Source organism: Halorubrum saccharovorum DSM 1137 (genome assembly GCF_000337915.1).
Lineage (GTDB): Archaea > Halobacteriota > Halobacteria > Halobacteriales > Haloferacaceae > Halorubrum > Halorubrum saccharovorum.
The window spans coordinates 1-194,587 of sequence record NZ_AOJE01000012.1; the positions used below are offsets into that span (position 1 = coordinate 1).

The 194,587-nt window shown below is 68.7% G+C and carries 197 protein-coding genes, 2 tRNA genes and 6 pseudogenes; 122 read left to right on the forward strand and 83 right to left on the reverse strand.

Annotated features, from left to right (window positions below; genetic code table 11):
* Positions 1-464 (reverse strand): YqcI/YcgG family protein (locus tag C471_RS04055; protein ID WP_004046752.1); only part of this gene is annotated, 464 nt, incomplete at its 3' end.
* A 118-nt stretch (positions 465-582) separates the two neighbouring features.
* Between C471_RS04055 and C471_RS04060 the strand changes: the two genes are divergently transcribed.
* From C471_RS04060 to C471_RS04095, 8 genes are all read left to right on the forward strand, one after another.
* Positions 583-1,197 carry a DUF655 domain-containing protein gene (locus C471_RS04060; RefSeq protein ID WP_004046753.1) on the forward strand — a complete coding sequence of 205 codons (615 nt, stop codon included), beginning with the start codon at positions 583-585 and terminating at the stop codon, positions 1,195-1,197.
* Positions 1,198-1,295: 98 nt separating this feature from the next.
* Positions 1,296-2,183: a 16S ribosomal RNA methyltransferase A gene (locus tag C471_RS04065; RefSeq protein WP_004046754.1), complete on the forward strand. Its 888-nt coding sequence runs from the start codon at positions 1,296-1,298 to the stop codon at positions 2,181-2,183.
* Between the two features lie 4 nt (positions 2,184-2,187).
* Positions 2,188-3,420 carry a mechanosensitive ion channel family protein gene (locus C471_RS04070; protein WP_004046755.1) on the forward strand — a complete coding sequence of 411 codons (1,233 nt, stop codon included), beginning with the start codon at positions 2,188-2,190 and terminating at the stop codon, positions 3,418-3,420.
* Positions 3,417-4,658, forward strand: a complete 1,242-nt coding sequence (locus tag C471_RS04075) for a mechanosensitive ion channel family protein (protein WP_004046756.1) — start codon at positions 3,417-3,419, stop codon at positions 4,656-4,658. Before C471_RS04070 ends, C471_RS04075 begins: the two co-directional genes overlap by 4 nt.
* Complete coding sequence (locus C471_RS04080) at positions 4,655-5,251, forward strand: HemK2/MTQ2 family protein methyltransferase (protein ID WP_004046757.1); 597 nt, start codon at positions 4,655-4,657, stop codon at positions 5,249-5,251. The genes C471_RS04075 and C471_RS04080 overlap by 4 nt, the downstream gene beginning before the upstream one ends.
* A 259-nt stretch (positions 5,252-5,510) precedes the next feature.
* Positions 5,511-6,512 carry a hypothetical protein gene (locus C471_RS04085; protein ID WP_004046758.1) on the forward strand — a complete coding sequence of 334 codons (1,002 nt, stop codon included), beginning with the start codon at positions 5,511-5,513 and terminating at the stop codon, positions 6,510-6,512.
* The gene (locus C471_RS04090; RefSeq protein ID WP_004046759.1) at positions 6,512-7,582 is read left to right on the forward strand and encodes a methionine synthase; all 1,071 of its coding nucleotides are present in this window, start codon (positions 6,512-6,514) and stop codon (positions 7,580-7,582) included. Before C471_RS04085 ends, C471_RS04090 begins: the two co-directional genes overlap by 1 nt.
* Before the next feature lie 42 nt (positions 7,583-7,624).
* Positions 7,625-8,374 (forward strand): sugar phosphate isomerase/epimerase family protein, encoded by a 750-nt coding sequence (locus tag C471_RS04095; protein WP_004046760.1) that lies wholly within the window; start codon positions 7,625-7,627, stop codon positions 8,372-8,374.
* Between the two features lie 31 nt (positions 8,375-8,405).
* Here C471_RS04095 and C471_RS04100 read toward each other — a convergent pair whose 3' ends face one another.
* From C471_RS04100 to C471_RS04110, 3 genes are all read right to left on the reverse strand, one after another.
* Positions 8,406-9,314, reverse strand: a complete 909-nt coding sequence (locus C471_RS04100; RefSeq protein WP_004046761.1) for a DUF7547 family protein — start codon at positions 9,312-9,314, stop codon at positions 8,406-8,408.
* Between the two features lie 70 nt (positions 9,315-9,384).
* Positions 9,385-10,647 (reverse strand): GNAT family N-acetyltransferase, encoded by a 1,263-nt coding sequence (locus C471_RS04105; protein ID WP_004046762.1) that lies wholly within the window; start codon positions 10,645-10,647, stop codon positions 9,385-9,387.
* A gap of 107 nt (positions 10,648-10,754) precedes the next feature.
* The gene (locus C471_RS04110; RefSeq protein ID WP_004046763.1) at positions 10,755-11,855 is read right to left on the reverse strand and encodes an NADH:flavin oxidoreductase/NADH oxidase; all 1,101 of its coding nucleotides are present in this window, start codon (positions 11,853-11,855) and stop codon (positions 10,755-10,757) included.
* A gap of 136 nt (positions 11,856-11,991) precedes the next feature.
* Here C471_RS04110 and C471_RS17585 point away from each other — a divergent pair, with 136 nt between their 5' ends.
* Positions 11,992-12,153 (forward strand): hypothetical protein, encoded by a 162-nt coding sequence (locus tag C471_RS17585; protein ID WP_004046764.1) that lies wholly within the window; start codon positions 11,992-11,994, stop codon positions 12,151-12,153.
* A gap of 49 nt (positions 12,154-12,202) precedes the next feature.
* On the opposite strand, the gene C471_RS04115 is transcribed toward C471_RS17585, so the two are convergent.
* Entirely contained in the window at positions 12,203-12,655 is a 453-nt protein-coding gene (locus tag C471_RS04115) for a DUF7124 domain-containing protein (protein WP_004046765.1), read from the reverse strand.
* A gap of 119 nt (positions 12,656-12,774) precedes the next feature.
* Between C471_RS04115 and C471_RS04120 the strand changes: the two genes are divergently transcribed.
* A complete protein-coding gene (locus C471_RS04120) occupies positions 12,775-13,602 on the forward strand; it encodes a BtpA/SgcQ family protein (RefSeq protein ID WP_004046766.1) in 828 nt (275 codons plus the stop codon).
* A gap of 25 nt (positions 13,603-13,627) precedes the next feature.
* On the opposite strand, the gene C471_RS04125 is transcribed toward C471_RS04120, so the two are convergent.
* Complete coding sequence (locus tag C471_RS04125; protein WP_004046767.1) at positions 13,628-14,638, reverse strand: carbohydrate kinase family protein; 1,011 nt, start codon at positions 14,636-14,638, stop codon at positions 13,628-13,630.
* A 30-nt stretch (positions 14,639-14,668) separates the two neighbouring features.
* Positions 14,669-15,133, reverse strand: a complete 465-nt coding sequence (locus C471_RS04130; protein ID WP_004046768.1) for a nucleoside deaminase — start codon at positions 15,131-15,133, stop codon at positions 14,669-14,671.
* Between the two features lie 333 nt (positions 15,134-15,466).
* Here C471_RS04130 and C471_RS04135 point away from each other — a divergent pair, with 333 nt between their 5' ends.
* The 3 genes from C471_RS04135 (at position 15,467) to C471_RS04145 (ending at position 19,757) form a co-directional block, all read left to right on the forward strand.
* Positions 15,467-16,390 carry a CehA/McbA family metallohydrolase gene (locus tag C471_RS04135; RefSeq protein WP_004046769.1) on the forward strand — a complete coding sequence of 308 codons (924 nt, stop codon included), beginning with the start codon at positions 15,467-15,469 and terminating at the stop codon, positions 16,388-16,390.
* Between the two features lie 89 nt (positions 16,391-16,479).
* Complete coding sequence (locus C471_RS04140; RefSeq protein ID WP_004046770.1) at positions 16,480-17,748, forward strand: molybdopterin molybdotransferase MoeA; 1,269 nt, start codon at positions 16,480-16,482, stop codon at positions 17,746-17,748.
* Positions 17,745-19,757, forward strand: a complete 2,013-nt coding sequence (locus C471_RS04145; protein ID WP_004046771.1) for a molybdopterin biosynthesis protein — start codon at positions 17,745-17,747, stop codon at positions 19,755-19,757. Before C471_RS04140 ends, C471_RS04145 begins: the two co-directional genes overlap by 4 nt.
* On the opposite strand, the gene C471_RS04150 is transcribed toward C471_RS04145, so the two are convergent.
* The 3 genes from C471_RS04150 to C471_RS04160 form a co-directional block, all read right to left on the reverse strand.
* Positions 19,727-20,188, reverse strand: coding sequence for a PaaI family thioesterase (locus tag C471_RS04150; protein ID WP_004046772.1), 462 nt, complete (start codon positions 20,186-20,188; stop codon positions 19,727-19,729). The genes C471_RS04145 and C471_RS04150 overlap by 31 nt on opposite strands.
* Positions 20,189-20,431: 243 nt before the next feature.
* The gene (locus tag C471_RS04155; protein ID WP_004046773.1) at positions 20,432-21,319 is read right to left on the reverse strand and encodes a hypothetical protein; all 888 of its coding nucleotides are present in this window, start codon (positions 21,317-21,319) and stop codon (positions 20,432-20,434) included.
* An 85-nt stretch (positions 21,320-21,404) separates the two neighbouring features.
* A complete protein-coding gene (locus C471_RS04160) occupies positions 21,405-23,084 on the reverse strand; it encodes a sensor histidine kinase (protein WP_004046774.1) in 1,680 nt (559 codons plus the stop codon).
* A 129-nt stretch (positions 23,085-23,213) separates the two neighbouring features.
* Between C471_RS04160 and C471_RS04165 the strand changes: the two genes are divergently transcribed.
* The 6 genes from C471_RS04165 to hemA all read left to right on the forward strand — a co-directional run bounded on the left by C471_RS04165 (position 23,214) and on the right by hemA (position 28,157).
* Positions 23,214-23,927, forward strand: a complete 714-nt coding sequence (locus C471_RS04165; protein ID WP_049908957.1) for a lipoate--protein ligase family protein — start codon at positions 23,214-23,216, stop codon at positions 23,925-23,927.
* 115 nt (positions 23,928-24,042) lie between these two features.
* Complete coding sequence (locus tag C471_RS04170; RefSeq protein ID WP_004046776.1) at positions 24,043-24,441, forward strand: 30S ribosomal protein S6e; 399 nt, start codon at positions 24,043-24,045, stop codon at positions 24,439-24,441.
* Positions 24,442-24,452: 11 nt separating this feature from the next.
* Entirely contained in the window at positions 24,453-24,920 is a 468-nt protein-coding gene (locus tag C471_RS04175) for a DUF7112 family protein (protein WP_004046777.1), read from the forward strand.
* An 87-nt stretch (positions 24,921-25,007) separates the two neighbouring features.
* Complete coding sequence (gene ahbB, locus C471_RS04180; RefSeq protein ID WP_004046778.1) at positions 25,008-26,093, forward strand: siroheme decarboxylase subunit beta; 1,086 nt, start codon at positions 25,008-25,010, stop codon at positions 26,091-26,093.
* A gap of 31 nt (positions 26,094-26,124) precedes the next feature.
* Positions 26,125-26,817, forward strand: a complete 693-nt coding sequence (locus tag C471_RS04185; RefSeq protein WP_004046779.1) for a precorrin-2 dehydrogenase/sirohydrochlorin ferrochelatase family protein — start codon at positions 26,125-26,127, stop codon at positions 26,815-26,817.
* The gene (gene hemA / locus C471_RS04190; RefSeq protein WP_004046780.1) at positions 26,814-28,157 is read left to right on the forward strand and encodes a glutamyl-tRNA reductase; all 1,344 of its coding nucleotides are present in this window, start codon (positions 26,814-26,816) and stop codon (positions 28,155-28,157) included. The genes C471_RS04185 and hemA overlap by 4 nt, the downstream gene beginning before the upstream one ends.
* A gap of 63 nt (positions 28,158-28,220) precedes the next feature.
* On the opposite strand, the gene C471_RS04195 is transcribed toward hemA, so the two are convergent.
* The gene (locus C471_RS04195) at positions 28,221-29,705 is read right to left on the reverse strand and encodes a sodium:solute symporter family protein (protein ID WP_004046781.1); all 1,485 of its coding nucleotides are present in this window, start codon (positions 29,703-29,705) and stop codon (positions 28,221-28,223) included.
* Entirely contained in the window at positions 29,702-29,956 is a 255-nt protein-coding gene (locus C471_RS04200; protein ID WP_049908958.1) for a DUF3311 domain-containing protein, read from the reverse strand. Before C471_RS04200 ends, C471_RS04195 begins: the two co-directional genes overlap by 4 nt.
* A 176-nt stretch (positions 29,957-30,132) precedes the next feature.
* Here C471_RS04200 and dnaG point away from each other — a divergent pair, with 176 nt between their 5' ends.
* Positions 30,133-31,746 carry a DNA primase DnaG gene (dnaG, locus tag C471_RS04205; RefSeq protein WP_004046783.1) on the forward strand — a complete coding sequence of 538 codons (1,614 nt, stop codon included), beginning with the start codon at positions 30,133-30,135 and terminating at the stop codon, positions 31,744-31,746.
* A 54-nt stretch (positions 31,747-31,800) separates the two neighbouring features.
* On the opposite strand, the gene C471_RS04210 is transcribed toward dnaG, so the two are convergent.
* Complete coding sequence (locus tag C471_RS04210) at positions 31,801-32,781, reverse strand: A24 family peptidase (RefSeq protein ID WP_004046784.1); 981 nt, start codon at positions 32,779-32,781, stop codon at positions 31,801-31,803.
* Positions 32,782-32,944: 163 nt separating this feature from the next.
* Here C471_RS04210 and C471_RS04215 point away from each other — a divergent pair, with 163 nt between their 5' ends.
* A complete protein-coding gene (locus C471_RS04215; protein WP_004046785.1) occupies positions 32,945-33,466 on the forward strand; it encodes an HPP family protein in 522 nt (173 codons plus the stop codon).
* Positions 33,467-33,523: 57 nt separating this feature from the next.
* Here the strand turns inward: C471_RS04215 and C471_RS04220 are convergent, their stop codons facing one another.
* From C471_RS04220 to C471_RS04230, 3 genes and pseudogenes are all read right to left on the reverse strand, one after another.
* A complete protein-coding gene (locus C471_RS04220) occupies positions 33,524-34,813 on the reverse strand; it encodes a DUF6498-containing protein (protein WP_004046786.1) in 1,290 nt (429 codons plus the stop codon).
* 45 nt (positions 34,814-34,858) lie between these two features.
* Positions 34,859-35,071, reverse strand: a complete 213-nt coding sequence (locus tag C471_RS04225) for a hypothetical protein (protein WP_004046787.1) — start codon at positions 35,069-35,071, stop codon at positions 34,859-34,861.
* Positions 35,068-35,658: pseudogene (locus C471_RS04230) on the reverse strand (GNAT family N-acetyltransferase); the annotation flags it as partial. The pseudogene C471_RS04230 and the gene C471_RS04225, both read right to left, overlap by 4 nt.
* Positions 35,659-35,721: 63 nt before the next feature.
* Here C471_RS04230 and C471_RS16810 point away from each other — a divergent pair.
* The 4 genes from C471_RS16810 to C471_RS16820 all read left to right on the forward strand — a co-directional run bounded on the left by C471_RS16810 (position 35,722) and on the right by C471_RS16820 (position 39,921).
* Complete coding sequence (locus tag C471_RS16810) at positions 35,722-36,342, forward strand: hypothetical protein (RefSeq protein ID WP_152421807.1); 621 nt, start codon at positions 35,722-35,724, stop codon at positions 36,340-36,342.
* A gap of 2 nt (positions 36,343-36,344) precedes the next feature.
* On the forward strand, positions 36,345-37,370 hold the full coding sequence (locus tag C471_RS16185) for a tyrosine-type recombinase/integrase (protein WP_080505527.1): 1,026 nt from the start codon (positions 36,345-36,347) through the stop codon (positions 37,368-37,370).
* A gap of 1,595 nt (positions 37,371-38,965) precedes the next feature.
* Positions 38,966-39,238, forward strand: coding sequence for a hypothetical protein (locus C471_RS16815; protein WP_152421808.1), 273 nt, complete (start codon positions 38,966-38,968; stop codon positions 39,236-39,238).
* Positions 39,235-39,921, forward strand: coding sequence for a hypothetical protein (locus tag C471_RS16820; protein WP_152421809.1), 687 nt, complete (start codon positions 39,235-39,237; stop codon positions 39,919-39,921). Before C471_RS16815 ends, C471_RS16820 begins: the two co-directional genes overlap by 4 nt.
* A gap of 300 nt (positions 39,922-40,221) precedes the next feature.
* On the opposite strand, the pseudogene C471_RS04235 reads toward C471_RS16820, so the two are convergent.
* Together C471_RS04235 and gatD are read right to left on the reverse strand one after the other, a co-directional pair.
* Positions 40,222-40,713 (reverse strand): annotated as a pseudogene (locus C471_RS04235) (GNAT family N-acetyltransferase); the annotation flags it as partial.
* Positions 40,710-42,035 (reverse strand): Glu-tRNA(Gln) amidotransferase subunit GatD, encoded by a 1,326-nt coding sequence (gene gatD, locus C471_RS04240; protein WP_004046790.1) that lies wholly within the window; start codon positions 42,033-42,035, stop codon positions 40,710-40,712. The gene gatD and the pseudogene C471_RS04235, both read right to left, overlap by 4 nt.
* 113 nt (positions 42,036-42,148) lie before the next feature.
* Between gatD and deoC the strand changes: the two genes are divergently transcribed.
* The 3 genes from deoC (at position 42,149) to C471_RS04255 (ending at position 43,400) form a co-directional block, all read left to right on the forward strand.
* Entirely contained in the window at positions 42,149-42,802 is a 654-nt protein-coding gene (deoC, locus tag C471_RS04245) for a deoxyribose-phosphate aldolase (protein WP_004046791.1), read from the forward strand.
* Positions 42,803-42,893: 91 nt separating this feature from the next.
* Positions 42,894-43,124: a hypothetical protein gene (locus C471_RS04250; RefSeq protein WP_004046792.1), complete on the forward strand. Its 231-nt coding sequence runs from the start codon at positions 42,894-42,896 to the stop codon at positions 43,122-43,124.
* 93 nt (positions 43,125-43,217) lie between these two features.
* Positions 43,218-43,400, forward strand: a complete 183-nt coding sequence (locus C471_RS04255; protein ID WP_004046793.1) for a hypothetical protein — start codon at positions 43,218-43,220, stop codon at positions 43,398-43,400.
* 25 nt (positions 43,401-43,425) lie between these two features.
* On the opposite strand, the gene C471_RS04260 is transcribed toward C471_RS04255, so the two are convergent.
* Genes C471_RS04260 through C471_RS04270 form a run of 3 tightly spaced genes read right to left on the reverse strand, consistent with a single transcriptional unit; the run spans position 43,426 to position 46,048 of the window.
* Positions 43,426-44,226 (reverse strand): ABC transporter ATP-binding protein, encoded by an 801-nt coding sequence (locus C471_RS04260; protein WP_004046794.1) that lies wholly within the window; start codon positions 44,224-44,226, stop codon positions 43,426-43,428.
* Positions 44,214-45,017, reverse strand: a complete 804-nt coding sequence (locus C471_RS04265) for an ABC transporter permease (protein ID WP_004046795.1) — start codon at positions 45,015-45,017, stop codon at positions 44,214-44,216. The genes C471_RS04260 and C471_RS04265 overlap by 13 nt, the downstream gene beginning before the upstream one ends.
* The gene (locus C471_RS04270) at positions 45,017-46,048 is read right to left on the reverse strand and encodes an ABC transporter substrate-binding protein (protein WP_004046796.1); all 1,032 of its coding nucleotides are present in this window, start codon (positions 46,046-46,048) and stop codon (positions 45,017-45,019) included. The genes C471_RS04265 and C471_RS04270 overlap by 1 nt, the downstream gene beginning before the upstream one ends.
* Before the next feature lie 269 nt (positions 46,049-46,317).
* Here C471_RS04270 and C471_RS04275 point away from each other — a divergent pair, with 269 nt between their 5' ends.
* A complete protein-coding gene (locus C471_RS04275; RefSeq protein WP_004046797.1) occupies positions 46,318-47,229 on the forward strand; it encodes a 1,4-dihydroxy-2-naphthoyl-CoA synthase in 912 nt (303 codons plus the stop codon).
* A gap of 27 nt (positions 47,230-47,256) precedes the next feature.
* On the opposite strand, the gene thiL is transcribed toward C471_RS04275, so the two are convergent.
* Entirely contained in the window at positions 47,257-48,156 is a 900-nt protein-coding gene (gene thiL, locus C471_RS04280) for a thiamine-phosphate kinase (RefSeq protein WP_004046798.1), read from the reverse strand.
* A 277-nt stretch (positions 48,157-48,433) separates the two neighbouring features.
* Here thiL and C471_RS17945 point away from each other — a divergent pair, with 277 nt between their 5' ends.
* From C471_RS17945 to aceA, 3 genes are read left to right on the forward strand one after another with little or no spacing between them, the layout of a single operon-like run.
* Positions 48,434-48,772, forward strand: a complete 339-nt coding sequence (locus tag C471_RS17945; protein WP_004046799.1) for a hypothetical protein — start codon at positions 48,434-48,436, stop codon at positions 48,770-48,772.
* Positions 48,769-48,894 (forward strand): hypothetical protein, encoded by a 126-nt coding sequence (locus C471_RS18175; RefSeq protein WP_275039931.1) that lies wholly within the window; start codon positions 48,769-48,771, stop codon positions 48,892-48,894. The genes C471_RS17945 and C471_RS18175 overlap by 4 nt, the downstream gene beginning before the upstream one ends.
* Before the next feature lie 5 nt (positions 48,895-48,899).
* On the forward strand, positions 48,900-49,943 hold the full coding sequence (aceA, locus tag C471_RS04290) for an isocitrate lyase (RefSeq protein ID WP_004046800.1): 1,044 nt from the start codon (positions 48,900-48,902) through the stop codon (positions 49,941-49,943).
* A 129-nt stretch (positions 49,944-50,072) separates the two neighbouring features.
* Here aceA and C471_RS04295 read toward each other — a convergent pair whose 3' ends face one another.
* Complete coding sequence (locus C471_RS04295; RefSeq protein ID WP_004046801.1) at positions 50,073-51,314, reverse strand: CaiB/BaiF CoA transferase family protein; 1,242 nt, start codon at positions 51,312-51,314, stop codon at positions 50,073-50,075.
* Positions 51,315-51,503: 189 nt separating this feature from the next.
* Between C471_RS04295 and C471_RS04300 the strand changes: the two genes are divergently transcribed.
* The 4 genes from C471_RS04300 to C471_RS04315 all read left to right on the forward strand — a co-directional run bounded on the left by C471_RS04300 (position 51,504) and on the right by C471_RS04315 (position 54,660).
* The gene (locus C471_RS04300) at positions 51,504-52,298 is read left to right on the forward strand and encodes an SDR family oxidoreductase (RefSeq protein WP_004046802.1); all 795 of its coding nucleotides are present in this window, start codon (positions 51,504-51,506) and stop codon (positions 52,296-52,298) included.
* Between the two features lie 119 nt (positions 52,299-52,417).
* A complete protein-coding gene (locus tag C471_RS04305) occupies positions 52,418-53,341 on the forward strand; it encodes an AEC family transporter (RefSeq protein WP_004046803.1) in 924 nt (307 codons plus the stop codon).
* Positions 53,342-53,428: 87 nt separating this feature from the next.
* Complete coding sequence (locus C471_RS04310; RefSeq protein WP_004046804.1) at positions 53,429-53,776, forward strand: cupin domain-containing protein; 348 nt, start codon at positions 53,429-53,431, stop codon at positions 53,774-53,776.
* Positions 53,776-54,660 (forward strand): fumarylacetoacetate hydrolase family protein, encoded by an 885-nt coding sequence (locus C471_RS04315; protein WP_004046805.1) that lies wholly within the window; start codon positions 53,776-53,778, stop codon positions 54,658-54,660. The genes C471_RS04310 and C471_RS04315 overlap by 1 nt, the downstream gene beginning before the upstream one ends.
* Before the next feature lie 84 nt (positions 54,661-54,744).
* Here the strand turns inward: C471_RS04315 and C471_RS17595 are convergent, their stop codons facing one another.
* The 3 genes from C471_RS17595 to arcS form a co-directional block, all read right to left on the reverse strand.
* Entirely contained in the window at positions 54,745-54,909 is a 165-nt protein-coding gene (locus C471_RS17595; protein WP_004046809.1) for a DUF7838 family putative zinc beta-ribbon protein, read from the reverse strand.
* A 74-nt stretch (positions 54,910-54,983) separates the two neighbouring features.
* On the reverse strand, positions 54,984-55,679 hold the full coding sequence (locus C471_RS04320; RefSeq protein ID WP_004046812.1) for a helix-turn-helix domain-containing protein: 696 nt from the start codon (positions 55,677-55,679) through the stop codon (positions 54,984-54,986).
* Positions 55,680-55,905: 226 nt separating this feature from the next.
* The gene (gene arcS, locus C471_RS04325) at positions 55,906-57,708 is read right to left on the reverse strand and encodes an archaeosine synthase subunit alpha (protein WP_004046813.1); all 1,803 of its coding nucleotides are present in this window, start codon (positions 57,706-57,708) and stop codon (positions 55,906-55,908) included.
* A gap of 151 nt (positions 57,709-57,859) precedes the next feature.
* Between arcS and C471_RS04330 the strand changes: the two genes are divergently transcribed.
* Together C471_RS04330 and C471_RS04335 are read left to right on the forward strand one after the other, a co-directional pair.
* Positions 57,860-59,035, forward strand: a complete 1,176-nt coding sequence (locus tag C471_RS04330; RefSeq protein ID WP_004046814.1) for a sensor histidine kinase — start codon at positions 57,860-57,862, stop codon at positions 59,033-59,035.
* A 66-nt stretch (positions 59,036-59,101) separates the two neighbouring features.
* Positions 59,102-59,548 (forward strand): pyridoxamine 5'-phosphate oxidase family protein, encoded by a 447-nt coding sequence (locus tag C471_RS04335; RefSeq protein ID WP_004046815.1) that lies wholly within the window; start codon positions 59,102-59,104, stop codon positions 59,546-59,548.
* A gap of 47 nt (positions 59,549-59,595) precedes the next feature.
* Here the strand turns inward: C471_RS04335 and tgtA are convergent, their stop codons facing one another.
* The 6 genes from tgtA to C471_RS04365 all read right to left on the reverse strand — a co-directional run bounded on the left by tgtA (position 59,596) and on the right by C471_RS04365 (position 66,623).
* Positions 59,596-61,107 (reverse strand): tRNA guanosine(15) transglycosylase TgtA, encoded by a 1,512-nt coding sequence (gene tgtA / locus C471_RS04340; protein WP_004046816.1) that lies wholly within the window; start codon positions 61,105-61,107, stop codon positions 59,596-59,598.
* Between the two features lie 69 nt (positions 61,108-61,176).
* Complete coding sequence (locus C471_RS04345; RefSeq protein ID WP_004046818.1) at positions 61,177-61,959, reverse strand: Nif3-like dinuclear metal center hexameric protein; 783 nt, start codon at positions 61,957-61,959, stop codon at positions 61,177-61,179.
* Positions 61,960-62,039: 80 nt separating this feature from the next.
* Positions 62,040-63,032 carry a carbohydrate kinase family protein gene (locus C471_RS04350; protein ID WP_004046826.1) on the reverse strand — a complete coding sequence of 331 codons (993 nt, stop codon included), beginning with the start codon at positions 63,030-63,032 and terminating at the stop codon, positions 62,040-62,042.
* A 79-nt stretch (positions 63,033-63,111) separates the two neighbouring features.
* Positions 63,112-64,398 carry a DHH family phosphoesterase gene (locus C471_RS04355; RefSeq protein WP_004046827.1) on the reverse strand — a complete coding sequence of 429 codons (1,287 nt, stop codon included), beginning with the start codon at positions 64,396-64,398 and terminating at the stop codon, positions 63,112-63,114.
* Between the two features lie 88 nt (positions 64,399-64,486).
* On the reverse strand, positions 64,487-64,951 hold the full coding sequence (locus tag C471_RS04360; protein ID WP_004046828.1) for a universal stress protein: 465 nt from the start codon (positions 64,949-64,951) through the stop codon (positions 64,487-64,489).
* A 67-nt stretch (positions 64,952-65,018) separates the two neighbouring features.
* Positions 65,019-66,623, reverse strand: a complete 1,605-nt coding sequence (locus tag C471_RS04365) for a heme-binding protein (protein WP_004046829.1) — start codon at positions 66,621-66,623, stop codon at positions 65,019-65,021.
* Between the two features lie 141 nt (positions 66,624-66,764).
* Between C471_RS04365 and C471_RS04370 the strand changes: the two genes are divergently transcribed.
* From C471_RS04370 to C471_RS04380, 3 genes are all read left to right on the forward strand, one after another.
* Entirely contained in the window at positions 66,765-67,961 is a 1,197-nt protein-coding gene (locus tag C471_RS04370; RefSeq protein ID WP_004046830.1) for a UbiA family prenyltransferase, read from the forward strand.
* Positions 67,962-68,088: 127 nt separating this feature from the next.
* Positions 68,089-68,682 carry a PadR family transcriptional regulator gene (locus C471_RS04375; RefSeq protein WP_004046831.1) on the forward strand — a complete coding sequence of 198 codons (594 nt, stop codon included), beginning with the start codon at positions 68,089-68,091 and terminating at the stop codon, positions 68,680-68,682.
* Between the two features lie 100 nt (positions 68,683-68,782).
* Positions 68,783-68,989 carry a hypothetical protein gene (locus tag C471_RS04380; protein ID WP_004046832.1) on the forward strand — a complete coding sequence of 69 codons (207 nt, stop codon included), beginning with the start codon at positions 68,783-68,785 and terminating at the stop codon, positions 68,987-68,989.
* Positions 68,990-69,179: 190 nt separating this feature from the next.
* Here C471_RS04380 and C471_RS04385 read toward each other — a convergent pair whose 3' ends face one another.
* Positions 69,180-69,410: a hypothetical protein gene (locus tag C471_RS04385; RefSeq protein ID WP_004046833.1), complete on the reverse strand. Its 231-nt coding sequence runs from the start codon at positions 69,408-69,410 to the stop codon at positions 69,180-69,182.
* A gap of 122 nt (positions 69,411-69,532) precedes the next feature.
* Positions 69,533-70,306 carry a GTP cyclohydrolase III gene (locus tag C471_RS04390; RefSeq protein ID WP_004046834.1) on the reverse strand — a complete coding sequence of 258 codons (774 nt, stop codon included), beginning with the start codon at positions 70,304-70,306 and terminating at the stop codon, positions 69,533-69,535.
* Positions 70,307-70,453: 147 nt separating this feature from the next.
* Between C471_RS04390 and C471_RS04395 the strand changes: the two genes are divergently transcribed.
* From C471_RS04395 to C471_RS04425, 7 genes are all read left to right on the forward strand, one after another.
* Positions 70,454-71,233 carry an HAD-IIA family hydrolase gene (locus C471_RS04395; protein ID WP_004046835.1) on the forward strand — a complete coding sequence of 260 codons (780 nt, stop codon included), beginning with the start codon at positions 70,454-70,456 and terminating at the stop codon, positions 71,231-71,233.
* A gap of 350 nt (positions 71,234-71,583) precedes the next feature.
* Positions 71,584-72,915: a DUF92 domain-containing protein gene (locus C471_RS04400; RefSeq protein WP_049908959.1), complete on the forward strand. Its 1,332-nt coding sequence runs from the start codon at positions 71,584-71,586 to the stop codon at positions 72,913-72,915.
* Position 72,916: 1 nt separating this feature from the next.
* Positions 72,917-73,396, forward strand: a complete 480-nt coding sequence (locus C471_RS04405) for a GNAT family N-acetyltransferase (protein WP_004046838.1) — start codon at positions 72,917-72,919, stop codon at positions 73,394-73,396.
* A 50-nt stretch (positions 73,397-73,446) separates the two neighbouring features.
* Positions 73,447-73,830: a phosphoribosyl-AMP cyclohydrolase gene (hisI, locus tag C471_RS04410; RefSeq protein WP_004046840.1), complete on the forward strand. Its 384-nt coding sequence runs from the start codon at positions 73,447-73,449 to the stop codon at positions 73,828-73,830.
* Complete coding sequence (locus tag C471_RS04415) at positions 73,831-74,994, forward strand: DUF7118 family protein (RefSeq protein ID WP_004046842.1); 1,164 nt, start codon at positions 73,831-73,833, stop codon at positions 74,992-74,994.
* Positions 74,995-75,028: 34 nt separating this feature from the next.
* Entirely contained in the window at positions 75,029-75,427 is a 399-nt protein-coding gene (locus tag C471_RS04420) for a hypothetical protein (protein WP_004046845.1), read from the forward strand.
* Positions 75,428-75,485: 58 nt separating this feature from the next.
* Positions 75,486-76,043 carry a sugar O-acetyltransferase gene (locus C471_RS04425; protein WP_004046846.1) on the forward strand — a complete coding sequence of 186 codons (558 nt, stop codon included), beginning with the start codon at positions 75,486-75,488 and terminating at the stop codon, positions 76,041-76,043.
* A 110-nt stretch (positions 76,044-76,153) separates the two neighbouring features.
* Here C471_RS04425 and C471_RS16190 read toward each other — a convergent pair whose 3' ends face one another.
* Together C471_RS16190 and prs are read right to left on the reverse strand one after the other, a co-directional pair.
* On the reverse strand, positions 76,154-76,723 hold the full coding sequence (locus tag C471_RS16190; protein ID WP_080505528.1) for a hypothetical protein: 570 nt from the start codon (positions 76,721-76,723) through the stop codon (positions 76,154-76,156).
* A gap of 187 nt (positions 76,724-76,910) precedes the next feature.
* Complete coding sequence (prs, locus tag C471_RS04430) at positions 76,911-77,765, reverse strand: ribose-phosphate diphosphokinase (protein WP_004046847.1); 855 nt, start codon at positions 77,763-77,765, stop codon at positions 76,911-76,913.
* A 147-nt stretch (positions 77,766-77,912) separates the two neighbouring features.
* On the opposite strand from prs, the gene C471_RS04435 reads away from it, so the two are divergent.
* A complete protein-coding gene (locus C471_RS04435; RefSeq protein WP_004046848.1) occupies positions 77,913-78,563 on the forward strand; it encodes an HVO_0476 family zinc finger protein in 651 nt (216 codons plus the stop codon).
* Between the two features lie 114 nt (positions 78,564-78,677).
* On the opposite strand, the gene fer is transcribed toward C471_RS04435, so the two are convergent.
* The gene (fer, locus tag C471_RS04440) at positions 78,678-79,067 is read right to left on the reverse strand and encodes a ferredoxin Fer (protein ID WP_004046849.1); all 390 of its coding nucleotides are present in this window, start codon (positions 79,065-79,067) and stop codon (positions 78,678-78,680) included.
* Positions 79,068-79,236: 169 nt separating this feature from the next.
* Between fer and C471_RS04445 the strand changes: the two genes are divergently transcribed.
* Positions 79,237-80,106, forward strand: a complete 870-nt coding sequence (locus C471_RS04445) for a CheF family chemotaxis protein (RefSeq protein WP_004046850.1) — start codon at positions 79,237-79,239, stop codon at positions 80,104-80,106.
* Positions 80,107-80,204: 98 nt separating this feature from the next.
* The gene (locus C471_RS04450) at positions 80,205-81,110 is read left to right on the forward strand and encodes a hypothetical protein (RefSeq protein ID WP_004046851.1); all 906 of its coding nucleotides are present in this window, start codon (positions 80,205-80,207) and stop codon (positions 81,108-81,110) included.
* Between the two features lie 19 nt (positions 81,111-81,129).
* On the opposite strand, the gene C471_RS04455 is transcribed toward C471_RS04450, so the two are convergent.
* On the reverse strand, positions 81,130-82,011 hold the full coding sequence (locus C471_RS04455) for an MOSC domain-containing protein (protein ID WP_004046852.1): 882 nt from the start codon (positions 82,009-82,011) through the stop codon (positions 81,130-81,132).
* A 183-nt stretch (positions 82,012-82,194) separates the two neighbouring features.
* Here C471_RS04455 and C471_RS16195 point away from each other — a divergent pair, with 183 nt between their 5' ends.
* The gene (locus tag C471_RS16195) at positions 82,195-82,833 is read left to right on the forward strand and encodes an IS6 family transposase (RefSeq protein WP_004046853.1); all 639 of its coding nucleotides are present in this window, start codon (positions 82,195-82,197) and stop codon (positions 82,831-82,833) included.
* 155 nt (positions 82,834-82,988) lie between these two features.
* Here C471_RS16195 and C471_RS04460 read toward each other — a convergent pair whose 3' ends face one another.
* The gene (locus tag C471_RS04460; protein ID WP_004046854.1) at positions 82,989-83,771 is read right to left on the reverse strand and encodes an archaeal proteasome endopeptidase complex subunit alpha; all 783 of its coding nucleotides are present in this window, start codon (positions 83,769-83,771) and stop codon (positions 82,989-82,991) included.
* A 230-nt stretch (positions 83,772-84,001) separates the two neighbouring features.
* On the opposite strand from C471_RS04460, the gene C471_RS04465 reads away from it, so the two are divergent.
* From C471_RS04465 to C471_RS04475, 3 genes are read left to right on the forward strand one after another with little or no spacing between them, the layout of a single operon-like run.
* Positions 84,002-85,435 carry a hypothetical protein gene (locus tag C471_RS04465; protein ID WP_049908961.1) on the forward strand — a complete coding sequence of 478 codons (1,434 nt, stop codon included), beginning with the start codon at positions 84,002-84,004 and terminating at the stop codon, positions 85,433-85,435.
* Positions 85,428-86,171 carry an ABC transporter ATP-binding protein gene (locus C471_RS04470; protein ID WP_004046856.1) on the forward strand — a complete coding sequence of 248 codons (744 nt, stop codon included), beginning with the start codon at positions 85,428-85,430 and terminating at the stop codon, positions 86,169-86,171. The genes C471_RS04465 and C471_RS04470 overlap by 8 nt, the downstream gene beginning before the upstream one ends.
* Positions 86,168-87,340: an ABC transporter permease gene (locus C471_RS04475; protein ID WP_004046857.1), complete on the forward strand. Its 1,173-nt coding sequence runs from the start codon at positions 86,168-86,170 to the stop codon at positions 87,338-87,340. Before C471_RS04470 ends, C471_RS04475 begins: the two co-directional genes overlap by 4 nt.
* Before the next feature lie 100 nt (positions 87,341-87,440).
* Here C471_RS04475 and C471_RS04480 read toward each other — a convergent pair whose 3' ends face one another.
* A complete protein-coding gene (locus C471_RS04480) occupies positions 87,441-89,078 on the reverse strand; it encodes an HTTM domain-containing protein (protein WP_004046858.1) in 1,638 nt (545 codons plus the stop codon).
* A 143-nt stretch (positions 89,079-89,221) separates the two neighbouring features.
* On the opposite strand from C471_RS04480, the pseudogene C471_RS04485 reads away from it, so the two are divergent.
* Positions 89,222-89,633 (forward strand): annotated as a pseudogene (locus C471_RS04485) (thiol-disulfide oxidoreductase DCC family protein).
* A gap of 23 nt (positions 89,634-89,656) precedes the next feature.
* On the opposite strand, the gene C471_RS04490 reads toward C471_RS04485, so the two are convergent.
* From C471_RS04490 to C471_RS04505, 4 genes are all read right to left on the reverse strand, one after another.
* On the reverse strand, positions 89,657-90,178 hold the full coding sequence (locus C471_RS04490; protein WP_004046860.1) for a dihydrofolate reductase: 522 nt from the start codon (positions 90,176-90,178) through the stop codon (positions 89,657-89,659).
* A gap of 8 nt (positions 90,179-90,186) precedes the next feature.
* The gene (gene thyA / locus C471_RS04495) at positions 90,187-91,215 is read right to left on the reverse strand and encodes a thymidylate synthase (RefSeq protein ID WP_004046861.1); all 1,029 of its coding nucleotides are present in this window, start codon (positions 91,213-91,215) and stop codon (positions 90,187-90,189) included.
* A gap of 169 nt (positions 91,216-91,384) precedes the next feature.
* Positions 91,385-91,455 (reverse strand) — tRNA-Gly (locus tag C471_RS04500).
* Between the two features lie 101 nt (positions 91,456-91,556).
* Complete coding sequence (locus tag C471_RS04505) at positions 91,557-92,252, reverse strand: enoyl-CoA hydratase/isomerase family protein (RefSeq protein WP_004046862.1); 696 nt, start codon at positions 92,250-92,252, stop codon at positions 91,557-91,559.
* Between the two features lie 59 nt (positions 92,253-92,311).
* Here C471_RS04505 and C471_RS04510 point away from each other — a divergent pair, with 59 nt between their 5' ends.
* The 4 genes from C471_RS04510 to C471_RS04525 all read left to right on the forward strand — a co-directional run bounded on the left by C471_RS04510 (position 92,312) and on the right by C471_RS04525 (position 94,909).
* A complete protein-coding gene (locus C471_RS04510; RefSeq protein ID WP_004046863.1) occupies positions 92,312-92,977 on the forward strand; it encodes a DUF7114 family protein in 666 nt (221 codons plus the stop codon).
* A 93-nt stretch (positions 92,978-93,070) separates the two neighbouring features.
* Positions 93,071-93,142 (forward strand) — tRNA-Thr (locus C471_RS04515).
* Positions 93,143-93,237: 95 nt separating this feature from the next.
* On the forward strand, positions 93,238-93,930 hold the full coding sequence (locus tag C471_RS04520) for a DUF7384 family protein (protein WP_004046864.1): 693 nt from the start codon (positions 93,238-93,240) through the stop codon (positions 93,928-93,930).
* A 25-nt stretch (positions 93,931-93,955) separates the two neighbouring features.
* Positions 93,956-94,909, forward strand: coding sequence for an A/G-specific adenine glycosylase (locus C471_RS04525; RefSeq protein ID WP_004046865.1), 954 nt, complete (start codon positions 93,956-93,958; stop codon positions 94,907-94,909).
* A gap of 36 nt (positions 94,910-94,945) precedes the next feature.
* Here C471_RS04525 and C471_RS04530 read toward each other — a convergent pair whose 3' ends face one another.
* Entirely contained in the window at positions 94,946-98,545 is a 3,600-nt protein-coding gene (locus C471_RS04530) for a PAS domain S-box protein (protein ID WP_004046866.1), read from the reverse strand.
* Positions 98,546-98,757: 212 nt separating this feature from the next.
* On the opposite strand from C471_RS04530, the gene C471_RS04535 reads away from it, so the two are divergent.
* The 3 genes from C471_RS04535 (at position 98,758) to C471_RS04545 (ending at position 100,740) form a co-directional block, all read left to right on the forward strand.
* Positions 98,758-99,156 carry a DUF5778 family protein gene (locus tag C471_RS04535; protein WP_004046867.1) on the forward strand — a complete coding sequence of 133 codons (399 nt, stop codon included), beginning with the start codon at positions 98,758-98,760 and terminating at the stop codon, positions 99,154-99,156.
* A gap of 20 nt (positions 99,157-99,176) precedes the next feature.
* Complete coding sequence (locus C471_RS04540) at positions 99,177-99,851, forward strand: CocE/NonD family hydrolase (protein WP_004046868.1); 675 nt, start codon at positions 99,177-99,179, stop codon at positions 99,849-99,851.
* A 76-nt stretch (positions 99,852-99,927) separates the two neighbouring features.
* Positions 99,928-100,740: a hypothetical protein gene (locus C471_RS04545; protein WP_049908962.1), complete on the forward strand. Its 813-nt coding sequence runs from the start codon at positions 99,928-99,930 to the stop codon at positions 100,738-100,740.
* A 69-nt stretch (positions 100,741-100,809) separates the two neighbouring features.
* Here the strand turns inward: C471_RS04545 and C471_RS04550 are convergent, their stop codons facing one another.
* A complete protein-coding gene (locus C471_RS04550) occupies positions 100,810-101,139 on the reverse strand; it encodes a transcription factor S (RefSeq protein WP_004046870.1) in 330 nt (109 codons plus the stop codon).
* 125 nt (positions 101,140-101,264) lie between these two features.
* Here C471_RS04550 and C471_RS04555 point away from each other — a divergent pair, with 125 nt between their 5' ends.
* The 3 genes from C471_RS04555 to C471_RS04565 all read left to right on the forward strand — a co-directional run bounded on the left by C471_RS04555 (position 101,265) and on the right by C471_RS04565 (position 104,842).
* Positions 101,265-102,260 (forward strand): aldo/keto reductase, encoded by a 996-nt coding sequence (locus C471_RS04555; RefSeq protein ID WP_004046871.1) that lies wholly within the window; start codon positions 101,265-101,267, stop codon positions 102,258-102,260.
* 63 nt (positions 102,261-102,323) lie between these two features.
* Positions 102,324-103,904 carry a lipopolysaccharide biosynthesis protein gene (locus tag C471_RS04560; RefSeq protein WP_004046872.1) on the forward strand — a complete coding sequence of 527 codons (1,581 nt, stop codon included), beginning with the start codon at positions 102,324-102,326 and terminating at the stop codon, positions 103,902-103,904.
* Between the two features lie 65 nt (positions 103,905-103,969).
* The gene (locus tag C471_RS04565; protein ID WP_004046873.1) at positions 103,970-104,842 is read left to right on the forward strand and encodes a succinylglutamate desuccinylase/aspartoacylase domain-containing protein; all 873 of its coding nucleotides are present in this window, start codon (positions 103,970-103,972) and stop codon (positions 104,840-104,842) included.
* 7 nt (positions 104,843-104,849) lie between these two features.
* Here the strand turns inward: C471_RS04565 and C471_RS04570 are convergent, their stop codons facing one another.
* The 4 genes from C471_RS04570 to pan2 form a co-directional block, all read right to left on the reverse strand.
* Complete coding sequence (locus tag C471_RS04570; protein ID WP_004046874.1) at positions 104,850-105,227, reverse strand: DUF5811 family protein; 378 nt, start codon at positions 105,225-105,227, stop codon at positions 104,850-104,852.
* A gap of 104 nt (positions 105,228-105,331) precedes the next feature.
* Positions 105,332-106,489, reverse strand: a complete 1,158-nt coding sequence (locus C471_RS04575) for a cobalamin-independent methionine synthase II family protein (protein WP_004046875.1) — start codon at positions 106,487-106,489, stop codon at positions 105,332-105,334.
* Between the two features lie 94 nt (positions 106,490-106,583).
* On the reverse strand, positions 106,584-107,141 hold the full coding sequence (locus tag C471_RS04580) for a pyruvoyl-dependent arginine decarboxylase (protein ID WP_004046876.1): 558 nt from the start codon (positions 107,139-107,141) through the stop codon (positions 106,584-106,586).
* Between the two features lie 472 nt (positions 107,142-107,613).
* Positions 107,614-108,837, reverse strand: coding sequence for a proteasome-activating nucleotidase Pan2 (gene pan2, locus C471_RS04585; protein WP_004046877.1), 1,224 nt, complete (start codon positions 108,835-108,837; stop codon positions 107,614-107,616).
* 258 nt (positions 108,838-109,095) lie between these two features.
* Between pan2 and C471_RS04590 the strand changes: the two genes are divergently transcribed.
* On the forward strand, positions 109,096-109,656 hold the full coding sequence (locus tag C471_RS04590; RefSeq protein WP_004046878.1) for a response regulator: 561 nt from the start codon (positions 109,096-109,098) through the stop codon (positions 109,654-109,656).
* 50 nt (positions 109,657-109,706) lie between these two features.
* Here C471_RS04590 and C471_RS04595 read toward each other — a convergent pair whose 3' ends face one another.
* Positions 109,707-109,997, reverse strand: coding sequence for an amphi-Trp domain-containing protein (locus C471_RS04595; RefSeq protein WP_004046879.1), 291 nt, complete (start codon positions 109,995-109,997; stop codon positions 109,707-109,709).
* 128 nt (positions 109,998-110,125) lie between these two features.
* Here C471_RS04595 and C471_RS04600 point away from each other — a divergent pair, with 128 nt between their 5' ends.
* Entirely contained in the window at positions 110,126-110,521 is a 396-nt protein-coding gene (locus C471_RS04600) for a hypothetical protein (protein ID WP_004046880.1), read from the forward strand.
* A gap of 175 nt (positions 110,522-110,696) precedes the next feature.
* On the opposite strand, the gene C471_RS04605 is transcribed toward C471_RS04600, so the two are convergent.
* A complete protein-coding gene (locus C471_RS04605) occupies positions 110,697-111,776 on the reverse strand; it encodes an aminopeptidase (RefSeq protein ID WP_004046881.1) in 1,080 nt (359 codons plus the stop codon).
* 105 nt (positions 111,777-111,881) lie between these two features.
* Positions 111,882-113,189, reverse strand: coding sequence for an acetamidase/formamidase family protein (locus tag C471_RS04610; protein ID WP_004046882.1), 1,308 nt, complete (start codon positions 113,187-113,189; stop codon positions 111,882-111,884).
* 131 nt (positions 113,190-113,320) lie between these two features.
* Between C471_RS04610 and C471_RS04615 the strand changes: the two genes are divergently transcribed.
* On the forward strand, positions 113,321-114,298 hold the full coding sequence (locus tag C471_RS04615; RefSeq protein ID WP_004046883.1) for an HFX_2341 family transcriptional regulator: 978 nt from the start codon (positions 113,321-113,323) through the stop codon (positions 114,296-114,298).
* A 97-nt stretch (positions 114,299-114,395) separates the two neighbouring features.
* Here the strand turns inward: C471_RS04615 and C471_RS04620 are convergent, their stop codons facing one another.
* Genes C471_RS04620 through C471_RS04635 form a run of 4 tightly spaced genes read right to left on the reverse strand, consistent with a single transcriptional unit; the run spans position 114,396 to position 116,945 of the window.
* Complete coding sequence (locus C471_RS04620) at positions 114,396-115,196, reverse strand: energy-coupling factor ABC transporter ATP-binding protein (protein WP_049908963.1); 801 nt, start codon at positions 115,194-115,196, stop codon at positions 114,396-114,398.
* A complete protein-coding gene (cbiQ, locus tag C471_RS04625) occupies positions 115,184-115,996 on the reverse strand; it encodes a cobalt ECF transporter T component CbiQ (protein WP_004046885.1) in 813 nt (270 codons plus the stop codon). Before cbiQ ends, C471_RS04620 begins: the two co-directional genes overlap by 13 nt.
* A complete protein-coding gene (locus C471_RS04630) occupies positions 115,993-116,292 on the reverse strand; it encodes a PDGLE domain-containing protein (RefSeq protein ID WP_004046886.1) in 300 nt (99 codons plus the stop codon). Before C471_RS04630 ends, cbiQ begins: the two co-directional genes overlap by 4 nt.
* On the reverse strand, positions 116,289-116,945 hold the full coding sequence (locus tag C471_RS04635) for an energy-coupling factor ABC transporter permease (protein ID WP_004046887.1): 657 nt from the start codon (positions 116,943-116,945) through the stop codon (positions 116,289-116,291). Before C471_RS04635 ends, C471_RS04630 begins: the two co-directional genes overlap by 4 nt.
* 124 nt (positions 116,946-117,069) lie before the next feature.
* Between C471_RS04635 and C471_RS04640 the strand changes: the two genes are divergently transcribed.
* Positions 117,070-117,486, forward strand: coding sequence for a CopG family ribbon-helix-helix protein (locus C471_RS04640; protein ID WP_004046888.1), 417 nt, complete (start codon positions 117,070-117,072; stop codon positions 117,484-117,486).
* Positions 117,487-117,495: 9 nt separating this feature from the next.
* On the opposite strand, the gene C471_RS04645 is transcribed toward C471_RS04640, so the two are convergent.
* From C471_RS04645 to C471_RS04675, 7 genes are read right to left on the reverse strand one after another with little or no spacing between them, the layout of a single operon-like run.
* Complete coding sequence (locus tag C471_RS04645) at positions 117,496-118,335, reverse strand: urease accessory protein UreF (protein WP_004046889.1); 840 nt, start codon at positions 118,333-118,335, stop codon at positions 117,496-117,498.
* Positions 118,332-119,033 carry an urease accessory protein UreE gene (gene ureE / locus C471_RS04650; protein ID WP_004046890.1) on the reverse strand — a complete coding sequence of 234 codons (702 nt, stop codon included), beginning with the start codon at positions 119,031-119,033 and terminating at the stop codon, positions 118,332-118,334. The genes C471_RS04645 and ureE overlap by 4 nt, the downstream gene beginning before the upstream one ends.
* Positions 119,030-119,959, reverse strand: a complete 930-nt coding sequence (locus C471_RS04655; RefSeq protein WP_004046891.1) for an urease accessory protein UreD — start codon at positions 119,957-119,959, stop codon at positions 119,030-119,032. Before C471_RS04655 ends, ureE begins: the two co-directional genes overlap by 4 nt.
* Positions 119,956-120,576, reverse strand: a complete 621-nt coding sequence (gene ureG, locus C471_RS04660) for an urease accessory protein UreG (protein WP_004046892.1) — start codon at positions 120,574-120,576, stop codon at positions 119,956-119,958. The genes C471_RS04655 and ureG overlap by 4 nt, the downstream gene beginning before the upstream one ends.
* The gene (locus tag C471_RS04665) at positions 120,576-120,902 is read right to left on the reverse strand and encodes an urease subunit gamma (RefSeq protein WP_004046893.1); all 327 of its coding nucleotides are present in this window, start codon (positions 120,900-120,902) and stop codon (positions 120,576-120,578) included. Before C471_RS04665 ends, ureG begins: the two co-directional genes overlap by 1 nt.
* Positions 120,899-122,611, reverse strand: a complete 1,713-nt coding sequence (gene ureC / locus C471_RS04670) for an urease subunit alpha (protein ID WP_004046894.1) — start codon at positions 122,609-122,611, stop codon at positions 120,899-120,901. The genes C471_RS04665 and ureC overlap by 4 nt, the downstream gene beginning before the upstream one ends.
* Entirely contained in the window at positions 122,608-122,991 is a 384-nt protein-coding gene (locus tag C471_RS04675) for an urease subunit beta (protein ID WP_004046895.1), read from the reverse strand. The genes ureC and C471_RS04675 overlap by 4 nt, the downstream gene beginning before the upstream one ends.
* Positions 122,992-123,589: 598 nt before the next feature.
* On the opposite strand from C471_RS04675, the gene C471_RS04680 reads away from it, so the two are divergent.
* The 7 genes from C471_RS04680 (at position 123,590) to C471_RS04710 (ending at position 130,356) form a co-directional block, all read left to right on the forward strand.
* Positions 123,590-124,855: an urea ABC transporter substrate-binding protein gene (locus C471_RS04680; protein WP_004046896.1), complete on the forward strand. Its 1,266-nt coding sequence runs from the start codon at positions 123,590-123,592 to the stop codon at positions 124,853-124,855.
* A gap of 80 nt (positions 124,856-124,935) precedes the next feature.
* On the forward strand, positions 124,936-125,844 hold the full coding sequence (urtB, locus tag C471_RS04685) for an urea ABC transporter, permease protein UrtB (RefSeq protein WP_004046897.1): 909 nt from the start codon (positions 124,936-124,938) through the stop codon (positions 125,842-125,844).
* A complete protein-coding gene (locus tag C471_RS04690) occupies positions 125,841-126,968 on the forward strand; it encodes an ABC transporter permease subunit (RefSeq protein WP_004046898.1) in 1,128 nt (375 codons plus the stop codon). Before urtB ends, C471_RS04690 begins: the two co-directional genes overlap by 4 nt.
* A complete protein-coding gene (locus tag C471_RS04695) occupies positions 126,965-127,738 on the forward strand; it encodes an ABC transporter ATP-binding protein (RefSeq protein WP_004046899.1) in 774 nt (257 codons plus the stop codon). The genes C471_RS04690 and C471_RS04695 overlap by 4 nt, the downstream gene beginning before the upstream one ends.
* Entirely contained in the window at positions 127,735-128,433 is a 699-nt protein-coding gene (locus C471_RS04700) for an ABC transporter ATP-binding protein (protein ID WP_004046900.1), read from the forward strand. The genes C471_RS04695 and C471_RS04700 overlap by 4 nt, the downstream gene beginning before the upstream one ends.
* Positions 128,434-128,513: 80 nt before the next feature.
* Complete coding sequence (cofH, locus tag C471_RS04705; RefSeq protein ID WP_004046901.1) at positions 128,514-129,941, forward strand: 7,8-didemethyl-8-hydroxy-5-deazariboflavin synthase subunit CofH; 1,428 nt, start codon at positions 128,514-128,516, stop codon at positions 129,939-129,941.
* Positions 129,942-130,038: 97 nt separating this feature from the next.
* Positions 130,039-130,356, forward strand: a complete 318-nt coding sequence (locus tag C471_RS04710; protein ID WP_004046902.1) for a DUF2250 domain-containing protein — start codon at positions 130,039-130,041, stop codon at positions 130,354-130,356.
* A gap of 26 nt (positions 130,357-130,382) precedes the next feature.
* On the opposite strand, the gene hmgA is transcribed toward C471_RS04710, so the two are convergent.
* Together hmgA and C471_RS04720 are read right to left on the reverse strand one after the other, a co-directional pair.
* Entirely contained in the window at positions 130,383-131,606 is a 1,224-nt protein-coding gene (hmgA, locus tag C471_RS04715; protein ID WP_004046903.1) for a hydroxymethylglutaryl-CoA reductase (NADPH), read from the reverse strand.
* Between the two features lie 59 nt (positions 131,607-131,665).
* The gene (locus C471_RS04720) at positions 131,666-132,139 is read right to left on the reverse strand and encodes a GNAT family N-acetyltransferase (RefSeq protein ID WP_004046904.1); all 474 of its coding nucleotides are present in this window, start codon (positions 132,137-132,139) and stop codon (positions 131,666-131,668) included.
* A 157-nt stretch (positions 132,140-132,296) separates the two neighbouring features.
* Here C471_RS04720 and C471_RS16200 point away from each other — a divergent pair.
* The 4 genes and pseudogenes from C471_RS16200 to C471_RS04745 all read left to right on the forward strand — a co-directional run.
* Positions 132,297-133,076, forward strand: a pseudogene (locus C471_RS16200) (DUF502 domain-containing protein); the annotation flags it as partial.
* 217 nt (positions 133,077-133,293) lie between these two features.
* The gene (locus C471_RS04735; protein ID WP_049908966.1) at positions 133,294-133,725 is read left to right on the forward strand and encodes an archease; all 432 of its coding nucleotides are present in this window, start codon (positions 133,294-133,296) and stop codon (positions 133,723-133,725) included.
* A 224-nt stretch (positions 133,726-133,949) separates the two neighbouring features.
* Entirely contained in the window at positions 133,950-134,396 is a 447-nt protein-coding gene (locus tag C471_RS04740; RefSeq protein ID WP_152421812.1) for a hypothetical protein, read from the forward strand.
* A gap of 123 nt (positions 134,397-134,519) precedes the next feature.
* Positions 134,520-136,028 (forward strand): RtcB family protein, encoded by a 1,509-nt coding sequence (locus C471_RS04745; protein ID WP_004046907.1) that lies wholly within the window; start codon positions 134,520-134,522, stop codon positions 136,026-136,028.
* 33 nt (positions 136,029-136,061) lie between these two features.
* On the opposite strand, the gene C471_RS04750 is transcribed toward C471_RS04745, so the two are convergent.
* The 3 genes from C471_RS04750 to C471_RS04760 all read right to left on the reverse strand — a co-directional run bounded on the left by C471_RS04750 (position 136,062) and on the right by C471_RS04760 (position 137,809).
* Positions 136,062-136,373, reverse strand: coding sequence for an MTH1187 family thiamine-binding protein (locus C471_RS04750; protein WP_004046908.1), 312 nt, complete (start codon positions 136,371-136,373; stop codon positions 136,062-136,064).
* A gap of 102 nt (positions 136,374-136,475) precedes the next feature.
* Positions 136,476-137,411: an alpha/beta hydrolase gene (locus tag C471_RS04755; protein ID WP_049908967.1), complete on the reverse strand. Its 936-nt coding sequence runs from the start codon at positions 137,409-137,411 to the stop codon at positions 136,476-136,478.
* Entirely contained in the window at positions 137,408-137,809 is a 402-nt protein-coding gene (locus C471_RS04760) for a hypothetical protein (protein WP_004046910.1), read from the reverse strand. Before C471_RS04760 ends, C471_RS04755 begins: the two co-directional genes overlap by 4 nt.
* A 306-nt stretch (positions 137,810-138,115) precedes the next feature.
* Here C471_RS04760 and C471_RS04765 point away from each other — a divergent pair, with 306 nt between their 5' ends.
* The 3 genes from C471_RS04765 (at position 138,116) to C471_RS04775 (ending at position 140,798) form a co-directional block, all read left to right on the forward strand.
* Positions 138,116-139,234 carry a DUF4013 domain-containing protein gene (locus C471_RS04765; protein ID WP_004046911.1) on the forward strand — a complete coding sequence of 373 codons (1,119 nt, stop codon included), beginning with the start codon at positions 138,116-138,118 and terminating at the stop codon, positions 139,232-139,234.
* A gap of 25 nt (positions 139,235-139,259) precedes the next feature.
* Positions 139,260-140,327, forward strand: a complete 1,068-nt coding sequence (locus C471_RS04770; protein WP_004046912.1) for an mRNA surveillance protein pelota — start codon at positions 139,260-139,262, stop codon at positions 140,325-140,327.
* 78 nt (positions 140,328-140,405) lie between these two features.
* Entirely contained in the window at positions 140,406-140,798 is a 393-nt protein-coding gene (locus C471_RS04775; RefSeq protein ID WP_004046913.1) for a hypothetical protein, read from the forward strand.
* Between the two features lie 75 nt (positions 140,799-140,873).
* On the opposite strand, the gene C471_RS04780 is transcribed toward C471_RS04775, so the two are convergent.
* The 4 genes from C471_RS04780 to glyA all read right to left on the reverse strand — a co-directional run bounded on the left by C471_RS04780 (position 140,874) and on the right by glyA (position 144,228).
* Positions 140,874-141,872, reverse strand: coding sequence for an ornithine cyclodeaminase family protein (locus C471_RS04780; protein ID WP_004046914.1), 999 nt, complete (start codon positions 141,870-141,872; stop codon positions 140,874-140,876).
* A gap of 76 nt (positions 141,873-141,948) precedes the next feature.
* Complete coding sequence (locus tag C471_RS04785; RefSeq protein ID WP_004046915.1) at positions 141,949-142,227, reverse strand: hypothetical protein; 279 nt, start codon at positions 142,225-142,227, stop codon at positions 141,949-141,951.
* 266 nt (positions 142,228-142,493) lie between these two features.
* The gene (locus C471_RS04790) at positions 142,494-142,904 is read right to left on the reverse strand and encodes a DUF3054 domain-containing protein (RefSeq protein ID WP_004046916.1); all 411 of its coding nucleotides are present in this window, start codon (positions 142,902-142,904) and stop codon (positions 142,494-142,496) included.
* Between the two features lie 76 nt (positions 142,905-142,980).
* Positions 142,981-144,228: a serine hydroxymethyltransferase gene (gene glyA, locus C471_RS04795; protein WP_004046917.1), complete on the reverse strand. Its 1,248-nt coding sequence runs from the start codon at positions 144,226-144,228 to the stop codon at positions 142,981-142,983.
* A 268-nt stretch (positions 144,229-144,496) separates the two neighbouring features.
* Between glyA and tbsP the strand changes: the two genes are divergently transcribed.
* The 9 genes and pseudogenes from tbsP (at position 144,497) to C471_RS04840 (ending at position 153,116) form a co-directional block, all read left to right on the forward strand.
* Positions 144,497-145,312, forward strand: coding sequence for a transcriptional regulator TbsP (tbsP, locus tag C471_RS04800; RefSeq protein ID WP_004046918.1), 816 nt, complete (start codon positions 144,497-144,499; stop codon positions 145,310-145,312).
* Between the two features lie 85 nt (positions 145,313-145,397).
* Positions 145,398-147,089, forward strand: a complete 1,692-nt coding sequence (locus tag C471_RS04805) for a YcaO-like family protein (protein ID WP_004046919.1) — start codon at positions 145,398-145,400, stop codon at positions 147,087-147,089.
* 80 nt (positions 147,090-147,169) lie between these two features.
* Positions 147,170-147,508: a cupin domain-containing protein gene (locus C471_RS04810; RefSeq protein ID WP_004046920.1), complete on the forward strand. Its 339-nt coding sequence runs from the start codon at positions 147,170-147,172 to the stop codon at positions 147,506-147,508.
* Between the two features lie 433 nt (positions 147,509-147,941).
* A pseudogene (locus C471_RS17950) lies at positions 147,942-148,394 on the forward strand (GHMP family kinase ATP-binding protein); the annotation flags it as partial.
* An 8-nt stretch (positions 148,395-148,402) separates the two neighbouring features.
* A pseudogene (locus tag C471_RS17955) lies at positions 148,403-149,047 on the forward strand (beta-ribofuranosylaminobenzene 5'-phosphate synthase family protein); the annotation flags it as partial.
* Positions 149,048-149,176: 129 nt separating this feature from the next.
* Entirely contained in the window at positions 149,177-150,013 is an 837-nt protein-coding gene (locus C471_RS04825) for an RAD55 family ATPase (RefSeq protein WP_004046921.1), read from the forward strand.
* A gap of 116 nt (positions 150,014-150,129) precedes the next feature.
* Positions 150,130-151,098 (forward strand): hypothetical protein, encoded by a 969-nt coding sequence (locus tag C471_RS04830; RefSeq protein ID WP_004046922.1) that lies wholly within the window; start codon positions 150,130-150,132, stop codon positions 151,096-151,098.
* A complete protein-coding gene (locus C471_RS04835) occupies positions 151,095-151,904 on the forward strand; it encodes a hypothetical protein (protein ID WP_004046923.1) in 810 nt (269 codons plus the stop codon). Before C471_RS04830 ends, C471_RS04835 begins: the two co-directional genes overlap by 4 nt.
* Positions 151,905-151,991: 87 nt before the next feature.
* Entirely contained in the window at positions 151,992-153,116 is a 1,125-nt protein-coding gene (locus C471_RS04840; protein ID WP_004046924.1) for a putative sulfate/molybdate transporter, read from the forward strand.
* Between the two features lie 244 nt (positions 153,117-153,360).
* Here the strand turns inward: C471_RS04840 and C471_RS04845 are convergent, their stop codons facing one another.
* On the reverse strand, positions 153,361-154,443 hold the full coding sequence (locus C471_RS04845; protein WP_004046925.1) for a pyridoxal-phosphate-dependent aminotransferase family protein: 1,083 nt from the start codon (positions 154,441-154,443) through the stop codon (positions 153,361-153,363).
* Between the two features lie 188 nt (positions 154,444-154,631).
* Between C471_RS04845 and C471_RS04850 the strand changes: the two genes are divergently transcribed.
* The 5 genes from C471_RS04850 to C471_RS04870 all read left to right on the forward strand — a co-directional run bounded on the left by C471_RS04850 (position 154,632) and on the right by C471_RS04870 (position 159,096).
* A complete protein-coding gene (locus tag C471_RS04850; protein WP_004046926.1) occupies positions 154,632-156,221 on the forward strand; it encodes a COG1361 S-layer family protein in 1,590 nt (529 codons plus the stop codon).
* Positions 156,211-157,176: an ABC transporter ATP-binding protein gene (locus C471_RS04855; RefSeq protein ID WP_004046927.1), complete on the forward strand. Its 966-nt coding sequence runs from the start codon at positions 156,211-156,213 to the stop codon at positions 157,174-157,176. The genes C471_RS04850 and C471_RS04855 overlap by 11 nt, the downstream gene beginning before the upstream one ends.
* Complete coding sequence (locus C471_RS04860; protein WP_004046928.1) at positions 157,169-157,954, forward strand: ABC transporter permease; 786 nt, start codon at positions 157,169-157,171, stop codon at positions 157,952-157,954. Before C471_RS04855 ends, C471_RS04860 begins: the two co-directional genes overlap by 8 nt.
* A gap of 70 nt (positions 157,955-158,024) precedes the next feature.
* Positions 158,025-158,642 carry a hypothetical protein gene (locus tag C471_RS04865; RefSeq protein ID WP_049908969.1) on the forward strand — a complete coding sequence of 206 codons (618 nt, stop codon included), beginning with the start codon at positions 158,025-158,027 and terminating at the stop codon, positions 158,640-158,642.
* 196 nt (positions 158,643-158,838) lie between these two features.
* Positions 158,839-159,096: a hypothetical protein gene (locus C471_RS04870; RefSeq protein WP_004046930.1), complete on the forward strand. Its 258-nt coding sequence runs from the start codon at positions 158,839-158,841 to the stop codon at positions 159,094-159,096.
* A gap of 94 nt (positions 159,097-159,190) precedes the next feature.
* Here C471_RS04870 and C471_RS04875 read toward each other — a convergent pair whose 3' ends face one another.
* Both C471_RS04875 and C471_RS04880 read right to left on the reverse strand, forming a co-directional pair.
* Positions 159,191-159,559, reverse strand: coding sequence for a hypothetical protein (locus C471_RS04875; RefSeq protein ID WP_004046931.1), 369 nt, complete (start codon positions 159,557-159,559; stop codon positions 159,191-159,193).
* Positions 159,560-159,717: 158 nt separating this feature from the next.
* Positions 159,718-160,566 carry a hypothetical protein gene (locus C471_RS04880; protein WP_049908970.1) on the reverse strand — a complete coding sequence of 283 codons (849 nt, stop codon included), beginning with the start codon at positions 160,564-160,566 and terminating at the stop codon, positions 159,718-159,720.
* Between the two features lie 1,098 nt (positions 160,567-161,664).
* Here C471_RS04880 and C471_RS04885 point away from each other — a divergent pair.
* Complete coding sequence (locus C471_RS04885; protein ID WP_160163123.1) at positions 161,665-162,348, forward strand: hypothetical protein; 684 nt, start codon at positions 161,665-161,667, stop codon at positions 162,346-162,348.
* A 137-nt stretch (positions 162,349-162,485) separates the two neighbouring features.
* Here the strand turns inward: C471_RS04885 and C471_RS04890 are convergent, their stop codons facing one another.
* Positions 162,486-163,097 carry a DUF7344 domain-containing protein gene (locus C471_RS04890; RefSeq protein ID WP_239638614.1) on the reverse strand — a complete coding sequence of 204 codons (612 nt, stop codon included), beginning with the start codon at positions 163,095-163,097 and terminating at the stop codon, positions 162,486-162,488.
* A 322-nt stretch (positions 163,098-163,419) separates the two neighbouring features.
* Here C471_RS04890 and C471_RS17960 point away from each other — a divergent pair, with 322 nt between their 5' ends.
* From C471_RS17960 to C471_RS16215, 9 genes are all read left to right on the forward strand, one after another.
* Positions 163,420-164,466, forward strand: a complete 1,047-nt coding sequence (locus C471_RS17960; protein WP_004046935.1) for a SipW-dependent-type signal peptide-containing protein — start codon at positions 163,420-163,422, stop codon at positions 164,464-164,466.
* Positions 164,467-164,615: 149 nt separating this feature from the next.
* Positions 164,616-166,652 carry a vWA domain-containing protein gene (locus C471_RS17965; protein WP_239638615.1) on the forward strand — a complete coding sequence of 679 codons (2,037 nt, stop codon included), beginning with the start codon at positions 164,616-164,618 and terminating at the stop codon, positions 166,650-166,652.
* Between the two features lie 199 nt (positions 166,653-166,851).
* Positions 166,852-168,492 (forward strand): SipW-dependent-type signal peptide-containing protein, encoded by a 1,641-nt coding sequence (locus C471_RS04905; RefSeq protein ID WP_004046937.1) that lies wholly within the window; start codon positions 166,852-166,854, stop codon positions 168,490-168,492.
* A gap of 130 nt (positions 168,493-168,622) precedes the next feature.
* The gene (locus C471_RS04910) at positions 168,623-171,007 is read left to right on the forward strand and encodes a choice-of-anchor L domain-containing protein (RefSeq protein WP_080505529.1); all 2,385 of its coding nucleotides are present in this window, start codon (positions 168,623-168,625) and stop codon (positions 171,005-171,007) included.
* Between the two features lie 397 nt (positions 171,008-171,404).
* On the forward strand, positions 171,405-172,136 hold the full coding sequence (locus tag C471_RS04915) for a hypothetical protein (RefSeq protein ID WP_004046939.1): 732 nt from the start codon (positions 171,405-171,407) through the stop codon (positions 172,134-172,136).
* Between the two features lie 143 nt (positions 172,137-172,279).
* Entirely contained in the window at positions 172,280-173,386 is a 1,107-nt protein-coding gene (locus C471_RS04920; RefSeq protein WP_004046940.1) for a hypothetical protein, read from the forward strand.
* Positions 173,383-174,552 (forward strand): signal peptidase I, encoded by a 1,170-nt coding sequence (locus C471_RS04925; protein WP_004046941.1) that lies wholly within the window; start codon positions 173,383-173,385, stop codon positions 174,550-174,552. Before C471_RS04920 ends, C471_RS04925 begins: the two co-directional genes overlap by 4 nt.
* Positions 174,545-174,940 carry a hypothetical protein gene (locus tag C471_RS17350; RefSeq protein ID WP_160163124.1) on the forward strand — a complete coding sequence of 132 codons (396 nt, stop codon included), beginning with the start codon at positions 174,545-174,547 and terminating at the stop codon, positions 174,938-174,940. Before C471_RS04925 ends, C471_RS17350 begins: the two co-directional genes overlap by 8 nt.
* 533 nt (positions 174,941-175,473) lie before the next feature.
* Positions 175,474-176,067, forward strand: coding sequence for a DUF7344 domain-containing protein (locus tag C471_RS16215; RefSeq protein ID WP_004046942.1), 594 nt, complete (start codon positions 175,474-175,476; stop codon positions 176,065-176,067).
* 41 nt (positions 176,068-176,108) lie between these two features.
* Here C471_RS16215 and C471_RS04930 read toward each other — a convergent pair whose 3' ends face one another.
* The 4 genes from C471_RS04930 to priS are packed head-to-tail and all read right to left on the reverse strand — an operon-like array spanning position 176,109 to position 180,335.
* Positions 176,109-177,359, reverse strand: a complete 1,251-nt coding sequence (locus tag C471_RS04930; protein WP_004046943.1) for an MBL fold metallo-hydrolase — start codon at positions 177,357-177,359, stop codon at positions 176,109-176,111.
* 25 nt (positions 177,360-177,384) lie between these two features.
* On the reverse strand, positions 177,385-178,023 hold the full coding sequence (locus C471_RS04935; RefSeq protein ID WP_004046944.1) for a DUF998 domain-containing protein: 639 nt from the start codon (positions 178,021-178,023) through the stop codon (positions 177,385-177,387).
* Positions 178,024-178,035: 12 nt separating this feature from the next.
* The gene (locus tag C471_RS04940) at positions 178,036-179,175 is read right to left on the reverse strand and encodes a DNA replication complex subunit Gins51 (protein WP_004046945.1); all 1,140 of its coding nucleotides are present in this window, start codon (positions 179,173-179,175) and stop codon (positions 178,036-178,038) included.
* Entirely contained in the window at positions 179,172-180,335 is a 1,164-nt protein-coding gene (gene priS / locus C471_RS04945; RefSeq protein WP_004046946.1) for a DNA primase small subunit PriS, read from the reverse strand. The genes C471_RS04940 and priS overlap by 4 nt, the downstream gene beginning before the upstream one ends.
* Before the next feature lie 509 nt (positions 180,336-180,844).
* On the opposite strand from priS, the gene C471_RS17600 reads away from it, so the two are divergent.
* Positions 180,845-180,991: a hypothetical protein gene (locus C471_RS17600; RefSeq protein ID WP_004046947.1), complete on the forward strand. Its 147-nt coding sequence runs from the start codon at positions 180,845-180,847 to the stop codon at positions 180,989-180,991.
* A gap of 141 nt (positions 180,992-181,132) precedes the next feature.
* Here C471_RS17600 and C471_RS17355 read toward each other — a convergent pair whose 3' ends face one another.
* Positions 181,133-181,405 (reverse strand): hypothetical protein, encoded by a 273-nt coding sequence (locus C471_RS17355; RefSeq protein WP_160163125.1) that lies wholly within the window; start codon positions 181,403-181,405, stop codon positions 181,133-181,135.
* 185 nt (positions 181,406-181,590) lie between these two features.
* Between C471_RS17355 and C471_RS04950 the strand changes: the two genes are divergently transcribed.
* Entirely contained in the window at positions 181,591-181,866 is a 276-nt protein-coding gene (locus C471_RS04950; RefSeq protein ID WP_004046948.1) for a PadR family transcriptional regulator, read from the forward strand.
* Between the two features lie 223 nt (positions 181,867-182,089).
* Positions 182,090-183,430 carry an aminotransferase class III-fold pyridoxal phosphate-dependent enzyme gene (locus tag C471_RS04955; protein WP_004046949.1) on the forward strand — a complete coding sequence of 447 codons (1,341 nt, stop codon included), beginning with the start codon at positions 182,090-182,092 and terminating at the stop codon, positions 183,428-183,430.
* A 20-nt stretch (positions 183,431-183,450) separates the two neighbouring features.
* Here the strand turns inward: C471_RS04955 and C471_RS04960 are convergent, their stop codons facing one another.
* Positions 183,451-184,098: a non-canonical purine NTP pyrophosphatase gene (locus C471_RS04960; RefSeq protein WP_004046950.1), complete on the reverse strand. Its 648-nt coding sequence runs from the start codon at positions 184,096-184,098 to the stop codon at positions 183,451-183,453.
* 132 nt (positions 184,099-184,230) lie between these two features.
* Here C471_RS04960 and C471_RS04965 point away from each other — a divergent pair, with 132 nt between their 5' ends.
* The 11 genes from C471_RS04965 to C471_RS05015 form a co-directional block, all read left to right on the forward strand.
* A complete protein-coding gene (locus C471_RS04965) occupies positions 184,231-184,611 on the forward strand; it encodes an SHOCT domain-containing protein (protein ID WP_004046951.1) in 381 nt (126 codons plus the stop codon).
* An 84-nt stretch (positions 184,612-184,695) separates the two neighbouring features.
* Positions 184,696-186,021, forward strand: a complete 1,326-nt coding sequence (locus C471_RS04970) for a 5'-deoxyadenosine deaminase (RefSeq protein WP_004046952.1) — start codon at positions 184,696-184,698, stop codon at positions 186,019-186,021.
* 131 nt (positions 186,022-186,152) lie between these two features.
* Positions 186,153-187,313, forward strand: a complete 1,161-nt coding sequence (locus C471_RS04975) for a DUF4382 domain-containing protein (protein WP_004046953.1) — start codon at positions 186,153-186,155, stop codon at positions 187,311-187,313.
* A gap of 90 nt (positions 187,314-187,403) precedes the next feature.
* Complete coding sequence (locus tag C471_RS04980) at positions 187,404-187,727, forward strand: BolA family protein (protein ID WP_049908972.1); 324 nt, start codon at positions 187,404-187,406, stop codon at positions 187,725-187,727.
* Positions 187,728-187,737: 10 nt separating this feature from the next.
* Entirely contained in the window at positions 187,738-188,151 is a 414-nt protein-coding gene (locus C471_RS04985) for an EamA family transporter (protein ID WP_004046955.1), read from the forward strand.
* A gap of 86 nt (positions 188,152-188,237) precedes the next feature.
* Positions 188,238-188,438: a hypothetical protein gene (locus C471_RS04990; protein WP_004046956.1), complete on the forward strand. Its 201-nt coding sequence runs from the start codon at positions 188,238-188,240 to the stop codon at positions 188,436-188,438.
* Between the two features lie 163 nt (positions 188,439-188,601).
* Complete coding sequence (locus C471_RS04995) at positions 188,602-190,011, forward strand: class II fumarate hydratase (RefSeq protein WP_004046957.1); 1,410 nt, start codon at positions 188,602-188,604, stop codon at positions 190,009-190,011.
* Positions 190,012-190,194: 183 nt separating this feature from the next.
* Positions 190,195-190,701, forward strand: coding sequence for an OsmC family protein (locus tag C471_RS05000; RefSeq protein ID WP_004046958.1), 507 nt, complete (start codon positions 190,195-190,197; stop codon positions 190,699-190,701).
* Positions 190,702-190,804: 103 nt separating this feature from the next.
* Entirely contained in the window at positions 190,805-191,950 is a 1,146-nt protein-coding gene (sucC, locus tag C471_RS05005) for an ADP-forming succinate--CoA ligase subunit beta (protein ID WP_004046959.1), read from the forward strand.
* A complete protein-coding gene (gene sucD / locus C471_RS05010) occupies positions 191,947-192,816 on the forward strand; it encodes a succinate--CoA ligase subunit alpha (protein ID WP_004046960.1) in 870 nt (289 codons plus the stop codon). Before sucC ends, sucD begins: the two co-directional genes overlap by 4 nt.
* 117 nt (positions 192,817-192,933) lie before the next feature.
* Positions 192,934-194,587 (forward strand): response regulator (locus tag C471_RS05015; RefSeq protein ID WP_004046961.1); only part of this gene is annotated, 1,654 nt, incomplete at its 3' end.

Consider the following 194,587-nt stretch of genomic DNA (forward strand, 5'->3'; position numbering starts at 1 on the left):
AGCGGCTCTCCGCCGAAAGAGAACTCGAACCGGGGCGTGTCCGGGTCGGTCGGGATGTCGTCGGGCCACGGCTCGGGGTCGTGAACGTGGAGGAACTCCAGGACGTGCCAGAGGCGCTCGTGGTAGCCCGCCTCGCCGGGGTCGCCGTCGGGCGGGCGGAAAAAGACCGCCAACGGGGCGCGGTCGGCGTGGTCCGCGTAGGTGTCGAGGTACTCCAGGAGGACGTCGCGGAGGCGGAGCAGGGCCGCCGGGTCGGTGGTCGACTCGCAGGCGGCGTACAGCAGGTCCCCCTCGCGCTCGACCTCGATGCCGAAGTAGCAGGGGAACGGCGAACCGTCGCGCTCGCCGAGCATCGACTCGCGGAACGTGCGGTAGTGCGCCTGCAGCCAGTCGGGCGCGTCGTCGAGCCGATCGTGGAGCGCCTCCTGGCCCAACAGCACGCCCTCGGTGCCGGGCTCGTTCATACCGCTCGTGAGGGACAGACGGGCTTTTGGCTTTCGCCGGCTCCAGAGGATCCGGAATCGGTCGCCCTCGGCCCCGCGCGCCAGCGGTTTTTTCACTGCGCGGAACGCTAAAACACGTATGAGCAATCCCGAAACCGACGCGCCCGACGCGGGCGGCACCTCCGACGCGGGGCCCGAATCCGGCGGGGGCGACGGTCCCGCGGTCGTCCTGTTGGACGTGATGCCCAACGGGCGACCGGACGACGACCGCCCGCAGTACCGGAAGTCGCCGGTCGCGTACGGGCTCGGAACGGACGCGTTCCGGCTGTACGAGCTCGCGCTCGACGAGGCGGCGGACGTCTCCGTGAGCGACCGGATCGCGCTCGACAGTCCCGAGGTCGGCCGGTATCGGGAGGTGTCGTTCGACGATCTCACACGGAACGCGGCCGCCGAGATCGAGTACGCGGTCGCGGACATCGTCGAGGGCAACGAGGAGCGCTTCGTCGATTTCTACAACGAGGCCGGCCCGATCACCCTCCGGCTCCACCAGCTCAACCTCCTGCCGGGGATCGGCAAACAGCTCCGGAACAAGGTGCTCGACGAGCGGAAGCGCGGCCCCTTCGAGAGCTTCGAGGAGGTCTCCGAGCGCATCGCCGGGCTTCACCGCCCGCGGGAGGTGATCGTCGAGCGGATCGTCGAGGAGATCCGCGAGGAGGACCTCAAGTACCGGCGGTTCGCCGGCCACGAGGAGTGAGGTCCCGCCGGCCCGGCGCGACGGGTCGACGGGTCGACGAGCCGACGAGCGACGCCCCGAAACGGGACTTTTACCCGGAGCGGCGGAGTAACGCGGCCATGACCGATTCATCGACGGGCGCTGGCGCGGCGTACGGGGACCGCGACCCCGACGCGCTCGCCCGGCGGGCCGGGGAGCGCGCGAACCCCGACCGCGACCAACACTTCCTCGTCGACGACCGCGTGCTCGATCGGATCCCCGCGTACCTCCCCGACGACGCCGACGCGAGCCACCTCTTGGAGATCGGCGGGGGAGCGGGCGCGCTCACCGACCGGCTGCTGGCGGCGGTCGCGGCTGAGAACGGCCGCCTCTCCGTGATCGAGCGCGACGGCGTCTTCGCCGACTTCCTCCGCGAGGAGTTCGCGACCGCGGTCGACGACGGCCTCCTCGACGTGATCGAGGGCGACGCGCTCGACGTCGACCTGCCGCCGTTCACCGCCTGCGTCGCCAACCTCCCGTACGGCGTCTCCTCGGAGATCGCCTTCCGGCTGCTCCCCGAGGGGAAGCCGCTCGTGCTGATGTTCCAGGCCGAGTTCGCCGACCGCATGGTGGCGTCCGCGGGCGAGTCCGAGTACGGTCGGCTCTCCGTCTCGGCCCAGCACTACGCGGCCGTGGAGATTGTCGAGCGGGTCCCGAAGGAGGCGTTCGATCCACAGCCAGCCGTCGAGAGCGCCGTCGTCCGGTGTACGCCCCGCGACCCGGAGTACGAGGTGGGCGACGAGGCGTTCTTCCTCCGGTTCGTGAAGGCGCTGTTCACCCAGCGGCGCAAGACGGTCCGGAACGCGGTCCGGAACACCGGCCACATCTCCGGGCTCGACGACCCGGAGTCGGTCGTCGACGCCGCCGACGAGGACCTGCTCCGCCGCCGACCTGGCGACCTAGAGCCGTCGGCGTTCGCGGCGCTGGCCGAGCTGGCTCGGGAGCGCGGCTCGCCGACGGAGGTCTGACCCGATGACGTGGCCGGGGGCTCCGCTCGCGCTTCAGATCCCGTGGTACTGGCGGTGGGCGCTCCGGATCGAACAGCGGTTCGAGACCACGGTCGAGCAGTACGCCGCGACCGCCGCCGCGATCGCGGCGCTGTTGCTCCTCGCGGGCCTGCTCGTCGTCGGGGGGCGATGGGCGAGAGAGCGGTTCGCCGACGACGTCGTCCGGACCGTTCAGTGGGCCGCCGTCACCGCCGCGACGTTCGTCTTCACCGGCTTCCTCGTGGGCGTCTGGGAGCTGACCGCCGAGGTCGAGGCCGCCTTCGAGTTCATCGCGATCGGTCCCTCGGACCTGATCCGCACGCTTGTGACAGCTATCGTCTTCGCCGGCGCGTACACCGCGACGCTGCTCACGAGGCGGGCGATCGCGTACGGGACTCGACGCGAGATGGTCTCGAAACACCAGCAGGAGATCGCCCACCACATCGTCCAGCTGGTCATGTTCGTCCCCGCGATCGCGTTCGTCGTCACGCTGTGGGGGATCCCGGTCGAGAGCCTGTTCCTCGGCGCGGGGGCGCTCGGCGTCGTCGTCGGCTTCGCGGCGCGAAAGACGCTCTCCGGGGCGCTCTCGGGGTTCGTCATCCTGTTCGCTCGCCCGTTCGAGGTCGGCGACTGGATCACCGTCTCGGACAGAGAGGGGATCGTCACCGAGGTCACCCTCTACAACACGCAGATCCGGACCTTCGACGAGGAGCACGTCCTCATCCCGAACGACGAGGTGACCGGCAGCGAGGTGACCAACTTCACGCGGACCGACTCGCTCCGACTGACGACCGACGTGGGGATCGACTACGACGCCGACATCGCGGCCGCCGCCCGCGTCGCCACCGAGGCGATGGAGGAGTGCGACGCCGTGAACGACACGCCCTCGCCCGACGTGATCCGGCGTCGCTTCGGCGACTCCGAGGTCGTGCTCCGGCTCCGCTACTGGATCCAGCCGCCGACGATCCAGCACAAGTGGAACGCGCAAAACGCCGTGATCGAGGCGGTCAAGGCGGCGTTCGATCGCGAGGGGATCCGGATCCCCTTCCCGCAGCGCGAGCTGTCGAACCGGCCGGGAACCGCGGTGTCGCCGGCCGGCGGTGACGCGGCCGGAGAACGGGCGTCGGGCGGAGACGGGACCGACGAAACGGCGTCGGGCGGAGACGGGACCGACGAAACGGCGTCGGGTGATGCCGCCGCCGACGGAGGGGACCCGTGATCGCGTCACTTCTCGCGCAGAGCGCGACCGCACTTCCCGGCCCCCTCGGCGACCTCTACGGGGCCCTGACGGGGAACGTCCGGCGCGTCGCGGCCTCCGTGCTGATCGTCGCCGCCGTGCTCGGCGTCCGGCTACTCACCGCCTGGGTGAAGCGACGGAACGGCGAGCTCTCCTCGAAGCGACGGCTCCTGCTGTCGATAGCGGTCGCCGGGGCCACCGCGGTCGGCGCGCTCTCGCTGCTCGCGGTGTGGGACCGGAGCGGCGCGCTCCTCGATGCCTACGAGTCGGCGGCGATCGCGGACCAGTTCTCGAACGTCGTGCTCGCGGTGGTGCTCCTGGCGAGCGCGTACGCAGTCACGGACTTCCTCGGGGGCGTCATCAGCGAGATATCCGCCGAGAGCGCGGCGCTGTCCGACCACCAGGAGGAGGTGATCCGGCGGCTCACTCAGATATCGGTGTACACCTTCGCGATTCTCGTCGTCGTCGGGCTGTTCACCGACAACGTCGGCGGGCTCCTCGTCGGGGCCGGATTCCTCGGGATCGTGGTCGGGATGGCGGCGCGCCAGACGCTCGGGGCGATCCTCGCCGGCTTCGTGCTGATGTTCTCCCGCCCGTTCGAGGTCGGCGACTGGGTGGAGGTCGGCGACCACGAGGGGACCGTGACGGAGATCTCGATCATGAGCACCCGCCTCCGGTCGTTCGACGGCGAGGTGATCACGCTCCCGAACGACGACGTGCGCTCGGGCTCGATAATCGACCGGTCGCGGCGGAACCGGCTGCGCATCGAGGTCGAGGTCGGCGTCGACTACGACACCGACGTCGAGCGCGCGGCGGCGGTGATCGAGGAGACCGTCGCCGGAGTCGAGGACGTGGCCGCGATGCCCGAGCCGAACGCCGTGACGAAGCGGTTCGCCGACTCCGCGGTCGTGCTCGGGCTCCGCTACTGGATCCGGAACCCGAGCATGCGCAAGCGCTGGCGCACCCAAACCGCCGCGATGAACGCGATCAAGGCGGCGCTCGAAGACGAGGGGATCGTGATCCCCTTCCCGCAGCAGACGCTCTCCGCGCGGAGCGCGGACGCCACCGGCCCGCAGTTGGACGCGTCGGTCGAGGGGCGAGCGGCGACTCGTAGCGGGTCGCGCTCGGGCGGCGAAAGCGGTGATCCGGACGCCGAGGGCGGAGAGGCGACCGAAAGTGAGGACGGAGACAGCGGCGGCTCAGAGGGGTCGAACCGATGACCGAAGACGATCCCGACGCCGGCCTCGCGGAGCGGCGCGGCGTCGACGAGGCCGTCGTGTACCAGCCGGCCGAGGACTCCGGGCTCCTCGCGGAGGCGGCCGTCGCGGAGGCGCACGGGCGGGTGCTGGAGGTCGGGACGGGCTCGGGATGGGTGGCTCAGCGGGTCGCCGAGGAGCGCGGGCTCGACGTGGTCGGCAGCGACCTCAATCCGCACGCCGCGCGACAGGCGCGCGAGCGCGGCGTCGAGGGGGTCGTCGCCGACCTCCTCTCGCCGTTCCGGGCGGACGCGTTCGACACGGTGTGTTTCAACCCGCCGTACCTCCCGACCGACCCGGACAACGAGTGGGACGACTGGATGGAGCACGCGCTCTCGGGCGGCGAGTCGGGCCGCGAACTCATCGAGCCGTTCCTCGACGACGTGGGGCGGGTGCTCGCGCCCGGCGGCGTCGTCCTGCTCCTGGTCTCGTCGCTGACGGGGTACGACGAGGTGCTCGACCTCGTCGAGGACGCCGGGTTCGACCACGAGGTCGTCGTCGAGGAGTCGTTCCCGTTCGAGACGCTCACCGTGTTGCGGCTCGAACGGCGAGCGTAGTCGGCTCAGTCGGCTCAGTCGGCCGGTCCGCCGCTCACGTCGCCGCCGGGTCGACGCGCCGCACCTTCTCGTCGGGCTCCCCGAATCGGTCCGGGCGGATCACGGCCGCCAGCTCGGTGGCGGAGGGGAACAGGGAGACGACGCTCATGGGTACCGATCCCCGACGGTCGGCTTAACGGTTCGGCTGGCCTCCGGTGATAACTTCAGAGCATAAAACGTATTAGCAAATATTATACGACGGCATATCGAACCAACGGTGATGACTGAACGAGTCGCGGCCACGCCGGGGCTGTACCCGCTCCCGGACTGGGCGAAGGAGACGCTCTCCGACCTCAAGGGGCACCAGAAGGGTGACCTCTTGAGCGGCGACGAGAGCAAGGCGATCGTCGAGGAGTACGCCGAGGTGCGCGCGGAGTACGTCGACGACCAGTTGGACGCCGGCCTCGACCGCGTCGTCGAGGGACAGGGGCGCTGGGACGACATGATCGCGCACCCGCTGACGGTGCACGACAGCGTCGAGACCGGCGGGATCGTCCGGTACTACGACAACAACAACTTCTACCGCGACCCGCGGGTCGTCGACGACCTCGACGCCTCCGGCGACGTGGCGCGGGAACTGGAGCGGGCGACCGACCTGATCGACGGGGAGGCGCCCCTCGCGGCGACGCTTCCCGGTCCCTACTCGCTCGCAGAACTCGCGACCGACGAACACTACGGTGACGAGGCCGCGTTCCAGGCCGCGATCGCCGAGTTCCTCGCCGGCGAGGTCGAGGCGTTCCCGGCCCACGAGACGCTGTTCCTCCTCGAGCCGTCGCTGGTGACGAACCCGCCGGCCGACGGCGAGGAGTCGGCCGCGACGGACGCGATCGCGACGGTCACCGACGCGACCGACGCCGACGTGGTCGTCCAGACCTTCTACGGCGCGCTTGACGAGAAGCTGTACGCGCACCTCGTCGACGAGGCGGGCGCGGACGCGCTCGGGCTCGACCTCGTCGCCGGCGACCGCGACGACACCGTGTACAACGTCCAGGAGTTCGGCGCCACCGACTCGCTCGCGCTCGGGCTCGTCGACGGGCAGAACACGCTCGTCGAGGAGCCGGAGACGGTCGCGGAGCGCGTCGAGTGGTTCGAGTCGCAGGTGCCCGCGGAAGGATTCGACACGACCTACCTGACGCCGAACACCGAGCTGTTCTACCTGCCCGCCAACAAGTACCGCGCGAAGCTGAACGCCCTTTCCGCCGCCGCGGAGGTGCTCGATTAATGGTCCGAAATCCGTCTGCCAACCGCGAACAGTTCCGCCCGCACGACCACCCGAACGACGCGTTCCTGCTCACGACCGTCGTCGGCTCGTACCCGAAGCCGAAGTGGCTCAACCGCGCCGACGAGCTGGTCGACGACCCCGACTCGAAGTTCGACGAAGGGGATCTGGAGGAGGCCCACGACGACGCCTGTCGGCTGATCACCCACGAGCACGAGCGCGCCGGGCTCGACACGGTCGTCGACGGCGAGATGCGCCGCAACGAGATGGTGGAGTTCTTCGCCGACCGGATCGACGGCTACGAGTTCAACGGCCCCGTGAAGGTGTGGGGCCACAACTACTTCGACAAGCCCTCCGTCGTCGAGGAGGTCGAGTACGACGAGCCGTGGCTCGTCGACGAGTTCGAGTTCACCTCCGACGTGTCCGAGCGCCCCGTCAAGGTGCCGATCACGGGGCCGTACACCCTCGGGTTCTGGGCGTTCAACGAGGCGTACCCCTCCACCGAGGAGCTCGTGTACGACCTCGCGGACCTCGTCAACGAGGAGGTCGAGAAGCTGGTCGAGGCCGGCGCGCGCTACATCCAGATCGACGAGCCCGCGCTGGCGACGACGCCCGAGGACCACGCCATCGTCGGCGAGGCCCTCGAACGCATCGTCTCGGGCATCGACGAGGAGGTCCGGATCGGCCTCCACGTCTGTTACGGCGACTACTCGCGGATCTACCCCGAGATCAACGACTACCCGATCGACGAGTTCGACGTGGAGCTGTGTAACGGCGACTTCGAGCAGATCCCCACGTTCACCGACCCCGAGTTCGAGCCCGACCTCGCGCTCGGCGTCGTCGACGCCCACACCGCCGAGATCGAGCCCGTCGAGGAGATCAAAGAGAACATCCGGCAGGGCCTCCGCGTCGTCCCGCCGGAGAAGCTCACGATCTCGCCCGACTGCGGACTGAAGCTCCTTCCCCGTGAGATCGCGTACGGCAAGACCGAGAACATGGTCACCGCGGTCCGCGAGGTCGAGGCCGAGATCGACTCGGGCGCGATCGACGTGGACAACCCGCTCGACGACTGAGTCGGCGGCACCATTTATCCGAACGCCGCCCCGACCGCCGACATGGACATCGGCCTCACCGTCGGCGACGACCTCGACCGGCTCGCGGCGTCGCCGTCGCGGTTCGACTTCTGCGAGCTCGGCGTCGGTGAACCGACGCTCGTACCGGGCGAGATCGACCGCGGGCGGCTGACTGACGCGCTCAACGGCCGCGACCTGCTCGTCCATCTCCCGTACAGCCAGCGGCTGGCGACGTACGTCCCCGAGGTCAACGACGCGATCGTCGGCTACCAGCGCCGCCTCTTAGAGGCCGCCGGCGACCTGGGCGCCGAGAAGGCCGTCCTCCACGCCACCTCCGCCGACCGCGACGACACCGAGTTCCGCGAGGTCGCCGCCGACCAGCTCCGGCGAGTCACCGACGCCGGCCGCGAGGCGGGCGTCGAGGTCGTCGTCGAGAACGTCGGCCACCAGCACGCGGGGCTCCAGCTGTCCGTCCTCGGCGACCTCGCTCGGGAGACCGACACCCCGATCTGCTTCGACCTCGGCCACGCGTACATGGAGGGCGACAACAAGGCGATAAAGCGGTTCCTGCGGAGCCACGGCGACCGGATCTCCCACCTCCACTGTCACGACGTCCGCCGCCGCGGCGACACCCATCTCCCTGTGGGGGCCGGCGAGGTCGACTACGGCCTCGTGGAGTCCGAGCTTAGCGGCTTCGACGGCACCGTCGCCCTCGAGGTGTTCACCGACGACGAGACGCTCCTCCTCGACTCGGCCGAGCGGGTCGCGAAGCGGCTCGGCGTCGACTTCTGAAGGGCCGAGCGGCGGGTCGGATATCCGGCGGTCAGGCCGAGTCGCGGTCGGTGTCGTCGTCTCCGCCGACCGGTTCGTCGTCGTCTCCGTCATTGATAGAACCGCCCTTCTCCGTCGAATCCGGGTCGGTGTCGGCCGCCGCGTCCTCGGTGTCTCCCGTCTCGTCACCGGCGTCCGCCGCCTCGTTGTCGGCCGCGGCCGCCGCCTCAGACTCGTCGTCGCCGAGCTGGCGCTTGATCGACTCGAGCTCCGACTCCACGTCGACCTCGGGCGCGGGGTCGTCGTCGTCGGGGTCGTCCGCGTCCCCCTTCTCGTGTTCGCCCTCCCCGTCCGGGTCGGTCACGTCGATCCGGACGCCGCGGTCGCCGCTGCCGCTGCCGCTACCGCCGCGGTCGTCGTCGTTCGCGTCGCCGGTGGGATGGTTCTCGTCCCGTGCGTCGGACCGCTCCCGCCGCCCGCGCCGTGCCGCGTCGGCCTCGCGTCGCCCCTCGTCGATCCGGGCCTCGATCTCCGCCGTGAGGTCGCGCGCGTCCTCGATGATCGACCGCGAGGCGGCCTCCTCCGGGAGGTCGGCCTCGGAGAGGGCCGTTCGAAGCTCCGAGAGCGACCGCGAGAGCCCGGCGCTCGCGCCGTCTCGCACGTCGCCGAGCCGGTCGGCCGCCGAGCCCGCCTCGTCGAGGCTCCGGCCGGGGTCGGCGAGCCGGAGCGTCCCCTGCACCAGTTCGAGCGACTTGATCGTCGTTTCGAGGAGGGCGATCAGCGTCGGGATGGTGTACCGCTCGGTGAATCGGACGAGCTCGGAGAGCCGCGGCGGTCGCGGGGGGCCGCGGCGATCCCGCTCGGTCTCGCGGAGGTCGCGGCGGAGCTCGCTCAACACGGCTTCGAGCTCGTCGAGCCGCTCCTCGAGGTCGTCGTCGCGTCGGTCGTCGCGGGAACTCATGCCGCGTCGTAGGCGGTCCGCGGATAAAAAGCCCGGCCGGGTCGCGGAAGCGCTCTTCGAGCGGAACGCCTCAGAACCCCTCGCGCAGGTGCGTCGTCCGCGGCGGGAACAGCGTTCGGAGGTCGTCGCCGAGCGGGGAATCGACGGTGAGCCCGTCGCTCCGGACCGCCTCGTCGACCGACGTGTACCCGACGTACAGCTGCGAGAGGGCGCCGATGTCGACCGCGGCGTCCGCGGTTTCTTTGCCGCCGCTTTCCGGCTCGCCGCGCTCGGCGGCGCCCCCGCGCTCGGCGGCGCCCCCGCGCTCGACCGCCACCGACCCGTCCGCGACGGCGACCCGGAACGTCCCGTCGTTCCAGTCGGCGAGGGGGTCGACGACAGAGAGCGAGAACGCGGTCTCGATCTCCGGGCCCGGGGCGAGCGCTTCGAGGGCGGCGGCGACGTCGACGAGCCGGACCATCGGCCCGGTCCGGACCTCGCAGTCGACCGCGCGAGGGTCGTCGACGAGGTCGAGTACTGGCGCGTCCGGCGGGGCGCGGATCCGGATCTCGGAGACCTGTGAGTCGTGATTGCGGAAGAGTCTGAGGAGCTGGAACCACGCCTCGTCGTCCGCGACGGCGACGTCGGAGACGCGCATCACGGGGTCGTCCGCGTCGCCCGCGTCGTCGTCGAAGCTGTACGCGCAGAGCGCCCGGAGGTCGCCGCCTCGCTCCCAGCCGTAGACGAACGGGTCGGTCTTCCACCCTTGCAGGGCGCGCTCGCGCCACCACTCCTCGGTCCAGTCCATCGTCAGGTCGTAGCGGTCCGCCATCGCCGCGAGCACAGGCTTCACGGCCGCGTAGTCGTCCTCTCCGAGCCGGCGGAAGGTCCCGGCGTCGGCGCCCGCGGTCGCGATCAGGTCGTCGACGAAGCCGAGCTGCTCCGGCGGCGCGGTGAGGTGGCGGTAGCGGCTCCCGGTCGCCCAGCCGTAGCCGGCGTAGAAGGGGTACTCGAAGGGCCACAGCGTCGAGACGGAGACGCCGCGGTCGCGGTACTCCGCCAACGACTCCCGGAGCATGCGGCCGATGTTCCCCTGCCGTCGGTGTTCCGGGGGAGACGCGACCGCGGAGAGCCCGGCGACCTCGCGGTCGTCGCCGCGGATCCGCAGCGAGAAGTAGTGGTGCGCGCAGACCGCGACCGGGTCGCCGCCGTCGAACAGGCCCCGCGTGTCGGCGATGGTGTCCCGGTCGTCCGCCTCCTCGGGATCGTACGGTCCCTCGGCGGGGGAGAACGCGTACCGCATGAACGCGTCGAACTCGTCGGCGCGCTCGTCGGGGAACTCTCGGTACTCCATACCCCGTCGGTTCGCGGGAGCGGAATAAGTCTTCCCGGAGCGTGCGGGGGGGTCTCGTCCTCGTGGAGGACTCGCCTCGGCCGGAATGACACGGGCGGCGACCCGTCTCAGTCGAACCGACCGCGCCGGTACTGCACCGGCCAGTCGGCGTCCGCGCCGAGCTCGTGGGCGGCCTCCAGCGGCCAGTACGGGTGGCGGAGCATCTCGCGGCCGAGCGCGACGAGGTCGGCCCGACCGTTTCGGACGAGGGCGTCGGCGTGAGTCGGCTCCGTGATCCCGCCGACCGCGGCGACCGGCACGTCGGTCCCCTCGCGGATCGCCTCGGCGTACGGGACTTGGTACCCCGGCCCGGTGCCCGGGAGCCGCTGGTCCGGGTGGATCCCGCCGCCGGAGACGTCGATCAGGTCGGCGCCGGCCTCGGCGAGCAGGGGTGCCAGCCGCACGGAGTCGTCGACGTCCCACGAGTCGCGGTCCGGGAGCCAGTCGGTCGCGGAGATCCGGACGAAGACGGGCTTGTCGTCGGGCCAGACCTCGCGGACGGCCTCGACGACCTCGCGGACGAGGCGGGTGCGGTTCTCGAAGCTCCCGCCGTACGCGTCGTCGCGGTCGTTGGTGACCGGCGAGAGGAACTGGTGGAGCAGGTAGCCGTGGGCCGCGTGGACCTCCGCGACCTCGAACCCGATGTCGAGCGAGCGCTCCGCGGCGGCCGCGAACGCGTCGATCACCTCGTCGATCCCCCCGCCGTCCAGCCGGCTCGTCGCGGCCAGTTCGTCCTCGCCGGCACCCGGGTCCGGGTACGGCGCGTCGGTCGCGGAGACCGTCTCCCAGCCGCGCTCGCGGTCCGTGGGGATCGGATCGCCGCCCTCGGCCGGGGGTCGGTGCGAGGCCTTCCGGCCGGCGTGGGCGAGCTGAATCCCGGGCGTCGCGCCCTGTGACCCGACGAATTCGACGATCGGTTCGATCGCCTCGGCGTGCTCGTCCGACCAGACCCCCAGGCAGTCAGGCGTGATGCGCCCACGCGGTTCGACCGCGGTCGCCTCGGTCATCACGACCCCTGCTCCGCCGGCGGCGCGCGAGCCGAGGTGAACCCGGTGCCAGTCGTTCGCGAACCCGTCGTCCGCGGAGTACTGGCACATCGGCGACAACATCACGCGGTTGCGGAACTCGGTGTCGCGCAGCGTGAACGGACTGAAAAGCGAATCCGGCATCGTCTCCGTCGACGGCCGCCACGGGCTAAGGGGATCCGATCCCCCGCCCGTCTCGCCGCCGCCGGAAGTGAGGGGGATCCCAGGGAATTTAGGCCGACCGAAACCTATAACCCCCCGCACCTCTGACGCATCGGTAATGACAGCCGGGGACCGGATCGAACGCGAAGTCGAAGAGTCGTCGGACGCACGGCCGTCGGTCGCGGCGAGTCGCTGTTCGCCCGACCGCACCGTCTTCACCGAGGAAGGGAACACGGACGCGTGGATCGCGACCGATCTGACCGTCGAACTGGAGCGATAGCGGACCGCCTTCTCCCCCGTTCTCTCCCTCTCTCTCCGGACAGCGCCGCTCAGCCCAACCGCTCTCGCACCGCCCGCCACAGCCGACCGACGACGCCCGAATCGCTCGACTGGTCGGGCTCCGAGAGCGCCCAGCCCGCCTTCTCCGCCGCCTCGTCGATCGGCACGTACTCGAAGCCGACGTGAGTCGCGACGCGCCGGTTCGCGGTCGACGTGCCGACGAACACCGCCCGCGGAGCGTCGGTCTCCTCGTAGATGTCGCCGAGCGTCCCCCACTTGTCCCAGCTCCGGAGCGCGTAGTCGTTCTCGATTCCGGTCTCGCCGGCGAACCGCTCGACCGCGTCCGCGTCGTTGGCGACGATTCCGACGTGACGGCTCCACTCCCGCGCGTCCGCCATCGCCGCCTCCGGCTCCGCGAGCCGCCGGGCGGCCCCCAACGAGAGGACGAGCGTCACTTCGCCGGTGCGGTCGACGGGGTCGGAAGTGTCGACGTCGATACCCATCTCTCTGAGCCCGTTCGCGCCCGAGCGGGTAAACGGTGGGGGAGGCGGCGGCGTCCGCACGGCGCGGGCGGCTCCCGTGTGGTGAGACTTATCGGCCGAGAGGCTCTTCGGTCGGTATCATGGAGTTCGAGGCCACCTTCGGCACGGACGCACCGGTGATCGGCATGGTACACCTCCCGCCCCTTCCGGGGGCGCCGAAGGCGCCGGACGACGGCGCGGCCGCGATGCGGGACGCGCTCGACCGCGCCGCCGCCGACGCCCGCGCGCTCGACCGCGGCGGCGTCGACGGGATCATGGTGGAGAACTTCGGGGACGCCCCCTTCTACCCGGACGACGCGCCGAAACACGTCGTCGCGAGCGTCACCCGGGCCGCGACGGAAATCGCGGGCGAGACCGACCTCCCGCTCGGGATCAACGTCCTCCGCAACGACGCGGAGGCGGCCCTGTCGGTCGCCGCCGCGGTCGACGCCGACTACGTCCGCGTGAACGTCCACACCGGCTCGCGAGTCACGGACCAGGGAGTCGTGCAGGGGAAGGCCCACGAGACGATCCGCCTCCGAGACCGGCTCGGCGTCGACGCGGGCGTGTTCGCCGACACGGACGTGAAACACTCCGCGCCGCTCTCGGCCGAGGGACACTCCGCGGAGTCGTTCGCCGACACCGCGGAGCGCGGGCTCGCGGACGCCGTGATCGCCTCGGGACGCGGCACGGGCGAGGCGTTGGACTCGGAGGCGCTCGAAGCGGTCGTCGCCGACCGCGACGCGCACGGCCTCGACACCCCGGTCCTCGTCGGGAGCGGGGTCCGGGCCGACACGGTCGCCGACGTGCTCGGGGTCGCCGACGGCGCGATCGTCGGCACCGCGCTCAAGGAGGGCGGCGAGACGACCGCGCCGGTCGACGCCGACCGGGTGGCGGAGCTCGTCGCGCGGGCCGACGAGGTTCGGTGACGGATCGATACCCCCACGACCTCGCTCAGAACCCGCGCTCCGCGAGGAACGCCTCCACCTCGCCTCGGGTCGGGAGCCCCGGCTGCGCGAACCGGGACGTGCAGTTGATCGCGGCGACCGCGGCCGCGAACCGGACGCCGTCGGCGACGCCCGCGCGCTCGCGGCGTGAGGCGCCGCCGTCGCCCCCGGCGATCCACCGATCGATCAGCCCCGCGGTGAACGAGTCGCCGGCGCCGGTCGCGTCGATCACGTCGACGTCGAACGCGTCGAACTCGGTGCCTTCGCCGCCGGCGACGGCCGTCATCCCGTCCGCGCCGTGGGTGAGGACCGCGCGGGGCCACCCGTCGCCGGTCAGCGAAGGCTCGCTACCGCCCCGCGCCCGCTGTGCGGCCGCGACCCGTTCCACCGCCGCGTCCGGCCCGCCGAAGTAGGCCGCGGCCGCCACGTCGTCGGCGACGAACAGGTCCGCGGCGTGGAGCAGCCGGCGGACCGTCTCCGGCTCGGTCCCCCTCCCGACGAGTTCCTCGACCGAGCCGGAGAGGTCGAAGACGAGCGCGGGCGGGTCGGCGGCCGACTCGACGGTATCGAGCACCGCCCGCGAGACCGCGTCGGGCGTGTAGCCGGTGAGGAAGACCGTCTCGGCCGCTGCGAGCGCCTCTCGGTCGGCGTCGTCCAGCCGGAGCCGGCGGAAGCTCTCGCCCGCGGTGACGATGGCGCGCTCGCCGTCGGGGTCGCTGAGGATCACCGACCGCGTCGAGGGGTCGTCGCCGACCGAGACGCGCGAGGCGTCGACGCCGGTGTCCGCGAGGTACTCGCGCGCCCGCTCGCCGTACTCGTCGTCGCCGACGCGGCTCACGAGCCCCACGTCGCGTCCGAGCCGGTCGAGCGCGACGCAGACGTTGGCGCCGACGCCGCCGAACGCGGTCGTCACCTCGCTCGCGAACGCGCCGCCGTCGGGCTCGGGGAGGTTGCTGACGGCGTACCACTCGTCTATCACCGCGGCGCCGACCGCGAGGACCGGGGGCGGTCCGGTCATGGGCACCGAGACCTCCCTCGTTCGCTCACGCTACGATTCACCGCACACCGATTCGTGGAGCTCCATCGCGGCCGCCTCGGCGATCGGTCCCTCGACAGCCGTGTCGCCGTCGCCCCGGCGGATCACCTCGGCGCAGGGGATGGGCACCACGTCGCCCGTGAGCGCGTCGAGCGTCTCGCCCGCGACGCCGAAGACGACCCGACCGATCCCGGCGTAGTGGATACCGGTCGCGCACATCGGACACGGCTCGGTGCTGGCGTACATCGTGCAACGGGCGCGCTCCTCGGCGTCGAGCTCGCGACCGGCCCACCGCGCGAGCGTCAGTTCCGGATGGGCCGCCAGGTCGTTCTCGGTCAGCGTCTCGTTGCGGTCTTCGGCGACGACCTCGCCGTCGAGGACGAGCAGCGCGCCGAAGGGCGTGTTCCCCCTCTCGACGGCCTCATCGGCGAGTTCGATCGCCCGGTCGACGTACTCGCGGTCAGTCGGATCGGCCATACACCCGTGTTCGCCCGCGGGTACCTAACCCTTCGTCCGGCGCGCCGGGCTATCCGCCCTCCGGCGGGCCGGCCTGCGACGGCTTCCCGTCGGCGCCGGCGTCGGTGCCCTCACCGGTCGCGCCGGCGTCTTTCGGTGCCGGAGCGGCTGGAGAGGCCGCGGCCGGCGAGGAGACCGACGATCAGGCCGCCGCGATCCGGGAGTTCCGCGAGCAGAAGCGGCAGAGGAGGCGGCGGACGCCGAGGAGGGCGATCCCCCGTCGATCGAATCAGGGGCCCGTTCGGCTGACGGGGAGTCGCTCGCGTTTATGTGTCTACCGGCGTTACCCCAGCCGTGTCCCGCGTCACCGTCAGCATCGACCCCCACGTCCACTCGGACGACAGCTACGACGGCCACGAGCCGGTGGAGCTCATCTTGGAACACGCAGCGGAGATCGGGCTCGACGCGGTGGTGATAACCGATCACGACGTGATCGGCGAGTCGAAGCGCGCGGCGGATATCGCCGAGGAGTACGGGCTGATCGGCATCCCCGGCGTCGAGGTGTCGACCGCGCACGGACATCTGCTCGCGATCGGTATCGAGCGCATGCCGCCGCGCCGGCGCCCCTACGACGAGACGATCGCGTGGATCCGCGAGCACGGCGGCGTCGCGATCGTTCCCCACCCCTTCCAGCGGTCGCGCCACGGCGTCCGCGAGCGGAACATCCCCGTGCCGGGTTCCGACGGCGCGGGCGCCGAGGCGGGGGGCGAACTCGCCGACGGCGGCACGAACGCCGGTGGCGGGAACGCGCTCTCGGACGCCGAGGGCGGCGGGGTCCCCGAGGTCGACGCGGTCGAGGTGTTCAACGCGTGGCTGTTCACCGGCTACCGCAACCGCCGCGCGCGGCGGTTCGCCGCCGAGCACGGCTATCCGGGGATCGCGGCGAGCGACGCGCACCACCTGGAGTACGTCGGGCGCGCGTTCACCGAAGTCGAGGTTCCGGGGCGCGAGTCGGTCGACGCGGTCACGGCCGACGACGTGCTCGACGCGATCCGGAACGGGACCACGCGGGTCGACGGCCGCCGCGCGCCGATCCGGATGGCGGCGAAACACTACGTCGGCGCCGCCGGCCGCAAGTCGGGGTACTACGCGCGGACCGGCGCGACCCGGAGCGCGACCGCCGCGCGCCGCGGCGTCGCCGAGATCGTCTCGACCGCCAGGGTCGCCGTCTCGCAGGGCGCGCACCGCGCCGCGCGCGTCCTCTCGTGGGTGACCTGACCGCCCCGAAGACGGCGATCCGATCGGCCCGCCGGAGAGGGATTCCCGCCGGAGACGGGTTTTTGCCCGCGGGCGCGAAACGACAGGCCATGAGCCACGACAGACGCGAGGCCGGTTTCAAGCGGCGGACGCGCGTCGCGGACGCGCTGGCGACGCTGCTCGACGCGGCCGATCCCCACGGTCGGACCGAGTCGGTCCCGATCGCCGACGCGGACGGGCGGGTCGTCGCCGAGCCGATCGACGCCCCCGCACCGGTCCCGAACTACGACCGCGCGGCGATGGACGGGTACGCGGTCCGCGCCGAGGACACCTTCGGCGCGTCCGACCGCTCGCCGGCCGTCCTCCGAGCGGTCGGCACCGAGGCGGACTCGATCGCGCCCGGCGAGGCCGCACGCGTCCACACCGGAAGCGCGGTCCCCGACGGCGCCGACGCGGTCGTGATGATCGAGCGGGTAGAGCCGGTGGGGAGCGGAGACGGACGCGTCGCCGAGGTCGAGGCGTTCGACGCGGTCGCCGAGGGCGAGAACGTCGGCGAGGCGGGCGAGGACGTGGCGGACGGCCAGCGACTCTTCGAGGCGGGCCACGTTCTCCGGCCCTCAGACCTCGGGCTCCTGAAGTCGGTGGGACTCGACGCAGTCTCCGTCTACGAGCGCCCGACCGTCGCCGTGATCCCGACGGGAGAGGAGCTGGTCCAGTCCGATCCCGACCCCGGCGAGGTGATCGAGACGAACGGGCTGACCGTCTCCCGGCTGGTCGAGCGGTGGGGCGGGGAGGCCCGCTACCGAGACGTGGTCACCGACGACGAGGAGGCGCTGGCGGCCGCGATCGAGGGGGACCTCGACGCCGACGCCGTCGTCACCACCGGCGGGTCGTCGGTCGGCGAGCGCGACCTGCTTCCGGAGGTCGTCGACTCCCTAGGGGAAGTCCTCGTCCACGGCGTCGCCCTGAAGCCGGGGCACCCGGTCTGCCTCGGCGCGGCCGACGGAACCCCGATCGTCTCGCTGCCCGGCTACCCGGTCGCCTGCATCGTCAACGCCGCGCAGTTCCTCCGGCCCGTCCAGAAGCGCGTCGGCGGGACGAGCGCGGAGCCGTTCCCGACGCGGCGCGCGAGGCTCGCTCGGAAGGTGCCGAGCGAGCCCGGGACGCGGACGTTCGCGCGGGTGTCGGTGGAGGAAACGACTGAAGACGCCGACGGAGACGGATCGGCGCTCCCCGCCGCCACGCCGACCCGCGCCAGCGGCTCCGGCATCCTGTCGAGCGTCGCGCTCGCCGACGGCTGGGTCGTCGTCCCCGAGCCGCGGGAGGGGATCGACGCGGGCGAGGTCGTCGACGTGGAGCTGTGGGAGGCGAGCCCATGAGCGACCGCAAGGAGTTCCGCGACCTCGCGTCCCCCGAGGCCGCCCGCGAGGCGATCGACTCGCTCGACCTCTCTCCGGCGCCGGAGACGGTCCCCCTGGAGGACGCCCGCGGCCGAGTCCTCGCAGAGCGGGTCGACGCCGCCATCGACGTGCCGGGGTTCGACCGCGCCTCGATGGACGGGTACGCGGTCCGCGCCCGCGACACCTTCGGCGCCGACGAGGTCGACCCGGCCGAACTCGACCTCGTCGGGGCGGTCCACGCGGGCGCGGCGCCGGACGTGACCGTCGAGCCCGGGACCTGCGCCGAGATCTCCACCGGCGCCGTGATGCCCGACGGCGCCGACGCCGTGGTGATGGTCGAGCGGACGGACGAGGTCGGCGGGGGGCCGGACGACGGGGACCCGGACGACGAGAGAAGCGAACCAGACCGGATCGCGGTCCGGACCGCGGTCGCGCCGGGCGACCACGTGATGAGCGCGGGCGCGGACATCGCGGCGGGCGCCCGCGCGCTCGGTCCCGGAACGCGACTGACGCCCAGAGAGATCGGGTTGCTGTCGGCGCTCGGCGTCGACGAGGTGCCGGTCAGGGGGAGACCCCGGGTCGGGATCGTGTCGACCGGCGACGAGCTGGTGCGCCCCGGCGACGAGCTGGACCCCTCGCGCGGCGAGATCTACGACGTGAACTCGACGACGATCGCGGCCGGCGTCGAGGAGGCGGGCGGCGAGCCCGTCCTCTACCCGCACGCCGGCGACGACTACGACGAGATGGAGCGGCTCCTCCGCCGGGCCGCCGACGAGTGCGACCTCGTGTGCTCGTCGGGATCGACCTCGGCGAGCGCGGTCGACGTGATCTACCGCGTGATCGAGGAGCGCGGCGACCTCCTGCTCCACGGCGTCGCGGTCAAGCCCGGAAAGCCGATGCTGATCGGGCGGCTCGATCGGCGCGAAGACGAGGACGCGTCGCCGGGGGGCTCGGCGTACGTCGGCCTCCCCGGCTACCCAGTCTCCGCGCTCACGATCTTCCGGACGTTCGTCGCGCCCGCGATCCGCGAGGCCGCCGGCCAGCCGGAGCCCGCGACGGCGACCGTCGAGGGGCGGATGGCCGTCGGGGAGCGCTACGGTGAGGGCCGAATGCGGCTGATGCCGGTCGGGTTACTCGATCTGAACGACGGCGATCTCCCGCTGGTCTACCCGGTCGACAAGGGGTCGGGCGCGACGACGAGCCTCGTCGAGGCCGACGGCGTCGTCGCGGTCGACCCGGACACCGAGTACCTCGATCGGGGCGAGCGCGTCTCGGTTCAGCTGTTCTCCCCCGACGTGCGCCCCCCGACGCTGCTCGGCGTCGGCGAGGACGACCCGGCGCTCAACCGACTGCTCGATCGCCTGGAGAACCCCCGATACCTCCCGGTCGGCTCCCGAGAGGGGCTCCGCCGGCTCCGCGACGGCGTGCCCGACGTGGCGGTCGTCGCGGGACCCAGCGACCGCGAGGTCGACGCCGTCGACCTCGGCGGGTGGACCCGGGAGTGGGGGCTGGTCGTCCCCGAGGGGAACCCCGACGGCGTGACGGGGCTCGGCGACCTCGTCGACGGCGACCTGCGGTTCGTCAACCGGCCGAGCGACGCGGGGCTCCGTCGGAGCCTCGACGACGCGCTCGGCGACCTCGCGGCCGACCGCGACGCGTCGCGCGGCGACCTCGCCGGCCGGATCGACGGCTACGAGCTGACGGTTCGCGCGTTCGAGAGCCCCGTCAGGAAGGTGATCGCCGGCGACGCCGACGCCGGGCTCGGCCTCCGCGAGACGGCGGATCGGCTCGGCTGCGGCTTCGTCTCGCTCGGCGAGCAATCCGTCGTCGTCCGCGCCGCGCCCGACCGCGTCGAGCGGGACGCGGTCGCGGAGCTCGCGGACGCGTTAGAAGACCTCGATGCCGCCGCAGGCGGCGATATCGACGGTCTCGCCGATCTCATCGACGATCTGGCGGGCTACTCGCGGAACAGCCGAAACGATCCCTGACCGACGACGACCTCGTCGGCGTCGCCGTTCGTCGAACTGGTGACAGTCATGTCGCTGACGCCGATCGAGCCGCCGGACCTGACGACCGTCGCCTCCGCCCGGAGGTCGCCGGTCGCGGGCCGGAGGTAGTTCGCGTTGAGGTTCACCGTCGCGACATCGCCCGAGAGGGGGTCCTCGAAGGCGGTGCGCTGGGCGATCCCGCCCGCGGTGTCGACGAGCGTCGCGGCCACGCCCCCGTGGATCGTGCCGCCGTCGCTGTTCGTCAGTTTGTCGTCGAACGGGATCGAGAGGACGACCCGGCCGCGCTCGACGAGATCGACCGACGTGTTCAGCCACGAGAGGTAGCCGTGCTCCTCCTCGATCCGCCGCTCGACGAGGTCGACCGCCTCTGTCGACAACGGCTTCATCGCCTCGACTTCGCTTCGGTCCATACCCCTCCGTCGGCGTCCCCCCGCTTGTAGCCCCCGAAACTCGCAACAACGGTTGAGAGGTTGGCGACGAGGCGATCGCGACGAGACCACTCCTGCCGACGCCTTATCCCCGATCCCGCGCCATCCGTCCCGTGACCTGACGCGTCACCCCGCGGCGGCCGAGGCGGGAGCCTGGCACACCGCCGCGGCGGAGCGTTCGTGCCGGCTGTTCGCCACTCTTCCCGCCAGCGGCCGGGATCCCGATCACCCGACGCCGAGCCGGATCGGATCGTCGCTCGGCGCGAGCGCGAGCGACACGGTCTCGCCGAGTTCGAACCGCCTATCCGGACAGACGAGCTTCGCCCCGAACTCACCGTCTCTGGCCGCGAACAGCGACAGCCCTACCGCCCGCTCGCCGTTCGCGAGCACGTCGACCGGCTCCCACGCGAGGCCGCGTCCCCGCGCGACGCCGACGCGGGTGCCCCACAGCGACACCGGCGTGCCGTCAGCGAGCGCGTCGAACGCGCCGCCGCCCGCGTAGTGCGCCAGCCCGCCGTCGAGGGGAACCCCGTCGTCGCTTGCGAGCGCCGCGAACCGTCGACCGGGATCCGGGTGGGTCGGCGCGTCGAGGACGACGTGCGTCGGGCCGCGCTCGACCACCGTACCGGTCCCGTCCCACCGTACCGGTTCGACCGGCACGTCGACGTCGACCGCGAGCGACCCGCTCGCACGGACCGCGTTCGTGCTCGGCGGTCTGAACCCGAGGTGAACGTGGTCGTCGACCCACCGTCCGAAGAAGCCGGACCGCGTCAGCGGGCCGAGCGGATCACCGACCGCGACGCGGTCGCCCGGCGACACCTCCGGGATCACGTGGAGAATCCGCGCGAGCGTTCCGGGCGTCGCACCCGTGCGCCGACACCAGTCGTCGCCGAGTTCGACGACGATCAGGTGGTCCTCGTCGGCGGCGTACGGGCGGTCCGGACAGCCGACGGTCCGCGTCTCGCGAACGACGCCGGCGACCGGCGAGACTCCCGTCTCGCCGTCCGGGTAGAGGTCGATCGCTCGGCCGTCGTCGTGCGCAGGGTACGGGGAGTTGAAGCGCGAGAAGCGCCGATAGCGGTCGAGCACCGCGGACGGGAGCGTGACGGCCATCGGATCGTCACGTGGAGCCCGACGGGCAAGTGAGCGTCGGAGCCGGCCATCGCGGAACCCGAGGCCCGGCCGTACGCGATTCGGGTCAGTCGTCGTCGGGCTCGATCCCCGAGATAACGAAGCGCGCGCCGCCGGTCTCCGACTCCTCGACGGAGAGCTCCCAGCCGTGGGCCTCGGAGATGTCGCCGACGATGGCGAGTCCGAGCCCGGTCCCGCCGCCGAGGGAGACGCCGCGTTCGGTCACCTCCGAGCGCTGGTCCGGCGGGACGCCGGGGCCGTCGTCGGCGACCGCGAGCGCGATCCCGCCCTCTCGGCGCTCGATCTCGACCCGTACCGCCACGTCGTCGCCGGCGTGTTCGATCGCGTTGCGGAACAGGTTCGAGAGGAGCTGTTCGAGCCGGTTCCCGTCGGCGAGCGCCGGCCCGTCCGGGCCGTCGATCGACAGCGTCGCGTCGGCGGTCTCGAGCCGCGACCAGACCCGTCTGGCGGTCCCGTCGAGCGAGACGCGATCGACCTCGTCGACCGACTTCCCGGCGGTCGCCAGCGACAGCAGCCCCTCGATCAGGTCGTCCATCCGATCGTGGGCGTTCGCGGCGCGGTCGAGCGCGTCCTCGTTGCCCTCGTCGTCATGGCGAGCGAGCTCCACCGCCGCGGTGGCCGCCGCCAGCGGATTTCGGAGGTCGTGGGAGACGACGCCGGCGAAGTCCTCCAAGCGCTCGTTCTGTCGCTCCAGCTCTGCCTCGCGGCGCTCCAGCTCGGTCTGTCGGCGCTCGCGTTCGGTCACGTCACGGAGCAGGAACACGTGTCCGCGGTCGGTCCCTCGGGGGTCCGTGATCGGGTCCTCCTGGATGTCGAACTGCCTTCCCCCGATCGAGATCGGGTGTTGCACGCCGACCTCCAAGCGCGGGAACACGTCCGACAGGGACGATCCGACCGCGTCCGGCGGGAGGAGCTCCTCTGCCGCCGGGTTGAGATCCCGTATCCGGCCGTCGGAGCCGGCGACGATCACGGGGTCCTGCATCACCTCGACCGCCGTGTCGCGGGCGACGACGGAGGCGTCGAGCGTCCCGAGCCAGAAGACGGTCCCGTACAGGAACACGCCGTGGATCACGAGCCCCGTCGGGAACCACGCGAGGTTCGCGTAGCTCCCGATGTCGACGACGGTGACGATCCCGCCCAGAAACGGGAACAGCGTCCCGAGCAGGATCACGAACGTCTGGAGCCGGTAGCGGTTCCCGGTCCGGCGGTACAGATCGACGACGACGAGAACGCCGGCGATACACAGCCCGTAGGCGTACAGCACGAACGCGGCGTCCACGATCCCGATCCCGAACGAGAGCAGCGTGAACGGTCCCTCGACGACGGCCGTCAGCGAGCGGCGCGAGAGACCGTGGGTCCCGCTCGACCAGGCGGTCAACACCCAGACGAACGCCGGCGCCGCGAGCGCGACGGTCCGGTTCTCCGTTCGCCACCGATCGTGGCCCGAGAACGCCAGCACGAACGCCATCCAGACGCCGGGGACCGCGGCGACGAGCGGCGTCGAGAGGTTGAGCGCGACGACCATCGCCAGCTCGCTCCCACTCGCCACCCTGACGGCGTAGAGAAGCGAGATTGCGCCGCCACAGAGCAGATAGAGCGCGACCTCGGTGCCGCCCGGCTCGTCGCGGTCACCCCACGCGACGTACCCGAGCCCCAGTCCGATGAGCCCGGCGAGCAGGCAGGCTGCGAGGTACGCCTGCACCGGCAGCGCGCCGAGCTCGCTCATCGTTACCTGACACAGTCAGAGGGTCGGCAAAACCTTTGTGTCACGCGCTCGCGGCAACCCCCGAAGGCGGACGACGCGCGTCTGCCGCGCGTCGCAAGCGGCTTGTCTGGCCGCCGCCTCTCGGTAGGTATGCGCGTGCTCAGAGGTCGCGACCCTCGCCCCGTGGCGGACCGAGAGCACACGGCGGCGCTGCTCGCGGGTGCGAGCGACGGAACGCCGGGGGTTCGGGTGTGGACGCCGCCCCGGCAGGTCGCCTTCGGCCGCCGCGACGCCCGCGAGCCCGGTTTCGACTGTGCGAAGCGGATCGCCGCAGAGCGGGGGTTCGAACCGATCGAACGCGACGTGGGCGGGCGAGCCGTCGCCTATCCGGGCGACACGCTCGCGTTCGCGCACGCGGTGCCGCTCGGCGACGACCGCAATCTCGGATCGGTCGGGGAGCGGTACGACCGCGCGACCGAGACGGTCCTCGGAGCGTTGCGGAGCCTCGGGGCGGACGTGTCGCGCGGCGAATCTCCCGACTCCTTCTGTCCGGGCGACCACTCGGTCCGCGTGGCTGGCGGCGGCAAGGTTGCCGGGGTCGCCCAGCGGGTTCGGGGGGACGCCGCGCTCGTGGCGGGGTGTGTTGTCGTCACACGGGCCGACGCGCGAGCCGTCGCCGAAGTCACCGCGGCGGTGTACGACGCGCTCGGCGTACCGTTCGATCCGGAGTCGGTCGGGAGCGTCGCGGAGGCGGGCGGTCCCGGAGAGCCGAAAACCGTCGCACGGGCCCTGGAAAAGGCGTTCGTCGACGGGGCGTGGGGCGAGGGAGATCCGCAGGTCGCCTCGGTCGATCGCGACAGCTGACCGAGGGTCGGCGTCCGTAGGGCGGGACGCGGGGAGATTCCGATCGGATCGAGGGGGATCGGGCACGGATCGCGCTTTCGACGTACTTTTTATTCGCGGGGGTCTCGGTTCGCCCATGGCCGAATTCAAAGTCGTCATCGCCGACCCCAACACCGGCGAGACGTTCCAGCGAGAGGTCGACGGACAGGACGCCAACCGGTTCCTCGGTCGCGAGATCGGCGACGAGATCGGCGGCGACGCCGTCGGGCTCTCCGAGCACACGGTCGAGATCACCGGCGGCTCCGACGAGACCGGGCGCCCGATGCGCGAGGACGTCTCCGGCACTCGCCTGAAGGAGCTCCTGTTAGAGGGCGGCGTCGGATTCGACCCGTCCCGCGAGGGCGAGCGCAAGCGCATCACCGTCCGCGGCCGCGAGATCGACGACGACGTGGCCCAGATCAACGTCTCGGTCGTCGAGGGCGACGACGTCGCCGCCGCGCTCGGCGAGGACGACGGCGACGCCGACGAGGAGTAACTCCGTTTTCGATGCCCCGCGTTCCCTCCGACGACGAGGGCGTCGCTTCGGTTCGCGTCTCGCTCGCCCGGAGCGGCGGCACTCGCCGCCCCTGCGTCCGGATCCCGGACGACGACGAGCTCGACGGGCGCGTCGAGTCCGGGACCTGCGAGTCGCTGTCGCTCGCCGCGGGCGACGTGATCCGCGTCGCCATCGACCGCGAGGAGTACCACGCGCCGGTGCGGAGCGACAGCCGGGGGCTGCTCGTCCGCGGCGCGTTCGACAACCGGCGGCTCGCGCGCGAGCCCGGTGACGGGGCGAACCGCCTCGCCGAGTGGCTCGACGAGAACGGCCGAGAGCCGGGCGACGCCGTCGTCCTCGACGTCGTCGTTCCCGGCGAGCAGTACGGCCTCCGGATCCCCGGCGAGCGGACGGTGTACGAGGCGACTCGCGGCCCTCGGTCGTCGCTGTCAGACATCGCTCGCGACCTCGACGGCTGAGTCCGGACGAGTCCCCCTGACCCTGATCGCTTCCTCAGCGACGCGCCGGTCGGATCGCTTATTCTCGCGCGGACCCGATCACGGCGTATGCAAGAGGTCGACGCGGACCTGACGGCGCTCGACCGCGGGATCATCAACGCCTTCCAGGGCGGGTTCCCAGTGACCGAGCGCCCCTTCGAACCGGCCGCGGACGCGCTCCGCGAGCACGGGATCGACGTGACCGGCCGGGAGCTGTGCGAGCGCGTGCGCGAGCTCGACGAAGAGGGGATCCTCTCGCGGTTCGGCGCGCTCGTCAACGCCGAGGAGATCGGCGGGGCGGCGTCGCTCGTCGCGATGCACGCGCCCGAGGACCGATACGACGAGATCGCGGAGACGGTCAACGAGTTCACCGCGGTCGCGCACAACTACGAGCGCGAGCACCCGCACCTCAACATGTGGTTCGTGGTGAGCGTCGCCGACCACCCTGATCCCGACAAGGACGGCGCCGATCGGATCGACGAGGTGCTCGCGGAGATCGAGGCCGCGACCGGCCAGGAGACGTACAACCTCCCGAAGGTGCGCGAGTTCCACGTCGGCGCGAAGTTCCTCGTCGACGGTCCCGTTCCGGACGGCGACGTGGACCTCTCTGATCTGGGTCCCGCGGTCTCGGCCAGCGATCGGTCGACGCTCACCCCCGACGAGCGCGACCTCGTCGTCGAGATACAGGGCGGGCTCCCGATCACGGAGACGCCGTACGCCGACGTGGCGGCCGCGATCGGCGCCGACACAGAGTGGGTGATCGAGACGATAAAGCGGTTCGACGCGGAGGGGAAGGTGCGCCGCGTCGGCGTCATCCCCAATCACTACGCGCTCGGGTACACCGAGAACGGGATGACCGTCTGGGACGTGCCCGAGGAGGCGCTCGACGAGGTCGGGCCGGCAGTCGCGGGGCTCGACTTCGTCACCCACTGCTACCAGCGCCCCCGGCACGCGGGCGTCTGGGAGTACAACTTCTTCGCGATGACGCACGGGCGGACGGAGACCGAAAGCGAGCGCCGGATCGCGGAGGTCAGGGAGCTGATGGACGAGCACTGGGAGGTGGGAGAGAGCGATTGGGACACGCTGTTCTCGACCCGGATCCTGAAGAAGACGGGAATCCGCATCGCCGACCGGGCCGACAGCAACACCGCGTGACCCGCCGGACCGAAACATCACGGTGGCACGCGTGATCCCGCTGTATCACGACTTCGACGGCGAGGCGGTGCTGGTGTTCGGCGGCGGCGCCGTCGGGTCGCGGAAGGCGTCCCGGTTCGCCGACGAGGCCCGGGTCGTCGTCGTGAGCCCCGCGTTCGACGACCGGCTGGGCGACCTCGCCGAAGGGGGCGCCGCCGAGGGAGACGCCGGGTCGGTGGAACTCGTCCGCGCCGCGCCGGACCCCGACGCCGTGCGCGGCTGGATCGATCGCGTCGACCCAGCGCTCGTCGTCGCCGCCACGGACGACGCGGCGGTCAACGCGGCGGCCGAGGCAGGCGCGCTCGACGCCGGCGTCCTCGTGAACCGGACCGACGTGTCGGCCGCGGACCGCTCGGGCGGTCGGGGAGCGCGGAGCGTCGTCGTTCCGGCGACGGTCGAGGACGACCCGGTCAGGGTGGCGCTCTCGACGGGGGGAGCGAGCCCGGCGCTCGCGAAGGCGCTCCGCGAGCGGATCGAGGCGGAGATCGACGGTGCCGGCGCGATGGCTGAGCTGTCGGGAACGCTCCGCGCGGAGCTCAAAGACCGGGGGGTCGCCCCCGAGAAACGCCGGGAAGCGATCCGGCGCGTCGTGCGATCCGAGGGGGTTTGGAAGGGTTTACAAAAGGGGGATTCCTACGGTCGACAAGAGGCAGATTCCGTGATCGAGGAGGTACTCACCAGATGAAGGAGACGGGCGCTATCACGGGCGTGAGCGTCGCCCACTCCCGCGCGACGGTCGACGAGATCGAGGCCGCGGGCGGCGACGGCGTCCGCGCCACCGTCTCGGACCTGCTCGCGCGCGACGGGGTCGAGGAGGCGTTCGCGCTCCAGACCTGCAACCGCTCCGAGGCGTACGTCGTCACCGATCGGACCGTCGACGGCTCGGTCGCGCTTGAGTCGTTCGCCCCCGAGGTCCGCGGCGGTGCGGTCCGTCGGCTCGACCACGAGGAGAGCTTAGAGCACCTGATGCGGGTCGCCTCCGGGCTCGAATCGCTCGTGCTCGGCGAGGACCAGATCATCGGACAGCTCCGCGAGGCGTACGAGGAGTCGAAGTCCGCGGGGGGAATCGGTCCCGTGCTGAAAGACGGGGTGACGAAGGCGCTCCACGTCGGCGAGCGCGCGCGCAACGAGACGTCGATCAACGAGGGCGTCGTCTCGCTCGGCTCGGCCGCGGTGCGGTTGGCCGCCGGCGAGATCGACCTCACCGACGGCTCCGCGGTCGTGATCGGCGCCGGCGAGATGGGGACGCTCGCGGCCCGGACGCTGGACGACACCGCCGTCTCGGAGATCGTCGTGGCGAACCGGACGGTGCCGAACGCGGCGTTCGTCGCGGAGGAGGTCGACACCCCCGCTGAGGCGGTGCCGCTCGCCGACCTCTCGACGGTGGTCCCGGACGCCGACCTCGTGATCGCGGCGACCGGCAGCCCGGACCCGGTGATCCGGTCGAAACATCTGGCGGGCGTCGACCGGCTCGTCTGTATCGACATCGCGCAGCCGCGGGACGTGGACCCGGCGCTCGCCGACCGCGACGGAGTCACGCTGTACGACATCGACGCGCTGGAGGACGTGACCCGCCGGACCCGCGAGAGCCGCGAGGCCGAGGCGCGGGAGGTCGAGTCGATCATCGACGAGGAGCTCGATCGCATTCTGGAGGCGTACAAGCGCAAGCGCGCCGACGACGCCATCTCGGCGATGTACGCCGGCGCCGACCGCGTGAAGGCCCGCGAGGTCGACCGCGCCGTCTCGAAGCTCGAAGCGCAGGGAGGGCTGACCGCCGAGCAGCGCGAGACCGTCGAGGACTTGGCGGACGCATTGGTCGGCCAGCTGCTCGCCGCCCCTACCCGGTCGCTTCGCGACGCGGCCGGCGAGGACGACTGGGAGACGATCCGCACCGCGCTCCGGCTGTTCGACCCCGAGTTCGACACGCTTCCGGAGGGCCCGGGAGCGAGCGACTCCGGACGCGACGCGGGTCCGAGCGGCGTCGAAGCCCCGCCCGACTCGGTCACCGAAGAGCTCGACGACTGAGTCCCGTCCGAGACGATTTTTAGGACGCGACGTGAGCGACCGCACCGCCGACGCCCGCCTTTCTCAGTCGCCGGCGACCGCGAACCGAGAGGCGTCGCTGTCGGCGGTCGGCGCGGTGACGAGCGAGACGCCGACCGTCAGGAGCGCGGAGAAGACCATCAGCCCGAGCGCCACGTCCCAGCCGCCGGCGACGGTGCGGGGCAGCGTCGGCACGGCGGCGACGACCGCCGACAGCACCACCGCGAGGTACGCGACCTGCGGAACGAGCACGCCGGCGATCATGCCGGAACGAGTCGTCTGGTCCCAGTAGAGCGCGCAGATCACCGGGAGCGCGAGCAGCGCGAACCCGGAGAAGGCGGTGTCGCCGACCTCGATCAGCGTCCCGGGCCGGAAGAGGCTCGCGACGAACGCGAGGAGCGCGAAGACGGCGACGCCGATCCGAGCGATCCAGGCCTCGCGGCGCTCTGAGGCGTCGGCGTTGACCACGGGTCGGTACACGTCGCGGGTGAAGTACGACGACCCGGAGAGCAGCATCGAGTCCGAGGAGGACATCATCGCGGCCATCGCGCCCGCGACCACGAGCGCCGCGAACCACGCCGGCGTGTACTCGTTCAGGACGACGGGGAGCACGTTCGCGCCCTCGGGCACGTCGACCGGCATCCCGACCGCCCACGCGCCGAGCATGAACGCGGGGAGAAACAGGAGGAGGACGAGGACAGGCCACAGAACGAACGACCGCTTCAGCGTCTCGCCCGACCTCGCGACGAAGAAGCGCTGGTTGATCTGCGGGAACATCGTCACGCCGAACGCGATGGTGATCGCGGTGGAGACGATGAAGCCGACAGAGTAGGTGCCGCCGCCGAAGCTCCCGAAGTCGGGGCGGGCGTCGAGCATGGCGCCGGTGGCGGCGCCGACGCCGCCGACCGCCGAGAGCACCCACGCGGCAGCGATCCACACGACCGAGAGCATGAACAGCCCCTGTACGGTGTCGGTCCACGCGACGCCCCGCATCCCGGCGAGGACGACGTAGAGGATCATGAACGCGGTGACCAGCGCCGCGCCGCCCCAGTAGGGGACGGCGCCGCCGGTGAGCCCCACGAGCGCCTCGCCCGCACCCATCTGCTGGAGCATGACGTACGGGAACAGCCAGAGGAGGCTCACACCGGCGACGAGCGCGCGCAACCCCACGGATCCGAACCGGTCGCCGAGCATCTCCCCGAGCGTGACGTACCCGTTCCGGTTCCCGATCAGCCACTGCTTGTAGCCGATCGCGTACCACAGCACCGCGAACAACACCCCGTCGATCGTTCCCATCACGATCAGCCACTCGGGGCCGGCGGCGAACGCGAGGTTCGGACCGCCGAAGAAGGTGAACGCCGAGAGCAGGGTGGCGAACGTGGTGAACAGCAGCACCACCGTCCCGATCGAGCGGTTCGCGAGGTAGTAGTCCTCGGCGGTCGCCTCGGAGACGCGGTAGGCGACGAGGCCGATCGCGAGCGCGAACAGGAGGTAGCCGACGACGATCCCGAGCGACAGCCCGAGCGTCACGGGCGGTCACCTCCGAGCGCCGATTCGGGTTCCGACTCCGGTCGGCGGCCCATCCCGCGCTCCCACGCGCCGCTCCGAACGAACCGCGAGAACAGGACGGCGCACAGTCCGAGCCACGCCACGTGCCACCAGATCCACACCGGCAGCCCGGCGACGACCCGATCGACCCCCCACAGCGGCCACGGCACCGCGAAGGCCACGAGGACCGCGAACGTCGATATCCACACGAGATCTCTCTGCGATCGACTCATGTGGAACGATGTTAGAATTCTCTGACTAAATATTGTCGGTCTGATTCGGTCGGTGGTATCGAAGATAAATTCTCTTCAAACATCGACGACGCAGGCGCGTGCGATAACTATTTTCGACGAGGGACAAAACGACGCACGGGCGGTCGGCTCCGCCCGATCATCACCATTCACCCATCATGAAAGACACCGAAAAATACCTCATTCACGCCACCATCGCGGCCGACGGCGTCGTCGAGCGGAGCGACGTCGTCGGCGCGGTGTTCGGCCAGACCGAGGGACTTCTCGGCGACGAACTGGACCTGCGGGACCTCCAGGAGTCCTCGCGGGTCGGTCGGATCGACGTCGCCGTCGAGTCCGAGAACGGCCAGTCGTTCGGCGAGGTCACGGTCGCGTCGAGCCTCGACAAGGTCGAGACCGCGATCCTCGCCGCCGCGCTGGAGACGATCGACCGCATCGGCCCCTGTCACGCCTCGGTGGAGGTGACGAGCATCGAGGACGTGCGGGCGGCGAAGCGCCGCGAGGTCGTCGAGCGCGCCAAAGAGCTCGTCGCCGGCGGCTTCGAGGAGACAAGCCTCAGGAGCGACGACATCCTCGAAGAGGTCCGCGAGGCCGCCCGCGTCGAGGGGATCGTCGACTACGAGGGGCTCCCGGCCGGTCCCCGCGTCGGCGACTCCGACGCCGTCATCGTCGTCGAGGGGCGCGCGGACGTACTGACGCTGCTCGACTGCGGCATCAAGAACGCGGTCGCCGTCGAGGGGACGAACGTCCCCGACGCGGTCGCCGACCTCACCGCCGACCGCACGGTCACCGCGTTCCTCGACGGCGACCGCGGCGGCGAGCTCATCCTCCGCGAGCTCGCGCAGGTGGGCGACGTGGACTACGTCGCGTTCGCGCCGCCCGGTGAGTCGGTCGAGGACCTCGACCGCAACGCCGTCTTCGAGGCGCTCCGCGGAAAGGTGCCGTACAGCAGCCTCGCGGACGAGCCGAACCTCCGCGAAGCCGCCGCGGACGACTCGGGGGGCTCCCCACTCGAAGGCGAGGGCACCGATCTCTCCGACGAGCCGTCCAAGCCCTCCACCGAGAGCGAATCTGAGCACGCGGCCGGAAGCGAAGGTGGAAACGCGACCGAGACCGACGGGCCGAGCGACGACTCCGACGCCGTCGCCGGTGAGGATCGAGGCGCAGCGGACGCCGGACTCGTAGACGCGGTCGAGGACGCGCCGGCGCCCGAGACCACCGGCGCGGAGGAGGTCGATGAGGCTTCCGACGGCGACGGAACCGACGAAACGACTGACGGCGACGGAAGCGACGAAACGACTGACGGCGACGAAACCGACGAGGAGGCGGCGGAGGATGACGGCGATCCCGACGCCGCCGCTCTCGACTCCGACGGTGCGGGAATGGCCGATTCGGGCCCGGTCGACGAGACGACCACCGAGAGCGCGGAGGAGGGTGAAGAGGGCGACGGCGCCCCCCTCGACGACGAGCCGCGTTCGATCGAAGAACACGTGCAGGAGGTCGTCGACGCCGGCAGCGACCGCGCTCGGCTGCTCGGCGACGACCGCGGCGTCCTCGCGGAGGTCGACGCCGGGAACGCCTTCGACGCGGTCGAGAGCGCCGAGACCGCACCGCACACCGTCGTCGTCGACGGCCTGATCGACCAGCGCCTGCTCGACGTCGCCGCCCAGCGCGGGGTCAGCGAACTGCTCGGCCGCGAGGTCGGCGAGTTCGTCAAGCGTCCCGTGGGAACCCGAGTGCTCACCGTCGGCGACCTCCGCGCCGGGAGCTGACTCCGCGCTGGGCGCGTCGAACGCGATCGATTCCCTCTTAGCCGATCCGGCTCCTCAGACCAACCCGACCGCGCCGAGCGCCGCGAACAGCGCATCGCCGAAGGTCAGCGAGACGACAAGCCCGAGCGCCATCGGGACGACGAACGGCATCCCCGGCGACACCAGCACGCGGTCCTTCCGGGCGACGACCGACAGCCCGCCGCGGAGCGTCTCGGCGTCGGCACCGTACGCGCCGTGATCGATTTCGTCGAGGAAGCGCTCGGCGGCCCAGGGGTCGGCCGCGCGCGAGTCGCCGTCGGCTTCGGTCACGGTTCCCCCGTCCGTCCGCGGTCCGACGTGCGTGCCGCCGTCGGTCGGGTCGTGCGTCTCGCCGACGCTGTCGGGGTCGCGGAGGCGGTCCGGATCCTCGCGCAGTTCCGCGAGCGTCGCCCCGCGCCAGCGCAGGTACATCCGGAGCGCGTCCAGGTCGAGGCCGTTCCGGGTCGTCCCCGCGTCGTCCTCGAACAGGCGCCCGTGACGGTCCGGCAGCGAGTCTGTCGCCACCGGCCGCGCGAGGAACATCGTCGGCGAGCGCTCCCCGCGGAGGAGGTTGAGCCCGGCGAGCCCGATCGGGTACGCGAGCGCGATCAGGACCGTGTTCGTGAGCGCCGTCAGCGAGAACACGCCGATCTGGGTATCGACGAGCGGGAGGGACAGTCCGGCCACGGCGTACTCCGGAACGGTGGGAAAGAGGATCGCGATCGCGATCAGCGCCTTCGCGTCGGCGCCGCCGAACGCGCCGAGGTACCAGAACGCGTAGCCCAGCGGGGCGACGAACAGCAGGCTGATCGCGACCCGTACCCCGAACCACGTCCCCGCGAGTCCCGCGAGGGGCCACATGGCCGCGGTCTCCCAGATGAGCAGCAGCGCCCCGAACGCGTACAGCGGCGGCCACAGCCGATTCGGGAGGCGTCGAGTCCGAACGTCTCGCAGGGCCGCCCACGCGAAGACGGGGACGACGAGCAGGCGGAGGGCGTCCGGCAGCGTCGCGAACATGTCACCACGGGCGGCGCGGGCGTAATTAGGCGTTCGGGTTCGCGTATCGCGATCGATAGCGCGGGCCCGCGGTCGGCGTCGGCGCGGTCACCGGCGCGGTCGTCAGCGCCGCTCCGCCGCCGAACCGCCGGCGCTTTGTGCAACCGTCTCCGAACGGTAGGCGATGCGACGCCGCGTCGGAACCAGTCTGTACGCCGGACTCCTCTTCACCGTCCTCGGCGCGATCGCGTGGGCGACCGGCCAGCCGTTCGTCTTCCCGAGCCTCGGGCCGTCGGCCTTCCTGATCGCGTTCGACCGACGGAGCGAGGGCGGTCGGGCCGCCCGGATCGTCGGGAGCCATCTCATCGGCGGCGTGGCCGGACTCGCGGCGTGGTGGCTGATCGCGGCCGGCGCGACCCTCACCGCGACCCCGCCGGCGTTCTCGCCGGAGGGGTTCCGGCTCGCGGCGAGCGCGACCGTCTCTCTCGTGGCGACGAGCTGGGCGATGATCGCCACCGACGCGGTCCACGCGCCCGCCTGCGCGACGACGCTCATCGTGTCGCTCGGCCTCCTCTCGACTCCGACCGAGGTGGCGATCATCGTCGCGAGCGTGACCGTGCTCGTGGGGTTTCACGCCGGCGTGATTCTGGTCTTCAAGCGGATCGTGGGGAACGCACACCCGCTCTATCGGGCCGAGGGGAGCTGACCGCCGCGCTCGGCCGGCCGGTCGCTCACCCCTCCGACCGCTCGGCCGGTCGGTCGCTCAGCCGTCGGTCGCGCTCTCCGGTCGCTCCGCGCGCCTGTCGAAGACCGAAAGCACCGGCTCCGGGTCCGGGATCCCCGGGATCCGGTACTCGCCGTCGCGGAGTTCGATCACGACGGTCTCGGTCCCGAGCCGCCGGTCGAGCCGTCCGCGTGTCACCCGCAGGTCGGTCTCGTCCCACGGCTCGACGCGCCACAGCGCGACGCCGAACAGGCGGTCGCGGGCGACGAGCGCGTCGCCGCCGGCGCGGTACGAGACGAGCCCGTACCGGAGTTCGTGGTCGAGGGCGGCGAGGCACAGCGGGACCGCGACCGCGACCGCGAGGAGAACGGCGACGGTCCCCCAGTTACCACCGATCGCGAACAGCGCGGCGACGAGCGCTGGGGCCGCGGCGAGGTACCACAGTCCCGGATGACCGAGGGGCGTCGTCAGCGCCCCCGCGAGCCGCGCCCGCCCGGGCTGCCGGACCGTCTCTGCCGGGCCCGCGACCGCGCCGTCGGGCGGCTCCGGCGCGGGCGGCTCGTGCGAGAATCCCAGATCGAGCGCCGACGACTCGTCGAACGCCGCGAGCCGATCGCTGTATAGCCCCGCGAGATCGAACGCGGCCTTCACCGCGACGATCCCGAGCAGGAGCGGGAGGCCGACCGCGTCGGGGTCGAGCGCGGCGATCGGCGCGTCGCCTTCGAGCGTCGCCGCGCCGACGATCGTCACGGTGAACAGCGCGCCGAGGAAGATCGCCGCGCCGCGGGCGAACACCCCCCGTATCGCCGTCTGGGCGCTGTGATCGCGGTACTCGCCGCGCCCGAAGTACTCGACCAGCGTCGTCCCCGCCTCGCCGGCGAAGACGGCGAGGACCGCGAGCGTCACGGTGTCGAGCGCGGCGGGGGCCAGCCCGCCGTCGGCGACGACGCCGACGGTGAGCCCGCCGACGATCAGCCAGACGACCGCGAGGATCGGCGCGACTATCGGGAGGACGAGAAGCGAGGAGAGCCGAATCCGGAGGCCGGTTCGGGGGATCGACAGCCCGACTCGGCGCTGCGCGAGGGGGCCGGCGATCAGCGCGTCGCGCTCGATCTCGGAGGGCCGCCCGGCGAACAGCGCGCGGACCACGGCCCAGAAGGAGGCGATCCCGAGCTCGAACCAGTAGAGCGTCATCAGCGCCGCCGCGTTCCAACCGAGCGCGACGACGCCGACGAGCGGGAGGACGTTGGAGAGGAGGAACCCGATCGCCCGCGGGCGACGACCCCGAGCGAGGGCTCCCAGAGACGAAGCGTGGTCGGTGGAGGGCATCCGTTCGATCGATCCGGATCCGAAGTTATAAGTGGTCGGTGCGGGTCACGGCGCCGGTCCGGCGTCGCGGTGGAGGTAGAGGTACGCGAGCACCGGGAGGATCGTGAACACGAGCGTCGAGAGGGCCCAGAGTGCCGCGTAGCGGCTTCCGCGCGCCTTCGCGTCGCGGTAGATCCACAGCGCGGCGGCGACGACGACGCCGTAGATCACGAGCGTGAGCGGGAGCGACCACGGGAGCGCGACGCCGAAGGCGCTCATCGGTCCCCGCCCGTGAGGTCCGCGCTCATCACGAAGTCGGGTTCGGCCGCGACCGGGACCCGGTTCGCTCCGGTGTCGCTCACGTGCTCGACCGTCTCGGGGATCAACACCCGGGCGTCGTCGGCGTCGGCCGCGGCGGCGTCCGCGGCGATCGCGTCGTACAGCGCGCCGGCGGCGTCGACGTCGCGCCACGCGGCGACGCCGTAGGTCGCGGTCCGGGTCGGCTCGCCGTCTCCCTCGCGCTCCGTCACGCGCGTCCGGACCGCGAACCCGCCGAGCGCGCTTTCGCCGGTGACCGCGAGCAGTCGGTCCTCGGCGGCCGCGGTCGCGAGTCGCTCGCGGGTGAGCGCCGAGCACGCCCACGACTCGTCGGGGTCGAGCGCGAGCCCGCGCAGGTGGTCGCGGGCGTCGCTGTCGCTCCAGAACGCCCACGCGGCGTTCGGGTCCGGGTCGGCGAGAGAGGGGTCGGCCGGCTCGGCGTCCGTTTCGGTCGGCTCCGGCTCCGCGAACCGGAACTCCGTCGCGGGCTCGAAGCCGACCGCGCGCGACTGCCCGAGCCCCATGACGTTCCACGAGAACACCATGTTCCAGATATACTCCAAATTATTCACAGCAAAACAACTAAGGCGGTGGCTCATTGACATGGTAGTATGGGAGAACCAATACCCACTGTCGACCGTGGTGACGGAGGTAAACCAACTATCGCACTGCGAGCCAACACACCACGACAAAAGGCTGAATGGGAACGAGCCGCCGAACAATCTGGGGAATACGACAGTGTTTCACACCTTATCAAACTCGCAGTAAGTCGGGAGCTAGCGGGAATGTATACTAGTGACATGGGTAATGGCAGTGGTATTAGTGACCACCAATTGAATGAGGTATTAGATACACTTGAATCTCTTGAGGGGGAGGTAGGAGGGCTTAGTGAGGATATCGATGAAGCGACAACGGCCATGTATGCTAGTGAAACAACCCTCTCCGATGAGACAATCACCACTGTCTATGCCGACCTTCCAGTAGGTCCTACACAAGCAACAACGGCACAAGCTGTCTCTGCACGGACGGATATAGACGTAGATACTGCTAGTGTTGCGCTCGGCCAACTAGCAGAAAGTCACCCCGCCGTAAAGAGACTGCCATTCAAAGACCTAGGGGAAGCGGGAGACGACGGCACTGTTACCGCCACATGGAACGGGAGGGAGATACCCATTGAAGGTGCGAGAAAGGCTGTCAAACGTCGCAACCCCCTCTACTTCAAGGAGGAATAAGCATGTCTCTAGATTACTGCAAACACGCAAAAGACGTGGAGAAAGTAATAGACAAAGTTCATTCACGGAAGACTGATTCCACTGCAAATCGATATGCTGGAAACATTCGAGTCTTTGCCAAGTGGTGCGACACTGACGACGCACCTATCAACAACCCCTTTGCCGCGACAGTGGTTGACATAGAAGATTTCCTATCGCACCTAGCAGACGACTTAGATTATGCGTATAAGACAGTGAACGTGTACATTTCCGCCCTCGCAGTGTTCTATGATGAGGCAGAAAAGCTTGCAGACGGTGGGAGAGGTATTCCAGACCCACGGAGAGAATCAAACAGCGACCCTCTCAATTGGGAAAACCCCGCTAGCAAAGCCACGATCCCCGACATGGAAAATGACGGAACAAAGCGGGCTAAATCTCTTGAGGGGAAAGATTATGAAGATAAGTTAACGACCGATGAGGTAGAGAAACTTGTAAAAAATGCTACCTCTCCCGTGACTAGAAACGCCGCGATTATTGAGGTTATGTATCACGGTATGCTACGTCGAAAAGAAGCGGCTTACCTGAAAGTCAGCGACATAAACCGTGACGACAGAATAATCACAATTCGGTCTGAGGTGGCTAAGAACGGGAATAAACGCCGCGTTCCATACACAAGGGACTTAGATAATTATCTCAGACCGTGGCTTGAGGTAGACAGAGACGCTTACGCATTAGCCCCCGACTCAGAGTATCTTTTCTTAAGTAACGAACGGGAACATTTATCACCGTTCCATATTGGTCGAATAATCCACAACGCCGCCGAGTCTGCCAATTTGCAAGAAGTACTGTTTACGAACGCCGTGGAGCAAGAGATTCACCGCGTTACTGGCCATTCACTACGGCGGTCGGGAGCTACAAGGCGGTGGGAAGCGGGAACCGATATCTACACATTAAAACAGTGGTTAGGGCATAGTTCCGTGGATACCACAAAAGGTTACATCAACGCTGATAGTGACGAATTAATCGATAAGAATCGTAAGAATTGGTAGATTCTCTGAGAGCCGCACAGTCGGCTTAGAATCGATTTTTACCACAACACGACCAAAACCCCTTACAGACTCAAGAAATCTACTGACGAGCCGCTGAGAAGATTACAGGCGGTAATAATCTCGGAAGTCACGACTCAGATAAGAACGGCAAGTCTGATAGCCACCGAACAAGTCGCAACCAGAATGCTCTGAGAGCCGCACAGTCGCCTTAGAATCTATTTGATTTCCTTCCAAGTGGGTTTCCATCATCTTCGCTCAAAGATCGATTGTGAGCCGATTGTGACGGTCTGAGCGTATCCACGTTTATCGGCGGCTCCTTACGCGTGCGTAATTTATGCTGTATATTAACGTAAGTAATAACAGCAGGTAAGTGGAAATGCGGTCTTCAACACAGCCTTCCTTCAAGCCATAGTAAACTATGGCTTTCATCCAGTCTGTGTTTACATCCCTTATTTCTAGGCTACTCGGCCTAAGTCGAGGGCAAAGACCGTGAGGGGAGAATATAACCATGAGTAATTCACGTAGGTTGTGTTTCCCTATCGGTAGCTACCTACGTACCGCAGTGTCGGGGCTATGTGGATGAGATCTCCTAGCCGTCACCATCCACGTATCAACCAACCGACACGTTTAAGTTTGTGGGGTTCCTAATAATAATTGTGACCCAATTCGACATTCCCGACGTAGAACGAAAAAACCCGTGGCACTGTCCAGTCGATTTCTGTGAAAAGAACTATGAATCGGCTCGGTCGTTGTCGTTTCACATCAATAGTCGGGGAAGTAAAGGGTGTGAGGCTCATACAGCCTTCAAGCCCGCCAATATTAACGGTCGTTCGTAGTTCGTACAATACTGTCGGGTTTTGTCGACCGTTCTCAACCCCTCCTAATTGTAATTGTGGCGTTTTTAGGCCCTAATAATATTTCTGGAACTTGGCGGTTGTGTATCGCGTGCGCACAAGCGACGGCTATACCAAGTTATTAATATGCCTCGGGAGATTATTAATAATTTCGCACTTGCTAGTAACACCATTGACTGAAATCGATATGGACGTATTGACCGACTAGACCGACTGAAATTTACTACAACTTCTACTTACATGAGGGGTCAGTGAACCTCGAAGGCGTACAGTCAGGTACTTCAAAAAGCGGGTTTTGTCGTCTGTCTGTATCTGAAACGGCGCTCTCATCTCTTAATGTACGCCTCTAAGGGTCACTGTCTTTTCTCTCACTTTATACTCATAACAATGGTTCGTGACAATCGGGTTAGGCTTTCAGACCAAGAAAAGAATATTGTTGATATGACCAAGGAATCGTTATTCGATGAGGAAGTTCCGAGAGGCGTCGTCATTGAACGGGCTTGTCGAAATCTCATGGCAGACGACAGTGGCGGCTCGGATAACGGGGGTGTAGTTCTCTAATGACGGATATATCCCCTTCACGTCGGACAACTACGGTGCCAATCGACTCAGAACAGTACGCCCGTCTAGCGAATCTGGGTATTGAGATAGGTCACTACGATATTAAACCCCACTGTAGACGAGATAACGCCGAATTGGTGCTTACGACACTTATCGATGTGTTTGAAGCGGAGCATATCGATGACTGATTTAACGATTGTAGAGCGACGGATAGACGTTCTAGACAAAGTAGAGACGGTTAAAAGCGGGCGGAACGAATATGATGGGGAGTATTTCACTGCCGTCTACCCTTCCAGTGAGTCACCACAGACCTACGTAGTTGCTCAGTTTTCTTATGAATCAAACAACGACACTGCCGACATTCAGATTTCCGACAATAGCATCCTACTTAACATTGAGAACGGGAACGTCCTTGCCCTTGTTCCAAGTGAGGCATACGGAGGTGACACATGAATATCAGTAAAGATGTAGTGGCGCAGTGCCGTGACCGTGGGGGTGACCGCCTCGAAGACCGTGACGACAGAATCGGGAATACCCTCGTGGAGGATACCCTCGGTTATCAGGAGGGTAGCTGTCTAGTCGGAGAATCGTATTCGCAGTATCCTGATAGGGAAGACCTTGCTAATCCGCAACATGGGTCGTTCCTTCGTGAGCTACTGAGTCACGAATTAGTAGGGTCGTGGTCAGATGCTGTCAAAGAACTTACAGGTGCCCGAACGGAGGGTATGCTTCGAAAGTGGATTGATAGTCTAGAGCGTGCTAGTGAGTTACATGGGCTTGAATCGCAGGAATTGTTTGCTAACGCCCGTGAACCGCCCGAGACTCGCAAAGTAATTAGCGAGATTCTGGGCTATAAAATCCCCGACAGCATAGTAGAGACTAATAACGTTCTGCTACTGTCGGCTCTTTATGTCGAAGGTCTGAGTATTAGCGAGATTAGCGACGTGTTGGAAACGGACGAAACTAGCGTCTCTGATACGCTCAAGTCCGTGGGGTTGCTGGCGGGGGCGACAACGGACGAATCCGAGCAATCCTTCCGCCGTCAGTATGGTGAAATCAACCGCCCTAGTGGTGGAGCAAGTGTAAATAAACAGGCTGTATCTGAGTCAGATACGGTCAAGGTCGTAAGTCGTTAGCGGTCTTTTTTCACTTTCGTTATAATACTCAATAGCCGTAGCTGTAGTTTGCGGGAAAGTGCGCGGACGACACTGCGGTAGCTGTCGCCGAGCCGCCAAAGAAATAGACTCATTCTGAGATTTTTAAAATAAATAGAACGGTGGTGTTCGGGCGGTCGCTATATGTGGGTGGATATATCTAGACGTGTTGCGGTCTGCTACCGACCCCATATAACCTACGTAACTGGCTACCATCGTCAGTATTGTCGACGGCGGGAGGGTAGGGTGTGTTTTGCTGTGTTTACAACACCACCCCCTCTTGAATACCATGTTTCGACACACCGCCGCGCCGCGGTCGCGGGCCCAGTCGAGCGCGGCCTCCGAGAGCGCGGTGCCGACCCCGGCCCCGCGGGCCGCCGGGTCGACGCGGATCCCCTGCCCCCACGCCTCCCACTCGGTGAGCAGGACGCCTTGGATGCAGCCGACGACCGCCTCCGGCTCGCCCGGGGCGGCCGCGCCCGCGCCGTCGCCCTCGACGAGAGTGTCGCCCGGGTCGCGGTCGTCGCGTCCCGCGACCGCGTCGCTCTCGGCGACCGCCGCTGGCGAGAGCGTCGCGACGAAGGTGCCGCTGTCGGAGTCGTCGGAGGCGGCCCACTCCGGGAACACGCGCGGGACGTAGTCGTCGTGGCGCTGGCCCCACGTGTCGCGCGCGAACGCGGCGACCGCGTCGGCGTCGGCGGGGCGGGCCTCGCGGACGACGGGGACGGACGCCGAGTCTGAGGCCGGCGTCGACTCCCCCGCGTCCCCCGTCATCGCCAGGGCTGCGACTCCTCGGTCAGCTCGCCGGCGAGGTCGCGGCCCATCGCCTCGGCGGGGTCGGACAGGTTCGCGAGCGCCCACATCAGCTTCACCTTCGCGGTGCCGGGGAGCGTGTCGCCCGCCTCGACGACGCCCGCGTCGAGCAGGTCGCGGCCGGTGTCGTACACCCGGTCGCAGACGCGGCCCGCGAGACACTGGCTCGTCATCGCGACGACGGTGCCGCTCTCGACCAGCGCCTCGATCCGCGGGATGAGGTCGGTGTGGACGTGGCCGAGCCCGGTCCCCTCGATGACGACGCCGTCCTTGTCGTCGAGGTAGTCCCACGCGGCCGGGTCCATGCCGGGCGTGAACTTGACGAGTTCGACGTCGCCGTCGAGGTCCGGATCGAGGGAGACGTCGGACTCGTCGGCGTCGCCCTCCCCGTCGCCACCGCCCGATTCGCGTCCTCGCGGAAGCGGCTCGCGGACCCAGTCGATCGCGTCGTCCGCGGCGTCGCCGTCGGCGCCCGCCTCGGCTGCGGCCTCGTAGTCGATCCGACCGAGGGGCTCGGCGCCGACCGTCTCGAAGGCGTCGCGGCGGGAGGTGTGGTTCTTCCGGACGCGGGTGCCGCGGTGGAGCGCGCAGGCGTCGTCGGAGGGGCTCGCGTGCATGCAGACCAGCGTCTCGGCGTGGTCGGCCTTCGCGGCCTCGACCGCGCACACCGCGTTCATCACGTTGTCGGAGGAGGGGCGGTCGGCCGAGCGCTGGCTCCCGGTGAACACGATCGGGACCGGCGAGTCGAGCATGAAGGAGAGCGCGGAGGCGGAGTACTGCATCGTGTCGGTGCCATGCATCACGACGACGCCGTCGGCGCCGGCCTCGATCTCCTCGCGCACGGCCTCGGCGAGCTCCCGCCAGATGGCCGGCTCCATGTTCTCCGAGAGGATGTTGGCGACGACGCGCCCGCGGTAGTTCGCGCGCCCGGCCAGGTCGGGAACCGCCCGGAGCACGTCCTCGGCGTCGAACTGGGCGGTGACCGCGCCGGTCCGGTAGTCGACGGTGGAGGCGATGGTCCCGCCGGTGGAGATGAGCGAGACCGTCGGGAGGTCCTCGTCGAAGGTGATCTCGGAGGCCTCGCCGCCGCCCGCGTCGGCGCCGTCGTCAACGTCGCGGGCGCCGGATTCGAGCACTTCGACGTCGGCCTCGTCGCGGTCGATACCGACGTTGTACCCCCCGTCGAGCTTGACGACGAGGTGGTCGCGAGTCGTCGAGGGGAGCAGTACGCCCTCGTTCGTGACGTCCCCGCGGTCGACGCGGACGCGATCTCCCGGTTGCATACCACCGGGTTCCCCTCCGGCGGACTTGAATCCAACCGTTCGGCGGTCCGGGGCGGCGTCGTTTCCGACCCTGACCCAGTACGTCTTTTACCCGCCACCCCGACCGTGAGCGCATGGACCGCGACGAGTTCGCCGCCAGCATCGACCACACCGTGCTCGGGCCGGAGACGACGTGGGGTGACGTGGAGACGGTGCTCGACGGGGCCGCCGACCACGGGATGAACGCCTGCATCCCGCCCTGTTACCTCCCGGAGGCGGCCGACTACGAGAACGCCCCGGAGACGATCGCGACCGTGATCGGGTTCCCGCACGGCCAGCACGCACCCGGGACGAAGCGCGACGAGGCGGTCGCCGCGTGGGACGCCGGCGCCGACGAGATCGACCTCGTGATCAACGTCGGCCGGCTCAAGGCGGGCGAGGACGACGCCGTCGCCGCCGAGATCTCGGACGTGGTCGCCGCGGTGCCGGTCCCGGTGAAAGTGATCATCGAGACCGCCCTTCTGACCGGCGACGAGAAGCGCCGCGCCTGCGAGGCCGCGGTCGACGCCGACGCCGACATGGTGAAGACCTCCACGGGGTTCGCCGACGGCGGCGCCACGGTCCCCGACGTGGAGCTGATGAGCGAGTACCTCCCGGTGAAGGCGTCCGGCGGCGTCGGATCCTACGAAGAGGCGATGGAGATGTTCGACGCCGGCGCGGTCCGGATCGGCGCCTCCTCCGGCGTCGCCATCGTCGAGGGGCACCCCGAGAGCGGGGACGGGAACTAACGCCTCGGTCCGCGACGGACCCGCCAGTCGCGTTCCCCCGCCGTGAGAACGCCGTCCTGTCCATTTATACCTCGAACCCCTACGGGGGCGTATGAGCCATTCCACCGGACCCGGATCGCGCGGACTGGATCTCGACGCGGCGTTCAAGGCGTTCGGCGCGGTGGGCATCCTCATCTCCCTCGCGCTCATCGTCGGCGTGCTCGCGCTGACCGACCCGTTCGGCGAGTTCGTCAGGGCCTCGCCGGCGGTGTTCGGGAGCCTGCTGTCGGCCGGCCTGCTCGGCGCCGTCGGCTACGCGGCCTACGCGCTGCGGCGTCGCTGACCGGAGCTCCGGAACGGACCGAACCGATACCACCGGAACCGCGCGCGGCGAGACGCCGAGAGGTATAACCCCCCGGCGGTCGAACCGGCGGCCATGAGCGACGAGTCGCTTGGGGTCGCGGTCGAACACTTCCTCGACGAGGCCGAGTCCACGCTGGACAGCTACGACCAGGGGTACGCGGACGCCGACGCGACGGTATCGGTGCTCCGAACGCACATCAACGAGCTGGCCGCCGCCGTCGACGACGGCGACGACGGCGACGAAGAGACGGAGTGAGCGGAGACGGGAGCGCCGACTGTCCTCAGGGCCGCGCGCCGATCAGATCCCGCACGCGAGCGACGTGCTCCCCGAAGGCGGGGTCGCCGCGCTCTCGCGGACGCGACACGTCGACGTCGACGATTTCGGCGATGCGCCCGGGCTCGGACGCCATCACCACGATCCGGTCGGCGAGCGTCACCGCCTCGGCCACGTCGTGAGTGACGAACAGGGCGGTCTTGCCGGTCGACGCCCACACGTCGAGCAGCTCGCGCTGCAGCATCTCTCGGGTCTGAGCGTCGACCGCGCCGAACGGCTCGTCCATCAAGAGGAGCTCGGGGTCGACCGCGAGCGACCGCGCGATGGCGACGCGCTGTTTCATCCCGCCCGAGAGCGACTTCGGGTACGAATCCCGGAACTCGGTGAGCCCGACGAGATCGAGCATCTCGTCGACCCGCCGCTCGCGCTCGGCCGCGGACCGGTCGGTCCGTTCGAGTCCGAACCCGACGTTCTCCTCGACGGTGAGCCACGGGAACAGGTGGTACTCCTGGAAGACCACGCCCATGTCGGTCGTGGGGCCGGTGACGGGAGAGCCGGCGACCCTGATCTCCCCGTCCGTGGCCTCGGTGAGCCCGGCGATGATCCGGAACAGCGTCGTCTTCCCGCAGCCGGACGGGCCGACGACGCAGACGAACTCGCCCGACTCGACCGCGAACGACACGTCGTCGAGCGCTCGGACCGGGGTGCCGCCGTCGTCGTACGTCTTGCCGACCGCGTCGACGACGACGCCGGCGGGATCGTCTCCCAGTTCGTCCCCCGACGCGGGTCCGCGGTTCACGCCTGCCATGCTAACACCCGCCGTTGGACCGCGCGGAACGCCACGTCGACGAGGAGGTACATCAGGCTCAACACGAGGATGTACGCGATCGCCCGGTCGACGCGGAGGTTGTTACTCGCGCGCAGAATCTCGCGACCGATGCCCGGCACGGAGAATATCTCGGCGGCGATCACGAGCATCCAACACCGGCCGAGTCCGGTGCGGATCCCGGTTAAGATCCCCGGCAACGACGCCGGAAGCACGACCGACCGAACCATGTCGAGGTCGCCGCGCACGCCCAGCGTCCGCCCCACGTCGATCAGGTCGTCGGAGACCTCCTCGACGGCGCCGTAGCTCGCGTAGAAGTTGATCCAGAACCCGCCGACGGCGATGATGAACGCCGCGCCGGCGTGGTTGAGGCCGAACCACGCGATCGCGAACCCGATCAGCGCCAGCGGCGGTACGGGGCGGAGCACCCGCACCAGCGGGGCCGTCACGTCGTCGAGCAGGCCGCTCCACGCGAGCGCGACGCCGGCGCCCACGCCGAGCCCCGTGCCGGCGATCGTCCCGGGGACCCAGTGCCGAATGCTCGACGCCAGCGCCTCGGGCATCGTCCCCGAGAGGAACTGGCCGCGGAACTCCGCCGCGACCGCGACCGGCGACGGCAACACGATCGGCGGCTGCGTGAGCGAGACGAGGTACCAGAGCACGACGAAGCCGACCAGCCCCGCGAAGCCCCGGAGCAGCCGCCGCGGGTCGTCGAGGCCGAGGCCCGCCTGCAGTCCGCTTCCGTCGAACTCCCGTCCGGTGTCGGTGGCCATCAGAGCGAGTCGTAGACGTCGAAGTCGAAGATCCGGTCGTTCGTGAGCTGTTCGCTGATCTGACCGTTGCTCGCCGCGAACTCCGAGAACACCGGCGTCGCCTCGCTGATGGACGCGGGGTCGGTGACGAAGTTCGACAGCGGCGAGTCGAGCGCCGTCCGCGCCCGGTCGGCGGGCATCCCGATCCCCGACTCGACGTGCTGGGCCGTCGCGTCCGGGCTCTCGCCGATGAACTCGGTCGCGCGGACGTGCTGTTCGAGGAACTGCGCCGCGAGCGGGGAGTCCCGGACCGCGTCGCTCATCAGCGTCACCGCGGCCGGCTGACCGGGGAGGATCTCGGCGGCCGTCCGGAGCATCGTGACGGACGACCCCTCCTCCTGCGCGATCGTCGGCACCGGCTCCATGATGGAGGTCCCGTCGATGTCGCCGCCGTTGATCGCCTGCCAGACGGCGTTGGCGCCGTTTATCTCTCGGATCTCGATGCTGTCGTTCGCCTCGGGGTCGACGCCGGTCTCCCGGAGCCAATAGCGGAGCAGCACGTCGGGGACGCTTCCCTGCGGGAACGTGCCGAACCGGAAGGGACGCCCCCGCTCTTCTTCCCACATCGCGAACGCGTCCGCGCCGTGTTCCTCGAAGGTGTCGTGGAACGAGGACTCGGCCATGATTCCCATCGGCTCGCGGATGTTCGCCGCGGTCACCCGTGCGGGGATGCCGTTGTCGATCACGATCATCGCCGGCACGATCCCGAACATGGCGACGTCGATGTCGCCGCCGGCGAACGCCTGGACGATCGCCGGACCGTCGGTGAACTCTCTGCCGTTTATTTCGGCGTCGATCTCCGAAAAGTACCCCTCGCCCTCCATCACGTACCACTGGAGGTCGGGGTAGATGGGCATGTGCGCGACCGTCAGTTCGTCGAGTCCGTCGCCGCCGTCGCCGCCGTCGAGACAGCCGGCGAGACCGACGGTGGCAGCACCGCCGGCGGCCGCGAGAAAGGACCGCCGCGAGGCTCCTGCGCTTCGCTCGTACATATTAGCTACAGGCGTCGTACGCGGAATACACCCGCGTCACCAGCAACTGGAGCACGTACCGGTGACGACCGACACAGGCCTGATCCCCCGATATATGCGCATGTAACCGTTGTACGGAGCGTTACCCATTCAGAGCATCGTCCGTGTTCAACGCAATAATTGCTTGTTCGGCCGGTGCGATCGCCGGGGGATCTCGATTGCTCGCTGACTCGCAACCAGCCCGCCGCCGACTCGCCGTCGTTTATGAGGCCGCCCGCCAACACGCGCGTATGGTCTCGGAGATCTTCGACCCCGACGCGTGGGAACCGGTCACGGACGAGTTCGACGACATCACCTATCACCGCGGCGTCGACGTGCCGGTCGTCCGGATCGCGTTCGACCGCCCCGAGGTCCGGAACGCGTTCCGGCCCGGCACCGTCGACGAGCTGTACGCCGCGCTCGACCACGCGCGCAAGCAGGCGGACGTGGGCTGCGTGCTGCTCACGGGCAACGGGCCCTCACCCGATGACGGCGGCTGGGCGTTCTGCTCGGGCGGCGACCAGTCGGTGCGCGGCGGCTCCGGCTACGAGTACCGCGACGGCGACGAGGCGGGCGACGAGGACGACCCGCTCGTCAAGGAGGCCCGGGCGGGTCGGCTCCACATCCTCGAAGTCCAGCGGCTGATCCGGTTCATGCCCAAGCCCGTGGTCGCGGTCGTGCCGGGGTGGGCGGTCGGCGGCGGCCACTCGCTGCACGTGGTCTGCGATCTGACCCTCGCCAGCGAGGAGCACGGGAAGTTTCTCCAGACCGACCCCGACGTGGCCTCCTTCGACGGCGGGTTCGGCTCCGCCTACCTCGCGAAGCAGATCGGCCAGAAGAAGGCCCGCGAAGTGTTCTTCCGCGGGAAGACCTACTCCGCCGAGGAGGCCGCGGACATGGGGATGGTCAACGAGGCGATCCCGCACGCGGAGCTGGAAGAGGTCGCGATCGAGTGGGCCGACGAGATGACGAAGAAGTCGCCGACCGCGATGCGGATGCTGAAGTACGCCTTCAACATGACCGACGACGGGATGGTCGGCCAGCAGGTGTTCGCGGGCGAGGCGACCCGCCTAGCGTACATGACCGACGAGGCGCAGGAGGGTCGCGACGCCTTCTTAGAGAAGCGGGAGCCCGAATTTCGCGACTACCCCTGGCACTACTGAGGGGTCCCACCGCCTCCCGTCCGACCCCTACCCGTGCGTGTACCCGCGGTCGGGGAGCGGGTCGCCGTCGGCGGTGACCCCGTCCGCGGCGTCGACGACGCGTCCCACGCGGGTCAGCCCGGCCGGACAGGCCTCGCGGGCGGGCTCGACCGCCTCCTCGGGGACGGCGCAGACGAGCTCGAAGTCCTCGCCGAAGTGCGCGGCCAGCTCGAAGCGCTCGGCCGGCCCCTCCGCGACCGCGTCGACCGCGGGGTGAACCGGGAGGCGGTCGGGGTCCAGCTCGAAGCCGACCTCGCTCGCCTCGGCGAGCTGGTGGAGCGAGCGCGCGATCCCGTCGGAGGAGTCCATCATCGCGGTCGCCCGGTCCGCGAGCGCCAGCCCGTCGGCGACCCTGGGCGTGAACCGGAAGAGGCCGTTGGCGCGCTCGACCGCGTCGTCGCCCCCGTCACCCCGCTCGAACAGCCGGAGCGCGGCCGCGGACCGCCCCCACTCGCCGGTGACGCAGAGCGCGTCGCCGGGGCGCGCACCCGCCCGCGTGACGACGCCCGCGTCGGACGCGTCGCCGATCGCGGTCGAGGCCGTGGTGAACTCGTCGTGGGTGTCGAGGTCGCCGCCGACGTACTCGGCGTCGACCGCCTCGCAGACGTCGACCGCGCCTTCGACGAAGCGGTCGAGTTTCTCGTCGTCGAAGGCGGCGTCGGCGTACACCGCGACCGCCGCGGTCGCCTTCGCCCCCATCGCCGCCACGTCCGAGAGCGACGCGCCGACCGCGCGCCACCCGGCGGTGTATCGCGTCGTCCCGGGCGGGAAATCGGTCCGCTCGTGGAGCATGTCGGTCGTGATCACGGTGCCGTCCACGACCGCGGCGTCGTCGCCCGCGTGCGGGAGGTCGGCCGCGAGCGCCCGGAGCGCGTCTCGCTCGTTCACGATATCGGTGGATCGTATCGGAACGGATTATAAGGGATCGGTCCCGCCGGCACAGGGTCGCTTTCCGGTCTCCCGCACGCGGATTGTGTCCCGTTACCAAGAGCCAATTAAAGGGGTAATACACATTAACGAATATTATCATTATCAATCATTATGTTTATTACCTACCTCCCGCACCTACCGAGTGCAATGACAGTATCCGTACGCGGACACGCAGCACCCCGACGCGTCGACAGCACGATCACTATACGACCGCCGCAACCTCCCACACGACCCGATGACGACACCTGACGACACCACACCCACCGACGACCCGACGAACCGGACGACCCGAACGGCTGATCGAACGCAGAGCGACCGAACGTCGACCGATCGAACGCAGACCGATCGACGCCGCGCCGATCCTTCTCCCCGGACGATCCCCGGGCGCACGCCGATCACCGAAGAGGCGGGCGCCCCGATCGTCCCGACGACACGTCCGACGACCGACGGGTCGACCGCGACCGACACGCCTCGGCGCCCGAGTCCGCCGCCGGCCGAGGGCGAGCGGGACGCGCCGCTGGTCCCCGACCTACGACCGACGCGTCGCCCGCGGACCGACGGGGGGTCGCGATGAGCGCCGTCCCCATGGCGGGGACCGGGCGCGGACCGCGACCGGACTCGACGACGTTCACGCGGCGCGCGACTGACCGGACCGAGCGGACCGAGCAACTCACCGACGACGCGACCACGGAGTGACATCAATGCATCCCAACGAACTCGACGACGACGTCTTCACGAGAGATATCGACAACCCGGCCGGCCGCCGGCTCCGCGAGCTGTTCGAGGAGCAGGACTACACGTTCGCGCCGGGGATCTACCACGCGCTCGACGCCCGCCTCGCCGAGATGGCCGGGCTCGACGCGGCCTACATGAGCGGTTACTCGACCGTCCTCGGCCAGTTCGGCTTCCCCGACCTGGAGATGGTCACCATGAGCGAGATGGTCGAGAACGCCAAGCGCATGGTCGAGGCGACGAACCTGCCCGTCATCGCCGACTGCGACACCGGCTACGGCGGCGTCCACAACGTCCGGCGCGCGGTCCGCGAGTACGAGAAGGCCGGCGTCGCCGCGATCCACATCGAGGACCAGACCTCGCCGAAGCGCTGCGGCCACATCGCGGGCAAGCAGATCGTCTCCCGCGAGGAGGCGCGCTCGCGGTTCGAGGCCGCGGTCGACGCCAAGCAGAGCGAGGACACCGTCATCATCGCTCGCACCGACGCGTACGGCTCCGCCAACGGCGACTGGGAGGAGCACCTCGAACGCGGCCGGATCTACGCCGACGCCGGCGTCGACCTCGTCTGGCCCGAGATGCCCGACCCGTCGCGCGAGGACGCGGTCGAGTACGCCGAGACGATCCACGAGACCCACCCCGACCTGGACCTGGCGTTCAACTACTCCTCCTCGTTCGAGTGGGGCGCCGAGGAGGACCCGCTCACGTTCGAGGAGCTCGGTGACCTGGGCTACCAGTACATCTTCATCACGCTGTACGGGCTCCACTCGGGCGCGCACGCCGCCTACGAGGACTTCGAGAACATCGCGCAGAACGACGAGGAGGCGCAGTTCGACCTCGAAGAGCGGTACATCGGCCACGAGACCGAGAGCCACCACGAGCTCTCCTTCGTCCCGCGGTACCAGGACATCGAGGCCGAGTTCGACCCCGAGGCGCGCAAGCGGCAGGAGGAGTCGGCCGGCTTCACCGAGGACGAGAACGACCCGATCACGGCCGAGGGCAACGACGACGACTAATCCCGGCGCCCGACGACTAATCCCGGCGCCCGACGACTAATCCCGGCGCCCGACGACTAATCCCGGCGCCCGACGACGACGACTAATCCCGGCGCCCGACAATCGGACGACCGAGCGCTCGGCCACCGGTCAGCGGTCCGGAATCGCGCCCCGATTTTTCAACTCGGCGAGGTCGCCGTCGCCGTAGCCGTACTCTCTGAGGACGGCCTCCGTGTGCTCGCCCAGCGAGGGAGGATGCCGCCGAGCCGTCGTCGGCGTCCGCGAGAAGTGCATCGGCGAGCCCGGGACTCGCATCGGTCCGGCGGTCGGGTGGTCGAACTCGGCGACCATCCCCCGCGCGGCCAGCTGCGGGTCGTCGAACACCTCGGCCATGTCGCGGACGGGACTCGCGGGGACACCGTGCTCGCCGAGCCGGTCGAGGGCCTCCGCCGTCGTCAGCTCCGCGAACGCGGCGTCGAGCGCGGGGTCGAGCGCGTCCCGGTTGCGCACGCGCTTCTCGTTGGTCTCGAACCGCTCGTCGGCCAGCAGGTCGGGCCGGTCGAGCGCCTCGCAGAGCCGCGGCCAGAACGCGTCGGACGCGCAGGCGACGACGACGTACCCGTCCCGCGTCTCGAACGCCTGATACGGGGTGATGTTCGGGTGTTTGCTCCCCATCCGTCCCGGCGGCTCGCCGCTCGCGAAGTAGTTCGCCGCCATGTAGCTGGTCCACGCGGCCTGTCCGTCGAGCAGGCTCACGTCGATCTTCTGACCCGCGCCGTCGCCGAGTTCGCGCTCCAAGAGCGCCGCGAGGATCGCCTGCGTCGCGTACATCCCGGCGCCGACGTCGGCGAGCGCGACCCCGATCCTGACCGGCGCGCCGCCCTCCTCGCCCGTGATCGACATGAAGCCGCCGCGCGCCTGCATCATGATGTCGTACGCGGGCTCGTCGCGGTCCGGCCCCCACTCGCCGTACCCGGAGATCGCGCAGTAGATCAGTCCGGGGTTCTCCTCGACGAGGTCCGGGTAGTCGAGGCCCCAGTCGGCCATCTTGCCGACCCGGAAGTTCTCGACGATCACGTCGGCCTCGCAGGCGAGGTCGCGGAACACCGCCCGCCCCGCGTCGCTCGCGAGGTTCAGCTCGACGGAGCGCTTGTTGCGGTTGACGCTGGCGTAGTAGGCGCTCTGCGCGTCGTCGCCCTCGCCGAAGGCCGGCGGGCGCCACGTCCGCGTCTGGTCGCCCTCGCCCGGCCGTTCGACCTTGATCACCTCGGCGCCGAGGTCGCCGAGCTGCATGGTGCAGAACGGCCCCACCAGCACCCGCGAGGCGTCGAGCACGGTGAGCCCGTCGAGCGGTCCCGCGTCGCCCTCGGAGTCGCGCGCCTCACCGACCACGCGGGAGCACCTCCGGAGTCGGTCGCCGTGTCGCGTCCATGCCACCCGACTCGGACGGGCGGGTAATGAGCCTCCCGGCGGACAGGGCGGGAGTCGGCGACATCCCGCCGGCGACGCCCGACGGTGCTCTCGCCGGCGACGCAAGCCGAGTCGCCAACGGTTAAACCACGTCGCGCCGATCGAACCCGTATGGATCTCGACATCGAGGGGAACGTCGCGCTGACGACGGCATCGAGCAGCGGCCTCGGCTTCGCGTCCGCCAAAGCGCTCGTCCGCGAGGGCGCGAACGTGGTCATCAACGGCCGCGACGCCGACCGCCTCGCCGAGGCGAAGGCGGACCTGGAAGCGGAGGCGGCCGGCGACGCCAGCGTCGTCGCCGTCGAGGGCGACATCACGGACCCGGACGACCTCGACCGGCTGGTCGAGACGACGCTCGACGAGTTCGGCCGGCTCGACCACCTCGTCACGTCCGCGGGGGGACCGCCGTCGGGCGCGTTCCTCGACACCGACGACGAGGACTGGGAGGAGGCGTACGAGCTGCTCGTGATGAGCGTCGTCCGGCTCGCGCGGAAGTGCGCCGAGCCCCTCGCCGACGGCGACGGCGGCACCATCGTCACCGTCGCCTCGCGGTCGGTGAAGGAGGCGATCGACGGGCTGGTGCTCTCGAACTCGGTGCGGATGAGCGTCGTCGGGTTAGAGAAGACGCTCTCGAAAGAGCTCGGCCCGGACGTGCGCGCGAACGCGGTGCTCCCCGGCTCCCACGAGACGAGCCGGATCCGGGAGCTGATCGATCAGGCGATCGAGCGCGGCGAGTACGACTCCTACGAGGAGGGGCTCGCCGACTGGGTGGACAACCCCCTCGACCGCATCGGCGACCCGATCGAGCTCGGGAACACCGTCGCGTTCCTCTCCTCGCCCAAGTCCGGGTACGTGAACGGGCAGGCGATCGTCATCGACGGCGGGGGCGGGAGCTCGAACCTGTAGCCGTCGCGTCGCTTTCTGTAGCCGGCGGGTCATTTTCCGTAGCCGTCGCGTCGCTTTCTCGTCCCGCGCCCGCCCGCTTTCGCAACCGTCAACCGGCGGGATCGCCACGGTCAGCGTAGATGGAGGTCCTCGTCCGGCTCTCGGGGCTGCTCGCGCTGCTGCTCACGGGAACGGGACTCCGGCGCGTCGGCGTCCTCGACGCGGACCGCACGGAGCTGCTCAACCAGACCGCGTACTACGTCGCGCTCCCGGCGCTCGTGTTCGTCGCGACCTACGACCAGTCGATCGGCGACGTGGTCTCGTGGGAGCTGTTCGTCGGCGTCGTCGCCGCGCTGCTCGGGACCGCGCTCGTCGCGTCCGTCGTCCACCGGAACCGGTCGCCGACGGCCCGCCGCAGCGTCGCGGTCGTCCAGTCGTACCACTCCAACCTGGGCTACCTCGGCGTCCCGCTCGTCGCCGTGACGTTCGACGCCGAGGTGACCGCGATCGCGAGCGTCATCCTGGGGATCGGCGCGCTGGTGCAGGTGCCGCTGACGGTGATCCTGTTGGTGTCGATGAACGGGACGAACGCCGATGGCGCGCTGGGACGACACCTCAAGTCGCTCGCGGGCAACCCCGTCCTCATCGCGCTCGTCGCCGGCATGGCGATCGGGGGGTTCCAGCTCGGCGTCCCGACCGCGGCCGCGACCGCCCTCGACTGGGTGGGGTCGCTGGCGCTCCCGCTCGCGCTGTTGTGCGTCGGCGCCACCCTGCAGGTCGACTCCTCGACGATCGACCGCGGAGCGACCGCCTCGGTGGTCGCGCTCAAGGTGGCGTGTATGCCCGCCATCGCGTGGGGCGTCCTCTCGCTGCTCGGCGTCAACGCCGCGACGTTCACCGCCGGTGTCGTGATGCTCGGGACGCCGACGGCGGTGTCGACGTACGTGTTCGCGACCGAACTCGGCGGCGACGCCGAGTTCGCCTCGCTGAACGTGTTCGTCACGACGGTCGCGTCGGTCGCGTCGCTGACCCTCCTGATCGAGCTGGTCGGGACGGCGGTGTAGGGAGCCGGGATCAACCGCGGGCCCCGTCCAGCCGCCCGTCCCGCCGCGACCCGAACCGATTTGATCCGGGGCGCCCACGGACGACCCATGGAACACGTCGCGTTCGACGACGCGGAGACGTACGAGCCGGACGACGGGTGGGCGCGCGCCGCGCTGGCGGGCAGCGACCGGTTCTCCTTCGAGTGGTTCGAGAAGCCGGCGGGCCACTCCTCGCCGATGCACGACCACGAGAACGAGCAGGTGTGCGTCTGTCTGGAGGGCGAGCTCGTCGTCCACACGGAGGAAGAGACCGTCGCGTTGGAACAGTACGACTCGGTGCACCTCGACGCGTGGGAGTCGCACCGCGTCGAGAACCGGACCGACGAGCGCGCGGTCGGCCTCGACGTGTTCGCCCCGGGGCGCGGCTTCGACTTCTGGACGGACCGGGAGGAGTGATGACGGGGGACACATCGGGTTCGGCGTCGGGGACAGGCGGCGCAGAGACGACCAGGCTCGCCCGGACCGTCGAGGGACGGCCGCTGCTCGGCGACGGGGACGGCTTCGTCCCGCTCGGGGCTGCCGGGATCGACGGGGTCGACGACGCGCTCGGCGAGGCGTGCGGAGCGGAGGCGTTCGCGGGGTCGGTGCTACCCTCGATCGATGACCTCCCCGCGACCCGGACGCCGACGGAGCGGCTCTCGTTCGGCGTCCCGTTCGACCCCGGGAAGCTCTGGGGGATCGGGCTCAACTACGCCGACCACGCGGACGACCTCGACGCGGTCCGGCCCGCGGAGCCCGCGAGTTTCATGCGGCCGGCGACGGCGCTGACCGCGCCCGGCGGTCCGATCCGGCTGCCGCCGACCGAGGAGGCCTCTCGAGTCACGGCCGAGGCGGAGCTGGGGCTCGTGATCGGTCGGACCTGCACCGGCGTCGACGAGAGCGAGTTCGGGAGGGTGGTCGCCGGGGTCGTCCCCGTCATCGACGTGACCGCCGAGGACGTGCTCCAGCGCAATCCGCGGTTCCTCACGCGGGCGAAGAGCTACGACACGTTCCTCGTCGTCGGGCCGTGGGTGTCGGCCCCGGTCAGCGTCGACCGGCTCGCGGGGACGGCGGTCCGGACCGTGATCAACGGCGAAACGGTCGCGGAGAACACCGTCGACCGGATGCTGTTCCCGCCCAAAGAGCTCGTCGGCGTCCACTCGCGCGTGATGACGCTGGAGCGCGGCGACCTCATCTCGACAGGGACGCCCGGCGCGGGCGTGATCGAGGCCGGCGACACGGTCCGTACGGAGGTCGACGGCGTAGGGGTGCTGGAGGCCGACGTGGTCGGCGGCGAGTGAGGGGAGAAACCGGGGAGGGGAGGAGCGGTTCGGTCGCGGGAACGGGGCGTGCGGGGCGGTGCGGGGCGAAGCGGCGGCCGAGCGTCAGGCCGGCAGCGTGTCGATCCCGTTGATCGCCACGTAGCCGTACCCGCACTCCGGGCAGCGCCACTTCGTCTTCTCGCCGAGGTGGAGGGTCATCGCCGCGGTCCGGTAGAACGACTGAGCCTCTCCGCACGAGGGACAGTCCACGTCCTTTTCGAGCGCCATGTGCGCGGATCCGTCCGGCGCGGTTTTGAAGCTACTGATTCGGTGTCCCTCCCGTCTCACCTGAGCCCGCTCGGTTACGTCCGTCTGAGGGTCATGGCGATGAGCTTCTGTTCGGCGGTCCGAAGGTGCTGATGGAACGTCGGCGGGGAGATGTCGAACCGCTCGGCGAGCTCTTCGGCGGTGACTTCCCGCGGCCAGTCGTAGTACCCGGCCTCGTGGGCCGTTTCGATGATATCTCGCTGCCGATCGGTCAGATCGTCGTCGAGGGCCGCCCGGAGACACCGCTGCCCGAAGATCGGCGTCCTGTAGGATTGCCCTCGTTTGCGCGTCAGTTCGGCGTCCGAGTAGGCGTCGAGGAACCGATCGACTATCGTCCCGGCGTCCTCGGACGGCGGTACCTCTGCGCCGATGGTGCCGCTCCCGCCGCTCGCTTCGACGGTGCGGGGGAGCGCGCCCGCTTCACCGAGAAAGACCGCCGGGCAGTGGTCGTCCACGACGAACTCGAACAACCCCCCGTCCTCGAACCGTTCGACGAGGGTCCCGTCGGCCGACGGATGGTCGCGGGCGAGCGAGAGGACGGTCTCGGGTTCGACGTCGCTGATCGAGAAGAACTCGGCGTAGCTTCCCCCGCCCCGGGGAACGAACTCTCGCAGCTGCGTCTCCCCGCCTTCCAGCGCGGACACCGCGACGAACGGGTGAGTGGGGCTCGAGAGGGAGAATTCGACGTACGTCACCCGCTCTTCCGTCCGTGAGTGAGTCTGGGACGCCATGTGGTAACAATTCCATGCGCCCGATTTTACTCTTCCCCTCACACGGAGCGGGGGGAACGCCCAATCCGGACGCGGCAGCGGTCGGGTAAAAGCGGCGTCGCGGTGTCGGAGAGGGCCGGAACGGACGAGTGTCAGCTGTGTGCCTCTGACGGTAACACCGTGTGGCTCCGTCCGGATAGTCGCACTCCCTAATCGATTAGGTTGGGGGCCGGCGACGGCGATCGGTTCACTTCTCGTCGACGTGTCGGACCTCGCTGGCGACGCCGCGCGTCGACTCGACCATCTCCGGGCCGGACATCTCGGCGCGCCCCACGGCGAACGCCCTCGGCCCCTCGATGACGACCTCGTCGCCGACGCGGATATCGTCGTCCGCGTCGACGACGCCCGGTGCGAGGACGGAGCCGTGCGGGACGAACGGGTCGATCTCGACCCGCTTGGTCGGGGCGTCGCTCTCGGCCCAGCGGCGCGCGCCGGCCAGGGTAAAGGAGAGAGTGCCGTACTGCGGCACCATCGTCGCGAGCTGTTCGCCCGGCTCGCCCTCGCGCCCGGCGTCGGGGTCGTCGCCCCACACCTGGAGCTTGGGGTAGCGCCCGGTGGTCCGGATGTCGGCCTCGCCCGGCCCGCCGAACAGGTCGTCGCCGGCGCCGTCGCCGAGCAGGTAGTCGGCGAGCGCCCGGACCGTGTTGTGCTCGCGCTCCCGCTTGCTGTAGGCGGGTTCACCCTGGAGGGCCGCGTTCAGCTCCCCGAGCGACTCGTCGCTCGTCGGGTGGCCGACGCAGGTGTACTCGAACGGAATATCGATCGCGGGGTCCGCCTCGACGCGCTCGCAGATCTCGCGGTAGCCGTGGTCGGGGACGTGCGCGACGACCCGGGAGTAGTCGTTCCGCTCCAGGTACCGCCGCAGCACCTCGGCGACGAACTGGGTCTCGTCTTCGCTCCAGTCGCCGGTGACGACCGCGTCGTAGTGCTGGGCGGGGTAGGTCGTCTCCAGCTCCTGGGGCACCACGCCGATCGGCGAGGTCATCGAGACGGTGTGGCCGCGCCACTGGATCGCGTCGTGGAACTGCCGGTGGCTCTGGGAGTCGCTGTATGGCTTGGTCGCCGAGCAGGGCACCAACACGAGCGGTTGGTCGGAAAAGCGGTTCCGATACCGACTCGTCACGCGGTCGGCGAACCGCCGGATCTCGACGCGGTCGAGCGTCTCCGCGGTCGCAGCGGTCACCTCGGCGTCGCGCATGAGCGGCGTCCGCTCCTCCAGGTACCCCCACTGGTCGTCGAACTCGCGGAACGCGGCCGTGAGCCACTGTTCGTGGCGTGTCTGCCCCTCGATGTAGTCCCGCAGGCGACCCGCCCGGATCCGCTCGCGTACGCGGCGGAGCTCGGCGCGGAGGGCGTTGACGTTGTGCTCGGCGCAGTCGGCGCGCGTGAACTCCTCGCGAGGCGTCGCGCAGGCCGGACAGGCGCACGGCAGCTCGTCGAGGTCCTCCAGGAAGTGCTCGGCGTCGGCGGTGCAGTACATCCCCTGCGTCCCCTTCGTCCGCGCGAGCGTCGCGTCCACGAGGTCGACGCCGGCGTACGCGAGGAGCGCGACGTTCCGGGGCGTGGCGACGCCCGACAGCGTGAGGGCGGTGTCGGCCGGCAGGGATTCCTTCGCGGCGACGATGGCGTCGCGGAACGCCTCGCCGTGGCCGACGAACCCGGACGCGTCGGCGAGGACGTACGCGTCGGCACCCACGTCGCGGGCGCTCTCGCTGTCGACGACCGCGGCGGCGGGGTAGTCGACGTCGGGGTGATCGACCGCGAACGACTCGCGGACCTCCTCGCGGGTGCCCGCGGGGAACGCGCGGTGCGGCAGGACGGTGAGCGACGCCTCGTCGCCGTCGGGGATCCGTCGGTCCCCGGCCCAGAGGCTGCCCGCGTCCGTGAGAAACGGGTCCGCGAGCGCCGGCGTCGTCACCGAGTCGGCGAGCCGGAGCTCCCCGAGTCGGGCGGCGCCGTCGCGCTCGTGGACCTCGAAGTAGTCGGTCATACCTCCCCTCGCTCGGGGACGGTCAATTCTCTTGTGTTCCGCGGCCGCGGGCGACCCCGGAGGGGGAGAGGCCCCGATTCGCGTTCTCCGATATTCACCGTCGATACTCGCGTGCGAATCGTTTTATCCGACCCGAGCGTCTCCGGACTGGATGACAGGACGGTACGACACGCGGGACGCCGGAGAGGGGCGACTGCGGGAGCTGCTGGTGGCGCTCGGGGTCGTCGACCCGGATCACGTCTCCGAGGAGCCGGATGGGGGAGTCGCCCGTGGGGCCGCCGCGCTGTTCGTCTCGCTTTCCGGGTTCGCGCTGCTGATTCCGAACGTGACCCCGCTGATCTCGGGCGGCGAACCCCCGATCGGGATCGTCCTCTCGGTGCTGGGGACCGTGCTCTCGGTCGCGCTGGTGGTCGTCGGCGGGCTCTTATACCGGAGTACGTTCACGACGCGCAACGCGGTCCGGATCGCCGTCTGGAGCCTCTTCGGGATCGTCGTGCTCGGCGGGATCATGCTCGGGATCATCCGGTATCAGGCGCAGCTCGGCACGCCGATGATCGCGCCCACGTTCACCGTCGCGAAGGTGCTCGCGATCGGCGCGGTCGCGCACGTGATCATCGGCGTCTACGACGCCCGGCGGGTCCGCGCCCAACAGCTCGCCAAGGAGCAGCGCCGCGTCTCCGTGCTGAACCGGATGATCCGACACAACCTCCGGAACGAGACGACGGTGCTCGGCGGCCACGCGTCGCTCATCGCCGAGGGCGTCGACGACCCTGAGCTCCGCGACTCTGCCGAGGCGGTGGCGAAGAGCGCCGCGGTGATCGGCGGGCTCGCGGAGGACGCGAAGCGCTTGCAGTCGGCCTTCGAGCGCCGCCCCGACGAGCGCGAGCCGGTGCCCGTCGAGCCGCTGATCGAGGACGCCGCAGAGGCCGCCCGCGACGCCGGCGCCGAGACCGTCTCGGTCGACGTGGAATCCTGCGCCGCGCTGGCCGACGACCGGCTCGCGACCGCGGTCGAGGAGCTCGCGACGAACGCGCCCGACCACGGCGCGGACGCGGTCGAGCTGTCGGCCCGCGAGGTCGACGGCGACGTGGAGATCACCGTCGCCGACGACGGGCCCGGGATCCACGAGGCGGAGAGCCGCGTGATCACCGGGCGAGACCCGGAGACGCAGTTGGAGCACGCGAGCGGACTCGGGCTCTGGATCGTCCGGGCGACCGCCGACGCGTTCGACGGGTGGCTGTCGATCGAGACGACGCGCGCCGACGACGCGGGCGCGAGCGACGACGAGACCGGCACGACGGTGACGATGGGGATCCCGGCGGCGTAGAGGGGGATGATGCGCCGCGACCGTTCTCGGCCGAACCGTTAGGGTCACGGCGCTCTGACGACGCCTATGGACATAACCGGCCCGTGGGACCGCGAGCGCGTCGACGAGTTCCTCGACGGAGCGAAGATTCCGGTCCGCGTCGGCTGTCGCACCCCGAGCGACGCCCCGTGGATCGTCTCGCTGTGGTTCTCGTGGGACGGCGCAGTCAACTGCGCGACGAGCGCGAGCGCCGACCTCGCCGACTTCCTCGCGCACGACGACCGCGTCTCCTTCGAGGTGTCGACGAACGATCCGCCGTACAAGGGCGTCAGAGGACGGGGGCGCGCGGCGGTGACGCCAGACCCGGACAAGGAGTTGCTCCGCGACCTGTTGGAGCGGTACCTCGGCGGCGTCGACAACCCCACCGGAGATCGGCTCCTCCGGCCGGAGCGCGAGGAGGTCCGGGTGCGGATCGAGCCGGAGCGGCTCCACTCGTGGGACTACAGCGAGCGGATGGGCGCGGCCGAGCGCTGACCGCGAGGCGGGCGCGATCGGGGGAGGTCTCGGAGCGGCTCCCGACCTCAGCGACCGAGGTGTCGGAGGTTCTCCGTCTCGACACCGTCCGGCACCGCGTCGAGCGCGCGCGGCACCCAGTCGTCGTGACCGAGGGTGAGTTCGGCGTCGGGGTTGGACTCGGCGAGGCTCGCGACGCCCTCGGCGGCCGCGACCTGCGCCGCGCCGTCGACCCGCTCGGGGACCTCCGCGGTGAGCGGGTACGTCTCGGAGAGTGCGCGCGGGAACGGGCCGAACGGGGGTTTCACCCGCCACACCGCGTCGTAGTCGTGGTTCGAGGGAGCGTCCGACTCGGTGAGGAGGAGCCGGTCGGGGACCGCGAGCCGCGAGAGCCGGTCGTGGTGGCGCCGGACCTCGGGACGGCGGGCCGACTCGTGGGAGGTGTAGAAGAACGCGTCCTTCGAGACCGGGTCCGTCCGCTCCAGCTCGTCGGCGTGGTCGAGGAGGGTCCGGAGCCCGTCGAGCATCGCGGGGTGGCCGCGGGCGCGGCGGTCGACGAGCTGGAGGAGGTTCCCGGACCGGATCGCGGCCTTCACGCGCCGCAGCTCCTCGAACGTGACGTGGAGGTTGTGCTCGGCGAGGAGCTCCTCCGCGGACCGGTCCGTCCCGTCGGTGTCGTCCTCGCCGCTCCCGTCCAGCTCGCGGAGTTCCGCGGGCGTGTGATCGGCGCAGACGGGACACGAGCAGGGGAAGTACTCCATGTCCTCGAGGTGTTCGGTCCCCGAGACCGTCAGATAGCGACCGTCGCGCGCCATCAGCGCGTAGGCCGCGGAGTCGAACAGGTCGCAGCCCGCGGCGACCGCCAGCGCGAGCATCATCGGGTGGCCGGCGCCGAACAGGTGGACCGGCGCGTCGGGGTCGAGCCCGCGCTTGGCCGCCCGCACCGCCTCGACGACCTCGGCGTAGCGGTAGGAGTTCAGCAGCGGGACCATCGCGCCGACGGGGAACACGTCCAGACCGGTCGCGCTCGCGTGGCGGCCCGCCTCCTCGCGCAGGTCCGGGAACGTCGACCCCTGCACGGGGGCGTTGACGAGCATCTCGCCCGTCTCCGCGGCCTCGGCGTCCGCGAGGGCCGTCTTCGTGGTCGCCAGTTCGCGCTCGGCGCGCTCGCGGTCGACGTCGGGCGGCGTGGGCACGTCGACCGGGGTGGCCACGTCGCTACCGATCTCGCGCTGGAACTCGATGATCTCCTCGGTGGTCACGTCGATGTCGCCGTACTCGGCCAGCTGGAAGGAGCCGGAGTCGGTCATGATCGCGCCGTCGAACCCGAGGAACTCGTGGAGCCCCTGATCGAGGACGCGGCCGCGGATCCGGTCGGTGCTCCGGATGATGTAGGAGTTGGTGATCAGCATCTCCGCGCCGAACTCCTCGGCGAGCCGCCGCGGCTCGATCGTGAGGACGTTGGGGTTGACGACCGGCAGGAGCGCCGGCGTCTCGACGGTCACCCCGGCGCGGGGGACCTCCAGCCGGCCGATCCGCCCGGCGGCGTCGTGGTCCCGGATCTCGAAGTGATCGCGCATACCCGGAGTGCGGGGACGCGGGCGGTAAGGGTTGCGTTCGGGGGCGACCCGGAAAGCCCGACCGCCGCCCTACAGCCCCGTCGGGTGACTCACGTACGTCGTCTCCACGCCCCACTCCTCGGTCAGCGCCTGCAGCGACCGAACGCCGAACGTCTCGGTCGCGTAGTGGCCGGCCAGGAAGACGGTGACCCCGGCCTCGCGCGCGTCGTGGTACACCTGCCCCTTCCCCTCGCCCGTGACCAAGGCGTCGGCGCCCGCCTCGACCGCCTCGTCGAGCCAGTCGGTCCCGGAGCCGGTGACGACCGCGACCCGTTCGATCTCGTCGGGGCCGAAGTCGATGACCTGCGTCGGCGATTCCTCACCCTCGCCCCCCGGCTGGCCCTCGAACGCGTCGAGCGTCTCGCGGACCGACGCGGCCGACCGCGGCGCGTCCGTCTCGCCGATCGTCCCGATCGTGACCGGCCCGATCTCGCCGAACGGCTCCCGGTCGTCGAGGTCGAGTTCCGCCGCGACGCCGGCGGCGTTGCCGAGGTCGGGGTGGCCGTCGAGCGGGAGGTGCGAGACGTATAAGGAGATGTCGTGTGCCGCGAGCGCCGCGACCCGGTCGTAGGTCCGTCCCGTGACGCGGTCGATCCCGCCCCACGAGATCCCGTGGTGGACGACGAGGGCGTCGGCGCCCGCGTCGGCCGCGGCCTCGATCGTCGCGTCCGCTGCGTCGACCGCGAAGGCGACGCGCTCGATCTCCCCTCGGTCTGACCCCACCTGTAACCCGTTCGCGCTGGCGTCGACGTCGGCGTACGCGGCCGTGTCGAGCCGGTCGTCGAGTCGTCGCACGTACTCGGAGCGCTCCATACTGACGCGTGCGGCGGGCGGGAGATAAAGCGCGCGGCTCCGATCGGTCGGCGGCTCGCCGACCGGTTCCCCGCCGACCGCTACGCCCGCTCAGCGAGGAACGCCTCGACGGCCTCGCGGTCGGGGAGCGCCGTCATCCCCCCGCGGTCTCGCACCGAGAGCGCGGCCGTCGCGTTGGCGAACGCGAGCGCGTCGGCGAGGTCGGTCTCGGCCGCCGTGGAGGGAGTGGTTCCGTCCGTCCGCGCGGCCAACCGGCGTATCAGCCCGGAGGTGAACGCGTCTCCCGCACCGGTCGCGTCGACCGCCTCGACCCGGAATCCCCCGTGGCGCGCGGTCGTCTCGCCCCACGGCGCCGCGTCCATGCTCGCCGCGACCGCACCTTCGGAGCCGAGGGTGACGACCGCCGTGTGGGGCCCGAAATCAAGCAGATCGCGGGCCAGATCCTCGCCCTCGCGCGACGAGATGCCGGTCGCCGCCACGTCCTCGTCGCTGGCGAACGCCACGTCGGTGTCCCCGAGGATGTCGCGAATCGCCTCGACCACCGCGTCGCGATCCCCCTCGGGGACCAGGTCCGGACGGTAGTTCACGTCGAACGAGACCGTGCAGCCGCGCTCGTCGGCCACGGCCGCCACCTCGCGCATCGCCGTCCGGCCCCTCGGGTGCGTCAGGGCGACGCCCCCGACGTGGACCCACGAGGCGGACGCCAGCGCGTCGGTCGGGACCGCGTCGGGATCGAACCCGAACGTCACGTCTCGGGAGCCGTAAAAGCGGAACCGTCGACCGTCGACGCCGGGGGGCGAGACCACCGCGAGGGTGGTGTTGCCGCCGACGCGCCGGGAGAGGGCGTCCGGGACGCCCTCCTCGTCGAGCGTCTCTCGGAGGAAGTCGCCGAAGGGGTCGTCGCCGAGCCGGGTCCAGAACGCCGGCGGCGCGCCGAGCCGCGAGAGCCCGACCGCGACGTTGGCCGGGGCGCCGCCCGGGCGGTGCGTGAAGCCGTCCACGTCGCGCAGCGTCTCGCCGGCCCCGGGAAGCAGGTCGACGAGCGTCTCTCCCGCCACGAGGATGTCGGTCATGCGTAGAAGGAGGGGCGCCGGTCGGTATGAAAGTTCGCGGTTCGGTGCTGGAGTCGGCGGTTCGCTCGCGGGCGACCGTCTACTCGCCTCCCTCGTCGCCGTCGCCGCCGGCGTCCTCCTCCCCCGCCGCGACTTCCTCCGCGACCGCCTCGAACGCCGCGAGGATGACCCGCTTGCAGGCCTGCCCCTCGGTCGTCCAGTGTTGCGCGTAGTCGAGCATGTCGTCGTAGATGTCGGGCTTGCAGCCGGCCGCCTGCGGGTGGCCGCCCCCGTTCACCTTCCCGGCGACCTCGTGGGCGTGCCGGAAGTCCTCAGATCCGCGGATCGACGCGGAGCCGGCGGGCTTGACGATCACCGCGGCGTCCGACCCCTCCTCTCGGAGCGCCTCGGCGACCTCGTTCTGCGAGCACCGCCCGTACGTCACCGCGACGGTCCACTCGCCGACCTCGTGGGTGACCGCGCGGTCGACGGCGGCGCCGATCCGGGCCTCCTTCTCGACGCGTCGCTCGGCGACGAACGCCCGGACCGTCTCGGGGAGGTCGGCGCCGTACGCGCCCACGATCGCCGCGTACTCCTCGCCGCCGGCCCAGTAGGAGTAGTCGGCCAGGTCGTCGGAGCGCGGGTCCTCCTTGATCCAGAGGTCGTGGTCGCGGGTCACGGCCGCCAGCTCGGCCCACCGGTCGTCGAAGTCGTGGTCGAGCGAGCGGAGCGCCACGTCGGCGGTGCACTCTTCGTCCGACTCGCCGACCACGAGGTCGACGCCGAGGTCGCGAACCGCCGCGGCGGTCGATTCGTCCCACTGGTGGTGGTCGAACCACCGGATCGAAGCGGTCGACTCCGCGAGCGCCTCCAGCGGCTCCGCGATCCACTCGTAGTCGTCGGGACACAGGTCGCAGACGAACAGGTCCACGTCGTCGTCGGCATACGCGAGCACGCGTTCGAGCGACGTGTCGATGGAGTACGGCCCGGCGGCGACCAGCCCGACCGGCGACCGCGCGTGGGCGTCCTCGGTGGGGTCGTCGGCCTCGCTCTCGTCGGTCTCGCTCTCGTCCGCCTCGCTCTCGTCCGCCTCGGCTCCGTCCTCTGATTCACCGTCCGACTCGTCGTCGAGCCGCGCCGCGATGGCCGCCTCGAAGTCCGCGGCGTCGAGCGCGGCGTCGTACGCCTCCCGGATCATCGCCGCGCAGGCGAGCCCGTCGGCGTCGCCGTCGGCGATGACGACCGCCTCGCTACCCTCGATCGCTTCCTCCGCGCGTCGCTCCGCGCGCTCCTCGTCCAGCGAGTCCGGGTAGAAGAAGCCCTTGCCGGGCAGCCGCGTGTACCGCGAGCGGGGGATGTCCCCCTCGTCGATGAGTTCGTCGTCCATACCGTCGCGCCGGGCGGGAGCGGGAAAACTCCGCCGTTCTGGGGCGGGGCCCGCGGCCGATCGGAGGCGAACCGCGCCGCCGGAGCCCTCAGACCGTCGTCCGCCGCGGGTCCTCGTCGGTGAGCTGGCGGACCGTGAGCACGGGGATCGGGCAGGTCCGGACGACGCGCTCGGCCACCGAGCCGATGAGGAACCGGTTCTCGCCGTGTCGCCCGCGCGTCCCCATCGCGACCACGTCGGCGTCGACCTCCCGCGCGTACCCGGCGATCTCGGGGGCCGGACGGCCCTCCCGCACCTCGGTCGTGATGTCGAGTCCCGCGTCGCGCGCGGTCGCGGCGTCGGTCACCTGATCGAGCGCGTCCTCCCCGTGATCGTCCAGCGCGTCGCGGAGGTCGTCGCGGACCTCGTCCGGCGTGGACTCGACCTCGCCGCTGTCGACGACGTAGACGGCGTGGACCTCCGCGTCGAACCGCGCGGCGACGTCGACCGCGACGTCGACGGCCCGGCGGACGCTGTCGGAGCCGTCGGTCGCGACCACGATCGTGTCGAACATGTCCACCCGTTCGACCAGCCGATAGTTAAAAACAGGCGGTCGGCGACGGGGGCGGCCCGCCCGGAAATCAGGCGAGGAAGACGTGCCGCGGCCGGTCGGCCAGCACCTCGCGGCCCCACTGGACCGTCTCGCGGAACTCCTCGGAGCCGAAGAACGCCATCGCGTCCTCCTTCGCGTGCCACTGGCTCGCGATGAACATGTCGTTTTCGTCCTCGACGTTCATCATCAGGTCGGTCTCGACGTGGCCGTCCATCTCCGCGAGGATCTCGCCCACGTCGTCGAACGTGTCGGTGAAGTCCTCCTGATGCTCGGGCTTGACGGTGTAGAACATCCCCATCGTGCCGAAGCCGGACTCCTCGCCGGCGCGGGCGACGACCTCCGGGAGCTCGGAGAGGAAGCCGGCCGCGGTCTCGGCGGCGGAGGCCGTGTCCCAGATGGAGACGACCGCGGCGCGGTCGGTGACGCGCCCCTCGTACACCGCCGTCTTCACGTGGGTGCCGTAGTGGTCGAAGTTGCCGCGGAGCCCCTCGACCTCGTCGAACAGCTCGTCCACGTCGGCCTCGCTGTAGAGCACGGTCGCGTACACGTCCTCGCCGCTCGGCTTGCCCGCGTAGATGTTCAGGTCGGCCAGCTCGCCGCGAATGTCCGCGTCGGAGGCGGCGTCGCCATCGCCGCTCGCCGATCCCTCGTCGTGATCGCCGCCGTGTCCGCCCTCGCCGCCCGCGTGCGGGTGGTCGCCCTCGCCGCTCGCCTCCCCTTCTCCGTGGGGGTGGTCGCCGTGCGCGGGACCGCCGCCGGAACCGGCGTGCTCGTGGCCCTCACCGTGGCCGTGGTCCCCTTCGCCGTGGTGACCGTCCCCGTCGTGAGCGTGGCCGCTTCCGCCCTCGGCGTCGCCCGTGGGCACCGTCTCCCCCGCGAGGTACGCGCCCAGGTCCGCGGGCGGGAACCGGCGACCGATGTAGAACTCGCCGAACTCGCCGTACCGCGAGGAGGCGGGGTCGAAGCGCATCTCGTAGACGATGTCCTTGATGTCGGTCGGGTCCGATCCGAACAGCGTGACCCCCCACTCGTGGCTGTCGAAGCCGACCGAAGAGGCGATCACCTGCTTGATCTTGCCGGCGTACTCCTTGCCGACCTCGCCGTGGTCGGCCATGAGGTCGGCGCGGTCCTCGAAGGAGAGGTCGTACCAGTTGTACTCCTCGCCGCGGCGCTTGCTCATCGGGTAGAAGCAGACGTACTCGTCGTCCGGGATCTCCGGCGTGAGCTTCCCCTCGATGTAGCGTTTGAGACCCGTATCGACCGACTCGGGGTCCTCGAAGTACTCGTCGGAGACGTAGCCGGAGACCTCGGTGACGGAGACGTAGGAGGTCGTCCGCTCCGTGAACTTCGCGAGCGCGGTGTCCTCGAACCGGCGCTCGATCGACGACAGGTCGTCGAGCGAGGGACGGAAGTGGACGAACAGCAGGTCGGCCTTGTGCCCGAGCACGGAGAACAGCCCGGAGTCGCCCTCGTCGGCGTCGGCGACCAGCTCCCGGTGTCTCAGGAAGTCCCTCCCCTCCTCGATCGCCCGTTCCCGCTCTCGCTCGGGGGCGTCGCGCCACGCGTCCCAGTCGACGGACCGGAAGTCGTGCAGCGCGAACCAGCCCTCCTCGGTCTGTGGTGCCTCGACCATACGCCGGCTTGGGTCGCCGGGACTTAGGGGTTTGCGAGTCGTCGTCGTCGCGTATCCCGGACCGAACCCCGTCGACGAGTCGGGACGCCGCACCTGTGAACCCCCCAACAGGATTAATCGTGGTTAGTGCGTTGGTAACGTATGGCAATCTCTCGGCACGAACACGGGCTACGGGCGGACCTGCGGGCGCTGCTCTCGCAGGTCCATCCGGTGTTCATGCTGCCGCCGCTCGCGGCCTCGTGGTTCGGCGCGGCCGTCGCCGGCGAGTTCGCGCTCTCGGCAGGCGCGATCCACATGACCGCGATCTTCTTCGCGGTGTACACGGCGCACGTGAAGGACGGCTACGTCGACTTCCACCGGCGCGGCGAGGACGACGACCACCCGATGACGGTCCGCGGCTGTCGCCTCTGCCTCCTCGCCGCCGGCGTCGGCTTCGCCGCCTGTACGCTCGCGCTCGGCGCGCTCGTCGGCCCGGGCGCCGCGCTCGTCACCCTTCCGACCTGGTTCGTCGGGTACCTCCACGCGCCGCAGCTCGACACGAACCCGTTCACCACGACGCTGGGCTACCCGACCGGTATCGCGCTCGCGCTGCTCGGCGGGTTCTACGTCCAGACGACCGAGATGACCGCGACGACACTCGGATTCGCGCTCGTCTTCCTCGTGACGCTGGCCGGGGTGAAGATCATCGACGACGAGCAGGACTACGCGTACGACAGGTCGATCGACAAGCGGACCGTCTCGGTGCTGCTCGGCCGACCGCGGGCCCGCACGCTGGCGTTCGCCCTCCTGATGACCGGGCTGGTCGGCGTTCTCTGGGGGACGGTCGTCGGGCTGTTCCCCCCGTCGGCGCCGGCCGCGGCGCTCGCGTTCGGCTCGGTAGCGCTGGTCGCGAGGCGGGCCGACCCGACGATCGCGACGATGCTTTTGATCCGCGGCGCCTACGTCTTCCTCGCCCTGTTGCTCGTGGCCGTCTGGTTCCGACCGCTGTCCGGCGCCGTGCTTCCGGACATCACCGTTCTCGGGCCGTACACGTACCTCGCCACCGAGTTCGTCTTCGGCGCGCTCGCGTTCGGCCTGCTTCGCTACGCCGGCGCGCTCCGTCAGGCCGCCCGGACGGTCGTCGCCCTGTACCCGATCGCGTACCTCTGGGACTGGTACACGCTGGAGGTCGGCGTCTTCGAGATCGCGATGCGCACCGGATACGACCTGTTCGGGATCCCGATCGAGGAGCACCTCTTCATGATCGTCGTGCCGGCGCTCGTCATCGGCGTTCACGAGACCGTCAGGACGCTCTCGGCCGAGGCGGACGACGCGTCTCGGAGGGGTTCGCGCACCTGACGCACGCGCAGTTCGGAGCGCAGTTCGAGCGCAGTCCGACCGCCGTTCGACCGCCGTTCGACCGCCGTTCGACCCGGCGATCGCCGCGACGGAAACCCTTTCACGACGACCCAGAAACGTGGGGACGATGCGGAAAAGCGGGTCGCCGAAAGGACTGATCTCGTATCTCGTGTTGGAGCTGCTCGACGAGCGGCCTCGGTACGGATACGAGCTGCTGGGCGAGATCACCGATATCAGCGGCGGCCACTGGGAGCCCTCGTACGGCTCCGTCTACCCGATCCTCCACACGTTCGAGGAGGAGGGCGTCGCCGAGCGCGTCGAGCGCGAGGACGAGCCCGACCGCAAGTACTTCGCGCTCACCGACGCGGGCCGCGAGGAGCTCGCCGAGAAGCGCCGCGAGATCGGCGCCGAGGCGGAGGACTTCGGCGACGTGGTGCTCGGCTTCTACCACCTGTACTCGGCGCTCGCCACCGACGGCCGGTTCGAGGTCGACGACGACGGGGGCGACTGGGAGTACTCCGAGCGATACAGCGCGTGGATCGTCGAGCAGACGATCCGCCACCACGAGCGCGACTTCGGCGAGTTCGAGCGGATCGACGCCACGCCCGAGGAGTTCTACGCGGCGTCGACCGACGGCGGAGGGGGCAGCGAAGCGACCGACGCCGCCGCGGACGGTGACGGATCGGACGCGAGCGATGCGGAGGGGTCGGGCGCGGACTGACGGAGGGGATCGCCCGAGACGGAATCCGCCCCGCCCGGAACGGGCCCCTAGCCGCTCCCGTCCCGAAAGTCTATACGGGCTACCCGCGACTACCCGACGTATGTCCACCGACGAACCGTCCGTCCCGATTGTGTGTACCGAGTGCGAGACGGAGACCAGCGTCCCGCTGTCCGACGTGGCGGACACGCTCGCCAAACACAACGACGGGAAACACGGCGGCGAGGAGGTCGCGGAGGTCGACCCCGCGCTGAAAGACCGGCTCGCGGACCTCGTCGCGGAGGACCTCGGGCTCTTCGACGAGGCCTGACGGGACCTGACAGAGAGGACGGGGCCTGACAGAGAGGACGGGAGCACGGAGAGCACCGCGAGGGCAAGACTCGAAAGCGGTGAGGGCGCAGAAGAGTTGTCAGTCGTCTCCGCGCCGCGAGACGCCGATCGCCGGGAACCGGTCCCAGCCGAGAGCGCGGATCCCGCGGGCGGTGCGTTCGCGGGCGCGGTCAGTCGTCCTGCGCGAGAGCGCCCTTCGGGTGGCCCTTGTGCTGGAGGTTCCGGTTGTCGCGCTTTCGCGTCGCCGTCGCGGGAATGACCTCGTTGACCTCGCTCCGCGGCCGCCCGGTGTATCCGTGTTCCGGGTGTTCGGCGCAGTGGGCCATCGCGTCGTGAGACCCTTCCCACGGCCCCTCGTCGCAGCCGTCCGCCGTGCAGACGAACACTATCTCATCGGACATGTTGATAAACTGTTTCGACCGGGGATATAAAAACATCACAGCCAAATTATCATACTCGATAACGCCTAATCGGATCGAGAGGGGAGGAGGAGCGGAGGCGGCGACCGCCGCAGTCCCGGCGATCAGTCGCCGAGGACCGGCGCGCCGGAGAGCTCAACGCTCGTCCCGCCGTCGCGGCAGGCTTCGAGCGCGTGTTTGGCCGCGAAGCCCGCCTCGTGGGCGGAGGCCCCGCGACCGACGCCGACCTGAAGTTCGATGTCGACGTCGTCGGCCACGTGCGCGACCGCGTCGGCGAACGCCCGCTCGGGAAGGTCCGGACAGACGGCGACGACGTTGTCGCCGCCGACGAAGAAGGAGAGGGCGCCGTGGGTCTCGCGGAGGTACCGCGTCAGCGAGCCGTAGGCGCGTTCGACGTTCAGGAACGTGTCGAACTCGTTGAGGCGGTCGGTGTACTTCCCGGTCACGTTCACCACGTCGAAGTGAGCGATCTGGAGGTCAGACGGGTCGGTCTCGGTGAGGTAGTCGCCGGCGAGCACCTCGGTCCGATCCTCGTCTTGCGCGCTCCCCTCGGTCTGAAGCAGGCGGTTCGCGGCCGCTAGGGCGTCGATCGGTCGCTCGGCGACCCCGGTTCCGAGGCTGACGCTCACGGGGTAGCGGTTCCCGATCGACTCCTGCAGCGCCGCGTGGGCCGCGCCGTCGAGGCCGTTCGTCACGGCGATCATGTTGTCGTAGCGAGTGGAGAAGACGTAGGCGTCTCGCGGACCCATGAACTGGGCGATATCGGCGAAGAGCCGCGACTGAAGCGCCTGGAGGTCCATCTCCCGGCGGGGCTCCGGCGTCACAGTCCACGGCCCGTAGTTGTCGATCTGGACCAGCGTCACCTGAGTCGTCGTCACAGTGACCGTGGATTGGGAACGACCCCGCTTTACGCTTCCGTTATCCCGAAGGTGGAACCGGTACCGGATGTGAAACGAGTGGTGTGAGTCACCGAGCGGATTCCGGAGCGGCGCAACCCCTACGGCCGTGGCGCCCCGAGCGCTCCCATGGAGTTCAGCGGCGCCGTCCTCGACGTGGACGGCACGGTCGTGCGAGGCGACGATCCGATCCCCGGCGCGCCGGCGGGCTACCGCCGGCTCCGCGAGGCCGGGACCGAGACGCTGTTCGTCTCGAACAACCCGACGAAGGCCCCGCCGGCGTATGTCGACCGCCTCGGCGCGGCGGGCTACGAGATCGACGCGGACCAGGTGTTCACGGCCGGGACGGTGACGACGCGGTACCTGCGCGAGCGCCACGCGGACGACGCGCTGCTGTGTATCGGCGATCCGGGGCTGCTCGACCAGTTCGAGGCGGCCGGGCTCGCGACCACCGACGACGTCGACGCCGCGGAGGCGCTGATCGCCTCGATCGACCGGGGGTTCGACTACGACGACCTCTGTACGGCGCTGTGGGCGCTCGACCGCGACATCCCCTTCATCGGCACCGATCCCGACGTGGTCATTCCGGCCCCAGAGCGCGACGTGCCGGGGTCCGGGGCCGTGATCAACGCGATCGCGGGCGTCGCCGAGCGCGATCCGGACGCGGTCCTGGGGAAGCCCTCGGACACGGCGATCGAGATGGTCCGCGAGCGGCTGCCGTACCCCCCCGATGAGTGTCTCGTCGTCGGGGACCGGCTCGACACCGACATCGCGCTCGGCGAGCGCGCCGGGATGACGACCGCGCTCGTGCTGTCCGGCGTCACCGACGAGGCCGCCGTCGCGGACGCGAGCGTCACCCCGGACTACGTGCTTGACGACCTCGGCGATGTCGACCGCGTCATCGGTTGAGGGCGGACGCGTCACTGCGATCGGCCCGCGTCGACACCGACTCGTCGACGACGCTCCGTGGCGCTGACCGCGTCGCCAACCACTTTCGCCACGTGGGTAACAGTTATATCGGAGACCCGCTTTCGTCGTCACATGCGAGATCGTACCACACACGAGGGCGGGACGGGCGACGACGAGGAGGACCCGGAGGAGTCCGTTCGTGTGATCGAGGGACACGCGGTACAGTTCAACGAGTACCGCTACTGAGACGCCGGGCGGCCGCGTGACCGCGCGACCGCACGGTGAGCGTCCGGCGACGGAGACGGGGCGCTGTCGGGACCGTTAAGTGCGCGTCGCGGGTATCCGAGTGTGTGATACGGAGGCTTCGACGGGCGAGTGTCTTCGCCGCGGTGGCCGCGGTCGCCGTCCTCGCTCCGGCCCTCGGCGACGCCGCCGCCGTGCCGTTCCTCGCCGTCGCCGGCCTCGCCTTCTTCGGGGTCCGCGACGGCGAGTGGTTCGAGACGCTCGCTCTGCCCGGCGATCGCGAGGAGGAACGCCTCTACGGCTTCGTCGCGTTCGCGCTCGCGGCCGCCGGCCTCGCGCTGTTCGCCTCCCTCCCCCGCGCCCCGCTCCCGTACGAGGCGTTCGCCGCGGCGACGCTCGCGGTGGGCTGTGGCCGCCTCGGCCGAGCTATCGTCGCCGGACGCTCCGACGACGAGTTCTCCCTCGTGGCTGGGTACGTCGCCGGCGGCACGCTCGGCGCCCTCGCCGGACAGGTCGGCGTGCTGCTCCAGACCGACGGGTCCGGCCTCGTGGCCGGGCTTCCCGGACTCGTCTTCCTCGCGTCCGTGGCGGCGCTCACCGCGGCGCTCGTCAGGTCGCTCGTGTTCGACCGAGATGCGCACATCACGGTCATCCTCGTCGCGTTCGCCGTCTGGGGGTTCGTCGCGCTGGATCCGACGGTCACCGCCCCCCTCGTCGCCTTCGGGCTGGCGGTGACCGGCGCGCTCGGCTACGCCTCGTTCGCGCTCGGCACGGCCTCCGTCCCTGGTATGCTGACCGGAGTCCTGTCCGCGCTGCTGGCCGTCGTCGTCGGCGGCGTCGGCTGGTTCGCCACGCTCATCTCGTTTTACGCGATCGGCGGGCTGGCCTCGAAGTACCGGTTCGACGAGAAGGCGGACCGGGGCGTCGCACAGGAGAACGAGGGCGCGCGCGGCACCGGGAACGTGCTGGCGAACTCCGCGGTCGCGCTCGTCGCCGTCGTCGGCTACGCCGCGACCGCCCGCGTCGGCGTGCCGGGCGCGCTCTTCGGCTTCGCGTTCGCGGGGGCGACCGCGACCGCGATGGCGGACACCCTCTCCTCGGAGATCGGGGGGCTCTTCGACGATCCCCGGCTGGTGACCACCCTGCAACGCGTCGAGCCGGGCACCGACGGCGCGGTGACGTGGCAGGGCGAACTGGCCGGGGTCGCGGGCGCGCTCCTCGTCGCCGGCCTCGCGGCGTTCGGGATGCCGATCGACGGTCCGGTCGTCGGCGGGGGGATCGTCGCCCTCGCGGGCGTCGCGGGGATGACCGTCGACAGCATCCTCGGCGCGCTGATCGAGGGCGAGCGGATCGGCAATCAGGCGGTGAACTTCCTCGCGACGCTGTCGGGGGCGATCGTCGCGGTCGCCGCCTCCGTCGCGCTCGGGGTGGGGGCGTGAGATGACGGGGGAGTCGTCCGGGGATCGGGGCGACGTCGCCGACCGTCACGGCGACGACCGTCCCGCCCCCGACCCCAGGGTCCGCGCCGCCCGCCCGGCCGACGCCGACCGGATCCGGGCGCTCCAGGACCACCTCCGACAGCCGAACCCGGACCTGCTGGAGTACGGGCTCGCGGTCGGCTCGGCGCTCGTCAGCGTCGCCGACGGGCGGGCGGTCGGCTACCTGCTCCCGGTCGACGCGCCGAACCGCCCCGGCGTCCACGTCGCCGAGCTCGCCGTCGACCCCGACTATCGCCGGGAGGGTCGCGCTCGCGGGCTGCTCTCGGCCGTCGTCGGGGACGCGGCCGGTCCCGTGACGCTGCAGGCGCATCCCGACAACGACGCCGCGCTGTCGCTGTACGAGGGGCTGGGGTTCGAGGTCGTCGACCGGCGCGCCGACGCGTACGCCGACGGCGACGCGCTGGTGTTGCGCCGGGAGTGAGGGTGGGGACAGACAAAAGGCCTATTCGAGCCCCACGCGTCCGGCGAGACATGACCGACGCCGACGCGGGAGAGGAGGCGATCGAGGTCGACTTCGGCGAGGACGGGCTCGTCCCGGCGATCGCACAGGACGCCGACTCGGGGGAGGTGCTGATGCTCGCGTACGTCTCGCCGGAGGCGCTCGAACGGACCCGCGAGACGGGCGAGGCCCACTACTACTCGCGGTCGCGCGACGAGCTGTGGCACAAGGGCGGCTCCTCCGGACACACCCAAGAGGTCCGCGAGGTGCGGGTCGACTGCGACGCCGACACCCTGCTGTACCTCGTCGACCAGAACGTCGGAGCGTGTCACACCGGCCACCGCTCGTGTTTCCACCGGACGATCGAGGGCGAGCACGTCGGCGAGCGCGTGTTCGACCCGGACGAGGTGTACTGAATGAGCGGCGCGGGAGCGACGGCCGACGCGGACGGCGCCGACCCGGTCCGCGAGGCGAGCGAGGCGGCCGCGACGCTGCGCGAGCGCTACGACGAGCTCGCCCGAATCGAGGCGCGGATCGCCGACCTCGGACGGGAGCGGATCGAGGCCGCCGCCGACGCGTACCGCCGGGCGCACCGCGTGCTCGACCGGTACGAGGAGGACGCCGTCGGCACCGGTGACTTCGGGTCGTACGTCCAGTTCCGAGGGGAGTTCGGGGAGGCGGTCGACATCGAGGACGACCAGCTCGCGGCCGACGCGTTCGCCGCCGCGGACGAGGCGGTCGACAAGCGCCGGCTCTCCGAGTCCGACTTCGCCGCCGCCCGCGAGGCGCTGGAGCCCGCGAGCGAGTACGTCGACCTGCTCGCCGACCGCGACGAGGCCCTCGACGACTACCGGGCCGCGCGCAAGGAGGCGCGGGAGGCGAAGAAGGCGCTCGACGCCCGGCTCGACGACCTGCGTGAGGTCGCCGACATGGCCGACGCCGACCTCGACGCCGACGTGAGCCGGCTCCGGGAGCCGATCGAGTCGTACAACGACGCGGTCCGCGAGGCGTTCGAGGAGTTCTACACGTCGGCGTCGGCCCGAGAGGTGTTCGCCTTCCTCGACCGTGCCGACGGCACGCCGTTCGTCGACGCCGACGTGCCGCCGACCGACCTGCGCGAGTACGTCGACGAGTACGAGGCGGGCGAGGAGCCTCTGCCGACGCTGTTGGAGTACGCCGACTACTCGAACTCGAAGCTGGAGCACTACGTCGACGACCCCGGCGCCCTCCGGACCGCGGTCGCGGTCCACCGCACCTACGTCGAGCGGCTCGACGCAGAGCCGCTGACGCTCGACTGGCCGCCGGCGGAGGGCGACGAGCTGGCCTACGAGATCGACGAGCTGATCCCCCTCGTCTCGCGGGTCGCCGACGACGAGACGGTGGCGACGCTCCGGTCGGTCCGCGAGCTCGCGCGCGACGAGGAGTACGAGCGGCTCCGCCGCGCGGCCGCGGTGCGCCACGCGCTCGACGACCCCGAACTCGACCTGCTGGAGCGCGGCGTGATCGACGACCGGGTGCGCGAGGCGGAGCGGACCCTGTCGATCGCCGAGGACGTGCTGACGGAGACGGAGCGGGAGTAGGATTTTTAAGACCCGGCGGCGCGGACGTGCGGGTATGACCAGATTCGACGCCGCGACCGAGGAGGAGCGGCTGAAGCTGTTCGCCGACGCGGCGACCGCCCACCGCGCCCGGTCGAGCGAGGTGATGACCGTCGACGTCGACCCCGACAGCGACGTCACCGAGGGCGGCGAGGTGCCGCCGTGGATCCAGCTCGCGGGCACGGAGCTCATCTTGGACTGCACCGACGGCGAACTGGACCGGCTGAAAGGGCTGCTCGGCGAGTTCCCGGAGTTCCGGATCGACGAGCTGGTGAGCCCGGAGGAGGCCGAGGGGACGAACGCCGTCGTCACCGCCCGGTCGGACGCGAACCGCGTGGCGGGGTTCGTCGAGCGCGCGTTCCGCGAGGTGTACGAACTCGACGGCGACTACCGGGCGTGGGTGACGGCGATATAGAGGACGGTGGGTCGTGTCCGACGGAAACCGCTATCCGGCGGGGCGCGTTGGGTCCGGTATGCCCACCGAGACGGAGCGGATGCTCGCCGGGGAGTTCTACGACCCGAGCGCACCCGAGCTGGTCGCCGACCGGGAGCGCGCCCAGGACCTCGCTCGGCGGTACAGCGCGACGACCGAAGCGGAGGGGGAGCGCCGCGAGGCACTCCTGCGGGAGCTGTTCGGCGCGGTCGGCGACGACCCGGACGTCGAGCCGCCGTTCCGGTGCGACTACGGCTACAACGTCGCGGTCGGCGACGGCTTCTTCGCGAACTACGGCTGCGTGTTCCTCGACACCAACCCGGTGTCGTTCGGCGACCGATGCCTGCTCGGGCCGGGCGTCCACGTCTACACGCCGACCCACCCGATCGACCCGGAAGAGCGCGCGACGGGCCGCGAGCGCGCCGAGCCCGTGACGGTCGGCGACGACGTCTGGATCGGGGGCCGCGCCGTGCTCAATCCGGGCGTGACCGTCGGCGACGGCGCGGTGATCGCCTCGGGCGCGGTCGTTACGAAGGACGTGCCGGACCGTGTCGTGGTCGGCGGAAATCCGGCGCGGGTGATTCGAGAGATCGAGTAGCGGCTCGGTCGAACCCCTCCGGAACCGAGAGGAACGACCTGACGGATACAGAGCCTGTACTGAGCACCAACCGGTATGGCGAACCTCGATTCGACGTCGACCGGTGTTGGCTACTCTGATGAAGTCGTGGAGTTGGTCGAGGGGTCCGTGGCCGAAGCGCTTCCACTCACACTCGTCGATCCGCCGAGGAGGGAACGATTCGAGTCGCCGTGTAGCGTTGTGACCCTCTCGCCGTCGTGTTTGATGAGTAGATTCCACGGGTCTTCGCCCGCGGGGATCCGCATTGTCCCGTTATAGCGGGCAACCCCCGGACACGACCGAGGTGCTTTCTCCGTCTCCTCTATCGGGACGTTGAGGACGTACGTGGACTCGTTCATCCGTTCGAACGTCGGGCCTCCGATCGCATACGAGGGCCCTGGCAGGGAGACGTTTCGAGAGTGCGTGATCTCCGTGTTCTCGGCCCCGGGAGCCACCGACGTCGAACTGTTGGCCATGAAGTTATCGGGACAGTGAGCCCCGGCCGATTCGAAGTGCAGTAACGCCGGCGGATCGCTCGTATCGCCGAGAAGGCCATCGACCCCCGCTGGCCCGGTACCGGAGAAGGCGATGACGCTACCGGTCCCTACCAGTCCAACCAGCGCGAGTACGGCGACGACAGCGAGCAGACCACGTCGATTCATTCTGTTCCGAACGACTGGAGAGGTGCAGATAGTACCTGCTATGGGTCAAAGAAGGGTTTGAGTCATCGACCGTCTCACATTCAAGAATATTGGGATAACTAGGCTCAGTAGACGAGATACTGTACCTACGCGTTGTATTCAGCACGGATACTGAAACCGATCACCGTTTCCGCAGAGCCAAGGGGACCTATTCGAGCGCGTCGGCGAGGACGGGCGCGACGCTGACGACGCTGCAGCCGCGTTCGAGCGTGTCGCTGCCGACGATGCGGTCGACGCCGGCGCCGCGGAGCTTCGTCACGGCGTTGGCCGCGAGCATGGGGTGGACGCAGGCCGCGAGCACCCGCGCCGCGCCGCGGTCGTTCAACACGGCGACGGACTCGCTCATCGTCGACCCGGTGGCGACGATATCGTCGACGACGACCACGTCCCGGCCCGCGACGGCGGCGTCCGAGGGCGACACCTCGACCTCGCCGGTGTCGCGGTCGCGGTGCTTCTCGAAGTAGTCGGTCTCGCCCGCGCCGTACGCGTCCCGGACCGTCTCCGCGATGCCGACCGCGCCCTCGTCGGGCGCGAGGAACAGGGGGTCGGCGAGGTCGGTCGGCAGGGGGTCGGCGAGCACGCCGGCGGCGTCGACCGTCTCCGCGGGCACGTCGTAGAAGTCGGCGACGCCCGATTCGTGGGGGTTCACGAGGACGACCCGGTCGGTCCCCGTGGAGACCGCCCGCGCCATCGCCCGCGCCGAGACGGGCTGGCCGTCGCCGAACGACTCGTCCTGGCGGGCGTACCCCATGTAGGGGGTCACCGTCGTCACGCGTTCGGCGCCGGCCTCGCGGACGGCGTCCTGCAGCTGGAGCAGTTCGACCCACGCCTCGTCGGAGTCGGTCGCGGCGACGACGACCGCCTCGTCGCCCGCGAAGTCGGGCGCCGCCGCGAGCCCCTCCCCGTCCGGGAACCGGTCGTAGGTCGGCGTCGCCAGCGGCCGGCCCGTCTCCTCGGCGAGCGCGGCCGCGAGCAGCTGTGAGCTGGATCCGGGTACGATCATGGGCGTCCGTACCCCAGACACCGGTAAACCAGTTTCCTTACTCGCTGGCCCGGAAGCGATGACGGCGACCCCGAGCCCCACGCGAGCGTGTGACGCACCGCGGCCACAGGGGCGGATATTTACGCGAGCGGCGGATACGACGCCGTAATGACCGAAACAGGAGACCGAGTCGGTCTCGTCTGCCCGTCGTGTTCGTCGGGCGAGGAGACCGTCCACGAAGTGTTGCGCCCCGGCGGGCAGGCGACCGTCCGCTGTACCGAGTGCGACCACACGCACAAAGCCGAGATCCCCGAGGAGGAGACTGTCGGGCTGACCGTCATCGTCTCGCAGGACGGCGAGTCGTTCTCGACCGAGATGGACGTGCCCGCGGACACCTACGTCGCCACGGGCGAGGAGTTCGTCGTCGACTCCCCCGACGCGCTGATGCAGGTCCGGGTGACCGGTATCGAGGTCGGCCCCGAACAGCGCGTCGAGGAGGCCGACATCGAGGCCGTCGAGACGCTGTGGACCCGGGCGGTCGACAACGTCTCCGTCCCGGTGACGCTGCACCCGAAGGATGGGAACGCGGATCAGACGCGCTCGCTGCAGGTGAACGTCCCCGGCGACTACGAGTTCACCGTCGGCGAGACCGAGGTCTTCGGCGAGGAGGAGTTCACCGTCGAGGGCGTCCAGATCCGCGAGGACGCCCCCGAGTACCGCCACGAGAAGCTGGACCACGAGGGCGACTTCGCGTACGCCAAGGACTGCAAGCGGGTGTACGCCCGCGACGAGAGTCTGACGGCGTGGTCGGCCTGGTAGGGAGCCGTCGCTGGGGGCACGGAGAGTAGTGAAAAACGGTGAGAACGATGGGGGTGACCCACATCGAACACCGTCGTCGCGGGACGACCGCGGCGTGGCCGATGTGTCCGAACGTTAGATGACGCGGTTCTGCAGGTAGTCGAGGTGTTTCGCGTTGTAGACGATCTTGACCTCGTCGGTCGCCGGGCTGCCGATGCAGGTCAGGCGAACGTTCTTCTCTTCGACCTCCTCGTCGGAGAGGATCTGCTGCATGTCCATCTCGATGTCGCCCTCCTTGACGATGGAGGCGCAGTTCGCGCAGGCGCCGGCGCGGCACGAGAAGGGCCAGTCGTAGCCCTGAGCCTCGGCGGATTCGAGGATGTATTCGCCCTGATTCACTTCGAGGGTGCCGTAGTCCTCGTCGTCGAGGTCGGCGCCGGCCGCCTCCTCGAAGAGGTCGTCGTCGTCCATCGACCAGCCGTGGTCGTCGAGCACTTCGTAGTTGAGGTATTCTACTGTGGGCATCACCCGGCGGTTTGATGCCCACCTCATTAGGCTTTGCTGTTCCGCGTTTTTCTCGGACGATCGAACACCCACGAACTCCGAACACGTTCGTTTCGTACCTATCGGTGTGTTATCACGACTGATACGTCAGGAGTAACAGTAAATACCGGAGGGCCGCAAGCAGGGTCCGATGGAAGAGTCCGTCGTCGCCGACTTCGTCGGCCGCGTCCACACCTCCGATCTGGGTCGCGACGATCCCGTGTCGGGCCGCGTCCTCCTGAGCCAGCGCCGGCTCGTGCTCGCCACGGACGACGCGAAGACAACCGTCCCCCTCTCGAAGGTGTTCGACGTCGTCGTCGGCACCGTCCCCGGCGACCTCCAGTCGTTTTTCAGTGACAGCGTCACCCTCGCCTACGAGCGGGACGGGGACAGGCGCACGGCCCTCGTCGAGGGCGAGCCGGACGACATGGAGCGGTTCACCCGACTGCTGTTCAAGGCCCTGTTGCGGGGCGTGACGGTCACGGTCCGCCACCCTGCGAAACTGGGCGGGCGCGTCACGGACGCGTCCGACCACACCGCGTCGATCAGCCTCTCCCCGGGGGCGATCGGCTTCGCCGATTGCCCCGACCCGTTCACGGTCGAGCTCTCCAGCGTCATCGACTACGAGCGGACCAACCGCACGCTCGCCGGCACCAAGCGCCCCGCGCTCGTGTTCCGCCACGTCCCCGAGACCCAGACCGTGACCTCGATCGCGACCGTCCCGGACAAACGGATCTTGAACGTGCTCGGCCGGTACATCAAGCTGGAGTACGACGAGGTGATGGAGGACGTCGAGGCGTTCGACCCGACGGAGGAACAGTTGGAGATCCTCGTGTCGATCTACTCCGCCGGCGGCGAGGCGAACATCGCCGACGTGGTCACCGGCGACGTCACCCAGACGGAGATGGTCCTCGAAACGCTCCGCGACGAGAGCCTCGTCGTCGACGGGGACACCGGGGCCGCGCTCACGCGGAAGGGACAGATGATCGTCACCTCGTACATGGAGTCGGTGAACTCCTGACTGCCGCCCTCCGCTCTCCGGACGCCCGTCGGGGACGGGTCCGTGCTCGCCCCCGAACCGGGGGAAGTTTCATATCCGTACGCGCGTAGGTAGTTCACATGCCAGACGACCACCACGGTCGGTCGACGCGGCTCGACGCCGTGGTCCGCGACCGGGGGATCGACGCGCCGGCCGACGATTCACCGGCCGACGCGCCCCGATCCGAGTCCGGCGCGGGGCCACGAGTCGCACGCGTTCCCGAATCGCACGTCCACGACACCTTCTCCGTGGAGGGGATCGATACGAAGCGCCGGGAGGGGCTGCTTGAGGCCGTCCTCCGCGACTGCGACGGGGTAAGCGCCGCGTCGGCGACGGCGCGGAACGGCACCGTCGGCGTTCACCACGACCCGTCGGTCTCCCGGGACGACCTCCGCGAGACGTTAGAGGCGTGCGGGCTCGTCGTCGATCGGACGGACCGGGCGTTCGAGGCCCGGCGGGCCTCGCAGTTCGCGTCGGCCCGCGTCGCCGTCGCCGTGCTGTTCGGGCTGATGGTCGCGACGCCGTACATCGCGGTGTTGTACCCGACCCGGATCGAGTGGCTGTTCTACGACCCCGTCACGGTGGCGTACCTGCAGTCGCTCCTCGACTCGCAGATGGCGACCCACTTCTTCGTCAACCTCGGCGCGCTGTCGGGGATCGCGTTCCTCGTCGCCTGCGCCCCGATCGTCCGCCGGGCGCTCGGCGGACTCGCGGAGGGGAGACTCACGACAGATGCGCTCTTCGTCGGGAGCGTCGCCGGGCTGTTCGCGTACAGCACCGCCGCCGCGTTCACCGGCTTCGACGGGACCGTCCACTACGACCTCGTCGCCTACGCGGTCGTCGGTGCCACCCTCTGGACCCACTTCGGCGCCGCGGATCCGGCCGCCGAGGGGCGCGATGCGGCCGAGTCGGTCGGAAGCGCGGCCGACACCGACACCGAGGTCGCTGACGGCGACCCGGTCGCGATGACCGACGGCGGTCGGTAGCCGCCCGCTTTTCGCTTTTTCAGTCCCGGTCGTTCGGCCCCGGTTCGACGCCCTCGATCGCGACCGCGTCGCCGACCGCGAGCGGCGAGCCCCACTCCGCCTCCGGGACGACAGTGTTGACCATCAGCCGGAAGTCGTGGTCGAACCGATCGCTGTCGATCCACGGCGGTCGCGTCTCGCGGCGCTTCCGGACGAACGTCTCTCGGAACCCGTCGATCGGCTCGCCCGTGTCCGGGTTCCGCGAGGGGACGACACAGCGCTGGCACGGGTTGACGCCGAACAGCTCGGTCCCGCCGATCGAGACGCGCACGGCCTCGCCGCAGTCGGCGAACAGCCGGTCCTCCCAGAACGCCGGGCAGTCGTCGAGCACGAGGTTCGGCCGGAGCCGCCGCCGCATCTCCGTCGCGTCCGCGATCTCGTCGAACCACGAGGCGGTCGTCTCCAGCGTCGCCCGCGAGACGACCGTCGGTCCCGGCGCCGCTCGGTCGTCGGGGAGCCCTCCGTCCGGTTCGCGGACGAGGTCGACCGCGTAGCCGAGGTAGTCGCCGACCCACGCCGCCAGCGCCTCGCCGTCCTCGGGGAGCGCGAAGGTGCGCGTGTCGGCGTCGACCCCGGTTTCGGGGCGCGCCGGCCGCGAGAGGGTCACCGCGGTCGGCGTCGCGTCGGTCGAGCCGGCGGTCTCGTAGCTCGCCGAGAGCCCGTGGACCGCCGGCTCGCTCTTCCCGTTGACGTAGCCGCCGTCGCCGCCGACCGAGGCCGCGTGCGGGTCGACGCCGGCCTCGACGAGCGCGTACGTTCGGTCGCCGCGGAGGGCGCCGTTCGGTCCGAGCTCGGCGCTGTCGACTGCGGCTCCGTCGTTCGATTTCAGCGGGTACGCGACCAGCTCCGCGATGCGTGCCATGTCCGCGGTTCGGTGGGCCGCGACAAAAGGCTCTGGGAGGGTGATAAGGTCGCGTTAAGTTAGAGGATGAGGCGGACGATTTCTGAGTGTCTATGACAGAATTCGACCGCCTCAGCGAACGTATCGCCTGGATCGACNGGTCGCGTTAAGTTAGAGGATGAGGCGGACGATTTCTGAGTGTCTATGACAGAATTCGACCGCCTCAGCGAACGTATCGCCTGGATCGACTTGTCGTTTGTGGAGCGAGATCGAACGCCGCGCTGGGCGATTGAAGTAGGGATCCGCTGTCATTTGGCCGGTATGTCACTACGCGAGGTAAGTAATCATCTCGAAAGGTTTGGGATCGATCGCAGTCATGTCGCTATCCATCACTGGGTTCATAAAGCCGATCTACAGCCGATCTCGACCGTCTCCGAGGATCAACTCGCGGTTGATGAAAAGATGATCCGCCTCCACGGCCAGAAGTTCTGGCTGTACGGCGCGGTTGATCCACAGACGAACGAGATCCTTCACGTAAGTCTCTATCCGACCGCAAACAAACAGACGACGCGATGGTTTCTCACCGAGCTACACCGGCGCTATCAGCTCAACAACGTCGAATTTCTCGTCGATGACGCAGACTATCTCGGCTCAGTCCTCGCTGAAGACGGCTATCGATTTCAAGTGATTCGACATGGAAATCGGAATGCCATCGAACGTGTCTTTTGGGAAATAGAAAGACGAACATCATCGTTTGCGAATAGTTTCAGCAATGTCGCGTTCGAGACAGCTCAAAATTGGCTCGAAGCCCTCGCAGTCTACCACAATTCACGCCAAACTTAACGCGACCNAGTTTCAGCAATGTCGCGTTCGAGACAGCTCAAAATTGGCTCGAAGCCCTCGCAGTCTACCACAATTCACGCCAAACTTAACGCGACCGGTGATAAAGCGGGAAGGAGAGGGCAGGGGAAGGCGGGAGGGACGAGAAGGCGAGTGAGTTACTCCTCGCCGTCGGCGTCCGCGTCCTCGTCGGCGGCGTCCGCGTCCTCCTCGTCGGCGGTCGTCAGGCCGGCGGCCTCGAACGCGTCGGCGACCTCCTCGACGGGGAGGGTCCGGTAGCCGTCGGCCTCGGTGACCGTGGCGACGGCCAGGTCCGCCGGTTCGAACTCGACGTCGTGGGCGGCGAGGGCGGCGACGCCGAGTTCGATGCCCGCGTCGATCGAGAGCCCGTCGGTCCACTCCTCCTCGAGGTGGCCCTGAATGTCGGAGCGGCCGCCGCCGATGACGGTCGCCTTCCACTCGTTAGGGGTCCCGGAGGGGTCGGCAGCGAACAGGCGCGGCTCGCCGTTGTCGATGCCACCGATGAGAAGCGCGGCGCCGTACGGCCGGGTGCCGCCGCGCTGGGTGTTCTCCTGGATGTGATCGGTGACGAATTTCGTCAGCGTCTCGACGCCGACCGGCTCGCCGTAGCGGAGGCGGTTCCCCTGCGACTGGCGCCGTGCGAGGTCGATCAGCTGGCGGGCGTCGGCGACGTGGCCGGCGCTCGCGGTACCGAGGTGGTCGTCGAGCTTGTGGAGCTTCTCGATGCTCTCGGCCTCCATCAGCGTCGAGGACGCGCGGGACATCGCGACGAAGACGACGCCGTCGGCCGTCCGAACGCCGACGCTCGGCGCGCCGCGCGAGACCGCCTCGCGGGCGTACTCTACCTGATAGATGCGCCCGTCCGGCGAGAACAGCGACGTGCCGCGGTCGTACGCCTGCTGGTCGTTACCGCCCATCATCGTCGATCACCCGCTCTCGCGGTGTCGCGCTGGCTCATTACCCTTCCTTACGCCGGACGGTTGAAAAAGCATCCGTAACCGGTACAGACAGTCCGGGACCCGGCACCCTATACGTCCGCGTCGGTCGGCGAACTGGGACGGTCCGGAGCGACCCGGGGCGGCGATCGGTCGTCCTCGACGCGACGACACCTCCCTACGACGGATATATATCGCGCGGTCCCCTAACAGGAGTGACATTGACACTCACGAGAACCACAGCCGCGCTGCTGGCCCTGCTGACGCTCCTGGGGGCCGTCGGCGCGGCCGCGGCGGTGCCCGACGCCCGGATCGCCGTCGACGGGGTCGACGTGAGTTCGAGCGAGCCCGCGGTCGGTGAGCGGACGGCGCTGAACGTGACCGTCTCGAACTCCGGCGGGAGCCCGGCGGCGGCCGACGTGCGGAGCGTCCGCCTCCTCGACGCGGGCGACGAGGTCGGTGACGACGGGGACGGCGACCCCCGCGACGAGGCGACCGCGGTCGGGGCGCTCTCGGCCGGCGACGCGACCGACGTGGTGCTGTGGACCCGGTTCGACGAGCCGGGCGAGCACCGGCTCACGGTCGAGGTCGTCGCCGAGGAGGAGGCGACGGGCGGCGAGGACGACGACGGGGGGACCGTCACCGTGACCCGCGACGTGATCGTCGACGTGCAGCCGGCCGAGGTCGCGCTCGGCGTGCGGACGCGGGCGCTCTCGCCGGAGGACCTCCAGAGCGACGAGGAGGATCAGAGCGCCGGCGGGATCGGGGTCAGCGGCATCGAGGGCGTCTTCGGCGGCGGTGGCGGCGGGCTCCAGTCCGCCGAGGACGACGAGGGCGAGCCGGTCCGGTCGGCCGATTCCCCGGTCGCGGTGACCGTCGTCAACACCGGGACCTCGACCGCCGACCGCGTGAGCCTGACCGCTGTCGGGACGCCGGTCGGGGAGGACGGCAGTGAGAGCGACGGCGACGGGACGGAGGGCGACGGGACAGACGGCGAGGACGGCGGCGAGGCCGAGCCGACCGTCGAGGTCGGTCCCTTCGTCGTCGAGGACGTCGCGCCCGGCGAGGAGCGGCAGGTTATCGTTGATCTCGGTCGCCTCGACGAGCGTTCCGAGGTGACGGTCACGGCGGCGTTCCGGTCCGAGCTCGACGCGCCGGCCGGCGCGGGCGCGAACCGGACGGCGACGTCGACGCTCCGATACCCGCCGCGGGAGGGCAACCCGACGGTCACCGACGCGACCGTCCGGACGACCGCCGACGGCGAAGTGGTCGTGGACGCCAACCTCGGCAACGCCGGGACCGGCGACATAGAGGGCGTCGTCGTCTCGGTCGCGGGTGCCGAGGGAGTCGAGCCGACCCCGGCGGGGCAGGAGTACTTCGTCGGCGGCGTGGGCGCGGGGGACTTCGTCGCCTTCGACCTGCGGACCCCGGCGAACGCCACCGTCGCCGACTCGGTCCCGATCCGGATCGCGTACACGGAACGCGGCGTCCGGTACGCCGAGACCGCGAGCGTGGCGCTCCCCGAGGGCGGTGGAGGCGGAGGGAGCTCAGGGGCGGTCGGCACGCTCGGGGCGCTCGGCGTCGTCGGCCTCGTCGGGGGCGCGGGGGTCGCGGTCGCCGGGAGCGCGATCCGTCGCCGCGATGTATAGCGTCGAGCTCCGCGGCGCGACCAAGCGGTACCCGGGCGGCGGCGCCGAACCGGTCGTGGCGCTCGACGACGTGGACTTCGCGGTCGAACCTGGGGAGTTCGTCGCGGTCGTCGGCCCCAGCGGCTCCGGGAAGTCGACGCTGCTCAACGTGCTCGGCCTGCTGGACGACCCCACCGAGGGATGGCGCCTGCTGGGCGGCACCGACGTGACCGGGCTCACGGTCGCCGAGCGCACCGCGGCCCGCAAGGAGTCGATCGGGTTCGTCTTCCAGGATTTCCACCTGCTGCCGACGCTGACCGCGGTCGAGAACGTCGCGCTGCCGACCGCGTTCGACCCCGGCGACGAGAGCGACCGCGCCGCCGACCTGCTCGACCGGTTCGGGCTCGGCGACCGGCTCGACCACGAGCCGTCGGAGCTGTCCGGCGGGCAGAAACAGCGGGTCGCCATCGCCAGGTCCCTCATCAACGATCCGGCGGTGCTGCTCGCGGACGAGCCGACGGGGAACCTCGACACGGAGACCGGCGAGTCGATCCTCGCGGAGTTCGAGCGCGTGAAGGAGGAGGGGGTCGCCGTCGTCGCCGTCACCCACGACCCGCTCGTCGAGGAGTTCGCGGACCGCGTCGTCGAACTCACGGACGGGGTGTTGGAGGGCGGGATTCCGGACGAAACGGACCCGACGGACGACGCCTCGCCGGCGCCCGACGCCGACTCGGCGACCGCGCCGGAGGAGCGATGAGCGGGGGCGGAATCGCGCGGTGGCTCCGCGGCTGGCGCCCCGCCGTCTCGATGGCCGCGCGGAACCTCCGGCGAAACCGCGTGCGGACGGCCCTCGCGGTGCTCGGCGTCTGCATCGGCGTGCTCGCGGTCGCGGCGCTGGGGATCTTCGGGAACGTCCTCGCGCTCGGCGCTGACGACGCCATCGGCGACATCGGCACGCAGGTGGTGGTCTCGCCCAACGCCGACGCGGGCGTGGAGTCGCTCTCGGCGGCCGACGTGGCGGCGATCCGCCGCGCCGTCGACGACCCGGCGGTCGGCGATCCGGCCGTCGTCCCACTGTACTCCGACAACGCGGTCGTGGAAGGCGTGACCTCGCAGACCTTCGCGACGATATACGGCGTCGAGGAGCCGGGCCTCGCGTTCGAGGCCGCCGAGGGCAGGCTCCCGGAGCGCCACCGACAGGGGGCGATCGTCGGCGCGGGCGTCGCCGAGGACCTCGGCGTCGAGGCGGGCGACACCGTCGGGATCGCCGGGACGCGGGTCCGCGTCGTCGCCGTGCTCGCCGAGAGCCAGACGTTCAGCCCGGTCGCGCCCGACGACGCCGTCTTCCTTCCGGAGTCGGCGTTCGCCGCCGACGGCTACGCGCAGGCGCTGGTCGTCGCGGAGTCGGGCGAGACGGCGCGGGCCGCCGCGGACGCGATCCGCGAGGGGGTGAACGCCCGCGAGGAGCGCGTCGACCTGTTCGAACTGGCGGCGATCGTCGACGAGATCAACGGGTTCTTCGACCTCCTGAGCACGTTCCTGCTCGGGCTCGGCGCCATCTCGCTCGTCGTCGCCGGCGTCTCGATCCTCAACGTCATGCTGATGAGCACCGTCGAGCGCAGACAGGAGATCGGCGTGATGCGCGCGGTCGGCGTGACGCGACGGGACGTGTTGCGCGTGCTCTTGGCGGAGGCCGGGCTCATCGGCGCGGCGGGCGCGGCGGCGGGGACCCTGCTGACCGTGCTGCTCGTCGCCGGGCTCGTGGCCGCGACGCCCACGGTCGACGCCGCGCTCGTTCTCGACCCGACGAACGGCTACTACCTCCTGTTGGCGCTCGGGTTCGGCGTCGGCGTCGGGCTCGTCAGCGGGGCGTACCCCGCGTGGAAGGCGGCGAACGAGCGCCCCGTGGAGGCCCTGCGGAGCTGAGTCGATGGGGGGCAGTTCCGGGGCGTGACGCTCGCCCGGGAGAGGGGGTCGCGGCGCTCGGGAACCTCGCGATCGGCGCGCGGCGACCGATCCCCGCGGGTCACTCGTTCTGAACGAACGCGCCCGAGCAGTCGTACTCGATCAGTTCGAACTCGTTCGCGGCCGTGACGGTGCCGTTGTAGGGGTCGGTCCGCTCGTACAGCCGGTAGACGGTGACGTTCTCGACGGCGGTCGCGTGCGTTCGGTTCCACTCCGCACAGAGGTAGTTCGCGAGGTACGAACGGTGCCGCTCGTTGTCCGTCGACCCGACGTTGGAGAGGTACTTCCGCCAGCGCGCGGTGGGGTACGTCACGTCTACGTCCGGCGGTCGGTCCAGCGAGACCGCGGCGTCCCGGAGCACGTCGCGTTCGCCCCCGTGTTCGAGGGCGCCGGGCGCGGCGAACCACCGCGTCGTGCGGACGGGATCGGGCGCGAACATCTGCCAGTGCTGGTCCATCTCGACGGTGTCGAGGACTTCTTCGCCGCGGTCCGGGACCTCGCCGTACCCCACCGACGCCGCGCTCGAAAGGAGGATCAAGGCGACGAAGACGGCGGGGAGCGCCGTCGAGAGGACGGTGCGGCCGGCTCCGACTCCCGCCGAGAGGCCGTTTCGGAGGCCGCCGAGTCGACCGTGGCCGCCGAGTCGACCGTGGCCGCCGAGTCTCGGGCTCGGCGGCGACGGGTCGAGCGAGGCCAGCGTGCCGCCGGCGGATCCGAGCCGCGCGCGCCACCGGGCGACGACCCCCGATGGTCCGAACCGATCGAGTCCGCGCTCGGCGGCGTCCCAGACGGGCGTCTGGAAGAACGGAACGAACCCGACGACGGACACGACCGGAAAGAGATCGATCCGCATCGTGGCGGCCATCCCGAGGTGCATTCCGACGAACAGCGAGGCGAGCGCGGCGCGCGGAACGCCCGTGAGGACGACCAACAGGGGCGAAGCGAACAGCAGCGCGATCCACGCGAACGTGGCCGCACGGAGCAGGGCGGGGAACTGAGGAAGCAGGTTACCGAGGTGGTAGGTGAAGTGGTCCGCCTGCATGACGTACGCGACGGCCTCGCCGCTCGTCCAGAGGTCGCCTTCCAGCTTGTGCAACGCGTTCGTGGCGTACATCACCAGCAGCTGGAGCAGGACTCCCGTCGAGGCGAACGTCGCCACCGCGGGACCGCGGGAGCCCGGTTCGGCCTCGCCGCCGGTGTCGTCCTGCCGGACCGAATCGACCGACCAGCGCGCGCCGAGCGGGAGGAAGGCGCCCCAGAACAGCAGCATCGCCAGCAGGGAGTCGCCCGCGTTCAACACCATCGGGTTGCGGGCCTGAAGCGAGAGCAGTAGCAGCCACGAGACGACCGTCGCGAGCCGCGTTCGGTACCCGACGGCGAGCGCGAGGGCGACGACGCCGGCGACCGCGAACAGCGACGCGACGGCCCACGGCTCCCCGGAGAGCGCGTGAAGCGAGTACACCTCCGAGTAGTCGGCGAACAGCGCGCGCCGCGGGAGCACGCCGGCGTCGGTGTAGAAGGCGGAGAGCGACCGTGATCGGCGGAGCAGGTCGGCGATCAGCAGCGCGCCGAGGCCGACTCGGAACGCGGCGAGGGCGCGCAGATCCACCGCCGCTCGCGCGGCGACGGCTACCGAGAGCCGTCGAACGACGGGCGCGAGCCGCGACCGGACGGCCGCGACGGAGGGGGATCGAGCCATAATTTTGTACTGCCGCTTGTCGGAACAATTCTGTAACAGAGATAAGCTTTCTGTAGACTGAAGCGTTCGCTTGCGTCACGATGCGGACTCGGGCTGGGGCAACCGGAATCCTGAACCGCGCGACGGCGTGACCGTGACGGGCGATGGAGCGGGAGATCCCGGAAGACGCCGCGATCGTCTCTTCGACGGCGTCTGTAACTCTGTAGCGGGTTCGCACAGTTCATCTCCCCCCGCGACCCGGAGGGGGAGGACCGGTTCGCCTCGCCCCAGTCCGACGTCGGACGGGCGCTGCCGGCCGAACACGACCTCCCGACCGACGAGCCGGAGTCGATCGTCCTGATCGAAGACGGGGAGCGCTACGTGAAGTCGGCGGGGGTCATTCGGATCGCGGCGGGACTCTGCGGCCGCTATCGGCTGCTCTCCACGTTCCGATACGTCCCGGCCGCCGTCCGCGACCGCGTGTCCGACTTCGTCGCCGACCACCGGTACCGGTGGTTCGGGAAGAAGGACCGGTGTATGGCGCCGTCCGACGTGGAGTCGCGGTTCCGAGAGTGAACCGGAGCATCGCTCGACGGCGCTCACTCCGCGCCGCGTCGCTCGTAGGTGACGAACGCGAGGTCGCCGTCGGTCTCGCGGTCGCGCTCGTCCCACGCCTCGGCGTCCCACTCGGGGAACCGCGTGTCGCCGTCGGGACGCCCGGGAACCTCCGTCAACACCATCCGGTCGGCGCGGTCGAGGAACTGCTCGTAGACGGTGGCGCCACCGATGACGTAGGCCTCGTCGACGCCGCGGTCGGCGGCGTCGGCGTCGGCGAGATCGATCGCCTCCTCGACGTCGTTCGCGACGACGGCGCCCTCGGGGAGGTCGAGGTCGCGCGTCGTCAACACGACGCTGGTCCGGTCGGGGAGCGGGCCGCCGATCCGGTCGGCGATGCTCTCGTAGGTCGCGCGGCCGACGATCACGGGGTGCCCGGTCGTGAGCCGCTTGAAGTGCGCCAGATCGGCCGGGTAGTGCCACGGCATGCCGCCGCTATCGCCGATGACGCGGTTCTCGGCGACCGCGGCGACGAGGACCAGGTCCGCGGACCGCTCCGGCGCCATCGACCCGGTCACTCCGCGACCGCGAACGAGATCCCGTCCGCGGAGTCGTAGTCGACGACCTCGACGTCCTCGTAGGTGAGCTCGTCGAGCGGCACGTCGGCGATCTCGATCCGGGGGCGCTCGCGCGGCTCCCGCGAGAGCTGTTCGAGCAGGCCGGGGACGTGGTCGTACCCCTCCTCGCCGTCCGCCTCGTCGGGCGCGGTCCGCTCGACCCAGCTCTTCACGTCGAGGTAGTCGGCCTTGCTCTCGACGTTCGCGAGCCGCTCTTGCACGTACGGGAGGTTGTTCGCGTACCACTTCCCGCGCTCGCCGCGCCCGCAGTAGACGTGGGCGTCGACGACGGTGTGGCCGAACTCGCCCACTTCGAACCCCGTCCGCTGCGCGAGCGCGTTCGCGAGCAGCGCGTACGCGGCGATGTTGAACGGCACTCCGAGCGCGATGTCTCCAGAGCGCTGCGTGAGGTGGAGGTTGAGCCGGCCGTCCTGCACGTTCACGACGAAGGTGTAGTGGCACGGCGGCAGCGTCGAGACGGCCGCGTTGGCGGGGTGCCACGCGTTCACGACCATCCGGCGCGATCGGGGGTTCTCGTCGAGGGTGTCGAGCACGTACTGAATCTGGTCGAACGTCCGGCGCTCGGTGCCGTCGGGTCCCTCCTCGACGTTCACCCAGCGGTGGGCGTCCTCGGGCCACGTCTCGCCGGGGAGCGCGTCGACGCCGTCCGGCACGGGGAACCGGCGCCAGAACCGACCGTAGGCGGTGTCGAGGCGACCCTTCTCGTCGGCCCACGCGTCCCAGATCTTCGTCTCCTCGCGGAGGTTTCGGATGTGCTCCTCGCCGGAGAGGTACCAGAGCACCTCGTGGATCAGCGAGTTCCAGCGGTAGCCGTCCATCTTCTTGGTCGTGAGGAGCGGGAACCCCTCCGCGAGGTCGACGGTGTACTGCCCGCTGAACGTCGCGATCGTGTCGACGCCGGTCCGGTTCGGCTTGTACGTGCCCGTCGACAGGGTGTCGTCGACGAGATCGAGGTACTGTTGCATGGTGGGATCGGGCTCGCCGGCAGACTCGCCGGCGAGACGGGTTTACCTGTCCAAACGAACGGGCGAACCTAACCGTGACGGTCTGGCGTGCGGCTCGGCGGTGAACGCTTCGAAAGCCCCGACCGCAAAGTGGGATGTCTGAGACTATCCGGGCAGGTCAGTTAGAAGGTGCACCGGCCGAGATTTGAACTCGGGTTGCAACCATGGCAAGGTTGCGTGATACCACTACACTACCGGTGCGTGCTTCGCACTCGGTGATTGGTCGGAGGATTACTTAAACCTGTCACATCCGACCGACGGCGGGGGCTGCGACGGGGGGCACAGCGAGCAGATTTCGCGACTCACACCCCGCGCGTCGCCGCGATGTCGTCGCCGTGTTCCGCTACGAGGTCGGCGAACGCGGTCGCCTCCGCCTCCTCCTGTGTCCCGTCGTCCCGCCGGTCGCGCACCCGGCGTTTGATCGCGCGGAGCGCGTCCGGCTTCCCCCTCCCGATCGCGTTCGCGACCGATCGGGGGTCGTCGACGACCCGAGAGACGAGTCCGGTCCGGAGCGCCTCGTCGGCGTCGAGCACGCGGCCCGACAGCGCGAAGTCGAGCGCGTCGCCCTCGCCCATCACCCGCGGGAGGCGGACCGTTCCGCCCCACGCGCCGAACAGCCCGAACTCCACGCCGGGCTCCGCGAACGTCGCCGCGGGCGTTGCGACGCGGAGGTCCGCCGCGAGCGCGAGTTCGACTCCGCCGCCGCGGGCCGCGCCGTCGATCCCGCAGACGACCACCGTCTCGGCGTCCGCGATCGCTCGGGCCGTGCGCTGGCCGGCGCGGGCGAACGACGCCGGGTCGTCGAGGGCGGCGACCACGTCGAGGTCGGCGCCGGCACAGAACGCCTCGCCGGCGCCGCGGAGGTAGGTCACGGGCGCGTCGGCCTCGGCGACGGCGGTGCGGAGCGCGGTCAGGTCCTCGGGTCGCAGGGCGTTTCGACGCGCCGGGCGGTCGATCGTCACGACGCGGACCGCGTCGTCGTCTCGGGTGCGAATCACACCGTGGTATCCCGGTCGTTTCCAAAGGTCTTTGCCCCTCGATCGACTACCGTTACGTAATGGACGATGCCGCGCGAGCGCGTGACGCCGCGTCTGAGGCGCTCGCCGACGTCGAGCCCGATAAGCTGCGTGAGGCCCTCGAAGACCGGATCGCGAACGCCGCCGTGACCCCGGGCGTGCTGGCGCTGGTCACCGCTCGCGCGGTCGACCCCGAGGTCGACCCCGACGCGGTGGTCGACCGGGCCGCCGGCGTCCAACTCATCTACGAGGGGCTCCGGCTCACCCGGTCGGTGGCCCACGAGGAGCCCTGGGAGGCCGCGGCCACGCAGGAGACGGACATCGACGCCGACATGGACGTGTTGACCGCCGACGTGCTCGTCTCGCGCGGGTTCGCCCTGCTCGCGTGTACCGACGCCGCGGCGGCCGCGGTCGGGGTCGTACGCGCGTTCGGCCGCGACCAGACGCTCCGCGACCGCGAGGGGACCGACCCCACCGCGGCGACCGCGCTCGATCGGAACCTGGAGATCGACGCCCTCGAACTCGCGGTCGTCGCCGGCACCACCGCCGTCGGCGGCGACCCGCCCGAGGAGCTGTTGACGTACGCCCGCGACTTGGCGGCCGACTACGACGGCGGATTCCCTCCGTCTGGACGCGCGCTTCCCGAGGCCACGGCCGACCGGATCGCCGACATCTCCGACCGGGCCGTGAGCGCGACCGATCGGTGAGTCGCCCGACGGCGGCGGAGCGGTGTGTGTCCGCCTGACGGAACGCCCCCGAATCGAAACCCCTAAAGTCGACTCCCGACAACGACTGATTGCGCCTGGGTAGCTTAGCGGTAAAGCGCGTCCTTGGTAAGGACGAGACCCCGAGTTCAAATCTCGGCCTAGGCTCTTCCCGCAGTTCTTCGATCGAATAGCCGCGTCCTCGCAGGCCCTTCCGACCGCCGGCCGCAAACCCGATACGCGTCGCCACTAACACCTCCCGTATGACCGTCACCTTCGCCGATCTCTTCGATCGGGCCGCCGAGTACGACGCGGACGCCGAGGCGGTGAGCGCGGCGCTCGCCGATCGTCGGTCGAACTCCAGGGGGGGCTCCGGGGAAACCGCCGAGGGCGACGCCGACCTCCCGCCCGTCGACCGCGATCCGAGCCCGGCCCGCGTCGCCGTCGACGCCGACGCCCTCGCGGCCGACCTCCTCGTCGGCGGGGCGGCCCGCGAGGCGCTCGATGCGCTGCGATCGCACGCGTGGACGACCCTCGTCGCCAGCGACGCGCTCCTCGACGACGCGGAGGCGGTGATCGCCTCGCTGGCGGACGACGGACTGGCGGCCGACTGGCGCGACGCGGTCGAGAGGTGGCGCGAGCCGACCCCACAGCCCGCGGGCGACCACCCGGCGCTGGCGTCGGCGTACCGCGGCGGCGCGATGCAGGTCGTGAGCCTCGACCCGTCGCTCACGGGGGCCGAGGCCGCGGCCGCGCTCCGAGACCGGATGAAGGTGAGCGTTCGCGAGCCGCGGGCGTTCGCGACCGTGTTCTCGCCGGCGGGGCTGTATCCGGAGGCCGTGGGCGGCGAGTATCCGGGGCCCGACCGCGACCCGCGCTCGATGGAGCCGGTACGGAGCGACGCGGACCGGCGTCCGGAGACGGATCCGGGCCCCGACGCGGACCAGCACGGATAAACCGCCGCCGACCGGACCGACGGTAATGACCGATTCGGACGCGTCCGGGGCGACCGCGGGCGTCGACGACGGCGACGCCCCCGCGCTGCCGGACGACCTCGGCGCGGTCCGCGAGGCGCTCGTCGACTGGTACGAGGCGGACCACCGAGCGTTCCCGTGGCGGCGCACCGAGGACCCCTACGAGATCCTCGTCAGCGAGGTGATGAGCCAGCAGACCCAGCTCGACCGGGTCGTCCCCGCGTGGGAGGACTTCGTCGAGGAGTGGCCGACGACCGCCGCCCTGGCCGACGCCGACCGCGGCGACGTGGTCGCGTTCTGGTCGGACCACTCGCTCGGCTACAACAACCGCGCGAAGTACCTCCACGAGGCCGCCGGACAGGTCGAAGACGACTACGACGGGGCGTTCCCCGAGACCCCCGCAGAGCTGCGGGAGCTGATGGGCGTCGGCCCCTACACCGCCAACGCGGTGGCGTCGTTCGCCTTTAACAACGGCGACGCCGTCGTCGACACCAACGTGAAGCGGGTGCTCCACCGCGCGTTCGCAGTGCCGGACGACGACGACGCGTTCGCGCGGGTCGCCTCGCGCGTGATGCCCGACGGTGGCTCCCGCGTCTGGAACAACGCGATCATGGAGCTCGGCGGCGTCGCCTGCGGGACCACGCCGCGCTGTGACGAGGTCGGCTGTCCGTGGCGGCGGTGGTGTCACGCCTACGAGACCGGCGACTTCACCGCGCCCGACGTGCCCGAGCAGCCGAGCTTCGAGGGGAGCCGCCGGCAGTTCCGCGGGCGGATCGTTCGGCTCCTCGGCGAACGCGACGAGATGGAGCTGGACGCGCTCGGCCACCGGATTCGCGTGGACTACGCGCCCGGCGGCGAGCACGGGCGGGAGTGGCTTCGCGACCTCCTCTCAGACCTTTCCGACGACGGACTCGTCCGGATCGAGGAAGGGAGCGATCGGACGGTCGCCCGTCTCCGGTAGCCCGGTTCGGATCCGCGGCGCGGCTCCCGTGAGGGCCTAATCGACCGATTGCCCCGACTGCCGCTCGTCCGGTGTGAGTCCCGACGCCTCCTCCCCGGACGGAGCGGGCGGTTTCCCGGGCAGTCGGAGAACGACGGTCGTCCCGGCTGTCGGTGTCTGGTCGCGGCGTATCTCTCCGCCGGACGACTCGACGATCCACCTGGCTAGCCAGAGGCCGAGGCCGCTACCGTGGTTCAATTGGGAGATGTCCGTTTCGCCGGACACGACCGCCCACTCGCTGTCGGGGATCCCCGGGCCGTTGTCACGGACCCGGATCTCCGTCCAGTCGCTCTCGTTCGGAACGCTCTGAGCGCGGATTGTAACTGCCGGGACCTCCGCATCTGCGTGCTCTATCGCGTTTTCGATCAGCTCTTCGAGCGCACGGGTGATGTCCTCGCTTCCGTTCGCCCACAGCTCCCCTGGAACGTCTAGCTCGATGTCGGCGTCCGGGTGCTCCGTCCGCTGTTCGGCGACCGCCTTCCGGAGCCGCGGGACGAGGTCTATCACGCGGGTGTCGCGCTCGCGTCCGCCCAGGACGCGTTCGAGCTCTTGGGCTTTCTCGCCCAGCATCGCCACGTCTTCGGCGTTCGCGCGAAGCCGCTCTGCGTGTTCGATAAGCGCCGGGTCGTCGATCTGATCGGCCAGGTGCGCCGCCAGTCCCATCACGACGTTCATGTCGTTGCGCAGGTTGTGGCGCAGCACCCGATTGAGCACTTGCAAGTAGCGTTCGCGCTCTTTCTGGTCCGTGATGTCCGTGTACACCGCGAACGCGAACTGGTCGTCGTCGAGCGAGTAGGGAATGCTTCGAACGAGGAAGTCGCGACGACCGTCCGCCGTCTTCCGTTGGACGTCGACGCGGACCTGCTCGTCCGTCTGCGTGCTCTCGTAGAGGATACCGGCGTCCGGCGACCGTTCGTCCGGTACGACGAGCGCGTTCAGATTCGCGCCGCGAGCGCGCTCTTTCCCGTAGCCGAAGGTGTCGGCGAAGGCCGGGTTGCCGTATTCGACGACCGGCACCTCGCCGTCGAACCGCACCTCGACCACTGGGTCGGGGAGGTTCTCGAAGAGCTCTCGAAACCGCTCGCGCTCGGCTTCGAGTGAGGTCCGAGTTTCCGCGAGTTCGCTGATGTCGTGTAACACGGCCGCGATCGCCGCGTCTCCGCGCTCCGTCGTCGTCGACGAGAACTCGAACTGAACGGGCCGCAGTTCCCCGTCAGCAAGTCGCACCTCGGTCTCTACCGTCCGCCGGCTTTCGGGTGACGCCGCCCGCGCTTCTCGAAGCGCCGTTTCGAACGACGAGCCCTCGCTCCCGGACACGAGACCCGTGAGGGGCGTACCGGTGATTTGGTCGGGCTCGCGTCCGAGGTACGTTGCCAACGACCGCGTGACGAACGTGAACGCGCCGTCATCGTCCAGCAGGAAGACCTTCTCGTCGAGGTGGTCGAGGATCCGGTGGAGCTGTCGCATCTCGGTCTCCCGGTCGAGGCGGTCGAACGCGCTCGCCGCCGTGACCGCCAAGAGCTCGACGAGCGCGGCGTCTTCGTCTCCGAACGCGTTCGGCGCCGTCGCGCCGACGCCGAGCATCCCGTGATCGTCCAGCGGGATGAACATCGCCGATTCGACCCGTCCGTACCCGATGTCCGTCGCGTCAGCGAGGTCGTCGATGACGACCGGCTCCTGAGACTGGAACGCGCCTCCGATCGGTCCTTCGTCGTCGTCGAAGGTCGGCGGATCGGGGACCTGCGCGTGCGCTTGCGGGGAGTACCGCGTCGGGGGCAACGTCCCGGTTTCGGCGTCGTGAAGCCGGACCGACGTGATATCGTACTCGAAGACCCGCTCCAGCTCGTCGATGATCGCCGTGAGGAGTTCGTCCTCGTTCGCCGCCTCGATGAACGCCCGGGATGCGGAAACGAGCGCGTTGAGCGTCTGCTCGCGCTCCTTGGGCTCGGTTATGTCCCGGGCCGCGCCCCGGATCCTTACCACGTCGCCGCCGCTGTCGGTGATCGGCACCCCCTGAACACGGAGCCAGCGCAGTTCGCCCTCGGACTTCCAGTACCGGAGCTCCACGTCGAACGCCTCTTCGGATTCGATGGCCTCCTCGACGGCGTGCTCGACGGTCGGACGGTCCGCCTCGTGATAGACGTCGAGCGCTTCGTCGAGCGGTGGTTCCGTCTCGTACTCGACGCCGAGGAGGTCGAAGAGATGATCCGTCCAGAAGACCTCGTCCGTCGCCACGTCGATCTCCCACCCGCCGACCTCGGCGACGCGTTCGGTTTGGTTGAGCAGGTTCCGGAACCGTTCGAGTTCGCGCTCGTGCGCCTTGCGTTTCGTGATGTCCGTGAAATACACCGACAGCCCCTCTTCGTCGGGGTACGCTCGAACCTCGAACCAGACGTCTAGGGGTTCGAAATACTCCTCGAAGGAGACGGACATCTGCGTCTGGAAGGCCTCGTGATACTTCTCGAAGAACGCCGTCTCGACGGCTTCGGGGACGTTCTCCCAGAGGTGTCGCCCCACGACGCCGGCGTCGTCGCCGAGCCCCATCGCCCGGCGAAGCACATCCGCCCCCACGTCGTTGACGTAGGTGACGCGCCAGTCGGTGTCGAGGGTGAAGAACGCGTCGTCCACCCGCTCAAGCGTTCGCTTGAGCCTGTCTCGCGTCGCCGCGAGCTCTCGGCGGTACTCGCGCTGTTCGAGCTGTTGACGCAGCCACTGCGCCATGATCTCGATGAGGGCCTGTTCCTCGTCGCTGAACCCGGATTGCCGGGGGTCGCGGTCCGCGAAACACAACGTGCCGTACAGCTCGCCGTTGACGTCGATACGGGCGCCCATATAGCAGCCCAGATCGAACGTTTCGAACGCGGGGTCGTCCCTCATTTCCTCCGGGGCATTCTGTAACGCCAGTGGCGAGTCAGTATCGGCGTCGATGGTTCGGCGACAGTACGTCTGCGACAGGTCACTGGTGATCCCCGCCTGAATCAGTTCGTGGTCGCCCTGTGCCGCCACGACTTCGAAATCGGCCGAGTCCTCGTCGGTGCGAGCGAGAAAAGCGATGTCCATCCCGAACACGTCGGCGCCGAACGCGAGCAGTTGGTGGACCCGGTCCGTGAACGTCGAGTCCGGATCCGACGTGATTCGGTGAAGCCGCTGGAGGCTTTCCTGACTGGCCTGTAGTCTCGATTCGTAGTTTCGGCGCTCACGGACCTGCGAGACGACGGACTCGATCTGATTGGCGACGAACCCCTCGTGGACCTCGCCGTTCGTCATCTCGACGATGCCGGTCGCCGAGCTGTCGAGCACGTGGTCCGCGTGTGCCCTCCCGGTCGCGAGCAAAACCGGAATCTCCGGATGGTCGGATCGCAACGCCGAGAGCGTTTCCACGCCGTCTACCGTCGGTGGACTGTGTCGCGTCACGACGCAATCGACGCGTTCGTCGGAGAGAACGGTTCGCGCGTCTTCGAGCGCCGGGGTCGTCTGAATGATAAAGTCGTCTCGTCCTTCGAAAGTGAGTTGCGAGGCGAGGTCGGTCCCGCTTCCGACCGACGGGTCAATCACCAGAATCCGAATGGCCTCACCGTGTATCCCCTCAGACGGCATTTAGTGTAGAAAAATCGGTGTGAGTGTTCATAACTGTTCCGAGCGGGGAAGAGCGGATCGCGAACGCTGTTTCCGGTCTCGAACGCCCTTCCCTCGGACATCCGGCGAACACGGCCAGGAGCCGCGTCGCGGGCGCGTCGACGACCTCGCGGACGGCGGGAAATCGGCGGGGAACCGTCACCCGTTTATCGAGGGAGCCGGAACGATCGGCCATGAGCGAGACCGTCGACGCCGACCTCTACACGCGGACGAAGGCCTTACTGGAGCCGGGTGACATCGAACTCGCCGGGTGTATCGTCCACACGACGCTCGGCGGACAGGAGGACTTGGAGATGCACGAGCTCACGGTCGCGATCAACGAGGTCATCGCCGACCGCGCCGGCAAGGGCGAGGCGTACATCGAGGCCGGCAACGACGACGCGAACTTCTCGTCGAACCAGTTCCAGGGACTCACCCTCGACGACGAGGCGTTCGTCTGGGAGTGTCAACAGCTCCTCCGCGACGGCACCTTCGACCTCGTGTTCTACTACGAGGCGAACGTCGACCAGGAGGCGCTCGCGGGCGATCTGGTCGACCTCGACGGCGTCGATCGCGTGACGCAGGTCCCCTGACGTGGTAACCCGGTGAACCCGTGAGCGACACCGTCCTGATTCCCGGCGGCCGCGACGTGCGCGCCACCCTCGACACCGCCGCGAGCGGCAGCGGAGAAGGGGGCGACGCCGCCGCCATCGACGCCGCCACCGGCGACGGTCCTCGCGCCGACGCGGTCGTCGTCGCCTGCCCGCCGCATCCGCGACACGGGGGACACCGCGGCGACGAGCGCCTGACCGCCGTCAGCGACGCCCTGGCCGATCGGGGGATCGACTGCCTCCGGTTCGACTACGGCGACTGGGACGAGGGGTACGGCGAGACCACCGACGCCGACAACGCGGTCGGCTGGGCGACGGAGCGCTACGAGCGCGTGGGGCTGTTCGGCTTCTCGTTCGGGGGGACGATCGCGCTCGTCACGGCGGCGTCCCGACCAGGACTCGCCGGCGTCTGCGCGCTCGCGCCGACCGCGCGGCTGAACCCCGACGTCGACGCGGTCGCGGCGCTCGACGATATCGGCGATCTCGGCGTCCCGGCCCGGGTTCTGTACGCGACCCGCGACTCGACGGCCGACTGGGAGCCCGTGGTGGAGCGGGCCGAGGAGCTGGGGATCGAGACGGTCGCGTTCGAGTCGGACCACTTCTTCGTGGGGCGATCCGGTGACGTGGGCGAGGAAGCGGCGGCGTTTCTCGGGCCGCGGCTTCGAGAGGGTGAATAGCGATCGGTCTGTCCCGGGGGCAGTCGACCGCGAGCGACCTCAGAACTTAATACCCATCTGGGTTGACTATACCGACATGGATTGGCGTGAGCGTTTGCACTCCGGGACGGACATGCTACGCCAGCGGGCGGTTCGAATTCCGCTTCCGGACGTGGAGGCGGAACGGGACCTCCACGAGAACATGATGCGGATCGCGGACGCCGGGGAGCGAAAGAGTAGGCTACTCGACGATCCGGACGTTCCGCTAACGGAGGTGTACGAGGACGAACTGGACGAGATGAGCCGGAGCTTCGAGTACCGCTTACAGCAGGTCGCCGGCGAGGACTACTACGACGTCGCGACCGCGTATCTCGACGGCGAACGCGACGACTGGATCGGAGCGCTCGCGGCGTACTATCTGGAGTGTTACTACCGCTTGCAGGAACGCTACACCGTTGACGAGCAGATTTTCTTGTTGGTGATTCTGCGATATCCGGATTCCTTCACGGTGAATCTCAGCTTCCTCACCGGCGACGTTGGCGCAGACGCGGTTCGGTACGAGTCCTCGACGCTCGCGGAAGAGGATCTCACCGACAGCGATCGGGAACAGCTCTACGCGGACAGTCAGTACTCACAGCACAAGGCCGCGGAATACCTCCGCGAGAACGTCGATTGCATTCGGGACGCGTTCCCGGACCCGGATTCGACCTCGGTTGCACAGCGACGGTACGGCGGGTTCGTTCATCTCACCGGGAGGCGAGGCCCGACGTTCGCGGAGGTGCTCGACTCCCTCTCACCGGACCCGGATCGGTTCGACGACGAGGCTTCGACGCCCGGTATCGTTCCGGAGGGGCCGGAAGCCAAACGGGCGAAGCGGGACCTCCTCACCGACGCCGACGTGGTGCTCTGACGGTCGTTTCCCGCTCTCGGCGACCGGTCGTTTCGGAAGGACCCGCGTGGCTGGTCACCGTCGACCAGATCAGTTGTACCCGCGCCAGCGGTGCCCGCACTCCTTGCACTTGAAGAAGCGCGTCGGCGGCTCGTCGGCGGCGCCGGTCTGTTTGATCGTGTACCACGCCTCGCCGTGGCCGCACTCGTCGCAGACGATGTCGTTGGCGGTCGGTTTGCCTTCGAAGTTCGCGCCCTCCTCGGTCTCGATCACCTCGTCGCCGGTCTGTTCGGTCGTCGACTCGAACTCGGCCGCGAGCCCCTCGTCGCGCTCGGCGGTGCCGCCGCAGTCGTCGTTCTGACACACCATCTCGCCGTCCCGAGAGACCATCATCGAACCGCAGTCGTCACAGAACTGCATATACGCGGACGAAGGGCGCCGAGCGGTTTAGCTCCAGTGACTGCGCTCGCCGGTTCGAGCCGGGGAGAAGACCGGTTCGGCCTCCGGAACGCCCTTGGGGTCACCGCGACCAACTGGGAGTGAACATGAACCACCGAACGCTCGGGAACGTCGGCGCGGTCAGCGAGGTCGGCTACGGCGCGTGGCAGATCGGGGGCGACTGGGGCGACGTGAGCGAGTCCGAGGCGGTCGACGCGGTCGAGGCCGCCCGCGACGCCGGCATCGACTTCTTCGACACCGCGGACGTGTACGGCGACGGGCGCTCCGAGCGCATCGTCGGCGACGTGCTCGAAGCCGACATCGGGAGCGGCGACGTGACGGTGGCGACGAAGGCCGGGCGCCGGCTCGACCCCCACGTCGCCGAGCGGTACACCGAGGAGAACCTCCGCCGGTTCGTGGACCGGTCGCGGGAGAACCTCGGGATGGAGACGCTGGATCTGGTCCAACTCCACTGCCCGCCCACCGACGTGTACTACCGGCCGGAGACGTTCGACGCGCTCGCGACGCTCGCCGACGAGGGTCGGATCGCGAACTACGGCGTCAGCGTCGAGCGCGTCGAGGAGGGGCTCAAGGCGATCGCGTACCCCGGCGTCGAGTCGGTCCAGATCATCTTCAACCCCTTCCGCCAGCGCCCCGCCGAGCTGTTCCTCGACGAGGCCGCCGCCCGCGACGTGGGCGTGATCTGTCGGGTGCCGCTCGCCTCGGGCCTGCTCACCGGCGCGCTCTCGCGAGACACCGAGTTCGCGGCGGACGACCACCGCAGCTACAACCGCGAGGGCGACGCGTTCGACGTGGGCGAGACGTTCGCCGGCGTCCCCTACGAGGTCGGGCTCGACGCCGCCGACGCGCTCGCCGAGCGCGCCCCCGCGACCGGCGACGGCCTCTCGCTCCCGGGGCTCTCGCTGCGCTGGATCCTCGACCACGACGCCGTCACGACGGTCATTCCGGGCTCGACGACGCCGGAGCACATCCGGTCGAACGCGGCCGTCAGCGACCTCGACCCGCTCGGCGAGGGCGACCGCGAGGCCGTCGACGACGTGTACGACGGGTTCGTCCGCGAGCACGTGCATCAGCGCTGGTAGCGGATCCGGGCGGCGACGGAACGAGTCGCTTTTCTCCCGAGCCGGACCACGTCGAACCGACCCGTGACAGACGGACCCGGTGCCGATAGCGACGACGAGCGCGAGCCGGCGGACGGGGAGGCGACCGACGCCGTCCCCGACGACGAGCGCGAGGCGCTCCTGACGATCGCGGGCGGCGCGGTGATCACCGCCGGCGGCGTCTCCGGCCAGCGCGCACTCACCGCCGCGACGGAGTTTTTCCTCGCGAGGGGGCTCGGCCCGGCCGCCTACGGCGTGTACGCGCTGGCGTGGCGGATCGCCCAGCTCCTGTCTCGGCTCGTCACGTTCGGGAGCGTCCCGACGCTCCAGCGCTACCTCCCCGAGTACGCGGACGACCCCGACCGACAGGGGGTCGTCGCCGGGCTCGCGTACGCCACGACGCTCGGGTTCGGTGCCGCCGTCGCCGCCGGGATCTGGCTGGCCGCGCCGCGGATCGGCGCGCTCACCGTCGGCGATCCCGCGTTCCCGCCGACGATGCGCGCGTTCGGATTCCTCGTCGGACTCCTCGGCGTCGTGATGGTCGCGTCCGCGATCTTCCGAGCGGTCGGCTCCGCCCGCGGCGAGATCGCCTTCAACAAGCTCCTGCGGCCGAGCGTCCGGCTCGTGGGCGCGCTCGCGGCGCTGGCGCTCGGCTACTCGGTCGGCGGCGTCGCCGGCGGTATCGTCGTCGCGACCGCGGTGCTCGCGGCCGTCGCCGCGCCGCTCTCCGCGCGAGTGACCGGGGTCGTCCCGTCGATTCGGGGAGTTCGAAAAGAGGCCAGGCGGTTCTACGACCATGCCGCGCCGGTCGCGATGAGCAGTCTCGGTAAGGTGTTCCAGAACCGCGTCGACGTGCTGCTCGTCGGGGCGCTGCTGACGGCGACCGCCGCGGGGGTGTACAACGTCGTCCTCGTGCTGATCGCGATCGCGTGGATCCCGCTGCTCTCGTTCAACCAGCTGCTGCCGCCGGTCGCCTCCGAGCTGTACGCGGACGATCGGGTCGAGACGCTCAACGCGGTGTACACGTCGGTGACCCGCCAGATCGTCACGGCGGTGATCCCGATCCTCGCCGCGCTCGTGGTGTACGGCCGGGAGCTGCTCGGGCTGTTCGGCGAGCCGTATGTCGCCGGGTACGTCCCCCTCGTCGTCTACCTCGGCGGCGTGTTCGTCGGGAGCGCGGTGGGCGCGACCGGCTGGCTCCTCATGATGACCGACCACCAGTACGCCCGGATGGCGCTCGATTGGCTGCTCGCCGTCCTCAACGTCGTCCTGACCTACGCGTTCGTGGTCCGGTACGGGCTCGTCGGCGCCGCGCTCGGCACGTCGCTGGCGATCGCGGTGCAGAACGCGATTCAGGTCGTCCTGCTCCGTCGCTTCGAGGGGCTGTGGCCGTTCGACCGCACCTATCTCACCCCGCTCGCGGCCGGAGCCGTGACGCTCGTCGCGATGCGGGCGATTCGGGAGGTCGTTCCCGGTCGGGCCGCGGTCGTCGTCGGAGCCGCGGCCGGGTTCGCGGTGTACGCGGGCGCGCTGCACGTCCTCGGCGTCGACCCCCGCGACCGGCTCGTCGCGCGGGAACTGGCGAGGCGGTACCGCGCGGCCCTCGCGGACCTGCCCGGCCGGTAGGTCGCGGACCGGCGTCCCGGGCTCCGAACGGCGACACTTTATGCGGACCGGGGCGTAGTGCGCGTATGGAAACGATCGACCGCGGGTCGGCGGGCTCGGCCCGCGTCGCGATCGTCGGCGGGATCCACGGCGACGAACCCGCCGGCGAGCGGATCGTCAGGCGACTCGCAGACGAGCTCGGCGAGGCGGGACAGGGGTCCGGCGACGGGATCGTCCGGCTGATCATCGCCAACGAGCCCGCGTTGACCGCGGGGACGCGCTACACGGACGCCGACCTGAACCGCGCGTTCCCGGGCGACGCCGACAGCGACGAGTACGAGCGGGCGCTCGCGCCGCGGCTCGCGGCCGAGTTGGAGGGGATGGACGCGGTGCTCGCGCTCCACACCTCCCACAGCGCGCCGCCGCCCTTCGCGATCTACAGCGACCTCACGCCGTCGGTGCGCCGGACCGTGACCGCGATGCCCGTCGACTACGTCGTCGACGCGGGCGGGCTCCGCGGGACGACGCTGGACTCCACGATCCCGCACACCGTCTCGATCGAGGTCGGACGACAGGGCAGTGAGGAGGCGGTCGAGTTCGGCTACGAGGCGTGCCTGGCGTTTCTCCGAGCACACGGTGCGCTCGACGACGAGCCGCCGACGTTCACCGAGACGACGGTCGTCGCGGGCGACGAGGAGGTGCCGAAGGGAGACGGCGAGCCCGCGGTCCACTTCGCCAACTTCGAGGAGATTCCCGTCGGGGAGGTGTTCGCCGAGGACGACGTGTACACCCACCGCGTCGAGGAGGAGGGCGTCGTCCCGATCCTCGCGAGCGAGGAGGGGTACGAGGAGATATTCGGGATCTACGGGCGGGAGATGGGAACGCTGGAGCCGCCCGCGGCGGCGGAAGAGACGGCGGCGAGAAGCGAAGCGGTCGACGAAGCGGAAACGAGAGAGTAACCCGCGTTCACTTGGCGGTCGGCGTCACGTCGCCGACCGCGTCCATCACCTGCATCGCGGCGCTCGCGGCCAGTCCGCGGGCGACCTCGTCGGTGTCGGCGTCGGCGATACCGGCCTCCAGCTCGTCGGGGTCCGGCGTGAACCCGGCCGAGACCGGGTGGCCCGCGGGCGGGTTGACGGCGACGGTCGCCTGCGGCCCGTTCGCCCCGACCGACAGCTCGGAGCCGACGGCATAGCTGTCCGGGAGATACGATTCGGTTCGCGAGACGATTCCGGCGACCGCGCGCCGGAGGCGCCGTTCTTGGTCCGGAGAGAGGTCGACGGCCGCGGGCTCGCCCGCGTTCGTCACACCCGGTGCCCCGGCGTACGGGTTGTTGCCGTTCATCGAAGACACCTCCGATACGCGGAGCCCACTCAAAAAGGCGTCGGCGGGGGCGATCCGGTCGATAACCCGTCGCGATCGGAAACGGGGGCCGTCACGCCGCCCGCTCAGTCGCGGATCCGCTCGGTCGCGATCGCGGCGCCCTCGTCCAACGCCTCCAGCTTCGCCCAGGCGATCTCGGGGTCGACCATGCCGATGCCGGCCTGCGTACCGAACCCGCAGTCGGGCGCGGCGACGAGCGGCGTGCCGTCGGCGACCGCGTCGGCGACGCGCTCCAGCCGGTCCGCGATCGTCTCGGGGTGGTCGATGATGTTCGTCTTCACGTCGACGACGCCCGGGATCAGCGTCCAGCCGTCGGGGACCGGGTGTTCCGCGAACGCGCGGTACTCGTGTTGGTGGCGCGGGTTCGCCTGTTCGACGCTGAGCCCGGAGATGTCGGCCTCGTAGATCTCCGGGAGCATGTCGACCAGATCCGTGTCGAGGTGGTGGGGACCCTCGTAGCTCCCCCAACAGGTGTGGAGCCGGACCTGCTCCTCGGGGATCCCGGAGAGCGCCTCGTTGAGCGCCCGCACGTGGAGCCGCGTGGCCCCTTTGACCGCTTCGAGAGGCTCGTCGGCGTACGCCGCCGTATGGCCGACGGTGAGCAGTTCGGGCGCGTCGATCTGGAGCGTGAACCCCGCGTCGGCGACGGTCCGGTACTCCTCGGCCATCGCGTCGGCGACGGCGAAGAGGAACTCCTCGTAGTCGCCGTAGTGGTCGTCGGCGTGGGTCGCGGTGACGACGCTCGGCGACGCCGCCGTGACGAAGGTGTCCTCGAAGTCGGCGTCGGCCGCGTCGAGCGCGTCGCGGAACGCCGCCAGCTCGGCCTCGGCCTCGTCGCGGCCGGTGTACTCGACGGGACCGGTCACGACGGGGTGCTGGGAGAGGTCGATCACGTCCGTCTTGAACGTCTCCTCGGCGTAGTCGGGGAACTCCTGGAGGTCCGCCCACAGCTCCTGTTCGCGCGTCCCCTCGATGCCGCTGAGCCGGTCCGCGACGTACCAGTTGAAAGAGACGCGGGACTGCTCGCCGTTGTTTGCGACGTCGAGGCCCGCCTCCGCCTGCCGCGAGACCACGTCGCGCGTGGCGTCCGCGACTGCCGCGTCCCACTCCGCGTCATCGACGGGCTCGTCGTCCTGACGCCGTTTGAGCAGGTCGAGCAGTTCGGGGGACCGGGGGAGACTGCCGATATGCGTCGTCCGGATTCGATCGTCGTTCGTCGTCATTGCTACCTGTTCGTGCCCCCTCGCACGGCCTAAAACTCGCGGAACCTGCAAGGATCCGATGGGGAAACGGAGGGGGACGCGGGGGCGCCGACGCTTACTCCGAGGCCGAGAGGATCGGCTCCGACTCGCCGTACGCGGCGATGACGACCGCGGTCGTGAACCGGCCGGGCTCCGCGGCTGCCGTCTCGACTCGGACCTCGCGGTCGGGCAGATCCCAGTCGCGGAGATCGCCGCCCGCGTCGAGTCCCGCCTCGATCCGCTCGCGCACGTCGTCGGGGTCCTCGCCGGTCACCTCGTAGAAGATCCCGGGTCCGGGGCCGGTAGCCCAGCCGAGCCCGGCCGCCAGGTCCGGGTGGCGGCGCGGCGCTCGCTTCGACGCGGCGTCCTCCGCGCCGGCGCGGCCGCCCTCGCGGAAGTCGACCGCGTCGCCCGGTCCCACGGTCCGCCGCGCCTCGACCACCGTGAGCCGGTTGCCGGCGGGACCGAGATCCGGAACCTCTTCGACCGACTCGACGGCCGCCTCGGCGGGGACGACCGAGGAGACCGCGACGAGGTTGTAGTTGTGGAGGTTCGCGTCAGCGAGCGCGGCGTCGTAGGAGGCCATCGCCGTGTCGGCGACGCCGACGCCGCCGGCGACGTGGATGGTGTTCATCGGGGGGAAGTCGACGGCGCGGGAGGTAAGGGGTTACGAACCGACCGCAGCGACGGCAAGCGGTTATAAGCAGGTGCGGTGGCGCGCCCCGGCGAGCGGCCCAACGGGCCGCGAGCCGACGGCGCGAGGGACGCGGTGAGCGCTCGCGGAGCGCGAACCGCGAGGGTGGGGAGGCGTGAGGTGGGGTGCTGTGGAGTGCGGGACGGACTCAAAGGGGTCGCGAGGACGAAGACGCGCGACGGAAGGACCGCAAGGAGGGAGCGTCAGCGACCGACAGAGGACCGCACCGAGCGCATCGAGTTCTCGCGACCGGGGCTTTGGCGGTGTTGGTGGTCGATCGGCAGTGAGTCGCGTCCAGCCGAGCGACCGGAGCTTCGGCGGTGTTCGTCGCTCACCGACCGTCAAACCTCCCGCAGGACACGAAACAGATCTCCGCTCAGTACGTCTCGTCCGTCTCGTCCGTCTCGTCCATCTAGTACTGGTAGTTGATGACCCGCTCTTCGGTCTGCTCGGCGTCCTGTAGCTTCTCGCGCGCCTGCTCGAAGTCCGCCTGCGTGACCTCGGTGCGCCCGTCGCGGATCGCGAACATCCCGGCCTCGGTGGCGAGCGAGGCGATGTCGGCGCCGCTGTACCCCTCCAGATCCGCCGCGACCGCGCCCACGTCGGTGTCGTCGGCGACGTTCATGTCCTGGGTGTGGATCTCCAGGATGCGCTCGCGGCCCTCCGCGTTCGGCTCGGGCACCTCGATGAGGCGGTCGAAGCGGCCGGGGCGCAGGATGGCCTCGTCGAGCATGTCGAAGCGGTTGGTGGCGGCCATGATCCGGACCTCGCCGCGGTCGTCGAAGCCGTCCATCTCCGAGAGCAGCTGCATCATCGTCCGCTGGACCTCGGCGTCGCCCGAGGTCTTCGAGTCCGTGCGCTTGGCGGCGACGGCGTCGATCTCGTCGATGAAGATGACGGCGGGCTCGCGCTCGGCGGCGAGCTCGAACAGGTCTCGAACGAGCCGGGCGCCCTCGCCGATGAACTTCCGGACGAGCTCGGAGCCGGCCATCTTGATGAAGGTGGCGTCGGACTCGTTGGCGACCGCCTTCGCCAGCATCGTCTTCCCCGTTCCCGGCGGGCCGTGCAGGAGGACGCCGCTCGGCGGCTCGACCCCGACCGCCTCGAACTGCTCGGGGTCGTCGAGCGGGTCCTCGACGGCCTCGCGGACCTCGCGGATCTGATCGTCGATCCCGCCGATGTCGTCGTAGGTGACGTCGGGCGACTCGGTGACCTCCATCGCCTGCGCCCGGGAGTCGGTCTCGTCGTCGAGCACCTGCTGGACCGCGAAGGAGTCGTTGATCGCGACGCGGTCGCCCGGCCGGAGGTCGGATTCGAGCGTCGTGGACGCCTGCGTCAGCACCTCCTGGTTGTTGCCGTGCTGCTTGATGACGATGCCGTCGTCCGTGATCTCCTCGACGGAGGCGATGTACAGCGACGAGGTCTTCAGCACCTCGTTCTCGCGTTTCAACTCGTCGACGTCGGCCTTCAGTTCGCCGCGCCGGTCCTGCGCGTCGTCGAGCCGCTCTTCGAGTTCGTCGTTCACCTGCCGTATCCGCCGGTAGTGCTGACGGATCGCCTCAAGCCGCTCCGTCTCGCTCATCTCCGGATCGAGTTCCAGACGGGGGCGGTCAGGTAATGAGGGGCTGTGAGACATTCGTTGGTCCCGACTAAGAAGCGCGCGTAAATGTGCCTTTGGGTCACGGCGGTCTCCTGGTCCGACCGCGGAGAACCTCACGTCCAGCGAACGCGAACGGCTCGATCGCCGGATCCGAGAGAATATCGTTTTTGATACTCATGGGTCAACGTTTTAACGGGTTGTGTGAGTAGCTCGCGTTATGAGCGCACGAACAGCGGCCGGCCGCGCCGGGCCAGGGCTCCCGGCAGGCGATCAGCGGACCACAGCCTCCCGAACATGAGCGACGCCGAAGCGCGCCCCACGGTTCTCGCGGTCGACGACGAGCCAGACCTGGCCGAGCTGTACCGGGTGTACCTCGACGCGGCCTACGAGGTTCGGATCGCCACCGACGGCGAGGAGGCCCTCTCGCTGATGGACGACACCGTCGAGGTGGTCCTCCTCGACCGGCGGATGCCCGACATGTCGGGCCACGAGGTGCTGGAGGCGATCCGCGGGGAGGGGTACGACGCGCGGATCGCGATGCTGACCGCGGTCGAGCCCGACGTGGACATCGTCGACATGCCGTTCGACGACTACAAGACGAAGCCCGTCACGAAGGAGGACCTACTCGCGCTCGTGGAGGTGCTGCTCCAGCGCGCGAAGTTCGACGAGCACAGCCAGAAGTTCTTCGCGCTGGCGTCGAAGAAGGCCGCGCTGGAGGCCTCCGACATGACGAACACCGAGGAGTACGAGGACCTCATCGACCAGATGGAGGCGGTCCGAGACCGCGTCGACGACACCCTCGATCACCTCTCTGCCCGTGACGCGTTCGTCGAGATCCCCGGAAACGCCCCGTAGGGCTCGTCGGCCCCGAAACAACTGATTTCCCGCGACACCCGCAGCGCGACCTACTCTATCGTCAACTCCCCGTTCCCGTTACCGCCCTCCCCGTCGCTCTCCTCGTCCCACTCCAGTTCGAACTCGACGCTGAGCTCGCCAGGACCGTCGGCCGGTCCCTCGCGCTCGGCTTTCACCTCGAACGCCGGTCGCGCTGGCGGGTCCATCGTCACGGACCGCTCGTCCTGCTTCAGGGTGACCGCGCTGCCGGACTCCAGCGAGTCCGCGACGGTCCGGAGGTACGCGGCGATCTCGGCGCGGGTTCGGCGGCTCTCCGACTCGAAGAGGACTTCTTCGGGCATACGTCGCCATACGCACCCCCGGGGGATAAACACCGCGTGCGACGCGAGGGGGACGACGGCGGCGTGTTCCCCGACCGCGCTGCGTTTTCCCCCGATCGTTTTATGGGATCCCCCCGAACCCGTACGCCGTGTCCGTCCCCGACTGGCTCCGCACGGTCGTCGCCGTCGCCGTGTACTGGACGGCGATCGCGCTCGGCGGGAGCGTCCTCCTCGCCGATCCGACGAGCCCGCTCGTCGCGGTCCCGGTCGTCGGCGGCGGCGCGATCGTCGCGCACGCGGCACGAACCGACCGGCTCGTCGAGATCGGGTACGCGGTGGGAACGATGTGGCTCGCCGTCCTCGCGGTGTCGGTCGGCACCGGCGTCGTCGATCTCGTCGCGGCGCCCGAGGGCGAGATCGCGCCGCTCGCCGGCTATCCGGGCGCCGCCGCGCTCGGCACCGTCGGGCTGTTCGCCGTGCTCGTCGTCGCGTACGCGGCGTTCGTCCGCCGGAGCGTGCGTCGGTCCGCGTCTGATCCCGGGTGAGCGGCGTCCGCGACGCCGATGCCGTCGGCCCGAAACGCGACCGCCCTCAGAACCCGTCCTCGAACACGAACGTCCCAGTCGCACCTTTTTCCCGGCCTCGCTTCGCTCGGCCGGCAAAAATCTGCACCAAAAACCCGCTCCCGAGGACGGCCGTCGGCCCGAAACGCGACCGCCCTCAGAACCCGTCCTCGAACACGAACGTCCCGTCGCGCTGGACGACCTCGCCGTCGACCTCGATGACGGAGTCCTCGCTCATGTCGACGATCATGTCGACGTGCTCGGCGGACTCGTTGACCTCGTTCTCCCCGCCGACCGTCTCCGGGTACGCGGAGCCGACCGCCATGTGGACGGTGTCGCCCATCTTCTCGTCGAACAGCATGTTGTAGGTGAACCGGTCGATCTGGCGGTTCATGCCGATGCCGAGCTCGCCGAGGCGCCGGGAGCCCTCGTCCGTGTCGAGGATGCCGGAGAGCAGGTCCTCGTTGCGCTTGGCGGAGTGGGAGACGACCTCCCCGTCCTCGAACCGGAGCCGGACCCCCTCGATCTCGCGACCGTAGCGGTACAGCGGGAGGTCGAAGTAGACCTCGCCGTCGACGCCGTCGCGGGTCGGGGCCGTGAACACCTCGCCGCCGGGGAGGTTCGCCTCGCCGTAGTCGTTGAGCGTGGAGTTGCCGGAGACGTCGAGCGTGAGGTCGGTCTCCTCGCCCGACCTGATTCGGACCTCGTCGGCGTCGTCGAGGATCGCCACCATCTCCTCCTGGAACGCGCGCTGTTCGTCCCAGTCGAGCGAGACGGCGTCCCACACGAAGTTCTCGTACGCCTCGGTGCTCATCCCGGCGAGCTGGGCGTGGCTCGCGGTCGGGTACTGCGTGAGACACCACGTCTTCGAGAGCCGCGTCCGCTTGACCTCCTCCATCGCGCGGTTGTACGCCGCGTTGGTCTCGGGCTCGATGTCGGCGTCCTCGGTGGCGTTCGCGCCGCCGCGCGCGATGACGAACACGTCGGCCTCCTCGTAGAGGGCGCGTCGGTGGCTCGGCTCGGTGAACTCCTCGGACGAGCGCTTGAACGCGCGCTGGGCGCGCTTCGAGTAGTTGAGGTAGACGGGGTTGGCGCCGCGGTCCCCGCAGACCTCGTGGAGGGCGACCGCGAGGTCCTCGGCCTCCTTCGGCATCTGGATGACCACATCGTCGCCCGACTGAATGTCGGTCGAGTGGTCGGCGATGATCTCCGCGTGTTCGCGAACGCGTGCGTCCATATACGTGCGTTTCGCGGCCGGGGAATTACGGCTTTCCTTCCGGCGGCGCGGGTGGGAGAGCCGGCGGCCCGCGTCGGGGGCCGACGGTTCGAGGATCGAGAGGGGTCACAGCCCGTACTGCTCCCGCGCCGCGTCGCCGAGTCCGCGCTCGTCGAGCAGGTCCAGCGGCGCCAGCACGTCGAGCTGGACGACGCCGGGGAGCCGGCCGATCTGGACGCCGCCGGTGAAGGTACACCGGGCGCGGATCTCGCCCTCGCTCATATCGAGCAGTTTCCCCGCGCGGTCGAAGGCGTTCTGGGTGGCGTCGTTGACGGTGGCGCCGGAGCCGACGACCTGAATCGGGGCCATGTCGTCCTCGACGTCGACGCCGTGCTCCGCGCCGAGGTCACGGCCGGCCTCGCGCTCCGCGTCGCTGTAGGGCTTGCTGATGAAGGGCAGGTCCTCCTCGTTCGGGAGGAGCACGGGGCCGTCGATGTCGAGGTCCTCGATCACCTCCACGTCCATGGTGACGGTGCCGCTCACGTCGGTGGTGTGGAGGGAGAGTTCGCCGTCGCCCTGGTTCGCGTGGAGGTCGCCGACGTACCCCCCGCCGCCGTCGATCTCGACGGGACAGATCAGCGTGGCGCCCGCGCGGACCTCCGGGATGTCCATGTGCCCGTCGGTGCGCTTCTCCAGGTCGGCCTCGGTCTCGACGCCGTAGTCGTGGTCGGCGCCGATGAGGCTCTGGCCGAAGTCGCCCGCGTTGTGCGAGTCCGGCATCGTCACCGAGGGCGTCGTTCCGATGTTCCCGATGAAGGGCCGGAGGCGACCGAGCGTGCCGGGCATCCCGTCGGGCTCGTACAGCAGGATCGGGTGTTGCCGGGCGTTCTCGGGGATGTCCATCACGCGCTCGGCGTCGAGCGCGAGCTCGTGGGCGCCGTCCTTATCGAGGGTGATCCCGACCGCGTTCTCGTGGTCGAACGCGACGGTGTAGCCGTACTCGAAGCCGAACGAGGAGGCGTTGGCGCCGCACTCGGCACAGCGGATCGCGTCCTCGCCCGTGCCCTCGACGACGGAGTCGGGCCACGTCGTTCCGCACTCGGGACAGCGGTGGTCGACGAAGGGGTCGTCGCCGAACGCGCCCTCGCGCTCCGCCATCGATCCCGTGCTCGTGGCCATGCTCGTCACCGTCACGTCGCGGATGTGGATGGCGACGGCGTCGCCGACCTCGGCGCCCTCGACCCGGATCGGGCGGGTCACCTCGTGGCCGCCCCGGAACGAGGGCGTCACCATCGGGCCCCAACAGCCCGGCGGCGTGTACGTCTCCACCGTTCCGCCGTCCGCGACCGTGCCGGCCCACTCCTGGTCGGGGCCGACCAGCCCGAGCGTGTACCGGTCGACGTAGAGCTCCTCTTGGACGCCTTGTTGTGACATACCACTTCGCAGTAGGGGCGTCGGGAGAATAACGCTACTGCTCGCGGAAGGATCGATCGGTGTGTGGCGGGCGGCGGACTTCCGCGGTCGCTTGCGGTCGTTTATAACTGCGTCTCGCCATATCCCCATCCATGCAGACGCACATCGTGCCGGTCGGGTTCGACTACGACCGCATGATCGCCCCGCTCATCCGGGACCAGTTCGACGTCGACCGGGTGATCCTCTTGGAGGGGACGGTCGGCAGCGAGGCCAACGTCGAGTACTCGCGCAACATCGCTCGCAAGCTCGAACAGGACTTCCGGAACCTGCTCGGCGCGGAGACGGTCCGCGAGCGACTGGACGACGTGTACGACTACGACGCCGCCTTCGAGCGCGCGTACGACCTGATCAACGCGGAGCTCGATCGGGACGAACGGAACGAGCCGGGAGACGGCGACGCCGCCGACAAGCGCGAGGTGTGGGTGAACCTCTGTTCGATGCCCCGACCCGTCTCCTTCGCGTTCGCGACCGCGGCCCACTCGATCATGGTCGAGCGCCAGGACGACCGCGACCGGATCCACACCTACTACACCGCCCCGGAGAAGTACTTAGAGACCGAGCTCGCCGAGGAGTTGCGCGCGACGCGGGACCTCCTGCGCGACCTGGTCGAGGGAGAGAATGAGGGAGCCGACGACGCCATTGCGGGCGCGGGCGTCGACCCCGACCGCGTCGCCGACCGCCTCGCGAGCACCACCGACCTGCTCGCGGAGTTCGACGAGCGCGGCACCACAATCGGCGCGAAGCGCATCGGCGACAGCCACGTGATCGAACTCCCCGTCGCCTCCTTCCAGAACGTCAAGCCGTTCGAGGAGCTCGTCCTCTTCACCCTCGGCGAGCACGGCGAGTTCGCGTCGGTCTCTGAACTGGCCGAGACGCTCGCGGACGACCTCAACGAGGAGTACACCGACTCGTTCCGCTCGAAGGTGATCTACAACGTCGACCGGCTCGGCCCCGGCGGCAAGGGGTACATCGAGCGCGAGGAGCGCGGGAAGTCCTACCGGACCACCCTCTCGCGGATCGGCGAGCTCTGGGTCCGGGCGCACGCCGACGAGGACCGCGATCTGGCGTGAGGGGGTCGGAGGCTCCGGTCGCGGCTCGGCAGTCGCCTCGGCCGACCCGGAGAGCGTCTCGCAGAGGCCCACAGGGGTGGATCGGCCGCGGAGCCCGCTACCGCATCTCGCGCGAGAGGTACTTCCGCGCCTCTGAGACGGTTAGCGGGACCTCGTCGGCGTCGAGGATCCCGTCGAACAGCTGTACCGTTGTCGGCGGTCGGAGCCCGTGATCCCTCAGTAGCGACCCGTCCGTGAGGATCTCTCGGACGGGACCGTCCGCGACGGCGGAGCCGTTCTGTCCGACGAGTATCACCCGATCGGCGACTTCCGGGACGAGATCCGGCGACGGCGTGAACAGCACCACGGTCCCCTCGTGAGCGGTCATCAGTTCGAGGATGCGTTCCCGGTACCGGTCGTCGACGGCTCCGAGCGGTTCGTCCAGCAACAGCACGTCGGGATCGAACGTCAGGACACTCGCGACCGCCGCTCGCTGCTTTTCGCCCCCCGAAAGCCGGAACGGCGCTCGGTCCAACAGGCCGCTCAGGCCGAGCCGGTCGGCGAGTCGCTCTATCCGCCGGGCTGCCGCCTGCCGCGGCATCCCGAGCTGGGCCGGCCCGTATTCGAGATCCTCGCGAACCGTCGTGTTGAACAGGTAGTCGTCCGGATCCTGGAGCAACACGCCGAGTCGGTCCCGGACATCCTCGGCGTCCGTCGTCTCCTCGAAGTACTCCACCGTGCCGGTCGACGTGTCGATGAGCCCGCCGAGCGCGAGCTGCAGCGTGCTCTTTCCCGACCCGTTCGCGCCGATGACCGCGACTCGTTCGCCCTCCTCGATGGTGAGCGTGATATTCCGAATCGCCGTCGTCCCGTCCGGATACTCGTGCGACAGTTGCCGCGCGTCTATCACAGGCCCCATCGGATCACCCACGAGCCGATGACCGTCGCAGCCGCGAACGCGACCAAGGCGTAATCGCACCCATCGACGGTCCGTGTCCGATCGTACGGCGACGGCGGCCGGGCACCGCCCCGAGCCCGCATCCCGCGCCCGACTCGCTCGCCGCGGTCGATCGTTCGCAACAGGAACGTCCCCGCGATCCGCTTCACGTCACGCCACCCGCCGCGGACGGTCGATCGCCCGGCCGTCCGACTGTTTCGCGCCAGGACCAGCCGCTGCAGCTCATCGAAAAACAGGAACAGGTACCGGTACGTGACCGCGATCACCCACACGAGCGCGACCGGAACTCGAAGCGCCTTCATGGCGGCGATAACCGATGAGAACCGCGTCGTCACCACGATCAGCGACAGGAGAGCGACTCCGGTTCCGACCCGGAGCGTGAACAGGACGACGTACGAGACGCCGGCGTCGGTGACGGCGATGCCGAACGCCTCGACGAGTACGTCTCCGGGCAGCAGCACCGCCTGTGGGAGGACGATAAACGCGGACGTAAGCGGGACGACCGCCGAGCGCGCGAGCAACCGCCGTAGCGGCACCTTCGACAGCCGCGCCAGCGCGACCGTCACGGCGCCGAGGAGGAGCGTCACCGCGAGGGTTCGGGTGATCATCACCGCCAGCGCGAGGCCGGCGACGGCACACAGCGACGCCCGGGGGTCGCGACGCTGGAGGAACCCGTCTGACGCGGCGATCCGTTCGGCCGCGAAGACGCTCCGGAGCGCGCCCGTGATGGCCTCGACAGAGCGCCCGACGACGCCGGTCACCGTTCTAACAGTCGCCCGGCTCCGAGCGCGGCTGCCAGCGTGAGCCCCGTCCCGACGGCGGCCGACACGAGCGTTCCGAGCGGCGCGTCGAGGCCCGGCACCGCGTAGTCGGGGAGGAGACCGGGGGCGATCGGGGCGGCCGCGTCGGCAGCGCCCGTCGCCTCGGCGGCGTTTTCCAGCGGTTCGGCGTAGCCGACGGCGCCCGAGGCCCAGCCGAACGCGGGAGCCAAGACGACGAGAACGAGGAGCCCGAGGAGCGCCCGTCGCATCCACGAGTCCGAGACGAGGCCGTTCACAGGCCCACCTCCGGGGACAGCGAGTCGTCGTCGAACCGGCCGAGAACGAGATCCGGCCGGGCGTTCGCGACGAAGCCGTACACGGCGGCGGTGATCGCCCCTTCGATGAGGCCCAACACCGTGTGACCCACGACCATGATCGACACGGTCAGGCCCAGTTCGTAGGCGAACGCCGACGAGAGCCCGACGCCGAGCCCGACCGCGAGCGCCGAGACGGTGATCGCTCCCCAGCCGGCGACGAAGGCGGCACCGGTCTCGTGGACGCCCCTGAGCGCCCGAAAGATGGCGTAGCCGACGAGCACGTCGACGACGGCCATCGCGAAAAGGTTCCCGCCGAGCGCGATGATGCCGCCGTCGCCGAACACGAGCGCCTGAATAGTCACGACGGCGGTCATCGCGAGGACGCCGAGAGAGGGGCCCAAGAGGATGCCGGCGAACGCGCCGCCGACAAAGTGCGCGCTCGTCCCTCCCGGAATCGGCCAGTTCAACATCTGTGCGGCGAAAATACCCGCTGCGACGACGCCGAGAAGCGGCGTGCGCTCGTCGCCGAGTTTGTCCCGAGCGCGCCTGACCGCGATTCCGATCGCAACGCCGGAAGCGACCCAGAAGAGGCCCGCGATCAGCGGATCGAGGAAACCGTCGGGAATGTGCATTTGTCTCACAACCTCTGTAGAGCCCTGATAATACTTCTCCTCTTAATCGTAATATTGTATGGTGGAATACCCACCAAGCACGCGGGCATCAACGGTTAAGCGACTGCTGGGAAAACACGGGGGTATGAGCCAAGACGTCGACCGGATGAGCGTCACACTCCCGCCGAGCCTTCTCGCGGAACTGGAGGGGGTGGTCGACGCCGGCGAGTACGACAGTCGCTCCGAAGCGACCAGAGACGCCCTCCGCGCGTTCGTCACGGAGTTCAACCGGCAGACCGGACTCTCCGGGCGTCTCAGCGGAACGGTAGTCGTCCTCTACGAACACGAACACAGCGGTGTGACCGACGAGCTGACCGAGCTGCAACACGACTTCACGGAGACGATCATCGCCGTGCACCACGTTCACATCAGCGAGCACCTCTGTCTGGAGTCGATCGCCGTCGACGGGGCGGGCGAGCGGATCGAGTCGTTGCTGTCGCGGATTCGCCCCCTGAAAGGCGTTCATCAGGTCAAGCTCACCGTGGTCGAGGCGGACCGGTAGCGACGCCGGTCAGCTCATGAAGAGCCGTCGGTCGGCCCGCTCGTGGGACATTCCCATCACGTCGGCCAGCGGCGCGAACGAGCACATCGCGTCGAGCTCGGCGTCGTGGTACCGGTCCGAGACCGACTCGATCACCGGGAACAGCGCAGAGAGCTGCGATTGGATCGCCGTGTGCCCGAACCGGCCGAGTCGCTGGGCGGCCGCGAGCAGTCCGCTCACCGAACCGTAGGCGTTCGCCAGCGCCGCTTCTCGGCTGCTGAGTCCCGCCCGCTGACAGACGACGCCGAGGACGACCGGATAGTGGCCGTCGGCGCGTCCGGCCTCGCAGGCCGCCGCGAACTCGGCGACGGTCCCGTCGACTGCGGCCCGAGCGAGCGGGTCGGCGCCGTCACCGGCCGCCGGGTCCCCGTTGACACCGTCGACCGCCCCGCCGCCGTCGCCGGTGGCCGCTCCGCCACCGCCGTCGCCGGCGGCCGCTCCGCCACCGCCGTCGTCGACCGGGTCGCCGTCCGTCTCGGCGAGCAGCTCCAGCAGCTTCCGACCGGCCTTCGTCGAGCTGTCGCGGAACTCCGCCGGCAGCGTCGCCGCGCCGAGCCGCTCGTCGGCCGCCAGCACGCCGTCGAGGTCGCCGGCCGCGGCCGACCGGTGGGCGTGGCCGAGCGCGACGGTCTCGGCGGGGCCGATCACGCCTCGGAGATACCCACCGAGGAGCTCACCCAACTCGTCCGCCGTCTCGATCTCGTCTTCGTTGAGGTACTGCTCGACGCCGTAAGAGGCGGTGTAGGTCCCAACCGGGAGCATCGAATCCGAGAGCCGCATCGCCGTCAACAGCGCCGCGGACGAGGTCATCGGTCCTCCGCGGCCGGCGATGTCGCGTCCTTCTCGTGACCGTGATCGTGGCCGCCGTGATCGTGATCGTGGCCGCCGTGACCGTGATCGCGGCCGCCGTGGTCATGCGAGCGGTCGTCGTGGTCATGCGAGCGGTCGTCGCCATGCGCGTGACCGTGGCCGTGCTCGCCCGTGTGGTCGTGCTCGGCACCGCGATCCGCGGTTTGATCGCTATCGCCGTCGGTGAACAGCTCTGCGCCGACGGTTTCGTAGCGCGTCGTCGCCTCTGCCGGGAGGTACGGCCCCAACACGTCTTCGATGATCGCCCGATCGGCCTCGACCGGGACGTACACGGTGTCGCCCTCGACGGCGAGGTCCCAGTGTTGGTTGCCGATCCGGTGGCCGAGTTCGAGCGCCGTCGCCACCGCCGCCTCGGCGGCCGGGAACTCGACGACGAAGGCCTCGCGCTCCTCGAAGGCGACGACGACGGCCCCGTCGTCGTCGAGCACCAGCACGTCGCCGGCGGTGAGTTCCGGCTGATCGACAAGCACGCCGAGGTCGGTCCCCGCGTCGGTCGTCACCCGGAGTCGGGACCGCCGCCGCTCGGTGTCGTCGAGGACGACCGTCTCCAGCCTTCCGGCGCGCTCGTGCTCGGCGACCGCGTCAGCGAGGGCCGGGTCACGGTCGACGTTGCCGACGACGCCGTCGACGCGTCTCATCGGCCGCGGCCCTCCAGCGGTGCGCCGACGCCGAGCAGCGCTTCTCGGGTCTCGTCCCACGCGGCCTCGACGGCGGCGGTGACGTCGGTGCTCCGGTCGCCGAGGACGCGGACGGTCACGCCGGCGTCGTCCTTGAGGAGCGACGCGCCGGCGGCGACTTCGTGATCGGCCAGTCGGTCGTGCAGCGCGTCGGCGAGGGCGTCGACGTCGGCCGCGGTCGGTGCGAAGGCGTACAGCGTCCCGACGACGGCGTAGTCGCCGACCGTCGCCGGGTCCCGCGGGTCGCGCTCGGCGGGCCGGAGGTCGACGGCGTCCGCACAGACCAAGTCGTCGTCGACGCTCGCCTCCAGCCGGCTGTGGTAGTGCTCGAAGCCGAACGGCTCGTGGTCGGTCAGCCCGTCCGGCACGAAGATATCGCCGACGACGACGCTCGCGTCCGGGGCCATCTCGACGGTCGTCGTCTGCAGACAGCGGGCGTCCTCGTTGACGATGGTCGGGCCGGGAACGTACTCGAGATAGGCGCCCGACTCTGCGACCAGCGTCGCGTCCAGGTGGGCGTAGTTGGCCTTCATGCTGTGGACCTTCGTCGCGCTCTGCGTGGTCACGTGTGCCCGCGCGCCCGACCGGGCCTCGACCGAGAGGCTGTGACGGTCGCCCTGCGCGACGCCGCCGGTCGGCTCCTGTAGGCAGACCGTCGTGAGCCCGGGAGCGGGGTCGCTGTCGAGCGTCCCGGTCAGGTGGTACGGCACCTTCACGAGGTCCGACAGCAGCCGGGTTGGATTGTCGCCCTCGCGACCCAAGACGAGGTCGGCGATCCCGTTTTTCCCGTGGCCGAAGGCGGGCGACTGCGGGAGGGGCTGGTCGCCGTACTCGCGGAAGGCGGGCGGAACGACGGGGTCGTCGGCGGGGTCGTCGGCGGCGCTCACGCGAACAGAATGCTCCGTTCGATCGAGTCGACGACCTCGCCGACTCCCTCTTCCGCCTTGCAGTTCGTGAACACCGTCGGATCGTCGCCGCGGACCGTCTCCGCGTCGTCGCGGAGCACGTCGAGGTCCACGTCGACGTGCGGCGCGAGGTCGGTCTTGTTGACGACGAGGAGGTCGGCCTGCGTGACGCCGGGACCGCGCTTCCGCGGGATATCGTCGCCCTCGGCGACCGAGATGACGAACATGAAGTAGTCGGCGAGCTCCGGGTTGAACGTCGCGGCGAGGTTGTCGCCGCCCGACTCGATCAACACGACGTCGAGCTCCGGATGCCGTTCGGTGAACTCGTCGATCTTCGCGAGGTTCATCGAGGGGTCCTCTCGGATCCCGGTGTGCGGGCAGGCCCCGGTCTCGACGCCGGCGACCAGGTCCGTCGGAAGCCGGTCGGCGAACGAGTCGCGGAGCCGGTCGGCGTCCTCCTGTGTCATGATGTCGTTCGCGATGACGCCCACGTCGTAGCCGGCGTCGTCGAGCCGCGGCACGAGCCGCTGGACGAGCGCGGTCTTCCCCGACCCGACCGGTCCTCCGAGACCGACCTTGGCGACGTCTCTGTACCCCATTATTCCAGTTGCTCCGTGGTGTCGCTCCGGATCGGGTCGTGGACCGTCACGAGCTTGGTGCCGTCCGGGAACGTCGGTTCGACCTGTACCATGTCGACCATCTCGGGGACGCCCTCCATCACGTCCTCGCGGGACAGGAGGCTCGTCGCCTCCGAGCGGATCTCGGCGACGTTCATCCCCTCGCGGGCGCGCTCACAGACCCAGTCCGAGATGTACGCAACCGTCTCCGGGTGGTTGAGTTCGATCCCGCGTTCCTTCCGGCGCCTGGCCAGCTCCGCGGCCATGAAGATCGTGAGTCGTTCGTCGTCTTTCGGTGAGAGTTTCATAGCGTGTACCTCTGTGCGAGCGGCAGTTCCTCTGCGGGGTCACACGTCACGTGTTCCCCGTCGACTTCGACCTCGAACGTCTGGGCGTCGATGTCGATGTCGTCCGGTGCGTAGTCGTTGTGCAGCATGTCGGACTTCCCGACGTCGCGGGTGCCGCGGACCGGACGTATCCGCGCGTCGAGACCCAGCTCGTCGCCGACGCCGTTCTCGTACGCCGCTTTACTGACGAAGGTCGTGCTCACGGCGTTCTTCGCCTTGCCGACCGCGCCGGCGCGCGAGCGCTGCATCACCGGCTCGCAGGTCATCAGCGAGCCGTTGGCCTCGCCCATCTCGCTGTGGACGGGGAAGCCGCCCTTGATGACGTACTTCGGTTTGATGCCGAAGAACTCCGGCTCCCAGAGCACGATGTCGGCCATCTTGCCCGTCTCCAGCGAGCCGACGTACTCGTCGATGCCGGCGACCTTCGCGGGATTGATGGTGTATTTCGCGATGTAGCGTTCGATCCGGGCGTTGTCCGCGCCCGTCCCCTCGTCGGCCGGGAGCGGCCCGCGTTGGGCCTTCATCTTGTGGGCGGTCTGCCACGTCCGACAGATCACCTCCGCCATCCGACCCATCGCCTGGGAGTCGGAGGTCATCATGCTGATCGCGCCCATGTCGTGGAGCACGTCCTCGGCGGCGATGGTCTCCGACCGGATCCGCGATTCGGCGAAGGCCACGTCCTCGGGGACGTCCGGGTTGAGGTGGTGACAGACCATCACCATGTCCAGGTGCTCGTCGAACGTGTTGACGGTGTATGGCATCGACGGGTTCGTCGAGGACGGCAGCATGTGCTCGTGGCCGATCAGTTCCAGCACGTCGGGAGCGTGGCCGCCGCCCGCGCCCTCGATGTGGAAGGTGTGGATCGTCCGTCCGTCGATGGCCTCGAAGGTGTCCTCGACGAAGCCGGACTCGTTGAGCGTGTCGGTGTGGATACAGACCTGTACGTCCTCCTCGTCGGCCACGTCGAGCGCGGTGTCGATCACGGCGGGGGTCGATCCCCAGTCCTCGTGGAGTTTGAGACCGGTCGCGCCGGCCTCGATCTGCTCGCGGATCGGCTCGGGTTGGCTCCCGTTGCCCTTCGCGTAGAAGCCGACGTTCATCGGCCACTCCTCGGCCGCCTGCAGGAAGCGTTCGGTGTTCTCGGGACCGGGAGTACAGGTCGTCGCTCCGCCGCCGAACCCCCCGCCGAACATCGTCGTGATCCCGCTGGCCAAGGCGTGTTCGAACAGCTCCTTGCTGTTGAAGTGGACGTGGATGTCGAACGCGCCGGGCGTCGCGATGAGGCCGTCGGCCGGTACCGTGTCGGTGCTCGCGCCGATGACCAGACCGTCGTCGACGCCGTCCATCGTGTCCGGGTTGCCGGCCTTGCCGACACCGGCCACTTTCCCGTTGCGGACGCCGATGTCACCCTTCCGGACGCCGAGGACGGGGTCGATTACGACGACGTTGCTGTAGACCCAGTCGAGGGCCCCGTCGGCCTGCGTCGTTCCGGGCTGCATCCCCATCCCGTCGCGCATCGTTTTGCCGCCGCCGAACACCGCCTCGTCGCCGTAGGTGCCGTGGTCGGTTTCGATCTCGGCGAGGAGGTTGGTGTCGCCGAGACGCAGCCGATCGCCCTCCGTGGCGCCGAAGAGATCGGTGTACGCCTTCCGGGAGAGCTCGCGACTCATCCCCCTTCCCCCATGTAGCCCGCCTCACGGGCCCGCTCGAAGGCCGCTTCTCGAACCTCCTCGTCGTCGAGATCCCCCTCGACGAGTCCGCCCATCCCGCGGAGGATCCGATCCCCGCCGTACGCGACGAGGTCGACGTCCTCCTCACAGCCCGGCTCGAACCGAATCGCCGTTCCCGCGGGGATGTCCAGTCGCATCCCGTAGGCGGCTTCGCGGTCGAACGCGAGCGCCTTGTTGCACTCGAAGAAGTGGAAGTGCGAGCCGACCTGCGCGGGGCGGTCACCGGTGTTCTCGACGGTGACCGACGCCGTCTCGCGTCCGGCGTTGATCTCGATCGGATCGTCCGCCGGCAACAGTTCTCCGGGTACGAGATCACTCATCGGTGCGATCTCCGTCTGCCGGGATCTACCGCGGGTGATAAATCGACTACCATTCTGGGAGAATAATTGGATAATACTTGTAAAAGACTTCCTCTTAGTGTAGTAATAGGCGTAGATTAGCGTTTGAATTGAAAATAAGCAAAATCCATGGCAATATTTTCGACAGTCGCGCCGGTTTGCAGACGCTCTGTGAGGAAAACTCGCCGTTTGCCAAGTTTCACCGCCCCGTTCCCCGCAGCCGGAAAACGAGACGGAGCTGATCGGACCGAAACCGGCGCATCGACGGCTCGCGCGAACCTCCCCGCCGCTATCCGCGTCAGATTCGGCGAGACCGTCAGTTATCTATCGATAACGACATGTGTTTCAGTTCTCATCTTGGAGACGCAACCTACTATTGAACATCTGTTCAATTCTCTATCCAATATTAGGTCATATAAATTCTTGTGAGTGTATTTCCATGCATATTGACGTGAGGAGAAGTCTTTTGTAATCAGTCCATCTTCGGAGGATTGTCTGAAATGAGAAGACAATTGGCACGGGATTCAGATAATAACGTTGTATCTATCCAAAAAGATCGCAGTATCGTGGGGATTGACGAATGATGTACGAATCGATCTCTCGTCGTTCGGCATTGGCTTCGGGCGCGACCGCGCTCGGCATCTCGGTGGCCGGGTGTTCCGGCGGTAGCGGGGAAAGCGGCGGACCGACCGTCGGGATCCTCGAGGACCGCTCGGGGAACTTCCAGCTCAACGGGACCTCGAAGTGGCAGGCGACGCGTCTCGCGCTCGAGGAGATCAACGAAAACGGCGGGCTCCTCGGCGAGGAGATCGAGATCGTCGACCCGGACCCGCAGTCGGACAACTCAAGGTACCAAGAGCTCACCGAGCGGCTGATCTTACAGGACCAAGTCGACGCGCTCTGGGCCGGCTACTCGAGCGCGACGCGGGAGGCGATCCGCCCGATCATCAACGAGAACGAGCAGCTGTACTTCTACACGACGCAGTACGAGGGCGGCGTCTGTGACAACACGATCTTCCCGGTGGGCGCGACCGCGCGTCAGCAGTTGGGGATCGTGACGCCGTACCTCGCCGACGAGTTCGGCGAGGACATCTACATCATCGCCGCCGACTACAACTTCGGACAGCTGTCCGGCGACTGGGTGAACGTGCTCGCACAGGAGAACGGCTACAACATCGTCGGGGAGGAGTACATCCCGCTGGACGAGACCGACTTCTCGTCGGTCATCAACCGTATCCAGGGCGAGGACCCCGACTTCATCATGTCGATGCTCGTGGGGGCGAACCACGAGAACTTCTACGACCAGCGGGCGACGAACGACCTCGAGAACATTCCGATCGGCACCTCGACGGCGATGGCGCAGGGTCACGAGCACATCCGGTACGACCCGCCGGCGCTCACGAACGTCTACGCCGGCGTGAGCTACATGGAGGAGCTCGGCGACCTCCGCGACGGGGAGAACTTCGTCGAGGACTTCTACGAGCGGTGGCCGGACGCGAACTACCTCAATCAGGAGGCCCAGAACAACTACTTCTCGGTGTACCTGTGGGCGCAGGCCGTCGAGGAGGCGGGCACGTTCGATCAACAGGAAGTCATCGACGTCCTCGAAGAGGGCCGCGACATCAGCGCGCCGTCGGGCGACCTCACGCTCGACGGGGCGACCCATCACATGGAACACGAAATGCGAGTCGCGCGCGCAGACGAGAACCACGAGGTGTCCTTCACGAACAACGAGCGCATCGGGCCGAGCTTCCTCCGCGAGGAGGTCGAGGGGGGCGACGGCTGTGACCTCCGTGAGGAAGACAAGACGACGCAGTACGTGCCGAGCGACGTGTACGACGTCTAGTGAACGATGCACCCACAGATTCACCAGCCGAACGCACCGATCGCCCACAGAGGGGGTGCAGCACCGTGATCGAGGCGTCGATGGCACCGTTGACGTTCTCGGTGTACAGCCTGACCGCGCTGCTGTTCCAGTTCCTGAACAGCTTCGGCTTCATCGTCCTCGCGACGGTGGGGCTGGCGATCATCTTCGGAATGATGGGCGTCATCAACCTCGCGCACGGAGAGTTCATCCTGATCGGCGTGTACGGGACCGCACTCCCGTATCACGCCGGGGCGCCGCTGCCGCTCGCGATGGTCGGCGGCGTCGTCGCCGCGACGCTGTTCGGGGTGGTCGTCGAGCGGACGATCGTCCGTCGGTTCTACGACCGGCTGCTGGACTCGATGGTCGCCACGTGGGGACTGGCGCTCGTCGTGTCCCAGCTCCTGTTGATCGTCTTCGGGTCCAGCCTCGACAGCATCTCGACGCCGATGGGGAACGTCGACTACGGGCCGTTCTCGTCGTCGGTCTACCGGAGCATCTTCCTCCCCGCCGTCGCGCTGCTCGTCCTCGTCGGGCTCTACGCGGTGTTCACCCGGACGGAGTTCGGAATCAAAGCGCGGGCCACGATCGAGGACCCCGAGACCGCCCGCGCGATGGGGATCGACACCGACCGGATGTACACGTCGACGTTCGCCATCGGCTCCGGGCTCGCGGGGTTGACCGGGGCCCTCTACGCGCCCGCACTCGGCTCCATCACGCCGAACCGCGGGAGCACGTTCCTCGTCGAGTCGTTCGTCGCCGTCGTCGTCGGCGGACCGTCGGTGATCGTCGGGACGCTGTCCGCGGCGGGCATTCTCAGCGTCTTCAACGCCACGGGGAGCTTCTTCTTCGGCACGTTCATCGGGCAGATGCTGCTGTTACTCGTCGCGATCGTCGCGCTGCGCGCGCTTCCGGACGGGATCACCGGCTACGTCGACGACTGGCGGCAACGGCGGAGGGCCGAGGAATGACGGACCGTCTCGACGCGGGGACGGTCTCAGTCGTCGGTCGCCTCCGGAGCCGGCTCGAAGGACCGAACACGATCGGTAACTCGACGACGTTCTGGGTCGGCTTCGCGGTCGCGGTCGCGGCGCTTGCGGCGTACCCGCTGGCGACCGACCCGTACACCGTCATCCAGTCCTCGCGCTACCTGGCGCTCTCGTTCCTCGCGTTGAGCCTCTGTTTCATCTGGGGCTACGCGGGCGTGTTGAGCTTCGGCCAGGTGGCGTTCTTCGGCGTCGCGGCCTACGCGTTCGGCGTGATCGGGATCAACCTCTCGTCGGCGACGGGCGTCGTCGTCGCGACCGTCGGCGCCGTCATCGCGGGGACGCTCTCGGCGGCGCTGCTGGGGTACTTCATGTTCTACGGCGGCGTCCGCGACACCTACGTGACGATCATGACGCTCGTCGTGGCGCTGGTGTTGAACACGTTCATGGCGCAGACGGCGGGCAGCGAGTGGGCCGTCGGCGAGGCCCAACTCGGCGGGTTCAACGGCATGACGGGCGTCCCGAGCCTGACGCTGGGCCTCGGTGAGAGCGGGCTGGTACTGGAGGGGACCGGGTTCTACTACGCCCTGTTGTTCACGCTGCTCGCGACCTACCTCGGGCTCCGCGTCCTCCTCAACAGCAGCTTCGGAATGACGATGGTGGCCGTGCGCGAGGACGAGGCCCGGACCGCGACGTTCGGCTACAACGTCCCCTTCGTGAAGCTCGTCGTCTTCACGATCGGCGGCGCGCTCGCCGCGGTCGGCGGCGTCTTCTACGCCAGCTGGGGCAACTACATCGATCCGAGCGTCTTCGGAATCGCCTTCGCCGCGCTCCCGGTCGTCTGGGTGAGCGTCGGCGGTCGCGAGTCGCTGCTCGGCGCGATCGGCGCGACGCTCGCGATAGAACGCATGCGAACCGGGCTGTCGAGCGGGATCGGACCGATCGGCTCCGAGTGGGCCCTGGTGATCGTCGGGGGGCTCCTGTTGGGAGTCATCCTCTACCTGCCCGCCGGCGCCGTACCGACGCTCGACGGCCTCGCCGACGAACTGCGCGCGAGACGCACCGAGCGGTCCCAATCGACGACCGCCGCGGAGGAGTCACCGGAATGAGCACACCACAGGACATCAACGTCAGACAGAAGCCGGCGGTCGCCGCGACCGGCGGCGGGACGAGCACGATACTGGCGACCAAGCAACTCACCAAGAACTTCGGCGGACTGACTGCGGTCGACGGCGTCGACTTCTCCGTCGCCGAGGGAGAGATCCGCTGTCTCATCGGTCCGAACGGCGCCGGCAAGAGCACGCTGCTCGAACTGATCACCGGACAGCTCGCTCCGAGCGACGGGGCCATCTACTTCGACGGCGAGGATCTCACCGGGCTCGACACCCACAAGCGGATCGACACGGGAATCAGCGTCAAGTTCCAGTCGCCGCACGTCTACGAGAACCTCACCGTCGAGGAGAACCTCCGGGTGCCGCTCCAGCGAACCGACCGCGACGTGGACCGAGTGCTGGCCGAGACGCTGGACCGGACAGCGCTCTCAGAGAAGGCCGAGACGGGCGCAAGCGAGCTGTCTCACGGTGAGAAACAGCGCCTCGAAATCGGCATGGCGGTGACGCTCGACCCGAAGCTCATGCTGCTCGACGAGCCCGTCGCCGGCATGTCGGTCGACGAGACCGACGACGTCGCGGACCTCATCCGGTCGCTCCACGACGACGGGATGACCTTCGTCGTGGTGGAACACGACATGGAGTTCGTCCGTCGCATCTCCGAGCGGGTCACCGTGTTGAACCAGGGGGAGATCTTCCGACAGGGCCCGATCGAGGAGATCGAAGCGGACGAAGACGTCCGCCGGATTTACCTGGGTGAGAACGCGTGACGCTGGACATTAGCGGCCTCCACGCCGGATACGACGGGACACCGATCCTCAAGGACATCGATTTCACCGTCGACGACGGCGAGATCGTCGGGATCGTGGGCCGGAACGGCGTCGGGAAAACGACCCTGTTGAAGGCGATCATGGGGCTGCTCGACCCCGATTCCGGGAGCGTCCGGTTCGACGGCCGAGACCTCACTCACGAGCCCGCGGACGTACACGCGCGTAGCGGTATCGGGTACGTTCCGCAGGGGCGAGACGTGTTCCCCGGGCTGACCGTCGAACAGAACCTCGAGATCGGCGAGGGGATCGGCGACGGCGGCGAGACGCGCTACGAGCAGGTGTACGACTACTTCCCGATCCTCGAGGAGCGGGCCGATCAGGACGCGGGCACCATGAGCGGCGGCCAACAGCAGATGCTCGCGATCGGTCGAGCGCTCGTCGGGGGCCCGGACCTCCTGTTGGTCGACGAACCCTCCGAGGGCGTCCAGCCGTCGATCGTCCAGTCGATCACGGCGGACCTCAAGCGGATCAACGAGGAGTTCGGGACGACGATCCTCTTCGTCGAACAGAACCTCTCGGTGATCCAGGGGCTCTCGGAGCGGTGTTACGCGATCGACCACGGGACGATCGTCGACGAGATCGGAGACGGCGCGATCGGCGACCGCCAGCAGCTCGAGAAGTACCTCGTGGTCTGAGCTCCCGCGGTCGACTCGCTCACGGCATCACCGCGCCGTGACCGTCCCGTTTTTATCCGTGGGACGGGGAGACACACGCGATGAACCCGGCGCGGGACCCCGACGCGACAGACCGCGACGCCGCCGACCTCGACGACGGCTTCGGCTTCGCCGAGCCGTCGACCGACCAGTCGTTCGAGAACGCGCTCGCGAAGGCCCGCGACGGCGACCGGCTCTCAGTCGACGACGCGACCGAACTGCTCGCGACCGGCACCGACACCGAGGGGATCGACCCGGTCCGGAAGGAGGCGGTCCTCGAACTCGCCGACCGCCGCCGGCGCGAGGAGGTCGGCGACGAGGTCACCTTCGTCGCCAACCTCAACAACAACGTCACGACCGCCTGCAACACGGGCTGTCTGTTCTGTAACTTCAAGGACTCAGCGCACGCCTTCGAGGCCGACAGCGACGCCGACCACGCGGGGTTCACGAAGACGCCGGCCGAGTCCCGCGAGATCGTCGAGGACGCCCTCGACATGGGCGTCTACGAGGTGTGCTCGGTGTCGGGGCTCCACCCGGCGCTCGCGCTGAACGCGGAGCACCACGAGATCCTTCGATCGTACGACGATCCGGAGAGCGCGGTGAACTACAAGCCCCCGTCGGCGTACGCCACGGATCCGGGCACCTACGTCGACCAGATCGAGGCGATGTCGGTCGGCGGGGTCCACGTCCACTCGATGACGCCGGAGGAGGCGTACCACGCCGCCCGCGGCACCGACTGGGACTACGAGACTGTCTACCGCGAACTGGCCGACGCCGGCCTCGACTCCGCGCCGGGCACCGCCGCGGAGATCCTCGTCGACGAGGTCCGCGACGTGATCTGTCCGGGGAAGATCCGCACCGACGACTGGGTGGCGGCCATGGAGGGCGCGATGGCGGCCGGCCTCGACACCACCGCGACATTGATGTACGGCCACGTCGAGACGGTCGCGCACCGCGCGGAGCACCTGGAGGTGATCCGCGACCTCCAGGACCGCACCGGGGGGATTACGGAGTTCGTTCCCCTCTCTTTCATCCACCAGAACCCCCCCCTCTACCGCCACGGCGTCGTCGAGTCTGGGCCCTCTCGCGACGAGGACGAGCTGGTGGTCGCGGTCGCGCGCCTCTTCTTGGACAACGTCGACCACGTGCAGGCCTCGTGGGTGAAGTCGGGGGACGCCCACGGGCTGAAGCTGCTCAACTGCGGCGCCGACGACTTCATGGGCACGATCCTCTCGGAGGAGATCACGAAGCGGGCGGGCGGCGACTACGGCGAGTTCCGCTCGTTCGACGACTACGTCGACATGATCACGGCGATCGGTCGGACCCCGGTGGAGCGCTCGACCGACTACCGCACCCGTCGCCGGATCGACCCCGACGACGGCCCGCACGGTCCCCGGCTCGGGCCGCGCGCAGACGGCACGCCGATGCTCTCGAACCGGTCGGCCGACGGCTCGGGCCCCGACGGCGAATCGGCGGGCGCCGACGACTGACCGACCGGATCATCGGCTCGGCCGCCCCTCACACCCGGCCCAGCGAGCGGGAACCACCGGAATACTCTTAATATTGGTAACCATTAGCAAGGATAACATGCCCGCGTCAGACGCGCCGACTCCCGGTTCGGAGAGGGACGCGCCGCCCGAGGACGGCGACGGCGACCCGGATCGCTCGACCGTCGCGCTCACCCGCACCGACGAGCGGGTGCTCGCGTATCTGGCCGACGTCGGGACCGACTACCCCGCCTTCGTCGCGAGCAACACGGGGCTGTACGTCGACCACGTCGAGTCGCGGCTCGACGCGCTCGACGCGGCGGGGCTCGCCGAACGGGTGACCGGCGAGGAGGTCTTCCGGGTCACCGACGCCGGCCGCGACGCGCTGCGCGAGGACTGCTCGGCGTGGTCGGACTGATCGGGGTCCGATCGAGCCCTCTCAGCCTACCGCCCGAGGTCCGCGTGCGCCGACGAGAGGTGTCGGGAGCCGAGCGCCGCCAAAAGCGACAGTTCGCCGGCGAGCGCGCCGACCGCGATCGCCTCCGCGAGCGCGTCGCCGTTGCTCCCGGCGGGGTCGCCGCCGCCGCGGACGCCGAGGATCTCCAGCCCCGCCGCCTGCGTCGGGAGCTTCGTCCCGCCGCCGACCGTCCCCACTTCGAGGCTCGCCAGCGACACGGAGAGGTACAGGTCGCCCGCGGGCGTCGCCTCCGCGGTCGTGATCGCGTTCGCCCCCTCGACGACCTGCGCCTCGTCCTGCCCGGTCGCGAGGAACATCGCCGCGACCGCGTTGGCGACGTGGGCGTTGAAGCCGAGCCCGCCCGCCTTCGCTGAGCCGACGAGGTTCTTCCGGGTGTTGATCTCCGCGATCGACTCCGGCGTGGTGTGGAGCCGCTCCTCGACGACCTCGCGGGGGACCTCCACGTCGGCGCTCACGGAGCGCCCGCGCCCCTCAACCGCGTTGATCGCGGCCGGCTTCTTGTCCGAGCAGAGGTTGCCCGAGAGCGCGACGAGCGAGGCGTCGGTCTCGGCCTCGATCGCGTCGCAGGCCTCGCGGGTCGCGATGGTGACCATGTTCATCCCCATCGCGTCGGCCGTGTCGTAGCGGAACCGCAGGTAGACGTTGTTGCCGACGACGTACGGCGTCACGCCGAGCAGCTCGCCGTGGCTCGTCGTCGACTCGGCGGCCTCCCGCAGCGTCTCCTCGTTGTCCCGGACCCACGAGACGAGCGCCTCCGCCTCGGCCACGTCGGCGACGCGGAAGACGGGCGCGCGGGTCATCCCGCTCTTCGTCACGCGCGCGGTCGCCCCGCCGGCGTCGTTGACGACCGAGCAGCCGCGGTTGATCGAGGCGACCAGCGCGCCCTCCGTGGTCGCCATCGGGAGGTAGCGCTCGCCCGAGAGCGCGCCGCCGTCGACCGCGACGGGGCCGGCGACGCCCATCGGCACCTGCACGGCGCCGACCATGTTCTCGATGTTCGACCCGTGGGCGTCGGCCGCGTCGAACGCGTACTCGCCGAGCGCGTCGACGTCGGCGTCGGCGGTCTCGCTAACGAGTCGGCGCCGGGCGGCCGCGGCGGTGTCGGCGTCGGCGTGCTCTTCGAGCTCGTGGAAGCGGATCTCGCCGTCGCGGACGCGCTCCGCGAGCGACGCGGGAGTGGCGTCGGTCATGCCCGCGTCTCCTCGCGGCGCGTGCTAATGGTTGTCGATTCAGCCGGGACCCGACCGACTCAGCGCCCGACGATCCCGGAGAGCCGCTCGCGGAGCGACTCGCCGCCGAGCTTGAGGTAGTAGGCGTCGCCGCCGTCCTCGTAGTAGTTGTCGATCCGACGGACGACCTCGAACCCGAGGTGTTCGTAGAAGCCGAGCGCCCCGGCGTTGGTCGTGCGGGCGTGACAGGTGACCGATCGGTGCTCCTCGGCAACGTCGGCGATGAGGCGTTCGGCGTGGCCGCGTCCCCGGTGATCGGGGTGGACGGCCAGAAAGAGGACGTAGCCGTCGCGGCGCACGGAGGCGAACGCGACGATCTCGTCGTTTTCGACGAGCAGGTGCGTCGTGGACCGGCGATAGGCGTCGACGAAGAACCCGCGCCGCTGTCGGAGGACGCCCTCCTCCGATCGGATCCGCTCTTTGAGCTCCCACGCCTCCGTGGCGTGGTCGGCCTCGCCGGGCGGCTCCGTCCGCTTTTCCACGTTGACGCTCACTGCAGGAGGCTAACACGCCAACGGAATATAACTCCACCGCCACCGGGGACGGTTGCGCTCGACGCGGCGGTCGGGAGTGTCCCTCGGGGCCCTCTCCGCCGGTGTCCGCTCGCGACGACGGAAGCGTTTTGTCGCGCTCGGTCGTGTGTGTTCAGTAATGGACCCGCCTCCAACGGGCCGGCGGCGACTACGGCACGCGTTCCTCACCGGCGTCGCCGTCATCGTCCCCTCCGTCATCACGCTCGTGGTGCTCGGCGTGGTGTTCAACGCGATATACGACTACCTCGACGCGTTCTCGTCGGTGATCGTTCCGGTGTTGCCCGCGGAAACCCTCCCCGTCAGCCGCGAGATCGCCATCGAGATCGCGGCCCCGATCGTGTTCGTCGCGTCGATCCTCGTGCTCGGGATCGCCGTCGAGTCGACGCGGTACGGAGAGCTGGCGGTCGAGTACGCCCACTACGGCATCGAACAGATCCCGGGCGTCGGCTCGGTGTACCAGGGGTTCAGACAGATGAGCGACGCGATGCTGGAGTCGGACACCGGTAACTTCCGGGAGGTCGTCCTCGTCGAGTTCCCCACCGAGGGGGCCTACGCGCTCGCGTTCGTCACGAGCGAGGCTCCGGCGGCGGTCGCCGACCCGGCGGACGACGGCGAGATGCGGTCGCTGTTCATGCCCATGGCCCCGAACCCGGTGATGGGCGGCCACGTCGTCTTCGTCCCCGAACGCCGGATCGTCGACGTGGACCTGACCGTCGACGAGGGGCTCCGGGCGATCGTGACGAGCGGCGTCGCGCTCGGCGGCGAGGAGTCGGATCCCGAGGGGCTCTCCCCGGAGGAGCTCAAGCGGATCGGCGCCCGAAACCGGATCGGTTCGGGGTTCCGGTCGGAGTACGACGCCCGGACCGGGACCGAGACCGGAACCGGGGCCGGGACCGAGACCGGAACCGGGGCCGGGACCGAGACCGGAACCGNGAGTACGACGCCCGGACCGGGACCGAGACCGGAACCGGGGCCGGGACCGAGACCGGAACCGGGGCCGGGACCGAGACCGGAACCGGAGCTGAGACCGAGACCGGAACCGGAGCTGAGACCGAGACCGGAACCGGAGCTGAGACCGAGGCTGAGGGCCCGAGCCGCGACGGCGGTGACGACCGATGAGCTACGCCCTCCGAGAGCACACCGCCGACGTGGCGGTCGAGGCGACCGCGCCGACCCTCGCGGCGCTGTTCGAGGCCGTCGCCGACGGACTCACCGCCGCGAGCTGCGAGGCGGTCCCCGGGGGCGGAGAGCGGTTCGAGTTCACCGTGAGCGCCGAGAGCCGCGAGGCGCTGCTGTTCGATTACCTCGATCAGCTGATCTACGAGCGCGACGTGCGGCTCGTGCTCCCCGCCGACCACCGGTGTGCGGTTTCGGGGTCGGACGGTGCCGGGGGAGACGAGGGCGCGGCGTGGACCGCCGAGGCGACGGCCCGCGGCGTCCCCCTCGACGCCGTCGCCGCCCGGGAGATCAAGGCGGTCACGTACTCCGAGATGACCCTCGAACGACGGGACGGCGAGTGGTACGCGTACGTCGTTTTCGACGTTTGACGGCCGCACACGTCCGGGAAACGAGATCGCGTGGAAAGAATTAACAGTCGAGAGTTCATTGTTACCGTATGTCACACACGGGCGAGAGCGACGCGGATCCGGACGCCGAGCCGGAGACGGAAGAGGCGACGGGACGCCGACCGGAGGCGGCGGGGAGGACCCCCGGAGCGACCGGCCGTCGCTGGCGCGCGGGCGCGGTGGGCGGGGTGATCGCCGGCGCGGCCATGGGCCTCGTGTTGCACGGGGCGTTGGGGCTGATGCCGACGATCGGTGCCCTGGTCGGGACCGAGACGGTCGCCGCCGGCTGGGCGGTCCACCTGTTCAACAGCGCCCTCTTCGGGGCGCTGTTCGTCGCCGTCTTCGACCGCGCGTTCTTCGACGAGCTGCGCGCGGACGTCGGGGGGTGTCTCTCCCTCGGCGTCGCCCACTCGGCGCTGCTCGGCGTGATCACGGGCGGACTGCTGTTGCCGACCGCGCTCGCGATCGAGGGCGCCACCTCGCTGCCGGTGCCGACGCTCCCGGTGCCGGGACTCACGGCGAGCTTCGAGTTCGGCGCGGTGATCGCGGTCGCGCACCTGCTGTACGGGCTCGTGCTCGGCCGCGTGTTCGCCGCGTTCACGCTCGCCGACGGCGACATCGGGTGGCTCCCGATCGACCCGGTCGACCGGTAGCGGTGGCGGAGGGTCGGCCGGGTCGCTCTCGGCGGGACCCGCAGGCACCCGCTCCCGGAGCGACCCGCCCGCACCTGCGCCCGCTGACGCAACGCCCTTCTCCCCCCGCGCCGAACCCCGGGTATGACCACGCGCGAGTTCGACGGGATCCGGCTGGAGAAGGTGCGCGAGCACGTCTGGGAGATCCCCCGCGAGGGCGACATGAACGTCCCCGCGCGGGTCCTCGCCAGCGAGACCCTGCTGGAGGAGATCGGCGAGGACGACTCGCTCCAACAGCTGAAAAACGCCACTCACCTGCCCGGGATGGTCGAGCCCGCGCTCTGTATGCCCGACGGCCATCAGGGGTACGGGTTCCCGGTCGGCGGCGTCGGCGCGATCGACGCCCGAACCGGCTGTATCTCGCCCGGAGCGGTCGGTTACGACATAAATTGCGGCGTCAGAATGGTGAAAACTAATCTCACCTACGACGACGTGCGCGGCCGCGAGTCGGAGCTGGTCGACGCGCTGTTCGAGGCGATCCCCTCGGGGCTCGGCGGGGGCGGCGTCATCGGCGGCGACGCCGACGCGATCGAGGGCGCCCTCGAACGGGGCGTCGAGTGGGCCGTCGAGGAGGGGTACGGGATCGAGAGCGACCTGGCGCGCTGCGAAGACGAGGGGCGGCGCCCCGACGCGCGACCCGAGTACGTCTCCCAGAAGGCGATGGACCGCGGGCGCAACCAGATGGGCTCGCTCGGCTCCGGGAACCACTTCTTAGAGGTCCAGCGCGTCACCGACGTGTTCCGCGAGGCGGTCGCCGAGTCGTACGGCCTCCGCGAGGACGGCATCGTCGTCCTGATCCACTGCGGGAGCCGCGGGCTCGGCCACCAGACCTGCAACGACTACCTCCGGCGGATCGAGAAGGAGCACGGCGACCTCCTCGCTGACCTGCCCGACAAGGAGCTCGCGGCCGCGCCCGCCGGATCCGAGCTGGCCGAGGAGTACTACGGCGCGATGGGCGCGTGCATCAACTTCGCGTGGGTGAACCGCCAGCTGATCACCCACCAGGCCCGCGAGACGTTCGGCGAGGTGTTCGACGCCGACCCGATCGAGGACCTCGGGATGGAACTGCTGTACGACGTGGCGCACAACATCGCCAAGAAGGAGACCCACGAGGTCGGCGTCGACGACGACGGGCGCCCCGCGGTCGGCGACGAGGCGATCGACCGCGCCGACCGAGAGCTGTACGTCCACCGTAAGGGCGCGACGCGCGCGTTCCCCGCGGGCCACGAGGACGTGCCCGAGGCCTACCGCGGCGTCGGCCAGCCCGTGATCATCCCCGGCAGCATGGGCGCCGGCTCGTACGTGCTCCGCGGCGGCGACCAGTCGATGTCGGTGTCGTTCGGCTCCACCGCCCACGGCGCCGGCCGGCTGATGAGCCGGACGCAGGCGAAACAGGAGTTCTGGGGCGGCGACGTACAGGACGACCTCGAAGACGGTCAGCGGATCTTCGTGAAAGCGCAGTCCGGCGCCACCATCGCCGAGGAGGCGCCCGGCGTCTACAAGGACATCGACGAGGTGATCCGTGTGAGCGACGAGCTCGGCATCGGCGACAAGGTCGCGCGGACGTTCCCCGTCTGCAACATCAAGGGGTAGCGGCGGTCCCTACGACCGACCGGTCGCGCCCGATCACCGCTCCCGCTTCGCCTCCCGACCGAGGTGCTCCTCGACCGCCTCGACCTTGCGGTCGGCGGTCGTCTCCTCGGTCCGCTTGTCGTCGATCTTCAGGACCGTGGAGACGCGGTCGCCGTCGACCGCGTCGTGGGCGGCCGCCGCCGCCGCGAACAGCGTCTCGGCGTCGTCGGCCTCGATCACGGTCCCCATCGGGTTCGTCTCGTAGCTCACGTCGAACTCGTCGAGCGCGGCGACGGCCTTCGCGACCTCGCCCGACATGCTCCCCTCGATCACCGGCGCGACGCTCAGGAGTGCGATGGCGGTCATACCCGAGCGTCCGTCCCGCGGATACTTAAAAACGGAGCGGGGTGCGGCGAAACGCGAACCGGCGACGGCCTCGTCGCCGGTCGGGCGCCCGTCAGGCGTCCCTCACTCCAGCGCGTCCCGCAGGAACGAGAGCTGATGGCCGACCGCCGGCTCGAAGTCCTCGCCGAACGGGGAGAAGTGGTCCGCGGGCATGGTGACGACGGTCCCGCGCGAGAGCGCCTCGCCCGCGTCGACGACCGCCTCGCTGTCGACGATGGCGTCGTCGGTCCCGGCCAGAAGCAGGGTCGGCGCCCGGATCTCGTCGAGCCGTTCGACCGGGCGGTAGCTCGCCACCCGCAGCAGGGAGCGCGCGGGCGTCTCGTTGCGCCACGTCGAGCCGCGGTCGACCAGGTCGAGGTACTTCCGCTTCGTGCCCGGCTCCGTGATGGCGGCCAGCTCCTCGGTCTCGCCGACGATCGGGACGGTGCGCCCGCGACCGAACCGATGTCCGAGCAGGTCGCGGACGCCCGCCGCCCCGGAGCGCGCGAGGTAGCGCCACCCCCGGCGCCGGGCGATCGCTCGCCCGTCGAGCATCGGGACCGCGGCGATCACGGCGTCGGGGTCGCGCCGCTCCGCCGCGAGCGTGAGGACGTGCGCGGCCGACAGCGACGCGCCCCACAGCACCAGATCGCGGCCGACCGCGTCGACCCGTCGAACGCGGTCGATGGCGGCCGCGTAGTCCGCGCGCTGCCCCTCGGGGTCGACGAGCTGCGAGTCGCCGTCCGACGCGCCGAACCCGCGGTAATCGAAGAGGAACGCCGCGTAGCCGGCGTCGGCGAACCGCTCCGCGACCGCCGGGTAGCCGAAGGTCTGCTCCGCGCCGAGGCCGGGCGCCATCACGACGACCGGCGGGTCCTCGCCGTCGCCGCCCGGGAGGTAGAGGGTGCCGCGGCAGGCGTCGCCGTCGGCGTCGAACGCCAGCTCGCGGGTGGCGAACCGCTCGCGCGGCGGGCGGTCGAGGCGTCGCTGCGCGCGGTTCACCGGATCCCTGCGGGTCACGCTTCGTCCCCGGCGGGATTCCCCTCAGCGGCCGCGCCGTCGGCCTCGCCGTCCGCGTGCGTCAGCGTCTCCAGCACGCGCGTCGAGAACTCGGTCTCGCTGATCTCGTAGGCGATCAGCTCTTCGAACCACGCCGCCTCCGCGCGCCACGTCCCGAGCGCGTCGCCCGGCGAGCGGACCACGGTCGCCTCGACCCGAACGGGGTCCCACGCGTCCGCCTCGGCGCGGTCGATGAGCGCGTTGAGCGCGCGCCCGATCTCGCCGTGGTGCACCTCGCGGCCGGGGAACGCCGTCATGTACGTGAGATCCAGGGGGTCGCCGCCCTCGACGGCCTCGACGCTGATCCCGTAGCTGCGGAGCGCGGGCTCCACCTCGGTCGTCCGCTCGTCGCCGGTCATACGCGACCCACGTTCGGACGAGATAAATCGGTACCGGCGTCCGGACGGCGCCGTCGCTCAGCGTGTGAGAAACGACTCGTTTCGAAAGCCGCGGACGGGGGAAGGCCGTCGCGATAGACGGCCGGGATCGGTTCTGTCAGAGGCACACGATTGTCCCGCGCGGCCGGATGGCACTACTTCACGACATTATATAAACTCTCGGGAGGTCCGCGATCGGTGATCGTTCGGGTCGTAACCGAACTGCGGCCCGAGGACGAGCCGTCGAGACCGGACACCCTTTATCAGTGTCGCGCGACAGGATCCGGTATGCTCCGGGGGACGGTCACCGCGCTGACGCGATCGGCCGACGCGGCCGGCGTTCTCGTCATCGGTGGGCTCCTAACGCTTCTGACATGGGTCGTCACCCCGGTCTGGATCGGTGGCGCGCTGCTTTTCCCCCCGCTCGTGCTGCTCGCCCCGCTGACGCTCGCGCCCGCGTTCGTCGCCCGCGGTTACTTCGTCCGCGTCCTCGCCGCCGGGATCAGGTCCGGGAACGCCGACGGCGCGCCCCCCTTCGTCGCGTGGAACGAACTCTACCGAGACGGCCTCAAGTCCGCGTTCGTGAGCGCCGTCCTGCTCGCACCGCTGGCGGTGGGGGTCTCGCTCGCGGCCCTCGCCGGCGTCGCTCTCGGGAGCGACCTCGTCGATCCCACGCCCGTCGCAGAGGCGATCCGGACGGCTCTCGGGGACGGCGGCATCGCGGCGGTCGTCGGGGTCGCCGGCGGGCTCGTCGCGGCGGTCGCGTTCGCGTACCTCCTCGCGTTCGCGTACGTCAGGCCGGCGGCGCTCGCGTCGTTCGCCGCCTCCGGCCGCCTCCGCGACGGGCTCCGTCCGCGTCGCGTCGCCGGGGTCGCCGACTCCGGCGCGTACGCCACGGCCTGGGTGGTGGCGGCCGCGACGCTGGGCGCGGGTTACGCGTTGGCCGGGCCGTTCATCCCCCTCGTGGTCGGTGCCGCGCTCGTCTTCGTCGCCCGCGTCGCCGCGTACGGGCTGTACGGGCGGGGCGCGGCGGCGACGCTGGAGGTCGTCGACACGGGCGACGCCGACGAGTCGGCCGCTCCGATCGCGGCGGAACCCGACGAGCGGTCGACCGACCTCGTTCGCCCTCCGACCCCCGAGGTGCCAGCGGCGGTGCAGACGGGGCGGACCGTCCCGCTCGGCGGGGTGAGCGTCGGCGGGACGAGAACCGCGGAAGCGCGCGCCGACGGCTCCGCGTCGCACCGGACCGACGGCGCGGTCGAGGCCGGGGACGAGTTCGACTGGTTCGCGCCCGACGGGGAGCCACTCGACCGTGACGAGCGCGACGCGGCCGGCACCCGGGGAACGGCCGGCGGCGACGAGTTCGAGTGGAGCGCCGACGCCGCCGACCCAGAAGACAAGAGTTGATACGCGGCCGGGGAGACGTTCGGGCATGCGCATCTCCGACCGGGGCTACGGCGAGGAGGGGCGGGAACGGCTCACCCTCGTCCCCGAGAACGTCGACGACCTCTGGCACCTCGCGCACGTCCTCGAACCGGGGGACCTCGTCGAGGGCGACACCACCCGCCGGATCCAGCGGAACGACGACCAGATGCGGGACACCGGCGGTCAGCGCGAGCATCTGTTCGTCACGCTGGAGGTCGACGAGGTGGAGTTCGCCCGGTTCGCGAACCGGCTCCGCGTGTCGGGCGTGATCGTCGGCTGTTCCCGCGAGGACCAGCTCAACGCCCACCACACGCTCAACGTCGAGGAGCACGACGAGATCACGGTGGAGAAGCACTTCAAGCCGGACCAGACCGAGCGGCTGGAGGAGGCGACCGAGGCCGCGGAGAACCCCGACGTGGCCATCGCGACCGTCGAGGAGGGGGCCGCCTACGTCCACACCGTCCAGCAGTACGGCACCGAGGAGTACGCCTCGTTCACGAAGCCGACCGGGAAGGGCGACTTCTCGCGGCCGCGCGAGGAGCTGTTCGCCGAGTTGGGCGAGGCGCTCGCGCACCTCGACCCCGACGCCGTGATCCTCGCCGGCCCGGGGTTCACGAAGCAAGACGCGCTCGACTACATCGAGGAGGAGCACCGCGATCTGGCCGACCGGATCACCACCGTCGACACCTCGGCCGCGGGCGACCGCGGCGTCCACGAGGTGCTGAAACGCGGCGCGGTCGACGAGGTGCAGAAGGAGACCCGGATCTCGAAGGAGGCGACGCTCATCGACGACCTCACCGCCGAGATCGCCCAGGGCGCGAAGGCGACGTACGGGCCCGAGGACGTGGCCGAAGCCGCCGAGTTCGGCGCGATCGAGACGCTCCTCGTGGTCGACGAGCGGCTCCGGCAGGAGCGGCAGAACGAGGGCGACTGGGAGATCGACGTCAACGAGGTGATCGAGTCGGTCGAGCAGCAGGGCGGCGACGTGGTCGTCTTCTCCTCGGAGTTCGACCCCGGCCAGCAGCTCTCGAACCTCGGCGGGATCGCCGCGATCCTGCGGTACCGACTGCAGTAGCGAGTGCAAGCGACGGACCCGCTCCCCCGCGGCTCGTCACGCCGAAAAGCACTTACCGATCGTGGGGACAGTCGGCCCATGAAACGGCGTTCCCTCCTCCGGGGCGCGGCACCCCTCTGTGCGGGCCTCGCCGGCTGTTCGGGAGCGGTCTCCGACCCGCTGATGCTCTCCGTGATCGTCTTCAACCACGCCGAGAGCCCGTACACGGTCGAGGTGACGCTGTCCCGGACGGACGCCACCACCAGGAGCGACGCTAGGGCGTTCTCCGGAACGATCGACGTCGAGCCGGACGGCCAAGCCGACCGCGAAGGCGTCGCCGAACGGCGCCGATACCTGATCGAGTACGGCCTCTACGAGGACAACAGCGACCTGACGGACCAAGACCACGTCCACTACTACCCGGGCGACGAGGACGAGAGCGGCACGCTGTCGTTCGACATCGACTCGTCGGGGAACCTGACGCGGCGGTGAGCGGTTCGCGCTACCGCCGGATGGCGGACGGCGGACGCGTACGCGAGCGGGTCGGCGTTACTCCCCCGTCAGCGGTTACTCCCCCGTCAGCGCCTCGCTCGCGGGCGCGAAGTCGATCGTCTGCCCTCGCCCCTTCTCGCTCGCCCGCTCGTAGAGCATGTGCGCGGCCGCGACCGTCTCGATCCCGGTCCCGCCCGAGTCGAACACGGTCACCTCCTCCTCGCTCGTCCGGCCGGGGTGCTCCCCGGCGACGACCTCGCCGAGGTCGGCGGCGACGTGGTCCTCGTCGATCAGCCCCGCCTCGACCGCCGCGAGGAACGACCCGGCGTCTTGGGTCGCCCGGGCTCGGATGTCGGGGACGTACGTCGCCCGCGCGACGAGTTCGGGCGGGAGCTCGTTCTTCTCCGGGTGGTACTGGCCCATCGCGGTGACGTGAGTGCCGGGCTCGACGTCCGCGTCGTCGATCACGGGATCGCTCGCGGTGGTCGCGGTGATCACCACGTCGGCGCCGGCGAGGGCGTCGCTCGCGCTCGCGACCGGCGACACGTCGGCGTCGAGTCGGTCGTCGAACTCGTCGGCGAACGCCTCGCGGTGCTCCGCGGTCGGGGAGAAGACGCGGACCGCCTCGAACTCGCGGACGGTCGCGGTCGTCGCGAGCTGGCCGCGGGCCTGCGCGCCGCTCCCGATCACGGCGATCTCCGTCGCGTCGGGGCGAGCCAGCGCGTCGACCGCGACCGCCCCGGCAGCGCCGGTCTTGAACGGGTTCATCGAGGCGCCGTCGAGCAGCGCGAGCGGCTCGCCCGAGTCGGCGTCGAAAAGCGGCGTCATGAACCACGCGTCCTCCGCGCCGAAGCCGGCGGAGTAGGAGTACCCGCCCATCGCGCCGGTCTCCGGAAGCACCGCGGCGTAGGTGGTGAACATCCCCGGCGGCTCGCGGTTGAGCAGCTTCGTCCGCGGCTCCGCCGGGGCGCCCTCGCCGATCTGGCGGTAGGCGTCGCGGACGACCGCGACGTAGTCTGCCGGCTCCGCGAGGTCGTCGACTTCGGCGCTCGTCAGAAACAGGGCGTCGGTCATACCGGCCCGGTCGGACGCGAGCGACTAAACGGTACAGGGAACCGGAACGGTCGCCGTACCGAGACGCGCGGGTGGGTCAGTCGGCGCCGCCGGTCCGCGAACGCCCGGCCGATCGGCCGCGCCCCGGAGCGGTCGAGCGCCCGACCGAGCCGCTCACCGGCTGGTCGCTCCGGGCGCTCCCCTCGCCCGCGACCGGGGCCTTGACGAACATCGCGTGGGCCACGACCCCTCCCGCGACGAGGGCGCCCCCGGGAAGGGCCGCCGTCAACGACAGCCCGACCAGGTTCAATACGGCGGTCACACCGATCAGCGCGGCCGGAATGAGCCCGAGAACGTAGTCGTAGTACCCAGTCATGATCCGGATGATACTACCGCAAAATCGCTATTAAATCTTTCTCAGGGTTCGGTGTGACACCTCGACTGATCACTTCGAAGCGGCTCGTAAGTTATACAGATGTGTTCGTCGCGGGCGCGACGGGCGGGGGTCGGGGGTCGTAACGGGGCGGCGAGCGGCGGGAACAGAGGACGCTCGAAGCGACGAACGAGGGAGAGACGGGATCGACACCGATGAGACGGCGATCGAGGCGACGGCCAGGCCGATCGGAACGCGACCGCGACCGCCTACCGGAGCTTGAAGTACAGCGCGCGCCAGCCGCCGAGCACGACCGACCCGAGGACGATCATGACCGCCGCGAACGTGATGGCGGCGCTCCCGCGGAAGACGAACTCTCGGAGCGCCAGCCCGACGATCGCGGCCGGAATCCACGATCGAATCGCGAGCGGGACCGACGACTTTGCGGTCTCGACGGCGCCGGCCGAGTACGCGCCGATCAGGGGCGCGACGAGGACCCACCCGATCAGGAACGGCGCGTACACTTCGAGCAGGTAGAGGGGGTTCGCGGAGAGGAACTCGACGGTACTGTGGTTGAGCGCCCCGATCGTCAACAGGACGATCAGGGCGATCAGGTCGCCGACCGCGAGGGGTACGGCGTCGCGGTCGAGGCGTGTTGCGAGGAACGACGAGTCAGCCATATCGACCCGTCGGAGCCGCCCCCACTTTGTACGTACGGATTCGGTCCGGCGGCCGGGGTCGGTCGAGGCGAGGGAACTACTCGTACAGCGGGTGCTCCTCGCAGAGTTCGACGACGCGCTCGCCGACCTCGTAGATCACGTCGTCGCTGTCGACGTTGTCGACGACGCGGTAGATGAGGTCGCCGACCTCCTCGATCGCGTCCGCGTCGAAGCCGCGAGTGGTGAGCCCGGCGGTGCCCGCGCGGATCCCCGAGGGGTTGAACGGCGAGCGCGTCTCGCCGGGGACCGTGTTCCCGTTGAGGACGATGTTCGCGGCCGCGAGCGCGTCCGCGGCGTCGCCCCCGGGGAGGTCCGGGTGCGAGTCGCGGAGGTCGACCAGCACGAGGTGGTTGTCGGTGCCGCCGGAGACGAGGGTGAAGCCGTGTTCCTGCAGCGTCTCGGCGAGCACGTCGGCGTTGTCGACCACGTTCTGGGCGTAGGTCTCGAACGAGGGGTCGAGCGCCTCCTTGAACCCGACCGCCTTCCCGGCGATGTTGTGCATGAGCGGGCCGCCCTGCCCGCCGGGGAACACGGCCTTGTCGATGTCGTCGGCGAACTGCTCGTCGCACATCACGATCCCGCCGCGACCGGCGCGGATCGTCTTGTGCGTGGAGCCGGTGACGAAGTCGGCGATCCCGACCGGCGAGGGGTGGACGCCGGCGGCGACGAGCCCGGTGATGTGGGCGATATCGGCGAGGTGGTAGGCGTCGACCGCATCGGCGGCCGCCTGGATCTCCTCCCAGTCGACCGTGCGCGGGTACGCGGAGTAGCCGGAGACGACGATGTCCGGCTCGAACTCCTCGGCCGCCTCGCGGAGCCCCTCGTAGTCGATGTAGCCGGTGTCGGCGTCGACCTCGTACTGCTCGACCTCGTAGATCTGGCCCGTGAAGTTCGCGGGGTGGCCGTGCGAGAGGTGGCCGCCGTGGTTCAGGTCCAGCGAGAGGATCTTGTCGCCCGGCTCCAACACCGAGTAGTAGACGGCCTGGTTCGCCTGCGTCCCGGAGTGCGGCTGGACGTTGACGTGGTCGGCGCCCCACAGCTCCTTCGCGCGCTCGATCGCGAGCTCCTCGACCTCGTCGGCGTACTCGCAGCCGGCGTAGTACCGCCCGCCCGGGTAGCCCTCGGCGTACTTGTTCGTGAGGACGCTCCCCTGCGCCTCCAGCACCGCCTCGCTGACGTGGTTCTCGCTGGCGATCATCGCGAGCGTCTGCTCCTGCCTGTCGCGCTCCCCGGCCAGCGCGTCGGCGACCGCGGGGTCGACCTCCCGGACGTGCTCGTAGTCCATGTAGGAACCCCCGTCCGATCGCGCATTAATCCTTGCGTCACGTCGGTGCCCCGGGTCTCGCACGTCGCGTCACGCCAGCCCTCGCGGTCGCGTCACGCCAGCCCTCGCGGTCGCGTCACGTTCGCGCTGGTGGAGCCTCGTTCGGAATTGAATCAATAAAAACACCGGATCGGCTATTCTCAAGGGTTTCGGACGCTGAAACTCCGTTGTTCACTCTCGCAATCCCGTTAATATTAAATACGCAACTGGCTTTTATCCGAGGAGATAAATGGTGTCGAATTTACTGGAGGCAGACGTCGAAAACGTCCTCGACGCGGCGTTCTCGGGGGACGATCAGGAACTGCTCGTCGTCGACCCCTCCGCGGAGACGATCGTATCGCTGGTCGAGGCGGCGATCGGTCGAGACGACCTGCCGGAGATGTCGATGCTCGTGGACGAACGAACGCTGAAGGGCGTGATGGAGGACTTCCTCGTCGCGTCGAAGGCGGCCGACCTCGTCGCCGACGGCACGCTCGACCTTCGGATCCTCGACGAGGCGGTCGACAACGCGCTGTTCGTCTCCCCGTCGCGGGCCGTCGTGCTCGTGAGCACCGACGACCACGTCGCCGCGCTCGCTTCGGACGACGAGGAGTTCGTCGACGAGGTGTTCGAGACGCACAGCGTCGCCTTCGACGCCGCCGAGACCTACGGTCTCCGCACTCCCGCGATCAGCCGCGTCCGGGAGACGATGGCGACCGAGATCGGCGAGGCGACCCGCGAGGACTTCGACGCCGTGCTCGCCGCGATGGACTCCGCCCGCGGCGACGACGGCGGGCTCGACGAGGTGACCGTCTCCCTGCTCGTCGCCGCGAAGAACGACGTGCTCTTGTACGACATCTCGAAGTGGGGCGAAGACGTGGGGATCGCCTCGAAGGCGACGTTCTCCCGCACGAAGACCCGGCTCGAAGACCTCGGGATCATCGACACCGAGAAGGTCCCGATCGACGTCGGCCGCCCCCGCCTCCGGCTCAAGCTCGGCGACGATCGTCTCCGGGACCTCGACGCCGGCGAGCTCGCCGACGAAGTCTCGGAGATGCTGTCCTGATCGGTCGAAGCCCCGACATCAGGTCGCGCCTCGTTCCGACACCGTCACCCGCGGCTTTTTTTCGCCCCTTCGCCTTGGAGGTGACATGGACATCGGACTTGTCGGCGACGGCCCCGCGGTCGAGGCCGTCTCGGCCGCGCTCGGCGACGTCGACGTGAACGTGATGCCCGTCGAGGAGGGGCTGCTCGACGGGTTCGACCTCGCGGTCGTGGTCGACACCGCCGGCTCGGAGACCTTCGCGACCGCCGACGAGCACCTCGACCGCTGGGTCGCGATCGAGGTCGGCGGGCTCGGCGGCGTCCCCCTGGAGTCGGTCGACGCCGCGGTGAGCGTCTTCGACGAGACCTGCTACGACTGCCTCGGGACACGCGTCGCCAGCGGCGGGTCCGAGGCGGCCGACGCGCCGGCCGGCCGCCGGTCCGCCGTGCGCTACGCCGGCGCGCTCGCCGGTCGGCGCGTCATCCGGCTGCTCGCCGGCGATCCGGTCGCAGACACGGTCGCGGAGGTGCCGGGCGGCGAGCGGACCCTCCTCCCGGTCCCCGGCTGCGACTGCGGCGCCGACCCGGGAGACGCGCTGCCCCGCGAGGGGGAGGAGCGGTCGCTGTCGGAGGCGGTCGACCGCGCGGAGCGGGCGGTCGACCCTCGGGTCGGCCCGCTCTCGGAGGTGGGCGAACAGGAGTCGTTCCCCGTGCCGTACTACGTCGCGCGCGTCGCCGACACGACGCAGTTCTCCGACGCGCGGGCGGCCGAGTTCGGCGGCGGCGTCGACGCCGGCTGGGACGCCGCGTTCATGAAGGCGCTCGGGGAGGGGTTAGAGCGGTACGCCGCCGGGATCTACCGCGAGGAGTCGTTCACGCGCGCGCCTGCGGCGAACGTCTCGAATCCGGTGACGCCCGACGCGTTCGTCCGCCCCGAGAGTTCGGAGTCGTACGCCCGCGACGACCGGCTCCCGTGGGTGACCGGCGAGGGCCTCGGCACGGGCGAGGCCGCGAGCCTCCCGGCGGAGTTCGTTCACTTCCCGCCGCCGGAAAAGCGGTACCGACCCTCGATCACGACCGGGCTCGGGCTCGGGAACTCCGGGCCGCACGCGGCCCTGTCGGGCCTTTACGAGGTCGTCGAGCGCGACGCGACGATGACCAGCTGGTACTCGACGGTCGACCCCCTCGGGATCGACGTCGACGACGAGGGGTTCGCGGAGTTAGCGAAGCGCGCCCGCGCCGAGTCGCTGTCGGTGACGCCCCTCCTCGTCACGACCGACGTCGACGTTCCCGTCGTCGCGGTCGGCGTCCACCGCGAGGGCGACTGGCCCCGGTTCGCGGCGGGCTCCGGCGCCGACCTCGACCCCGCCGCAGCGGCCCGGAGCGCGCTCGCGGAGGCGCTCCAGAACTGGACCGAACTCCGCTCGATGGGGCCCGACGCGGCCGCGGAGCAGGGCGCGGCGATCGGTCGCCACGCCGACTTTCCGGCGGAGACGCGGGCGTTCTTCGACCCGGACGCGAGCGTCCCGGCCGAGTCGCTCGGCGAGCCGGAGCTGTCGGGCGCCGACGAGCTGGCCGCCGTCGTCGACCGCGTCGAGACGGTCGGTCTGGAGCCGTACGTCGCCCGGACGACGACCCGTGACCTCGCCGCGCTCGGCTTCGAGGCGGTCCGCGTGCTCGTCCCCGGCGCGCAGCCACTCTTTACCGGCGACCCGTTCTTCGGCGACCGCGCCCGCGACGTGCCCCGGTCGATGGGGTTCGAGCCGGACCTGGAGAAGGCGTACCACCCGTTCCCGTGACCGTCGGGTCGTCCCGGCGCGCCCACTGGGCGGTGCGCTCGACCACCGCGGTTTAAGCCGATCGCCGTCCGGTATCCGCCATGGACGTACTCCCCGACGCGGACGTGAAAGCGGTGGAAGCGATCGACGGCGTGTTCCTCACGCAGGGGGCCGCCGGCGACGAGACGAGCATCCAGCGGTTCGTCATCGAGCCCGGCGCCGAGGTCCCCGAACACGACCACCCCCACGAGCAGGTCGGCGCGATCACCGAGGGGGCGATCACCTTCGTCGTCGACGGCGAGGAGCGCGTCGTCGAGGCGGACGACACGTACGTGATTCCCGGCGGCGAACCGCACGCGGCGCACAACGACACCGACGAGCCGGTCGTCGGCTACGATATCTTCTCGCCGCCGCGGACGAACCCGGACTGGCAGGAGTGATCGCTTATAAATAGATGTGCAGTGGCGCGTGCCGCCGAGCGCCCGGAGGGCGCGAGGTGCACGCGCGAGGGAGTCGGACCGGCGCAGCCGCGCCGGTCCGACGAGGCTGGGGAGGCGTGAGGCGCGGTGCGGTGCCGTGCGGGTGGGACTCAAAGGGGCAGTCGCCGGCGGCGACGCCGCCGGCTGCCAGAGGCGCGAAGCGCCTCGCTGCCACGAGGATGTCGGAGGCGACGCAAGCACCGCAAGGAGCGCAGCGAGCGTGCGACATCCTCGTGGCTGGGGCTTTGGAGGTCTTCTCCGTCGATCCGCCGCTAACCGTTTATAAGCGAACGCATCTACCTGAGTCGCGATCCGAGTCACGATCCACATACCGGGGCAAGGCCCGCCACAGTCACGCACCCTTTATCAGTCGCCCCCGAAACCGACGACATCCATGGCACGCGCGAGCGCCGGGGCCCGGCTCCACTTCGGCTTCTGTAACCTCAGCCTCTCGCACGAGCGGCTGTACGGCGCCCTCGGGCTCGGGCTCGCGGAGCCGCGGGTGGTCGTCGACGCGGAGCCGGCCGCGGCGGTGACTGTCGACGTCGGCGAGCTCGCCGCCAGCGACGGCGTTCGCCGAGACGCCCGCGAGTACGCGGCCGCCGCGACCGACCTGCTGGGCGTCGACGGCGCCCGGGTCACGGTCCGCGAGACGCTCCCGCGTCACGCCGGGCTCGGGAGCGGCACCCAGCTGGCCGCGGCGACGCTCGCGGCGGTCGCGACCGCCCACGGCGAGGAGCCCCGCGTCCGCGAGCGCGCCCCGGCGCTCGGTCGCGGCGGGCGCTCCGGCGTCGGCGTCGCAACCTTCGAGGCAGGCGGGTTCGTGCTCGACGCCGGCCACCCCACCGCGCGGTTCACCNTGCCCCGGCGCTCGGTCGCGGCGGGCGCTCCGGCGTCGGCGTCGCAACCTTCGAGGCAGGCGGGTTCGTGCTCGACGCCGGCCACCCCACCGCGCGGTTCACCACCGACCGCCCCGCCGACGGCGAGTGGACGGTGCCGCCGGTGGCCGCCCGCCACGCCGTCCCCGACGACTGGCGGTTCCTGCTCGTGCGCCCGGACGCCGACCCGGGCCGGAACGGCGACGCCGAGGACGACGCGATGCGGACCGCGGTCGAGCGCGCGGAGCCCGGCCTCGCCGACCGGATCGGGGGGATCGTCACCCGGCGCGTGCTCCCCGCGATCGCGGCGGGGAACGCCGAGCGCTTCGGCGCCGCGGTCGCGGAGATCGGCCGGCTCAACGGCGCGTGGTACGCCGACGAGCAGGGCGGCGTCTACCGCCCGCCGGTCGGCGACGTGGTGGCGTCGCTGTCGGACGCCGCGGCCGTGTTCGGGGCCGGGCAGTCGTCGTGGGGGCCGACCGTATACGGGGTCACGGACGCCGCGAACGCGACCGCGGCCGCGGAGGCCGGGGAGTGCGCCCTCGACGAGGCGGGCGTGGAGGGGTCGGTCTCGATCGTCGAGGCGGCGGACGGCGGGGCGCGAGTGACGGGGGGCGGGTGACGGGGGAGCGGGTGACGGGGGGCGGGTGATGGGGCGCGGGTGACGGGGGGCGACGGCGGCCGGGAGTGAGGCGAGCGCTGACCGCGTACGAGCAACAACACTAAGCGGAGCGCCCTCCCCATACGGGGTATGCCGAGTCTTCCGTTCGGCGTCGCCCGGCTCGACTCGATCCTCGAGGGCGGAGCGCCGCCGGGGAACGTCGTGTTGCTCGCGGGCGAGTCCGGCGCCGGCGCGCGCGAGTTCCTGTACACCAGCGCGGCGATGAACGCCCTCGGACACGCCGACCCGGAGCTGTTCGACCTCTACTACGGTGACCTCCCCGCCGGGGCGACGCTTCCGGAGGCGGTCCACTACATCTCCTTCACCGCCGACACCGACGCGATCACGCGGGAGATGGGGTACACGATGGCCGACGAGATCGTCGACGCCGCGATCGGCGGGATCGAGTTCCGGGACCTCTCGCCCGAGTATTTCCAGCTCAGCCCGATCCCGCGCGACTGGTACGAAGACGAGACGACGTCGATCACGGAGCTGGGCGACCGCGGCGAGTACGAGGACGTGCTCACCGCGTTCGGCGACTACCTGTCCGCGCACGCCGACGACAGCCTCGTCTGTATCGACTCCGTCACCGACCTCGTTTCGATGGTCGACGAGGACACTGAGTGGAGCGACGTGACGATGGTGATGAAGGGGCTCAAGAAGGCGGCCTACGAGTGGGGCGGACTCATCCTCGTGTTGGTGAACACCGACTCGATCACCGACCGGGAGTTCGGCGCGCTGATGGACGCCGCGGGCGGCACCCTGCAGTTCTCGTGGGAGAGCGGGGGGTCTCAGCGCGCACGGACCATGTTCGTCCGCGAGTTCCGCGGCGTGCTCTCGCAGTTGGAGTCGGAGAACATCGTCCGGTTCGAGACCGAGATCCACGAGGGGGGATTCGACATCAGCGACGTGCGCAAGATCCGGTGAGGCCGCGCCAGCGACTGCGCTAAACCGAGGCCCGCCCGAGTATCGATCCGGAGAACGACGCGACAGATTACTTAAGTCTCCTCCCGAAAGGGAGCGTAGATGACGGAGGATCCGCGATGAGCGACCTCGATCCGACCGACCAGACGGTCGACGCCGCGATCGAGGCCGCTGCCGACGAGGCCGGTGTCGGTCGCGAGGAGCTGCTGAAGCGCGCGCTCGTCGCGCTCGCGGACGCGGAGGGGATCGACGTCCCGGACGCGGAGGAGGTGGCGGCGATCGAGGCGCGGCTCGACGACGTCGACGACGAAGTCGACGAGAAGATCGACGACCTCCGAGAGCGCTTCGTGGAGCTGTATCGCGAGCTGGAGTCGAAGGCGCCCGCCGACCACGAGCACGCGGAGACGGCCGAGCGACTGGACGCGATTGCGGCCGACCTCGACGCGGTCGGCAAGCGCCTCGACGAGGTCACCGACCGCGTCGACGAGGTCGAGGCCGAGGCGGCCGCGACGGCGACCGTCGGCGAGGCGGTCGAGGGGACGCTCGACGACTTAGACGACCGGCTCGCCAGCGTCGAGTCTCGGATCGACGAGGTCGACGAGCGAGCGGCTCGGACCGAGGGGCTCGACGACCTCGAAGCGCGGGTGGACGATCTGGAGGCGCTCGACGACCGCGTCGGCGACCTCGACGAGGTCGAGGAGAAGCTCTCGCGAGTCGCGAGCGCGATCGTCAGGGTCCGACGCCGGTTAGAGGCGGCGGAGCGCGACCGCGCTGACCGAGAACGCCTGGACGCCCTGGCGGCCGCCGCAAACCGCGAGGGGGTCCGGAAGGCCACGTGCGAGAACTGCGGCGAGACGGTCGACCTCGGGCTGTTGACGGCGCCGGAGTGCCCCCACTGCGGCCGCCGGTTCGGGGACCTGGAGCCGAACGCCGGGTTCCTCGGAACCTCGCGGCTGCTCGTCGAGGACCAGCCGGCGCTCGACGGCGAGGTGAACGAAGAGCGGCCCGGCGTCGCCGGCGACGGAGCGGGGACCGAAGACGAGTCCGGCGTGAGCACCCGAGACGCCGGCGGAGGTGGCGGTTCGTGAGCGACGACGAGTCGACTCCCCCCGACGACGCGGGTACGACCGAGGACGCGGACGGGCTGTTCGACGACGAGTCGATCGGCGACGCCGACGAGATCGACGACCCCTTCGCCCGGTTGGACGAGAACGCGTCCGGGAGAGACGCATCCGAGGGGGACGCGTCCGGTGAAGCCGTTCCCGAGAGCGATACCGGCGCCGAGAGCGAGACCTTCGACGAGAGTGAGACCTCCGACGAGACGAGGGGGGAGACTGAGACTGGGTGGAAGGCCGAGATAGGGGAGGAGGCCGAGGCGGAGGTGGAGGCCAAGACGGAGGAGGAGCCGAGAAGTCACGGCCCCGTCGACGCGGGCCGTGACGACGACGCGTCCGGATTCGGTTCCGCCGCGGACACGAATCGGGCCCGATCGGACGACCCCTTCGACGAACTCGGCCCGGCGACCGCCGAGACCGACGCGGACCTCGGCGACGCGTTCGAGCAGATGGACGTCGGGAGCGTCGCCGAGGAGGACATCTGGGAGTCGCTCGACGAGGGCACTGCGGGCGGCGTCGGCGAGCTCGGCGTCGGAGTCTCGGAGACGGACGCGACTGGAACCGACCTCGGCGGGGGCTTCGGCGCCGGCGTCGAGCGCGTGATCTCGAAGCGGACCTACTGCCAGCAGTGCCCGCACTTCTCGGCGCCGCCGACTGTCTCCTGCGACCACGAGGGAACGACCATCCTGGAGGCCGTCGGGTTCGACGAGTTCAGGGTCCGAGACTGCCCGATGATCAACGAGGACGATCCGACGTTCGACGCCGAGCCCGAGAGGTAACCGAAACACGGCACGTTTCGAACGGACGTGATCGCCGGCGGTTTCTGAACACGCTCAAGTCGATCGGACGCAGAGACCGTTCCGTCCGTGGAAACCGTTCAACGATCGGGCGAGAGAGGCGTCGGATTCGGGTCGGGAGCGCTGACCGGAGCGATAGGGGATTCGATCACGGTTATTCCGCTTGTCGTCGCACTCGCGCTACTGACGGACGTGTCGCTCCCGCACGCGCTCGTCGGGTTCGGGGTCTTTCAGATCGTCTGGGGAGTCCGGTACGGGCTCCCGGTGTCGGTCGAGCCGATGAAGGCGCTCGCGGCGCTGGCGATCGCGGGCGCGCTGACGTACGCGGAGCTCGCGCTCGCCGGACTCGTCCTCGGCGTCCTCCTCCTCGCGATCGGGCTCTCGGGGACGCTCGCGCGGGTCGAGCGCTGGATCGGCGAGCCGGTGATCCGCGGGGTGCAGTTCGCGGTCGGGCTCGTCCTCCTCGAAACCGGGGTCGACCTCGCGCTCGGCGACCCGGTCCTCGCGGTCGCGGGAGTGGCGATCGCCGCGGCGGCCGCGCTCGCCGGACACGGGAAGGCGAGCGCCCTCGCGGTGGCGGTCGTCGGCGTGCTGATCGCGCTCGTCACCGCCGGAATCCCGGCGCCGCGGTGGCCCGGGGTGCCGCCGGACCTGTCTCTCCAAGTGCTCTCCGGGGCGGTCACCCGGCGCACGGCGGACGGGATCGCCGCGCAGCTCGCGATGACGATCGGCAACGCCGCGCTGGCGACCTCCCTCCTCTTCGCCGACCTGTTCGACGCCGAGGTGACGCCGGACGAGCTGTCGGCGAGCATGGGCGCGACGAACCTGATCGCGGTGCCGTTCGGCGCGATTCCGATGTGTCACGGCTGCGACGGCGTCGCGGGCAAGCACGCGTTCGGCGCCCGGACCGGCGGCGCGAACGTCGTGCTCGGCGTCGGCTACCTCGTCGCCGTCCCCTTCGCGACGCCGGCGCTCCTCGGCGCGTTCCCGGTAGCCATGCTCGGCGCGCTGCTCGCGATCGTCGCCGTCTCGCTCGCGCGCAACGCCGTCGACTCCGAGAACGTCGCCCTCTCGGTCGCGATCGGCCTCGTCGCGCTGGCGACGAACCTCGGCGTCGCGTTCCTGCTCGGGATCGCCGCGCACCTCGCGTGGGAGCACGTGGGAAAACGCGGTGAGGGAGTGGATCGCTTATAAATGATCGATGCGGTGGCGTGTCCCGGCGAGCGGCCCGCAGGGCCGTGAGCCGACGGCGCGAGGGAGTCGCTGGCGGCGAAGCCGCCAGCGACGAGGCTGGGGAGGAGTGAGGTGCGGAGCGGTGCTAGACGGGTGAGACGAGTGGGGCTTTGGAGGTCCTCACCGACGATCAGCCAGCAACAGCCCCTTATAAACGCACGAACCAACCAAACCCGGATTCACCCGCGACCGATCCACCTACCTCTTACAACACCTCCTCAAGCGCGTCCATCGCCTCGTCCACCCGCTCGACCCGCGCGTTGTGGCCCATGTGTCCGACGCGCAGCACGTCGTCGGCCAGATACGCGAGCCCGGTCGCGAGGAGCACGTCGTGGTCCTCGCGGAGGCGGGTCTGTAGCTCCTCGGCCCGTCCGGGCACCTCGAACGCTGTCACCGTCGGCGAGCTGCGCTCGGGGTCCGGATACGGCTCCAGCCCCAGCTCCGCGCCGCGCTCGCGACACCGCGCCGCCGCGGTCCGGTGTCGCTCCCGGACCGCGTCGAGCCCCTCGTCCAGCCACAGCCCGAGCGCCGCGTCGAGCGCGACGACCTCGGTCGTGAGGTGGGTGTACGGGAACCCCTCGTCGGTGTCGCGCCACGGGAGGAAGTTCGTGTACAGCGAGTGCGGGTCCCGCTCGTCCATCGCCGCCCACGCGCGGTCGCTGATCGCGGCGGTGGTGAGCCCCGGGGGCGCGCTGAAACACTTCTGAGAGGCCCCCAGGCACACGTCGACCCGGTCGGTCGGCACCGGGACGCCCCCGAGCGACGAGACGGCGTCGACGACGGTGAGGATCTCCCCGTCGGCCTCTTCGAGGAGGTCGAGCGCGGGCCCGAGGTCGTTGAGCGTTCCCGTGGGCGTCTCGCAGTGGACCATCGTCGCGACCTCGAACTCGTGGTCGTCGTCGAGGATCGACTCCAGCTCCGCGAGCGGGAGGGGATCGTCGTAGTCGGTCGAGACCAGCGTCGCCTCGCCGCCGTAGTCCGCGACGAAGTCGGCGAAGCCGTCGCCGTAGAGCCCGTTCGAGAGACACAGCACTTCGGTGCCGGGCTCGACCAGGGAGGCGATCGCGGCCTCCAGCCCCAAAATGCCCTCGCCGCCGGGGACGACGACATCGCGGTCCGGGGCACCGTTCGCTCCGGTCTGTCCGGCACCGTAGACCGTCGCGAGCCGGTCGGTCAGCCGGTCGTAGATCCGGTGAAACTCGGGGTCCACGTCGGGGTTGATCAGCTCGCGGCTCATCGCGTCGCGGACAGGGGCGGGGACCGCGGTGGGTCCCGGCGTCATGAGCATACCCCGTCACTCGGGTCCATCGGCATAAGGGCGCTGCCCGATGCCCGCGGAGTCAGTCCACCTCGGTCACGAGTAAGTATATAATAACGGCAGACATAGTTTGAAATATGACACGAACTAATCGATTCCGCTCGCCGCCGGGACGTCTCGCCGGTGAGTGCGAAGCGATCGAGGGTCGGAGGGCGTAGATGTCTCGACGTTCGCTCGCCATCCTCGCGTCGGTCGCGCTCCTCGCCGGCGCGCTCGCTGGGCTCGCGGTCGCGCAAGAGGAGCCGCCGTTCGTCCGGGGTGAGCCCGAGTTAGACGTGTACCTCCCCGACTCGACCGTGTCGCCTGGGACGACGGCCGATCTCACGGTGCAGATCGCGAACGACGGCGATGTGGACGCGGGAACCGACCTCCGGAGAGACACCGTCACGACCGCGCGGAGCGTCGTGATCGAAGTTGAGAGCGATCACTCGCCGCTCGTGGTCGAGACGAACCGGTTCGCCGTCGGTTCGATCGGAGGTGGTGCGGTCCGCGAGGTCCCCGTCTCGGTGACGGTCCCCGCCGACGCAGAGCCGGGGACGTATTCGCTCGACGTGCGACTCCGATACTCGCACACGTATCTCTCGGCGCCGCGGAGCGGAGTCGTACAGGATCGATCGCGGACGCGGACCGAGTCGATCTCGGTGACCGTCGACGACAGACCCCGGTTCGCGGTACGGACGGTCGACACGAACGTTCAGGTCGGCGACTCCGGAACGCTCACGGCGAACGTGACTAACCTCGGCGGAGAGGTCGCCCGAGACCTGTCGGTCGAGCTCGTCGCGAACGGGCCCGACTTCGCGCTCGGAGAGACGGAACGGAACACCGCTCGGATCGACCGACTCGGCCCCGGAGAGAACGCAACGGTCAGGTTTCCGGCGAGCGTCAGCCAAGACGCCGCCGCGGAGTCGTTCGACCTCACAGGTACCGTTCGGTACACCGACGTGGACGGGATCCGCGGCGCCCAAGAGGGGATACCGGTCGGGATCAGGCCGCTCGCCGAGCAGTCGTTCTCGGTCGAGGTCGACGACTCCACGCTTCGCATCGGCGAGAACGGAAGCGTTCGCGGGACGATCCGCAACGACGGACCGACCGACGTTCGAGGAGTCGTTCTCGCGGTCGGCGACGGGGCGTTCGCCCCCCGCAGTCCGCGGTACGCCGTCGGCGACCTCGCCGTCGGCGAGAGCACCGCATTCCGGTTCCGCGGCGAGGTCCCGGCGAGCGCCGACTCGGTCCCCCAGCAGCTGACCCTCGCGACGAGCTACCGAAGCGTCGCCGACACGGAGCGGACGACGCGAGACGCGGTACGCGTTCCTGTCGCTGAACGCCGAGACGCGGTGACGGTAGAGCCGGTCGATCCGCAGTTCGCGGCCGGCGGGGACGACGTGCTGCGGCTTGACGTGACGAACCGCCGCGATGTCGAACTCCGGGACATCGAAGTTCGACTCGCCGCCGACGCGCCATTGGAAAGCGAGTTTCGGACGACCGTGATCCCGTCGCTGGCGCCCGGAGAGACGGGTCGGGTGGCGTTCGACCTCACGGTCGACGGCGATGCGCCAGCGAGTCGGTACCCGGCGAGCGTCGACATCGCCTACACAGACCCCACCGGAGTCCGCGTCACTGGCGACACCGCGACAGTCGCCGTCGCAGTCACCCAGTCGTCCGGCGGTACGATCCCCATCGAGGCGGGCGTGTTGATCGTCCTCCTGATCCTCGTCGCCGCCGGAGCGTGGTGGTTCTATGTCCGGTGACTCCGCTCGTCCGCTCGTCGTCGAGGAACTCACGAAGGACTACGGGAGTGTGGTGGCGAACGACGCCGTTTCGTTCACCGTGAACGAAGGGGAGGTGTTCGGCTTTCTCGGCCCGAACGGCGCGGGGAAGTCGACGACGATACGGATGCTGTTGGGGCTGTTAAAGCCCACGTCGGGGACTGCGAAGGTTCTCGGTGCCGACATCCAAGACGAGGCCGCGCTGACCGACGCCAAGCGTCGGATAGGGTATCTCCCGGCACACCTCGGGTTCGAAGAGGAACTCACCGGCGAGACGGTGCTCGACTACCACGGCGAGATGAAAGGAGATACTCGTCGAGACGAGATGTTAGAGCTGTTCACCCCTCCGATCGACCGACCGATACGGGAGTACTCGACCGGAAACAAACGGATGCTCGGGCTGGTGCAGGCGTTCATGCACGATCCCGACCTCGTGATCATGGACGAACCCACCGCCGGACTCGATCCGCTCAAGCAGGAGGCGTTCAACGAGTTCATCCGAGACGAGCGCGACCGCGGCACGACCGCGTTCTTTTCGTCGCACGTGTTGAGCGAGGTGCGGCGCGTCTGCGACCGCGTCGGCATCCTCCGCGCTGGAGCCCTCGTCGAGCTCGAGAACGTCGACGCCCTGCTCCACCGGAGCGGAAAGCACGTTCGCGTCCACGCGAGTGACGACGCGGTCACCGCCATAACGGCTCTCGATGGCGTCGTCGGACCCGAACGGTTCGCCGAGGGCGTCCAGTTCATCTACGCCGGTGACGTCAACGCGCTTCTCCGCGAACTCGCGGCTCACGATATTCGAGACGTCGAGCTCGGCGAACCGCCGATAGAGGACGTGTTTACTCACTACTACGGGAGCAGAGCGGGGGTAGACGAAGGGGACGGAGGCGAGCAGAAGGGAGACGAACCCGACGGAACGGGGGAGGACGATGTTTGAAACGGTCCGGTACGAGGGGAAACGGCGGCTCCGCGGCGCCGCGATTCTCACGGCCGGCGTCGGGGCGTACGCCGGGTTCATCGTCTGGTACTTTACCGTTCTAGAGGGGGTCAACTACGAGGACGTCTTCAGGGATCTGCCGCCGGCGATGCTGGAGGCGTTCGGCATCGAGAGTCTGTCGACGATCGAGGGGTTCCTCGGTGCACAGGTGTTCAATTTCGTCTGGCTGCTCGGGCTGGGGCTGTACTTCGCGTACGTCGGCGGCGGTACCGTTGCGAGCGACATCGAGACGGGACGGATGGACATCTTCCTGTCGCTTCCGATCACGCGGTCCCGGCTGCTCGTCGAGAAGTTCGCCGCGCTGCTCGTTCCCATGATCGCCGTCAACGCCCTCGGCGGACCGATCATCTACCTGTTCGTCGTCGCCGTCGGGGAGACGATCCCCCTCGACAACCTGTTCCTCGCGCACCTGCTATCGATACCGTTCCTGCTCGTCTGCGCGGGGATCGGCCTCGCGTTCTCGGTCGCCGTCGATCGCGCGGCGATCGCGGAGCGAGGGGCCGTCGGCACCGTTTTTGTCCTGTACCTCCTCGAGTCCGTCGTCGGCGGTGCCGAGGCGTACGACTGGATTCAGTACCTGAGCCCGACGCAGTACTACGAGCCCACGCCGATCCTGATCGAGGGCTCCTTCGAGGCGATCGACTCGGCGATCCTCCTCGTCGCGTTCGTCGGTCTGCTCATCCTCTCGCAGGCGCTGTTCGAGCGCCGTGACGTGTGAGTACTGCCGACCGTTCGCGACGGCCTTTCCGCCGATACGTTAATACGGTTCTGTCGCCTGAGTTACGACAATGATGCTTCCGACCCACGTGCTCGGCGGGATGCTGCTCGCCGCGCCGCTGGTACGCGTGGCCCCGGAACTGGCGCCGATCGGCTTCGTCGCCGGGTTCCTCGGGGGGCTCTTCCCGGATCTCGACATGTACGTCGGTCACCGGAAGACCCTCCACTTCCCCGTGTACTACGGCCTGTTCGCGGCGATCGCCCTCCTCGCGGCGCTGGTCGCGCCGTCGGCGGCGACCGTCGCCGCCGCCCTGTTCCTCCTCGGCGCCGCGGTCCACAGCGTCGCCGACATGTACGGCGGCGGGCTGGAGCTGCGGCCGTGGGAGGGGAACTCCGACCGCGCCGTGTACAACCACTACCACGGGGCGTGGATCGCCCCGCGGCGGCTCGTGCGATACGACGGCGCGGTCGAGGACCTCGCGCTGTCGGTGGGGCTGTCGCTTCCCCTCCTGCTCCTGCTCGACGGCCCGCTCCGGCGGGTCGTGCTCGGCACGCTCCTCGTCGCGGCCGTGTACACGGTGACTCGGCGTCATCTCGCGGAGATGGCGGCGAAGATCGCTCCCTACGCCCCGGACGCGCTGTCGCCGTTCCTCCCGGAGCGGTACGTCGACGACGACACGAAACAGTAGGAAGCGGTCGCGACCCGTGCCCCGGCCCGCGCCGCGCGCTCGGCGACGAGCGCGCGCTCGTCCGCGTCAGCCATATCCCGCGTCCCGGCCGCCGAACGCGTATAAACGTCGATCCCGCGAGCGCTAGGGGCAGCAAACAATTAACTCGATTCCGAATCCGAGTATGTTTAAGTAGGCCCGGAGTGGACAGACGCACATGGAACCAGAGGAAGCGGTCCGCCAGCTCGAATGCGCAATCGACGCCTCGCTCGACGAGACCGGACAGCGCACGGCCGCCACCTACCGCCCCACCTTCGAACGCGTCGCCGACCGCGCCGACGGCGGCGCCGTGTACGCGCTCGCCGGCGCGCTGGCCGACGAGGTCGTCGCGGGCGACCGACCGACACCGGCCGAGGCGAACGCGACCGCGGAACGCGTGCTCGACGACTGGGCGTACACGGACGGCGGCGCGTAAGGTCGGACCGGCACGTCGATGGGTCAGACTGTCGATCTGGCGCGGTCGGCGAGGACAGACTCCTTCTAGATATCGGATCGGGAACCACGGCCGACTAATCTTCGTCGGGCCCCTCCGACCGCTCCGCTTTCAACTGCCTGACCTCTCGCTCCACGTCGAGGTCCTCAAGATTGTCGAGGCTCACCGTCACCGTCCCGGATGTCTCGTCGTCGCCGTCGCTCGCAGTCTGGTCGCTTCCGGCCCGGCTCGTTCGACGACTAGTCGAGTCTGATGAGCTGGTAAGTCGTACATCGATCTTCCGGACCAGTACATACGCCGTGGCTGCCGTCCCCGCTGACACGGCAGCGTACACCACCAATAACGCCTCTACCCCGAACCGGGCCTCTAGAACCGGCCCGGCCAGCCACGCGAACACGCAGACCCCCACCAACAAGCTGGTCGAGAGCGGGACGGCTCTGCTCATACTCCAGCTTGGATGTCTAAGAATAAACACCTTCGCTCAACTCCGCCTCTGATCGGCCAGAATCCGCGGGCGGTCTGCAACAGTTCGCGTCGCAACCGATGTCGATCCGCATCAGATAGCCCCTCTTTCGAAAGCGTACCGTTAAGCGAGAAGTCGAATCAGGCGGATCGAGCGATATCGCCGGGATGGTTCGTCTCGAATATCCGTGCGCCACACTCCTGACACGAGACGGCGACGATATCGATTGACCGGCAGCAAGACGCGACAGTGTCTTCCTCGATCGCGACAGTTCCGGTACATTCGGGACACTCCTCAAGGAACAGCCGCAGAACGTACAGGAGTTGGCTTTGTTGCCGGAGACCGAGCGTTTGCCATCCGTCGAGCCGTACCTCTAATTCCGTCGCAGCCGCCACGTCCGCGAGGAACGCCCCCCGGGATTCCCATTGCCCGGCCTGTGTTTCGTCGGCGTAAGCCACGAATGCCTCGCCGAACTCTTCGAAGGTCAGTATGTCGGCTTCGACACCGAGAATGTCCGCCAGCTCTGCCCGCGAAGTCTCCTCCGACCGAACGGACTCCAACCGATCGCTCCAAGCTGTTTGGAACTCGTCGGTGAGACAGAGGTCGTCTACGTTCTCACACGGTTCCACCGCCTCCGCACGCATCAAGACCGTCTCAACGTCGAGATTCTCATCGGCAGATACCGCAGCCCTGGTGTGCGAATCCTTGTCGAACCGCCGCAGCAGCCAGTCGGGGAAGTACTTCTTAGTGAGTGTCGGCGTACCGGGAACGAGATATCCCCGAAGCGCGATACTCGCGGCCGATAGTCCAAGCACGATAACACCGACACCCGTCCCGGTTGCCACTCCGGCGTTCGCCCCGACCACGCCCCCAATGGCAGCGGCGGCAATGACGCCGATAGCGCTGTTCACGACCGTACACGGGACGCATCGCATTTCGCCCGTGTACTCCGGCCGTCGGAACCGACTCACTACGTCCCCAATACCCATATAGCATATAGATAGTGTCTTCAGATTAAATGTTTATGTCGGATTACACGATATCGGAGCGACAAGCCCGTGTTTCGATATTAATTTGGGTTATATATTTGGACCGTAGTGAGTCGACATAACTGGTATTGCATCACATTGCTCTGTTGAATCCGATGACGGCATGGGGATCACGATCTCTTAATGCGCGTTTATCTCGCTCTTTGTCGTCGATGATTTGGATCGAGCCACCCAGTGATCTCGATCCTCTCGCTCTCTGCCAGGACTCCATCTCTGAATTCTCTCAGTAGCGGTCCTGAACCGAGTATAGAGTGACCTGATCCCGACGCCTTCCGCGGATTCAACAGAGCACATCACACAGATCGATACTGTTCGGTGTCGTCGCCGTTTGCACGATGTCAGTCCGGCCGACGCGGGTGAACCGTTGCTTGAGTGTGTCACGAGACCCCTGCAGGGTAGCCTAACGAATTCAATGGCTCATCGCGCTGATTCTCTCACGTGGCGAGCGAGGTCCGGTCGGAGTGTCCGTGTTCCCCCGACGCCTGCCGTCGTCACCTAAAACCGGAGGTTCGCGTAGTCACGAGAGACGCCACCTCTCGGCCGACGCTTCCGAACGACGGGGAAGGTGTCGAGAGGAAGAGAAAACCAGTCCTGACGATTCTCGATCGCGTTCATGGAGATGGTGGCGCATACACCACGGTCTGAGCAGTCTTGGTGAGCCATGTTGACGTACCCGGAACGGCCGTGGTACCGGTCTGATGGGGCGATCTCGTCTCGAAATGTTCCCAGACGTCGACACCTGAGCGCGTCTGCGAACTCTCATCAACCACGTGAGCAAGCAGAGATTGTTAGTCGGGTTACTATCCGTGGAAGATTCCAGAGCCGGACGAACCCTCGGTCCAATAACATTAACGCGACACTACTCGCCCCATGACCGGAGGGACTCGCGCCTGCTCATCCCGGAAGGCACCGCGTCGATTGGTGTTTTCGGTTTCACTGATCGTCTCAGATGATTATCAGCGGTAGAAATTGGCACAGAACGGTTTTAGGCCTTGACTGGCAAACACGGGTGTAAGCCAACAGCAGGGCTGATACCGAGTGATTAGCATCCGTATGAATGCTAACTCAAAATCGGAACCACAAACAATGTTACAGAAAGGCAAACAGCAGGGACCTCAGGAGGCGGCGACGCATTTGGGCCTGGGGTTCATGTATCACGATGAACGGGATCGAGAGCTAGCGATAAAGGCGTTTGCGGTCACTGATACGTTCCAATTCCAACACCTCACCGAAGACGCCGCACGCGAGGCGAGCGAAGCGTACGTAGATGCATTATGGGAGAAAGACCGTATCGAGGCGGCGTGTACCGTCGACGGGGATCTCGACACGTCCGCTCTAAACGACGCCGACTGGTCACCCGTGAGAGAGGCCTTCGAGCGACGTGCCTCGATCGCCGGGATCGATCCGGAGTACGCCGAGCTATCCACGGTCGCATGGCGGCGTCACAAGGTCGGTGGTGACTACTGGACGCCGATGAAGCAGGCGCAGGTACACGAACTTCGAGCGGCACTTCAGGACTCGGACTACCCCCACAAGCCTCGGGGCGGCCAGTCCGGGCACGGGCCGGAAGCCGCACGGTACGCGCTCGGCGTCGAGCTCCACGACACGCGGCGGTTCGACGAGATGACGGACGTGATGGTTCCGTACTTCGAGCGGATCGCTCGACGACACCAGCGGCACAACGACGAGAAGTGGGATATTTCGAATACGGTCAGTCGGTAAGTGAATCGCATTCCCGGCGTATTTACCCACGACACGAGAGACATGTACGCGACTTCAGACCGCAGACCGGGACTAACACGTCGGAGTGAGGCCCCCGTTCGTCCGCACGGCTGGGCGCTCGACGTCGGGTACCGATGTCAATCGTCCAAGACGACCTTCTGGAGATAGAACCACCGGAGCGACCACAGCTGGTAGGATATCGAGATAACGAACGCGAACAGGAACACCGTCGCAAACAGCAGCGATTCGACCCCGGCGAAGAACGCGACGTTCGTGTCAGCCGCCACGACGCTGATGAGTCCAAGCACACCGAGACTTCGGTAATAACTATCCCAAGTGATACCCAGCGGCGTGACGACGTTCATGTACACGTCGATCTCGCGGGCCGTCTCGCAGAGGGAGACAATCTTCTCGTCTCTGTCGAAGTCAACGAATCCGAGCTCTTCGAGCTTCGGCAGATGAGTCTGGCTCAGCGTGTTGTAGACGCTCTGGCGGCAGTCCCGGGGCGGCGGTGACTCACCCACTTCGCGTTCGGCGATATGGTCGGATAGCTCGCGGACCTCGACCGGTCTGAGTCGCTGTTTGAGATACTCAAGCGCCAGCCGCCGCCGGTCGTTTCGGAGGACATCGTGGATCTTCTTCGTATCGGTGCGGTCTCGACGTAGTCGCTGTGTGAACATGTGTGACAGCCCAATTGGGTACGGTCTGTATTCAGCCAGTATGACATAATGACCGTATCCCTCGTTCATATAGCTTTCTAAACATCATTTTTCTGACTTGAATAGCGACGTGAGATACTCGACGGTAGCTAGTCGATCGATTACCGCTTCTTCGCTTCAGGCACCACAATCCGCCCGAGTAATCAGTTGTTGTGGTATTTCAATCTCTGCCTGACGTGTCACAGGGATCGCTTGACGGATTACAGGGTAATGTTGAGCTAAAAAATACCATAATTCTTAAACTTCAACTGCGGGTTAAATCCACTGAACACTACGTTCAAGAGAACTGAGGTGTTAATAACTTTAAATTGGGGTGCCAATGGGTTGGGTACGTTCGGACCACCCGTGACGGGTGGAACCGGACATCAAACCCATGTCAAACGACAGCAAATACAGTCTCTCCCGGCGGAAGGCGCTACTCGGACTCGGCACAGTCGGTGTCGCCGGCGCCGGCGCTGGGGTCGGAACGAGCGCACTGTTCAGTGACGAGGAAGAGTTCGATGAAAACCAGATCACCGCCGGGACGCTCGACATGGCGGTGAAGGCCGAAGTCGTCGCAGCGAACGAGTACTGGAGTAACCAGGGTATCCTCGGCAACCCACTCACGGCTGACGGGGACGTGGTACAGAATTTCCAACTCAATGACGTTAAACCGGGCGACTGGGCCATCATTTGCTTCACCGTGGATTCGGTTGGTAACAACCCATTCTACCTGACGATCCACGGGGACGCGGAGGAGTACAGAGAAACAGAAGGTACCAGCACGGAACCCGAAGAGGATGCTGACGGCAACACGACGGACGCCGGCTTCGAACCGGTCACCGCCACGAACGCCGAGCTGGGTGACAAGCTCCTCGTGAGCTACTGGGAGCAGTGGGACGGCACGGCACCGTCGGAAGGTACCCAGAGTGGCGACAAGAGCAACCTAGCGCGGATGGACAGCATCAGCAACACGGAGTCGAATACGTACCCGGCCCCGACTACTGACGATGGTGTCCCGGAATATCAGGAACCGGGTGAGGACGGGGTCGTCACTTCAGGGACGCTCGGCTACACGGACGCCCGCGAGTTCTACTTCGGACTGGACCAGGATCCCAATAATCCGGGCACCGGTAACGACCCACTCGGAAACGGCATCGCGAGCGGCGACGGTATCCTCGTCGGTGGGGTGAGCGATCCCGTCCAGGTCGGGTCAACCGACACGAACGAAATTGGTCGGCCCCGCATGGGTGACCCGGACGGCGACGGTGAGGCTGAACTCACCTTCTACCTGCTGCTCGAACTTCCCTCGGAGGTCGGCAACGAGATCCAGGGCGACGCCGTGAAGGGCAACCTCAGGTTCAGCGCCGAGCAGGTCCGGAACAACGACGACCCGCGCAGCGGCAGGAACTCGTCGTAATCGTAACTGAACAGTATAGTTCGCTCATCGTCTGACCCACGCCGGCGCACGAAACCCCTCGAATAGTTATCGAGGGAGCTGAACGCGGGCTTCGCCCGCAAACGGCGGTTCGACTCCGCCGGTGGGTCTTCCCCAGGAGGGGACGAACAATGTCAAGCGACAACAAATTGGAACTCTCGCGGCGTAAGATCCTCGCCGGTATGGGCGCGGTCGGCGCGGCCGGCGCCGGCGCAGGGATCGGAACGAGCGCGCTGTTCAACGACACGGAGAGCTTCGAGGATAACCAACTGACCGCTGGGAGCCTCGACCTCAAGATGGACTGGGAGGAACACTACTCCTTCCCACAGATCTACGACGACTTCGGCGATCCAACAACGGAGACCGATCCGGACACGGAGGATGAAGTCCCACTGGACATCACCCGGTCGGATCCGAACGATAGCCGATACGTCGGTCTCCCGGATCCGGAGAACCCTGTAGTGTGGGCGAACGCTCAAGACGACCCGCTTGGTGATGGGCAGTCCAGCCTCGAACTGTACTTCCAGAACACGACCATCGAGGCGTTCCCAGACCGTTTGGGCGGTGAGAATCCGGAGGCGACGTTTACGTCGATAGACAGTGGGGGCGAACCCATCGTCGAGAACCCGTGTGATGCTTTGGCGGACGTTCCGCAAGACCTGAGTACCTTCGCCACGGACGGCATGCCGGCTCGGACACAGAACGGGGACACGAACGACGACGGGGACGGGCTCCCCCTGCTCAATCTTCAGGACATCAAGCCCGGTGACTTCGGGGAGTTCACTTTCAGTGCGCACCTCTGTGATAACCCCGGCTATCTCTGGATGACGATGCCCGGTGGGCTCACTGAGAGTGAAAATGGCCTCACAGAGCCGGAAGACGAGGTAGATGACACGCCAGACGAGGGCGAACTCGCCGAGAACGTTCAGACGGCCCTGTGGTACGACGATGACTGTGACAACCAAATCGATACGGCCCCGGACGACATCGTCGCACTAGCGATTATTGACACGTCGGGTTCGGTGACACCCAATCTTCAGCAAACGATAGACGCCGGGAACGCGCTGGCTGAAGATCTGTTCGAAGCGAGCCAAAACAACCCGGAATTGGAGGTCCAAGCGGGTGTCATCACGTTCGAAGGTAAAGGTGATAACAACGACGTATTCCTCGCAAATCCGATCGAGCCGATCGACAACTACGTCGATAATAACGGGGACGGGATATTCGGGAGCGGCGATATTCTGCCGCCAGGACAGACCGACGGCAACTCGCCGATTCCGCAGGCTCTCGACGTGGGACGCGAGTATCTCAATGACAAGGCTGCGAAGCTCGTCAGCGACGGCACCCTCGACGCTCCCGTCAGCAAGCAGTTACTCCTCATCTCAGACGGTAATCCCGTCTACGACACTAGCGGGAATCTGGACGCGGTGGCAGGTGAACTGATCGATGAAAACGGCCAGTTCACTTTCGACGGCAACACCTACGAGTCGGACTACTTCGACGGAAAAGCAAACGGTAGCGGTCTGGCGTTGCCGAACCCTGGCAACCCACCCGGCGCCGAAGACCGGGCCGAAACGGCGCTCGTCGCACGGGACATCGACGGGGAACCGTTCCTGCCCGGTACCCAGTACTCGCAACCGGCCGGTCCGAAGGTCGACAATCCCGATAACCAGCCCCAGGGACTCAATGGCAGTGACCCGGCAGACATCTCGGGTGACAACGATATCATCGTCCGTGCCGCAGCCGTGTACGATTCCGGTGCCGGATCCGGTACCAAACAGCTTGCCCGCGACACGATAACGGCGTACGCGACGAGCGACGCGACGATGTACGACATTCCCACTGCGGGCACGGGTCAAAAGAGCGGGGGCACCGTTGTCGGTGAGGATATCGCGGATGCGCTGACCGCAGGTGGGTCCGGAGAAGAGGTCATCTTCCGCGGGACGCTCGAGCAACTGGAAAGCGAGCTAGACCCTGGTCTGGCTCTCGACTTCGACCGGACGACGTCCGAGCAAGACTGCCATCCCGCCGGTGTGACCCACTGCTTCGGTCTCGCGTGGTGGGTACCCGAAGACGTCGGCAATGAGATCCAGAGTGACTCGGTGAGCTTCGACCTCGGGTTCTACACCGAGCAGTGCCGGAACAACGACAATCCGACCGGACCCTGACTGCTCGGCGAGACGGTTCGTCCCCTCCCGCGCAGTTCGCCCACTCGGAGCACGGCGCCACCGGCATCGGCGGCCCGTGACGCGGCCTCGCAGCGGAACGGCGTCTCCGGCTCTGCCGGAGGCTCGTTGCGCAGCTTTGCTGCGGAACGGCGGTTCGACTCCGCCGGTGGGTCTCATCCCTCTGGGATGACACACACCTATGTCAGACGATAAATTCGAGCTGTCGAGGCGGAAGATCCTAGGTGCGACAGCGGCCGTCGGTGTCGCCGGCGCGGGGGCGGGCGTCGGGACCAGCGCGCTGTTCAGCGATGAAGAATCGTTCGAAGACAATCAAATTCAGGCTGGTGAACTGAATCTGCTCATCGATTACGACACTAGCTACGATTTCAACGACCCGGAAGGCGACGGTAGCGGCACGATCGATGGTAACCCTGCTGACTACTCGTACGTGTTGACCAATGTCAAGCCGGGCGACAGCGGAACATTGGTGTTTTGTCCCAAAATCATCGACAATCCGGGGCACCTGTTCGTCGCAAGCGCAGATGGAGTTACGAACTACGAGAACGCCCAGACCGAGCCTGAAGGGGATGTTGACGCGTCTGGCGGCGGGAGCTTGACTGGGGGCAATGACGGCGAACCCAATGGTGACCTCGGTCAAGAAATCCTTGCCGATGTCAAGTACGTGGAAAACGTCACAGACGCTACCACTTACGACGAGATTGGAACAGTCACAACCGATCAGACCCTCAACGGACTAGCTGCGGATCTTGAAGCGGGATTCCGTGTGGACGGTGTGCCCAACGATTCAGATACGGTTTACCCCTCATCGCCTGACGACAGCACTCAAAACGGTCCGTGTATCGCCATAGAATGGGAACTGCCCGTTACTGTCGGCAACAAAATTCAGTCGGACGCGGTCGAGTTCAGCTTCAGCTTCGCTGCTGTCCAGAGCCGGAACAACTCCAACCCGGCTAACCCGGTTACAACCGTCTCTGTCGGGCCTTCGGGTGGTGGATACGACTATAACGACCTTTCGACGGCACTGAGCAATGAGAGTGACGAGGTTATTGGCCTCGCTGGCGGTGAGACGTTCACACTGTCCGGCGGTGCTGATGTCGACTCCTCGCTCGTGCCACTCGGGTTCCAGTCAATGCCGACAGTCGAAGTTGACGGGGGGCAGTTAAAGCTCACCTCTACTGACCTCACAATCGCCGGATTAGATATTGACCTGCTCAACGGCGGAGTTGTGTATAACCCGAATCCGGCTGACGGGTTGGCATTTATTAATAACGACGTATCAATCTCTGAAACCAGCAATCACGGTATTCGAATCGAAGGTCAGGGAGCGTTGAACGCAGTCGTCGCAAACAACCAATTCGAACAGAAGGGAACGCCATTTGACACGAATGGCGAGTTCCCCCAGGGCGTGCACCTGAGTGACGGCCAGAACGTGGTGATTTCGGATAATGTGTTTACTACTAACGGGAGCGTTGTCGAGGGTCAGGCAGTCTTCGTCTCGCAGGGTCCGGGTGATGTGGGACCCACATCGAACATTGTAGTCTCAGACAACTCGATGAATGGATGGGAGAACGGAGTTACAATCATTGAGTCTCAGGCTGATGAGATATTTGACATCTCGATTGCTGGAAACGACGTGGACAATTCATCGAATAGCATCTCTCCGAGCAGTCCGAGTATCAACCCCGCTGATGTCTGGATCTTAGATCAAACCGATAGCGACGGCTTCGACAATATCAACGGCGAGGATACTGAGTCTGATCAGGAAAGTGCGCTTGAGAGTGATAACAATCTCACTGAAGGAGCAGATGTGGTTGTCTAGATAACAGCAGGACACCGAACGATACACTCAAACACGGTGTATCGGTGTTCTGTCTACCCACGCTGGCATTTCGCCGGTTCGATTCCGGCGGTGGGCATTCCCCACGGACGGGGGAGCGAGGGGAGAGACCATGTCAAACGATAACTCGGGACTATCGCGGCGGAAGATCCTGGGGAGCGTGGGAGCAGTCGGTGTGGCTGGAGCCGCAGCTGGAGTTGGGACGAGCGCGCTCTTCAGCGATGAGGAATCGTTTACAAACAACTCGATCACTGCGGGGACGCTCGATCTGAAAGTCAGCTGGGACGAGCACTACTTCAACGGGATTCGAAATCTTGACGATGTCTCGGAGGCGAACGTCGAGTTCGACAGTCCAGGTTCCACAGAGACTGGCTTCCCGAGCTCGAGCGGATCGCCGTATTTGTCAGTTACTGACGGTGCCGTAGATACGTTTATGAACGACACGCGCACCGAACAGTTCCCGGATGGCGGCCTCGGATCGAATGAGGATCCCTGTGAAGAACTGGCCGACGTGCCGGGGGCAGAGATCCCGCCACCGGTTATAGATCTGGACGACGTGAAGCCGGGCGACTTCGGCGAGATCACGTTCGATTTCTCGCTATGTGACAACCCCGGCTACCTCTGGATGACCGGTGAGTTAGTGAGTGAAAGCGAGAACGGAGTCACCGAACCTGAAGGAGACAGTCCTGAGGAGGACGGTTCCTTCGACAATTCGTCGTTGTGGCCGCTGGCTGCGCTGACAGGGGTGTCGGCGCTTAACCGCGATGGAGAAGACGGTGGAACCAGTTCAGAAGCGACCGGAGAGACTGACTCACAGACGACCGGAGCCAGCCGAAACAGCCTCTGGTCGACCCTCGGTAAGGGAGCGGCGATGACGGGCGCTGGCGTAGCCGGGCTCTCGGCGCTGACGGGGTCGGCGTCAGCGCAGTCGGGATTCAGTGTGACTTCGCTTGCCGATGACTCTTCTCTCTCTGCCACCGACCTCGCAGATTCGCTTATCGCGGGCGGAAGCGGTATCAGTATCAACAATGCGTCGTTCACCGGCGCGGGTGCTGCCGGCGGCACATTCAGCGGCGGAAGTAGCGTGTACAATCTCGACGGCGGCGTTATTCTAAGCACCGGTGACGTGGGAGACATTGTCGGACCGAATGATAGCGACGGTACAAGCACCAGTCACGACACTCCTGGTGATAGTGACCTCCTCGCGATTGCGGACGACACAGTCAACGAGACGAACGATGCTGCCGTTCTTGAGTTCGACTTCGACGTTCCACAGGGCGAAGAAGAGGTGTTCTTCAATTTCGTGTTTGCCTCGGACGAATACAACGAGTTCGTCGACGAGTTCAATGACGTCTTTGGGTTCTTCCTCAATCCGGAGGATAACTCTCCCGAAGACGCCAACGTCGCGCTGATAAACGGCGATCCCGTGTCGATTAACACCGTCAATACGATGGATAACTCGGACGTGTTCAACAACAATGATCCGAGTGACACGGACACCCCGTTCAATACCGAAGCTGATGGGTTCACTGATGTTCTTCAGGTAGAAGCCGATGTCAACCCTGGCGAAGAGAACACGTTCAAACTGGCAATTGCTGACGCAAACGACACCGCACTCGATGCCTGGGTGCTCATCGAGGGCGAGAGCCTGAGTACCGACCCCGACCCCGACCCACAGCCGGGGGACGGCGAAGTCGAACTCTCTGACAAAATACAGGCACGCGCGTGGTATGACGGTGGTGGCGGTAACGGTCCGGGCGGTGATGTCGGAGATAACGTCAACCAAGACGACGAGCAGGTATTCCTCGACGGAACGCTCAGGCAGGTACTTGGCGCCCTCTCAAGCGGTAAGGGGGTCCCGCTCGACGGCGACGAGTCGACAGATACGGACTTCGACGAAACGAGCGATCCACCTGACGACACAGCCCGAGATTGCTACACTGCGGCTGACGATGTCCACTACATCGGGTTCGAGTGGTGGGTGCCGCGAGAGGTTGGTAACGAGATCCAAAGCGACTCGGTGACGTTCGATCTCGGGTTCTACACCGAACAGTGCCGGAACAACGACGGGTCCGGTACCGCGACCAATGGCGGCTCCGCCAGCCAGAACGCCAGCATCACCGTCAATGGCGATTCTTCCGGCGATGGCGGAAACGAGCAGCACGTCGTGAACATAATCGTCGGCAGTGAGGACGACGGGGATTCGCTGAACGAGGTGGTTGTGGATTACCAGAGCGGCTCCGCCGACATCAGTAACGTCGGTCAGGGAGACCTCACCCTCTCCCAGAATGGCACGGATATTACTGGCGATATCAGCGGCGTGTCGGGAGGTAACAACGGTACGACGTTGACAGTCACTATAGGAGGCAACAACACGCTCAGCGCAGGCGATTCACTCACGCTGGAAACGAACAACGAAGTGCAGGATTCGGGTGCTGACGGCGGCACCGCAGAAATCAGCGTCAACGGGGGGACGACGAGCAACGCGGCGTTCTGATCTGAGGGCGCTATCGGAGGTCTGACCACGCTGGCCTTTCGGCGGTTCGACTCCGCCGGTGGGTCTCGAGAAACTGACCCGACACATGACAAACTCGCACCGACCGCATCGACGCACGATGGAGGGCGCCGCCACTCGCGGAGCACTCCACACGAGTCACATCTGCTCGAAGATCGACGACGAAATCCGCCGAGCGCCGAGGCTAAACCTGACAGCCAAACAATTATTATACTGGCCGAGAGATAGTCACGCGAAGCGCGTCCGAGGCGATCCTGTGGACGTGTTTGACAACGCCGAGTGGGCCTCGACTCCCGCGCATTCCGGCGGCCGTGCGTCTCAGAGTGGCGGTAGGGTGACCGGTCGAAGCGACGCAACTACATCCAAACACGGACCGTAGATGACAGACCTCAGCATAAATCGGCGGCGGCTGATCGGCATGCTCTCAGGCACCGGGATGGCCGCATTTATCGGATTCGGGTATGCGACCGGGGACTCGATCAGGTACACGTACGCGTCTTCTCACAGTTGCGACGATTACACGCTTGACGCCGAGTGGCGAGAAACGTACACCAGAAACGGGGAAACAACTCTGCTTGAGGACACGACGCCGGACGGAAGCGGAAGCGAGCCTGACGAGCCCGGACTTATCCGGTTAAACAACGTACTCCCGGGTGACAGGGGGACGGTCAGTTTCAGCCTCACGGCTGACTTGGCGAATCCCGACGCGAGCGACACGGTCTCGCCGACGCTTGGAATCAGTCTTACCGACCGTGCCGAAAACGGTCTCAGCGATCCTGAAGAAGCCGCGGGAGACACCACTGAAACGGTCGGCGAACTCCAAGAATACCTACAGGTCACCGTCTGGAAGAACACGGGTGTCTTGGGACTCGATGCGCTCGGTGCCGACGACCTCACTCAGCAGATCACCGAGCCGACGATATCGGAGGGGACGCTTGCCGACGTAGCTGGCGATACGAGTAACGAAGTACTCGGAACTATCGACGCCACTACGGACGACGATTCCGTTTCGGTGACGCTCCGATGGAAGTTTGCCAACGACGCACGCGTCAACGAGACACAAACCGATTCAGTCACGTTCGCACTCGATATCGGCTGTGGAGGTGACTAGCCCATGAGGGCTCCGTCCGCCAACCGCTGCACCAACTCCGCGTTGGCCGACACCGGTTTATCATCCAATAAATATATATCAGTAGCAGACAAATTTCTGGCACGTAATCAGATACGATGTCATGGCTCTAAGGGGGGGAACACATGCAAGAGCCGGACCTGACCCGTCGACAGGTGCTCGCGGGCATCACCGTGACCGGCGGGGCCGGGGCGCTCACCGGGAAGGGCACGATGGCGGTCTTCTCGGACGAGGAAACGTTCACGGGCAACTCCATCACCGGGGCGGCGAGCACCGCGGGCGCCGGTGTGGTCGAACTGGAAGTCAGCGCCAGTTCGTCCGGCGACGGAGACAGACTCGTCTACACGATCGATGTCCCTGATTTGGTCAACAATAATCCGTCGTACGTCTGGGCTCGGCCGGCGACGTGTCCCGAGCCGATCGATGCGGCTGCAGACGTGTACGTCGAGCTCCGGGCGGAGTGCGGCGACGACGACAGCGCACTCATAGCTGAGGGGACGCTCAAGAGTGTCGTCAACAAACTGCGCGAAGACAACGGAGAGCCGCTGCGCTGTCAGGAGGGTGACGATGCGCGGTGTTTCCGGCCCGGTGAGAGCGTCGACTTCGTGTTGGATGTAACAGGGTCGAACACTAACGAGGAGTTCGCTTTCGAATTCGAGTTCTACGCGGAGCAGTGCCGGTACAACACGGGAACGGACACGCCGTTCGGCCCCTTGAGTCCTTGTGAGCCGACGAACGAGACGGGTGGAAAAGCGATCAGTTTCATCGCATTCTGTTCCGAGTCCGGCACTCTCACCCCGCAGGTTACCGATATAAATAGCACGGACGATGATGGACCGACATCGGTCGACTGGGAGACCGACGGCGACGTGGATTACGTAGTCGCAAAATCCGGACAGAATTTCACAGTGTACGATTACCGCGACGACTCTGCGACGAGGGGTACAGTGACCACGGGTGGCGATGAAAACGCCGACTTCTACGGTGCGGTGTCGGGAAGTGTCGAAGACGGCTTTGAGCCCGCTGAGGGTGATAGTAGCGGTGACGCGAACAACGGTGGAGCGAACGGCTTGTCCGGTCAGAGTAACGAGAAGAGCGGGAAGGGTGGTAATAGCGCATCCTCGGCTCCGGGCGAACTGTCAGCAGATCTCGTTAGTCAGGACGACTTCCCCGATAGCGGAACGTCGATCAAACTGGAAGAAACCGATAACACGTTCGAGGAAAAGCAATGACTGAGACTGATACTTCGACCGCGACCTCGGACCAAGACGGCAGGGACATCCCCTGGCGGCGGACCGCGAACGTCGTCGGCGTCGCCGTACTCATCGCCATCGTGGTTCCGTTCGTCGTTTTTGCAGTTCCACAAGTCGTCGGTGCCGACCAGAGCTACGTCGTCCTCTCGGGGAGCATGGAACCGGCGATGAGTCCCGGCGATGTCATCATCGTCAACAGCGTTCCGGCCTCGGCGATCGAGCGAAACGATGTCATAACGTTCGGGGGGCAGGGAGGGGATACTCCAACGACCCACCGCGTGATCGATGTGGTCGAGCAGGATGGCACTACGGCGTTCCGAACGCAAGGTGACGCGAACGAAGATCCAGACGGGTCGCTCGTCACCCCAGACCAACTCCAAGGGAAGGTGCTTTCGCCCGGCGGCTACCTACTGGTTATTCCGCTCATCGGATACCTCATCAACTTCGCCGGCACGCAATCCGGGTTCGCTCTGTTTGTTGCCTTGCCCGTCTTGTTACTCGTACTTAACGAGATCTGGAACGTCATCGCCTCGGCTCGTTCAACTCCGAACACCGGTGGCAACTCCAGCGCTGAGACGACGGCCGACGCAGCGGCCGCGACCACCGCCGACACCTCCGAAGGAGAGCCGACTGAGCCAAGTAGGGCAGAGACGACCGAAGCAACGGGACAGCACAACAGTACCGCTGCGGCGTCCGACGAGGCCGATGCGGGGATCAGCTTCACCGCTGCGGAGCTGCAGCTTGGACTGGGAGTGAACGCGGCGTTTCTGGCGTACAGCATCTGGGTGGCGTACAGTCTCTGGACGGCCTACGACACGGTTGAAACGTGGGCGCTCGGCGTTGCCGGCGGCGTGGGCGCGTCGCTTCTTCTGCTCGGTGGACTGTACGTATTCGGCGGCGCCGACGACGCGACAGATGAGGCGGAGACCGATTCCGGTTCAATCTCCCAGCAGGACCAGCCCGTACAATCAGCGAACGAGACTGCCGCAACCCACGACAACGGAGACATCATAGCTAGAGCCGAGGCGTCCGATGACCCCGTCCCTCAGCGAACCAACGGTGACGGACAAAGGGCGTCTTCTAAAGGCGACGACGGCGATTCGGTTGCGGAGACCAGCAGTTCGGGGGGTGAAACCGATGCATAACCGTACACTCCTCTCACTCGTTCTAGCGGTGTTTCTGGTGACAGCTGCGGCCTCAGGCGGTGCGACGGTCGGTATTCTCTCCGACAGCGAGACGGTTTCAAGTACGCTCTCTGTTGAGAACTCTTCGGAGCCGGTCGAGATTACCAACACCTCTACCAACACCTCTACCAACACCTCTACCAACACCTCTACCAACACCTCTACCAACACCTCTACCAACACCTCTACCAACACCTCTACCAACACCTCTACCAACACCTCGACTCAGATCACAGACGCAAACGAGACAACTGACAAGACCGGAACTGAGAATTTGGCGACACCGACTTCAGCCGAGGTGTCGACGAACAAGGCCACACAGCATACGTCGTATGATGGACTAGACTAGTCTTCGGTACCCGATTTAGAAGATAAATTCGAGGCAGAAAATGGGTATAATGAGGAGGCGACTAATTCAGATGGCTCAATGAACTCCGTCAGAGGACCCAAACTGTGGGCTAGCAAACCCGACATCACGGTGCATCCCTAACGCGAATTGAAGAACGACTTGGCCACGTAGACCGACAGTAAACGAGGAAGTCGGATAGCAGTCGACATCGTCAGGAGATCCAGACAGTACGACGAGAGCGAGTGACGCTTGCCTGCAGTCATCGATGAAATGCCGATGACGATGCCAGAATGATTGAGTCACGTACAGGGTGGACACAGTACGATCAAATACAGTGTGATTGATTCTTTTCAAGAGGGACTTCCCAGATAGTATCTCAGAATGTTATTCTAGCGCAACGAGGAACTGTTAGTTATGTCTGATAAAATAAATTATCAGACTAACAATAATGCCCTTTTATATTGAGGCTGTCCGAATTACGATCCAGGTTCTGTCAACCATAATGAATAAACTCCGAGAGGACAAATGTAAGAATGAATATACCACTTGTCAGTGATACAGAAAATGAACCGAACGCAGACACGAGTAAATTATCCAGAAACGATATATTTGACCTGTTATCCAACCGACGACGGCGGTTCGTTGTCCATGCGCTCAAACGCATGGAAGAACCGGTTGAGCTCGCTGAGCTTTCCACGTATGTTGCCGCGTGGGAAATGGAAACGGAACCAGAAGAGATCGATCACGAAGATCGACGGAGCGTGTACGTAACTCTCAGGCGGACACATCTTCCAAAAATGGATGAAAAAAATGTGATTCAATTCAATAAGTCAGAGAAAACCGTTCAATCTACAGAAATTTTGGATAATATAGATGTACACATCGAAGTTCTCCATGGAAAAGAGATTCCTTGGAGTCTGTATTATATCGGACTCGCAGTTGTTAGTGTCTTATTACTGGTTGCCGTCGTTACAGAGGCACCAATATTCGATGCGTTCAAACCGATTCACGTAGGTGGGTTCACTGCAATTACATATGGATTATCCGCTGTCGCTCACCGTATTGTGGAACGGCACAGTCGACTGGGTGCAACACCAAAACCGCCCGAACTCTATCAGGTGAAGTAGCCGACAAACACGCTATTGAAGTAGTTTCCAGTTCGTCCGTTCTATAACTCTACCCGCTCTCCCAGTTCCGGCGCGCTCGCCGCCAACCCGTCCGCCCGGAGGTCCGCCGCGAACGCCTCGCAGCGGTCGCCGTGGTTCACGAGCACCCGAGATCCCCGGTACGAGTCCAGGAACGCCTCTAGCCCCCCGCGGTCGGCGTGCGCGGAGAAGTCGTACGACTCCACCCGGGCGCTCACGGGACGCACGGTCCCGTTTATCGCCAGCCGCCCGTGGTCCTGTAGCTCCCGCCCGGGCGTCCCCTCTACCTGATACCCCGTCAGTGTTACCGCGTTGGTCGGACTCCCCCGGATCTCCGGGAGGTACGAGTGAACCGGGCCGCCGGCGAGCATCCCCGAGGTGGTGATTATGAGTTCGTTGTCACTGGCGATCCGCTCGCGCTGGCCGTCGCGACCGGTGACGAAGCGCGCGGCGCCTTTCGCCCGGCGGAGCGCCTCCGAGTCGCGGAGGAACTCGGGATGCCGGCGGACCAGCCGCGTCACCGCTTTCCCCATCCCGTCGACGTAGGGTGTCAGGTCGTTGGCGTCGGCGACGAGCATCAGCTCCTGGGTCCGCCCGATCGCGAACGCGGGCGCGACGACGGCCCCGCCCTCCCAGATCGTCGCCCGGACGCGCTCGGCCCAGCGGTCCTCGACGGCGCGGCGGTCGTCGTGGGTCACGTCCGCGTACGTCGACTCGCAGATCACGGCGTCGGCGTCGGGGCGGGCGGTCGTACCGGCGACCAGCCGCTGGTCGTCGGTGTGGAAGTCGCCGGTGTAGAGGAGCCGGGTGTCCCCGTCGTCGATCAGGACGTGCGCGGAGCCGGGGATGTGGCCGGCGTCGAACAGCGTCACCTCGTACCCGCCGCCGGCGACGCCGCCCGCGACCGCGAACGGCTCCTCGTAGGCGTGCCGCTCCTCGACTTCGCCGAGCCGCGCGACGTGCTCCTCCGAGAAGGGACAGAGGGGGCTGTTACCGCGGAGCTTCAGCGTGTCGCGCGCCAGCGTTCGAGTGAGATCCGCGGTCGGCGGCGTCCAGTGGATCGCGGGCCGTCGGTCCCCTTTCAGGAGGGCCGGAACTGCGCCGACGTGGTCGAGGTGGCCGTGCGAGACCACCACCGCGTCGGGCTCGGGGTCGCGGAGGGGATACTGCGGGGGATCCGCGGTCAGCAGGCCGTAATCCAAGAGCAGTGAATCGTCGACGAGGACCGCGCTCCGACCCACCTCGCGGGCGCCGCCGAGGAACTCGACCTCCATCGCCCGTGGCTACGCGTCCGCGGCGTTAGTGCTCGTCGGTCCCGGCGTCTCCGGATCGCGTCTCCACCGAGTCGAAAACCGCCCCGAGGACCGGCAGGGGACCGAGCGCCCACACCCACCCCGCGAGCATGAGCGCCCCCGGAAGCTCCGGGAGCGCGAGCCCGGACACCGGCCACCACCCCGCGACGAACGTCGCCCAGACGGCGACGTGAATCGGGACGAACGCGAGGACGACGCGCCCGGTCGCCGTCCCGCGCCGCGCGAGGCCGTCGACGGCGAACGCGACCGTGACGAGGACGTAAAAGCCGGCCGCGGCCGGGGCGTGGAGCGGCTCCGTGAGGTCGAAGACCCCCACGCCGGCCATCGCGACCATCGCGAGCGCGAGGACCCCCGCGCGGACCGCGGCGATCGCCCCGTGCCGCGTCACCGACCGCCAGAGGCCAACGGCGTAGCCGACCCCCGCGGCGCCGCCGAGGATGAGCCCCCGGTTGAACACGGCTGCGCTCCGGCCGCGAACTCCCAGATCGGAGAGCGCGTCGGCCGTCCACGAGAAGGTCGGGTCGAGGAGGATCGCGACCGCGATGCCGCCGAGCGCCAGGAGGGTGGCCGCGGCGCCGAACGCCCGCGCGGCTGCGGGACCGTCGACGGCATCGGCGGCGGACATCGGAAATCGACCTCAGTCGAGTCGCTCCGCGGCGTCCCGCTGGACCAGCGGGTCCGCGTTCTCCGCGGGGAGGGTGACGACGTCCTCACTCGCGAGGTCGTACTCCCGCTCGTCGACGCCGAATATCGACCCCACGTCGCGGGTGATCCTGACCGTGGCGCGATCGGTGGCGTCGTCGTCGGCTGACGTGTCGTCGGCTGACGTGTCGGCGGCTGACGTGTCGGCGGCGGCGTCAGCGGCGGATCGACCGTTCCCGGAACCGGCGTCGCTCACGGTCGGTCCATCGGTCGCGTCCGCGTCCGGCGCTCCGGGGGGGGCCGGTTCCGGTGGGACCTCGGTCGGACCGCCGGGAGCGGTCGTGTCGGTCCCTCCGGTCGAACCGGAGGGCGCTGGCGCGCCGCCGTCGGTCGTGGCGTCGAGGGCGTCCGCAACCTCCTCGTCCGAACCGCCCATGGCGCCCGCGAGCGCGTCGGTGCTCCCCTCGGGCTCCCCGCTCCCCGCACTCCCGCCGCCGTCGCCCGGTGGCGTTTCGGTCGGCGTTTCGGTCGGCGTTTCGGTCGGCGTTTCGGGATCCGGCGCGGTCGGCGTCGGGTCCGCGGCGGCGGTCTCGTCTGCGGTCGGGGGCGAGTCCGTCGCGTTCGTCGGGTCCGCCCCCTCGATCGCGTCCTTCGCGCCTTCGGGCGTCGCCTCTCCTCCGGGCGTCGGTCCCCCTCCCGCTGGCCCCGCGCCTTCCGTCTGCGCCGAGCCGGGCGACGACGGGGGCGTCTCGCCGGCGAGCACGTCGAGCACGCGCGACTTGTTGTCGCTGATCCGGTCGACCAGGTCGTCGAACAGCTGTCGTTCCTCCGTGGTCATGCCGTCGGCGTCGACGGGCATGTCCGCCGCCGCGAACGACGCGAGCTTGACGACCTTGCCGACGCGGCGCTCGTACAGCGCCTCCGCGACCTCCTCGGCGGTCTCGATCTCGTCAGACATCCGGCGCACGTCGTCGTCGGAGAACGGCTTGTCGACCTGCTCGGCGCGGCGGTCGCGGGCCGCGCGGAGATCGGCGACGTAGGCGGCCACGTCGTCGTAAAAGGAGTCCCGCAGGTGTTGGAGGCTGTCCTTGCGGCGTTCCTTCGCTTGGGCCGATCTGAGCTCGTCGAGTTTCATCGTTCGGGGGCTTTCCGCGCCTCGCCGCGGGCCATGAGGAAGACCCCCGCGAACTCGGGCACGGTGTTTCTACCGGGTTCAACTCTAACGCGCTCGCCGTTTAATTCTACCGTCCGATCGACGTCGGTCTCGATCCGGATGTCGCGTCCGACGAACCGGTCAGGGACCGCGTCCCGGAGCGGGTCGAACCCGTCGAGTCCGCCGCGCTCGATCGGCGTGACGACGAGCCCGGAGCCGCCGTGGAGCGTGCCCGGGAGCCGGATGAGCCGCCGGGTGTCGGTGGTGACCGGCTCGTCTATCGGCGCGGTGTCGGTCGCGGCCACGCGCGCGGCGAGCGCGGAGACGAGCCGGCGGACGCCCGGACCCCCGGCCTCGACGTTGCCTTCCCGGACCGCGGTGGGGTTGCGTTCGAAGGCGCCGAGGATCGTCTCCGCGCGTCCCTCCCCGATCCCCTCGAGCTCCATCAGGCGCTCGCGGGCGGCGTCCTCGTCCATGTCGCGGAGGTCGTCGGCGTACTCGATCAGCGCCTCGTGGACGCGCGCGCCCCAGCCACCCTCGGTGCGGAGGACGCGCTTGGTCGTCCCGCGCTCGGAGACGGTCCGGATCAGCCCCTCGGTGTCGAGGTCGATCGCGCGGACGTAGTCGACGATCTCGCGGCGCGCGTCGCTGTTCAGCTCTCGAACGCTCTCGTCGCGGACGTGAACGTGATAGCCGCGGCCGCCGGAGAAGACGACGGTGAGGTCGTCGAACGCGAAGTCGTCGTCGAGGAAGTCGAGGAGCCGCAGGAGGGCCCGCTTGCACTCGGCGAGCATCGCGGGGTACGAGGTGGTCTCCGGGTCCACGCCGGGGAGGTGGTCGGCGTCGAGGTCGAAGACGAGGTCGGCGGAGCGCCACCCCTTCTGCGACATCGTCGACGCGCCGGGGTCGTCGTAGCGGGCGGCCGAGAAGTACGCGTGCCGGGGCGCGTTGTCCGCGAAGAACGTGTCCACGTCGCCGAGGTCGTACAGCGACTGGTGCCGGAGCATCGTCGTGCCCGACCCCGGGGTCCACGGGATGTGGCCCCACTCGCGGAGGTTCGCGTCCGGCGGGAGCGCCGGCGAGGCCCGGCGGTAGTAGTCGCCGAACCGGCCCTTGAGGTACTCGCGCGTCCGGTCGTCCATCGTCTCATCGGGTACCGGCGGTCGACGTATCAACGTATCGTTCCGGGCGAGCGCGGAGCGCGAGAGGGGCGCCGACCACTTATAAACGGAACCGCAGCAGTGTTGAAGGCGCGCGCCTCCGAGCGGCCGCCATCGGCGGCCGCGAAGGAGCGCGTGCGAGGGAGTCGCTGGCGGCGCCAGCCGCCAGCGACGAGGCTGGGGAGGTGTGAGGCTGCGGTCCCGCGAGCGGAGCGAGCGGGAGCACGGAAGTCGCAGCGCTGAGCGCAGCGAGGCGACCGTCTTCCGGCGGTGCGGGTGCGGTCGGGCGGGACTCAAAGGGGCAGTCGCTGAGGCGGGCGCAGGGGACGCAAGGACCACAGGGAGTGAGCGAAGCGAACGACCGAGGACCGCAGCGAGCGTGCGCCCGCCTCAGCGACTGGGGCTTTGGAGATGTTTGCCGCCGATCCGCACGCTTCGTGTGCATATCCCTCGGCCACAACACTATCCCGACACGAACCGTATCCGGGCCCATGCGCTCCGAAGACGAGGTTCGCGAGCAGTACGAGTTCCTCCGCGAGCAGTTGGACGACGAGGAGATGCGCCACCGCGGCGTCGAGGAGCTGTTCACTCACTACAAGCGCGCGCTCGGCTGGGTGTTAGAAGAGGAACATATGTAGCGCGCGCTCGTTAGGTTTATCAGTCGGTACCTTCTACGGTCGGGTGACGCTTCGTCTGGAGGGCCGAAGCGTCAGCGGGGACCAATGGCAGGCCCGACGCGGCTTTTTTCCGCGTCGGGCGTGCCTCTTTCCGACGATACGTTACACGAAGAGCGACGGCCCCGTCGCGCGCGGTGGCCACCGATCGACGCCGCCGATCCGATCGAGGGTGACGGGATACCGGCGACGCTCCGTGAGCGGCGACGACAACGCTCCGGGAGCGGCGACGGCGACGACACCGCTCCCGGCGACGGGCTCGCCCCCGTACTCGCTCACCCCCACAGGCCGCTTCGGAACGCCGAAGCCCGCCTCGGCCCGCGCTCCGGAGCGTCCTTCGTACCGTGCTCTCGGCTCCGCCCGTCGATCTCCCGGCACGCGGGATACATCAGAGACCAGAAACGAACGTACGGCGGCGTAACGGCGATCGAATCGCAGCGACGATTGATCCGCTGACAGGACGGATCCCGTGTAATCCGCACATTACGCGGGGTGACGAAGAGATCGACGCATCATATAACGGTATATTTATTTATTCACGATAGGTATGTATACACCGTTGCATGTACGACCTCACAGGTTTCCAGCGTGACCTGCTCTACGTGATCGCCGGTTTGGACGAGCCTCACGGACTCGCTATCAAGGAGGAGCTCGAGGACTACTACGAGAAGGAGATCCATCACGGTCGGCTCTATCCCAACCTCGACACGCTCGTCGAGAAGGGGCTCGTCGAGAAGGGCCAACGCGACCGGCGCACGAACTACTACACGCTGACCCGGCGCGGGCGACGCGAGATCGACGCGCGGACCGAGTGGGAGGCGCAATACGTCGACCACTGATCGGCCGCCCCAACACGAGACGGTCGATCCGGCGGTCCGTAGCGATCGGTCCTTCACATCGCCGCTTTCCCCCGTCTCGCGCGCGTTCTCTCCGTCTCTTCCCGGTTTCTCCGCTTCACCCGTCTTCTGCCCATGTCCGGCCGGCCCGCATCGAAAGTTGGACGAATCTCCAACTCCGTTCGGATCGCCTTTGCTTTATTCTCCCCGAGTGCCACACGTCGGCATGGATCGCGACACCGCCGCGCCTGACGTGACGGACCTCCCAGGCGACCGCGCGCGGGAGTGGGTGGCGTACCACCACGAGTCGGCCGCGCCGAGCACGTACGTCTACGAGTTCGTCTGGGACCGCACCGCGCCCGCCGAGGGGCCGTTCTGTACCGACGTCGACGGCAACGTCCTCATGGACTTCACGAGCCACGTCGCCGCCGCGCCGCTCGGCTACAACAACCCGAAGATTATGGAGCCGCTCGCCGAGTTCGATCTGGTCGACCCGCTGAAGATCGCGGGCCAGGACTTCTACGTCGCGGGGGGCGAGTCGCCCGGCGACGGGCTCCCCGGCTCGTCCGGGCTGATGGAGCGGCTCACGGAAGTCACCGCCCACTACGACATGGACACCGTCTTCCTCTCGAACTCGGGGGCGGAGGCGGTCGAGAACGCGATCAAGATCGCCTACGACGACTCCGGCGGGGCGAAACACGCGATCACCTTCGACGGCGCGTTCCACGGGCGGACCCTCGGGGCGCTCTCGCTCAACCGCTCGAAGTCCGTCTACCGCCGCGATTTCCCGGAGATAAGCGGCGTCCACGACGTGCCTTTCTGCGACGATCGGACCTGCTCCGCCGAGACGTGCTCGTGCGGCTTCTTCGCCGACGGCGTCTCGCAGCTCCGACGGAAGCTCGATCCGGATCGAGGCCACATCGACCCCGACGACGTGGCGTACCTGATCATGGAGCCGATCCAGGGCGAGGGCGGCTACCGGTTCCCCTCGGAGGCGTTCGCCGACGAGATCGCCGCGCTGGTCGACGAGCACGACATCACCCTGATCGCCGACGAGATCCAGTCGGGCGTCGGCCGCACCGGCGAGCTGTGGGGCTCCGACCACTACGCGCTCGAACCCGACGTGATCGCCAGCGCGAAGGGGCTCCGCGTCGGCGCGACGATCTCCCGGTCGGACGTGTTCCCAGAGGAGAAGAGCCGGCTCTCCTCGACGTGGGGCGCTGGCGACATCGTCGCCTCCGCGCAGGGCGCGCTCACGCTCGACGCGATCCGCGAGCACGACCTGATGGACAACGCCACGGTCCGAGGGCGACAGTTCAAGGAGACGATGCGCGACGCCGACCTCTCGGGGGTCGACGACGTGCGCGGGGAGGGGCTCATGCTCGCGGTGGAGTTCGACTCGAAGGAGCGCCGCGACGACGTCATGCAGAAGGCGTTCTCTCGGGGGCTTCTCACCCTCTCGTGCGGCTACGACGTGCTCCGCGTCCTCCCGCCGCTCGACGTCACCGAGCGCGAGATCGAACTCGGCTGTGACCTCCTCGCGGCGGCGATCGCGGACGCGGCGTAGGCGGGCGTCCGTCCTCTGACCTACCGGTCGGCGTGCCACTCCGCGAACTTCTCTAACGCGCGACCGCGGTGCGACACCGCGTTCTTCCGGTCGGTGTCCATCTCGGCGAACGTCTCCCCGTCGTGTTCGAAGATCGGGTCGTAGCCGAACCCGCCCTCCCCGCGCGGCGCGACGATCCGTCCGGGGACGTACCCCTCGAACAGTTTGACCGGGAGCGTCTCGGCCTCGTCGGGCGCGCCGCCGTCCCCGTCCTCCCCGTCCGGTCCCGCGGCCGCGGCCGCACCCCGGTCGCCGCGATCGACCGGGTCTGGGCTCGCGGCGAACCCCTCGCCGTCGCAGTAGCCGATCACGCACCGGAACGCGGCGCGGCGGTCGTCGAGGTCGGCGGCGATGTCGTGGACGCGCTCGATCCCCAGCGTCTCCTCGACGTACGAGGAGTAGGGACCGGGGAAGCCGTCGAGCCCCTCGACGAACAGCCCCGCGTCGTCGACCAGCACCGGCTCGCCGGCGTGGCGGTACGCCTCACGCGCGCCCTGCGCGGCGATCGGTCCCAGCTCCGCGGCCTGGATCTCCGGGTAGTCGAAGTCGAGCCGCTCCACCGAGCCGTCCCGGAGGTATCGCTCCGCCTCGCGCACCTTCCCGGGGTTCGTCGTCACGTATCTGAGCACGGATCCGGATGCGAGCGGCCGAAACGAATAGCCGTCGGTCGCGGGCGAGGGCCGACCCGGCGACCGCATCGCCGGCCCGCTCGGCGGAGCGCCGGCAGTACGTTTTTGTCGGTTCGTCGAACTCTATGCGATATGCCCCTCCCGACGTTCGAGAAGAAGCGGCTGATCGGGCTCATCGCGATCCTCTCGTTCGGACTCACGTCGCTTTCGGCGGTGCTCTCGCTCGGCGTCCTCGGACCGGCGGCGTTCATCCTGGGGTTCTTCGTGCTGATCCCGCTGGTCGCGCTGCTCGGCGAGGACTTCCCGCTCGTCGAGTCCGAGGAGGAGGTGGAGTCCGCCTCGTCCACGGACGCGGACCCGCTCGTGACGCTGCGCGAGCGGTACGCGAGCGGCGAGATCGACGAATCGGAGTTCGAGCGTAAGCTCGACCGGCTGCTGGAGACCGAGGAGCTGGCGGACCGCGCCGGCGACGGGCCGGAGCGAGAGCGGGAACGCGACCTGGAGCTGGAGTGAGCGCACCGGAGCGCGACGCGGCCGTTTCGAAACCGACTCGCGAGGGACACCCTCTTAAGAGACGACCGTCAGGAACGGACGGACATGCTGATCGCCGGAACCGTCATCGCCGACTCCGAGACCGCGATCCCCGACGGCGCCGTCGTCGTCGAGGGCGAGACGATCGCCGCGGTCGGCGACGCCGAGACCCTCCGCGAGGCGTACCCCGACCACGAGCGCCGCGACCTCGACATCGTCGCGCCCGGACTGGTCGGCGGCCACGTGCACTCGGTGCAGTCGCTCGGCCGCGGGATCGCGGACGACGCCGCCCTCCTCGACTGGCTGTTCGACGCCGTGCTCCCGATGGAGGCGGCGATGGACGCCGACGCGACCCGCGCCGCCGCCGAACTGGGGTACCTCGAATGCCTCGAGAGCGGGACGACGACCGTCGTCGACCACCTCTCCGTCAACCACGCCGAGGAGGCGTTCGAGGCCGCGATCGAGACGGGGATCCGCGCGCGCCTCGGGAAGGTGCTGATGGACCGCGACTCGCCGGAGGGCCTGCTGGAGGACACCGACGCCGCGCTCGCGGAGAGCGAGGCGCTGATCGAGGAGTACCACGGCGCCGCCGGCGGCCGGGTGCGCTACGCGGTCACGCCGCGGTTCGCCGTCACCTGCTCTGAGGCCTGCCTCCGCGGCTGCCGCGACCTCGCGGACCGCCACGACGGCGTGACGATCCACACCCACGCCAGCGAGAACGAGGACGAGATCGCCGCGGTGGAGGCCGACACGGGCCGGCGGAACGTCATGTGGCTCGACGAGGTCGGCCTGACGGGGCCGGACGTGACGCTCGCGCACTGCGTCCACACCGACGAGGCGGAGCGGGAGGTGCTCGCCGAGACCGACACGGTCGTCACCCACTGCCCCTCCTCGAACATGAAACTCGCGTCCGGGATCGCCCCCGTGCAGGACTACCTCGACCGCGGGATCACGGTCGCGCTCGGCAACGACGGGCCGCCCTGCAACAACACGCTCGACCCCTTCACCGAGATGCGGCAGGCGAGCCTGCTCGGGAAGGTGGCCGCCCGCGACGCGACCCGGCTCCCGGCCCCGACGGCGCTGGAGATGGCGACGACGAACGGCGCGCGCGCCGCCGGCTTCGACCGCCTCGGCACCCTTCGGGAGGGCCAGCGCGCCGACGTGATCGGGATCACCACCGACCGCACACGCGCCACCCCGGTCCACGACCCGCTCTCGCACCTGGTGTACGCCGCCCACGGCGACGACGTGACCTTCACGATGGTCGACGGCCGAATCCGGTATGACGACGGCGATCACGTCGGGATCGACGCCGACGCGGTCCGCGAGCGCGCCACGCGCCACGCGAAGCGAATCGTCGAGGAGGCCGGCATCGAGACGGCCGAGCTGTGACTCCGGTCGGAGGCCCGTCCGGCTGCTCATAAAGAACCGCGGCGCTCCCGCGAAAAACGGACTTGATCCGTCCAAATTCGGACTGAGTATCGTCCATTTATACCCGCACAGGGGCCGTTCGCTGAATCACCATGACGGACCCATCGCGGACGACGGGCGACGATCGCACTCAGGAAACCACCGCCGACGGCTTCCGGCGACGGGAGTTCGTGGCGCTCGGCGCGGGCGCGAGCGCGACGTTGCTCGCGGGCTGTGCCGGCGACGGAGTCCCCACCCCCTCCGACGGCTCCGACGGGAGCGACGGCTCGGACGACTCAGACGGTTCCGACGGCTCCGAGACGCTCACCGGAACCTTCCGGCTCCTGATCAGCGACGCGCCGGCCGACATCGACGACTTCGATCAGCTGAACGTCACCCTCGACGAGGCCCGTCTCTTCGAGGCGAGCGAGGAAGGCGACGAGGAGGAGTCCGATGACGAGGAGGACGACGCGGAGGAGGACGACGGCGAAAACGACGGTTCCGATCAGGACGGCAACGAGACCGAAACGGACGACACCGAGAACGGAACCGCGGAGGAGGAAGACGACGCGGACGAGGACCCGGACGACGGTGGCGACGACGAGAGCGACGACGAGAGCGACGAGGACGACGAAGGCGAAGACGACGAGGACGAGGACCCGGACGACGGTGGCGACGACGAGAGCGACGACGAGAGCGACGAGGACGACGAAGGCGAAGACGACGAGGACGATCGCGGCTTCACCGTCGTCGCCCTCGACGGCGCGACGGTCGACCTCACGCAGGTGATCGAGGACGACGCGATCGCCGTGTTCGACGGCGAGATCCCGGCGGGGAGCTACCAGAAGATCGAGCTCTCGGTCACGGCGGTCGAGGGGATCGTCGACGGCGAGGAAGTCGACGTGAAGCTCCCGAGCGAGAAGCTCCAGATCACGAACGGCTTCGAGGTCACCCCCGACGAGTCCGTCAGTTTCGTCTTCGACATCAACGTCGTCAAGCGCGGCCCGAACAACGGCTACATCCTCAAGCCCGTGATCTCGGGGAGCGGGGTCGCGGGGCGAGACGTGGAGGTGAACGAGATCGACGAGGACGAAGACGGTGATGACGAGGAGGGAGGCGATGACGGGGACGAAGACGGTGATGATGAGGACGAGGGCGATGACGAGGAGGGAGGCGATGATGAATCGGACGACGGCGAAAGCGAAGACGACGGCGACGACGACGGGTCGAGTGACGCCGAGAACGGAACGGCCGCGAACGAGACCGAGAGCTGATCGAGGTCACCGGAACCGAAGCCGAACCGAACGCGACGCGCCCCACCGATCATGCGGTCGCTTTTTGACGAGGCGGACCCGACGAGGCGTATGACCATCGACCCGGCCGAAATCGCCGATCTCATCGAGGACGGAATCCCGGACGCCGTGGCCCGCGTGACGACCCCGCGCGTCCACGACGACGAGGACGAGGACGCCCACTTCGCGGCGTGGGTCGTCTCGCCCGCCTTCGAGGGGGAGTCGCTCGTCGACCAGCACCAGCGCGTGTACGACGCCGTCGGCGACCACATGACCCGCTCCGTCCACGCCTTGGAGATCAAGACGTACACGCCCGAAGACTACGCGGAACACGGCGACGGAACCCTCGACGACGAACTCCGAGAAGCGGGGCTGTTCCCGGTCGAGGGAGAGTGAGGCCGGGCCGGTGAACCACGTCATCGGGCTCGCGCTGATCGGCGCGGTCGCGTGGGGGGTCTGGGCGGTGCTGGCGGACGTGGCGACGCGGTCGATGGCGCCGGAGGCGGCGATGATCGTCTCCTACGCGGTCGGGATCGGCGTCGCCGTGCTGTACGTGTTCTACCGTGGGACGGCGGTCCTCGGGAGCGACCCGAGCGCGGTCGGGATCGCGGCGCTCGCGGGCGTCGCCTCAGGGGTCGGCGCGATCGCGTACTATGCCGCGCTGCAGGCCGGCGCGGCGGGGATCGCGACGACGATCACGGCGCTGTACTTCGTCGTCGCCGCGGCGCTCGGCGTCGTCGCCCTGGGCGACTCGCTCGCCGTGAGCGATATCGCCGGCATCGGCGCCGCGGTCGTCGCGGTGGTGCTGATCGCGTACTGACGGACTGATCGCGTACTGGCCGGCGGTCGATGACGCCCGCCGAGGATGGCGCCGATTTTTAGCTTCCGCCCGCCGAACGCCGTCGCATGCGGCTTCCGCCCTCCCTGTTGCGCCGGTTGCAGGACGCGTCGTGGCCGATCGTCGCGGTCGTCGCCGCCGGGTTCCTCGGCGTGCAGTTCCTCCGCGGAGAGGCGCTCGCTCCGGGGTTCGGCTGGGTGCTCCTGCTGTTCTTCGGGATGACGCTCGGCTTCCTCGCGCTCGCGGGGTGGGCGACGAACCGAGGGTGAGCGTCCGGCGAGGTCCGCGGCGCTCGCGGTCGTCCGGGTCTCACTCCCGTCCGCGTCTCACTTCCAGTCGACTCTCGCACCCGTCCGCGTCTCACTTCCAGTCGACTCTCGCTCCCGGCGCGCTTCCAGTAGCTTTTACCCGGCCTCGCGGGAACGCGCACGCATGGGTGAGGACTACCGCACGGAGGAGGACAGCCTCGGAGAGATGCAGGTGCCGGCGGACGCCTACTGGGGCGCGCAGACCCAGCGCGCCGTCGAGAACTTCCCCATCTCGGGGATCGGAATGAGTCGCCGGTTCATCCGCGCGCTCGGCGTCGTCAAGAAGGCCGCCGCGCAGGCGAACCGCGACCTGGACCTCATCGACGACGACACCGCCGACGCGATCGTCGCCGCCGCCGACGAGGTGATCGCCGGCGAGCACGACGACCAGTTCCCCGTCGACGTGTTCCAGACCGGCTCCGGCACCTCCTCGAACATGAACGCCAACGAGGTGATCGCCAACCGCGCCGCCGAGATCGCGGGCGCGGAGATCGGCGACCGGGTGGTCCACCCGAACGACCACGTCAACTACGGCCAGTCGAGCAACGACGTGATCCCGACCGCGATGCACGTCGCCTCCCTGGAGGCCGTCGAGAAGGATCTGGTGCCCGCCCTCGAAACGCTCCACGCCGAGCTCGAGGCCAAGGAGACCGAGTTCGACGGCGTCGTCAAGACCGGCCGCACTCACCTGCAGGACGCCACTCCGATCCGGCTCGGCCAGGAGTTCAGCGGCTACCGGACGCAGGTCGCGAAGGGCATCGAGCGCGCCGAGAGCGTCCAGTCGAACCTCCGAGAGCTCGCGCTGGGCGGCACCGCGGTCGGCACCGGGCTCAACACCCACCCCGACTTCCCGGAGCTCGCCGCCGAGTACATCTCCGACGAGACGAACACGACCTTCCGCGAGGCCGACAACCACTTCGAGGCGCAGGCCGCCCACGACGCGATGAGCGAGGCGCACGGCGCGCTCCGCACCATCGCCGGGAGCCTCAACAAGATGGCCAACGACCTCCGCCTGCTCGCGTCCGGGCCGCGTAACGGCCTCGGAGAGGTCGAACAGCCCGAGAACCAGCCCGGCTCGTCGATCATGCCGGGCAAAATCAACCCGGTCGTCGCCGAGTCGGTCAACCAGGTCCACAAGCAGGTCGTGGGCAACGACGCCGCGATCTCCGCCGGCGCCGCCCGCGGCGAGATCGACTTAAACCTCTACAAGCCCGTGCTCGCGCACAACTTCCTCGAGTCCGCCGAGCTGCTCTCGAACGCCGCCGAGACCTTCGGCGAGCGCTTCGTGGCGAAGCTCGAAGCCAACGAGGAGCACTGCGAGACGCGCGTCGAGCAGTCGATGGCGCTCGCGACCGCGCTCAACCCCGCGATCGGCTACGACAAGGCGAGTAAGGTGGCGAAGACCGCTCTCAAGGAGGGCAAAAGTGTCCGCGAGGCCGCCGTCGAGGCCGGCTACCTCACCGAGGAGGAGGCCGACGAGGTGCTCGATCCGGAAGCGATGACCCACCGCGTCATCCTCGGCGACGACGACTGAGCGGCGACGGCTGAGCGACGACGACCGAGCGACGACGACTGAGCGGCGACGGCTGAGCGACGACGACCGAGCGACGACGACCGAGCGGCGACGACCGAGCGGTGGCCGGGGGAGAGGCGGCGAGGGAGAGACGGGGGGCGGGATCGGCAGAACGCTTTTTGTGTGTGCGAGTGAGAGACGCACGTGGCCGAGAATGACCTGCAAGCCGATCAGGAACCGCTGAAGAGAGAGTACGAGAAGAACCCCGAGGCGGCCCAGATCACGCTGTCAGCGACCGGGGAAGAGCAGGGCGACGCGCGGTCGTGTAGCGTGGACATCGGCCGGGCGATCTACGAGGCGGAGCTGCACGAGGGCGCCGGCGGACCCGGCGGAGGAGCCTGCTCGGGCGACCTCCTGCTTGGCGCGCTGGCCGCTTGCTCCCAGCTGACCGCACAGGCCGTCGCCGAGAGCTTCGGCGTCGACGCCGACATCAGCGTCGACGCCAGCGGCGACCTGGATCTCCGCGGGACGATGGGCGTCGACGACGAGGCCCCGGTCGGGTTCGAGGACCTCCGTCTCGACGTCACCGTCGACGGCGACGTCGACGAGGACACCCGCGCGGCGCTCCGGAAGTACACCGAGAAGTACTGCGTCGTCTACCAGACGCTGGCGGATCCGCCGGCGGTCGAGACGAACTGGACGTTCGACTGAGGGGAGCGACCCCGCGCCCCGCGGCGTCCGCCGAGCGACGCCAGCCAGCCGTTCGAGCCGAATCGGCACAATTTAAGCCGGAGTCTCCCGGCCTTCGAAACGGATGAAACTACACGAACATCAAGCGAAGACTATCTTCGCCGACGCCGGGATCCCCGTACCGGATTCCCGGCTCGCGACGACCGTCGACGAGGCGCTCGACGCGGTCGACGAGATCGGCTACCCGGCCGCGATCAAGGCGCAGGTCCACGTGGGGGGCCGCGGCAAGGCCGGCGGGATCAAGATCGCGACCGACCGCGAGGAGGCCGAGCAGTACGCCGAGGAGATCCTCGGCATGGACCTGAAGGGGTACACCGTCGACTCGGTCCTCGTCGAGGCCGGCGTCGACTTCGTCGACGAGCTGTACGTCGGCGTCACGATGGACCGCGGCGCGGGCGAACCGGTCCTGATGGTCTCGACCGAGGGCGGCGTGAACATCGAGGAGGTCGCCGAGGAGAACCCCGACGCGATCGCGCGCGAGCACGTCGACCCCGCGTTCGGCCTCCACCCGTACCAGGCCCGGAAGGTCGTCTACGAGGCCGGCGTCGACGCCGACGTGGCGCTCGACGTGGCCTCGATCCTCACGACGCTGTACGACCTCTACGAGGAGAACGACGCCTCGGAGATCGAGGTCAACCCCGTCATGATCACGGGCGACCGCGACGTGATCGCCGCGGACGCCGTGATGAACATCGACGAGGACGCGCTGTTCCGCCATCCCGACCTCGAGGACCTCGCGGAGGAGTCCTACGAGGACGACCTCGAACGGAAGGCCGGCGAGTACGGCTTCGACTACGTCCGCCTCTCCGGGAACGTCGGTATCATCGGCAACGGCGCCGGGCTCGTGATGACGACGCTCGACTTAGTCGACTACTACGGCGGCGCGCCCGCCAACTTCCTGGACATCGGCGGCGGCGCGAAGGCCGAACGCGTCACGCAGGCGCTCGATATGGTGTTCTCCGACGAGAACGTCGACGCGGTCGTGTTCAACATCTTCGGCGGGATCACCCGCGGCGACGAGGTCGCCAAGGGGATCAACGAGGCCTTAGAGCAGTTCGACGAGATCCCGAAGAAGGTCGTCGTCCGGCTCGCCGGCACGAACGCCGAGGAGGGGATGGAGATCCTGAACACGGACCTCGTTGAAGTCGAGAAGACGCTGGAGGACGCGGTCCAGCGCGCGGTGAAGAACGCCGAGGAGGTGACCCAATGAGCATTTTCGTCGACGACGACACCAGAGTGGTTGTGCAGGGTATCACCGGCGGGGAAGGGAAGTTCCACGCCGGCCAGATGATCGAGTACGGCACCAACGTCGTCGCCGGCGCGGTGCCCGGCAAGGGCGGTCAGGAGGTCGACGGCGTCCCGGTCTACGACACCGTCGACGAGGCCGTCGAGGAGGAGAACGCGGACGCCTCCGTCATCTTCGTGCCGCCGGCGTTCGCCGGCGACGCGATCTTCGAGTCGCTGGACACCGACCTCGATCTCGCGGTCGCGATCACCGAGGGGATCCCGACCCAGGACATGGCGAAGGTGAACAAGCGCCTGAGCGAGACCGACACTCGCCTCATCGGCCCGAACTGTCCGGGCATCATCACGCCCGGCGAGGCGAAGCTCGGCATCCTCCCCGGCAACATCTTCTCCGACGGGAACGTCGGGCTCGTCTCCCGCTCCGGTACCCTCACCTACCAGGTCGTCGACAACCTCACCGAGCGCGGGCTCGGCCAGTCGACCGCGATCGGCATCGGCGGCGACCCGATCATCGGCACCTCCTTCATCGACGCCCTGGAGGCGTTCGAGGCCGACCCCGACACCGACGCGGTCGTGATGTGCGGCGAGATCGGCGGCGAGGACGAGGAGCAGGCCGCCCGCTTCATCGGCGAACACATGGACACGCCGGTCGCCGGCTTCATCGCCGGGCGCACCGCGCCGCCGGGAAAGCGCATGGGCCACGCCGGCGCCATCGTCTCCGGCTCCGGGACGGGCACGGCGCAGTCGAAGATCGACGCGCTCAACGACGCGGGCGTCCCCGTCGGCGACACCCCCGAGGAGGTCGCCGACCACGTCGAGGACTTCCTGTAGCTCCTCTCAGCGGGACGGTGTAACGAGTCAGGCGCTCCGCGGCGTCTGTTTCCGCGTGGTTCTCAGTTTCGGTTATCGGAGGGAAAAGTAAAATTACCCGTAGGGGCAGGTGCACCCATGGAAACCGATCCCACGGGGGGCCGTGACGGACGGGAGGCCGACGCCTTCCGGGGATCGGAGCCGGCCGGGGGCGGACCGCGGCGGGTGCTCCTCGTCGACGACGAGCCGGGAGCGGCCGACCTCGCGGCCACGCACGTCGAGCGGCTCGTCGACGGGGTGGAGACGGTCACGCGGACGTCGCCGACGGAGGCGATCGGGGTCGTCGCGGACGACCGCGTCGACTGCGTCGTCAGCGACTACAACATGCCCGGCATCGACGGGCTCGAACTCCTCGAGGAGGTCCGGTCGATCGATCCCGGCCTCCCCTTCGTGTTGTTCACCGGCCGCGGGAGCGAGGAGATCGCGAGCGAGGCGATCTCGGCCGGCGTCACCGACTACCTCCAGAAGGGCGTCGGCCGCGACCGGTACGAGATGCTCGCGAACAGCGTCGAGAACGCCCTCGACCGCCGGCGGGCCGAGCGCGACCTCTGGGAGGTGAACGCGAAGGTGGCCGCGATCCACGAGTTCGCGACCGAGGTGTCCGGGGCCGAGAGCGCGGGCGAGGTGTTCGAGCGCGTCGTCGACGCCGCCGAGGAGATTCTGTCGTTCGACCGCTGCGTCACCGCGCGCCGCCGGGGCGACCGGCTCGTTCCCGAGGCGCGGTCGGAGAACGTCAGCGAGGACGAGGTGCGGACGTTCGACCTCGGCGAGGGCGTCGTCGGGACCACCGTCGCCGACGAGCGGACCATCGTCGTCGACAACCTCAGCGTCGACCCGGCGGACCCGAACGAGCTAGAGGACCCGAAGAGCCCGGGGCGGTCGAACCCGGAGACGGCAGACCGCAGCGCGGGCTCCGACGCCGAAATCGGGGGCGACGGGAGCGGCTCGGCCGACGCGGAGGAGCTGGCCGATCCGGTGGCCGACGACATCCGCTCGGCGATCAGCGTCCCGATCGGCCCGTACGGATCGTTTCAGGCGGTCTCCGACGGGTACGCGGCGTTCGACGACGGCGACGTGGAGTTCGCCGAACTGCTGGCCGCCCACGCCGCCGACGCGCTCGAACAGATCGAGACGGAGAACGCGCTTAGAGCCGAGCGCGACAGGCTCTCCGCGCTGTTCGAGGACCTGCCGCTTCCCGTCGCCAGGACCGGCTCCGAGAACGGGGGCGAGCGGCGGCTCGACGCCACCAACGAGGCGTTCGAGGAGACGTTCGGGTTCTCCGAGGCCGAACACGACTACGGAACGATCCGTGAGGCGATCGTCCCCGACGGGGACGCACACATCGACCCGGGCGCGGTGATCGCGGACGACGAGCCGCTCCGCCGGGAGGTGCAGCGCCGGACCGCCGACGGGCTCCGCGATTTCATCCTCAACGTGATCCCCGTCGAGCGGCCGGACGAGACGATCATCTACAACGTCTACGCCGACATCGGCGAGCAGAAGCGCGTCGAGCGCACTCTCCGACGGCTCCACGAGACGACCCGCGAGATGTTCCGCGGCGGGGACCGCGAGGAGATCGCGACGCTCGCGGCGCGAGCGGCGGTCGACATCCTCGAGTTCCCGAGCAGCGGCGTTCGGCTGCACGACCCCGACGCGGAGGCGCTGCTACCGACCGCGATCAGCCGCGAAGCGACCGAGGCGCTCGGCGAGCGACCCGCCTTCGGCCCGGGCG

Excerpts from the sequence above, each read along its gene's own strand:
- C471_RS04060 (WP_004046753.1), top strand. The coding sequence starts at position 583 with ATGAGCAATCCCGAAACCGACGCGCCCGACGCGGGCGGCACCTCCGAC.
- C471_RS04065 (WP_004046754.1), top strand. The coding sequence starts at position 1,296 with ATGACCGATTCATCGACGGGCGCTGGCGCGGCGTACGGGGACCGCGAC.
- C471_RS04070 (WP_004046755.1), top strand. The coding sequence starts at position 2,188 with ATGACGTGGCCGGGGGCTCCGCTCGCGCTTCAGATCCCGTGGTACTGG.
- C471_RS04080 (WP_004046757.1), top strand. The coding sequence starts at position 4,655 with ATGACCGAAGACGATCCCGACGCCGGCCTCGCGGAGCGGCGCGGCGTC.
- C471_RS04085 (WP_004046758.1), top strand. The coding sequence starts at position 5,511 with ATGACTGAACGAGTCGCGGCCACGCCGGGGCTGTACCCGCTCCCGGAC.
- C471_RS04090 (WP_004046759.1), top strand. The coding sequence starts at position 6,512 with ATGGTCCGAAATCCGTCTGCCAACCGCGAACAGTTCCGCCCGCACGAC.
- C471_RS04095 (WP_004046760.1), top strand. The coding sequence starts at position 7,625 with ATGGACATCGGCCTCACCGTCGGCGACGACCTCGACCGGCTCGCGGCG.
- C471_RS04100 (WP_004046761.1), bottom strand. The coding sequence starts at position 9,314 with ATGAGTTCCCGCGACGACCGACGCGACGACGACCTCGAGGAGCGGCTC.
- C471_RS04105 (WP_004046762.1), bottom strand. The coding sequence starts at position 10,647 with ATGGAGTACCGAGAGTTCCCCGACGAGCGCGCCGACGAGTTCGACGCG.
- C471_RS04110 (WP_004046763.1), bottom strand. The coding sequence starts at position 11,855 with ATGCCGGATTCGCTTTTCAGTCCGTTCACGCTGCGCGACACCGAGTTC.
- C471_RS17585 (WP_004046764.1), top strand. The coding sequence starts at position 11,992 with ATGACAGCCGGGGACCGGATCGAACGCGAAGTCGAAGAGTCGTCGGAC.
- C471_RS04115 (WP_004046765.1), bottom strand. The coding sequence starts at position 12,655 with ATGGGTATCGACGTCGACACTTCCGACCCCGTCGACCGCACCGGCGAA.
- C471_RS04120 (WP_004046766.1), top strand. The coding sequence starts at position 12,775 with ATGGAGTTCGAGGCCACCTTCGGCACGGACGCACCGGTGATCGGCATG.
- C471_RS04125 (WP_004046767.1), bottom strand. The coding sequence starts at position 14,638 with ATGACCGGACCGCCCCCGGTCCTCGCGGTCGGCGCCGCGGTGATAGAC.
- C471_RS04130 (WP_004046768.1), bottom strand. The coding sequence starts at position 15,133 with ATGGCCGATCCGACTGACCGCGAGTACGTCGACCGGGCGATCGAACTC.
- C471_RS04140 (WP_004046770.1), top strand. The coding sequence starts at position 16,480 with ATGAGCCACGACAGACGCGAGGCCGGTTTCAAGCGGCGGACGCGCGTC.
- C471_RS04145 (WP_004046771.1), top strand. The coding sequence starts at position 17,745 with ATGAGCGACCGCAAGGAGTTCCGCGACCTCGCGTCCCCCGAGGCCGCC.
- C471_RS04150 (WP_004046772.1), bottom strand. The coding sequence starts at position 20,188 with ATGGACCGAAGCGAAGTCGAGGCGATGAAGCCGTTGTCGACAGAGGCG.
- C471_RS04155 (WP_004046773.1), bottom strand. The coding sequence starts at position 21,319 with ATGGCCGTCACGCTCCCGTCCGCGGTGCTCGACCGCTATCGGCGCTTC.
- C471_RS04160 (WP_004046774.1), bottom strand. The coding sequence starts at position 23,084 with ATGAGCGAGCTCGGCGCGCTGCCGGTGCAGGCGTACCTCGCAGCCTGC.
- C471_RS04165 (WP_049908957.1), top strand. The coding sequence starts at position 23,214 with ATGCGCGTGCTCAGAGGTCGCGACCCTCGCCCCGTGGCGGACCGAGAG.
- C471_RS04170 (WP_004046776.1), top strand. The coding sequence starts at position 24,043 with ATGGCCGAATTCAAAGTCGTCATCGCCGACCCCAACACCGGCGAGACG.
- C471_RS04175 (WP_004046777.1), top strand. The coding sequence starts at position 24,453 with ATGCCCCGCGTTCCCTCCGACGACGAGGGCGTCGCTTCGGTTCGCGTC.
- ahbB (WP_004046778.1), top strand. The coding sequence starts at position 25,008 with ATGCAAGAGGTCGACGCGGACCTGACGGCGCTCGACCGCGGGATCATC.
- hemA (WP_004046780.1), top strand. The coding sequence starts at position 26,814 with ATGAAGGAGACGGGCGCTATCACGGGCGTGAGCGTCGCCCACTCCCGC.
- C471_RS04200 (WP_049908958.1), bottom strand. The coding sequence starts at position 29,956 with ATGAGTCGATCGCAGAGAGATCTCGTGTGGATATCGACGTTCGCGGTC.
- dnaG (WP_004046783.1), top strand. The coding sequence starts at position 30,133 with ATGAAAGACACCGAAAAATACCTCATTCACGCCACCATCGCGGCCGAC.
- C471_RS04210 (WP_004046784.1), bottom strand. The coding sequence starts at position 32,781 with ATGTTCGCGACGCTGCCGGACGCCCTCCGCCTGCTCGTCGTCCCCGTC.
- C471_RS04215 (WP_004046785.1), top strand. The coding sequence starts at position 32,945 with ATGCGACGCCGCGTCGGAACCAGTCTGTACGCCGGACTCCTCTTCACC.
- C471_RS04220 (WP_004046786.1), bottom strand. The coding sequence starts at position 34,813 with ATGCCCTCCACCGACCACGCTTCGTCTCTGGGAGCCCTCGCTCGGGGT.
- C471_RS04225 (WP_004046787.1), bottom strand. The coding sequence starts at position 35,071 with ATGAGCGCCTTCGGCGTCGCGCTCCCGTGGTCGCTCCCGCTCACGCTC.
- C471_RS16810 (WP_152421807.1), top strand. The coding sequence starts at position 35,722 with ATGGGAGAACCAATACCCACTGTCGACCGTGGTGACGGAGGTAAACCA.
- C471_RS16185 (WP_080505527.1), top strand. The coding sequence starts at position 36,345 with ATGTCTCTAGATTACTGCAAACACGCAAAAGACGTGGAGAAAGTAATA.
- C471_RS16815 (WP_152421808.1), top strand. The coding sequence starts at position 38,966 with ATGACTGATTTAACGATTGTAGAGCGACGGATAGACGTTCTAGACAAA.
- C471_RS16820 (WP_152421809.1), top strand. The coding sequence starts at position 39,235 with ATGAATATCAGTAAAGATGTAGTGGCGCAGTGCCGTGACCGTGGGGGT.
- gatD (WP_004046790.1), bottom strand. The coding sequence starts at position 42,035 with ATGCAACCGGGAGATCGCGTCCGCGTCGACCGCGGGGACGTCACGAAC.
- deoC (WP_004046791.1), top strand. The coding sequence starts at position 42,149 with ATGGACCGCGACGAGTTCGCCGCCAGCATCGACCACACCGTGCTCGGG.
- C471_RS04250 (WP_004046792.1), top strand. The coding sequence starts at position 42,894 with ATGAGCCATTCCACCGGACCCGGATCGCGCGGACTGGATCTCGACGCG.
- C471_RS04255 (WP_004046793.1), top strand. The coding sequence starts at position 43,218 with ATGAGCGACGAGTCGCTTGGGGTCGCGGTCGAACACTTCCTCGACGAG.
- C471_RS04260 (WP_004046794.1), bottom strand. The coding sequence starts at position 44,226 with ATGGCAGGCGTGAACCGCGGACCCGCGTCGGGGGACGAACTGGGAGAC.
- C471_RS04265 (WP_004046795.1), bottom strand. The coding sequence starts at position 45,017 with ATGGCCACCGACACCGGACGGGAGTTCGACGGAAGCGGACTGCAGGCG.
- C471_RS04270 (WP_004046796.1), bottom strand. The coding sequence starts at position 46,048 with ATGTACGAGCGAAGCGCAGGAGCCTCGCGGCGGTCCTTTCTCGCGGCC.
- C471_RS04275 (WP_004046797.1), top strand. The coding sequence starts at position 46,318 with ATGGTCTCGGAGATCTTCGACCCCGACGCGTGGGAACCGGTCACGGAC.
- C471_RS17945 (WP_004046799.1), top strand. The coding sequence starts at position 48,434 with ATGACGACACCTGACGACACCACACCCACCGACGACCCGACGAACCGG.
- C471_RS18175 (WP_275039931.1), top strand. The coding sequence starts at position 48,769 with ATGAGCGCCGTCCCCATGGCGGGGACCGGGCGCGGACCGCGACCGGAC.
- aceA (WP_004046800.1), top strand. The coding sequence starts at position 48,900 with ATGCATCCCAACGAACTCGACGACGACGTCTTCACGAGAGATATCGAC.
- C471_RS04300 (WP_004046802.1), top strand. The coding sequence starts at position 51,504 with ATGGATCTCGACATCGAGGGGAACGTCGCGCTGACGACGGCATCGAGC.
- C471_RS04305 (WP_004046803.1), top strand. The coding sequence starts at position 52,418 with ATGGAGGTCCTCGTCCGGCTCTCGGGGCTGCTCGCGCTGCTGCTCACG.
- C471_RS04310 (WP_004046804.1), top strand. The coding sequence starts at position 53,429 with ATGGAACACGTCGCGTTCGACGACGCGGAGACGTACGAGCCGGACGAC.
- C471_RS04315 (WP_004046805.1), top strand. The coding sequence starts at position 53,776 with ATGACGGGGGACACATCGGGTTCGGCGTCGGGGACAGGCGGCGCAGAG.
- C471_RS17595 (WP_004046809.1), bottom strand. The coding sequence starts at position 54,909 with ATGGCGCTCGAAAAGGACGTGGACTGTCCCTCGTGCGGAGAGGCTCAG.
- C471_RS04320 (WP_004046812.1), bottom strand. The coding sequence starts at position 55,679 with ATGGCGTCCCAGACTCACTCACGGACGGAAGAGCGGGTGACGTACGTC.
- arcS (WP_004046813.1), bottom strand. The coding sequence starts at position 57,708 with ATGACCGACTACTTCGAGGTCCACGAGCGCGACGGCGCCGCCCGACTC.
- C471_RS04330 (WP_004046814.1), top strand. The coding sequence starts at position 57,860 with ATGACAGGACGGTACGACACGCGGGACGCCGGAGAGGGGCGACTGCGG.
- C471_RS04335 (WP_004046815.1), top strand. The coding sequence starts at position 59,102 with ATGGACATAACCGGCCCGTGGGACCGCGAGCGCGTCGACGAGTTCCTC.
- tgtA (WP_004046816.1), bottom strand. The coding sequence starts at position 61,107 with ATGCGCGATCACTTCGAGATCCGGGACCACGACGCCGCCGGGCGGATC.
- C471_RS04345 (WP_004046818.1), bottom strand. The coding sequence starts at position 61,959 with ATGGAGCGCTCCGAGTACGTGCGACGACTCGACGACCGGCTCGACACG.
- C471_RS04350 (WP_004046826.1), bottom strand. The coding sequence starts at position 63,032 with ATGACCGACATCCTCGTGGCGGGAGAGACGCTCGTCGACCTGCTTCCC.
- C471_RS04355 (WP_004046827.1), bottom strand. The coding sequence starts at position 64,398 with ATGGACGACGAACTCATCGACGAGGGGGACATCCCCCGCTCGCGGTAC.
- C471_RS04360 (WP_004046828.1), bottom strand. The coding sequence starts at position 64,951 with ATGTTCGACACGATCGTGGTCGCGACCGACGGCTCCGACAGCGTCCGC.
- C471_RS04365 (WP_004046829.1), bottom strand. The coding sequence starts at position 66,623 with ATGGTCGAGGCACCACAGACCGAGGAGGGCTGGTTCGCGCTGCACGAC.
- C471_RS04370 (WP_004046830.1), top strand. The coding sequence starts at position 66,765 with ATGGCAATCTCTCGGCACGAACACGGGCTACGGGCGGACCTGCGGGCG.
- C471_RS04375 (WP_004046831.1), top strand. The coding sequence starts at position 68,089 with ATGCGGAAAAGCGGGTCGCCGAAAGGACTGATCTCGTATCTCGTGTTG.
- C471_RS04380 (WP_004046832.1), top strand. The coding sequence starts at position 68,783 with ATGTCCACCGACGAACCGTCCGTCCCGATTGTGTGTACCGAGTGCGAG.
- C471_RS04385 (WP_004046833.1), bottom strand. The coding sequence starts at position 69,410 with ATGTCCGATGAGATAGTGTTCGTCTGCACGGCGGACGGCTGCGACGAG.
- C471_RS04395 (WP_004046835.1), top strand. The coding sequence starts at position 70,454 with ATGGAGTTCAGCGGCGCCGTCCTCGACGTGGACGGCACGGTCGTGCGA.
- C471_RS04405 (WP_004046838.1), top strand. The coding sequence starts at position 72,917 with ATGACGGGGGAGTCGTCCGGGGATCGGGGCGACGTCGCCGACCGTCAC.
- hisI (WP_004046840.1), top strand. The coding sequence starts at position 73,447 with ATGACCGACGCCGACGCGGGAGAGGAGGCGATCGAGGTCGACTTCGGC.
- C471_RS04415 (WP_004046842.1), top strand. The coding sequence starts at position 73,831 with ATGAGCGGCGCGGGAGCGACGGCCGACGCGGACGGCGCCGACCCGGTC.
- C471_RS04420 (WP_004046845.1), top strand. The coding sequence starts at position 75,029 with ATGACCAGATTCGACGCCGCGACCGAGGAGGAGCGGCTGAAGCTGTTC.
- C471_RS04425 (WP_004046846.1), top strand. The coding sequence starts at position 75,486 with ATGCCCACCGAGACGGAGCGGATGCTCGCCGGGGAGTTCTACGACCCG.
- C471_RS16190 (WP_080505528.1), bottom strand. The coding sequence starts at position 76,723 with ATGAATCGACGTGGTCTGCTCGCTGTCGTCGCCGTACTCGCGCTGGTT.
- prs (WP_004046847.1), bottom strand. The coding sequence starts at position 77,765 with ATGATCGTACCCGGATCCAGCTCACAGCTGCTCGCGGCCGCGCTCGCC.
- C471_RS04435 (WP_004046848.1), top strand. The coding sequence starts at position 77,913 with ATGACCGAAACAGGAGACCGAGTCGGTCTCGTCTGCCCGTCGTGTTCG.
- fer (WP_004046849.1), bottom strand. The coding sequence starts at position 79,067 with ATGCCCACAGTAGAATACCTCAACTACGAAGTGCTCGACGACCACGGC.
- C471_RS04445 (WP_004046850.1), top strand. The coding sequence starts at position 79,237 with ATGGAAGAGTCCGTCGTCGCCGACTTCGTCGGCCGCGTCCACACCTCC.
- C471_RS04450 (WP_004046851.1), top strand. The coding sequence starts at position 80,205 with ATGCCAGACGACCACCACGGTCGGTCGACGCGGCTCGACGCCGTGGTC.
- C471_RS04455 (WP_004046852.1), bottom strand. The coding sequence starts at position 82,011 with ATGGCACGCATCGCGGAGCTGGTCGCGTACCCGCTGAAATCGAACGAC.
- C471_RS16195 (WP_004046853.1), top strand. The coding sequence starts at position 82,195 with ATGACAGAATTCGACCGCCTCAGCGAACGTATCGCCTGGATCGACTTG.
- C471_RS04460 (WP_004046854.1), bottom strand. The coding sequence starts at position 83,771 with ATGATGGGCGGTAACGACCAGCAGGCGTACGACCGCGGCACGTCGCTG.
- C471_RS04470 (WP_004046856.1), top strand. The coding sequence starts at position 85,428 with ATGTATAGCGTCGAGCTCCGCGGCGCGACCAAGCGGTACCCGGGCGGC.
- C471_RS04475 (WP_004046857.1), top strand. The coding sequence starts at position 86,168 with ATGAGCGGGGGCGGAATCGCGCGGTGGCTCCGCGGCTGGCGCCCCGCC.
- C471_RS04480 (WP_004046858.1), bottom strand. The coding sequence starts at position 89,078 with ATGGCTCGATCCCCCTCCGTCGCGGCCGTCCGGTCGCGGCTCGCGCCC.
- C471_RS04490 (WP_004046860.1), bottom strand. The coding sequence starts at position 90,178 with ATGGCGCCGGAGCGGTCCGCGGACCTGGTCCTCGTCGCCGCGGTCGCC.
- thyA (WP_004046861.1), bottom strand. The coding sequence starts at position 91,215 with ATGCAACAGTACCTCGATCTCGTCGACGACACCCTGTCGACGGGCACG.
- C471_RS04510 (WP_004046863.1), top strand. The coding sequence starts at position 92,312 with ATGGACGATGCCGCGCGAGCGCGTGACGCCGCGTCTGAGGCGCTCGCC.
- C471_RS04520 (WP_004046864.1), top strand. The coding sequence starts at position 93,238 with ATGACCGTCACCTTCGCCGATCTCTTCGATCGGGCCGCCGAGTACGAC.
- C471_RS04525 (WP_004046865.1), top strand. The coding sequence starts at position 93,956 with ATGACCGATTCGGACGCGTCCGGGGCGACCGCGGGCGTCGACGACGGC.
- C471_RS04530 (WP_004046866.1), bottom strand. The coding sequence starts at position 98,545 with ATGCCGTCTGAGGGGATACACGGTGAGGCCATTCGGATTCTGGTGATT.
- C471_RS04535 (WP_004046867.1), top strand. The coding sequence starts at position 98,758 with ATGAGCGAGACCGTCGACGCCGACCTCTACACGCGGACGAAGGCCTTA.
- C471_RS04545 (WP_049908962.1), top strand. The coding sequence starts at position 99,928 with ATGGATTGGCGTGAGCGTTTGCACTCCGGGACGGACATGCTACGCCAG.
- C471_RS04550 (WP_004046870.1), bottom strand. The coding sequence starts at position 101,139 with ATGCAGTTCTGTGACGACTGCGGTTCGATGATGGTCTCTCGGGACGGC.
- C471_RS04555 (WP_004046871.1), top strand. The coding sequence starts at position 101,265 with ATGAACCACCGAACGCTCGGGAACGTCGGCGCGGTCAGCGAGGTCGGC.
- C471_RS04565 (WP_004046873.1), top strand. The coding sequence starts at position 103,970 with ATGGAAACGATCGACCGCGGGTCGGCGGGCTCGGCCCGCGTCGCGATC.
- C471_RS04570 (WP_004046874.1), bottom strand. The coding sequence starts at position 105,227 with ATGAACGGCAACAACCCGTACGCCGGGGCACCGGGTGTGACGAACGCG.
- C471_RS04575 (WP_004046875.1), bottom strand. The coding sequence starts at position 106,489 with ATGACGACGAACGACGATCGAATCCGGACGACGCATATCGGCAGTCTC.
- C471_RS04580 (WP_004046876.1), bottom strand. The coding sequence starts at position 107,141 with ATGAACACCATCCACGTCGCCGGCGGCGTCGGCGTCGCCGACACGGCG.
- pan2 (WP_004046877.1), bottom strand. The coding sequence starts at position 108,837 with ATGTCTCACAGCCCCTCATTACCTGACCGCCCCCGTCTGGAACTCGAT.
- C471_RS04590 (WP_004046878.1), top strand. The coding sequence starts at position 109,096 with ATGAGCGACGCCGAAGCGCGCCCCACGGTTCTCGCGGTCGACGACGAG.
- C471_RS04595 (WP_004046879.1), bottom strand. The coding sequence starts at position 109,997 with ATGCCCGAAGAAGTCCTCTTCGAGTCGGAGAGCCGCCGAACCCGCGCC.
- C471_RS04605 (WP_004046881.1), bottom strand. The coding sequence starts at position 111,776 with ATGGACGCACGCGTTCGCGAACACGCGGAGATCATCGCCGACCACTCG.
- C471_RS04610 (WP_004046882.1), bottom strand. The coding sequence starts at position 113,189 with ATGTCACAACAAGGCGTCCAAGAGGAGCTCTACGTCGACCGGTACACG.
- C471_RS04615 (WP_004046883.1), top strand. The coding sequence starts at position 113,321 with ATGCAGACGCACATCGTGCCGGTCGGGTTCGACTACGACCGCATGATC.
- C471_RS04620 (WP_049908963.1), bottom strand. The coding sequence starts at position 115,196 with ATGGGGCCTGTGATAGACGCGCGGCAACTGTCGCACGAGTATCCGGAC.
- C471_RS04635 (WP_004046887.1), bottom strand. The coding sequence starts at position 116,945 with ATGCACATTCCCGACGGTTTCCTCGATCCGCTGATCGCGGGCCTCTTC.
- C471_RS04640 (WP_004046888.1), top strand. The coding sequence starts at position 117,070 with ATGAGCCAAGACGTCGACCGGATGAGCGTCACACTCCCGCCGAGCCTT.
- C471_RS04645 (WP_004046889.1), bottom strand. The coding sequence starts at position 118,335 with ATGACCTCGTCCGCGGCGCTGTTGACGGCGATGCGGCTCTCGGATTCG.
- ureE (WP_004046890.1), bottom strand. The coding sequence starts at position 119,033 with ATGAGACGCGTCGACGGCGTCGTCGGCAACGTCGACCGTGACCCGGCC.
- ureG (WP_004046892.1), bottom strand. The coding sequence starts at position 120,576 with ATGGGGTACAGAGACGTCGCCAAGGTCGGTCTCGGAGGACCGGTCGGG.
- C471_RS04665 (WP_004046893.1), bottom strand. The coding sequence starts at position 120,902 with ATGAAACTCTCACCGAAAGACGACGAACGACTCACGATCTTCATGGCC.
- ureC (WP_004046894.1), bottom strand. The coding sequence starts at position 122,611 with ATGAGTCGCGAGCTCTCCCGGAAGGCGTACACCGATCTCTTCGGCGCC.
- C471_RS04675 (WP_004046895.1), bottom strand. The coding sequence starts at position 122,991 with ATGAGTGATCTCGTACCCGGAGAACTGTTGCCGGCGGACGATCCGATC.
- C471_RS04680 (WP_004046896.1), top strand. The coding sequence starts at position 123,590 with ATGATGTACGAATCGATCTCTCGTCGTTCGGCATTGGCTTCGGGCGCG.
- urtB (WP_004046897.1), top strand. The coding sequence starts at position 124,936 with ATGGCACCGTTGACGTTCTCGGTGTACAGCCTGACCGCGCTGCTGTTC.
- C471_RS04690 (WP_004046898.1), top strand. The coding sequence starts at position 125,841 with ATGACGGACCGTCTCGACGCGGGGACGGTCTCAGTCGTCGGTCGCCTC.
- C471_RS04695 (WP_004046899.1), top strand. The coding sequence starts at position 126,965 with ATGAGCACACCACAGGACATCAACGTCAGACAGAAGCCGGCGGTCGCC.
- cofH (WP_004046901.1), top strand. The coding sequence starts at position 128,514 with ATGAACCCGGCGCGGGACCCCGACGCGACAGACCGCGACGCCGCCGAC.
- C471_RS04710 (WP_004046902.1), top strand. The coding sequence starts at position 130,039 with ATGCCCGCGTCAGACGCGCCGACTCCCGGTTCGGAGAGGGACGCGCCG.
- hmgA (WP_004046903.1), bottom strand. The coding sequence starts at position 131,606 with ATGACCGACGCCACTCCCGCGTCGCTCGCGGAGCGCGTCCGCGACGGC.
- C471_RS04735 (WP_049908966.1), top strand. The coding sequence starts at position 133,294 with ATGAGCTACGCCCTCCGAGAGCACACCGCCGACGTGGCGGTCGAGGCG.
- C471_RS04740 (WP_152421812.1), top strand. The coding sequence starts at position 133,950 with ATGGGCCTCGTGTTGCACGGGGCGTTGGGGCTGATGCCGACGATCGGT.
- C471_RS04745 (WP_004046907.1), top strand. The coding sequence starts at position 134,520 with ATGACCACGCGCGAGTTCGACGGGATCCGGCTGGAGAAGGTGCGCGAG.
- C471_RS04750 (WP_004046908.1), bottom strand. The coding sequence starts at position 136,373 with ATGACCGCCATCGCACTCCTGAGCGTCGCGCCGGTGATCGAGGGGAGC.
- C471_RS04760 (WP_004046910.1), bottom strand. The coding sequence starts at position 137,809 with ATGACCGGCGACGAGCGGACGACCGAGGTGGAGCCCGCGCTCCGCAGC.
- C471_RS04765 (WP_004046911.1), top strand. The coding sequence starts at position 138,116 with ATGCTCCGGGGGACGGTCACCGCGCTGACGCGATCGGCCGACGCGGCC.
- C471_RS04770 (WP_004046912.1), top strand. The coding sequence starts at position 139,260 with ATGCGCATCTCCGACCGGGGCTACGGCGAGGAGGGGCGGGAACGGCTC.
- C471_RS04775 (WP_004046913.1), top strand. The coding sequence starts at position 140,406 with ATGAAACGGCGTTCCCTCCTCCGGGGCGCGGCACCCCTCTGTGCGGGC.
- C471_RS04780 (WP_004046914.1), bottom strand. The coding sequence starts at position 141,872 with ATGACCGACGCCCTGTTTCTGACGAGCGCCGAAGTCGACGACCTCGCG.
- C471_RS04785 (WP_004046915.1), bottom strand. The coding sequence starts at position 142,227 with ATGACTGGGTACTACGACTACGTTCTCGGGCTCATTCCGGCCGCGCTG.
- C471_RS04790 (WP_004046916.1), bottom strand. The coding sequence starts at position 142,904 with ATGGCTGACTCGTCGTTCCTCGCAACACGCCTCGACCGCGACGCCGTA.
- glyA (WP_004046917.1), bottom strand. The coding sequence starts at position 144,228 with ATGGACTACGAGCACGTCCGGGAGGTCGACCCCGCGGTCGCCGACGCG.
- tbsP (WP_004046918.1), top strand. The coding sequence starts at position 144,497 with ATGGTGTCGAATTTACTGGAGGCAGACGTCGAAAACGTCCTCGACGCG.
- C471_RS04805 (WP_004046919.1), top strand. The coding sequence starts at position 145,398 with ATGGACATCGGACTTGTCGGCGACGGCCCCGCGGTCGAGGCCGTCTCG.
- C471_RS04810 (WP_004046920.1), top strand. The coding sequence starts at position 147,170 with ATGGACGTACTCCCCGACGCGGACGTGAAAGCGGTGGAAGCGATCGAC.
- C471_RS04825 (WP_004046921.1), top strand. The coding sequence starts at position 149,177 with ATGCCGAGTCTTCCGTTCGGCGTCGCCCGGCTCGACTCGATCCTCGAG.
- C471_RS04830 (WP_004046922.1), top strand. The coding sequence starts at position 150,130 with ATGAGCGACCTCGATCCGACCGACCAGACGGTCGACGCCGCGATCGAG.
- C471_RS04845 (WP_004046925.1), bottom strand. The coding sequence starts at position 154,443 with ATGCTCATGACGCCGGGACCCACCGCGGTCCCCGCCCCTGTCCGCGAC.
- C471_RS04850 (WP_004046926.1), top strand. The coding sequence starts at position 154,632 with ATGTCTCGACGTTCGCTCGCCATCCTCGCGTCGGTCGCGCTCCTCGCC.
- C471_RS04855 (WP_004046927.1), top strand. The coding sequence starts at position 156,211 with ATGTCCGGTGACTCCGCTCGTCCGCTCGTCGTCGAGGAACTCACGAAG.
- C471_RS04860 (WP_004046928.1), top strand. The coding sequence starts at position 157,169 with ATGTTTGAAACGGTCCGGTACGAGGGGAAACGGCGGCTCCGCGGCGCC.
- C471_RS04865 (WP_049908969.1), top strand. The coding sequence starts at position 158,025 with ATGATGCTTCCGACCCACGTGCTCGGCGGGATGCTGCTCGCCGCGCCG.
- C471_RS04870 (WP_004046930.1), top strand. The coding sequence starts at position 158,839 with ATGGAACCAGAGGAAGCGGTCCGCCAGCTCGAATGCGCAATCGACGCC.
- C471_RS04875 (WP_004046931.1), bottom strand. The coding sequence starts at position 159,559 with ATGAGCAGAGCCGTCCCGCTCTCGACCAGCTTGTTGGTGGGGGTCTGC.
- C471_RS04880 (WP_049908970.1), bottom strand. The coding sequence starts at position 160,566 with ATGGGTATTGGGGACGTAGTGAGTCGGTTCCGACGGCCGGAGTACACG.
- C471_RS04890 (WP_239638614.1), bottom strand. The coding sequence starts at position 163,097 with ATGAACGAGGGATACGGTCATTATGTCATACTGGCTGAATACAGACCG.
- C471_RS17965 (WP_239638615.1), top strand. The coding sequence starts at position 164,616 with ATGTCAAGCGACAACAAATTGGAACTCTCGCGGCGTAAGATCCTCGCC.
- C471_RS04905 (WP_004046937.1), top strand. The coding sequence starts at position 166,852 with ATGTCAGACGATAAATTCGAGCTGTCGAGGCGGAAGATCCTAGGTGCG.
- C471_RS04910 (WP_080505529.1), top strand. The coding sequence starts at position 168,623 with ATGTCAAACGATAACTCGGGACTATCGCGGCGGAAGATCCTGGGGAGC.
- C471_RS04915 (WP_004046939.1), top strand. The coding sequence starts at position 171,405 with ATGACAGACCTCAGCATAAATCGGCGGCGGCTGATCGGCATGCTCTCA.
- C471_RS04920 (WP_004046940.1), top strand. The coding sequence starts at position 172,280 with ATGCAAGAGCCGGACCTGACCCGTCGACAGGTGCTCGCGGGCATCACC.
- C471_RS04925 (WP_004046941.1), top strand. The coding sequence starts at position 173,383 with ATGACTGAGACTGATACTTCGACCGCGACCTCGGACCAAGACGGCAGG.
- C471_RS17350 (WP_160163124.1), top strand. The coding sequence starts at position 174,545 with ATGCATAACCGTACACTCCTCTCACTCGTTCTAGCGGTGTTTCTGGTG.
- C471_RS16215 (WP_004046942.1), top strand. The coding sequence starts at position 175,474 with ATGAATATACCACTTGTCAGTGATACAGAAAATGAACCGAACGCAGAC.
- C471_RS04930 (WP_004046943.1), bottom strand. The coding sequence starts at position 177,359 with ATGGAGGTCGAGTTCCTCGGCGGCGCCCGCGAGGTGGGTCGGAGCGCG.
- C471_RS04935 (WP_004046944.1), bottom strand. The coding sequence starts at position 178,023 with ATGTCCGCCGCCGATGCCGTCGACGGTCCCGCAGCCGCGCGGGCGTTC.
- C471_RS04940 (WP_004046945.1), bottom strand. The coding sequence starts at position 179,175 with ATGAAACTCGACGAGCTCAGATCGGCCCAAGCGAAGGAACGCCGCAAG.
- priS (WP_004046946.1), bottom strand. The coding sequence starts at position 180,335 with ATGGACGACCGGACGCGCGAGTACCTCAAGGGCCGGTTCGGCGACTAC.
- C471_RS17600 (WP_004046947.1), top strand. The coding sequence starts at position 180,845 with ATGCGCTCCGAAGACGAGGTTCGCGAGCAGTACGAGTTCCTCCGCGAG.
- C471_RS04950 (WP_004046948.1), top strand. The coding sequence starts at position 181,591 with ATGTACGACCTCACAGGTTTCCAGCGTGACCTGCTCTACGTGATCGCC.
- C471_RS04955 (WP_004046949.1), top strand. The coding sequence starts at position 182,090 with ATGGATCGCGACACCGCCGCGCCTGACGTGACGGACCTCCCAGGCGAC.
- C471_RS04965 (WP_004046951.1), top strand. The coding sequence starts at position 184,231 with ATGCCCCTCCCGACGTTCGAGAAGAAGCGGCTGATCGGGCTCATCGCG.
- C471_RS04970 (WP_004046952.1), top strand. The coding sequence starts at position 184,696 with ATGCTGATCGCCGGAACCGTCATCGCCGACTCCGAGACCGCGATCCCC.
- C471_RS04975 (WP_004046953.1), top strand. The coding sequence starts at position 186,153 with ATGACGGACCCATCGCGGACGACGGGCGACGATCGCACTCAGGAAACC.
- C471_RS04980 (WP_049908972.1), top strand. The coding sequence starts at position 187,404 with ATGACCATCGACCCGGCCGAAATCGCCGATCTCATCGAGGACGGAATC.
- C471_RS04990 (WP_004046956.1), top strand. The coding sequence starts at position 188,238 with ATGCGGCTTCCGCCCTCCCTGTTGCGCCGGTTGCAGGACGCGTCGTGG.
- C471_RS04995 (WP_004046957.1), top strand. The coding sequence starts at position 188,602 with ATGGGTGAGGACTACCGCACGGAGGAGGACAGCCTCGGAGAGATGCAG.
- sucC (WP_004046959.1), top strand. The coding sequence starts at position 190,805 with ATGAAACTACACGAACATCAAGCGAAGACTATCTTCGCCGACGCCGGG.
- sucD (WP_004046960.1), top strand. The coding sequence starts at position 191,947 with ATGAGCATTTTCGTCGACGACGACACCAGAGTGGTTGTGCAGGGTATC.